This window comes from Sulfurovum sp. UBA12169 (assembly GCA_002742845.1).
In the GTDB taxonomy this organism is placed as follows: domain Bacteria; phylum Campylobacterota; class Campylobacteria; order Campylobacterales; family Sulfurovaceae; genus Sulfurovum.
Genome location: DLUH01000005.1, coordinates 1 through 230,686 on the forward strand (window position 1 = coordinate 1; position 230,686 = coordinate 230,686).

At 40.3% G+C, this 230,686-nt stretch carries 240 protein-coding genes (1 of these 240 cut by a window edge); 77 read left to right on the forward strand and 163 right to left on the reverse strand.

Annotation, left to right across the window (positions count from 1 at the left end; genetic code table 11):
- Positions 1–285 precede the first annotated feature (285 nt).
- From CFH81_04920 to CFH81_04930, 3 genes are all read right to left on the reverse strand, one after another.
- Complete coding sequence (locus tag CFH81_04920; protein DAB39578.1) at positions 286–543, reverse strand: hypothetical protein; 258 nt, start codon at positions 541–543, stop codon at positions 286–288.
- A gap of 162 nt (positions 544–705) precedes the next feature.
- Complete coding sequence (locus tag CFH81_04925; protein ID DAB39579.1) at positions 706–1,878, reverse strand: sodium:proton antiporter; 1,173 nt, start codon at positions 1,876–1,878, stop codon at positions 706–708.
- 127 nt (positions 1,879–2,005) lie between these two features.
- The gene (locus CFH81_04930) at positions 2,006–3,376 is read right to left on the reverse strand and encodes a phosphomethylpyrimidine synthase (protein DAB39580.1); all 1,371 of its coding nucleotides are present in this window, start codon (positions 3,374–3,376) and stop codon (positions 2,006–2,008) included.
- 176 nt (positions 3,377–3,552) lie between these two features.
- Here CFH81_04930 and CFH81_04935 point away from each other — a divergent pair, with 176 nt between their 5' ends.
- Genes CFH81_04935 through CFH81_04950 form a run of 4 tightly spaced genes read left to right on the forward strand, consistent with a single transcriptional unit; the run spans position 3,553 to position 7,232 of the window.
- A complete protein-coding gene (locus CFH81_04935) occupies positions 3,553–4,674 on the forward strand; it encodes a bifunctional 2-C-methyl-D-erythritol 4-phosphate cytidylyltransferase/2-C-methyl-D-erythritol 2,4-cyclodiphosphate synthase (protein ID DAB39581.1) in 1,122 nt (373 codons plus the stop codon).
- The gene (locus tag CFH81_04940; GenBank protein ID DAB39582.1) at positions 4,671–5,552 is read left to right on the forward strand and encodes a hypothetical protein; all 882 of its coding nucleotides are present in this window, start codon (positions 4,671–4,673) and stop codon (positions 5,550–5,552) included. The genes CFH81_04935 and CFH81_04940 overlap by 4 nt, the downstream gene beginning before the upstream one ends.
- Positions 5,530–6,729, forward strand: coding sequence for a sulfate adenylyltransferase (locus CFH81_04945; GenBank protein DAB39583.1), 1,200 nt, complete (start codon positions 5,530–5,532; stop codon positions 6,727–6,729). The genes CFH81_04940 and CFH81_04945 overlap by 23 nt, the downstream gene beginning before the upstream one ends.
- 11 nt (positions 6,730–6,740) lie before the next feature.
- Positions 6,741–7,232 (forward strand): phosphatidylglycerophosphatase A, encoded by a 492-nt coding sequence (locus tag CFH81_04950; protein ID DAB39584.1) that lies wholly within the window; start codon positions 6,741–6,743, stop codon positions 7,230–7,232.
- Here the strand turns inward: CFH81_04950 and CFH81_04955 are convergent, their stop codons facing one another.
- The 15 genes from CFH81_04955 to CFH81_05025 form a co-directional block, all read right to left on the reverse strand.
- Positions 7,233–8,630 carry a GTP-binding protein gene (locus tag CFH81_04955; GenBank protein ID DAB39585.1) on the reverse strand — a complete coding sequence of 466 codons (1,398 nt, stop codon included), beginning with the start codon at positions 8,628–8,630 and terminating at the stop codon, positions 7,233–7,235.
- Positions 8,627–10,009 (reverse strand): hypothetical protein, encoded by a 1,383-nt coding sequence (locus tag CFH81_04960; GenBank protein ID DAB39586.1) that lies wholly within the window; start codon positions 10,007–10,009, stop codon positions 8,627–8,629. The genes CFH81_04955 and CFH81_04960 overlap by 4 nt, the downstream gene beginning before the upstream one ends.
- Positions 10,010–11,293, reverse strand: a complete 1,284-nt coding sequence (locus tag CFH81_04965; GenBank protein ID DAB39587.1) for a malate dehydrogenase — start codon at positions 11,291–11,293, stop codon at positions 10,010–10,012. It lies immediately after the preceding gene.
- A 57-nt stretch (positions 11,294–11,350) separates the two neighbouring features.
- The gene (locus tag CFH81_04970; protein ID DAB39588.1) at positions 11,351–11,821 is read right to left on the reverse strand and encodes a hypothetical protein; all 471 of its coding nucleotides are present in this window, start codon (positions 11,819–11,821) and stop codon (positions 11,351–11,353) included.
- Positions 11,821–12,294 carry a hypothetical protein gene (locus CFH81_04975; GenBank protein ID DAB39589.1) on the reverse strand — a complete coding sequence of 158 codons (474 nt, stop codon included), beginning with the start codon at positions 12,292–12,294 and terminating at the stop codon, positions 11,821–11,823. Before CFH81_04975 ends, CFH81_04970 begins: the two co-directional genes overlap by 1 nt.
- Before the next feature lie 2 nt (positions 12,295–12,296).
- Complete coding sequence (locus CFH81_04980; protein ID DAB39590.1) at positions 12,297–13,409, reverse strand: ferredoxin; 1,113 nt, start codon at positions 13,407–13,409, stop codon at positions 12,297–12,299.
- Entirely contained in the window at positions 13,409–14,044 is a 636-nt protein-coding gene (locus CFH81_04985) for a dehydrogenase (protein DAB39591.1), read from the reverse strand. Before CFH81_04985 ends, CFH81_04980 begins: the two co-directional genes overlap by 1 nt.
- Before the next feature lie 107 nt (positions 14,045–14,151).
- The gene (locus CFH81_04990) at positions 14,152–17,505 is read right to left on the reverse strand and encodes a twin-arginine translocation pathway signal protein (protein DAB39592.1); all 3,354 of its coding nucleotides are present in this window, start codon (positions 17,503–17,505) and stop codon (positions 14,152–14,154) included.
- A 13-nt stretch (positions 17,506–17,518) separates the two neighbouring features.
- Entirely contained in the window at positions 17,519–18,469 is a 951-nt protein-coding gene (locus CFH81_04995) for a polysulfide reductase (protein ID DAB39593.1), read from the reverse strand.
- Positions 18,469–19,221 (reverse strand): 4Fe-4S ferredoxin, encoded by a 753-nt coding sequence (locus tag CFH81_05000; protein DAB39594.1) that lies wholly within the window; start codon positions 19,219–19,221, stop codon positions 18,469–18,471. Before CFH81_05000 ends, CFH81_04995 begins: the two co-directional genes overlap by 1 nt.
- 217 nt (positions 19,222–19,438) lie before the next feature.
- The gene (locus tag CFH81_05005) at positions 19,439–20,464 is read right to left on the reverse strand and encodes a two-component sensor histidine kinase (GenBank protein DAB39595.1); all 1,026 of its coding nucleotides are present in this window, start codon (positions 20,462–20,464) and stop codon (positions 19,439–19,441) included.
- Between the two features lie 68 nt (positions 20,465–20,532).
- A complete protein-coding gene (locus tag CFH81_05010) occupies positions 20,533–20,940 on the reverse strand; it encodes a thioredoxin family protein (GenBank protein ID DAB39596.1) in 408 nt (135 codons plus the stop codon).
- Positions 20,937–22,085, reverse strand: a complete 1,149-nt coding sequence (gene dapE, locus CFH81_05015) for a succinyl-diaminopimelate desuccinylase (GenBank protein ID DAB39597.1) — start codon at positions 22,083–22,085, stop codon at positions 20,937–20,939. The genes CFH81_05010 and dapE overlap by 4 nt, the downstream gene beginning before the upstream one ends.
- A 3-nt stretch (positions 22,086–22,088) precedes the next feature.
- Entirely contained in the window at positions 22,089–22,424 is a 336-nt protein-coding gene (locus tag CFH81_05020; GenBank protein ID DAB39598.1) for a sulfurtransferase, read from the reverse strand.
- 52 nt (positions 22,425–22,476) lie between these two features.
- Positions 22,477–22,821 (reverse strand): ferredoxin-thioredoxin reductase, encoded by a 345-nt coding sequence (locus CFH81_05025; protein DAB40426.1) that lies wholly within the window; start codon positions 22,819–22,821, stop codon positions 22,477–22,479.
- A gap of 93 nt (positions 22,822–22,914) precedes the next feature.
- Between CFH81_05025 and CFH81_05030 the strand changes: the two genes are divergently transcribed.
- From CFH81_05030 to CFH81_05065, 8 genes are all read left to right on the forward strand, one after another.
- Entirely contained in the window at positions 22,915–23,205 is a 291-nt protein-coding gene (locus tag CFH81_05030) for an Asp-tRNA(Asn)/Glu-tRNA(Gln) amidotransferase GatCAB subunit C (GenBank protein DAB39599.1), read from the forward strand.
- Between the two features lie 2 nt (positions 23,206–23,207).
- Complete coding sequence (locus CFH81_05035) at positions 23,208–23,549, forward strand: arsenate reductase family protein (protein DAB39600.1); 342 nt, start codon at positions 23,208–23,210, stop codon at positions 23,547–23,549.
- 14 nt (positions 23,550–23,563) lie between these two features.
- Positions 23,564–24,622 carry a type IV pili twitching motility protein PilT gene (locus CFH81_05040; protein ID DAB39601.1) on the forward strand — a complete coding sequence of 353 codons (1,059 nt, stop codon included), beginning with the start codon at positions 23,564–23,566 and terminating at the stop codon, positions 24,620–24,622.
- 59 nt (positions 24,623–24,681) lie between these two features.
- Complete coding sequence (locus tag CFH81_05045; protein ID DAB39602.1) at positions 24,682–25,332, forward strand: colicin V synthesis protein; 651 nt, start codon at positions 24,682–24,684, stop codon at positions 25,330–25,332.
- A 10-nt stretch (positions 25,333–25,342) separates the two neighbouring features.
- Entirely contained in the window at positions 25,343–25,813 is a 471-nt protein-coding gene (locus CFH81_05050) for a transcriptional repressor (protein DAB39603.1), read from the forward strand.
- Complete coding sequence (gene lysS / locus CFH81_05055) at positions 25,813–27,345, forward strand: lysine--tRNA ligase (protein ID DAB40427.1); 1,533 nt, start codon at positions 25,813–25,815, stop codon at positions 27,343–27,345. Before CFH81_05050 ends, lysS begins: the two co-directional genes overlap by 1 nt.
- Before the next feature lie 63 nt (positions 27,346–27,408).
- Positions 27,409–28,659, forward strand: coding sequence for a serine hydroxymethyltransferase (glyA, locus tag CFH81_05060; GenBank protein ID DAB39604.1), 1,251 nt, complete (start codon positions 27,409–27,411; stop codon positions 28,657–28,659).
- The gene (locus CFH81_05065) at positions 28,643–29,164 is read left to right on the forward strand and encodes a hypothetical protein (protein ID DAB39605.1); all 522 of its coding nucleotides are present in this window, start codon (positions 28,643–28,645) and stop codon (positions 29,162–29,164) included. The genes glyA and CFH81_05065 overlap by 17 nt, the downstream gene beginning before the upstream one ends.
- 34 nt (positions 29,165–29,198) lie before the next feature.
- On the opposite strand, the gene CFH81_05070 is transcribed toward CFH81_05065, so the two are convergent.
- Positions 29,199–29,900, reverse strand: a complete 702-nt coding sequence (locus CFH81_05070) for a 16S rRNA pseudouridine(516) synthase (GenBank protein ID DAB40428.1) — start codon at positions 29,898–29,900, stop codon at positions 29,199–29,201.
- Positions 29,901–30,080: 180 nt separating this feature from the next.
- Here CFH81_05070 and CFH81_05075 point away from each other — a divergent pair, with 180 nt between their 5' ends.
- The 5 genes from CFH81_05075 (at position 30,081) to CFH81_05095 (ending at position 35,014) form a co-directional block, all read left to right on the forward strand.
- Positions 30,081–30,887: a hypothetical protein gene (locus CFH81_05075; protein ID DAB39606.1), complete on the forward strand. Its 807-nt coding sequence runs from the start codon at positions 30,081–30,083 to the stop codon at positions 30,885–30,887.
- Positions 30,888–30,894: 7 nt separating this feature from the next.
- Positions 30,895–32,304: an anthranilate synthase component I gene (locus tag CFH81_05080; protein ID DAB39607.1), complete on the forward strand. Its 1,410-nt coding sequence runs from the start codon at positions 30,895–30,897 to the stop codon at positions 32,302–32,304.
- A 2-nt stretch (positions 32,305–32,306) separates the two neighbouring features.
- Positions 32,307–33,101: a shikimate dehydrogenase gene (locus tag CFH81_05085; GenBank protein DAB39608.1), complete on the forward strand. Its 795-nt coding sequence runs from the start codon at positions 32,307–32,309 to the stop codon at positions 33,099–33,101.
- A gap of 72 nt (positions 33,102–33,173) precedes the next feature.
- Positions 33,174–33,824 (forward strand): DNA-binding response regulator, encoded by a 651-nt coding sequence (locus CFH81_05090; GenBank protein DAB39609.1) that lies wholly within the window; start codon positions 33,174–33,176, stop codon positions 33,822–33,824.
- The gene (locus CFH81_05095; GenBank protein DAB39610.1) at positions 33,821–35,014 is read left to right on the forward strand and encodes a histidine kinase; all 1,194 of its coding nucleotides are present in this window, start codon (positions 33,821–33,823) and stop codon (positions 35,012–35,014) included. Before CFH81_05090 ends, CFH81_05095 begins: the two co-directional genes overlap by 4 nt.
- A gap of 9 nt (positions 35,015–35,023) precedes the next feature.
- Here the strand turns inward: CFH81_05095 and CFH81_05100 are convergent, their stop codons facing one another.
- The 11 genes from CFH81_05100 to CFH81_05150 all read right to left on the reverse strand — a co-directional run bounded on the left by CFH81_05100 (position 35,024) and on the right by CFH81_05150 (position 45,496).
- On the reverse strand, positions 35,024–36,373 hold the full coding sequence (locus CFH81_05100; GenBank protein DAB39611.1) for a 3-deoxy-7-phosphoheptulonate synthase class II: 1,350 nt from the start codon (positions 36,371–36,373) through the stop codon (positions 35,024–35,026).
- A gap of 168 nt (positions 36,374–36,541) precedes the next feature.
- The gene (cmoA, locus tag CFH81_05105; protein ID DAB39612.1) at positions 36,542–37,252 is read right to left on the reverse strand and encodes a carboxy-S-adenosyl-L-methionine synthase CmoA; all 711 of its coding nucleotides are present in this window, start codon (positions 37,250–37,252) and stop codon (positions 36,542–36,544) included.
- Positions 37,249–38,052 (reverse strand): bifunctional riboflavin kinase/FAD synthetase, encoded by an 804-nt coding sequence (locus CFH81_05110; GenBank protein DAB39613.1) that lies wholly within the window; start codon positions 38,050–38,052, stop codon positions 37,249–37,251. Before CFH81_05110 ends, cmoA begins: the two co-directional genes overlap by 4 nt.
- A gap of 1 nt (position 38,053) precedes the next feature.
- A complete protein-coding gene (locus tag CFH81_05115) occupies positions 38,054–38,773 on the reverse strand; it encodes a TlyA family rRNA (cytidine-2'-O)-methyltransferase (GenBank protein DAB39614.1) in 720 nt (239 codons plus the stop codon).
- Positions 38,770–40,716, reverse strand: coding sequence for a DNA ligase (NAD(+)) LigA (locus tag CFH81_05120; GenBank protein DAB39615.1), 1,947 nt, complete (start codon positions 40,714–40,716; stop codon positions 38,770–38,772). Before CFH81_05120 ends, CFH81_05115 begins: the two co-directional genes overlap by 4 nt.
- A gap of 71 nt (positions 40,717–40,787) precedes the next feature.
- Entirely contained in the window at positions 40,788–41,363 is a 576-nt protein-coding gene (locus CFH81_05125; GenBank protein ID DAB40429.1) for a vancomycin resistance protein, read from the reverse strand.
- A 59-nt stretch (positions 41,364–41,422) separates the two neighbouring features.
- Positions 41,423–42,562, reverse strand: a complete 1,140-nt coding sequence (gene folP / locus CFH81_05130) for a dihydropteroate synthase (GenBank protein ID DAB39616.1) — start codon at positions 42,560–42,562, stop codon at positions 41,423–41,425.
- A gap of 17 nt (positions 42,563–42,579) precedes the next feature.
- Entirely contained in the window at positions 42,580–43,194 is a 615-nt protein-coding gene (locus CFH81_05135; protein ID DAB40430.1) for a DNA polymerase III subunit delta', read from the reverse strand.
- A complete protein-coding gene (locus tag CFH81_05140; GenBank protein ID DAB39617.1) occupies positions 43,194–43,739 on the reverse strand; it encodes a hypothetical protein in 546 nt (181 codons plus the stop codon). Before CFH81_05140 ends, CFH81_05135 begins: the two co-directional genes overlap by 1 nt.
- A gap of 4 nt (positions 43,740–43,743) precedes the next feature.
- Positions 43,744–44,949 (reverse strand): aspartate kinase, encoded by a 1,206-nt coding sequence (locus CFH81_05145; protein ID DAB39618.1) that lies wholly within the window; start codon positions 44,947–44,949, stop codon positions 43,744–43,746.
- A gap of 73 nt (positions 44,950–45,022) precedes the next feature.
- The gene (locus CFH81_05150) at positions 45,023–45,496 is read right to left on the reverse strand and encodes an RNA pyrophosphohydrolase (protein DAB39619.1); all 474 of its coding nucleotides are present in this window, start codon (positions 45,494–45,496) and stop codon (positions 45,023–45,025) included.
- A gap of 92 nt (positions 45,497–45,588) precedes the next feature.
- On the opposite strand from CFH81_05150, the gene CFH81_05155 reads away from it, so the two are divergent.
- From CFH81_05155 to CFH81_05195, 9 genes are all read left to right on the forward strand, one after another.
- On the forward strand, positions 45,589–46,644 hold the full coding sequence (locus tag CFH81_05155) for a coproporphyrinogen III oxidase (protein DAB39620.1): 1,056 nt from the start codon (positions 45,589–45,591) through the stop codon (positions 46,642–46,644).
- Positions 46,645–46,702: 58 nt separating this feature from the next.
- Positions 46,703–47,128, forward strand: coding sequence for a twin-arginine translocase subunit TatB (tatB, locus tag CFH81_05160; protein ID DAB39621.1), 426 nt, complete (start codon positions 46,703–46,705; stop codon positions 47,126–47,128).
- A complete protein-coding gene (gene tatC / locus CFH81_05165) occupies positions 47,128–47,883 on the forward strand; it encodes a twin-arginine translocase subunit TatC (GenBank protein DAB39622.1) in 756 nt (251 codons plus the stop codon). Before tatB ends, tatC begins: the two co-directional genes overlap by 1 nt.
- The gene (locus CFH81_05170) at positions 47,873–48,067 is read left to right on the forward strand and encodes a hypothetical protein (GenBank protein DAB39623.1); all 195 of its coding nucleotides are present in this window, start codon (positions 47,873–47,875) and stop codon (positions 48,065–48,067) included. The genes tatC and CFH81_05170 overlap by 11 nt, the downstream gene beginning before the upstream one ends.
- Positions 48,067–49,092, forward strand: a complete 1,026-nt coding sequence (locus CFH81_05175) for a tRNA preQ1(34) S-adenosylmethionine ribosyltransferase-isomerase QueA (protein DAB39624.1) — start codon at positions 48,067–48,069, stop codon at positions 49,090–49,092. Before CFH81_05170 ends, CFH81_05175 begins: the two co-directional genes overlap by 1 nt.
- Before the next feature lie 170 nt (positions 49,093–49,262).
- Positions 49,263–50,225, forward strand: a complete 963-nt coding sequence (locus CFH81_05180) for a hypothetical protein (protein ID DAB39625.1) — start codon at positions 49,263–49,265, stop codon at positions 50,223–50,225.
- 5 nt (positions 50,226–50,230) lie between these two features.
- Complete coding sequence (locus CFH81_05185) at positions 50,231–50,632, forward strand: zinc chelation protein SecC (GenBank protein DAB39626.1); 402 nt, start codon at positions 50,231–50,233, stop codon at positions 50,630–50,632.
- 105 nt (positions 50,633–50,737) lie between these two features.
- Complete coding sequence (locus tag CFH81_05190; GenBank protein DAB39627.1) at positions 50,738–51,574, forward strand: hypothetical protein; 837 nt, start codon at positions 50,738–50,740, stop codon at positions 51,572–51,574.
- 56 nt (positions 51,575–51,630) lie between these two features.
- Positions 51,631–52,017, forward strand: a complete 387-nt coding sequence (locus CFH81_05195) for a Holliday junction resolvase RuvX (GenBank protein DAB39628.1) — start codon at positions 51,631–51,633, stop codon at positions 52,015–52,017.
- Positions 52,018–52,058: 41 nt separating this feature from the next.
- On the opposite strand, the gene CFH81_05200 is transcribed toward CFH81_05195, so the two are convergent.
- The 7 genes from CFH81_05200 to CFH81_05230 form a co-directional block, all read right to left on the reverse strand.
- Complete coding sequence (locus CFH81_05200; protein DAB39629.1) at positions 52,059–53,270, reverse strand: multidrug ABC transporter substrate-binding protein; 1,212 nt, start codon at positions 53,268–53,270, stop codon at positions 52,059–52,061.
- On the reverse strand, positions 53,260–53,940 hold the full coding sequence (locus CFH81_05205; protein ID DAB39630.1) for a macrolide ABC transporter ATP-binding protein: 681 nt from the start codon (positions 53,938–53,940) through the stop codon (positions 53,260–53,262). The genes CFH81_05200 and CFH81_05205 overlap by 11 nt, the downstream gene beginning before the upstream one ends.
- Entirely contained in the window at positions 53,937–55,145 is a 1,209-nt protein-coding gene (locus tag CFH81_05210) for an efflux transporter periplasmic adaptor subunit (GenBank protein ID DAB39631.1), read from the reverse strand. The genes CFH81_05205 and CFH81_05210 overlap by 4 nt, the downstream gene beginning before the upstream one ends.
- Positions 55,146–55,281: 136 nt before the next feature.
- Complete coding sequence (locus CFH81_05215) at positions 55,282–58,323, reverse strand: acriflavin resistance protein (GenBank protein DAB39632.1); 3,042 nt, start codon at positions 58,321–58,323, stop codon at positions 55,282–55,284.
- Between the two features lie 11 nt (positions 58,324–58,334).
- The gene (locus tag CFH81_05220) at positions 58,335–59,042 is read right to left on the reverse strand and encodes an efflux transporter periplasmic adaptor subunit (GenBank protein ID DAB39633.1); all 708 of its coding nucleotides are present in this window, start codon (positions 59,040–59,042) and stop codon (positions 58,335–58,337) included.
- Positions 59,039–60,286 (reverse strand): transporter, encoded by a 1,248-nt coding sequence (locus CFH81_05225; protein ID DAB39634.1) that lies wholly within the window; start codon positions 60,284–60,286, stop codon positions 59,039–59,041. Before CFH81_05225 ends, CFH81_05220 begins: the two co-directional genes overlap by 4 nt.
- A gap of 62 nt (positions 60,287–60,348) precedes the next feature.
- Positions 60,349–61,446, reverse strand: coding sequence for a glycosyl hydrolase (locus CFH81_05230; protein ID DAB39635.1), 1,098 nt, complete (start codon positions 61,444–61,446; stop codon positions 60,349–60,351).
- 483 nt (positions 61,447–61,929) lie between these two features.
- Between CFH81_05230 and CFH81_05235 the strand changes: the two genes are divergently transcribed.
- Positions 61,930–62,511, forward strand: coding sequence for a thioredoxin (locus CFH81_05235; protein DAB39636.1), 582 nt, complete (start codon positions 61,930–61,932; stop codon positions 62,509–62,511).
- A 1-nt stretch (position 62,512) separates the two neighbouring features.
- Here CFH81_05235 and CFH81_05240 read toward each other — a convergent pair whose 3' ends face one another.
- The 4 genes from CFH81_05240 to CFH81_05255 all read right to left on the reverse strand — a co-directional run bounded on the left by CFH81_05240 (position 62,513) and on the right by CFH81_05255 (position 66,853).
- Positions 62,513–63,316 carry a DNA processing protein DprA gene (locus CFH81_05240; GenBank protein DAB39637.1) on the reverse strand — a complete coding sequence of 268 codons (804 nt, stop codon included), beginning with the start codon at positions 63,314–63,316 and terminating at the stop codon, positions 62,513–62,515.
- A 213-nt stretch (positions 63,317–63,529) separates the two neighbouring features.
- On the reverse strand, positions 63,530–63,898 hold the full coding sequence (locus tag CFH81_05245) for a hypothetical protein (GenBank protein DAB40431.1): 369 nt from the start codon (positions 63,896–63,898) through the stop codon (positions 63,530–63,532).
- Positions 63,899–64,396: 498 nt separating this feature from the next.
- Positions 64,397–65,731, reverse strand: coding sequence for an anion transporter (locus tag CFH81_05250; GenBank protein ID DAB39638.1), 1,335 nt, complete (start codon positions 65,729–65,731; stop codon positions 64,397–64,399).
- Positions 65,732–65,740: 9 nt separating this feature from the next.
- Entirely contained in the window at positions 65,741–66,853 is a 1,113-nt protein-coding gene (locus CFH81_05255) for a hypothetical protein (protein ID DAB39639.1), read from the reverse strand.
- A gap of 308 nt (positions 66,854–67,161) precedes the next feature.
- Between CFH81_05255 and CFH81_05260 the strand changes: the two genes are divergently transcribed.
- The gene (locus tag CFH81_05260; GenBank protein DAB39640.1) at positions 67,162–67,596 is read left to right on the forward strand and encodes a hypothetical protein; all 435 of its coding nucleotides are present in this window, start codon (positions 67,162–67,164) and stop codon (positions 67,594–67,596) included.
- 135 nt (positions 67,597–67,731) lie between these two features.
- On the opposite strand, the gene CFH81_05265 is transcribed toward CFH81_05260, so the two are convergent.
- Positions 67,732–68,757, reverse strand: a complete 1,026-nt coding sequence (locus CFH81_05265) for a ketol-acid reductoisomerase (protein ID DAB39641.1) — start codon at positions 68,755–68,757, stop codon at positions 67,732–67,734.
- 136 nt (positions 68,758–68,893) lie between these two features.
- On the opposite strand from CFH81_05265, the gene CFH81_05270 reads away from it, so the two are divergent.
- Both CFH81_05270 and CFH81_05275 read left to right on the forward strand, forming a co-directional pair.
- Entirely contained in the window at positions 68,894–69,355 is a 462-nt protein-coding gene (locus CFH81_05270; GenBank protein ID DAB39642.1) for a hypothetical protein, read from the forward strand.
- 12 nt (positions 69,356–69,367) lie between these two features.
- The gene (locus tag CFH81_05275) at positions 69,368–70,225 is read left to right on the forward strand and encodes a hypothetical protein (protein ID DAB39643.1); all 858 of its coding nucleotides are present in this window, start codon (positions 69,368–69,370) and stop codon (positions 70,223–70,225) included.
- An 18-nt stretch (positions 70,226–70,243) separates the two neighbouring features.
- Here the strand turns inward: CFH81_05275 and CFH81_05280 are convergent, their stop codons facing one another.
- Positions 70,244–70,879 (reverse strand): hypothetical protein, encoded by a 636-nt coding sequence (locus tag CFH81_05280; GenBank protein DAB39644.1) that lies wholly within the window; start codon positions 70,877–70,879, stop codon positions 70,244–70,246.
- Between the two features lie 116 nt (positions 70,880–70,995).
- On the opposite strand from CFH81_05280, the gene CFH81_05285 reads away from it, so the two are divergent.
- Positions 70,996–71,826, forward strand: coding sequence for a protease (locus tag CFH81_05285; protein ID DAB39645.1), 831 nt, complete (start codon positions 70,996–70,998; stop codon positions 71,824–71,826).
- A gap of 93 nt (positions 71,827–71,919) precedes the next feature.
- Positions 71,920–73,893: a ribonuclease gene (locus tag CFH81_05290; protein DAB39646.1), complete on the forward strand. Its 1,974-nt coding sequence runs from the start codon at positions 71,920–71,922 to the stop codon at positions 73,891–73,893.
- Between the two features lie 160 nt (positions 73,894–74,053).
- On the opposite strand, the gene CFH81_05295 is transcribed toward CFH81_05290, so the two are convergent.
- Together CFH81_05295 and CFH81_05300 are read right to left on the reverse strand one after the other, a co-directional pair.
- The gene (locus CFH81_05295) at positions 74,054–76,468 is read right to left on the reverse strand and encodes a hypothetical protein (GenBank protein DAB39647.1); all 2,415 of its coding nucleotides are present in this window, start codon (positions 76,466–76,468) and stop codon (positions 74,054–74,056) included.
- 42 nt (positions 76,469–76,510) lie between these two features.
- Positions 76,511–76,993: a hypothetical protein gene (locus CFH81_05300; protein ID DAB39648.1), complete on the reverse strand. Its 483-nt coding sequence runs from the start codon at positions 76,991–76,993 to the stop codon at positions 76,511–76,513.
- Between the two features lie 148 nt (positions 76,994–77,141).
- Here CFH81_05300 and CFH81_05305 point away from each other — a divergent pair, with 148 nt between their 5' ends.
- From CFH81_05305 to rpsR, 4 genes are all read left to right on the forward strand, one after another.
- Positions 77,142–78,119 (forward strand): DNA polymerase III subunit delta, encoded by a 978-nt coding sequence (locus CFH81_05305; GenBank protein ID DAB39649.1) that lies wholly within the window; start codon positions 77,142–77,144, stop codon positions 78,117–78,119.
- Positions 78,120–78,328: 209 nt separating this feature from the next.
- The gene (locus tag CFH81_05310) at positions 78,329–78,727 is read left to right on the forward strand and encodes a 30S ribosomal protein S6 (protein ID DAB39650.1); all 399 of its coding nucleotides are present in this window, start codon (positions 78,329–78,331) and stop codon (positions 78,725–78,727) included.
- 21 nt (positions 78,728–78,748) lie between these two features.
- Complete coding sequence (locus CFH81_05315) at positions 78,749–79,249, forward strand: single-stranded DNA-binding protein (GenBank protein ID DAB39651.1); 501 nt, start codon at positions 78,749–78,751, stop codon at positions 79,247–79,249.
- A 9-nt stretch (positions 79,250–79,258) separates the two neighbouring features.
- Entirely contained in the window at positions 79,259–79,522 is a 264-nt protein-coding gene (rpsR, locus tag CFH81_05320) for a 30S ribosomal protein S18 (GenBank protein DAB39652.1), read from the forward strand.
- 68 nt (positions 79,523–79,590) lie between these two features.
- Here the strand turns inward: rpsR and CFH81_05325 are convergent, their stop codons facing one another.
- The 18 genes from CFH81_05325 to yajC form a co-directional block, all read right to left on the reverse strand.
- Positions 79,591–80,331 carry a methyltransferase type 12 gene (locus CFH81_05325; protein DAB39653.1) on the reverse strand — a complete coding sequence of 247 codons (741 nt, stop codon included), beginning with the start codon at positions 80,329–80,331 and terminating at the stop codon, positions 79,591–79,593.
- Positions 80,291–80,914 carry an ATP phosphoribosyltransferase gene (locus CFH81_05330; GenBank protein ID DAB39654.1) on the reverse strand — a complete coding sequence of 208 codons (624 nt, stop codon included), beginning with the start codon at positions 80,912–80,914 and terminating at the stop codon, positions 80,291–80,293. Before CFH81_05330 ends, CFH81_05325 begins: the two co-directional genes overlap by 41 nt.
- Before the next feature lie 61 nt (positions 80,915–80,975).
- A complete protein-coding gene (locus tag CFH81_05335; protein ID DAB40432.1) occupies positions 80,976–81,614 on the reverse strand; it encodes a pantothenate kinase in 639 nt (212 codons plus the stop codon).
- A gap of 13 nt (positions 81,615–81,627) precedes the next feature.
- Positions 81,628–81,960, reverse strand: coding sequence for a hypothetical protein (locus tag CFH81_05340; GenBank protein ID DAB39655.1), 333 nt, complete (start codon positions 81,958–81,960; stop codon positions 81,628–81,630).
- Between the two features lie 18 nt (positions 81,961–81,978).
- Entirely contained in the window at positions 81,979–82,794 is an 816-nt protein-coding gene (locus CFH81_05345; protein DAB39656.1) for an integrase, read from the reverse strand.
- 68 nt (positions 82,795–82,862) lie between these two features.
- On the reverse strand, positions 82,863–83,876 hold the full coding sequence (locus tag CFH81_05350; protein ID DAB39657.1) for a hypothetical protein: 1,014 nt from the start codon (positions 83,874–83,876) through the stop codon (positions 82,863–82,865).
- Positions 83,876–84,454: a hypothetical protein gene (locus CFH81_05355; protein DAB39658.1), complete on the reverse strand. Its 579-nt coding sequence runs from the start codon at positions 84,452–84,454 to the stop codon at positions 83,876–83,878. Before CFH81_05355 ends, CFH81_05350 begins: the two co-directional genes overlap by 1 nt.
- A 69-nt stretch (positions 84,455–84,523) precedes the next feature.
- The gene (locus CFH81_05360; GenBank protein DAB39659.1) at positions 84,524–84,967 is read right to left on the reverse strand and encodes a ribosomal-protein-alanine N-acetyltransferase; all 444 of its coding nucleotides are present in this window, start codon (positions 84,965–84,967) and stop codon (positions 84,524–84,526) included.
- The gene (locus tag CFH81_05365) at positions 84,964–85,944 is read right to left on the reverse strand and encodes a ribonuclease HII (GenBank protein DAB39660.1); all 981 of its coding nucleotides are present in this window, start codon (positions 85,942–85,944) and stop codon (positions 84,964–84,966) included. Before CFH81_05365 ends, CFH81_05360 begins: the two co-directional genes overlap by 4 nt.
- A 125-nt stretch (positions 85,945–86,069) precedes the next feature.
- Positions 86,070–88,292 carry an endonuclease MutS2 gene (locus CFH81_05370; protein ID DAB39661.1) on the reverse strand — a complete coding sequence of 741 codons (2,223 nt, stop codon included), beginning with the start codon at positions 88,290–88,292 and terminating at the stop codon, positions 86,070–86,072.
- A 62-nt stretch (positions 88,293–88,354) separates the two neighbouring features.
- Positions 88,355–89,668: a UDP-N-acetylmuramate--L-alanine ligase gene (locus tag CFH81_05375; protein ID DAB39662.1), complete on the reverse strand. Its 1,314-nt coding sequence runs from the start codon at positions 89,666–89,668 to the stop codon at positions 88,355–88,357.
- A gap of 2 nt (positions 89,669–89,670) precedes the next feature.
- A complete protein-coding gene (locus tag CFH81_05380) occupies positions 89,671–90,261 on the reverse strand; it encodes a hypothetical protein (protein ID DAB39663.1) in 591 nt (196 codons plus the stop codon).
- A gap of 1 nt (position 90,262) precedes the next feature.
- On the reverse strand, positions 90,263–91,387 hold the full coding sequence (locus CFH81_05385; protein DAB39664.1) for a hypothetical protein: 1,125 nt from the start codon (positions 91,385–91,387) through the stop codon (positions 90,263–90,265).
- A 60-nt stretch (positions 91,388–91,447) separates the two neighbouring features.
- Positions 91,448–93,130 carry a D-alanyl-D-alanine carboxypeptidase/D-alanyl-D-alanine-endopeptidase gene (gene dacB / locus CFH81_05390; GenBank protein DAB39665.1) on the reverse strand — a complete coding sequence of 561 codons (1,683 nt, stop codon included), beginning with the start codon at positions 93,128–93,130 and terminating at the stop codon, positions 91,448–91,450.
- Between the two features lie 144 nt (positions 93,131–93,274).
- A complete protein-coding gene (locus tag CFH81_05395; GenBank protein DAB39666.1) occupies positions 93,275–93,613 on the reverse strand; it encodes a hypothetical protein in 339 nt (112 codons plus the stop codon).
- A 145-nt stretch (positions 93,614–93,758) separates the two neighbouring features.
- Positions 93,759–94,730, reverse strand: coding sequence for a protein translocase subunit SecF (gene secF / locus CFH81_05400; protein ID DAB39667.1), 972 nt, complete (start codon positions 94,728–94,730; stop codon positions 93,759–93,761).
- Positions 94,731–94,732: 2 nt separating this feature from the next.
- Positions 94,733–96,310, reverse strand: coding sequence for a protein translocase subunit SecD (secD, locus tag CFH81_05405; GenBank protein DAB39668.1), 1,578 nt, complete (start codon positions 96,308–96,310; stop codon positions 94,733–94,735).
- On the reverse strand, positions 96,297–96,587 hold the full coding sequence (yajC, locus tag CFH81_05410; protein DAB39669.1) for a preprotein translocase subunit YajC: 291 nt from the start codon (positions 96,585–96,587) through the stop codon (positions 96,297–96,299). Before yajC ends, secD begins: the two co-directional genes overlap by 14 nt.
- A gap of 28 nt (positions 96,588–96,615) precedes the next feature.
- Here yajC and CFH81_05415 point away from each other — a divergent pair, with 28 nt between their 5' ends.
- The 6 genes from CFH81_05415 to CFH81_05440 all read left to right on the forward strand — a co-directional run bounded on the left by CFH81_05415 (position 96,616) and on the right by CFH81_05440 (position 101,423).
- Entirely contained in the window at positions 96,616–97,881 is a 1,266-nt protein-coding gene (locus CFH81_05415) for an apolipoprotein N-acyltransferase (GenBank protein DAB40433.1), read from the forward strand.
- A 31-nt stretch (positions 97,882–97,912) separates the two neighbouring features.
- Positions 97,913–98,272, forward strand: coding sequence for a membrane protein insertion efficiency factor YidD (yidD, locus tag CFH81_05420; protein ID DAB39670.1), 360 nt, complete (start codon positions 97,913–97,915; stop codon positions 98,270–98,272).
- A gap of 71 nt (positions 98,273–98,343) precedes the next feature.
- Positions 98,344–99,363 carry a dihydroorotase gene (locus CFH81_05425; protein ID DAB39671.1) on the forward strand — a complete coding sequence of 340 codons (1,020 nt, stop codon included), beginning with the start codon at positions 98,344–98,346 and terminating at the stop codon, positions 99,361–99,363.
- Positions 99,364–99,453: 90 nt separating this feature from the next.
- Positions 99,454–100,374, forward strand: coding sequence for a cysteine synthase A (gene cysK, locus CFH81_05430; protein DAB39672.1), 921 nt, complete (start codon positions 99,454–99,456; stop codon positions 100,372–100,374).
- Positions 100,367–100,954 (forward strand): hypothetical protein, encoded by a 588-nt coding sequence (locus CFH81_05435; protein DAB39673.1) that lies wholly within the window; start codon positions 100,367–100,369, stop codon positions 100,952–100,954. Before cysK ends, CFH81_05435 begins: the two co-directional genes overlap by 8 nt.
- Before the next feature lie 16 nt (positions 100,955–100,970).
- The gene (locus CFH81_05440; GenBank protein DAB39674.1) at positions 100,971–101,423 is read left to right on the forward strand and encodes a hypothetical protein; all 453 of its coding nucleotides are present in this window, start codon (positions 100,971–100,973) and stop codon (positions 101,421–101,423) included.
- 19 nt (positions 101,424–101,442) lie between these two features.
- Here CFH81_05440 and CFH81_05445 read toward each other — a convergent pair whose 3' ends face one another.
- Entirely contained in the window at positions 101,443–102,345 is a 903-nt protein-coding gene (locus tag CFH81_05445) for a LysR family transcriptional regulator (GenBank protein ID DAB39675.1), read from the reverse strand.
- A gap of 161 nt (positions 102,346–102,506) precedes the next feature.
- On the opposite strand from CFH81_05445, the gene CFH81_05450 reads away from it, so the two are divergent.
- The 4 genes from CFH81_05450 to CFH81_05465 all read left to right on the forward strand — a co-directional run bounded on the left by CFH81_05450 (position 102,507) and on the right by CFH81_05465 (position 106,818).
- Entirely contained in the window at positions 102,507–104,573 is a 2,067-nt protein-coding gene (locus CFH81_05450; GenBank protein DAB39676.1) for an ATP-dependent DNA helicase, read from the forward strand.
- Between the two features lie 38 nt (positions 104,574–104,611).
- Entirely contained in the window at positions 104,612–105,448 is an 837-nt protein-coding gene (locus CFH81_05455) for a tRNA pseudouridine(55) synthase TruB (GenBank protein ID DAB39677.1), read from the forward strand.
- The gene (locus CFH81_05460) at positions 105,441–106,214 is read left to right on the forward strand and encodes a 4-(cytidine 5'-diphospho)-2-C-methyl-D-erythritol kinase (protein DAB39678.1); all 774 of its coding nucleotides are present in this window, start codon (positions 105,441–105,443) and stop codon (positions 106,212–106,214) included. The genes CFH81_05455 and CFH81_05460 overlap by 8 nt, the downstream gene beginning before the upstream one ends.
- 139 nt (positions 106,215–106,353) lie before the next feature.
- Positions 106,354–106,818, forward strand: a complete 465-nt coding sequence (locus tag CFH81_05465; GenBank protein DAB39679.1) for an SsrA-binding protein — start codon at positions 106,354–106,356, stop codon at positions 106,816–106,818.
- 171 nt (positions 106,819–106,989) lie between these two features.
- Here CFH81_05465 and rplS read toward each other — a convergent pair whose 3' ends face one another.
- From rplS to CFH81_05535, 14 genes are all read right to left on the reverse strand, one after another.
- Positions 106,990–107,349 carry a 50S ribosomal protein L19 gene (gene rplS, locus CFH81_05470; GenBank protein ID DAB39680.1) on the reverse strand — a complete coding sequence of 120 codons (360 nt, stop codon included), beginning with the start codon at positions 107,347–107,349 and terminating at the stop codon, positions 106,990–106,992.
- Complete coding sequence (locus CFH81_05475; protein ID DAB39681.1) at positions 107,339–108,034, reverse strand: tRNA (guanosine(37)-N1)-methyltransferase TrmD; 696 nt, start codon at positions 108,032–108,034, stop codon at positions 107,339–107,341. The genes rplS and CFH81_05475 overlap by 11 nt, the downstream gene beginning before the upstream one ends.
- Before the next feature lie 9 nt (positions 108,035–108,043).
- Entirely contained in the window at positions 108,044–108,571 is a 528-nt protein-coding gene (rimM, locus tag CFH81_05480; GenBank protein ID DAB39682.1) for a 16S rRNA processing protein RimM, read from the reverse strand.
- 2 nt (positions 108,572–108,573) lie between these two features.
- Complete coding sequence (locus CFH81_05485) at positions 108,574–108,816, reverse strand: RNA-binding protein (GenBank protein DAB39683.1); 243 nt, start codon at positions 108,814–108,816, stop codon at positions 108,574–108,576.
- Positions 108,817–108,823: 7 nt separating this feature from the next.
- The gene (locus tag CFH81_05490) at positions 108,824–109,051 is read right to left on the reverse strand and encodes a 30S ribosomal protein S16 (protein DAB39684.1); all 228 of its coding nucleotides are present in this window, start codon (positions 109,049–109,051) and stop codon (positions 108,824–108,826) included.
- Between the two features lie 263 nt (positions 109,052–109,314).
- Positions 109,315–110,670: a signal recognition particle protein gene (locus CFH81_05495; protein DAB39685.1), complete on the reverse strand. Its 1,356-nt coding sequence runs from the start codon at positions 110,668–110,670 to the stop codon at positions 109,315–109,317.
- Between the two features lie 150 nt (positions 110,671–110,820).
- Entirely contained in the window at positions 110,821–111,558 is a 738-nt protein-coding gene (locus CFH81_05500; GenBank protein ID DAB39686.1) for an RNA pseudouridine synthase, read from the reverse strand.
- Complete coding sequence (locus CFH81_05505) at positions 111,536–111,838, reverse strand: YggU family protein (protein ID DAB39687.1); 303 nt, start codon at positions 111,836–111,838, stop codon at positions 111,536–111,538. The genes CFH81_05500 and CFH81_05505 overlap by 23 nt, the downstream gene beginning before the upstream one ends.
- Positions 111,822–112,997: a 3-deoxy-D-manno-octulosonic acid transferase gene (locus CFH81_05510; protein ID DAB39688.1), complete on the reverse strand. Its 1,176-nt coding sequence runs from the start codon at positions 112,995–112,997 to the stop codon at positions 111,822–111,824. The genes CFH81_05505 and CFH81_05510 overlap by 17 nt, the downstream gene beginning before the upstream one ends.
- 10 nt (positions 112,998–113,007) lie before the next feature.
- Positions 113,008–113,727: a hypothetical protein gene (locus tag CFH81_05515; protein ID DAB39689.1), complete on the reverse strand. Its 720-nt coding sequence runs from the start codon at positions 113,725–113,727 to the stop codon at positions 113,008–113,010.
- A gap of 39 nt (positions 113,728–113,766) precedes the next feature.
- Positions 113,767–114,495 carry a Nif3-like dinuclear metal center hexameric protein gene (locus CFH81_05520; protein ID DAB39690.1) on the reverse strand — a complete coding sequence of 243 codons (729 nt, stop codon included), beginning with the start codon at positions 114,493–114,495 and terminating at the stop codon, positions 113,767–113,769.
- 67 nt (positions 114,496–114,562) lie between these two features.
- Positions 114,563–115,456, reverse strand: coding sequence for a glycine--tRNA ligase subunit alpha (gene glyQ / locus CFH81_05525; GenBank protein DAB39691.1), 894 nt, complete (start codon positions 115,454–115,456; stop codon positions 114,563–114,565).
- A 26-nt stretch (positions 115,457–115,482) separates the two neighbouring features.
- Positions 115,483–115,977, reverse strand: a complete 495-nt coding sequence (gene purE / locus CFH81_05530) for a 5-(carboxyamino)imidazole ribonucleotide mutase (protein ID DAB39692.1) — start codon at positions 115,975–115,977, stop codon at positions 115,483–115,485.
- 174 nt (positions 115,978–116,151) lie between these two features.
- A complete protein-coding gene (locus CFH81_05535) occupies positions 116,152–117,480 on the reverse strand; it encodes a collagenase-like protease (protein DAB39693.1) in 1,329 nt (442 codons plus the stop codon).
- 116 nt (positions 117,481–117,596) lie between these two features.
- On the opposite strand from CFH81_05535, the gene CFH81_05540 reads away from it, so the two are divergent.
- The 3 genes from CFH81_05540 to CFH81_05550 all read left to right on the forward strand — a co-directional run bounded on the left by CFH81_05540 (position 117,597) and on the right by CFH81_05550 (position 120,084).
- On the forward strand, positions 117,597–118,376 hold the full coding sequence (locus CFH81_05540) for a histidinol phosphate phosphatase (GenBank protein DAB39694.1): 780 nt from the start codon (positions 117,597–117,599) through the stop codon (positions 118,374–118,376).
- A 126-nt stretch (positions 118,377–118,502) separates the two neighbouring features.
- The gene (gene glnA, locus CFH81_05545; protein DAB39695.1) at positions 118,503–119,933 is read left to right on the forward strand and encodes a type I glutamate--ammonia ligase; all 1,431 of its coding nucleotides are present in this window, start codon (positions 118,503–118,505) and stop codon (positions 119,931–119,933) included.
- Positions 119,905–120,084 (forward strand): hypothetical protein, encoded by a 180-nt coding sequence (locus tag CFH81_05550; GenBank protein ID DAB39696.1) that lies wholly within the window; start codon positions 119,905–119,907, stop codon positions 120,082–120,084. Before glnA ends, CFH81_05550 begins: the two co-directional genes overlap by 29 nt.
- Positions 120,085–120,086: 2 nt before the next feature.
- Here the strand turns inward: CFH81_05550 and CFH81_05555 are convergent, their stop codons facing one another.
- The 7 genes from CFH81_05555 to CFH81_05585 all read right to left on the reverse strand — a co-directional run bounded on the left by CFH81_05555 (position 120,087) and on the right by CFH81_05585 (position 129,381).
- A complete protein-coding gene (locus CFH81_05555; protein DAB39697.1) occupies positions 120,087–122,207 on the reverse strand; it encodes a penicillin-binding protein in 2,121 nt (706 codons plus the stop codon).
- Positions 122,208–122,230: 23 nt separating this feature from the next.
- Positions 122,231–123,322 carry an 8-amino-7-oxononanoate synthase gene (locus tag CFH81_05560; GenBank protein DAB39698.1) on the reverse strand — a complete coding sequence of 364 codons (1,092 nt, stop codon included), beginning with the start codon at positions 123,320–123,322 and terminating at the stop codon, positions 122,231–122,233.
- Positions 123,315–123,908, reverse strand: a complete 594-nt coding sequence (locus CFH81_05565) for a septum formation inhibitor Maf (protein DAB39699.1) — start codon at positions 123,906–123,908, stop codon at positions 123,315–123,317. Before CFH81_05565 ends, CFH81_05560 begins: the two co-directional genes overlap by 8 nt.
- Before the next feature lie 2 nt (positions 123,909–123,910).
- Complete coding sequence (locus CFH81_05570; GenBank protein ID DAB39700.1) at positions 123,911–124,444, reverse strand: hypothetical protein; 534 nt, start codon at positions 124,442–124,444, stop codon at positions 123,911–123,913.
- Positions 124,445–124,448: 4 nt separating this feature from the next.
- Positions 124,449–127,007, reverse strand: a complete 2,559-nt coding sequence (locus CFH81_05575) for an alanine--tRNA ligase (protein DAB39701.1) — start codon at positions 127,005–127,007, stop codon at positions 124,449–124,451.
- 159 nt (positions 127,008–127,166) lie between these two features.
- Positions 127,167–128,174: an undecaprenyldiphospho-muramoylpentapeptide beta-N-acetylglucosaminyltransferase gene (murG, locus tag CFH81_05580; GenBank protein DAB39702.1), complete on the reverse strand. Its 1,008-nt coding sequence runs from the start codon at positions 128,172–128,174 to the stop codon at positions 127,167–127,169.
- A gap of 25 nt (positions 128,175–128,199) precedes the next feature.
- The gene (locus CFH81_05585; GenBank protein DAB39703.1) at positions 128,200–129,381 is read right to left on the reverse strand and encodes a cell division protein; all 1,182 of its coding nucleotides are present in this window, start codon (positions 129,379–129,381) and stop codon (positions 128,200–128,202) included.
- A gap of 87 nt (positions 129,382–129,468) precedes the next feature.
- Between CFH81_05585 and CFH81_05590 the strand changes: the two genes are divergently transcribed.
- A complete protein-coding gene (locus tag CFH81_05590; protein ID DAB39704.1) occupies positions 129,469–131,535 on the forward strand; it encodes a cell division protein FtsI in 2,067 nt (688 codons plus the stop codon).
- Here CFH81_05590 and CFH81_05595 read toward each other — a convergent pair.
- Positions 131,532–132,356 carry a pantoate--beta-alanine ligase gene (locus CFH81_05595; GenBank protein ID DAB39705.1) on the reverse strand — a complete coding sequence of 275 codons (825 nt, stop codon included), beginning with the start codon at positions 132,354–132,356 and terminating at the stop codon, positions 131,532–131,534. The two genes, CFH81_05590 and CFH81_05595, sit on opposite strands and share 4 nt — an antisense overlap.
- 160 nt (positions 132,357–132,516) lie before the next feature.
- Here CFH81_05595 and CFH81_05600 point away from each other — a divergent pair, with 160 nt between their 5' ends.
- A complete protein-coding gene (locus CFH81_05600; GenBank protein ID DAB39706.1) occupies positions 132,517–133,611 on the forward strand; it encodes a peptide chain release factor 2 in 1,095 nt (364 codons plus the stop codon).
- A gap of 130 nt (positions 133,612–133,741) precedes the next feature.
- On the opposite strand, the gene CFH81_05605 is transcribed toward CFH81_05600, so the two are convergent.
- The 4 genes from CFH81_05605 to CFH81_05620 all read right to left on the reverse strand — a co-directional run bounded on the left by CFH81_05605 (position 133,742) and on the right by CFH81_05620 (position 137,221).
- A complete protein-coding gene (locus CFH81_05605; GenBank protein ID DAB39707.1) occupies positions 133,742–134,392 on the reverse strand; it encodes an ABC transporter ATP-binding protein in 651 nt (216 codons plus the stop codon).
- A gap of 106 nt (positions 134,393–134,498) precedes the next feature.
- Positions 134,499–135,560: an elongation factor Ts gene (locus CFH81_05610; GenBank protein DAB39708.1), complete on the reverse strand. Its 1,062-nt coding sequence runs from the start codon at positions 135,558–135,560 to the stop codon at positions 134,499–134,501.
- Positions 135,561–135,564: 4 nt separating this feature from the next.
- On the reverse strand, positions 135,565–136,527 hold the full coding sequence (gene rpsB, locus CFH81_05615) for a 30S ribosomal protein S2 (protein DAB39709.1): 963 nt from the start codon (positions 136,525–136,527) through the stop codon (positions 135,565–135,567).
- A gap of 226 nt (positions 136,528–136,753) precedes the next feature.
- Entirely contained in the window at positions 136,754–137,221 is a 468-nt protein-coding gene (locus tag CFH81_05620) for a thioredoxin-dependent thiol peroxidase (GenBank protein ID DAB39710.1), read from the reverse strand.
- A gap of 36 nt (positions 137,222–137,257) precedes the next feature.
- Here CFH81_05620 and CFH81_05625 point away from each other — a divergent pair, with 36 nt between their 5' ends.
- Complete coding sequence (locus CFH81_05625; GenBank protein DAB39711.1) at positions 137,258–137,458, forward strand: hypothetical protein; 201 nt, start codon at positions 137,258–137,260, stop codon at positions 137,456–137,458.
- 36 nt (positions 137,459–137,494) lie between these two features.
- Here the strand turns inward: CFH81_05625 and CFH81_05630 are convergent, their stop codons facing one another.
- The 4 genes from CFH81_05630 to CFH81_05645 form a co-directional block, all read right to left on the reverse strand.
- On the reverse strand, positions 137,495–138,904 hold the full coding sequence (locus CFH81_05630) for a serine protease (GenBank protein ID DAB40434.1): 1,410 nt from the start codon (positions 138,902–138,904) through the stop codon (positions 137,495–137,497).
- 48 nt (positions 138,905–138,952) lie between these two features.
- Positions 138,953–139,402 (reverse strand): hypothetical protein, encoded by a 450-nt coding sequence (locus CFH81_05635; GenBank protein DAB39712.1) that lies wholly within the window; start codon positions 139,400–139,402, stop codon positions 138,953–138,955.
- Positions 139,403–139,891, reverse strand: coding sequence for a hypothetical protein (locus CFH81_05640; protein DAB39713.1), 489 nt, complete (start codon positions 139,889–139,891; stop codon positions 139,403–139,405).
- 91 nt (positions 139,892–139,982) lie between these two features.
- Positions 139,983–141,428 (reverse strand): aldehyde dehydrogenase, encoded by a 1,446-nt coding sequence (locus tag CFH81_05645; protein DAB39714.1) that lies wholly within the window; start codon positions 141,426–141,428, stop codon positions 139,983–139,985.
- A gap of 97 nt (positions 141,429–141,525) precedes the next feature.
- On the opposite strand from CFH81_05645, the gene CFH81_05650 reads away from it, so the two are divergent.
- The 4 genes from CFH81_05650 (at position 141,526) to CFH81_05665 (ending at position 145,028) form a co-directional block, all read left to right on the forward strand.
- Positions 141,526–142,446 (forward strand): branched chain amino acid aminotransferase, encoded by a 921-nt coding sequence (locus tag CFH81_05650; protein DAB39715.1) that lies wholly within the window; start codon positions 141,526–141,528, stop codon positions 142,444–142,446.
- Between the two features lie 9 nt (positions 142,447–142,455).
- Positions 142,456–143,571, forward strand: a complete 1,116-nt coding sequence (locus CFH81_05655) for a hypothetical protein (protein DAB39716.1) — start codon at positions 142,456–142,458, stop codon at positions 143,569–143,571.
- A gap of 63 nt (positions 143,572–143,634) precedes the next feature.
- Positions 143,635–144,300 carry a bifunctional phosphoribosyl-AMP cyclohydrolase/phosphoribosyl-ATP pyrophosphatase gene (locus tag CFH81_05660; GenBank protein DAB39717.1) on the forward strand — a complete coding sequence of 222 codons (666 nt, stop codon included), beginning with the start codon at positions 143,635–143,637 and terminating at the stop codon, positions 144,298–144,300.
- Between the two features lie 86 nt (positions 144,301–144,386).
- Positions 144,387–145,028 (forward strand): hypothetical protein, encoded by a 642-nt coding sequence (locus CFH81_05665; protein ID DAB39718.1) that lies wholly within the window; start codon positions 144,387–144,389, stop codon positions 145,026–145,028.
- Here CFH81_05665 and CFH81_05670 read toward each other — a convergent pair.
- From CFH81_05670 to CFH81_05750, 17 genes are all read right to left on the reverse strand, one after another.
- The gene (locus CFH81_05670; protein ID DAB39719.1) at positions 145,025–145,981 is read right to left on the reverse strand and encodes a TIGR01212 family radical SAM protein; all 957 of its coding nucleotides are present in this window, start codon (positions 145,979–145,981) and stop codon (positions 145,025–145,027) included. The two genes, CFH81_05665 and CFH81_05670, sit on opposite strands and share 4 nt — an antisense overlap.
- Positions 145,982–145,990: 9 nt before the next feature.
- Positions 145,991–147,358 (reverse strand): amidophosphoribosyltransferase, encoded by a 1,368-nt coding sequence (locus CFH81_05675; GenBank protein DAB39720.1) that lies wholly within the window; start codon positions 147,356–147,358, stop codon positions 145,991–145,993.
- A gap of 2 nt (positions 147,359–147,360) precedes the next feature.
- The gene (locus CFH81_05680) at positions 147,361–148,143 is read right to left on the reverse strand and encodes a 4-hydroxy-tetrahydrodipicolinate reductase (protein ID DAB39721.1); all 783 of its coding nucleotides are present in this window, start codon (positions 148,141–148,143) and stop codon (positions 147,361–147,363) included.
- 1 nt (position 148,144) lies between these two features.
- Complete coding sequence (gene trxB, locus CFH81_05685; GenBank protein ID DAB39722.1) at positions 148,145–149,083, reverse strand: thioredoxin-disulfide reductase; 939 nt, start codon at positions 149,081–149,083, stop codon at positions 148,145–148,147.
- A gap of 184 nt (positions 149,084–149,267) precedes the next feature.
- Positions 149,268–149,585, reverse strand: coding sequence for a thioredoxin (gene trxA, locus CFH81_05690; protein DAB39723.1), 318 nt, complete (start codon positions 149,583–149,585; stop codon positions 149,268–149,270).
- Positions 149,586–149,753: 168 nt separating this feature from the next.
- Complete coding sequence (locus CFH81_05695; GenBank protein ID DAB39724.1) at positions 149,754–150,095, reverse strand: hypothetical protein; 342 nt, start codon at positions 150,093–150,095, stop codon at positions 149,754–149,756.
- Positions 150,095–152,206, reverse strand: coding sequence for a formate dehydrogenase (locus CFH81_05700; protein DAB39725.1), 2,112 nt, complete (start codon positions 152,204–152,206; stop codon positions 150,095–150,097). The genes CFH81_05695 and CFH81_05700 overlap by 1 nt, the downstream gene beginning before the upstream one ends.
- 149 nt (positions 152,207–152,355) lie before the next feature.
- The gene (locus CFH81_05705; protein DAB39726.1) at positions 152,356–152,853 is read right to left on the reverse strand and encodes a YajQ family cyclic di-GMP-binding protein; all 498 of its coding nucleotides are present in this window, start codon (positions 152,851–152,853) and stop codon (positions 152,356–152,358) included.
- A complete protein-coding gene (locus CFH81_05710) occupies positions 152,853–154,118 on the reverse strand; it encodes a homoserine dehydrogenase (protein ID DAB39727.1) in 1,266 nt (421 codons plus the stop codon). The genes CFH81_05705 and CFH81_05710 overlap by 1 nt, the downstream gene beginning before the upstream one ends.
- Positions 154,111–155,343, reverse strand: coding sequence for an alanine transaminase (locus CFH81_05715; GenBank protein DAB39728.1), 1,233 nt, complete (start codon positions 155,341–155,343; stop codon positions 154,111–154,113). Before CFH81_05715 ends, CFH81_05710 begins: the two co-directional genes overlap by 8 nt.
- A gap of 48 nt (positions 155,344–155,391) precedes the next feature.
- Positions 155,392–155,949, reverse strand: a complete 558-nt coding sequence (locus CFH81_05720) for a hypothetical protein (GenBank protein ID DAB39729.1) — start codon at positions 155,947–155,949, stop codon at positions 155,392–155,394.
- Positions 155,936–156,622 (reverse strand): 23S rRNA (guanosine(2251)-2'-O)-methyltransferase RlmB, encoded by a 687-nt coding sequence (locus CFH81_05725; protein ID DAB39730.1) that lies wholly within the window; start codon positions 156,620–156,622, stop codon positions 155,936–155,938. The genes CFH81_05720 and CFH81_05725 overlap by 14 nt, the downstream gene beginning before the upstream one ends.
- Before the next feature lie 69 nt (positions 156,623–156,691).
- Positions 156,692–157,504 (reverse strand): 16S rRNA (cytidine(1402)-2'-O)-methyltransferase, encoded by an 813-nt coding sequence (gene rsmI, locus CFH81_05730; GenBank protein DAB39731.1) that lies wholly within the window; start codon positions 157,502–157,504, stop codon positions 156,692–156,694.
- A gap of 115 nt (positions 157,505–157,619) precedes the next feature.
- On the reverse strand, positions 157,620–157,820 hold the full coding sequence (locus CFH81_05735; protein DAB39732.1) for a 50S ribosomal protein L31: 201 nt from the start codon (positions 157,818–157,820) through the stop codon (positions 157,620–157,622).
- Positions 157,821–158,016: 196 nt separating this feature from the next.
- Positions 158,017–159,360, reverse strand: a complete 1,344-nt coding sequence (locus CFH81_05740; GenBank protein ID DAB39733.1) for a twin-arginine translocation pathway signal protein — start codon at positions 159,358–159,360, stop codon at positions 158,017–158,019.
- A gap of 22 nt (positions 159,361–159,382) precedes the next feature.
- Positions 159,383–160,051: a 16S rRNA (uracil(1498)-N(3))-methyltransferase gene (locus CFH81_05745; GenBank protein DAB39734.1), complete on the reverse strand. Its 669-nt coding sequence runs from the start codon at positions 160,049–160,051 to the stop codon at positions 159,383–159,385.
- Positions 160,032–160,460 carry a hypothetical protein gene (locus tag CFH81_05750; protein ID DAB39735.1) on the reverse strand — a complete coding sequence of 143 codons (429 nt, stop codon included), beginning with the start codon at positions 160,458–160,460 and terminating at the stop codon, positions 160,032–160,034. Before CFH81_05750 ends, CFH81_05745 begins: the two co-directional genes overlap by 20 nt.
- An 86-nt stretch (positions 160,461–160,546) precedes the next feature.
- On the opposite strand from CFH81_05750, the gene CFH81_05755 reads away from it, so the two are divergent.
- On the forward strand, positions 160,547–161,764 hold the full coding sequence (locus CFH81_05755; GenBank protein ID DAB39736.1) for a molybdopterin molybdenumtransferase MoeA: 1,218 nt from the start codon (positions 160,547–160,549) through the stop codon (positions 161,762–161,764).
- A gap of 46 nt (positions 161,765–161,810) precedes the next feature.
- Here CFH81_05755 and CFH81_05760 read toward each other — a convergent pair whose 3' ends face one another.
- From CFH81_05760 to CFH81_05800, 9 genes are all read right to left on the reverse strand, one after another.
- Positions 161,811–162,431, reverse strand: a complete 621-nt coding sequence (locus CFH81_05760; protein ID DAB39737.1) for a hypothetical protein — start codon at positions 162,429–162,431, stop codon at positions 161,811–161,813.
- A 34-nt stretch (positions 162,432–162,465) separates the two neighbouring features.
- Positions 162,466–163,047: a 6-carboxytetrahydropterin synthase QueD gene (locus CFH81_05765; protein ID DAB39738.1), complete on the reverse strand. Its 582-nt coding sequence runs from the start codon at positions 163,045–163,047 to the stop codon at positions 162,466–162,468.
- An 83-nt stretch (positions 163,048–163,130) separates the two neighbouring features.
- Positions 163,131–163,889, reverse strand: coding sequence for a radical SAM protein (locus CFH81_05770; GenBank protein ID DAB39739.1), 759 nt, complete (start codon positions 163,887–163,889; stop codon positions 163,131–163,133).
- 32 nt (positions 163,890–163,921) lie between these two features.
- Positions 163,922–164,899, reverse strand: coding sequence for a GTP 3',8-cyclase MoaA (locus tag CFH81_05775; GenBank protein ID DAB39740.1), 978 nt, complete (start codon positions 164,897–164,899; stop codon positions 163,922–163,924).
- 139 nt (positions 164,900–165,038) lie between these two features.
- Positions 165,039–166,034, reverse strand: coding sequence for a cytochrome C (locus CFH81_05780; GenBank protein DAB39741.1), 996 nt, complete (start codon positions 166,032–166,034; stop codon positions 165,039–165,041).
- 13 nt (positions 166,035–166,047) lie between these two features.
- Entirely contained in the window at positions 166,048–167,262 is a 1,215-nt protein-coding gene (locus CFH81_05785; protein ID DAB39742.1) for a cytochrome b, read from the reverse strand.
- A gap of 16 nt (positions 167,263–167,278) precedes the next feature.
- Positions 167,279–167,791, reverse strand: a complete 513-nt coding sequence (gene petA / locus CFH81_05790; GenBank protein ID DAB39743.1) for a ubiquinol-cytochrome c reductase iron-sulfur subunit — start codon at positions 167,789–167,791, stop codon at positions 167,279–167,281.
- Positions 167,792–167,839: 48 nt separating this feature from the next.
- Complete coding sequence (locus CFH81_05795; GenBank protein ID DAB39744.1) at positions 167,840–168,703, reverse strand: hypothetical protein; 864 nt, start codon at positions 168,701–168,703, stop codon at positions 167,840–167,842.
- Positions 168,703–170,574 (reverse strand): tRNA uridine-5-carboxymethylaminomethyl(34) synthesis enzyme MnmG, encoded by a 1,872-nt coding sequence (locus tag CFH81_05800; GenBank protein ID DAB39745.1) that lies wholly within the window; start codon positions 170,572–170,574, stop codon positions 168,703–168,705. Before CFH81_05800 ends, CFH81_05795 begins: the two co-directional genes overlap by 1 nt.
- Before the next feature lie 202 nt (positions 170,575–170,776).
- Here CFH81_05800 and CFH81_05805 point away from each other — a divergent pair, with 202 nt between their 5' ends.
- Positions 170,777–171,409, forward strand: coding sequence for a riboflavin synthase (locus CFH81_05805; protein ID DAB39746.1), 633 nt, complete (start codon positions 170,777–170,779; stop codon positions 171,407–171,409).
- Positions 171,409–171,705 carry a cupin gene (locus tag CFH81_05810; GenBank protein ID DAB39747.1) on the forward strand — a complete coding sequence of 99 codons (297 nt, stop codon included), beginning with the start codon at positions 171,409–171,411 and terminating at the stop codon, positions 171,703–171,705. The genes CFH81_05805 and CFH81_05810 overlap by 1 nt, the downstream gene beginning before the upstream one ends.
- On the opposite strand, the gene CFH81_05815 is transcribed toward CFH81_05810, so the two are convergent.
- The 9 genes from CFH81_05815 to CFH81_05855 form a co-directional block, all read right to left on the reverse strand.
- Positions 171,696–172,472 carry a hypothetical protein gene (locus tag CFH81_05815; protein ID DAB39748.1) on the reverse strand — a complete coding sequence of 259 codons (777 nt, stop codon included), beginning with the start codon at positions 172,470–172,472 and terminating at the stop codon, positions 171,696–171,698. The genes CFH81_05810 and CFH81_05815 overlap by 10 nt on opposite strands.
- Before the next feature lie 23 nt (positions 172,473–172,495).
- A complete protein-coding gene (locus CFH81_05820) occupies positions 172,496–172,804 on the reverse strand; it encodes a hypothetical protein (protein ID DAB39749.1) in 309 nt (102 codons plus the stop codon).
- Positions 172,798–173,316, reverse strand: coding sequence for an S-ribosylhomocysteine lyase (locus tag CFH81_05825; protein DAB39750.1), 519 nt, complete (start codon positions 173,314–173,316; stop codon positions 172,798–172,800). The genes CFH81_05820 and CFH81_05825 overlap by 7 nt, the downstream gene beginning before the upstream one ends.
- Before the next feature lie 238 nt (positions 173,317–173,554).
- Positions 173,555–174,508 (reverse strand): pyruvate ferredoxin oxidoreductase, encoded by a 954-nt coding sequence (locus tag CFH81_05830; protein ID DAB39751.1) that lies wholly within the window; start codon positions 174,506–174,508, stop codon positions 173,555–173,557.
- 3 nt (positions 174,509–174,511) lie between these two features.
- Positions 174,512–175,744: a 2-ketoisovalerate ferredoxin oxidoreductase gene (locus CFH81_05835; protein DAB40435.1), complete on the reverse strand. Its 1,233-nt coding sequence runs from the start codon at positions 175,742–175,744 to the stop codon at positions 174,512–174,514.
- 11 nt (positions 175,745–175,755) lie between these two features.
- Positions 175,756–176,211, reverse strand: coding sequence for a pyruvate ferredoxin oxidoreductase (gene porD, locus CFH81_05840; GenBank protein ID DAB39752.1), 456 nt, complete (start codon positions 176,209–176,211; stop codon positions 175,756–175,758).
- A 12-nt stretch (positions 176,212–176,223) separates the two neighbouring features.
- Positions 176,224–176,787 carry a pyruvate ferredoxin oxidoreductase gene (gene porC, locus CFH81_05845; GenBank protein DAB39753.1) on the reverse strand — a complete coding sequence of 188 codons (564 nt, stop codon included), beginning with the start codon at positions 176,785–176,787 and terminating at the stop codon, positions 176,224–176,226.
- 97 nt (positions 176,788–176,884) lie between these two features.
- Positions 176,885–177,526, reverse strand: a complete 642-nt coding sequence (locus CFH81_05850) for a hydrolase (GenBank protein DAB39754.1) — start codon at positions 177,524–177,526, stop codon at positions 176,885–176,887.
- A 22-nt stretch (positions 177,527–177,548) separates the two neighbouring features.
- Positions 177,549–179,039 (reverse strand): hypothetical protein, encoded by a 1,491-nt coding sequence (locus tag CFH81_05855; protein ID DAB39755.1) that lies wholly within the window; start codon positions 179,037–179,039, stop codon positions 177,549–177,551.
- Positions 179,040–179,280: 241 nt separating this feature from the next.
- Here CFH81_05855 and CFH81_05860 point away from each other — a divergent pair, with 241 nt between their 5' ends.
- Together CFH81_05860 and CFH81_05865 are read left to right on the forward strand one after the other, a co-directional pair.
- Complete coding sequence (locus CFH81_05860) at positions 179,281–180,729, forward strand: sulfide:quinone reductase (protein DAB39756.1); 1,449 nt, start codon at positions 179,281–179,283, stop codon at positions 180,727–180,729.
- 434 nt (positions 180,730–181,163) lie between these two features.
- Positions 181,164–181,631 carry an ATPase P gene (locus CFH81_05865; protein ID DAB39757.1) on the forward strand — a complete coding sequence of 156 codons (468 nt, stop codon included), beginning with the start codon at positions 181,164–181,166 and terminating at the stop codon, positions 181,629–181,631.
- A 183-nt stretch (positions 181,632–181,814) separates the two neighbouring features.
- Here the strand turns inward: CFH81_05865 and CFH81_05870 are convergent, their stop codons facing one another.
- The 20 genes from CFH81_05870 to rdgB form a co-directional block, all read right to left on the reverse strand.
- A complete protein-coding gene (locus tag CFH81_05870) occupies positions 181,815–182,204 on the reverse strand; it encodes a 30S ribosomal protein S9 (protein DAB39758.1) in 390 nt (129 codons plus the stop codon).
- A gap of 2 nt (positions 182,205–182,206) precedes the next feature.
- Positions 182,207–182,632 (reverse strand): 50S ribosomal protein L13, encoded by a 426-nt coding sequence (locus CFH81_05875; GenBank protein DAB39759.1) that lies wholly within the window; start codon positions 182,630–182,632, stop codon positions 182,207–182,209.
- A gap of 79 nt (positions 182,633–182,711) precedes the next feature.
- On the reverse strand, positions 182,712–185,459 hold the full coding sequence (locus CFH81_05880; GenBank protein DAB39760.1) for a recombinase RecB: 2,748 nt from the start codon (positions 185,457–185,459) through the stop codon (positions 182,712–182,714).
- Positions 185,456–187,831: a hypothetical protein gene (locus CFH81_05885; protein DAB40436.1), complete on the reverse strand. Its 2,376-nt coding sequence runs from the start codon at positions 187,829–187,831 to the stop codon at positions 185,456–185,458. The genes CFH81_05880 and CFH81_05885 overlap by 4 nt, the downstream gene beginning before the upstream one ends.
- Before the next feature lie 136 nt (positions 187,832–187,967).
- Positions 187,968–188,516: a hypothetical protein gene (locus CFH81_05890; protein ID DAB39761.1), complete on the reverse strand. Its 549-nt coding sequence runs from the start codon at positions 188,514–188,516 to the stop codon at positions 187,968–187,970.
- On the reverse strand, positions 188,506–189,105 hold the full coding sequence (locus tag CFH81_05895; GenBank protein DAB39762.1) for a hypothetical protein: 600 nt from the start codon (positions 189,103–189,105) through the stop codon (positions 188,506–188,508). Before CFH81_05895 ends, CFH81_05890 begins: the two co-directional genes overlap by 11 nt.
- 130 nt (positions 189,106–189,235) lie before the next feature.
- Positions 189,236–189,466 carry a hypothetical protein gene (locus CFH81_05900; GenBank protein ID DAB39763.1) on the reverse strand — a complete coding sequence of 77 codons (231 nt, stop codon included), beginning with the start codon at positions 189,464–189,466 and terminating at the stop codon, positions 189,236–189,238.
- Positions 189,467–189,476: 10 nt separating this feature from the next.
- Positions 189,477–190,289 carry a cytochrome C oxidase subunit III gene (locus CFH81_05905; protein DAB40437.1) on the reverse strand — a complete coding sequence of 271 codons (813 nt, stop codon included), beginning with the start codon at positions 190,287–190,289 and terminating at the stop codon, positions 189,477–189,479.
- A gap of 71 nt (positions 190,290–190,360) precedes the next feature.
- Complete coding sequence (locus CFH81_05910) at positions 190,361–190,579, reverse strand: cytochrome c oxidase, cbb3-type, CcoQ subunit (GenBank protein ID DAB39764.1); 219 nt, start codon at positions 190,577–190,579, stop codon at positions 190,361–190,363.
- A 9-nt stretch (positions 190,580–190,588) separates the two neighbouring features.
- Positions 190,589–191,254 carry a cytochrome-c oxidase, cbb3-type subunit II gene (gene ccoO / locus CFH81_05915; protein ID DAB39765.1) on the reverse strand — a complete coding sequence of 222 codons (666 nt, stop codon included), beginning with the start codon at positions 191,252–191,254 and terminating at the stop codon, positions 190,589–190,591.
- Positions 191,255–191,268: 14 nt separating this feature from the next.
- On the reverse strand, positions 191,269–192,735 hold the full coding sequence (gene ccoN / locus CFH81_05920) for a cytochrome-c oxidase, cbb3-type subunit I (GenBank protein DAB40438.1): 1,467 nt from the start codon (positions 192,733–192,735) through the stop codon (positions 191,269–191,271).
- A 364-nt stretch (positions 192,736–193,099) separates the two neighbouring features.
- Positions 193,100–194,140 (reverse strand): D-alanine--D-alanine ligase, encoded by a 1,041-nt coding sequence (locus tag CFH81_05925; protein ID DAB39766.1) that lies wholly within the window; start codon positions 194,138–194,140, stop codon positions 193,100–193,102.
- Between the two features lie 9 nt (positions 194,141–194,149).
- A complete protein-coding gene (locus tag CFH81_05930; GenBank protein DAB39767.1) occupies positions 194,150–195,268 on the reverse strand; it encodes a carbamoyl phosphate synthase small subunit in 1,119 nt (372 codons plus the stop codon).
- 40 nt (positions 195,269–195,308) lie between these two features.
- A complete protein-coding gene (locus CFH81_05935) occupies positions 195,309–195,860 on the reverse strand; it encodes a competence protein (protein ID DAB39768.1) in 552 nt (183 codons plus the stop codon).
- 37 nt (positions 195,861–195,897) lie between these two features.
- Positions 195,898–197,148 (reverse strand): adenylosuccinate synthase, encoded by a 1,251-nt coding sequence (locus CFH81_05940; protein DAB39769.1) that lies wholly within the window; start codon positions 197,146–197,148, stop codon positions 195,898–195,900.
- A gap of 6 nt (positions 197,149–197,154) precedes the next feature.
- Positions 197,155–198,009 (reverse strand): ATP phosphoribosyltransferase regulatory subunit, encoded by an 855-nt coding sequence (gene hisZ / locus CFH81_05945; GenBank protein DAB39770.1) that lies wholly within the window; start codon positions 198,007–198,009, stop codon positions 197,155–197,157.
- 6 nt (positions 198,010–198,015) lie between these two features.
- Positions 198,016–199,119: an aminotransferase gene (locus CFH81_05950; GenBank protein ID DAB39771.1), complete on the reverse strand. Its 1,104-nt coding sequence runs from the start codon at positions 199,117–199,119 to the stop codon at positions 198,016–198,018.
- Between the two features lie 100 nt (positions 199,120–199,219).
- Complete coding sequence (locus CFH81_05955) at positions 199,220–199,753, reverse strand: hypothetical protein (GenBank protein ID DAB39772.1); 534 nt, start codon at positions 199,751–199,753, stop codon at positions 199,220–199,222.
- A 69-nt stretch (positions 199,754–199,822) separates the two neighbouring features.
- A complete protein-coding gene (locus CFH81_05960) occupies positions 199,823–201,658 on the reverse strand; it encodes an invasion protein (GenBank protein DAB39773.1) in 1,836 nt (611 codons plus the stop codon).
- A gap of 2 nt (positions 201,659–201,660) precedes the next feature.
- On the reverse strand, positions 201,661–202,275 hold the full coding sequence (gene rdgB, locus CFH81_05965) for a non-canonical purine NTP pyrophosphatase, RdgB/HAM1 family (protein ID DAB39774.1): 615 nt from the start codon (positions 202,273–202,275) through the stop codon (positions 201,661–201,663).
- 127 nt (positions 202,276–202,402) lie between these two features.
- Here rdgB and CFH81_05970 point away from each other — a divergent pair, with 127 nt between their 5' ends.
- Positions 202,403–203,734: an MFS transporter gene (locus CFH81_05970; protein ID DAB39775.1), complete on the forward strand. Its 1,332-nt coding sequence runs from the start codon at positions 202,403–202,405 to the stop codon at positions 203,732–203,734.
- A gap of 20 nt (positions 203,735–203,754) precedes the next feature.
- Here CFH81_05970 and tkt read toward each other — a convergent pair whose 3' ends face one another.
- The 6 genes from tkt to CFH81_06000 all read right to left on the reverse strand — a co-directional run bounded on the left by tkt (position 203,755) and on the right by CFH81_06000 (position 208,497).
- Positions 203,755–205,743, reverse strand: a complete 1,989-nt coding sequence (gene tkt, locus CFH81_05975; protein ID DAB39776.1) for a transketolase — start codon at positions 205,741–205,743, stop codon at positions 203,755–203,757.
- Between the two features lie 7 nt (positions 205,744–205,750).
- Complete coding sequence (locus CFH81_05980; GenBank protein ID DAB39777.1) at positions 205,751–206,602, reverse strand: geranyl transferase; 852 nt, start codon at positions 206,600–206,602, stop codon at positions 205,751–205,753.
- Between the two features lie 226 nt (positions 206,603–206,828).
- The gene (locus CFH81_05985; protein DAB39778.1) at positions 206,829–207,146 is read right to left on the reverse strand and encodes a hypothetical protein; all 318 of its coding nucleotides are present in this window, start codon (positions 207,144–207,146) and stop codon (positions 206,829–206,831) included.
- A 19-nt stretch (positions 207,147–207,165) separates the two neighbouring features.
- Positions 207,166–207,537 carry a fluoride efflux transporter CrcB gene (gene crcB / locus CFH81_05990; protein DAB39779.1) on the reverse strand — a complete coding sequence of 124 codons (372 nt, stop codon included), beginning with the start codon at positions 207,535–207,537 and terminating at the stop codon, positions 207,166–207,168.
- Between the two features lie 124 nt (positions 207,538–207,661).
- Positions 207,662–208,153 carry a shikimate kinase gene (locus CFH81_05995; protein ID DAB40439.1) on the reverse strand — a complete coding sequence of 164 codons (492 nt, stop codon included), beginning with the start codon at positions 208,151–208,153 and terminating at the stop codon, positions 207,662–207,664.
- 104 nt (positions 208,154–208,257) lie between these two features.
- Positions 208,258–208,497, reverse strand: a complete 240-nt coding sequence (locus CFH81_06000) for a hypothetical protein (protein DAB39780.1) — start codon at positions 208,495–208,497, stop codon at positions 208,258–208,260.
- 61 nt (positions 208,498–208,558) lie between these two features.
- Between CFH81_06000 and CFH81_06005 the strand changes: the two genes are divergently transcribed.
- Positions 208,559–208,762, forward strand: a complete 204-nt coding sequence (locus CFH81_06005) for a hypothetical protein (protein DAB39781.1) — start codon at positions 208,559–208,561, stop codon at positions 208,760–208,762.
- Here CFH81_06005 and CFH81_06010 read toward each other — a convergent pair.
- Genes CFH81_06010 through CFH81_06020 form a run of 3 tightly spaced genes read right to left on the reverse strand, consistent with a single transcriptional unit; the run spans position 208,759 to position 210,723 of the window.
- Positions 208,759–210,084 carry an MATE family efflux transporter gene (locus CFH81_06010; GenBank protein DAB39782.1) on the reverse strand — a complete coding sequence of 442 codons (1,326 nt, stop codon included), beginning with the start codon at positions 210,082–210,084 and terminating at the stop codon, positions 208,759–208,761. The two genes, CFH81_06005 and CFH81_06010, sit on opposite strands and share 4 nt — an antisense overlap.
- Positions 210,085–210,108: 24 nt before the next feature.
- Entirely contained in the window at positions 210,109–210,432 is a 324-nt protein-coding gene (locus tag CFH81_06015; protein ID DAB39783.1) for a hypothetical protein, read from the reverse strand.
- An 18-nt stretch (positions 210,433–210,450) separates the two neighbouring features.
- Positions 210,451–210,723 carry a hypothetical protein gene (locus CFH81_06020; protein DAB39784.1) on the reverse strand — a complete coding sequence of 91 codons (273 nt, stop codon included), beginning with the start codon at positions 210,721–210,723 and terminating at the stop codon, positions 210,451–210,453.
- A gap of 319 nt (positions 210,724–211,042) precedes the next feature.
- Between CFH81_06020 and CFH81_06025 the strand changes: the two genes are divergently transcribed.
- Positions 211,043–211,540 carry an RNA 2',3'-cyclic phosphodiesterase gene (locus tag CFH81_06025; GenBank protein DAB39785.1) on the forward strand — a complete coding sequence of 166 codons (498 nt, stop codon included), beginning with the start codon at positions 211,043–211,045 and terminating at the stop codon, positions 211,538–211,540.
- 100 nt (positions 211,541–211,640) lie between these two features.
- Here the strand turns inward: CFH81_06025 and CFH81_06030 are convergent, their stop codons facing one another.
- The 3 genes from CFH81_06030 to CFH81_06040 are packed head-to-tail and all read right to left on the reverse strand — an operon-like array spanning position 211,641 to position 214,451.
- Positions 211,641–212,417 (reverse strand): thiazole synthase, encoded by a 777-nt coding sequence (locus CFH81_06030; protein DAB39786.1) that lies wholly within the window; start codon positions 212,415–212,417, stop codon positions 211,641–211,643.
- Between the two features lie 41 nt (positions 212,418–212,458).
- Positions 212,459–213,007 (reverse strand): phosphoribosylglycinamide formyltransferase, encoded by a 549-nt coding sequence (purN, locus tag CFH81_06035; GenBank protein DAB39787.1) that lies wholly within the window; start codon positions 213,005–213,007, stop codon positions 212,459–212,461.
- A gap of 34 nt (positions 213,008–213,041) precedes the next feature.
- The gene (locus CFH81_06040; GenBank protein ID DAB39788.1) at positions 213,042–214,451 is read right to left on the reverse strand and encodes a bifunctional ADP-dependent NAD(P)H-hydrate dehydratase/NAD(P)H-hydrate epimerase; all 1,410 of its coding nucleotides are present in this window, start codon (positions 214,449–214,451) and stop codon (positions 213,042–213,044) included.
- A 118-nt stretch (positions 214,452–214,569) separates the two neighbouring features.
- On the opposite strand from CFH81_06040, the gene rpsU reads away from it, so the two are divergent.
- The 5 genes from rpsU (at position 214,570) to CFH81_06065 (ending at position 219,512) form a co-directional block, all read left to right on the forward strand.
- Positions 214,570–214,782, forward strand: coding sequence for a 30S ribosomal protein S21 (rpsU, locus tag CFH81_06045; protein DAB39789.1), 213 nt, complete (start codon positions 214,570–214,572; stop codon positions 214,780–214,782).
- A gap of 201 nt (positions 214,783–214,983) precedes the next feature.
- The gene (gene purT, locus CFH81_06050) at positions 214,984–216,147 is read left to right on the forward strand and encodes a phosphoribosylglycinamide formyltransferase 2 (GenBank protein ID DAB39790.1); all 1,164 of its coding nucleotides are present in this window, start codon (positions 214,984–214,986) and stop codon (positions 216,145–216,147) included.
- 40 nt (positions 216,148–216,187) lie between these two features.
- Positions 216,188–217,123, forward strand: coding sequence for a hydroxyacid dehydrogenase (locus CFH81_06055; protein ID DAB39791.1), 936 nt, complete (start codon positions 216,188–216,190; stop codon positions 217,121–217,123).
- 59 nt (positions 217,124–217,182) lie between these two features.
- Entirely contained in the window at positions 217,183–218,787 is a 1,605-nt protein-coding gene (locus CFH81_06060) for a succinate dehydrogenase (GenBank protein ID DAB39792.1), read from the forward strand.
- Positions 218,784–219,512, forward strand: coding sequence for a succinate dehydrogenase (locus CFH81_06065; GenBank protein ID DAB39793.1), 729 nt, complete (start codon positions 218,784–218,786; stop codon positions 219,510–219,512). Before CFH81_06060 ends, CFH81_06065 begins: the two co-directional genes overlap by 4 nt.
- Before the next feature lie 69 nt (positions 219,513–219,581).
- On the opposite strand, the gene CFH81_06070 is transcribed toward CFH81_06065, so the two are convergent.
- A complete protein-coding gene (locus CFH81_06070; GenBank protein DAB39794.1) occupies positions 219,582–220,214 on the reverse strand; it encodes a hypothetical protein in 633 nt (210 codons plus the stop codon).
- A 33-nt stretch (positions 220,215–220,247) separates the two neighbouring features.
- On the reverse strand, positions 220,248–221,528 hold the full coding sequence (gene leuC / locus CFH81_06075) for a 3-isopropylmalate dehydratase large subunit (protein DAB39795.1): 1,281 nt from the start codon (positions 221,526–221,528) through the stop codon (positions 220,248–220,250).
- Positions 221,529–221,671: 143 nt separating this feature from the next.
- Here leuC and CFH81_06080 point away from each other — a divergent pair, with 143 nt between their 5' ends.
- From CFH81_06080 to CFH81_06115, 8 genes are all read left to right on the forward strand, one after another.
- The gene (locus tag CFH81_06080) at positions 221,672–223,018 is read left to right on the forward strand and encodes a hypothetical protein (protein DAB39796.1); all 1,347 of its coding nucleotides are present in this window, start codon (positions 221,672–221,674) and stop codon (positions 223,016–223,018) included.
- 71 nt (positions 223,019–223,089) lie between these two features.
- Positions 223,090–223,848, forward strand: a complete 759-nt coding sequence (locus CFH81_06085) for a phosphatidate cytidylyltransferase (protein ID DAB39797.1) — start codon at positions 223,090–223,092, stop codon at positions 223,846–223,848.
- 16 nt (positions 223,849–223,864) lie between these two features.
- Positions 223,865–224,935, forward strand: a complete 1,071-nt coding sequence (locus CFH81_06090; protein ID DAB40440.1) for a 1-deoxy-D-xylulose-5-phosphate reductoisomerase — start codon at positions 223,865–223,867, stop codon at positions 224,933–224,935.
- Positions 224,919–225,464 (forward strand): hypothetical protein, encoded by a 546-nt coding sequence (locus CFH81_06095; protein ID DAB39798.1) that lies wholly within the window; start codon positions 224,919–224,921, stop codon positions 225,462–225,464. Before CFH81_06090 ends, CFH81_06095 begins: the two co-directional genes overlap by 17 nt.
- Before the next feature lie 109 nt (positions 225,465–225,573).
- The gene (locus CFH81_06100) at positions 225,574–226,587 is read left to right on the forward strand and encodes a tRNA (adenosine(37)-N6)-threonylcarbamoyltransferase complex transferase subunit TsaD (GenBank protein DAB39799.1); all 1,014 of its coding nucleotides are present in this window, start codon (positions 225,574–225,576) and stop codon (positions 226,585–226,587) included.
- A gap of 130 nt (positions 226,588–226,717) precedes the next feature.
- Entirely contained in the window at positions 226,718–229,033 is a 2,316-nt protein-coding gene (gyrB, locus tag CFH81_06105; GenBank protein ID DAB39800.1) for a DNA topoisomerase (ATP-hydrolyzing) subunit B, read from the forward strand.
- Entirely contained in the window at positions 229,033–230,460 is a 1,428-nt protein-coding gene (locus tag CFH81_06110; GenBank protein ID DAB39801.1) for an EAL domain-containing protein, read from the forward strand. The genes gyrB and CFH81_06110 overlap by 1 nt, the downstream gene beginning before the upstream one ends.
- Before the next feature lie 10 nt (positions 230,461–230,470).
- Positions 230,471–230,686, forward strand: partial view of an NADPH-dependent 7-cyano-7-deazaguanine reductase QueF gene (locus CFH81_06115; protein DAB39802.1) — the 5' portion only. The gene runs 162 nt beyond the window's last position; only the first 216 of its 378 coding nucleotides appear in the window; it begins with the start codon at positions 230,471–230,473; its stop codon lies off the right edge, out of view.

The following is a 230,686-nucleotide window of genomic DNA, read 5'->3' on the forward strand; positions in this document are numbered from 1 at the left end:
TTCATATAAGAATACCCCAAACCTACATAGAATGCGCCAGGGAACGGAGCTGCTTCTACTACTTCGGGTACTGTTACTTCCGGTTCTACCGGAGCGATATCTCCACCTGCGAATGCAAATGCATTCATTGCCAATGCTGCTACGATTGAAACTGTAATCTTTTTCATTGTCTTTTCCTTGTTTTTTTAATTTATTATTGCTAAGTATAACGCTTTCTTTGTGTAAAAGTCAATAGAAAATTAACGAAAAATTAACGAAATTGAATTTTAAACCATGCCTACTGGTTTACTCTTCTGTTTTCATCTCCATAAGTTCGGTCAAAAGCTCATCAATTTCTTCTGCTTCAAGTTCGTCACGCTTAAGCTCTTCCACGATAGCAAAACACTCTGTGCGCATCTCTCTCAGTTCTTCCAGATCTTCTTTTTGCTCTTTGGTAGCATTTTTGGCTTTATCTATCTCTTCGAACAGCTCATCGATCGCTGCTTCCAAATCAGGGATAATCTCTAGCTCTAAAAGATTTTGAAGTTTTTCGGCATTTGTCATAGGAGTATCCTTCTTTTTTAAAATTATAACAGAAATAAAGTAAAAAGGATTGGAGATGGAAATATGATTTGATATTGTCAAAAACAATTTATTGCTTAAACTGCTGCCCTTTTGGTTTAAAGAGAGCAAAACCCGGAAGGATTTGCTCTCTTGGGTATCCAATTAGCTGCATCCGCATCCGGTTGAGCAGCCTCCGCCGGAAGTTTCCTGTTTAGGAGCAGCTTGCGTACTGCATGCACTTACCCCCGCAGGTGTTGTAGGCTGGATAGCTTCATTGTTTACGCCGCCTTGAGCGTTGACCTTATCAATGAAAGCAAGCAGCTTGCTTGCAGCCTCTTGGTAGCGCTTAGCTGTTTCGCTGTCCGGTTTATGATAAACCACAGGCATACCTGTATCTCCGCCGATTCGAACCGCCGGCTCAATAGGAATACGGGCAATAAGTTCTGTATCATATTCGCGCGCAACAGGTTCTGTCGTTCCCATACCGAAGATATCTGATTCTGTTTCGCATGAAGGACAGATAAAACCGCTCATGTTTTCAATAATACCCGCTGTTGGGATATGAAGTTTTTGGAACATATCAAGCGATCTTCTGCTGTCATCCAAGCTTACTTCTTGCGGTGTAGTGACTGTAATACCTGCAGTGACCGGCACGGATTGAGCCAATGTAAGCTGCGCGTCACCTGTTCCAGGAGGCATATCGATCACCAGCACGTCAAGTTCTGACCAGAGAATGTCTCTGAGGAATTGCTCAATCGCTTTCATGATCATTGCGCCTCTCCAGATAAGCGACTGTCCCGGCTCCATAAGCGAACCCATAGACATAATCTCAACACCATAAGCTTTAAGAGGAAGCACTTTGTTTCCTTGAATTTCAGGTCTCTGATCTGCTACACCCATCATCCGCGGGATATTGGGCCCATAGATATCCGCATCCAAAAGCCCTACTTTTTTGCCTTGCATCGCCATAGCTATGGCAAGGTTAACCGAAGTGGTTGACTTTCCAACGCCTCCCTTACCCGAACTAACCATCACAAAGTTTTTTACATGCGGAGCAATATTTTTACCGCTCATAGAGTTGCTCATCTGCCTAGGGGCTTCAGGGGCTTTTATATTTACTGCAATATCTGAAAAACCAAGTTTTTTTAACTCTGTGGTTGCTTCTTGAACAATTTGCTGCTTAACCTCTTCAGCAGAAGAAGTGATCTCTACGGTTAAACTGATATTTGCACCCTCAATAGCAACATCCTTTACAAACCCAAAAGCAACAATATCTTTGGTAAATCCCGGATACGTTACCTTTTTAAGCGCTTCTAGTACTATTTCGTTTGTCATTTAAACTCCTATTTTAATTTGATTTATTACTATAGTTTGATCTATAAGTTTCAGTGCGACAAGTCGCATGAACTCATCCTAAAGATGAGCACCGCGTTAGCATATGTGTAGCCTATTGGGTGTATCCCTAGTGGGAAATACTCATTTTTGCCTCATCAGCCATCGCTTCACCGTGCTGCTGAACAATATTTTGCGTAATTTTATAAGAACAAAACTTAGGACCGCACATTGAACAGAATTCAGCCTCTTTGAAAACATCCTGCGGCAGGGTTTCATCATGATACTCTTTGGCGCGATCGGGATCAAGTGCTAACTCAAACTGTTTATTCCAATCAAAACCATAACGCGCATCACTCATCTCATCATCTACCTTTCTTGCATCAGGACGACCTCTGGCAATGTCCGCAGCATGGGCGGCTATCTTGTATGCGATGATCCCTTCACGCACATCAGCAGCATTTGGAAGCCCTAGATGCTCTTTTGGCGTTACATAGCAAAGCATACTAGCTCCATGCCATCCTCCTACCGCTGCGCCTATGGCCGAACTGATATGATCATAGCCTGCGGCAATATCCGTAACCAACGGTCCCAAGATATAAAAAGGCGCTTCATGGCAGTATTCGCGTTCTATCTTCATATTTCTTTCAATCTGATTGAGCGGAACATGCCCGGGCCCTTCTATCATCACCTGGACATCTTTTTCCCATGCCCGAAGCGTAAGCTCTCCAAGCACTTTCAGCTCGCTAAGCTGCGCATCATCGCTCGCATCATACAAACATCCGGGTCTAAGGCTGTCTCCGAGCGAAAGAGCCACATCATATTTGCGGCAAATCTCTAAAATATCATCAAAAGCATCATAAAAAGGATTCTCTTTGTGATAATGCATCATCCATGCCGCCATAAGCGAACCGCCTCGGCTTACAATCCCCATTTTTCTTTTGGCAACATGCGGCATAAATCTAAGCAAAAAGCCTGCATGTATTGTAAAATAGCTTACACCTTGTTGCGCCTGCTTCTCGAGAACTTTAAGCATCGTCTCAATATCAAGTTTTTCAATATGATCATTGACATCATGAAGAATTTGATACATCGGCACTGTTCCGATCGGCACACTGGAGTGAGCTATAACGGCTTCACGAATCTTATCCAGATCCCCGCCCGTACTCAAATCCATAATTGTATCTGCGCCGTACTTAAGACACACATCAACCTTCTCTACCTCGCCCGCAACGTCTGATGCCAACGCTGAAGAGCCGATATTGGCATTAATCTTACAATTGGCAACCATTCCTATAGCCATGGGTATTTGATGCTTGTGGTTTACATTTGCGGGAATAATGCATCTTCCTCTTGCGATCTCGCTCCGAAGTAACTGCGGATCTATTTTCTCCACTTGAGCAACATACTCCATCTCTTCGGTGACAATACCTTGTTTAGCGTAATACATCTGAGTTCTTACAGGGTCATTTTCACGTTTCTTTAACCATTCCGCTCTCATAATTTTAATCCTAAATAGTGGTTTACATACGAGTTATACCAAGCCAATCTTAAATTTTATTTAAAATATGGGTATCTAAAAGCAAATAAGATAAAATTTATCTTATTTATACAGATATAATCAAGCAATGGCTGAGTATAATACGTTACAATTTGATACATAAAACAGGAATATGCGTGTCTGATACAACATTAATACTATTAGGGGCAGGCAGCTCAACAAGATTTAAGGCCGATGTTAAAAAGCAATGGCTTTATAGCGGCGATATGCCTTTGTGGCTGCATGTAGCTCAAACATTTGCTTCTGTTGCAGCTTTTAAAAAGATTATCATCGTTTCCTCAAAGGAAGAAATTGATTTTATGCAAAATTTTGCAAACTTTATATACGTAGAGGGCGGAGACTCAAGGCAGGCCTCTTTAACCCATGCAATGGAGTACGTAGATTCAGAATACGTGCTTGTAAGCGATATTGCACGCTGCTGTATCGACAAAGAAACCATTCAACGCATTTTGGATGCAAAAACAAAAGCTTCATGCATCGTGCCTGTGCTCAATGTGGTCGATACACTTTATCTCGAAGGCACACCCATCGATAGAGAAAAAGCAAAGATCATCCAAACACCCCAGCTTAGCATTGCGCGGATACTCAAAAAAGCACTCAATACCGTAAAATCATTTACAGATGAAAGTTCAGCCATTGCTGATCTGGGGGAGAGCGTTGCTTTTGTTGCAGGATCGGCAATGGCACACAAGCTCACTACCATTGAAGATCTTACAAAACTCTCCTGCCTCAAAGCGCCTTCCCCTAAAACGCTTACAGGATTTGGCGTGGATATCCATCCCTTCGAATCAGGAAAAACAATGTTTTTATGCGGTGTACAGATAGATACAGAGTATGGATTTAAGGCGCACAGCGATGGAGATGTTGCCATCCATGCGCTTATCGACGCACTGCTTGGCGCAGCAGGAATGGGGGATATTGGTGAACTTTATCCCGATACTGATGAAGCCTATAGGGGGGCTGACTCTAAAGTGCTTTTGCGTGATACCGTTAGAAGGCTCACCTCTTTTGGTTATGTATTGGGTAATGTGGATTTGACCATTATGGCAGAAACCCCCAAACTCATGTCCTACAAATCGCTCATGCGCCAATCTCTTGCTTCTCTTCTTGGCATTGGACAACATTTGGTCAATATCAAAGCAACAACAGCAGAAAAGCTTGGTTTTGTCGGACGGAAAGAGGGTGTTGCCGTCTATGCCGTAGCAAACTTAACCTACTTTAATTGGAAAGCACTATGAAAATTATTATTATAGAAAACGAACTCTATCTTGCGCAAAGCATCGCATCCAAACTCAGTGAACACAGATTTGAAACAGAAATTTACAGTTCCATCAAAGAAGCCATGCAAAGCAAAGGAGATGTCTATCTTCTTTCTACAAACCTGCCCGGGCAAAACATACTGCCGCTCATCAAAGAGTTTAAAGACAAGATTATTATCTTGATGGTCAACTACATCAACAATGATACCGTAAGCGAGCCCCTTAAGCTTGGAGCAAAAGACTATATTGTCAAACCTTTCATGATAGAAGAGTTGTTGCGAAAAATTGATCACTACAAAGAGTATCAGGAACTTAAAAAAAATACTCTTCTTTATCAGGAGTATATGCAAAATCTGCTTCAAGAAATTGAAACAGATTTTGACACAGAGAAAATCAATACACCGCTTGTTATCCAGACCAACTATCAAAGACTTGTAGATAAAATCGTTTTTGATTATGCGCACAAAAAAGATCTGCTTTTAACCTTTATCCCCCTGAGTAATGAAAACTGGAGAGAGAAAATAACCAAAAGCAGCACCAAATCATTGCTCTATATCACAGAAATACAGACTCTCAAAAAAACAGACAGAGAGCAACTGTTTGAAATACTGAAAAATTATGATTTCATCTTGTGCAGTACAATCGAAATCGAGACTGATTTTGAAACCATTACGCTCAATACAGAAAGTAAACTCTATGATCAAAACGAGATACTGGCCATTGATGATTATGTAAAGTTTATCGTTAATAGTTTTCAATACAAATTTCCCGATACGGAACTCTCTAAAAAATTAGGCATATCAAGAAAAAGTTTGTGGGAAAAAAGGAAAAAATATGGACTCTTCAAAAAGAAATAAAAATCAAAATTCACTCTATATCGACACAGAAGCACTTTCTACATTGGCGCTTGTAAAGGCCGGGCTTATTTCTCCCGTGGATAAGCTTATGAATGAAAAAGAGGCCAAAGAAGTAGACAGAACTAAAATGTACAAAGGTGTGCCGTTTCCTTTTGCTTTTTTGCTCGCCCCTAAAGGTAAACGCAATTATAAAACATTGGAAAATCTAAAAAAAGGTGATCTGGTCGACCTTATCTCTGAAAATAAAAAAGTGGGTGAGCTTATAGTGGAGGATACTTTTCGTATCGATCCCATAGAGCGCGTACACAATATTTACGGGACTGCTGACACCCATCATCCCGGAGTCAAAAACACAATATCAAGACTTGGAGAGATCGCTGTTTCCGGAGAATATACTGTTGAATATCCTTTAATCGATGACAATATCAAGCGAATTCAGCAGATGATTACCAAAACCGGCGCGAAGGTGATTTCATCCATGCTCCTTGCAGCCAACCCGCTTAACAGAGCGCATGAAAAAATAATCCGTCAAGCCATTGACGAAAGCGATCTGCTTGTGATTTTTTTGCGAAAGCCTTTTACCTCGGCGGGATTGCGTTACGACATACGGCACAAAGCACTCATGACTTTTGTTGATAATTTCTTACCCAGAAATAAAGTCATAATTGTTCCCTTTGAAAACACTTATATTTTTGCAGGCTACAATGAACTCATCCTTGATGCACTTTTGGCAAAAAATTACGGCTGCACCCAGCTTGTTATAGGCAAAAATCATGGGGGCTTGGGGCTTTACTATGACCAAAACCGGCTGGCTTCCATATTTGATGAGTGCAAGAATATCGGTATTCAAATCAAAACGATTGATGAATATGTTTATTGCGATACTTGCAGAACACTGGTAAGCACACGAACATGTCCGCATGGGCAGCATCACCACGTTCATTATCATTCGGATTCTATTTTAAAACTCATGCAGAGCGGCCTTGTGCCCCCTACCATTTTGGTAAGAAAAGAGGTATCAGCCAATATCCTTGCTTCGCTTTTTCCTAACAGATTTGATAATCTGCAAGAAATGCACTACTCTTTAATGCCAGGATCAGGACTGCTTGAACAGCAAAATGAAGAACAATTTTATCTTAAGCTTATAAAACTTTATCAAACCTCATCGTTGACATAAAAAGGATGGCTATGAATCTGCAAAAACTTTTTTTAACTTTTTTTGGTGCAGGACTTAGTCCAAAAGCTCCCGGAACGGTAGGTACGCTCGCCTCTCTCCCCGTGGGTGTTGGCGTTTTGTATTATTTGGGAATGGAAACACTTTTTATGCTGACCTTGGCAATAATAATCATAGGTATTGTGGAGATCAATAAATACGAAAAATATACTGGCATCCATGATCAGCAAGAGATTGTTATAGATGAGGCTGCAGGCATGTGGATCTCCCTTATGATAGCCCACTCAACAGCTGTTACAATGCATTATCCCTACATACACATAATGGCAATTGTTTTAAGTTTTGGGGCATTTCGTCTTTTTGACATCTGGAAACCTTCGACGATAGGGTGGATTGACAGAGAACTTAAGGGAGGGCTTGGCGTTATGGGCGATGATATACTTGCGGGCGTTGCCGGAGGGCTTTTGTCTGCGGTTGTTTTAATGGGGATAGAAAAAATATTTTAATTATACATTGATGCATTTTTTTAAGATTTCAAAAATTATTTTTTCATATGTTTTTATATCCTCCGCATCTATTTTTGCTTCGCTTTGAAATTTTTTATGGTAGCGGTATAAAGATTTTCGTTTACGTTCGTCCAGCCATTGGTTTTTAAATGCTTCATTCATTTCAAGTTTTAGTTTTTCTCTTCTTGCATGAGATACGGAAGCAACTGTTTGCGCATGGTACAAAGCGCGCCCCAAAAGGATGAAAGGAAAATTTTGATTTTCCATAGGACCGATTTGGAGATATTTTTGTCCCAGCTTTTGCCCTAAAAGATTTATCTTGGCAAGCTTTTCGAATCCAAAAAAAGCACTAGCCCCGCCGACAACCGCCCCAATAGCACCTCCCAAAAGAAGTGTATGTCCTGCAAACAACAAATCTATCCCTGCTCCGGTAATGGCTCCTCCTGTTGCTCCCGTAACAATAAGCTCTTTTTGTGTCAGGCCGAATATCGAGGCGCTTTGCTTAGAAAAAAGATCCATATTTTCAAACGTCAAACCTTTCTCTTCTTTTTGAAGATGCCCATGATGCCATATCTTTTCTATATTTTTTTGAGATTTATATTCTAGATCCCGTAATGTTTTTTTATACATTTCTTCAACTTTTTTTTCTTCTGTGACGGTAGCTTCTTTATCTTTTAGATTGAGGCGCTCTGCATGAGCAAGAGACTCTGCTATGAGCTGTGTTATTGTCTCTGCGGTCAGACGAAGCATCTGCTCATGGTATTGCTCAAAATATTTAATAGAGATCTTCATCGGAGTTATCCACTCTTCTTTGAGCTGAGCCATGCTTTCTAAAAGCTGCAAATGCTTTTTAAAAGTTGCTGTCATTGGGTTGAACACTCTAACCATCTTAAAATATTGCTCCAGCGCCCTCTTCCATTCTTGCACATAATCGGTTTGATCTATAAGATTGATTAGCGCCATAGAGGGCTGGCCCGTCCAGCGAAGTATCTCCATTTCAGCTTCATATTCTTGGCTATAGGGCTTAGAACCATCCACCACATAAATAATCCCCGCTTCTTCCATAATGGGTTCAAGCAGCTCTATTTCGTCCCTGAAACGCTCATCCTTTTGGTGCGCATGCATAAAAGCCTGCACCACCTCTTGTTTTTTGTCCGCAGATACGTCATGTTTTTTAAGCCACTCAAGCACATGTCTTGCTCTTTGAAAACCGGGAGTATCATACAGTTCATACAGTATCTTTCCGTCTACCACAAGAGGAAAGCTGCGTTTTTTAACCGTGGTTCCGGGAGTATCTGAAATCTGTACACTGTCATCGAGCGCCAAAGAAGCAACGATACTGCTTTTGCCTTTATTTGGGTGCCCTACAACGGCAAATTTTGGATGAGAGAAGTTCATATTTTAAACCATATTTTATCATCTTGCAACAAAGCAAGCTTTCTTGCCCATACTTGAACTGCATTTGACTGCGGCCGATATGCTTCTTGAGGCGTGCCCAAAGGAACAACTATGATTTTATCGGCTTGTTTACTCAAAGCTTGCACAAAATCTATAAAATCCATCGTCGGAGGTTCCCAGGCCTTAATGCACAAAAGCATCTCCCCATGAGATTGGCTTACGGCATAGGCATCATCTTCTAAACTGTTGTTTCCGCCTACGGAGAGTATGAATGAAGCTACAATTCCTATCGCATCGCCTAAGACCGCTATTTCTTCTTTAGAATACGACCAGCCAAGCATACCGTCATAAGATGTATTCATTTTTTTTATCTCCTGAAGATGCCCTCGAGTTGTTTTTACCAAAGAACTCTCTATGTCATCAGTGGAGCTTGCTATCAGCGGCTCATTTATTTCACGCAACAATTGAACTGCACTCTTTTGACTCAGTATTGATCTCTTCAGTGCTCTCTTAAGACCTATTTTGGCCAATAAGATCATTCCAAATCTTAAAATGATCGCATAAAAAAGCGCAGCACACAATAAAAATTTCCACCACTCTCCCAACATAGAAGCATGGCGTATCATCTGAGCATCCACTTTCTCACCCAGTCTAAAATATCGGCTTTGCTCTATTAATTCTAAAGACGGAACTGCCCCGGGAACAAAATCTCTCCATGCAAAAGCGATCATATTTACAAAATTATAAAATTCTTCAGGAGAAACTTTAAGTGTTGTACTCCATGCAAAAGCTATATCTTTTGCAATCACCGCCCCCAAAAGTGCAGCCACCAACCCCCACGAAAAAACCCATGCAAGCAACTGAGAACGCTCAATAACAAGCCAATTGCCCACCAGCGGATCTATTTTAAATTTTTGTATATCGTTCCGTTTAGCGTAAGACAACCGCTCAAATATCTTTTCCATCCAAAATGCCGGCGATATATGCACCAATAAATTTTGCGATTTGTGCGCTCTGATCATAGACAAAAATGCCAATGCCATCGTAAGCAACGGTACAAAGACAACCATTGCTAAAAAATAAATAATATTGACAGGCTCCTGTCCGCTATAGCTAAGCAACCCAATTCCTGAAAAAAAACCTATGATAAAAACCAAGATACATAATATAAGGGTTACCGTATAAACATAAGAGGAGAACAGATCGCCAACATAAGGTTGCTTTAAAACAGAAATATGCTTTTCCATCCAAAGAAAAAGTTGTCTTATCGGCCTATTTTCCTCCGAAGGATGCTCTAAGCCAAATGCTCGATTTTCCTTATGTGTCGCCGGATGCCTCTTAAGCAGTTCACCAAGAAGAAGATAAGACCTTAAATTCATCTACTGCAGCACTTTCTCGTCGGAAAATCCATAGATAAGACATTCCAACTCTTTTCGATATGCTTCATGATCATAGTCTTTTATTCTCGCCACTCCCTCTTCAAAAGCGGCTTTGGCTACAGCAGAGGAAACCCAAATCAATATTTCCTTATGAAAGGGAAGCGGAATAATATACTCTTTCCCATAGGCTATATGCTGATTACAATAAGCTGTTTTCACATAATCGGGCACCGTCTCTTTGGCTAAATCAGCCAAGGCTTTGGCTGCTGCCATTTTCATGCCTTCTGTGATTTTTTTTGCTCCAACATCCAACGCTCCCCTAAAAATAAAAGGAAATCCCAATACATTGTTGATTTGATTTGGATAATCAGAACGTCCGGTGCCAATAATTGCATCTTCTCTTATCGCTTTAATCTCTTCAGGGAAAATTTCAGGGATGGGATTTGCCAAGGCAAAGACAATGGGATCCGGGGCCATTTTTGCAACCATTTCTTTGGTTAAGGCCCCTGCCGCGCTTAATCCCAAAAACATATCCGCACCTTCTATGGCATCCTCTAAGTTTTTTGCATCTGTTTGTATGGCAAATGCCGCTTTGTAGCTATTGAGATCTGTTCTCTCTGCAGATAGCACTCCTTTGCTGTCGCACATAATGATATTTTTTACCCCTAGGCTTTGATACATTTTTGCACATGAAATTCCGGCTGCTCCCGCCCCGTTAACAACCACCTTTATCTCTTCGGCTTTTTTCCCTGTCAACTCCAACACATTTATCAATCCGGCGGTAGTAATAATGGCTGTACCATGCTGATCGTCATGAAAAACAGGAATATCAAGTGCATCTTGGAGTACTTTTTCTATTTCAAAACACTTAGGAGCACTGATATCTTCAAGATTGATCCCTCCGAATGTCGGCGCAATCGCTTTGCAGACAGCCACAATCTCCTCTACGCTATGTACATCCAGCTCGATATCAAAAGCATCAACATTAGCAAATTTTTTAAAAAGTACCGATTTTCCTTCCATAACAGGTTTTGCAGCCAACGGACCGATATTTCCTAGACCGAGCACGGCTGTTCCGTCAGAAACAACAGCTACCAGGTTGGCACGGTTAGTATATTCAAACGAAAGTGCTTTATCTTTTGCTATCTCAAGACAAGGATAGGCCACGCCGGGCGTATAGGCCAAAGAAAGGTCATATTGCGTATCGCAAGGCTTTGTAAGCTCTATGCCTATTTTGCCTTTTTTGTGATACTTCAGCGCTTTTTCTTTGGTAACTTTTGACACAACAATCCTTTACAATAAATGCAATGATTATAGCGCAAATTAGTTTAATTGGATTGCTTACTCAAAATACTCTTCGATAATCTGAGGAAAAAGTTTCATTGTTTTTTGAGCTTTTTCGATCTTTGGCCTGAACACCCCGGTACTCGCAGGAAAATCAGTCATCAGCTCTTCATAGATAGCAATTTTTTCTTCTATATGCTCTTTTAGAGCATCTAAAACATTTTGCATATCCTCTTTGGTCGTCGCAAATTTCATCAAAAGTTCAAACATTCTTTTTCTTGGATGAATTGCCATAGATTCCCCCGCTGCCTGAGCGATATTTTTGATATCCCATCGTGACAAATAGATACCGCTTACACAAGGAGATGCGAGCTTTGCATACAATGCCTCAGTATAGCTTGGATAATCCTTCAGATCATTTCCCTCTTCAATTTCGCAGCTTTCATCAGAACAGAATAGCGGCTTAGTATTAAATTTTTTATCCGTAAATGCTTCAAACTCTTTTCTAAAATCATCCATATCATTCATTATCTCTCTCCTATAAACAAGGGTATATCATTTGGTTCTATAGGACAATCATACCATCTGTTGGCTATAAGCATTATTTTAGCTACAAAACGTATCTGATCGTCTATGAATAATGGATTATCAAAAAGATCTTCCACTTTATCATCCAGACTAACTCCTTTGATTGTTCCATTCTCTATCTCAATAAAATCAATTCTGCCTTTTTTCCGGCTTACCTCATCCAAACTATCGCAATAGTCTATAGATTTTGCTTGAAATTCTCGTTCAATCATCATTCTGTCGACTTTTGACTGACCCACATTAGACATCGTAAAATCAAAATGTTCATCTGTAATATTAAGCGCAATAGCGGTTGCATTGACACCATAATGCTTCATGATTTTATTGAAATATTTTCGTATATAGCCGGTTTGGGCATTGTGGCCCAAAATAGTGCAAAGCTTTGTATCGGGTTTTATCTCATGGGGCTGCATAACTATTCTTCTCCTCTCATTTTTTTGGCATTATGATGAAGAAAAAACGCCTCCTCTTCTTCTACCATGCAACGCGGACAAATCTGCTCTTTGCCCGCACCTGTATAAGTAAAATAATTGCCGCACTCATTGCATCGTTTGACATTAAAAGCAGCTAAGATTCTTTGGGAAGGTTCAAAAAATTCTTTAATTTCAAAACCGCTTTGAAGCCCTATGGCATCAGGTTCACACACATCATGGCACAAATGGCACTTGACGCAAAGCATTGCATCAAAATGTATAAGCGAAAACTTGCTATCAGAACTCAAAGCGCCTGTAGGGCAAACACGATAGCAGATTTGACAATTGGTACAATTTTCATTTATATGTTTTTGGGATACAAAACTCACTTCTTCTTGGGGCAATATCTCAAAAACTTTTGGTGCATTCGTTCTTTTGAGTGCTGTAAAAAGTATTTTTCTTTTATCGGGCAGCTGCTTGTTTTTTATTTTGGCAATTACAGCGCCGTCTATCTCAAACTGCTGCAGCATCCGGGCATTTACCGCATCATCAAATGCTTTTTTTTGTTTGATTGCACCCTTTAGAGAAGCATTGCGCAAAAAATCACGTCTTGATGCCTCTTCTTGCTTTGGCATAAACGTTTGCGCTTCCATAGGGATGGCGACAATATTCGTTTCAAGCTGCTTGTCGCAAAAACTTGAAAGTATAAAATTCGCCTCTTCTATCGTTGTTCTAATATGCCCCAAAAGTGCGCTGCCTTTTTCATAGCCGGCTAAATCCAGACAGATGGCTTCGTCGCTCGCCAATGCCAGAGCAATAAGATGTTCCACGCTTAATACGGAAATACAGGGAACATTAATGCCAGAAGAGATAAGTCTTACCTTTGATGCGAGAAAACGAAAGAAAAACTCTGTGACAGAAAAATCAGAGAGACTAAACGCTTCGGTCGGACAAACTCCCACACACGCAGCCGCCTGTATGCCCGTTGAGGGTGTAAAACTTGGCAGATTGTCTACTATCTGTATGCTTGAGGGGCACACATCAACGCATTTGGTACAATTTGAAGATTTACTTTTGGCTCTTACACATAAGCCTGCATCAAAATGTAAACGCATTAGTTCTCGCAATAGCTGTTAAGCTCTTTTGTCACATATTCATAATCACTCAATAAAAATTCCAAAACAAGTTCAGCACCATCATGATACAGAGGCGTCTGCGACTCTTTTTTCATATTGATGAGAAACATTGGGGCCCATTCAAGCAAATGATCTCTTAAAAATCCTTTTTGAATCTCCAGAATCTCCTTTATTCCCTCGCTATCCTCTGCGTCATGGGCTTTTTTCAGAGCCACGCAAAGCATCAGCATAAACTCCAACTCTACTCCGATATGATCCGGGCTCACGACCCTTACCCTGTCAAGTTCTGCTCTAAAATCAAGCGCGTTATAGAGTGACACCACGGGATTGTCTCCTCCGCTTTCTATCATTTGATCTTCTCTTGTATAAAAGCTCTCATAGGGTACCAAATGCATTAAAAAAAGATTGGCAAAATCAACATCATAATATTTCTCTTTTAGTGCATCCATGGACAACTCTTTGTGTTTGCTCCAATCTCTATAGTTTGGAAACATCTCTAAAATCGCTTCATCACTATGGATCGATTCTAAAAATGTCTTATCAACTTCCATGATCATGAGTCTTGAGCTTAAGCCATATATGGCAATACGATTTTCTATGTCTTCTGTCTTCATTTTTTTCCTTATAGTACCATTGTGAACAAAATTGTGATCTTTATTCGCAACAACAAACTGTCATTGCGAAGTTTTCATAAGATAGAATCATTTTAAATGAACTTTAATTAATCTGTAATATTAACAGACCAAGCTTTGTCTGTCAACGCCCAGACAGGTCTTTTAAGCTCTTTGGGTCTTCTGGTTGTATTGGTACTGTCAAGCGGTCTTGCAAGCTTATCTCTCCATGCTTGATAAACTTTCATATTGTTATCATAATTAACATAAATATCACCGATTTTATGTTCTTTTCCTGCTGGCTCAATCGAAACTTTATGATGCCATGCATGTGCTCCCGAAATCGGATCAGGGTGAGCCGGAGCCACTGCATTTTGCCATGAGCCGCTCAGGCCATCCCACCATACATTGTCTACATCTCTGTTATACTCTTTGAACTGCCAAGTATTTTTTCGCTCCATAAGTCCCGCATCAATTCCCTCTTTTGGTTTAAGCGTACCGACTTTATCATCCATAGTCATCTCATGCAGCGGTGCGCCCAGACCCATAACACCCAATTTTTCTTTAAATCCAGGAATTTCGACTGCATTTTGAAGCTTCCACCGCCCTGCATGGTGTGAACATGCAAGCGTGCCCGGCAAGATACCCTCTGTAGGTACAGCCATAGCAACAAAATATCCGCTTTCAAGCCCGGAAACAGTATCAGTCATCGTTACTTTGATGGCATCCCCTCGCTTGATGTTTAACCGTTTGGCGTCACTAGCGGCAATCCAGATCGGATTGTGGTTTTGTGAAATTTCCATCAAATGCTTAGAGTTCGTCGAACGCGTATGAATATTATACGGCAATCTAAAAATTGGATTAAGTGCAAAATCATTCTCTTTTTGCATATGGTCATGATGAATCTGGCTGACAATATGTACCATTTTTTCTCTTTGCTCTTTAGTGGTAGGATAGATTGGTATCGCATACTCAGGCCATTTCCAATCCTTCATCCAGCTTGCAAAAAATTCCATTTTGCGGCTGGAGGACTTGAAGCCTTCCACGACCTTGTCTCCCATAACAAGACCCATAGCTTTCACTTCGTCGCTTCCTACGATTTTTGCCTTGACAACACCATTGGGTTCTACGTTGAGCGTACTGGCATCAAATTGCATCTCCATTGATTCGACAATACCATTTTCATTTTTTAATTCTCTTTCTTGGGGTTTGAAAATATTGTCTTCTTCAAGCCAAGCCCCCATATCCCTCATCATCTCATAATTTGGGTATTTGCTATTGGCATATTTTGGATCTTTTGAAGCTGCAGCCTTAAGATGATGCACATGGTCAAATGCTGCTTGATACCATTCAGGAATAGTAACCGGCTTGCTTGGGTCTTCTTTAGATGCCCAATGTTTTTTCACTCCCAGACTTCCATCCGGATCAACATAATGAACAAACATATTTGCCCAAAACTCTACCTCTTCCCACACTTCGCCAAGACCGGCTTTCATGTGTGCTTCAAGGGTTGCCCTGGCAGGGTCAGTGGGCTTCCATCCCATCTTTTCAAGTGCTACCCTAAGGACAGGCTGTCTAAACCCCAACCACCTTGCCGGCTTTGTTGCTTCCGAATGCTGATCGTGTCTTTCTCCTGCCAGTCCGGTAGGAAGAATATAATCACAATACCAGTTTGTTTCCGACCAGGTAGGCGAGAGATTGAATGTGAGCTCCATTTTGTCTTCCCGCTTAAGCACCTCAATCCATCTAAATCCATCAGGATTGATCCATACCGGATTATACATTCTAGGAATATATACTGCAAGCTTCTGTGGAACATTCAATCCTTTGCTGATCCATTTCTTTTGCCATTCCTCATCGGCAAGCATATGAGGCAGCAAATAACTTGGCTCATTGGTACTTAACGGAAAATCCGGCGGAAACAAAAGCTCATTCCACGCATCGACTTTTTCAGGTTTTTTACCGGCTTCGGTAGCTGCATCGCCTTTGGCATTGACAAAAATTTCATGAAAGCCATAACATCCGTTATTCCCCACATCTCCATTCATGCAGCCTCTCAGAGCCAATGCAAGCACACCCGTTCTTACATTCATCCAGCCTCCGCGATTGCCAATGGTGCCGGCCCTCCAGAAGTAGGTTGTCACCTTATCTCCGCCCTCAATAAACATATCAAAAAGTTTTGACAAAGTTGCAGCATCAACCTTGCACTCTTTTGCCGCAAATTCAAGCGTATAAGGAGCATACACCTCTTGAAGAAGCTTGACAAAATCTTCATAGCTTCCCCCCAAAGGAAGCTTAGAAATATAGCCTTGCGAAACCATAAAAGTAAGATACTCTTCATCCCGAATGAGAACATCCCAGTTGATCCAATTTTTCATAAAATCATGATCAATATAATCTTTGCCTGTTTTAGGGTCTTTTTCGTTAACGATACGATTCACCAAATAAAGATAAAGCGCTGCTTCTGTCCCCGGCCAAATAGGCACCCACAAATCTGCCATTCCTGCAGCATTGGACATACGCGGATCCATAACCACCAATTTGGCGCCTTTTTTTCTCGCATCTGCGATAAATCCTGCGTGTTGCTGAAAAAAGTGCCCTGCATCCGCAGCATGTGATGATTGTAAAAAAATCAGTTTACTGTTTGCCCAATCCGGAGAAGGCCTGTCGTCCCCCGTCCAATGCGTCAACCCCTGTCTTGTGCCTGCACTGCACACATTACTGTGCGAATTGTGTCCGTCCACTCCCATAGAATAAAGTACTCTATGGCCAAATCCGCTCTCGTTGGGTCGCCCAACATGATACATAATCGATTTTTTAGAGATTTCATCCCCGCTTTTAAGCGTGTCATGCATCTTTTTACCAATCGTTTGCATTGCTTCATCCCAAGTCGTACGCACCCATTTGCCTTCACCGCGTTTAGAACCCGGTGCTCTTTTGAGCGGAAACGGAATGCGGTCAGGATCATACATCTGCGATTGTACGGCATACCCTTTGGCGCAGTTGCGCCCACGGCTTGCCGGGTGCAACGGATTCCCCATGTATTTTCTCACCTTAAGATCTTTTGGATCTTGGGTTTGCTTATAGGTTCCAATATCTACCCATCCGGTAAGTCCGCAAGCAGCCTCGCAGTTTGAACAGATCAAAGGAACAAGCATGTATTCTGTTGCTTTAATTCCATTTGGATTGTCGCTGTTGGCAACACCATTGCGAAGTGTGCCGCCCCTCTTCCAATCGTGACCATCAAGCTCCGTAAAACTATCCCACTGTTCGAGCGGCGGATAAAATGAAAGTGTTTGGGGTGTAGGCGTAAATCTACTCTCTGCTACGACCGGCGTATCCGCTATGGTTTTAAAAACACCTGCGGCAAGTGTTGCTCCTGCTACAGAATACGCCGTACCCTTAAGGAAAGTTCTTCTGCTTTCTACGAAAACAGGCTGTTTATTGTTTATTGATTTTGTCATCTGTATCTCCTTATTAACTCAACGGTAGCATTTGTGGGATCTTCAGCCATACATCTTTTGCAAGATAAAGTCCGACCAATGTCAAAATAGCTGCAAATCTCAATAGCGTTGCATTGTCGCTTTTTATGGTACTTGCTGCCAAGAAAAAGGGGACAATAAACCCGAGTACCATACCAAACCAAAATTCAACATTGAACTCTCCCCCCGCATGCACATAAGCCAAGGTTGCTTCTGCCTCTGAAGATTTGAATGAGAAAAAGTATTCGCCCATATACATCAGAAAACTTGCAAATACGGCAACCATCAGCACCAGCGACAAATCTTTTCTCACTTCTTTATCCCAAGAACCCGACGATAAAATGAGCGCTGCTGATCCCCCCATTAAAGCCGCTAGCAACATTTGTGTCATCTCTGTAGGAGCCTGCCATAGTTCTCTTGCGCTTGATTCTGCCATAATAATCGCTGTATACATAGTTACAGGAATTGCTAAAAAAACTACAAAAGGAAATAGCTTTTCATATAAACCGCTATTGTTTCTGGCCAACGCCGCAATCTTACACTTTTTGCCGCCCAATCCAGGGAAAGCGTCTGCAGCACCGATAACCATTAAAATCGTCATCAAGAGTGTAAAAAGTGATGCCATCCATGCACCCACAGTAATTGCAGATGTCCAGTGTGGATGCAAAAATATATTGACCATTCTATAAGGCTGGTGAAGATCCACCAAAGTAAATAACAAAAAAACATTCAATGCTACAAATGAAATAAGAGGCATAATCCATCTAAGATTGGGTACCTCTTCTTTTTTATATTTATACAAAAGATAAGCCCCTACCATAACAACACCTGTTCCAATACTTTTTGCCCACATATTCAATGTGATCATCCACCCCCAAATAATTCCCGGAAGCGGAATATCCAATGTTACGACTGCCTGTGTGGCATGTATAGTATTCTCAACCATTAATGACCTCCTTCTTTTGATGTAGTTTGATCGGTGCTAAAGTCCATAAAACTTTTATTATCGATTTTCTCATGCCCCACAAATGGCGCCAAAAATCTATCAAGTACGCCATGATGCGGATCACCGTTATGCTTAAGATGTGTCACATTGTTAAACAATCCGTATCCTTCAAGCCTCTGATGCGCAAGGGGATCAAGCGTTTGTGTTCCGCCGCCTACATAATAATGCTTAGGATTGGTATGTTTTTCTGGTTTGCGCACCTGTACTCCGCCTTGATGCTCCATGATATAGCGTGAAATATGGCTATGCTCATCTTCCACATCCCCAAAAATATTTGCCTCCACCGGACAAGCAACCACGCATGCCGGCATCATACCGCTTTCTATTCTGTGCGCACAATAGGTGCACTTGTCCGCTGTGTTGGACTCTGGATCCATATAAATAGCCCCATACGGACATGCCATCATACATCCTGCACAGCCAATACATCTGGCACTGTCAATATTAACAATACCATTTTCCAAATAATGCAATGCCGATACAGGACATATTCGTTCACAAGGAGCATTCTCGCAGTGGTTACAGCGCAATGGCGTAAAAGATCTTGAAGTATTGGGAAACGACCCTATATCAATATATTTTACGCGTAGGCGCCAAGAGCTAAGTGGCACTTCATTTTCCACCTTACAAGCGATTTCACAACCTTTGCAGCCCATGCAAAGGTTGAGGTCAACTAAAAAACCCAGTTTCATACTTTCTCCTTGATATTAATTATCATCATAATACCTATTACTATAGAAATAAGTATTATTAATACAAGATAATTTTATTATATAAAGTATTAACTTTGAATGATTTTTCCAAAAAAGAAGTTTTATGAAATAAAATTTGGCTAAAGTGTGGAAAATTGTTCAGTAAGAGAGACTTGTCTTCAATCAAACTCATAAATATCATCAAAACATTTGCATCTCAAACCATGACAAATGAAAAAACAGAACCTTTTCCCAGTTCGCTTTCAATTTCTAATTTTGTGTAATGCAGCATCAATATCGTTTTAACGATAGAAAGTCCAAGCCCCATAGAGTTATCCCAATTGTGTACGCCTGAGCGATAAAATTTTTTAGTAACCTTGTCGATATCTTTAGGTGCGATGCCCACACCTTTATCTGCTACAGATATTCTCTGAGCATCTACGATGATAACCACTTCATCTTTTGAATATTTGAGCGCATTTTCGACAAGATTCTTTAAAACAACGTCCATTAATGTTCTGTCTGCTTCAACCATACGGCTTTTTCCCTGCACGACAATCTCTCTGTTTTTATATTTCTCTTGGAGGGAAATTCTGGTCTCCTGCGCCAACTCCAAAATATCAAATTTGCTTTTGTGGAGCTTTGTTTCCTTGCTTTCAAATTTATTCCATAAAATTAAACGGCCCAAAAGACTCTCTATTTTATTGCCATTATTGTAAATTTTACTTAGAAATTTTTCCTGCAGAGGCTTAGGAATATTCGGGTCATCTTGTAATGTCTGGGCATAGCCCATAATAGAGGCTATCGGATTGCGAAATTCGTGCGCAATAGCGGAAATCATATCGGCCCGCTGTCTATTTTTTAATTTAAGTTTTGCATTATACTGCTGCTTGATCTCTTCTCTTTTTTGTGCTTTTTTTAATGCTTTGGCCAAATTTTGATTGAGTTCTTCAAATTCCTGGGTAAAAAAATGTGCTTTATAGTCGATTTTATCGATTTTATCGATATTTTCCAAATATTTATTGATCGTATTTAACTCTTTTTCCATGTGTCTGGCTCCACGGTAAATGGAAAAAACAAAAAAAGAAAAAGCCAAAGCCAGCAACAGTATTGCCAAAACGATTGTTTGCATATCTCTGCCCACCAGAAACAGACCTATACTAAAAACTAGAAATATCATTATGCTCAAGGAGACTAGCCTTGCCATCATGTATTCTTTAAAACGGGGGCGACCAAAAATCATATATTTTTCTTATTTTTAATGTACTCATCATTTGATATGTGTCATTTATGAGACACTATCGCTCTGTCTTAATTTATTGATGAAGATTGAATGCGCTCAGCGTCATCAATATAACCCAAAAAATCTTCGACATTAAAATATCCCACTACTTTTTGCAATATTTTTTTCTCAGGGGTCATAAAAAAAATAGTAGGAACACCGTGGATCATGGGCAATTGATCCATAATCCTTTCCTCTCCTCTGGAAACTTTCACAAGGCTATAAGAGGCCAATCTTTTCTGTACATTTTCATCAGCCAAGGTCTCATCTTCCATCTTTTTACACCATCGACAGTTCTGGCTCTCCACCATAAGCATAATATTTTTATGTTCTTTTTGTGCAATTTCAAATGCCGCATCAATATCTTTTTGCCAAACCAATTCCGTACCAAACAATCCGCTCCAAAAAATTCCCATTAAAATTATAATTTTTTTCATCTCTCACCTTCTTGCTGCTTAATTGTTTTTTGTTTCCATGCCAAATCTCTGCCAAAATGAACAATCATGTGTCTAAACACTTCATAAAGCCCCTCAATCTCTTTAATGCTGGTTCTCTCATTAGGGGCATGTATGGTATCATTTTTTACGCCGAACTCAACTACATCAATATCAAATGCTGCAATAAATCTTGCATCGCTTGTTCCGCCTGCTGTGGAAAATTTTGTTTTAATCCCTGTTGCACTCAAGATGCTTTCAAAAAGTTTTTTTACGACAAGAGAATCCCTGCTTGTTACAAAAGGATATGCTGATTGCGCAAGTGTCAACTCATAATCAAGCCCTTTAAAACAATTTTCTATATATGACCTCATCTCTTTTTGTGTTGTTTTTGTAGAATTTCGCACGTTAAACATCATTTTTAATGTTCCCGGAGATACATTGGTGACCTCCATTCCTGAACGTATATCGGTAATCACTATCTTGCTTGGAGCAAAATCTTCATCGCCATTGTCCAAATTAACACCTGCGATTTTGTTTAATACTTGACTAATTTGGTGAATGGGGTTAACTGCTTTTTCCGGATAGGCAGCGTGCCCTTGTTTTCCCTTCAATACCAAAGCACCATTAATAGATCCTCTTCTTCCGATCTTAATAGCATCTCCAAAAACTGTTTCACAGGTCGGCTCTGCAACAACACAATATTCAGGAAGAAGATTAATTTGTTTTAAATACTCAAGCATGACTACTGTGCCATATTTTGCATCCCCTTCCTCATCTGATGTAAGCAAAAGTGATAGCCGCCCTTTAAAGCCATCTGTATCTTTGGCCGCCTGCACAAATGCAGCCACACCGCTTTTCATATCCTGCGCCCCGCGGGCATAGATATTGCCTTCTTTAATGACGGGAATAAAAGGGTTTGTTTCCCACCCTTCGCCGGCAGGCACCACATCTACATGCCCTGCAAAACATAAATGGGGTCCTTCTGAAAATTTTTTCGTTAAAAAAAGGTTTTTTACCCCTTCTTTGTTTGCATAATGCGCCTCATATCCCTGAAGGTATGCTTCTATGAACGCTAAAGAGCCTGCATCGTCCGGCGTAACAGATTCGAAACTAAGCAGTTTCATAAAAAGATCAACAACACTCATTGCTTACTTTTCTATCTCGCCGCGGTAAGTGACTATTCCGCCTGCATGGTTGACTGCATGCTGATGACCATTGTGCTTAAAAATCATTTGCACCTGTCCGCTTCTGCTGCCGGTACGGCAGGTAAAAATAACTGTTTTGTCTTTGGATTCATTAAGAAGTGCTTCTGCCCAGCCGGAGAAATTAGATGTCGGCCTAAGCATGTCCACTCCCTTGATATGCCCCATATCGTACTCTACCTTCTCTCTTACATCTACCAAAATGAAATCAATCTCACCTTGTGCTCTGGATTTCAAAAGACTTTCAAGCTCTTCAGAATTAACACTGCTTGTTTGCAACATCCTTTTCTATTTCCCCTCTATCTCAAATAATTACATTTCATATCTAATTTAGCTATTTTTTATGTGCCTCAAAATACTCCGGAGTACAAAATATCTGACAATGGCAAATGCCCTCTTGAGGGATTTCTTTTTCAATAGCAGGCTTGCAAGGACATATCCTGTCGTCCGCACTTTTAAATTTTCCGGGTCTGCTTTCATCCTCTTCCACCATATAGCAAGGGCAAAATCTTTTCCCGTAAAGCAACTTGTGTCTGGCCAATCCCATAATCACGCCTTCATTAACATCGGCATTAGGACCATACGACCACCCCCGACTTTCACACACTTTATCTGCAAATCTTTCTGTTTTTTCAAGCTCTGCTTTAAATTCTTCCGAATTCATATCTAATTGCTGCAGCATATCTCTATCCTTTGATTTGTCATTTAACTTTTGTAGTTATATCTTAAACTAAATTAATATATAATAAGAAAAAGGTTGAGGGGTTTAATTATGCGTATAGATAGTACTGTTTTAAACAAATTGGAAAAACTTTCCCATCTTCGGGTGGATGAACGTAAAAAAGGAGAAATCATGAAACAATTAACAGAAATACTTGCATATGTAGATAATCTCAACGAACTTGATACCCAAATGCTAGATGCTTCTTTTTCTACTTTGGAGGGCGGTACACCCATGAGAGAAGACAGTATCCGGAAATCAGATACTATTGCAAATGAAATTCTTTCCCATGCACCTCAAAGTCAAAATGATTTCTTTATTGTCCCGGCAATTATTGAGTAAAAATGATAAAGGTATATGGGATAAAAAACTGCAGCAGCGTAAAAAAAGCGGTCAAATACTTTCAAACGCATGGGGTACCTTATATTTTTATAGATTTTCGCGAATCGCCTGCAACACAAAAAAAGATTGATGATTGGCTTAAATGCGCGGACATTCATGTGCTGTTTAACACAAAGAGCGCCACATACCGAACCCTAAAACTCAAAGACCTTGCTCTGAATGAAAGAGAAAAAGCACAATGGTTAACCAAAGACAATATGCTGATCAAAAGGCCTGTTGTCGAATGGAATGATGATATTATCGTCGGCTACAATGAGTCTGCTTATCAAAAGAAATTACATTAAAAAAGGAAATCTCTATGGCCGATTTTGATATTAAAAAGTTGCTTCAAAGTGTTACCGTGCATGGCGCTTCAGACCTTCATCTAGTGAGCCGCACCGAACCTCAGATCAGGCTTGACGGCTCGCTAAAACCCGTCAATCTTCCCAAGCTGACAGGCGAAAACATTGAAGAAATGTGTTATTCTTTAATCACAGAAAGACAAAAACAGCACTTTGAAGAAAACAACGAACTGGATTTTGCTCTTTTGCTTCCCAATATCGGTCGTTTTAGAGCAAACTATTATAGAACATTGGGCGATATGGCCGCGGCTTTTAGAACGATTCCCATTGACGTTCCCTCTCTTGATGACCTCGGTTCACCGCTTGTATACAAAAGTCTAATTAAAAGAGAAAAAGGACTTATTCTTGTTACCGGGCCTACGGGATCGGGAAAATCAACTACGCTTGCTGCCATGCTCAATGAGATCAATCTTCATTATTCAAAACATATCATCACCATTGAGGATCCGGTGGAGTTTATTCATCAAAACAAAAAGGCTGTTTTTTCTCATAGAGGCGTAGGAGAGGATACTAAAAATTTTGCCACCGCGCTCAAATATGCCATGCGTCAAGATCCCGATGTTATCCTTATCGGTGAGATGAGAGACAAGGAAACCATAGAAGCGGCTCTAACGGCTGCGGAAACAGGGCACCTTGTTTTCGGTACACTGCATACCTCTTCTGCACCGAGCACAATCAACCGTATCATTGATGTTTTTAGCGGCGAAGAACAGCCGCAAGTCAGAGCAATGCTCTCCTCTTCTTTGGTGGCCGTTATTGCACAGGCGCTTTTACCCAAATTAGGTGGCGGTCGTGTAGCGGCATCTGAAATTCTGATTACCAACCATGCCATTTCAAACCTTATTCGTGAAGATAAAATACACCAGATCTATTCACAAATGCAATTAGGTCAGGGCGACACGGGCATGCAAACGCAGACACAAGCCCTCCTTAAATTTCTCAGAGAAGGAAAAATCAGCCGTGATATTGCTCTGCAATATGCCAATAAGCCTGATGAAGTTTCCAAATTAATATAAACTTGCTAAAGTGTTTTTAGATACAATAACGAAAAATGAGTCAACAATAGGGATTTTAGATGGATTTTGCAATAACAGATTTTAATTATTTTGATGTCACTATCGGCGCTATTGTTCTGATACTTGGCATCAAAGGGTTTATTGGCGGATTTATTAAAGAAGTATTCGGCCTGTTGGGTCTTGTCGCCGGTGTTTATTTTGCTTCCCGCTTTGCTGAAACTGCCGCTAAAGTGATTGATACCAACTTCTTGCATTTAGAAAATACTTCCTTGCTTAAGCTTATCGGTTTTCTTGCTATTTTAACCATGGTATGGCTTGGAGCCACCCTGCTTGGCTCTCTTTTTTCCAAATTGAGCGACGCAAGCGGATTGGGATTTCTCAATCGACTTTTTGGTTTTATTGCAGGGGGAGGAAAATACTTTATTATTTTTGCCCTCATCGTCACTGCATTATCGAATGTTGCTCTCATCAAAGACAATCTTGAAAAATATGTAAAAGAGAGTGTGCTCTACCCTTATTTAAAGGCAACTGGTTCTTATCTAATTGATCTTGACACTTCGGCTTTAGGCTTAAATCCCTCAACAACTATTGAAAATACAAAAGAAGCTGTTGATCAGAACGAAACCAATCTTTCAACCACTTTTCAATCAGAAAGCAATACAACTTTAGAAAACCGTACTGAAGCTAATCGCACTATGTCTTCATATTAAAAGGGTATCGATGATTGCCTATTCTCTTCTTTTAAAAAAATTTAAAATACTGCTTAAGGATAATGCACTCAAGTTCACCAAACAAAGAGAGCTTATTTTAAAATTTCTGTATGAAAACAGCGGTCATTATACGCCAGAAGAGATTTATATACTTCTTAAAAAAGCCTATCCTGACATCAATGTCGGCATTGCTACAGTCTATCGAACCCTAGCGCTGCTTGAAGAGTCTGGTATTGTCAGTTCCATTTCTTTTGGAGTTCAGGGCAAAAAATATGAGATTGGACTTAAAAAACATCATGACCATCTTATCTGCACTTCTTGCGGAAAGATTATAGAGTTTTATGATGAAACCATTGAAAGTCAGCAAGAAAAAATTGCTAAAACATTTAACTTCAAGATGACGGGACATACAATGAAGATCATTGGAATCTGTGAAGCTTGCCAAAAAAATAAATACCAACAAACAGAGGAGAGACTTTGATATTTGAAAATCAATATATTCAAGAGCGCATCAAAAAAACAGAAATCTTAAGAGAAGAAGGCATCAATCCCTATCCCAACCAAATCAAAAAAGGAATACCCTCCAAGCAATTCATAAAAGAGTGTGCCTACATCAAAGAGATAGATGCGGATGAAAAAAAAGATCTGTCAAAAACCTATACGCTTACAGGCAGAATCAAATTTATCCGCATTATGGGAAAAGCTGCATTTGCCAAACTTGAAGATACTGATGGGTTGGTGCAAATTTATTATAATCGCGACGACCTGCCTGAAGGATATTATAATAAAATTAAAAAGCTTATTGAAGTCGGAGATATTGTTCTTGCCGAGGGTTATCCTTTCATCACGCAAACCGGTGAATTAACGCTTCATTGTAAACGTTTTGAGATTGTCAGTAAAGCCATCTCTCCGCTTCCGGAAAAATTTCACGGATTGCAAGACCATGAATTGCGCTACCGCCAAAGGTATCTTGACATGATCATGAATCCGGAAGTTAAAGACAACTTCATCATGAGAAGCAAAATTGTTTCGCTTATAAGAAGATTTTTTGAAGAGAGATCCTTTTTGGAAGTCGAAACACCCATGATGCACCCTATTCCCGGCGGTGCAAATGCCAAGCCCTTTATCACCCACCATAATGCGCTTGGCATAGACAGATATTTGCGTGTAGCACCCGAACTCTACCTTAAGCGTCTTATTGTCGGAGGAATGGAAGCGGTTTTTGAAATCAATAGAAACTTTAGAAACGAGGGAATGGACCATACCCATAATCCTGAATTTACCATGATAGAATTTTACTGGGCCTATCATACCTATACAGATTTGATGCAAATTACAGAGGCGCTTTTTGATTATCTTTTTGAAAATCTCAACCTATCAAGAGTACTCCCTTATGGGGATCAAAAGATCGATTTTGCAACACCTTTTGCAAAAGTACCCTATATGGAAGCCCTTACAAGCATAGGGGGTGTTCCGCAAGAAGTGGCCGCCAACAAAGAAAAGGCATTGCGTTATCTGGCCGAACATCACATCAAAGTTGATGCCAACCTGACCTTGGGTCACTTACAGGCCGAACTTTTTGACGAATTTGTAGAGCCCAAACTCATTAATCCCACCTTTATCACCGATTTTCCAATAGACATTTCTCCCTTAGCAAGAAGAAATGATAAAAATCCTGATATTGCCGAACGCTTCGAACTCTTTATCGCAGGAAAAGAGATTGCGAACGGATTTAGCGAGCTAAACGACCCGCTGGACCAATACGAACGATTTAAAGCACAAGTGGCAGCAAAAGACGCCACCGGAGATGATGAAGCGATGCATATGGATACCGATTATGTCAAAGCGCTAAGTTACGGCATGGCGCCAACAGCAGGCGAAGGCATAGGCATAGACAGGCTTGTTATGATGCTGACCGATCAGCACTCCATCAGGGACGTACTCCTCTTCCCTGCAATGAAGCCCGAAGTGCCAAGGCATGAGGTCACAAATGAGAATCAACAAGCAGAGTAATATCTAAGTAGAAATTAGATATAAACCAAAAAAAATAAGATTTACTATAAAAAAAGGAACACTATGTCATACGCAATGGAAACATTTGACCCTGAAGTATTTGAGGCGATCAAGCATGAGCTTGAAAGACAAACCAATCATTTGGAAATGATAGCAAGCGAAAACTTTACGCTCCCCGCGGTGATGGAAGCAATGGGTTCTGTACTTACAAATAAATATGCAGAAGGCTACCCAGGCAAAAGATACTATGGCGGGTGTGAATTTGCAGACAAAGTGGAACAGCTTGCTATCGACAGAGCCTGTGCGCTTTTTGACTGCGGCTATGCCAATGTCCAACCCCATTCAGGAAGCCAGGCCAACAGCGCCGTGTATGCGGCACTGCTTAAGGCCGGAGATAAAATTTTGGGGATGGATTTAAGCCACGGCGGGCATTTAACACATGGTTCAAAACCAAGTTTTTCCGGGAAAAACTACCATAGTTTTACCTATGGCGTAGAACTAGACGGACGCATCAACTATGAAAGAGTGATGGATATCGCCAAAATCACACAGCCTAACATTATTGTATGCGGAGCCTCTGCCTATGCAAGAGAGATCGATTTTAAAAAATTTCGAGAAATAGCCGATGCGGTGGGCGCTATTTTATTTGCCGATATTGCCCATATTGCCGGTCTTGTATGTGCAGGCGAACATCCCAGTCCGTTCCCTTATGCCGACGTGGTGACAACCACAACACACAAAACTCTTGCAGGACCGCGAGGCGGCATCGTTTTGACCAACGATGAGGAGATTGCTAAAAAGATTAACTCTGCGATATTTCCCGGACTTCAGGGAGGACCGCTTGTTCATGTAATTGCCGCAAAAGCAGTAGGATTCAAACATAATCTAAGTGATGAATGGAAAGTCTATGCAAAACAGGTTAAAGCAAATGCCGGCGTGCTTGCGGATGTTCTAATGAGAAGAGGGTACAATATAATCTCCGGCGGTACAGACAACCACCTTGTATTGGTTTCTTTCCTGAACAAAGAATTTTCAGGCAAAGACGCGGATGCTGCACTGGGAGCTGCAGGAATCACAGTGAACAAAAACACTGTTCCCGGGGAAACAAGAAGCCCGTTTGTTACATCAGGTATTCGAATTGGCTCACCTGCACTTACAAGCAGGGGTATGAAAGAAAAAGAGTTTGAAATCATTGCCAATAAAATTGCGGATGTACTTGATAATATCAACGATACAGCACTTCATGCCGCAATCAAAGAAGAGATGAAAGAACTTGCTTCGCACTTTGTAATTTACGATAAACCGATTTATTAAGGGTAAAGCCATCAAAGTTTTCAGCCTTTCCCTTTTTGATGACTTTTATTATATTAAAAGAAATGCGATTGTTGAAAAAATAACATTCAACAATCGTACATTCTATGCTAAATTTGAACGCATCAATGCTCCCCTTACGCCTCTGCTTTTTCAACAGCATCTTAATAAAGAATACACAATCGCCGTCCCTTTGCTCAAAAACAATCGCACCAACTATCTGGTGCTTGAATACAAAGGAGAAGAGCACCAAAGATTTATTCCTCTCGTAAAACATCTTTTAAAAACTTTGGACATTGGCATCTATTGTTTTTTTCAAGGAAAGAATGAAGAAAAAATACAGGCATTTATAGAGGTAGAAAACATAACACTTGAAGAGGCCGACAAAATACTTCTAAAGATCTCTGATGCGCTTAAAACCAAACTCACCAAAAAATGGAAATGCCTGCCCTCTTCTTCTCTGCCTGAGGCCTACAATATTGTTACGTTGCCTTATAAAGTTTTGTGACAAAAAACATTACTGCAATGCCATCTGCCTATTCTCAAAACAGTATATCTTCTTTACAAATAATTTTGTACTGCCCCTCTTGTAAATCACCGATCTCTATATTTGCAAATTGTTTCCTATGCAGCCTTACCACCTTGTTTCCCACTGCTGCAAACATTCTTTTGACCTGATGATATCTTCCTTCAGTAAGCTCTACGGTTGCGTTATAGCTGTCTATTATGGTTAATTTTGCACTCATACAGGGTTTATCATCGCCGTGCAGCATAAGTGTGCCTGAAGAAAAAATATCGACCTCATCTCCTCTTACCGGTGAAGCCAGGGTCACCTCGTAGAGTTTAGCTACATGCTTTTTGGGTGAAGTAAGCGCATGATTCAATGCTCCGTCATCTGTAAGCAATATGACACCGGTCGTATCGCCGTCAAGTCTGCCTATGGTAGAAATTTTAGGATTTCTCTTTTGCCACCTAGGGGGCAAAAGAGAATAAATGAGTCTTCCGGCATCATTGTGCGAACAGACATACTTCATAGGCTTATAGAGCACAACAATAAGTGTTTGGGGATCAAGCGGCTCGCCATCGATGGTGACATCGGCATGATAGACTTTTTGTTTAACATCTTTGGAAACCATTCCGCATACTGCAACCTGACCATTTTTAATGAGATGCTGCACCTCTTTTCTGCTTCCATAACCCAAAGAGGTGAGTATTTTGTCCAGTCTATCCAAGTCCAACTCCACCAAAATTTAAAACAAGTCTATCCAAAATGAGATTAAACTATATTGGAGTATATACGAATAGTGCAATGTTTTGTATCATCTTAAAATGCTATTCAGTAAAGAAGCTGGCGCTGCGATAAAGTTTTATATAGATAAATATGATATAATTGATCAAAAATTATATCCGGAGAATCTTCCCTTATGAACCATCACAATCTTGACGATTTGATCATCGATAATATTGATCCAAAAAATAGTAAAATGAAAGGTCTTCTGACCATTATCGCACTCATCATCGTTATTTTAATCGTGGCCATCATCCTTACCAAAATCATACTCAAAGATCCCAACACGCAAAGAATAGCCTTGGAAGAGAACAATACCGAACTCATCAGTCCGGAGCTTACTCTGCAGCATGCCGTGGAAACAGAGGAATCTCAAAAAAATACTATCCTCGGCATACCTGCCAAAGAGGAACTAAAAAAAGATGAAATATCACTTTCTGCCCAAGAGGTCTCTTCTCCAGAACAAGAATCTGCCGCGTCAACAGAAAATCAGCCAACCCAAAACAAGCAAAAAACAGAAATAGTTTCCAAGATAGTTGAGCCTGATGAAGAAGTATCCGAATATACAGCAGCAGAAACCATTGAAGAAAAACCTGAACAGGCACCTATCCAAGAAACAACTGTACCTGCACCTGCCAAAATTACAGAAAAAACAGTTGCGCAGTCTGTCCCGGAAGAGCCGGTAAAAATTCCGACGCCTTCTTCGCAGCCAACCGTTTCTTCACAATACTATATCCAAGTCGGCTCGTTCAGATCGATGCCTAGTGCACAGTTTTTGAACGTTATTAAAAATAGCGGCTTTGAATATCATATCGTACCTGAACCTTTAAACAATACTAAAAAATTGCTCATAGGGCCGTACACAAACCGAAGCGAGGCTGATGCCGCGATCATACGAGTCAAAGACCGCATCAATAAAAGTGCATTTGTGATAAAAAAGTAGACACAGCATGAACTATAAGACTTTTCTCTTTGATCAACTGACTCCTGTTGCCTTATATGGAAAAATAAAAAATCTTTTTCCAAAAGAAATCACTATGCTTTTTGAAAGTGTCGTTAATACGAATGACGGAAATTTCAGTTTTATCACAATCGGAGCACAGGAACGCCTTACCTACAAAAATAACACAACAACCTATACTGATGCCTCCGGAACAAAAAAAACTCTTCAGGAAAATCCTTTTTCATTTTTAAAAACCTACTATCAGGCCATAAATAAATCAAGGTATCAAGAAAATGCATCCGAACTTGGATTTTCATTTGTTGACGGATTTATAGGCTTCATTGGCTATGATATGGTAAGGGTGTTTGAACCGACACTGGAAAAAAGTATGGGTCACCTGCCTGATCCGCTGAACACTCCCGACCTTGATCTTGTGCGACCCAAAATCATTATCGCCTATTCACACAAAAATGCAAAAATCACTTTCATTCTCAACGATGAGCGCATGTCAAGTTCTCTGCAAAAAATCGAAGCTATGCTGCAATCTGCGTTTGTGCCGATGCCGTTAAGTCCCATAAAACTGGAAGATGAAGGAAACTTCAGCATTGATGAAGAACGTTTTAAACAATTGGTTGACGAATCCAAAGAAAACATAAGAAGCGGCGACATTTTCCAAATTCTTATTTCCAACCGCTACACACAAAAAGCCAAAGTTGACCCTTTGAGTTTCTATCGGGTATTGCGATCAAAAAATCCTTCGCCTTATCTTTTTTTGCTTGATTATGAAGATTTTTCAATTTGCGGCTCTTCGCCCGAAGTAATGGTTCGACTCACAGAAGGGGAGATACTTCTCCGCCCTATCGCAGGAACAAGAAAACGCGGCAAAAGTCATCGCAGGGACAAAGAGCTTGAGCTTGAAATGCTTTCTGACCCCAAGGAGTGTGCCGAGCATTTAATGCTCGTAGACCTAGGAAGAAATGATGTGGGCCGAGTGGCAAAAACAGGAACCGTCAAAGTTACCGAAATGATGCGCGTAGAACGCTATAGCCATGTGATGCATATGGTTTCTGATGTAGAAGCCATTCTTCAAGAAGATAAAGATATGTTTGATCTCTTTGCGGCAACATTTACCGCAGGAACGATGACGGGTGCGCCCAAAATAAAAGCCATGGAGCTGATTGCGCACTATGAAAACCTAAAGCGTGGTTTTTACAGCGGGAGTGTAGGTTATTTTTCCTTCAACGGAAATATGGATTCAGCGATTGCCATTCGCACCGCGCTTATCAAGTCTGACAGTATTACACTCCAAGCAGGCGCGGGAATTGTAGCGGATTCGAAGCCTGAACTCGAGTATCTTGAAGTGAAAAATAAATTAGGGGCGCTCATGGCTACCCTTAAAGAGATGGAAACTTTTTAGCCATGAAACAACTCTTCGCCATCTTTGGCAACCCGGTTGCACATTCAAAATCACCGCTCATGCATAATCTTGCCTTCAAAGGGTTAAACTACCCTGCATGCTATACGCGCTATCTGCTCAGAGACGGAAAGCGACTTAAAGAGACTTTTTTTGCTTTAGGCCTAAAGGGTGCCAATATTACCGTACCCCACAAAGAAGAAGCCTTTAAGGCGTGTGATGCAGTAGATAGTTTTGCCCAAAAGGTAGGAGCGGTCAATACAATTGTAGAGCATGAAGGCAGACTCTATGGCTACAATACAGACGCACCGGGTTTTCTTAAGACAATACAATCGCTTAAAGAAATCAAAACGATTCTCCTTCTGGGCGCCGGAGGCACAGCAAGGTCCACTGCTGCTATATTGAGAGATACGGGACATGAAGTAATCCTTTTAAACCGAAGTGCCGGGCGCTTAAAATACTATGAAGAGGAAGAGTTTGAAACGTATACCTTTGATAACTTTCAGCCAAAAACCTATGACCTTGTGATTAATATGACGTCAGCCGGCCTGGAAGACGATCTTCTTCCGGCCCCGGAAGAAATACTTAAAAAGATCATCCCCTCTTCTAAAGCTTGCATAGATATCATTTACGGGAAAAACACCCCTTTTTTACAATGGGCCAAAATCTACAATAAACCAACCAAAGACGGCAGCGATATGCTTCTTCATCAGGGGGTTATTGCTTTTGATTATTTTACTGGCCACCGCTTCGCACAAAGAGATATTGAACCGCATATGAAACAAGCATTTTTGCTCTAAAGCATTGCCTATTTGATTTTAATTAACCTTTTATGCATAAAATAAAGAAAATATTATCAAAAGGCTAGAAAAATGATAAATATCCTTATGATTGAAGATGATACAGAATTTGCTGAACTTTTAAGTGAATACCTTGCACAATATGACATAAAAGTTACCAACTATGAAGATCCTTATTTGGGTTTAAGCGCAGGCGTTAAAAAATATGATCTGCTTATCCTTGATCTGACGCTGCCCGGCATGGACGGGCTGGAAGTGTGCAAAGAAGTCGTACAAAAATACAATATCCCCATCATCATCTCTTCAGCCAGATCAGACATCAACGATAAAGTACAGGGTTTGGCACTTGGAGCGGATGACTATCTTCCCAAACCCTACGATCCCAAAGAGATGTATGCTAGAATCACGTCTTTGCTTAGACGTTACCACAAAACACAACACGAAGAAGATGCTCCAAAAAGCGACTTTGAGACAAGGGGCGATACGATCTACTTTAAAGGAGAAGCTCTTATTTTAACTCCTGCAGAATTTGAAGTCCTCTCACTCCTTGTCAAACACCAAGGCATCACTCAGTCTCGCGAACAAATCATTAATACATCCCAAACCATGAGCATTGATTCACAAGGAAAAAGCCTGGATGTCATCATCTCAAAAATCCGCTCCAAACTTGATGACCCCAAACGCATTCAAGCAGTACGCGGCATTGGATACAAACTCGTATGAAAAGCTTTACTTCTCTGCGCAGCAAAATTAATCTTGTATTTTCCATCACACTGTTGCTGCTTGGTATACTTTTTATCGTATCGATTAAATATGACCACAATAAAGTCGAAGATCTCACTGAGACACAAGAAAGAGAGATATCCCATTACCTCTATATGTATTTTTTAAAACACGGAAAGATTGACGAAGCCTATCTGGAAGCACAAAATATCTCTATTATTACAGACAAGGGACAATTGGTACAAATAGAACGCTACTTTAAAGATAAAGGCAAATATACGCGTTATGCTGTAGATACCTACCGCCTAAAGCGCATTATCCTTATCAATAACGACCGATTTAAACTCTTTCTCGAAAACAAAAATAAAGCGGTTTTTCCACTCAAACGCGCGCTTATCTTTTCAACAGTATTTTTTTTGATACTTATGCTTTATCTTTGGATCATTAGAAGCCTTAAGCCTCTGTCTGTGCTCAAACAAAAAATACAAACATTTTCCCAGGGCAATTTAAACATTGCGTGTACCAGCGACAAAGAAGATGAAATTGCTGAAGTTGCCAATGAGTTTGATCATGCAGTCAAAATGATACGTGAATTACTGCAATCAAGACAATTGTTCTTGCGTGCGATTATGCATGAGCTTAAAACACCTATTGCCAAAGGAAGACTGGTAAGTGAGATGCTAAGCGAAGAAAAACATAAAGTACGGCTGCATAGTATCTTTGAAAGGCTCAATCTTCTCATAGATGAGTTTGCTAAAATTGAAAAAATTACTTCTAAAAATTTCAAATTGGATATCAGATCTTATAAGGTGAGTGATCTTGTGGAGGCCAGCATTGATCTGCTGATGATAGAAAATCCAAAGCAATTTATCCGTCTTGAGATCAAAAAAGACTATCAGCTAGACGTGGATTTTGAACTCTTTTCTCTGGTGATTAAAAATTTACTGGACAATGGCATCAAATACAGTATCGATAAAAGCGTAACGGTCATTATCGATACAGATAATTTTTTGATTATCAATAAAGGAGAGGCCCTAAAAGAACCTTTGGAAAACTATTTTGGACCTTTTCACGCTTCCCAAAAAGGTTTGGGGTTGGGTATTTATATCATAAAGAGTATTTTGGATATCCATCAAATGAAATTAACTTATCGCCATGAAGAGAAAGAAAATATCTTCATGGTGCGCTAAGAAAATATATTATTTTGATATATTTATCGTATCTGAGAGTGTAAAAGCAAGCTCCAGCGCCTGGCTTGCATTGAGTCTTGGATCGCACTGGGTGTGATAACGGCTTGCAAGCCCTTCGTCTGTGATTGCACAAGAAGTGCTTCCTGTGCACTCAGTTACATCATTGCCTGTCATTTCCAGATGAATGCCTGCTGCCACCGTACCCATTTCTTTGTGAATAGCAAAAAACTGCTTCACCTCACTTAAGATGTTATCAAAATCTCTGGTTTTAAACCCGGTGGAACTCTTTTCCACATTTCCATGCATTGGATCACACGACCATACCACGTTTTTACCTTCCTCTCTGACACGCTTAAGCAGTGCAGGAAAATATTGGGCTATTTTGTCTGCGCCCATACGCACTATAAGGTTCAGCCTTCCTTCTTCATTGTGAGGATTGAGTGCATCAATAAGCGCTATAAGTTCATCGCCTTGTATGCTAGGGCCCACCTTGACTCCAATAGGATTTTTTATACCTCTAAAATACTCAATATGCGCTTCTTTGAGATCTCTGGTTCTGTCACCGATCCACAACATATGCGCCGAGCAGTCATACCATTCTCCTGTTTCCGTATCAAGTCTCGTTAAAGCCTCTTCATAGTTAAGAAGCAATGCTTCATGCGAAGTATAAACTGTGGTTTGATGAAGTTGCGGCAAAGTATCACTATTGAGTCCGCAAGCAGCCATAAAGTTCATTGCATAGTCTATTTTTTCACTTAATTCATCATATTTTTTCCCAAGAGGATTATCTTTAATGAAATCCAAATTCCACTGATGCACTTTTTTCAAATCCGCCAAGCCTCCTCTTGAAAAAGCACGCAAAAGATTGAGCGTAGCCGCCGATTGATTATAGGCCCTAATCATGTTGTGGGGATTGGGTACTCTGGCTTCTTCGGTAAATTCAATACCATTGATGATGTCCCCGCGATAGCTAGGAAGTGTTTCGCCGTTTATCTCTTCAAAATCGCTGCTTCTTGGTTTTGCAAATTGTCCGGCAATGCGCCCCACTTTAACAACAGGCTTTCCCGTAGAATACATCAGCACCATGTTCATTTGCAGCATTAATTTAAAAAGATTCTTAATACTTTTAGCGCTAAAGTCACTAAAACTTTCTGCACAATCTCCGCCCTGAAGCAAAAAAGCCTCTCCGCGCCCTGCCTGAGCCAATTTTTCCTTAAGTCTTCTTGCTTCGCCGGCAAAAATAAGCGGAGGATAAGAACTAAGTTCTTTTTCTACTTTTTTGAGTTCTTCTTTGTTTTCATAGGTTGGTTGTTGCTTTATAGGAAAATCTCTCCAGCTACCGGGTGTCCAACTCATTATATGTCCTTCAAATAAATTGGGAGATTATAGCTTAAAACATTTGAAAAACAAAATTAAAAGGAATCACACTGTGAACAAGTAGTTTAAAAACAGCTTATTCACTTGGTGAAAAACGTGTGAATAACTTATATTAAATAATACAACTCGTATTTTAGGACAATACAAGTTTTACTGTTTTTTTGCAACAAACGTCACAAAATTTGCCCATTGAAAAATAGTCTCCACCTGGGCAAATCCGGCGTCCTTGCACATCTGTAGGTTTTCTTCGATCGTAAAAGGTATCAATACGTTTTCAAGGGCTTCCCGCTTTTGGGCTATCTCATATTCACTGTAGCCCTGCGCTTTTTTATAGTCGTAATAAATATCGATCATCTGCTTATCAAGTCTTTTATCAACAAATATCACCTTCTCGGAAAAAATAAACATTCCGTCTTCATTTAACCCTTCAAATATACTTTTAACAAGTTCTATGCGCTGCATAGGGCGAATAAACTGAAGCGTATAATTAGCAATGACAATATCTTCGTCTTTGTACTCATACGCCAGCATATCTGCAAGCTCAAGCTCTATATCCACGCCAAAAGCCCGGCATTTTTGTCTTGCTCTATCGAGCATCGCCTGTGAATTATCCAACCCCTTTAATTTCATCTTGGCATCCATCTTGGCGTACAGATCAAGCAGAAATTTCCCTGTAGAAGAGCCTAAATCAAGTACTTTTTTGCCTTCTTTTTGTTCAAATAAAATCAATGAGATAATGAGTTTTCTTACCTCATCATAAAATGGCACCGAACGGCTAAGCATATCATCAAATACAGAAGCAACTGCTTCATCAAATTCAAATTTCTTCTCTATAGGTTTTTCAAATACTTTATCTTTCATCCAATATTTCCTGCCTGCTTGATATCGTTATCTATCTGTATCTTGAGCGCATCTAAATTTTCAAATTTTTTATTTTCGCGCAAAAATGCTAAAAACTCCACCAAGAGAGTGCCTTCAATTGCACCAAAATCTTCATTTAGAATATGTGTTTCTACGGCGTATGAACCATCAACACTTATTCTATGGCCCAGAAAGCTGACACTTTGATACCATTTCTGTTTGATTTTCGTTCGTGTAGCATAGACACCCTCTTTGGGAAGCTGATAATGGTCAATATGAAGATTGAGCGTGGGCACAAGTGCTTTTCTCCCTAAGCCTTGCCCCCGGATGATCTTTCCTTCTATCTGATAAAGTCGTCCGAGCAAAAGGTTTGCCATTTCTACAGAGCCTTTTTTAAGGTAGCTTTTGATGTTGCGGGAGTGCACTGCAATACCTTGTATGCTTACTTCTTCTATGATACATACTTCTCCGTCAAATATTTCTTTGAGCCGTTGTGCGTTGCCGGCTTTGGATTTTCCAAAATGAAAATCATACCCTACGACTATTTTTTTCAATGAAGGAAAATCCGCCCTTAATCTCTGCACAAAAGCTTCAGGAGTCAAAGCGTTGATCTTTTCAAAATGATAAAAATGACATTCTCTGTCTGTATAGAGTGTGCGTTTGTAACCGGGGGTAAGGTATCCGCCGTTGCGCTCTATAATTACAATCGCTTCAACCTGCCCAATAAGCACTTGATGCGCGATATGCATACCGTCAAATGATCCAATCGCTACGGAGGTGATTTGATTGGTTAAATGCACGCTATTTCTCCTGCTTTATAAAATGATACAGATACTCTTGATTGCCCTCTTTGCCGGCAATTCCTGAAGGTGCCTGATGGATACATTTCCAGCCAAGTCCAAAAGTATATTGCTCAAACGCTTCTTTTTTCCTCTCTATGGCGTCTTGATCTACCACCACCCCTTTGCTGTCCCGTTTTGCCTCTTTTCCTACTTCAAACTGCGGCTTGTAGAGTATGATGATATCTGCGTAAGCAGTTGTGAGCCTATCGATATCTTTTATAATCTGCAAAATGGAAATAAAGGAAACGTCACAGGTGATCAAATCAAATTCAACGGCGCTTTCAAAATTCCGTATATCGGTCTGCTCGTATAAAGAGAGTCTGGTATCTTTTCGCAAGGAGATATGCAATTGATCTTTTCCCACATCTACACAGCTCAACATTTCTACGCCATTTTCAAGTAAAATCTGCGCAAAACCTCCTGTGCTTGAACCGATATCCAGAGCTCTTTTATTTTCCAGCGCCATAGGATATGAGGCCAAAAAATTTTCCAGTTTTCTTGCTGCCCTGCTGACATAAAACTTTTCATTATCAACCTCTATAAGTGAATGGCTATTTACCTTCACCGAAGGTTTTGCGGTCTTTCCGTCCACCTTTACTTTTCCTGCCTTGATCGCATCAAGTGCGCGATTGCGGCTTTCAAAATACTCTTCTTCAACGAGGTACTTATCTATTCTCATATCATCTCTTTCATCTGTTCTTCACTCAATGTAGCCACACCCAAACTTTGGGCTTTTTCAAGCTTGGTCCCCGCCTCTTCTCCGAAGATCACAAAATCAGTCTTTTTGCTCACTGATCCGCTTACTTTTGCGCCCAATGCTTCTAGCATCTTTTTGATCTCATCTCTGTTTTGACTCATTGTGCCGGTAAGAACTACCGTTTTATCCTTAAATGGATTGTCTGCAGCTTCTACTTTCTGCTCTATTGCGGGCCTGATCACATCAAAAAGCTGTAAGACAAAATCATGATTGACACGCATAAACTCCAAAAGCGAATTTGCCATCTCTTCTCCGATGCCGTCGATGGCTATAATCTGCTCAAAACGTGCATCCACGATCCTCAAACCAAACTCCAAAGCCAATGCCTTGCTTGCCACTTCACCGATATGCTCTATACCCATGGCATTAATAAGCCTGTAAAGCGGCGCGCCTTTGCTTGCCTGGATCGCTTGCAAAAGATTATTGATCTTCTTTTCTTTGAAGCCTTCAAGAGAGACCAAATTCTCGGGTTTAATAAAATAAAGATCAAGAATATCTTTGATGATTTTTTCTTTAACCAAAAGTTCTACAATTTTCGATCCCAGTCCATCAATATTCATGCATCCTTTTTTGGCAAAATGGATAATAGAATTGATTACACGGTCAGGACAATGCAAGTTTTGGCACTTAATCAATGCACCCTCATCAAGAAGTTCGCTATGGCATGTCGGGCATAAAGTCGGACGATTCACAGGCTTTTCGCTTCCGTCGCGCCTATCGGTTAAAACTTTAATAATCTTTGGAATCACATCACCGCTTCGTATAATAATAACGCTATCGCCGATACGAATATCTTTTCTTTCTATTTCATCAAAATTATGAAGTGTTGCACGGTTGACTTTTACGCCTTCTATGTCTACCTCTTCCACTTCTGCAACAGGCGTCACAACCCCCGTACGCCCTACCTGCAGAGTGATCCCTTTGATCTTGGTAACTTTTTCGATGGCCGGAAACTTATACGCACACATCCATTTGGGAAATTTCACTGTATAGCCAAGCTCTTCTTGTTTGTCCACCTCATCGACTTTAATCACCATGCCGTCCATCATCATCGGTATCACATCACGCAAAGCAATAAGCTCTTGATAGAAAGATTCTATCTCTTCGATATTTTTGCACTCTTGCATATAAGGGGGTTTTAAAAATCCAAGCGCATGGATAAAATCCATCTTTTGAGAAAGTTTGGGCTGCTCAAGCGTATTCTCACCTATCCCCCAGGGGTAAAAAACAAGTCTTCGCTTTGCAGTGATGCCGCTGTCAAGCTGCCTAAGGCTTCCTGCGGCGGCATTTCGGGGATTGGCAAAAAGCGGTTCCCCTGCTGCCAAGCGCTCTTGATTGATGGCCTCAAAATCATCTTTACGAATAACTACTTCGCCCCGTATCTCAATACGTCCAGGATAATCAATCCCTAGCGGCACCGAACGGATAGTGCGCACATTATCCGTAACATCCTCGCCCACAACTCCGTCCCCGCGCGTAATAGCCCGTATTAGTCTCCCTTTTTCATAAAGCAGGTTCATGCTTGCGCCGTCAAATTTTGGTTCGCAAAAATACTCGCATCTGCCCGCATTTTTCTCTACCCTTGCAAGCCACTGTGCAACCTCTTTGTTGCTGAAGACATCTTCCATGCTCCACATACGCCTGATATGCTTGGCCTTGGAAAACTCATCGCGTATGACACCCCCCACCCTTCTGGTTGGTGAATCTTCCGCCACTTCCTTTGGATGTGCCTTTTCGTATGCAAGTACCTCATGATAGAGTTTATCATACTCTTCATCACTGGCTACAGGATTATCCTCAACATAATAAGCATGCGCCCATTTTTTAAGGATTTCAATTTTTTTTAGGTAAGTTTCTTTGGTCATTTATTATCTTTATTAACAAAGGAAGTATGTTTTATTGACGTTATTTTATCATTGTTACGCCCGCCGGAGGCTTATGACTTTAAAACTATCTTTTCTTTTTTTGTATCCGGCATGGGCTTTATAGACAAAAGATAGATATCCAAAAATGCTTTGGTGCGTGCCAGATATTCTCTAAACTTCATTCTGTATGCCGCTTTGGTCCCTTGAATATCTTTGGCAGCAAAACCGATTGCTTTTTGCCCCTTCTTTTTGGCGATAAACAGTGCCCTTTCCAGATGAAACCGTTGAGAGACGATAACATAATCCTCTACTTCAAAAACCTCCTTGGTTCTTGCTATAGAATCAAATGTTCTAAACCCTGCATTGTCAAGCATGATATGCCTGGAAGGTACACCGGCATGAATGAGATCTTTTTGCATTGTTGTTGTTTCATCATAATATTTAGTACCGTTGTCTCCTGAAACTAGAATGTCTTTTACTTTGCCTGCTTTGAAAAGTGCGACAGCTGCGCGTATGCGATAGGTATAAAAATAGTTTTTCTGACCTTTGGCAATGTACTTTGCCGTGCCCAAAAGCAATGCAGTCTTTTTAAAAGGAAGTTTGCGGATATCAGTATAAATAGAAGCACTTGCCTGCTGTGCTACCATCGCATTTATACCCGCAACCGCAAATACACACACAACAAGCGCAACCCCTATCCATCGTATCACCTCATGGCCTCAAATACTTTTAATGCTTGCCGGTGCTCACCTACATCATGGCATCTTATAATGCTTGCGCCATTTTCTACTGCCTTAAGATGAATCGCAAGTGTTCCCGGCAATCGTTCAGGTATCGGTGCAGAAATAATTTTGTCTATCATGGATTTTCTGCTTGCGCCAATAAGAAGCTCGCAACCAAATTTTTTGAAATGAGTCAAATTTTTAAGAAGCACAAGGTTGTGTTCCAAGGTTTTGCCAAAGCCTATACCTACATCCAAAATAAGCTTATCCGGGCTTAACCCTAGCGCTTCACACTTTGCGATACGTGCTTCAAAAAAATCACTTACCTCTGTCATCACATCTTCATAGTGTGGATTTTCTTGCATCATTTGGGGAGTACCCTGCATATGCATAATACACAGTTTTGCATCATACTTCAAGGCAAGCTTGATTAGCTCATCATTGCTGGCTCCCGTGATATCATTGATTAAAGCAAAACCGCTTTGCAAAGCATACTCTACTACCAACGGGGTGTAGCTGTCAATGCTGAAAGTAGCTTTCTTGTAAAGCTTCTCTGCTTTGATGGCATCGCAAAGAGGCTTAACACGTTCAAGCTCTTCTTCTTCGCTTACCTCTTGAGACCCTGGACGGCTTGATACCGGACCGATATCAATGATAGAAGCACCTTCATCTATCATCTTTTGACATTTCAAAAGAGCATCCTGCGCTACAAATCTGCTGCCTTCAAAAAAACTATCATCATTGGTATTGATGATACCCATAATCTGAAGAGGATAGATTCTGGCAGAAAGAAATTTTTTAAGTTCTTTTGCCACATTTTTAAGCCCAAAGGGCTGAGCCAATTCTTTACGCGAAAGAATTTCTATATGTTTTTTTGTGCCAATAAGGATACAGTCATACAAAGGCTTCTCGCATGTAATGACTCCGCTTGGCGCTGCAAGCTCTGCACCGATACTCAGAGCATCTTGTTTGAGAATATTGACTGCGGGAGTTTTGAGATCCTTGAGATAGAAGCAAAACAACTCCATTTTTTTTGACATTATCTCTATGCCTTCATGCTCTACTCCTAATGCTTGAAGAGCCGCCTTGTTGTCTAGAATATTGCCAAGCTGATAAATATTCATTTTTACTCCTAATTATTTTAATGCTTTTTTCTTGCCAAAAGCTTCAAAAGCAATACATTAAGAACAAATACCGGGGGAGAACCCATGTCTAAAGCTATAAATGCATTAGAAAAAAGTGTCAATGTTTTTTCATCTATATCATAAGCTTCCGAATGCATAGCCGTTTTACCGATATACTCGACCACTCGCTTCATCTCTTTGGCGTTTGTACGCTGATGTGTCTGCACAAACTTATATACACTGCCCAAAGAGAGCTGTCTCACCTCCAAACCAAAATCCTCTTCTTTAGCGGTTGTCAAAAATGTGACCACAGGGAGTCTTGAACGAATAGTGCCAAGAATCGTTGCTTTGCTTGAAGTGAGCAAAATAAATTCTTTTTTGGCGGGAGGCTCTTCGATCACTTTGAGCAGTTTATTTTGCGCGATAGGAGAAAACAGCTTTGCGGCAAGAATGATCACAGTGGTTTCTTCGCTTGCCAAATAAGCTTTTTCAACAGCCAATTTGGCATCTTCTACCAAAAAAGTATCTTCTTTAATAATTTTTACAAAACGTTCTGTCGTTTTTGCCGCTTCAAGTTCTGCAATGGCTGCTTCGATATTTGAAGTGATAAGAACTTGGCTGGCCAGCTTCATCATTCTAGTTCTAAATCCCCAAAAATCATGGCCGAAACAGTTCTGTCAAAAAGTTTATAAAGTTGCAACAGCTTGATATCCAATAAAGTATCTGCACTTCTTAGAGCAAAACTGTTTGGCACCTCCTGATCCATAATCCATAAGAAACTGTCATCATTTCTGTAGGCCATTTTTGTGTAAGGATGGTCTCCTTTGCCGATATACCAGATAAAATATCCGTTAGGGTAGGAGATATCTAGCATATCTTCAAGCAATTGCATCTCTTGTGTGCTGTGAAGAGAGGAGAGATTGGGAAAAATCTCCGCAAGCTGGTAAAAAGGTAAAAGCGGTCGATTTTTCTGCAGATCATTTATGCTAGTGAGTATATATTTGGCAAACCACTTGCGCGATTCATCAGTCACAACCAGTACGGTTTTTCCTTCCAATATCTGAGAAGCAGCGCTCTTGATTAGAGGTGCCCACTCGTAGCGATATTCTTCCATCCATGAGAAACAAGATTCTTCTTCACGTATGGCGCCCAGTGTCCAATTTAAAAGCTGTTTCATAAAGTTATTTATCTAACTCATATGCTTCATGGAGCATGCGAATAGCCAGTTCTCCATATTTTTCATCGATGATCATAGAGACTTTGATTTCTGAAGTGGAAATCATCTGGATATTAATATTGCTTGCTGCAAGCACGCTAAACGCCTTTGCTGCAACACCTGCATGCGACTTCATCCCCACGCCCACAACGGATACTTTGCAAATGTGATCATCAAAATCCATGCCGGCAATATCATGGTCAAATTTTTCCATCACCCTTCTGGCATTTTGAAGTTCACTTTGGGGAACAGTGAATCCAAGATTTGTTGAACCGTCTGTACCTGTAGTTTGGATAATCATATCTACATTAATGTTTTCATTTGCCAATCTTGTAAAAATTTCTGCTGCGATTCCCGGTCTGTCTGAAACACCTCTGAGTGTAACCCTTGCTTGGTTTTTGTCAAGGACAACCCCGCTGACTAATACTGCTTCCATACTATTGTTCTCCTGTGTAATAAGTGTGCCTTCATTGTCGCTGAAGCTGCTTTTTGCGTATAGTTTAACATTAAGTTTTTTTGCCAATTCCACTGAACGGTTTTGCAGAACCTTCGCCCCCAAAGAAGAAAGCTCAAGCATTTCATCATAAGAGATGGTGTCCATTTTTTTTGCCTTGGGCTCAATACGCGGATCTGTTGTATAGATACCATCCACATCCGAATAAATCTCGCACTGGTCTGCATTGAGCGCACCTGCAATTGCCACCGCCGAAAGATCCGAACCTCCGCGTCCAAGCGTCGTCACCGACCCTTCTTTGCTCACCCCCTGAAATCCTGCCACCACAACAATTTTGCCCTCTTTGATTGCATTTTGCATGGCTGCAGGGTCTATGGATTCTATACGTGCATAAGTATGCGTGGTGTCAGTCACAATCCCTGCTTGACGTCCGCTCATCGCAACAGCATCATATCCTTTAGCCTGCAAAGCAATAGAAAGAAGTGCGGCCGTCACTCTCTCTCCTGCACTTAACAACAAGTCCATCTCTTTTTTTGCAGGACTGGACGTAAAATAATTCGCATACTCAATAAGCTTGTTTGTCTCTCCGCTCATTGCCGATACAACCACCACAATATCATCCCCTGCCTCTTTGGCTTTTGCCACACGATTGGCCACATTTTCTATACGGCTCAAATCTCCAACGCTTGTTCCCCCATACTTATGTACGACTAGCATATCACTCCATTCCTTCCTTTAAATTTAACCTTTTTCAAATCAAGCCCTTTTTCATTTATTTAGTTTGCTCCGATCAAATAAAACCTTCTTGCACAAAATAGTCAATCACCTTTCGATACACTTTTTTCTTAAAATAGGTTACTTTTTTAAAAAGCTCATCATACTCTACAAACTCATGTTCTACAAATTCAGGTATCTCGAATGCATTGAGATCAATGACGGCATCCTCCTTTAGGCGAACTAAAAAATATTTTTGCTTTTGTCCGTCAAAAGGATACTGCTTCCCTCTTGCTATACTGGGAAAATCATAAGATATCCACTCAGGAAATTCTCCTAGAATTTCCACCTTATTGCAACCGATCTCTTCATGCAGCTCTCTGTAGAGGGCCTCTTGAGGCGTTTCCCCTTCGTCGATACCCCCTTGAGGAAATTGCCATGCATTTTTGATGTCACTGCGATGCGCAACAAAGAATTCACACTTATGCGGATATCTGGAAGAGAGGATGACAGCTGCAACATTAGGACGATAACGTTTTTCATTTTGCATCTTACTGCTCACTTCTTTGATTATCAATATGTTTGACTCACTATTTTTCTGATATCATTTTATCCAAAATGCCATTAAAAAAGTGAGTAAATGTGCTAGTCTATCTTCATATCCCCTATTGCGATTCAAAGTGTTATTACTGCAGTTTTAATTCTTATGTCGACAAATTTGATACGCGCACCGCTTATATGGACGCGCTTTACAGGCAGCTCTTTTTTGAATTGAAGCGATTTGGCGCAACAAAAGAGAGTATTGAAACACTTTTCATTGGAGGAGGAACCCCCTCAACGGTTGCGCCGGAACTTTATGCACCTCTTTTTGATTTGCTTAAACCCTATCTTCAAAAAAATGCAGAAATTACTACCGAAGCCAACCCGAACTCGGCAACAAAGTCTTGGCTGAGCGGAATGAAAGCACTCGGCGTCAATCGTGTCAGTTTTGGCGTACAAAGCTTTGATGCAGCAAAACTTAAAGCCCTCAACCGTGCCCATTCGCCCGCACAAGCCAAAGAGGCTATTTTATGGGCAAAAACAATTGGATTTGAACACCTCTCTCTTGATTTAATCTACAATTACCAAGGAGATACGAAAGCTCTGCTTGGCCGAGACATCAAAGAGGCCTTTGCTCTGCCGATTGATCACATATCAGCCTATGAACTCACCATTGAAGAGGGTACGGCATTTTCAATGAAACCCCAAGCAAAACAAGAAAATGACGATTTGGCCTTTTTTGTTTCCGACGAAATCCAAAAAAAAGGATTTTCGCACTATGAAATTTCCAATTACGGCATTTATCAAAGCAAACACAATAAGGGATACTGGAGACTTGAAAATTATATAGGTGCCGGTGCCGGTGCGGTAGGTTTTTTGAAGGATCGTCGTTTTTATCCTCAAAACAGCATTGATGCCTATATTCAAAATCCCCTAAAAATAAAAAAGGAAATTTTAAGCGAAGAAGAAATGCTTACGGAAAAAATATTTTTGGGATTACGCTCAACTATCGGTATCAAAAGCTCTGTTCTTACTGAAACCATGCACGGCAAAGCGATGTTTCTGGTCAAAGAAAAAAAGCTTATCTATAAAAATGAAATTTTTTATAATCCGAACTATTTTCTGAGTGATTCGCTTGCACTCTATCTCTTAGATTAAGGCCGTATCTAATTATTTTTTGGATAAAATAGTCCCATTTAAAATTTGAAGGGGACATATGTTTGGAATCGGCTTTACTGAGTTGCTTCTTATTGCTATCGTTGCGATACTGTTTTTAGGGCCCGATAAACTTCCTGAGGCCATGGTGCAAATCGCAAAGTTCATCAAAAGTGTTCAAAGAACCATACGAGATGCAAAAATTTCTTTAGAAGAAGAGATAAAAATTGCAGACCTTAAAGAGGAGGCACTCAGCTACAAAAGACAACTCGATGAGGCTAGCAGTGAACTTAAAGGCTTTAAAAATATAGATGCCAATCCCATCAAAGAGATCAATGAAGCCATAAGCGATGCAAAAAAAACTTTTTCCGGCACCAGTCTTCTTGAAGAACAAAGCGAACCGGCAGCTGCATCGGTGGAACCAAAGCGTGATACCGTTACTTTTGAAAAAAACAAAAAAGAGAATGATGACAAAGGCAATACATAATGTTTAGTGAATTAAAACCGCATCTTGTAGAGTTAAGAAAAAGACTTGGACTTTCCGTGCTCTCTGTTTTTATCATGTTTGCAGTCGCCTTTACTTTTCATGAGCCTATCTTGGAATGGGTCACCCATCCGCTGAATGACGCGCTTACTCAAGTGTCGGAAATCTCAAAAAAAGCAGCCGAAGGAATGGTGACCACGCATCAGGTGGGAGGAGCCTTTTTTGTGGCGCTGAAAGTCTCTTTTTTTGCAGCATTGATCGGAGCGCTTCCTTTTGTCCTTTATCAGCTCTGGCTCTTTATAGCGCCGGGGCTCTACGCCAATGAAAAGAAAATGATTCTCCCTTTTGTGTTAGGGGGAACGGTAATGTTTGTGATCGGTGTGCTTTTTTCTTACTATATCGTCACGCCGTTTGGTTTTCAATTTCTTATCACTTTTGGTTCATTTCTCTATACCCCTTTGATCAACATCGAAGATTATGTAGGATTTTTTACGAAGATTATGGTGGGTTTTGGTATTTCGTTTGAATTGCCTGTATTTGCTTATTTTTTAGCATTATTGGGGTTGGTGACTGATCGCACGCTTGTTGACTTTTTCAAATATGCGATTGTCATTATTTTTGTGGTTGCAGCGCTTTTAACTCCTCCCGATGTCCTGACTCAGTTTCTTATGGCTGTACCTCTCGTGCTCCTGTATGGTCTATCTATCCTTATTGTTCGCATGGTCAATCCTGCCCCAAAAGAAGAGAATGACGAATAAAAAATTAAAATTGGGTCATAAAGATTTTATGCCCTTTTTAAAGTCATTGTGCGCACTAAAGACCGGGGGTCAGCCGCCGAGATTATCCGCCAATATGCTTTGCAGTCCGACACAGTACCCCGATGGTCTTTCAATTTTTTCCAAAAAGAGTGCAAACTCAAAGACCCGCAGAGTGTTTTATTGATGCTTTCTCCCGAACTTCTTACTCAAAACTATGACTATAAGCTCCCCGAAGGATTCATAGCCACAGCGCCTGTGCATCCAAGGGATCATGCCAGGCTGCTGGTGTATGATAGAAAATCAGATACGATCACCCATACCACCTTTAAACATCTGTTGGATTTTGTTCCCAAAGAGTGTGACATTTTTCTCAATGATACGCGAGTCATCAAGGCGCGTATTTTCGGCACCAAAAAAAGCGGCGGAAAAGTAGAGTTGCTTTTCAATAAACCTGTCGATGCGTATCACTATGCTGTGCTTATACGCGGAAAAGTAAAAACAGGGACGGAGCTTTTGTTTGAAGACGGCTTGGCAGCTACCGTAACCGCGCTATGCGATGACGGCTCGCGTTTGGTCTCCTTTACACATGGGGGCAAAGAGATACGATTTGAAACGCTGGTCCCTATTTTAGACAAAATAGGCCACATTCCTCTTCCTCCCTATATGCAAAGAGAGGATAACAAAGAAGACGAAATCGATTATCAAACGCTTTTTGCCAAACATGCAGGTGCAGTAGCAGCCCCTACGGCCTCTTTGCATTTTACCCCCGAACTTTTTGCTGCTTTAGAAGTCAGACATAAAACACATAGAGTCACGCTGCATGTAGGAGCAGGGACTTTTAAGCCCGTAGAAACTGAACAGATACTTGACCATCCTATGCATTCTGAATATTTTCACATCAGCAACGAAGCAGCAAAAGTCATTCAAAGCAAAACCCCTATTTTAGCCATTGGTACAACCGTAACAAGAACAGTGGAATACTTCACCAGGACAGAACGGCAGGAAGGAGAATGCAACCTTTTTCTAAATCCGCACAATCCGCCCCAAAGAGTTTCTCATCTGCTTACCAATTTTCATTTGCCAAAAAGCACACTAATCATGCTTGTAAGTGCTTTTATCGGGAGAGAGAAAACATTGCACATATACAATGAAGCTATTCAAGAAAAGTATCGTTTTTTTTCATATGGCGATGCCATGCTTATACTTTGAAAAAAATGAAAAAACACTTTGCGCCCCATAGAGACACGCAAATCAAAAGATAAAATCTTCGATACTTTCATCGTGCATTCTGACAGTCTGACATAAAAATCCCTTTAAAACAGTATCATATTTTAGTGAATTTTTCAGGCAATATTTTATAATTATTGTATAATTATAGGATGGAAAAATTAACCTATTTAACTCTTTTTAGTATTGTCATGCTGATGACAGGATGCAGTCAGAAAGATCCAAAACCTTATCACCATCCAAAAAATCCTGACTATAGTATAAAGAAACCAAAAGTAGTCTATGAACCCAGTAGAAATAATTTAAGCAAAATGGTCGAGGAGTTGCAAGGCAGGCCTTATGTGTGGGCCGAAGAGGGACCTGAATGTTTTGATTGTTCGGGGTTTACCTACTATGTATATGGCAGCATGGGTATAGATATTCCCAGGGTAGCAAGAGAACAGGCCAAAGTCGGCAAAACAATCAATGTCGAAGAGTTACAATATGGCGATTTGATCTTTTTCAACACTACCGACCAGCCGGGTCAAAGCATCACTCATGTAGGGCTTTATCTTGGAAACGGGTGGTTTACCCATGCGAGCACAGGCAAATATGAAGTGCTCTATACCAATCTTTATACGTCCGTTTATTTTAAAGAAAGATTACGGGTTTGCCGCAGATATCTGCCTGATGCACAGATTGAGGTCAATAAAAGAAAACCATGGAAAATTGTAAGAGAAAAGCCGATTAAATTGCAAACAGAAGCCTTAATAAGATTGGCAGCCATCCCTCCTGCGGCCAAGGAAGTTCCGATTGTGGAAGAATCGCTTGCTCCTGCCCTAAAAAAAGAATCCGGACACGATATTGTTTGCGCTGTACCTGTCAGCAGGGAAAATACGGCCAATGGTATCTTTTATGTTCAGGTGGGATCTTTTGAAGGAAAACCAAACAATGATCTGCTTCTTACTATTACCCATCAAGGCTTTGCCTATAAAATGATACAATTTCCAAAAGGAAATGTTCAAATTAACAAATTGCTTATAGGACCGTACAAAAGCAAAAAAGAGGTTTTAGCTGCCCTGTCCAATGTTAAACAAAAAATTCAAAAAGATGCTTTTATTGCAGAAATACGATAAAATCGATGCCTAAAATTTCTATCAATGCATCATGTCCCTGCGGGAGCGGAGATAAATATAAAAAATGCTGCCGTATTTACCACCAAGGAGCGAAAGCTCCGGATGCATTAACCTTAATGAAAACTCGTTATAGCGCATACGCTGCAAATGAATATGCTTATATTATCAAAACAACGCACCCTAAGAATCCGGATTACTCTATAGAAATGCAAACATGGAAAACCTCTATTCTTGCATTTAGTAACCATACAGAATTTCTGGGTTTGGAGATCATTGAATTCATAGATACCCCCCATGAAGCATTTGTTACTTTCACAGCACATCTTTCAAGCGGTATCTTAAACGAAAAAAGCCGTTTTTTAAAAACGGATGGCAAATGGCTCTACGTAGACGGAGTATTGTTTTAAATCTTCTTCAAATAACAAGAATGAAAAATAAGATATAATTCCTAAAAAATCTATGCCGTCAAAGCAGAATCAAACATTAGATTTGACCCCAAAAAGAGAAAGAAAATGAAAAAAATTAAACCCATTTATATAATATTGTTAAGTACTCTGTGGTTTATCATTGGATGCGGTTCTGATGACACTCCAAAACCAAATACACCAAAAAATAAAGCAGGATTTCATACCGACCGATCAAAATTTATTGCAACTATAGATGCGGCCGCTTCAGACAAACAAGAAAGAAACAACTATATTGATGAATTTATTGCCAAATCAGACGTTCAGTGCCAACGCTATTTGGACAGACCTCTCAGAAAATCCGAAAGCAAATCAAAAAGTGCACTCTACATGAATCTGTTTGATGCTGTAAGTGCAGTATTTGGCACAAAAGATGTTACAGACAGCGCCAAAAAACTGTATATGAAAAATCCAAACGGTGAAAATGAAGCGAAAATGGCCTATGAAAAAGCCCTATCTTTTGAGATCAAACGTGGCGTAGAGATTGCCCGAGAACGCTATGCTCAAACTATGTTGATTAAGAAAAACAGGCTCATAGAAAGCTATACGATTGCTATGCTTGAGCAGGATATACAAAACTACGATAAATTATGCGATTATGAATATGGCCTCGTAGAGATCAACAATATTCTCAAAAAAGCACAAACACCAACCACCGTACAACCTTTTTCTTCAAGACTAACCATAGACCCTGCTTCTATCAAAAATAAAGTAGAGGCCGTCACTATCGAAGCCAAAAGCAAAGAAGAGAAAAAGAAAAAGAAAAAGACAAAGAAAAAGAAAAAGAAAAAGAAAAAGAAAATTATACAAAGCGAAGAAGAAATGCAAATCATAGAAACATCTCTTGATGGCAATACCTCTTTGGCCGCCAATCTTCAAAACTAACTATAATTGCTGCAAACGTGATTCATTTTTACAGCAAAAAAGGATACAATCTCTTTATGAAATTAGCCGGTATAGACATTGGACTTAAGCGTATTGGCGTGGCAATTTGCCTGGATGACAAGATTGTTATGCCTCAAAATGCCATTCTCAGAAAAAACCGCAACCAAGCTGCACGGGATGTAAAAACTTTTTTACACGAATGGGAGATAGAAAAACTAATCGTGGGAATCCCGAAAGACGGCAGCAGCAGCAGCGAAATGGAGCGCCGAATCAAACACTTTGTCTCTCTTTTGGCTCTTGATATCGAAATCGTCTATCAAGACGAACAGGGTTCCAGTTTTGAAGCCAAAGAGCTTACGATGGGAGAGTTTAAACATAAACGAGACGGCAGACTTGATTCTGTGGCAGCAAAGATCATCTTGGAGAGATTTCTGCATTTGTAGAGTCTTTTTGTCCATCCAAAAAGATAGCGCTGGGCATCCTGCTATTCATACCTTAAAGCATCAATCGGATTCATATTGGCTGCTTTACGCGCAGGAATGATCCCAAACACAATGCCGATCAGCATGGAAAAAAACAAAGCAACCATTGTAATTGTCGGATTGATTACCAGCGCAATATCAAGCCAAAGCGTTACGCCAAAGGTGATTGCAACACCCAATACAATTCCCACAACTCCCCCCAATCCTGAAAGCACAATAGATTCGATCAGAAACTGTATCAAAATATCTTTTGCCATTGCTCCTACTGCCATACGAATACCTATCTCTCTTGTGCGCTCCGTAACCGAAACAAGCATGATATTCATGATACCGATTCCTCCGACTATCAAAGAAATTGCGGCTACTGCGCCCAGCATGATTGTCAATATCGTAGTAACTTCTGAAATCGTATCAATAAGTGCTGTCATGCTCCTTACTGAAAAATTATCTTCATCTGCTGAATCTATGCGTCTTCTTTCTCTGAGCAGCTGCTCTATTTGAACTTTAGCCTCAACAAGCGGGATATTCTCTTTTACTGCAGCTATCATAAGGTGAATATTGTCACTGCCGCTAATGCGTCGCTGAAACAAAGAAAAAGGAACCAGCAGCATATCGTCTTGATCTGAACCAAACGTGTTGGCACCCTTAGTCTCAAGAACCCCTATGACTTCGCAAGAAAAGTTTTTAAGACGTATTCTCTTGCCGACAATCGATTCAGAAGGCGCAAAAAGTGTTTTAACGACAGTCTGGCCTACGATGCACACATTTTGTCCTGTTCTTAGTTCGCTTTTATCAAATACTCTTCCCTCTTGCAGATTCCAGTTTTGTGCAATCAGATAATCATTTTCAACTCCTCTGATGTTCGTACGATAATTTTGATCTTTATAAATTATGGTCATCAAAGCATTTTCTACCGGCGAAATAGCCCTGAGTGTATACAAAGAGGATCGCAATGTTTCGAGGTCTTTTTTTTTGAAAGGTATCTCTATAGCACCCCGATTGCCGGGTCCGCGTTGTTGTCCTGGCATAATATAAAGCGTATTGCTCCCCAGTTTTTCAACACTTTGAGTAATTGATTTACTTGCTCCTTTGCCTATATTTACCATTGCGATCACAGAAGCAATACCAATCACTATCCCGATTGCAGTCAGTAAAGAACGCATCAGATTTCGCCTGATCTCGCGCAATGCCTGAAAAAATGCATTACGAAGCATGATTGACCTCTTTTTCAATCATTCCATCGCGCAGATATATCGTTCTTGAAGCATACGCAGCAATATCCTCTTCATGCGTAACCATAATCACCGTAATGCCCTGCTTGTTAAATGTCGTAATCAATTCCATGATCTCATGGCCGCGCTTGGTATCAAGATTTCCCGTAGGTTCATCGGCGATCAGAACTTTTGGGCGGGTCACCATTGCTCTGGCGATAGCTACACGCTGCTGTTGTCCGCCCGAAAGCTGTCCGGGTTCATAAAAGATTCTATCTTCCAATCCTACTTTTTCAAGGGCTTCATAGGCCATTTTTTTGCATGTCGCGGCATCTAGTCCCTGATATATCAACGGTATTTCAACATTTTCAAGAGAGGTGGTTTTTTTCAAAAGATTGTATCCCTGAAAAATAAATCCCAAAACATGGCGTCTAAACAAAGCGCGCTGGTCTTGATTGAGATTGCCGATCTCTGTATCAAAAAACAAATAGTTGCCGTTGCTGGGCACATCTAGGGTACCTAAAATATTGAGCAGTGTTGATTTGCCGCTTCCGCTTGGCCCCATGATGGCGACAAATTCTCCCTCTTCAATGTTTAAATTAATCCCTTGAAGTACCGTTGTTGCCGTCTCTCCTTCTCCATAGGTTTTCTCAATATTTTTCAGCACGATCATAATCGTTTTTCCTGGTTGATAATCACACCGTCATCCTCATCAAGCTCTTCTGCATTAATCGCACTGATGGGGCCGTTATGCCCCAGTACTTCAACATAGATCTTTTTAGGTACGCCGTTTTTAAGAACCCAAACATGAGGATTTGGATCTATGTCTATCTTTTCTTCTTCTGCGCTGCTGAAAAGATTTTTTGTTTTTGGCTGAACCGGAATATAAAGCAGTGCAGCTCTTTTAATAATAAAAGCATCTTTAACCTCCCTGATAACAATATCTGCATCCACACTCATTCCGGGTCTCAATAAAAGTTCTTTATTGTTTACCTCCATAATCGCTTTATAGGTCACGACACTCTCTAAAATTTCAGAATTGATGCGCACCTGCTTGATTGCTGCATTAAATAGTCTCTCAGGATAGGCGTCAACGCTAAAAGTAGCCCGCTGTCCTACTTGTATTTTTGCAATGTCTGCCTCATCAATGCTGATTTGAAGCTCCATGTTGGTCAGATCTTTAGCGATACTAAACAATACCGGAGTTTGAAAAGAAGCCGCAACCGTTTGCCCAGGATCAATATTGCGCACCAAAATCGTTCCGTCTACAGGAGAGTAGACTTTTGTTTTTTTTAGATCATACTCTGCCGATGTGAGCGCATGTTTGGCTTGTTCTATCTGGGCATTGGCATTGGCGATTTGCGCTTGGGCCAAAAGATAGTTTCCCCAGTCGCGGTCCCAGTCGCTTTGTGTAGGCAACGCGCCTTTGGAAGTGCTTCTAAGTTTTTTATTTCGCTCCATCGTTGTTTGCGCCTGATAGTACTGCGCCTGGGCGCTTTGCAGTGAGGCATTGGCTATCTCCAGTGACGCCTTTGCTCTATCAAAAACACTTTGGTATTTTGTAATATCCAGCACAGCCAACAGTTGTCCTTTTTTGACCTCATCGTTATAATCAACATACACCTCCTCTATCGTTCCGGAAACTTCGGTTCCTACATCCACACTTTCTACCGGCTGAATATACCCGCTCGCAGAAACCGTCAGTTCAAGGTTTCCTCTTTTTAGAGGATCTGTTATATACCGATATCCTGTGCCCCCTGATCCTTTAATAAAAAAACTATAGAATCCTATGCCTACGGCTAAAAATAATATACTAAAAAAGATGATCCATCTTGTTTTATGATTTTTATACTGAATAATTTTTTGCATCTCTTCCATCTTTTTCCTTTCTTCATATACCAATCAACACCGCATATTTTTTGTTGATTGTGTTAAGACGGTGCCGCTTTACCATTCTAACGGAGATTGGCTGCAATGTCAATTTGAGGTTTGTGCGGCATCCGCTTTTCTGCTTTTACGAAACTTTTCCTACTTCGTACCATTTTCTCAACCATTTATCAAAAGGCGTAATGAATCTATAAATCACCGGCACAATGAGCAGGGTTAGCACCATGGAACTTAAAAGTCCTCCTATGACAGCAATGGCCATCGGCGCTTTCGTCTCACTTCCCAGCCCTGTTGCTATGGCCAGCGGCAGCATTGCAAACACCATTGCAAGGGTTGTCATCAAAATCGGTCTGAGTCTTTTTTCGCCCGCTTCAAGGAGCGCTTCGTCTGTATTTTTTCCTTTTCGCATCGCTTCATTGGCAAAATCCACCAGCAAAACGGCATTTTTTCCTACCATTCCCATCAGCAGCATAAAGCCGATCATCACAAAAAGACTAAATTGCAATCCGCTCAAATAGAGCGCAAGCATCACTCCAATGATACTAAGCGGCAGCGAAACCATGATAATCACAGGCTGGATCAAAGATTCATACAAAATAGCCAGAATGATAAACATCAAAATGACAGAAAGTCCCAATGCAACACCAAATGCCTCCCCTGTCTTAACCATTTCTTCTGCAAATCCGGTAAACTTATAGGTTACTCCCTTAGGCAACAGCTCATCAATTTTTTCTTCCGTATATTTGACTGCTCCTCCAAGATCAAGCCCAAACAGATCGGCATATATACTGACCTGTCTTTGTCTGTCAAAATGATAAATGCTTGCCAAAGAAGTGCTTGGAACAAAATTGACCAAACCGTCAAGATAGACAAGTGCTCCGTTTTGCGCACGAAGCTGAATCTTTTTCAAATCTTCAATCGTTTTTCGATGAGCATCATCAAATCTAAGCGTGATATTATACTGCTTTCCCTTTTCCTCAAAATGAGATATTTCCAGATCGCTTGAAAATGCAATCGCGACAGCCTCGGCAATCTGGGAAGCAGTGATCCCCATTTTGCTGGCATTTTCACGCAATATCTGAATATCTATTTGAGGTTTTCCTTCATCTAAATTGGTATCAATATCGACAAATCCTTTTTTTTGGGCAAGATAGCCTGTCAGATTGTGTGCGGCTGTCTTCAGTGCCTCAAATGAATCTGACTTTAAAATGATCTGGTAGGGAACGCTTGCTCCTGCTCCTTTAATGTTGGGGATCGCTGCAGCCGTAATATATAAATTTTTTTGGTAAGGCTTGAGTTTTTCTCTCAGACTCTGGATAATCTCTTCTTGATTAAGTTTTCTTTGCATCTTCGATGTCAGCTGAACATAAATAAGTGCCTTGTGAATTTCTTGGGAACTGTTGTACCCTACACTTAATGTGGTATAGAGTACATTTTTATCCTTTTTAACCAATGCTTCAATCTTTTTTGATTGCCTGATCATCTCCTCCAGAGAAATTCCCGCCTGTGCCCGGATCTGGACTTCAAATTCAGCTTTGTCTTCCTTGGGAATAAAATCCATACCGATCTTAGGAAAAAGGCTCAAACTGCCCACAAACGCAGCCAATACAAAAACAATTGTTAAAATCTTAAACTTCAAAACAAAACGCAATGAGCTTGCATAGATAGTTTCCAAGCCTTTAAAAAAAGGCTCGGTTACGGTATAAAATCGGCTCTCTTTTTTATGAAGTGTTCTTGCGCTCAAACTGGGAATAAAACTTAACGCTATCGTATAAGAGATAACCACAGCAAAACCAACCGTCATGGCAAAAGATTCAAAAAACTTTCCGACAATACCGCTCATATTTGCAACAGGGATAAAAACCGCCAAAAGCATCGCCGAGATCGCCAAAATAGCAAACGAAATCTCTTTAACGCCTTCATAGGCCGCCTCAAATCTTCCTTTTCCCTCTTCAAGTTTTTTGTAAATATTCTCTATAACAACCACCGCATCGTCAATGATAATACCTATTGCAAGCGTAAGTCCAATAAGCGTCATTCTATTAAGATCATATCCCATAAAATGCATCAACGCAATTGTGCCAAATATTGAGGCAGGAATAGAAAGTGCTGAAACAAAAGTAATAGTCATATTTCTCAAAAATACGAAAATAATGATAACAGCCAAAAAAGCACCGTAGACCAAATCAAATTCAACATCTTTAAGCGAGTGAATAATGAAAGGCGAAGTATCATTAAGTATTTTAACCTCAAATTTTTCTTGGGCAAGTTCTTGCAGCAAAGGCACCTCTGCTTTTACTTTGGCAACAATATCAAGCGTATTGGTGCCAGAAATCTTTTGCACTTCAAGCATTACTCCCTCCACGCCGTTGTAGGAAGCATAACTTTTGGCATCACTCAATCCGTCATCTACTTTAGCAATATCTTTAAGCCTTATGCCTTCTTTGATATTGATATTTTCAAGTTCTTTTATACTTAATGCATCCGCTTTGGTCTTTAGGATAAACTCTTTATCTTTGGCAATAAGCTTGCCTCCGCCGATTTTGATATTTTCTTGGGCAACAATACTGTTGAATTCCGCTACCGTAATTCCATATCGGGTAAGTTTGGTGATATCAGGGTAGATTTTGATTTCTCTATCCTTATAACCGATAATGTTGATTGCTCCTACGCCGTTGATCTTCTGGATGATTGGTTTGACTTTTTCATCAGCAAAAACCATTAAATTTTGCACCGTATCATTTTTTGCCGTAACAAAAAGATTGATTATCGATGCGCTGCCGATATCAAGTTTGCTTACCAAAGGCGTTTTGGCATCTTTCGGAAGAGAAACTGCAGAAACTTTATCCCTTACATCATTGGTTGCCTCATCAATGTCACGCTCTAAAAAGAATTTAACCGTCACAATACTTACGCTGTCACTGCTTGTAGAAATTATAGAATCCACCCCTCCTATTCTTGAGATTGCCTCTTCTATCTTTTCGGTCACCTCCGATTCGATTGTAGTTGGTTCAGCTCCCGGATAAACAGTTTTGATCGTTACGAGGGGAAAATCCACATTAGGAAAAAGGGCTGCTGGCATAACTTTGAAACTCATCCACCCGAAGATAACCAAAGTCAATGCATACATTAATGTAGCAATCGGTCTATTTATGGCAAACCTATACATAGTGTTCCTGCTTATTTGTCATCTGCGATAATTGTTCCCTGACCAGAAAGACCCACCATCAAGTCTTTAGCCTCAACCTCTGCAATCACTTTTCTATTTTCCATATTCACCACAGGATGAATTTTAGAGATCTTCCCCTCATGCATTTTTTCATCTCCGTCTATTTTATATTTAAAGTGATCTCCTACCTTTACTTTGGCATGATACTTTTGGTCAAACTCCAGAATCAATTTTCTCTCGTGTGCGCTTTGTATCTTCAAGAGCGTTCGGATCATGGCCCCGCTTACCACATCCCCTTCCTCTAAACTCTTTTCATAAATAACCCCATCAAAAGGAGCCCTTAAAACGGTTTTGTCCAATAGTGACTTTTGGTATGCTGCTTGCACCTTGGCATTCTCATGCTTGAACGCATATTGGTCAAATTGTGATTGGTCAATGATCTTTTTGACTTTCACCTGTCTATCATAGTCTAATTTCGCATACTTCAGTGCCACCTGCGCACCTTCTAGCATCACTTTAAGATCATCGTTTTGCAGTGTTGAAAGAACATCCTCTTTTTTGACTTCGCTTCCAACATCTACAGTCACTTTTTGCACAATACCGCTGCTGCTGAAAGCAAGATTGGCACTTTTTTGGGCTTCTACTTGAAATGTGGCGTAAACTTCTTCCGCAGACATCGCCGTTATCATCCACAGCATGCTCCATATAATTTTTTTCATCTTATAAACTCCCTGGGGTCTTTTCCTGCATAGTAATAATAAATTGATTTGGCTATCTCATAGTCATACAGTGTTCCTTCATAGCGCGCTTGAGCAAGCGTCTGCTCGTTTAGCGCATCAAGATAGGCAATGTTGTCCACCAATCCGACTTCAAATTTCTTAACAATACTTTTATAGGTGCTTTTTGCCGCCCTGAGTGCACTGCTTGCACTCTCAAGTTTGACGCGGATCGTTTTGAGATTGCTGCTGGATAGATTAAAATTCATCTTCTGTTCTCGTACCCTATAAGAATGCTCCGCCTCCAATGCCATTTTTTGATAGATCACCGCTTCGCGTTCTTTTTTCATCTTTCCATGATCAAAAAGGCGCATATTCACAGAAAGTGTGACTTTGTTCTGATGATCGAGCAATAAGCCTTCCGTACTGAATCCTCCTGAGTTTACCAGATCATCATAGTGTGATTTGCTATAGGTATCTTCGAGTATCACTTGAGGCTTGTATCCTGCATCGATAGCCTTGGCATTCTCCTGAAGCGCATTCGCATTAGCTTGCAAGATCTTGCTGTTTTCATAAGCTTCAAATTCTACATGCTTAGGTTCCGCAAACTGATTGTTCTTTATATTTTTAACCGGCAGTCCGCTCATAAGCTGAAGATTTTCTTTCTGTGTTTCAAGCAAAAGCTTTGTATTTTCTATCGTGTAACGATTGTCTTCATACACGGCTTGAAGTTTGTCTATCTCTTCTTGTGTCGCCAGTCCCGCCTCAGTGAATTTTTTCACACGAAGCATCTGGGCTTGCAGTTCTTTGGATTGTCCGTCCAGTGCGTAAAGTATTGCTTTGAGTTTTTGTATCGAATAGTAGCGATTGATGATATCTAGTGAAACACTTTTTGAAAAAGCGTTTTTTTCAAATAAAGAGGCTTGGTGCTCAAAAGATTTTGATCTCTTTTGGGCACTTTTTCTTCCTCCGTCGTACAGTTCCATTCCTACAGAAGCATATCCCGTGCTCACTTCTCCGGGACTGATGAGAGAGTTTGGATTGACTCGGCTGTAGCTTGCACCTATGTCCAGTGTCGGCCAATAAGCACTCTGCTTCGCTTCTACTTCTTTAGCCTTCGCTTTGCTTCTGAGTTCACTTGACTCCATAAGCGGATTATGCGTATGGGCATGATCTATGAAATCTCTCAAACCGTACGTTTGAGAAAAAACCCAAACAGGTAAAATTATCATCCATAAAATTCTCATTATTTCTCCTTGCTTGCAATTAGTGTACGTACAAACTCTCTGTCGTTATTTTAAAGATTGTTTTACAGCTTCTCTTTGAGCGCCTGGATGCGACGATAGGCATTATCAATAGTTTCTTTTTTAATCTCACCGCTTTTAACCATCTGCGCAATTAGTCCGACCAAAGTTTTGGTGCTTACGGTTTTTCTCGGATCAAGCTGGTTTCCAAAAAGCAGCAGATCATTTCCCGCATTGATTGCCAGCTTAAGCGTATTTCTTAGACCATATTTTTGTGAGATGGCTCCCATTTGCAAATCGTCCGTGATTACTATACCACGATAATCTAAATCCCGGCGTAATTTTTGAGTGACAGTTTTAAATGAAAGGCTTGCGGGATAATCCGCATCAAGCTTTTGATTGAATACATGGGCAACCATAACCGTATCCGCTTTAGCTTTAAGAAGGCGGTAAGGTTCAAGCTCTATCTCTTTCCACACCTGAGTGACATCAACAAAGCCTTTATGCGTATCCCCCAAAGAAGATCCGTGTCCAGGAAAATGCTTGATAGAAGTAAGTACGCCATGCTGATGCATCGCATCAATAAATGCAGAAGCATGGGCTGCAACACTTTGCGGATCTTTTCCAAAGGAACGTCCAAGTCCATAAATCACCCGGTTTTTAGGATTGATTGCCAGATCGACTACCGGCGCAAGGTCAAAATTGATTCCGACACTTTGCAGCTCCCGGCTCATTTTTTGATAAACAGTTTTTATTTGAGATGAATTCATTTTGCTGACTTGGGCAGCTTTGGGAAACCTGCCGTAAAAACCGTAAGCACTTTTAAGTCTTTGAACCTTTCCGCCTTCCTGGTCTACCGCAATAAGCAACTTTCCGTCTTGACTGCATGCTTGCAGTTCCTTTGTCAATTGGGCAAGTTGTTTTTTTGAAATAATATTTTTAGGCTTATTTTTATCCACCGGGTTATAATCAAATAAAATAACGGATCCCAGATTGTATCGCTTGATATCCTGGCATATCTGCGTATTTGCTTTTGCCGTAGTGCCATGAAATCCCACCATTAACATCTGACCTATGCGCCTCTCTAACGATAAGTCATCCTTTGCTATCAAACCAGAAGCAATACACATCATGTTCACAGCAAAAAATAGTTTTTTTAACATCCTTTGACTCCTTCATTTTTTAGAAAATGAAGTATAGCGATATTTTGATTATTAGTGTACGGTTAACCTTTGAAATGTATCATAACATTACAAGAGCATCCGGGGTACATATCCCACCCTATCTTGAAATATAATATTTTACTCCTCCTTATTAAAATATTTCCCTCCCTTTTATTCCGGATGCTCTTTGTAGATTAATTTAGACAGCATTTTCTATCATATCCTTTTCACATTTTTATTTAAACGATTTTTGATTATTAGTGTACGGTTAACCTTTGAAATGTATCATAACATTACAAGAGCATTCAGGATGTCCATCCTGTACTGAAATATGATATTTTACTCCTCCTTATTAAAATATTTTCCCCCTTCCTTTTATTCTGGATGCTCTTTGTAAATTATTTTAGACAAATACATTTAATTGCACATTTTTTACATCTTCAATAGTGTATAATGTTTAAAATTATATTTAAAGGCTTGAATATGAAAAAATTAGTAACATTGGCATTTTTGATCTTTTCTCTTTTCTCTTATGCGCAGGCACAAGAAATACCAAGCAAAGAACATGCGTTTACGATCACCGACATTAAAGGGATTTCTTATGAAATTAACGGCAAAGAAGAGGGTCTAGACATTAAAGGGCTTGAAGGGAAAATTGTCTTTTTGGAATTTTTTGGGCACAAGTGCCCGCCATGCTTGGCTAGCATCCCCCATCTTATTAGCCTGCAAGAAAAATATAAAGACAGCTTAGCAATCATAGCACTTGAGGTGCAAGGATATGACAATGCAAAATTATCTGCATTTGCGAAAGAAAAAGGCATAAATTATATTGCAGTATCTGAAGAAACAAGCGGAAATTTTGTTAATTATATTAGCCAAAGAGCCGAATGGAATGGAAATATTCCTTTTTTAATTGCGTTAGATACAAAAGGAAGCGTTCAGTTTATTCAAGCAGGAATGATGCCCGAAGAATCCCTGGAAGAACTCATCAGACAACTCACGCCCCCCACCATAGCGGAAACCAACCAAACCAACCAAACCAACCAAGCCGCCCAAACTAACTAATCTACTGTAATCTCACGATACCGTTGTGTATCGTGATACTTCCCTCCAATTCAGCTTCATATACTTTCTCTTTAAATTGAGCCAATGCCTCATCCAATGTAGGCGAAGTTTGGCAAAAATAAAAAAAATCATCTTTTTCCAAAGAGTCACTGCTTGGAACCTCCCCAAATAAAGAGGCAAATCTCTCTATGTCGTAAATAGGAGTTGCTTTTTCTTCTAAAAGCAAAAAAGTTGTGCCGCTGCTCTCTTCAAGCCTCTGAGGCAATACAAAAATTTTTTTGCCCATCTTTTGTGCATACCGAACCGAACGCATGGAACCGCTCTCAAGATCCGCCTGGGTAACAATGAGCATATCTCCCAAAGCAACCACCAGTTCATTTCTCACTACAAAGCTCCAGGCTGTTGCCTTAAAGCCATTATTGAATTGACTGAGGACAAGCCCTTGTTTTTCTATTCTCTCTATCAATGCTCTATTTACTGAAGGATAACGGATATCCAAGCCGTTGGCCGCTACAGCTATAGTGTTTTCTTCCCCTGCTCCTGCATGCGCCACAGCATCCACCCCCATTGCCGCTCCGCTCACAATACATACTCCCCGTTTTGCCAAAGCTTTTGCAATAGTATAGGTAAACTGTTTGGTATAGTTTGAAGGTCTCCTGCTTCCCACGATAGAGACCTTGGGACGCTTAAGCAGATCAAGATTGCCTTTATAGTAAAGCGAAGAGGGAGGTTTTTTCATTGCATCCAATGCAGCAATAGAATCTAAAAGAAGTTGACCCATCTTAAAAACCTTTTTTTTGATCATATCACAAGGCTTTCTTTGGAGAAAAAAATCTGTCAATTTGTCATCAAATCATCTCTTTTCATATGAAAGAGGCTGACACGCAAAGCACAACACTGCCGTGATCAAGTTGAATTTTATTCCTATTCTTGCCATTTGCTTGACAGAAACGGCATCCCCGGCTGCAGAGATTTGGCTGCAGAGGAGACAGAACAGTATCGTTTAAAATAAGAAAGCTTACGACGAGATCGAGATAGAAACACGATTGTAACCGTATCTGCGTACAAGGCTGTAAAGCTTGAAAGCGTTGTCAGGATGCAGCCTCACACAGCCATGGGACGCCTTGCGACCCAGACTCCTGACCCACTCCGTGCCGTGAATTGCAAAACCGTCTTTGAAAAAGACCGAGTAAGGCATCGGTGAATTGTAAAACTGCTTGGAGTAATGCATCTTTGCCGCGTGGTAAGGCTTAAACCTTCCAGTTGGCGTATAATACCCATCAGCAGCCGTAGAGACAAACCACGAATAGACCATCGTATCGCCCTTATAGATATTCATGATCTGGTCTGAGATATCGATCTTCACATGAATATCTCCATCTATCATCGGTATCCGGCATTCAAGTTCCGCCATGCAGCGGTCGCGCTCCAGATGTTTGGCAACAATTTTATCTTTATTGGCTTGTGCTCTTTTTGCTTTTTCCTGATACTCTGCGATCGTCTTCTCATACGCCTTGATACGGCCGTAGTTGAAGCGCTTCTGCTTTTCTGTTTCATACTGTTCTTTGAGTAACACTACCTGCTTTTTTGCAATAAATAGCTCCCTGTCTGCATTCATCAACTCGGTGCGGTCATCCTGGATGTTTGCCTGCAGCGATGTCATAAAGAAAAAAAGAATTAAAAATAACAAATGTTTCATACTTATTTTCACCCTTATATAAAATGCAGAATTATATAGTACGAATCATTTAAACTTAACCATAAATAGGAGCCTTTTTGTTAAAACGTACTATAAATTAAAAATATTAGCTTTTACGATATCACAAATAATCTGTTTGGTATAGTTTGAAGGGTTTCTGATTCCCGCGGTAGAGATTTTGGGTCATCAAATGATTCCTTTCCATATAAAATAGGCCGACAAGCAAAGCACGACTATACCGATCAAATTGAATTTTATTCCTGTTTTTGCCATCTGCTTGACAGTGATAATGTGCGAACTCATAATGATCGCATTGGGAGGTGTAGCGATGGGAAGCATGAAAGCATAACTTGCCTTAATGGTCACCGCCATCAGGAGGATCATGCCCTCTTCTTGGGGCATACTTTTGGCGAATTCATAAAAAACAGGAAGCGAAATAGATGTGAGTGCGGTATTGCTGGTCACCTCCGTAGCGAATGTGATAAAAAGTGTCACAAACACCAGCATCCAAAAAAAAGGAAATGTCAAAACAAATTCCAATTTGTGGGCTATATCTGCTGCCAATCCCGTAAATGAAAATGCTGCGGCAATGCTGAATCCTGCGCCAAAAAGAAAAATAATTTCGTAAGGAATTTTTTTGGTATCTTCCCAATCCAAAAAACCTATTTTAGGCACAAACATCAAAAGACCAAACCCAAGCAAAACCAACGTTTCATCCAATGCAATTCCAAACCGCTCTTTAGCGAATGCATTGCTCGCAAGCACCGCTCCAAGCACAATAATGACACCATAGAGTCTCTTTTGCGCACGGGTCAATACAGGAATATCATGTTTGACATCCTCAACAGACTCATTTTTTACTTCCCGAGAAAGTATCCATGGCACCAAAAACAGCATCACCCCTGCTACAGGAAACATAAGGAGCATCCACTTCCCAAAATTCAAAACAGGCAAAGCATGCTCCTGCAAAAACCCCATCAATATAAGATTTGGCGGGGTTCCTATAGGGGTTAAAATACCCCCTATGGTTGCTCCATAGGCAGTTGCAAGCAAAAACCGTATTTTCAATTTGATATTTTCACTCAAAAAAAGCGCTATGGGCATAAGCATTAATGTCACGGTGGTATTGGAAAGCACTGCGCTTAATAGTGCTGACGTGATTGCGAGCGCATAGATGATGCCCTGGGGTGTTTTCGGAAAAATATGCAGCAGTTTTGCTGAAAAATATATATGCAATTGTGTCTTTTCTATAGCAATCGCTACCATAAACCCGCCCAGAAAAAGAAAAATGATAGGATTGGCATAATTGTCTGCCACCGCACCACTATCCATTACACCAATCAAAGGAAAAAGAAGCAAGGGCAAAAGAGAAACTACCCCCAAAGGCAATGCCTCATTCGTCCAAAGAGTCACCAAAAATGCAACCACACCCAAGACCATAGCATGCTGCGGTGCAAATAGCGCCAGTGACGCGCTAAAAAATACCGTTCCGATCCCCAGCGCAATTCCTATCCCTCTCATTTTTTCACCTCACTCCTGAAACAATTCATCCACATACACCACATCCACTTCTTTTAAAATATCTTGAGCCTCTTTAAGGGCTTGCAGTGTCAGTGCGTGGGGATGCGCTATGGCGATAGCATGACCATTTTTCTTTGCGATTTTGACAGCCTGTCTTAACTGCTTTCGTATGGCATCTTTGTTTTGGATGTTGTCAAGAAACGTATCTCTGTAAATATAAAGATCTTTGTACGCATGTGCGATTTGACGAACTTTTGTTTTGGCGCTTGTTCGGCTATCTACAAATATAAACCCATTTTCTCTCAAAATAGGATACAGCACGCTCATCGCTTTTTCATTGGAAGTATACACGCTTCCCGTGTGGTTGTTAAGATATTTTGCCGCAGGAAAAAGTTTTCTGATCTCCTCTATCCTCTCACGAACCTTTTGCGGCGAATCATTCACTCTTAGTGTTTTGTGCATTTTATTCATTTGTGCACTCCCCGATTCCATAGGCAAATGCACCATGTAGTGTTTCAGATCATGAGCCAGAGTATGGCTTGTGGAAGAAAATTCGGAAGGAGGAAAAATAGAAGGTGTAAGCTTCGAGGGCAGCGATCGAATTTTATTGAGCTGCTGTGCATTGGAAACATCATCAATAATAATGGCAAGCCTGGCCTTCTTTGTCCGAGGCAACATTTTGACAGAAGAAGATGGAGTCAAGTTAGAATCATGGATACTCTTCTCAATAGAAGCAGCAGATCTCTCTTTTTTTTGAAATCCAATATCTTCCTCCAAAGTTTTGCCTTTTTGCTGCAATCTTTTTACTATGCTGTGATGTTCTTTTATGATCAATGCATCATCGGCTATCAAGGTACTATGATTTGTTTTTTCTGTTTTGGCCTCTTGTATTTTTACAATTTTAGGCGGGGACGCATGTTCGTCATTTTTATCATGCTGCCCCAAAAAATAGCCAAACACAACCATCATTATCACTATACCAACCCCTCCGATAACTCCCAAATGCATTTTCCATTTATTTTTTTTGGCTTTGGCGGACCTTCTGTTTGTTGCTTTTTCAGCGGATACTCTTTTATTGTTTCGTATTGAATTGCCGCTTGATTTTTTAGAGGGCGCTGCCATAGATCCTGCCGTTTTTGAATTTGATGCATTCTAACACAATATCACTTCGCAAAATGAATAATTTATCGTAAAACTTGAACATCGTAAGTATTTTTAGGTTCCCAAGGGAAAGCAAACTGTTTTGGCTTGTCATAAAAATAATACCTTTTTCATCTTTTGAACAGTCTATTGACAAACTTAAATGGCTTTAAAATTTTTAACTTGATTTACATCAATAAAAAAACTTAAAAAATATGCTATAACAATCTTGTATTTTCTATAATTTTAAATTATAAACATTTTAAATTACTTAAAGAGAGGGAGTAAAAATGTTCTTTGATCTTTTTTCTTCAAAAAATAAAAAAATTGTAAAGCGTTGGATGAAAGAACATGAAGAGATTGTTACCTTGGCACATAAGATCATAGCTGCCTATTCTAGCAACAATCATATTTTGGCAAAAAAAGAGTTGATTTCACTGAACAATACAGCGGTCAATCATCTTATGAATGAAGATATTGAACTTTATAAGCTTCTAAAAAAACGTAATGACATGCACCATAAAATTGAAAGCGATATCAAAAAATTTAAAGAAAACTTTTCAGAAACAAAGATAAATCTGATGAAATTTTTGACATATTATTCCAAAGCAGAAACGCCGCTTGATGAAAGTTTTTTCGATCAATTCAACAGCTTGGTGGGCATCCTGGGAGAAAGAATTGATTTTGAAGAAAACAATCTCTATCAAAAGCTTGAAGCTATTTAGCAACCTGCACAAGATAGATTTTTTATTAAAAATTTCCAAAAAATACTAACGTAAGATATATAAATTTATTGATTTACTGCGAGATAAACATGCTGTGTCCCTCTTTTTAAGAGGGGCACAAAATACAAATAAGACTTAGTTTTCGTCTTGTTTTACAATTTTGTTGGCTTTGATCCATGGCATCATGCCGCGAAGTCTTTCCCCTGTTTTTTCAAGTTTTGACGCCTTAAGATTGTTTCTTTCTGCATTCATTCTTGGGTAGCCTGCCTGGCCCTCAAGAACGAAATCTTTAGCAAACTGTCCGTTTTGGATCTCTTTAAGGATCTGTCTCATGGCTTTTTTAGACTCTTCGTTAATGACTCTTGGGCCAGAAACCATATCCCCGTATTCTGCTGTGTTGGAAATAGAGTATCTCATATCCGCGATACCGCCTTCGAAAATAAGATCAACGATCAATTTCATTTCGTGAAGACACTCAAAGTATGCCATCTCAGCAGGATATCCCGCTTCTGTCAATGTTTCAAAACCGGCCTGGATGAGCGCAGATACACCGCCGCAAAGTACTGCCTGCTCACCAAAAAGGTCTGTTTCTGTCTCATCTTTAAAGGTTGTTTCAATGATACCTGTTCTGCCACCGCCGATTGCAGACGCATAAGAAAGCGCCAATTCTTTGGTTGCATTGCTCGGATTTTGACCTATAGCGATAAGATCAGGGATCCCGCCGCCTCTTACGAATTCACTTCTTACCGTATGGCCCGGTGCTTTTGGCGCCACCATCATAACATTGACGTCTGCTCTTGGCTGGATACGGCCATAGTGGATCGCAAAACCGTGACCGAAGGCAATCGTTGCGCCCTGCTTAAGATTCGGTTCGATTTGTGCTTCGTAAATCTCTTTTTGGTTTTCATCCGGAAGAAGAATCATCACCACATCACCTTTTGCCGAAGCTTCTTCTACAGTAAGTACTTCAAAACCTTTTGCTTCGGCTTTTGCCCATGATTTTCCGCCTTTTTTAAGGCCGATGACTACATTTACACCGCTGTCTCTGAGGTTTTCTGCGTGCGCATGCCCTTGGCTGCCAAAACCGATCATCGCTACGGTTTTTGATTGAATGATATTTAAATCACAATCTTTGTCATAATATACATTTAAATGTTCCATCATATTTCCTTACATGTAGTAAAATTTTCGCGATTATACCCAAATATTTCTTATGGTCTTGATTTTAAGCAGATTTTTTAGCAGATTGCATGGTTTATGCTATAATAGTTTGACACCATTCAAAGGAGAACGCGGGATGATAACTTTTCTAAATGAAACTGTTTTGTGGTGGCATTGGATAATTTTGGGGATTGTTTTGTTGATCGCGGAGATCACGGCAGGTACGTTTTTTATGCTGGGGCTAGGTATCGCCGCCATCATTACCGGAGGCATAGATCTGCTGTTTGAAACCTCATTTACCGCAGAACTTTTTATCTGGATAGCACTCTGTCTGATAAGTATTGCTGCATGGTTTACATGGGTGAAAGAAAAAACAATCACGCAAAGCGGGCAATCCAACTACAGACTCGACACTCTCGGAACAGTCACACAAGAGATCAAACCCCACAGCAGAGGAAAGGTTCTTTTTGATGCCCCGGTATTAGGAAATTCAACCTGGCATGCTACGGCAAAAACAAATATAGCCAAAGAAACACGTGTCAAAATTGTAGAGATCAACGGACAGCTCATAGAGGTTGCGCCGTATTATTTATCATAAAGGAGATACACAATGGAAGTACTTAATATAGTCATTATTTTAGCAATCGCCGTTATTTATACGCTCTACAAAGGAGTCAATATCGTCCCCCAAGGCGAAGAGTGGGTGGTCGAGCGGCTTGGCAAATTTACACGCACGCTTACTCCGGGCTTAAATCTTATCGTCCCCTATATCGAAGCGGTTCGCCAAAAAATTTCTACCAGAGATATCATACTGGATATCCCGCAACAAGAGGTGATCACCAAAGACAATGCTGTTATCTTGACCAATGCGGTCACCTTCATTCGCGTCACCAACCCCAGAGACGCGATTTATGGTATTGAGGATTTCAGGCTGGCCATCCAGCAGCTCGTGATGACAACGCTGCGCTCCATCCTCGGAGAGATGTCGCTTGATGATGCACTTTCCAATCGCGATCAAATTAAAACCAAACTAAAAGATCAGATTATTGATGATGTTGCCGACTGGGGTGTTACAGTTAAATCCGTAGAAATACAAGATATCTCGCCAAGTGCTTCTATGCAGCACGCAATGGAACAGCAAGCCGCTGCCGAAAGAGAAAGAAGGGCCGTGGAAACTATGGCGGAAGGAAACAAAAATGCTGCCATCTTAGAAGCTGACGGAAAACTGGAAGCGGCCAAAAGAGAAGCACAGGCACAAATCGCCCTTGCCAATGCTTCAGGAGAAGCGATTAACATCATTTCTCAAAACATTCAAGACAAAGAGCTGCCGGCTATGTTCTTGCTTGGAGACAGATATATCACTTCTCTTGAAAAAATAAGCAAAAGCCAAAATTCCAAATTTGTCATTTATCCTGCGGATCTGCAAGGAGCCATCAAAGGCATGCTTGGCAATGTTTTCAAGCAATAAGCCGCCCTGCTTTTAGGGCTACTTGGAGAAATGCTGATAGTCTTTTTCGCCCACAAACTCCCCTCCCCACTTCCATCCGTACTTCTTGAAGATCTTAGTGGCAGGGTCATCCCTAAGAAGCAAGGCGCTATCTTGGGGTGTCGCATTTTGATGTTTTCTTGTTTTATAGCTTAAAGAGGCCTTATGGGAGATATATCCGGCGGTTGAGATATAAGGATTTTCGAGAGGATTGATGTCTATTGCTTTCCCGTAAGTATGCCTGGACCACCTTTTGGTTCCTGCTACATTGCGGCAATTAAATGCCGAAGTGTTGTCTGCCTCTATCGAATGCCAGTCGCTCCCCCCAAAATCACTGACCAAACGCATCTGCCTTATAGGATATTTTTCTTGATAAAGTGCTTCAAATATTCCGATGACCTCTTTTGCAATCTCTTTGTGCACAATCAATTCCCCCGTACGGCTTTTCCCATAAAAATCCCAATGAGTTAAACGAATATAGCGCAAATCTTTAAGCGCAACCGGACATCCTTTGCGCCATGAATTCCCTTCGGTCATACGCTTTTGGATCTGAGGCGTAATCGGGATTATTTTTGCGTTAAATTGAGCAAAAAGTGTCGCAGAAAACACTACAAATATTCCGATACTTTTTTGCATGGATTTGCCTCTTTTTTTATAAAGTATACCATAGTGCGATTTACCTTTGATTTACATTCAACTGCAATATTATGATAAAATTTCATAAAGAACATCGACAACAAAAAAGGAATAAAATGGAACAGTTAAAAACATATGCCTTAATGGTAGGGCTCACTCTCCTTTTTATCTGGTTTGGGGGAATGATTGCAGGAAAAACAGGGATGATCATCGCATTTGTAGTTGCCGCAGGGATGAACTTTTATGCCTATTACTATAGCGACACACACGTGCTTAAGCATTATCATGCCATTCCCGTAGATGCAAATTCGGCTTCAGGACTCTATACGATCGTGAAAAGGCTGACAGCCCGCGCCAATCTTCCTATGCCCTCTTTATACATCATTCCGGATAATGTACCCAATGCTTTTGCCACAGGAAGAGATTATGAACACGCGGCTGTTGCCGTCACGGAAGGACTCCTCAATCTTCTTACCGAAGAAGAAGTTGAAGCTGTCATCGCACATGAATTAAGCCATATTAAACATTATGACATGCTCATCGGCACCATCGCCGCCACACTTGCAGGAGCCATTGCGATGCTGGCAAATTTTGGAATGTTTTTTGGCGGGGGAGATAAAGACAGGCCCAACCCTATCGTGACAATAGCCCTGATGTTCATCATGCCTTTAGCAGCAAGCGTCATCCAAATGACCGTCAGTCGCAACAGAGAATATATGGCAGATGAAGGTTCAGCGCGCATGACAGGACATCCCGAGTGGCTCCAGAATGCACTGAAGAAGCTAGACAGCTACGCCCGGGGGCACATGATGCACGATGCCGATCCCCAAACAGCGCATATGTTCATCATTAACCCTTTTACAGGCAAAGACTTCTCTCTTAGACAGCTCTTCAGTACTCACCCGAGCACCGAACAGAGAATTGAAAGACTTGAAGCCCTCAAATAAAATCTGTGATATAATTCACATTATGAGAAAACAGATAAAATTATTCATTGAGTGCTATTTATTGGTACATACCTCAGCAAGGGGTATGTAATCATGTCTCCTTTTGTTATACAGCTTATAAATGGATGTTTCGTTTCGGATATTGAAGAGGAAAATCAAAATACTTTTCAGGCATTGCAAAAAATGGGTGTCGTCGAAGAGAGAGACGGACTTTGGAAAATCGGAAGTCTTTACCGTGCAGGACGTCTTTATATGGGCAAAGACGGGCGAGGATATGTAGAGGCGGAGTTTAAAGAACAAAAAGATTTGCTTGTTGAGCCTGATCAGTTAGGCAAAGCCAAACATGGCGATGTGGTTGTAGCCAAGCGCATCATAGCCAAACGCGGACGCGCAAGCGGAAAAGTGATAATGGTCATAGAAAAGGCCTATCTTTACACTATTGCCTACACCGACAAAGACGCTATGGGTAATTTTCAAATCCTCAATATCCGTACAGGCGAACCCACAAATGCCATTATGGCAGGGATGGATCTTAAGGCATTTCATCTGGGCACGGTATTTAAAATCGATGTGGATGATGACAAAGTTATCGAAGTATTGGGTAACCTAAAAGATCCGAAAGTCGATGAAAAGATCTCTCTCGCTCTTTTTGACCGCCAAGACGAATTTCCGCCCGAATGCACGCACCAGGCTAAAGAGGTCGAATCAAAAGTTCACAAAGAAGAACATGCAGACCGCATCGATCTGACTCATCTTGACTTTTGCACTATCGATCCCGTAACCGCAAAAGATTTTGATGACGCAATCTATTTTGACCTTGAAAATTTTATCCTTTATGTTGCCATAGCCGATGTAAGCCACTACGTACCTTTTTTCACGCCCATCGACAAAGAAGCCAAAAAAAGAGGCTTTACCACTTATCTTCCTCACAAAGCCTTCCCTATGCTTCCGCGCGAACTGAGCGAAAACATCTGTTCGCTCAAACCACAGGTAGACAGGTTGGCATTTGTATCAAAGATTCAATTGGACAAACATACGCTCAAGCCGCTCCAAGAAGAATTTTTTGAAGCCATTATCCACTCCAAACACCGTTTCAATTATGATGAAGTTGATACTATCATCAAGACAAACGGCCAAGGTGCGGGAGGTACCGTTGAAAAGATCCTAACTTATCTTCTTCCGCTTCAAAAAATCACTCAAAAACTGCACAAAGAGCGCATCAAGCAAGGGTTTGACTTCAGAAGCGAAGAGATCAAGCTGACTATCGATGCAAGCCATCTTCTTGTCAGCACCCAAACCGAAACAGGCACCCCTTCACATTCGCTCATCGAAGAATGTATGCTTCTTGCCAACCAAGCCGCAGCAAAACGTTTTGAGGGGGAGGGAGACAGTATTTTCAGGATCCACGAACCTCCGCAGCTGGCAAAGATGGAAACGCTATTGAGCGAACTTGCCGCGATTGGGCTTTATGTCGAATCCTACGAAGACAGCCCTTCTCTAATCCGCGCGATCCAAAAAGAAGCCGGGAAGATGAACCTTTCCTCCGAAGTCGATGCACTCCTTATCAAATCGATGAAGCAGGCGAGCTATGCTGCTTACAATGTCGGACATTTCGGTCTGGGATTTAGCCATTACAGCCACTTTACTTCTCCGATCCGGCGCTATTCTGACCTGATTTTGCATCGTCTTATCAAGACGCAGCTTAAAAACGATGCACAAGAAGCAGAATATCTACTGCGAAACATCGAACCGCTTTGCGCCAGAGTCAGCGAACTTGAACGCGAAGAGGTCAAAGCCGAATGGGATTTTCGAGACCGCAAATTCGCCAGATGGGCAGCGATGAAGATCGGTGAGGAATTTGAGGCAGAAATCGTCGAAATCAGCGACAATAACGACGCCAAAGCGGTACTCAAAGGCGATATTCAAGGGGTCAGCGTACATTTAAGAGGGGATCACGTGATGCTGTTTGACAGGATCAAAGTGCGTATCAATGAAGCAAATATCCCGCAAGCGGTGATCATGGCGGAATTTGTGGAGAAACTGAGCAAAGAGGCAACAGAGCTTTAGCCCTAAAGGCCCTCTATCAACATAACTGTGCAGATCCTAAAAATAGCGTTGCATGCGTATCTCTTGCTCTCATGCTCCTGCGTGGGGATGGATGCTGCAACGATAACCTGAAATAACATCCCCATGCAGACCGTGGAAATAAAAGAAAATCATTATTGATTTATCTATTAACATCCTCCACAATTTTTATCTCATCATCACTTAGTCCGTAGAGTTCATAAACCATTTTGTCTATCTCTTTTTCACACTCGATTACTCTGTTTTCAAATGCCTCAATCTCTTTTTTGAGTTTGATTTCTCGCTCAAAATTGTCGGCTTTTACAGCTTCATCAAGGAGCACTTTATATTCTTTTATTTTTGGTTTAGTTTCTAAAATCTCATCAACAAGTTTTATAAATGGTGTTTCATTCTCTGCTATGGCTATAGGTAAAAGTTCGAGTTTATATTTTTTCCACAATATCGTACCCTGTCCTGTCGTCACGGATATTTTAGAAAAATACCATTCTGAGAGTTTTGAATTGAGAATTGCAAGCAAATATTTTGGTTTTTCACCCGTCATAATAAAAATTTTGTCATTCCCATAAAGGTTACTTTCTTCATAGGCAAAATTTGGCTTATCCGATATTTCACCCCAAACAATTTTTGGTTTTTCAAAATCTGACAAATAAGCACAATTGCGCAAGTTATAGGGTGTTTTACCTTTATCATATCGCTTAACAATTTTTTCATAATAGTTATCCAAATGCTCTTTTATTGCAGGATAATTTTCAATATCTATAGGGGGATTATTATGTACATTAATTAACCATTGTCCAGCCCAATCGATTGCATATCTGTAGACATCTCGACCACGTAACATTGGCTTGATAATCTCGGCTGATTTTGAGTCACGAGCAACCAGCTCATCTCTTTTTGCAGTATCAATAATGAACGCTTCGTTAAAACCCGTTTTGATACCGTAATTGATAGATACATTCCACTCTTTAAGAGGCTTTCCTATCTTTTCTATGCGCTTCATCAACAATTCTTCGCCGTTATCGCCCTTGCTGTTCTCGATCGCATCGATGATGCTATCAACGCTTGCATCTTGGGTGGTGAAGTTTCGGATGTTGGTGATGGTGATGCTTTCGTCATTCCCGTGAAGACGGGAATCTAGCTGGATACCCGCCTGCGCGGGTATGACGGAGGGATAACGGATAGCACTTACGATACAACTCTCTACCGTCGCATCTTCAAAAAGTTGTGTCCCTACAAAATTTAAGACTTCTGTCTGAGCATTTTTCTCTAAAAATCTCTTGAGCGGTTCTCCGTATTTGGTTTTTAGCCAACTGTTTGAAACAATAAATGAAAAATATTTCCCCTCAGCAGTTAGGCGTAATCCTTTTTCAATAAACAACGCCAATATGTCTCCCGTTTTTTCAAAGACTTCAAATCCTGCATTAGCGTAATTTATATCTTTGATTTTGTTGAGAGCTACATACGGCGGATTGCCAATCACCACATCAAAACTTCCCTCATCAAACGGCATAGCCAAAAGTGAGTTTGCACAAACTATCTTATCGCTCAAATTTGTAAGCGTTCTGCCTCTGTGGGCGGTGCGTAGCCACAAGCTCAGTCTTGCTATCTCAACGGCATCTTCGTTTATGTCCACGCCGTAAAGGTTGTGTTCTAGTATGCTTGTCTCTATCTCATAGCCGATGGTAAGGTCGCCAAATGGCAGGAGCATATCTCTGGTAACCGTGTGTTCATGTATGAGAAACTCTAAGGCTTGGTTTAAAAATGCACCGCTTCCGCATGCGGGGTCTAGGATTTTTAGGTTTGTCAGCCACTCACGGTAGGAGAGGAGATTTTCTTTATATGTTAGTTCTGCTTTTGTTGGTTTTTTTGGGTTTATGGGCGAGGTTAAAACCTCGCTTCCGATGCCTAACTCTGCTTTTTTATCTTCGCAGAGTTTGCCGAGTGTGTTTTGGACGATGTAGCGGGTGATGTACTCGGGAGTGTAAAAAACTCCGTCTTTTTTGCGTTTACTTTTTTTCTTGTCAAAGTCGGTGTCGTTTATGGAGGCGTTTAGCTCTTCTAAGTCCGTCAAGCTCTGCTCAAAGATATGCCCTAAAATATTTACGCCCACTTCGCTCTCAAAATCGTAGTCGCTGAGCTTTTGCGCTTCCATGTCGAGGCACTCATCATCGATGATGAGGCTCTCCAAAAGCGCATCGGGAGCAAAAAGTCCGCCGTTGTATCTGGGGATGCTTAACTTTTCGTTGCCGCTGCTGATGGCATCGAAGTAGATTTTGTAGTAGCCGTACATCGGATTGCCCATGATGTCTCCGGCGTGGCGGGTGCGTATCTCTTTGATGGTATTGGGGTTTAAAAGCCCTCTGTCTTCTGCAAAGAGTATAAAGATGATGCGGTCGCAGAGTTTTTGGGTGAGGCGCAGGAGGGTGGATTTGTCCGTCTCGTTGTTTTTGACGATATTTTCAAAAAGCCGGTTTCGAAACGCACTAAAATCTTTGTAAAGCTCTTTGGATATCTGCTGTTCAAACGTGGTCGATTTCTCTTTGAGTTGGAGCGGCACGTCTTCTTTGATGCTCTCATGGCTGAGGATAAGATGAAGCTTTTAAAACCCTTCATAATCAAGCGTAAAAAGGTGAAATTTCTCATAAGCCGTGGCTTTTTCTATGTAAAAACGAAGCTCATCAAAGTTTGATACGATCACATAGCGGGCGTTGGCATTTGAAACCAAATATCCAAACGCTTGGTCGACAGCTTTGTCAAGATTTTTGGTATCTTGAGCCTTGAGCTCTATGACCCCCACAACTTTACCATCGACAAATATAGCCCCGTCGGCTTTTTTGCTGTCCGTTTCGTTTTTCTTTTCTCTCTCAAGATTGAAGTTTTGCGGGTTTGTATTGTCTAGCGTATAGCCCAGACACTCTTCAAAGATGTCATGCAAAAAGCCGTCTTGATACTTCTCTTCTTTGACGGTTTTGATAAAATCCATTTTGGCTTTATACGCTTGAAGTTTTGCCCATCGCAATGCCACTACACTTTCATCTTGGCTGAAACGTTTTACTACTGATTGTTGAAATATACCTGACACTTAAATCCCTATTGCTTACGGTGTGCGTTTATTATACCCTCAAAGATCATAATGTACTCTTTTGTAATGCACATCATTGCAGACCAAAAGAGCCTCATACTTCAGATATGCTACACTGTCATATAAATTTACAAAAAGAAAAAGCCGGATGTACCAAAAAGAATTTGATCTTAAACTCAAAACCTCATTGCCAAAAGCCGTACTTTTTTACGGCGAAAACGAGTATGCTCTCGATCGTTATCTGGACTTTTATATCCAAAAACTCGATGCAAGAGAGAGTATGCTTGCGCTTTATTTTGATGAGTGGGATTTTGGGCAGGCAAAGGCGTTTCTCTCCCAAACTTCTCTTTTTGGCGGAACCAATCTGCTCATCGTCAAACACGACAAGAAGATCCCAAAAAAAGAGCTCGATACCCTTGTGGAGCTTGCCAACAAAAACAGTGACAACTATTTTCTTCATGTATTTAGCGGTACGGACAAAGAGGCCAGGGATGTGCAAAGCTCTTTTAGCGACAAAAGCGGCGGCGTGTGGGTCCGTTTTTTTGTGCCAAACCTTCGCGAAGGTATAGCGGCACTCGAACAAAAGGCGCGCGAACTGCATCTAGATATCGATACCTTTGCCCTGCAGCATCTTTTGGCGCTGCTTCACAACAATCTTGCGCTTTGCGCGAACGAATTGGAAAAACTTGCTATTTTGGGCACCAAGATAACCAGCAAGGATATCGACAGGCTGGTCTACTCGACTGCACCCTTGGCGATCGAGGAGCTGCTCATTGATCTCTTTAACAAAAAACCCGTCACAGCCACGATCACCAAACTGCTTGAACTGGGAGAAGATGAGTTTGCTATCCTGCGTGCAACACAGTATTTTGTCAATCAGATCTTTTTGTTTCATGCCTATATCAAGCTGCACGGCACTGTCGATTCGTATCAAATACTCGGCTACAAACTCCCTAAGCCTATCGAAGAACAAAAAGCCGCGCTGGCACTGCGTATCAAATCTGCTGTTTTATTAAAAATCTTTGAACATCTCTTAGAAAGCGAGATTGCGATGAAAAAAGCACCCCCTTCTCAAAAAGAAGGATTGCTTTACGGCATACTGATCAGATTGCAGGGGTATTTGTAAAATTTTACGAAAATTCGCTGTGAAATGATCACGGGCAAACATAGCATCGGCTGATTTGAGAACCTTTCTGTTTTCCCCGATTACCCGGCATACAAAAACTTATAAAAAATTAAGTGGGATTATGATAATATAATGTTTCCAAAATTCTTGCTCATTTTTGGACAGTGAAAAATACTGATAAAATGGGCTACTAAACCAAAAGGAAACACATGAATTGTTATGAAACACTGTTTGTAGTTAAACCTACACTTACAGAAGAAGAGATTGCATCACAAATCACTAAAGTGAAAGATGTTCTTGCCAAAGAAGGCGCCGAGCTTGTGGCTACTCAAGATATGGGCATGAGAAGACTTGCTTATCCTGTAGAAAAAAATAACAGAGGGTACTATACTGTTCTTTACTTTAAAGCAGCGGGTGCAGTCATCCAAGAGCTTGAAAGAAATCTTAGAAACAATGAAGACATCATCAAGTTTTTGACCGTAAAATATACCAAACAAAGAGAAGTAGCACAATTTGACAAACTTGTAGCAGCAGCAAGCAGAGGCGCAAGCCAATCAGCTAAAGTTGAAGAAGCGGCTCAAGTTCAAGAAGAAGCAAAAGAAGCGTAATCGCACTTTAGGAGCACCCTTATGTACAACAAAGTTATTTTAGCAGGAAACCTTACCAGAGATATAGAAATCCGATACACCCAAGGCGGTTCGGCTATTGGAAGCACGGGCGTTGCGGTCAGTAGAAAATTCAAATCGCAAACGGGAGAACAAAAAGAAGAGGTCACATTTGTCGATCTTACCTTTTTCGGAAGAACTGCTGAAATAGCCAATCAGTACCTCCATAAGGGAAGCAAAGTTTTAGTAGATGGAAGATTGAAGCTTGACCAGTGGACAGCTCAGGACGGTTCAAAAAGAAGCAAACACTCTGTGATCGTAGAAAACCTGCAAATGATAGGCGGCAAAGACGATACGCAGACAAATAGCGGATACGGAAGTAACGGATACGACAGTACCGAATCAGAAGAATTCTATGCTGCACCGACAACTCCGTCGGCACCAAGACCCCAAGCTGCCCCAAGACAAGAATCTGTATCCAACATCCCAGAAATCGACATCAGTGAAGATGAAATACCGTTTTAGGAGAACACCATGCAAGAAAGAAGAAAATTCAAAAAAAGATTTTGCAAATATTGTGAAGCAAAAATAGATTTGATCGACTATAAAGATATAGCTCAACTTAAATTTTCACTCAGTGAAAGATTTAAAATCATGCCAAGAAGATTGACAGGCAACTGCAAACATCACCAAGAGATGGTAACTATTGCTATCAAAAGAGCGAGACAAACTGCGCTTATTCCTTATATCGTAGATAGAAAGAATGTAGTTGAATCTCCGCTTGATATGATCAAATAAATAACACACTGCACCATCATCCATCATTTTTGATGGATGATGTTTCTGTAAAAATATATTTACATTTTTTACTGCTTATTTTTTTCAAAAACAAGAAATTTCTTATCTGCCCTATCCATTTCATACAGAGTAACCAAATCACTGCTTACCAGCTTTAAACCGCTTAGCTTCATGATCTCATCGACCGTATGATAGTATTGCGTAATCGTCTCTTGGGATTTTTTAAAATGCGTACCCTCTTTTTCAAAAAGAGTAAATTCAGACACATATTTGTTTGCTTCAAAATCGCTGTCTATCGTTAAAAATCTCTCTTTATCATCAACGACATAAGAGCCCACTGCCACGTCTTTAAACCCATACAGCGTGTTGATATCGCAAAGAAAAAAACCGCCTTCATTCAAATGCGCAGAGACGCAGGTTAAAAAACGCGCAAGAGAAGGTTTATCCAAGTAGTTTAGCATATCAAATACAGCTGTGATAACATCATATTTGTCTTTAAGTTCACAAAGATCGATACATGTTGCATCTATCCCTTTTTGGGAACTTTTTTGAACCATCAAGGGACTAAGATCAATACCCTTGGGTGACATGATGCCCAAAGCCTCTTGCATCTGAAGCAAAAAATCGCCCGAACCGCATCCCACATCCAGAAGTGAATCAAAATTAACACCGGTCAGAAAAAGAAGATAGTGTGCATAAAGCCGAGGAGCCGCTTCTTTGACTCCCAAAAGATCTTCTACTTTGGCATAAAGATCGAGCGAAGAAGCACTATTCTCCACGACTTTGTACCACCTCTTTGATCTTTTCATACAAAGAAAAGATCTCTTTTTTCTTTGCATAAAAACTATTTTTGTTAGAGATAAGGTGCGCCGAAGAGTCCATAATATCCTCTGCTACCTTCAGTCCGTTTTCTTTCATTGTACTTCCGGTTTCTACAATATCCACAATGGCATCTGCAAGCCCGACCAGCGGAGCAAGTTCAATAGAACCGTAAAGCTTCACCACTTCTACCCCTACTGCTTTTTGAGCAAAATAGTTTTTAGTGATATTTTCCATTTTCGTAGCCACTTTTATGTGAGGGCGCGACCAATCAAGTTCATCTTCATTTTTGATCCCTATGGCTACCTTACATTTTCCCAAACGCATATCAAGAAGCTGGATGATATCCAATTCTTTTTCAACGATGACATCAAGCCCTACAACTCCTAAATCCGCTGCGCCATGTTCGACATAGGTAGGTACATCTTGATTGCGTACGTTTAAAAAACGAAATCCACCTCTCTCAAAAATAAGTTCTCTGCCTTCGAATTTAAATTCTCCGCCGAAAATCTCTGCAAAAATCTCCAATGTCTCTTCGGCTATCCTGCCTTTTGGCAATGCAATGGTTAACATCTTTTATATCCTTATGCAAATCAAACAATCCCATAGCTAAACTGCTTTGAAAGCATTCTATTTATTGTTTGTTGTTGTTCTTTATTGATTGCACATCAAGTGCATTTTGCATCCCCTTAAAAACCAAAGCTTCATCAAAAACAGCTTTTTCAAAAAATGAAGAAAGAACTCTTCCGTCACCTCCTGTTATATAAAGCGTTTTATCCTGACGGTGTTTATCTATGAGGGTTTTTATGGACGCGATTATACCATAGCTTATCCCATCTTTAGTTGTTAACGGAAGTTCATGCAGATCAACTGCGCTGTTTAATGGGACATCTAAAACACCGGAGATGGATCTGTATGCCTGGAGGTATGCATTAAGCCCCGGCAGGATAAACCCTCCCCTGTACTTTCCTTCTTCTACCACATCCACCGTAATTGCTGAACCGGCATCAACAAAAATTCCCTCCCGATGACTCAAGCAGAGTGCTTTTCTGTCTACGCCCATTGTGCCATAAGCTCCGGCAAGCTTCATTTTGATTGAGACATTGTGCCATGCCGGGATATTGCTTATTTTTTCCTCCAAAGCATGTTTTACGCAAATGTAATAAATATTTTCTTGATGATACTTTGCTATAGCTTCCTCATGAGAGAGATGTATTACGGTCTTGCCGTCAAAAAGATGAAAATAACTGTTTCCGATATCTGCCAAAAACATTTTCTCTTTATAGTTATGCATTTTCCTGCCAAACCTTCCAGCCGCACTCTTCAAGAAAAGCTTTTGCTTTTGAACATAAAGGCGCCTTAATAAAAATATTTTTTTTTGTTATCTTGCTGCCCAAATGACTTTCAAGTTTTTCATGCAAAAAAATCAGCGTCTGGGCTTCTTTTTTAATCACCCGGCTTTTTTTTTCCAAATACATTACCGCCGTATAATAGGTTTTTAAATCCACTCCCAAATAAATCTTTACATGTTTGCGTGAATTGAGTGTTTTTGGGCTGATCTCTTTGAATGATTTGAAAATCATATTTTTCTTTTGCAGGCAGTCAACTATTGTTTTCATTTTTGTATCATAGCAAAATTACGCAAGAGGATGGAAGCTTCGCATCGTATCGGCAAGGTTTTGTTTTTGAATATGGGTATAGATCTGCGTTGTCTCCAGCGAACTGTGTCCCAGCAGTTCTTGGACTACACGCAAATCTGCTCCTCCAATGATAAGCGATGTAGCAAAAGAATGACGAAGGACATGCGGAGATACGCCCAAATATTTTTTGACGATCTTAAAGGCAGAGATACGGCTCAATTGTTCTGATTTGTAGTTTAACCAAATATGGCTGTTGCTTAAATGCTGGGCCTTAAGATAGTTTTCCAGAGCGCTTAAAGCAATAGGCGCTAAAGGAACCATGCGCTCTTTTTCTCCTTTGGCAAACCGAATTTTCAGCCAACCTTCGACAATATCACTGCGCTGCACGCTTAATGCTTCAGAAATACGGCAACCGCTTGCATACAAAAAAAGGATCAGGGCATAATCCCTTAACCCCATAAGCGTACTTCTGTCTATGTGTTCAACTGCTTCCAGTATCTCTTTGTGATCTAAATATTTGGGAAGATTTTGAGATATTTTTGCCATAGGGATCTTGATAACTTCATGCGAAAAATTTTGGAGATGACAAAAATGAAAAAAAGTGTTGATGGCCGAAAGTTTACGATTGAGCGTACGTTTGTTTTCAAAAGCAGCTAAAAATTTTAAGACGTCGGAGGTGTTCAGAGCCGTAAGGGATTTTTGGGTCTTTTTTTCGAGCTGCTTAAGATCGCTGAGATAAGAAGAAACCGTGAGTGCATCCAACGCTTTTGTCACGCCGATATATTCTTCAAAAGCCGTAAGCAAATCACTCATCCTGCACCCATTGACCGTTTAAAACATTTTTTGGCTCACATCCTTAAAAAGTAAGCCAAAAAATGATATTAGTTATAACTCAATTTAGAAAGCTCGACCACATCACCGTCTTTATAAAGTTTTTTACCTGTGATAAAAGCAGGATCTTTCACGCTTCCAAGATCATAAATTTTATATTTTTTCAGGTCATTGGAGAGTACGATCAATGAACCTTGCTGATCTAAAGCGTATACTTTTCCGTCAAATGCTGCAGAAGCTGAAAAATGTGCAAATTTAAATTTGTTGTGCGCAATTTCCTCTAAATTTGTATTGAATTTTTTAATTTCACCTTCTTTGGTGAAAAGATAGATATAGCCCTTGTCAATACTTACTTCCGAAATATTGGCACGATGCTCATTTTTGCCTTCTGTGTCCAAGGTAATAAGTGTTTTTGGTGTAGCGGATACCATCGTATTGTCCATGCGAGAAAGGTACATCACATTGTTAAATGCCTTGGCGCTGCTTATGTAAACAACTTTTGCATTCTCCGGGTCAGCAGGATTGACAATAATCAATTTGCCATCAAGCATAGGCATGACAGCAAGATTGTCTATAAACATAGGGGTTGCGGCTCTTGTATCTATGGCGAATGTCTCTTCGGACCGGCTTTCAAATATTTTTTTGTTATTGGATATCTCATAAATACCAAATGTATTATTGTTTAAAACATAAGTAATTATATCGTTTTGAATACCCGCAGAGACCACAGGAACGTGAAGCGCTATGGCGCGTACGGTTTCTTTGGTATTTTTATCAATCACTTTTAATACACCTTCGGAATTCGCTGCTAAAGCATAAGAAGCACTTTCGCTTAAATATCGATAATCTTCTCCCATCTGGATACCGCTAATCCCTTGCTTGCCGATATATTGACCATTTTTAAGCGTAGCACCGTCACGGCTCAGATCGACAATACTGCTTCCAAACGAATGCGAAACGCTTGATGCAGAAAACGTCTCTTTAGGCTCAAAATACTGTTTGCTTGTGCATCCGGAAAAAAAGAGTGCCGCTAACGATAGGGCAACAAGTGATATTTTTTTCATTACTTTACCTTTATGATAGAATGTTTAAGGAGCGATGCAAATAATCCGATTGAAGAGCGTTCATCAATGCTCTCCAGCTGTGTTCTGGCTTGTTTTGCATCCCCGGCTTTAATTGCAAGATAGGCAGATTCCAGCAGCGCCATCTCTTTATATAGTACCGAATCTGTACTTTCATTGGCCAATACTTTTTGCGCATACTTGCTTGAATCGGCTATCACTTCATTTTTACTTTGAGACAACGGCACCAAAGCATTTACATCATTTTTCTTTACAGCCTGGGCAAAAGAAAAAAGTTCAAAAAGAGTTGGATTGGTATCTTTAAGCGTTTGAAGCGCTTGAGCATCTTCAGGATTGGCCTGCAATGTCAAAAATGCTTCATTTGCTTTTTGAAGCGTTGCTTCATTCATGGCATTAACCACAGTTTTGCCTGCGAAAAAGACCAAAAGTATGATCACTGCACCCCAAATTATTGTTTTATATTTTTTATATACTTTTTCCAATTTAAAGGCAGAAACAAGTATCTGCTCGTCACTGCTTAATTCTTTTTTAGCCTGATCTATACTCTCTGAAATACTCACAGCATTCTCCAAAATTAAAATTAGACTATTATATCAAAATGGGATTAAAGGTTAGTTATACATAAAGCTTCATGCCGGCACATTTGATCTGTACATATAGTATGCGCTACTTCCGTCCAGGTAAAAGGAAGGCAACTCTTTTTTGATAACAAATCCAAATTTTTGATAAAGTTTAATTGCAGAAACATTATCCAAGCGAACTTCCAGTGCCATACGATTATATTTCTTGTCATCATATGCACCCAAAGCCTTTTCAATAAGCTTTTGAGCAATATGCTGACCTCTAAACTCTTCTATAACAGCGAGAGAATGAATTTTAAGTGTTTTTTTGATTCTAAACAGCAGGATGTATCCTACTATTTTTCCATCATCTACTGCTTTTAACAATAGATTTTTTTGAATGTGATAATAAAATGCGTGTAGCGAAAGAGGATAATTACTAGAAGTAAAGACCTCTTGTTCTAAAGCATAAAGGGCTTTAGCATCTTTGGAAACTGCTTTTTGAATTATCATTTTTGATAAAGTGTATATTTTGGAAGTAGTCGATAAGGCCGATAGGACATTTTAACTTTTTTGAGATTTTCGAATCCCATATCATCTCCGACATTGATATAAGTGACACCAAACATCTCTTTGAGAATTTTTGAAAATTCTCTAAAAATAAACTGTGCGCACCCTAGTATTTTAAAATCAGTTTTTTCAATAATGACACTTGCAGTAGTATCGTTAATTTTTTCTCCCACAGTAAAACCCTTACATTCTCCTCCTATATAAAGTATAATCCCAAAAAGATCTAATTTTCTATAATACTGTATCATTCTTTTGATCGCTTGTCTTTCTAGATAGATCCCTTCTAAAAAAATATCTGCTTCTTCTTTGGGCATATATTTAATACGATCAGCTATCCATTTATTGAAAAGATCGATAATATCTTTACCATGGATATCCGGATCCAAAACCATGATCTCGTGGTCGGGATAAGCTTTTTTGAATTTGTTGATCTCGTTTCGTTTTGTATGATATGAATTACCTTTAAGTTCTATGAGATCATCTGCTTGATAGATATAATCGACAAGTTTTTTTTCAATAATAAAATCGTCAAGCATTTCAAAAATAAAGGTCCCCTCTTCAAGGTGATCGACAAAATCTTCCAACATTGTCTCATCTATATACTCTATCTTAGAGTAATATCGTGAAGTATTATTTTTATTCATAATTCCAAAACAGTTAATAATCGCTTTATAGACATTTTTCTTGTCTCCCAAGGGCGGCAAGGGCATCGTAAGCTCGCTTCCTGTCATACTGAAAAGACAAAACGTATCCTCTATGATCGCATAAAAACCGCTTGCACTCGAAAACCAAATAAAATTTGCAGCAAAAGTATAGTCGCTGCTGTCTACCTTGAGTTCTTTAAGATAATTTTGCATCATAGCTTTTACCTCAAGACCAAAAGGCTTAAGTGTAAAACCGCCTATTTTCAATTCGGGCATACACGTCTCCTCTCACCTTTAAATAAGTGTGCAATTGTATAATAAAATTGACTTTTCTATAGCCATACTTTAGGATATTTATCAATGAAATTCTATAAAAAACTAGATGCCAAACAGACGGTAGTTTACAATTCAACGATTGTGATTCCTAAGTTTCCGGGCATACGGTAAAATTTTTCTATCTTTGGATGATTTTTCAAATACTCCGTGATGAGTTTGGCAAGCACACCGCTTCCCGTACCGTGGATAATCTGCACTTCATTCAGCCCGTTCACCAAAGCATCAGAGAGAAATTTATCTACTTTTGCTATGGCTTCATCGGCGTACATTCCTAACACTTTTACTGAAACACTTGCGCCTGTTCTTTGTACGGTAACATCCGTTTTTTTAGATTTTGGTATCGTTTTGGTCTGCGGAGTTTCACCTGCTTTTTTAAGCTGATTGAGCGGCACTCTCATCTTAAGGCCGTCCACGATGATCGTCGCGTCATTGCCTCGAACCGAAAGCAGTTGCGCTTTATGGGAACGGTATTTGACCTTGTCTCCTTCTTTGAGGGGCTCTTTCGCTTCTAGTTTTACCTCTTTGGATGTAAATGTTTTACGCTGATATGCCTCATTGAGCAATCGTCTCCCTTCGGTAGACTCTTTGGCCTTAAGTGCTTCTTGTGCTTTTTTTGTAGCCGCATTGTAACGATTTTCCAAAGTAGCGATTGCTTTTCTGTGGCTTTCTTGAAGCTTTGCTTCTTCTTCTTGAAGCTTTTGTTTCTGCTTTTCAATCGCAAGAAGCTTTTCGTCTATGCCGGCGATCTTTGTACGCATCTCTCGTTCGAGAGAAGTGGATTTCTCGATCAACTCATTAAGATTTTCCTTATCCTCTCCGTAAACCTCTTTGGCTTTGGCGACAATAGCAGGAGGGATACCATAACGTTCTGCAGTCTCAAAAGCATAACTCTTGCCGATACTCCCTTGCAAAAAAGTATATGTAGGCCTACGCATGGCTTCATCATAAAGTGCAGCGATCAACTCCACCTCATCATCACTCGCCATCAAAGAAGCCAAACGCTTATGGTGTGTTGTAACAATGAAGGTGATACCCCTTTTTCGCAGCTCGTCAAGCATAACACGGAACAAACTGGCAGCCTCGTCACTGTCTGTCCCCAACTCTATCTCATCAACACCTACTATCGCATCTTCTTTGCCAAAAAGCTTCGCAAACTCGACCATACGGCCCGCAAAAGTAGAAATATCATTTTTGACCGACTGAGGATCATCAATGACTGCTTCGATACTCTTATAATGCCCTACTTCTGTTCTGGAAGCATCGCACTTAAAAGGCAAAAGATATTTACTCATGTACACGGCACTCAGCATAGATTTGAGCAGCATGGTTTTACCTCCGGCATTCACTCCGGTCACCAGCATAATTTTTTTATTCAGATCCATCGTGATGGGCATAGGATTGTCAATAGCAGGATGGGCAAAATCTTGCAATTTAATACGTTTTTCTTTGCCCGGAAGGACAAACTCATACTCATTGGCCCTGGCAAAACTCACGCGCGCCTGATAGTGGTCAAACCTGTCATACTCTTTATTGATAAACGAAATAAATCGCTCCCACTTGAAAAAAGTCGCAGAAATTTTCTTACAATAGCGATAGATCAGCTCCTCTTTGCCGCTGAGAAGCGCTGCTTCTTTCTCTTTGAGATGAGAGATACTTTGGGGAATGATATAAAAATACCCCCCGGCACTTCTGCCTGCCACTGTCGCTTTTATAACGTTATTAAACCCTCCGCGCGCCAAAAGTGTCTCTTCGCCGCCATTGAAATGGACTTGAGAATCCACCAAATAGGGCAATAATTTACTTGAGTGGGCCAGCTTATAGAGTGTCTCTTTGATCTGTGCCTTATTTTGCTTGATGGCTCTTTCCAGATCAAAAAGTTCGGGATCACGCTCGGCATTGATCTGTCCATCATCGGCAAAGTATCCTATAATCTCACTCATTTCTTGAGGTATTTGAATACTTTTTATCCATGAAAAAAGCGGTTCAGGCAAATCAAGTACTGCAAGGGTATTAAAATAAGACAACATTTTCACAAAAGCATAAATTTCATCCAAGGCAAGCACGCCTTGTTTTTTGACAAGGGTTATTTCTCTGTCAAGATTTGGTACATCATAAGGAGGAGGAAATTGCACATCACAAAGCGCCTTGATATAACGGTAATGCTGATTGATATCCCCCATCATTACAACCGATTTTTCTCTGGCAAAAAATTGTTTAAACCTGGCAATATAACCGTCTAAGTCAAGTTTTTGGATGATGGATTTTTCACTGTGTTGCTGTGCTGACACCTCGTATACACCTCGATATTTTTATTGGGATTATAGCATCTAAACTGCTCAAATGAGTAGATTTAAGCTTCACCGCGAATCTGATAGGTGATATCCCCCGCTCCAAAGGCTGCAATAAGTCCATCGCTATACTCTTTAATCACATGTCCCTCTTTGATAACTTTTACCGCGCCATCTTCTTTGGTGATTTTGTCTGCCATAGTAAGATTGTATTTGGAAAAAGCGCCTTTAAGGTCTATCTCTACTTCCAGTTCTCCTGCCGACCAGATAGGAAGAATCACCAGTTCATCTGCTCCTTCAAAACACTCCACAAACCCTTGAAGGTTGTCCATGGTTCGACTGTATTTATGCGGCTGCCAAATAATATAAAGCTTATTGAATTCTCTTAGTTTGGCATAAGTCTTAAGTGAGGCTATCGTCGCTTTGATCTCTGTAGGATGGTGTCCGTAGTCATCTATCACCACGCAGGAAGTTTTATTTTGCACAATATCAAAACGTTTTTTGATCCCTTTGTAATGTCTTAAATTACAACGGATATCTTCAATGTTTTCGCCCAGCTGCAATGCCGCAAAAACAGCCAATGCCGCATCAGTAGCAATATGCATACCAAACCCAAGCACTTCAAAGGCACCCAGATTTAAAAGTTCAAATTTAGTATAGGGCTCGCCGTTGACCAAAATGAACTCCATATGGGTAATATCTTTTGAAGGATAGAGCCTGACCGCATCCATATCTAAGGAGGAAAGAAATGCATCTTCGGCATTGATTATACGGATCTTTGCCAGAGAGAGAAAATGTTTATATGCATTGTAAAAACGCTCTTCATCGTATCCGTAATATTCCATGTGTTCAGGCTCCACGTTGGTGACTACCGCCAAATAAGGATTGGAGTTAAGAAAACTCTCATCACTTTCATCAGCCTCAAATACCACTTTGTTGTTGGCGCAATGGCGCACGTTGGAACCAAACTCTTTGCTGATGGCTCCAATCAATGCATTAGAATCTGGAAGAAGAGAGGCAAGCATTGCCGAAGTCGTACTTTTTCCGTGTGCCCCGCCCACAGCATACACCTCTTTTTCTCCAAGGATAGACTTTAAGGCCTCTTTGCGCGAAAGCAGTTCTATGCCAAGCAGTTTGGCTTTTTGATATTCAGGATTGGTAGGCCGCACTGCGGCAGAGTAAATAACTCTGTCTACCCCTTCTACTGCATCTTCATGGTGAGGTATCGTGATTTTTGCGTCAAAATTCATTGCCAAATCATTGGTAATTTCTGTTTGCTTGATATCCGAACCCGAAATCTTATGTCCGTCATTTGCTAAAAATTTTGCCAATGCCGACAATCCTATGCCGCCAATACCGATAAAATGAATTTTCACAATCAATCCTTTGCCAAGACTTTTAACTCTTCTTTTGCTTCTTGTACATATTTTGCAAACATTGTAAGCAAAATATCTGTAGGCTGCGTAAAAGTTTGAATGAAAAAAGCAAGCGGATCCTGCACATCCACGGCATCTACGTCTACAAGATTTTCAATAAAATCATCAAAACTATGGCCCGCCATCACTGCGCATGCATGCACCATCATTGCATCTTTTAGCGCCTGATGATTGACAGTGTGGTACAAAATCAAAAAAATCTCCTTCGCGCCCTTTTTATCATTTTCGCTATAGCGCTGAATGCCGTGCTCGTAGATCGCTCTTGCAGTGGCAAGATCTTCTGGGTCATTCATATCAAAAGCTTTTTGTATAGAAAGATTTTCTGCAAGTTTATCGAACGCTGTATTGACGATAAAAGTAAAAATCTCATTGATATCATCTTCACCGGCTTCGATGATAAGATTTGCATCAAGAAGCTGATACCCTTTGGCGATACTGTTTTCATCTACCATCTCTTTTTCCAACATTTTAAGGTTTGCTAAAAATGTTTCATCTTTTTTGAGTTCTTCTATATGTATCTCCGGGGTTTCCATCTTATTGCTCCAATGCTAATTTAATTCTTTTGAGTGCCTGAACGGTTTTGGCCTCTTCGTACACCAATGCCAACCGTACATACCCTTTTCCTTCTTCTCTGCGTCCGAGAAAAGAGCCCGGAAGCACCTTAAGGTTGTAATCTTTATACAGTTTGACTGTAAAACCAATCTCATCTTCAACTTTCAACCAAATATAAAAAGTTGCTTCAGGCATCTCTAGTCCCAGTATCTCTTTGGCTGATTGAAAGTTTTTTTTATATTTTTCTCTGAATGTATCTACATGCGCCTGATCTGCCCAGGCGGCGGCAGCAGCATATTGCAGCGGCAAAGGAGACGCGCACCCCACATAGGTACGGTAAACCATATATTTCTCAAGGATCTGCTTATCCCCTGCAATGAATCCGCTTCTTAAGCCGGGAGCGGATGACCTTTTGGAGATAGAATTGATTACCACTATATTTTTAAACTCCTCATTGCCCGCTTCGATACTGGCATTCAACAAAGAAGGCAAAGGCTTGTCTAGATAAAGATCTATATAGCACTCATCGTTAAGCAAAACAAAATCGTGCTTGAGTGCCAACCCAACCCATCTCTTGAGAGCATCCATGTGCATTGTAGAAGAAGTAGGATTATTGGGTGAATTTAAAATAACCAAATCCGCTTTTTGCAACGTTTCTTCATCTACTTCGGGTTGAAAATTGTTTTGGTTATTTAAATTGAGATAAAAAACCTCGGCACGGCTCGCTTTGGCTGCACCCTCATAAATCTGATAAAAGGGGTTAGGGAAAACCATAACCGGATCTTCGATATCATGCAGCAAAAACTGAGGAAAGTTAAAAAGCACCTCTCTGGTTCCAAATGTAGGAATGATCTGTGCATTATTCAAAGACAAATCAAAACGGTTGCGAAGATAAGCAAATATTCCTTCGCGTAAAATATCTTCCCCTGCTGTCTTAGGGTACTTATTGAGCAGTGCTGCACTGTTGCAAAGTGCCTCTAAAATGAATTGGGGGGTATCAAACTGGGGTTCGCCTATCGTTAAACTTAAAGGCTCATATGCGAGATTGGGGGTAACGCCCTCAAGCAGTTGATGTAATTTTTCAAAGGGGTAGGTTTCAAAATTCATTTACACTCTGTCTTTTTGAATGAATTATACCGTAGATGGTGTTAAGATTTGAAAAATACTCTACAACTTTACGATAAACGCTCCGCGGTTAATTTTTTGCCTTATATCTCCCAATGCGCGTTTAGCACTTGATTCGTCGCCATAAGGTCCTACAATTACCCTATAAATGCTTTGATGAAGCACTCTATAAGAAAATCCTGCTTTTTTGATACGTGCCAAATAAGCTGCCTTGGGTGTCTGCGCAAAAGAACCTACCTGTACGCCATACCCTTGGGGTATATTTATAGGAGCTGCGGGTTGTATGTTTTTTTGTACATATTTTTCAGAAATACGCTGCGGGGCTGCTTTGGGCTTGCTTGTGCCCTTTGCCAACCATTGAATAATCTCATTTTGCAACTGATTCGCCCTCCAGTTGCCTTTATTGCTGTTGACTAAAATTACGACATTATAAAGCTTTCCTGCCCTATTTTTGACATACCCTGCAATATTTTTCACGCGCTTAAGCGTACCTGTTTTCATCCATGCATGCTTACTGACTATCGTGCCGCCAAAACGTCTTTTTATTGTGCCGTCTACCCCCGCAACAGAGAGCGTATCTCTCCATCTTTCTCCGTATCTCTCATAAGCACCCTCCAAAACATCAGACAAAAGTTTGGCATTGAGTTTTGAAATTCGCGACAGACCGCTCCCGTTATCGATTTGTAAAACTTCGCTTTGTAAAGTTTTTTTGTTTTTCAAGATAGTCACAATGGCGCTTCTTCCTTTGCTCAGCGTAGCAGGAGCACCGTACATTTTTGCGCCAAGCAAAAGCAAAAGATGGCGAGCATAAAGGTTGTTGCTGTCTTTTGCCGTAGTTGAAACGATCTCTTCAAGGGGTTGCGAATAATGAGTAAAAAGGATATGGGCGGAGGAGGGGACTTTTTCTAGCTTAAGACCCCCCTGCACTTTAATTCCCGCCTTCAAAAGAGCATCTTTTAGTGCATAATAAAATGATTTGTACGGTTTTGTAATTACTTGTGAAATCCTGCGTTCTCCGCATCGTTGAGATATTTTTCCCTGCAGCAAAACAGAAGGGACTGTTTCAGTTTTGTCTATTTTAACAATCGGCCATGAATATCTGCCTTCGCATGGCACATTGATTCGCTGCAAACGATTGACAATCTTATAGCTGCGGTCAACGCTTTTTTGGATTACGCTGTTTTTATTCGGCGCTACGCAAATGGTGCTTATGCGCTCGTTAAACATCATGGCATCCGGCATTGCATTATAAGGACTGTATATATTCTCGTCAAATCCGGAATTGTCTTTATTTCCTACTTTGAAATAACTGCGATCTATAAGAATGCTTCCTCCGATCTTTCGTATCCCTTTTTTGTTTATCTCATTAATGATCTCAGGCAAATCATCTGAAGAAAGGGTTGGGTCGCCAAAGCCTTTTACTATCAAATCCCCATGCAAAACTCCGTTCTTAAGAATGCCTGTGGTATAAAATTGTGTAGGCCAACGGTAATCAAATCCCAAACTTAAAATAGACGCATAAGTTGTTACCACCTTGATAACAGAGGCAGGCGTCATGGCTTTATGGGCATTATAAGAAGCAATGACATCACCCCCCACCTCTTTAATATAAACACTTACTTCATTTTTTGCAATGCCTGATTTGTTTATCTGCTGCTGCACTTCAAGAGGAAGTGTTGCATGCAAACAAAACGTGATTGCCAAGTAGATAACGATATGCTTCAATTTCTTTCCTTATAAGCCATTGCCAGTCCTCACATTGCTTCTTATAGAACAATTCTTGGTGTCCGATATTTAAGCACATAAATCCTTTTTTGCCTTTGTCAAAGCATTTTCAGGATCCGGCGTTTTTTCTATGGACAACACTATTTAAAAGTCCGCTTTCTCTTTGGCACTTTCGATCATAGAGATAAAAATCGTATAAAGATTTGCTACCACTGCACCGATAACCAATCCTGTCGCCATAGGTTCGTTACCATAAAACTTCAATGCAAAAAAAGCCGGGATAAGATGCAAATCGGCTACCAAAGAGCCTGCCAAAAGTTCGGCTGAGAGTATATTTCTTACCCCGATTTTCAAAATCGTAGAGATGACATTGACGCTTCCCGCTACAAACAGCGCTACCAACGAAGATTCGTACAAAAATGCTGCCGATGTCGTCAAAGACATCAATGTAAAAAAGATATAAAAAACTTTACCCCAATTCATCTGCGCTTCCTTTAAATTTCAAACTCCAAAACGAATTTTGAATGACGTATTTGGTTTTATTCTTTTTTCTTGTATCCGGGCAAAGCCCGTCTGCAATTCACCGCACTAACGCTTCGGCTTTGCCGAGATAAAAAATGCTTTTAAATTATAGCGTACCCTGCTCATACATTTGACGCATTTTTTCTTTCTCTTTCTCTCTTTTAAGTTTTTGAGCTGCTTTTTCTCTAAAATCAGAAACAGAAAAACCAAGCCATATTAAGAGCGGAGATGCTATAAAAATAGAAGAGTAGGTACCAACCATGATTCCTATCATCAACGTGAAACTGAATCCTTCAATGATCTCTCCCCCAAACAAAAAGAGAGTCCACACTACAAGCAGAGTCGTCAAAGAAGTAAGTGTGGTTCGTGAAAGGGTGCGTGTAACTGACTCATTGATGACTTCAGAAAGCTCTGGAGCTTTGAGTGATAAGATCTCCTCTCTGATACGGTCAAAAACGATGATTGTGTCGTTAATCGAATAACCGAGTATGGTAAGTATTGCCGCAAGGGTATCAAGATTGACTTCGATATTTAAAAGCACTATCGCACCCATAGCGATAGTCACGTCATGGGCCAAAGCAAGTACGGAAGCAAGTGCAAAGCGCCACTCAAATCTAAAGGAAACATAAATAAGAATTCCCAAAATGGCAAGCACCATTGCCATAAGTCCTTTTTCTCGAAGCTCTGATCCTACTTTTGCGCCGACCATATCCACTCTTCGCACGCTAAAAGTGCCAGTATCTTTGAGCAGCGCGGCTACTGCATCTCCCGCATCCTTGCCAAGCGACTGCGAGCTTGTTTTTGCACGGATCACGATCTCATCTTCGCTGCCAAAATAGGTTACACTTGCGCCCTCATAAGCTTTATCTGAGCTGATTGCTTTTCTTACTTCGCCAATGGGGGCTTTGCCTTCATACTGTATCTGGATCAGTGTTCCGCCTGCAAAGTCAATACCGTAATTGAACCCCTTGGTAAAAATAAGTCCAAGAGAAAGAAATACAACTACCAATGAAAGCAAACCGAAACGCTTGCTGTATTTCATCAATGCAAATGCTTTTTTATATTTAAAAACTTCCATGGCTATCTCTCCCCTGCTTTTATGCCAAACCAGAAACCAAGTTTTTTCTGGTTTATTTTAGGCAATATCCATTGATAAATGCCATGCGTACCCGCAATGGCGGTAAACATTGAAGCTAAAATACCGATACTCATCGTTAAAGCAAATCCTTTAATCGCCCCTGTACCATAAACATAAAGCACTATAGCTGCAACCAACGTTGTCACATTGGCATCCAAAATGGATGTAAAGGCATTACTATAACCATTTTCAATCGATTTTGCTACGGATTTTCCTTCGCGAAGCAACTCCCTGATGCGCTCAGAGATAATAACATTGGCATCTACCGCCATCCCTACCGTCAAAACAATACCCGCCATACCCGGAAGCGTCAACGTTGCTCCAAACAGCGACATAATCGCCAAAATCAAAAATAAATTTCCTATCAATGCGATATTGGCAACAATCCCTGCCATCCCATAATAAAACACCATAAAAATAACCACTAAAACAAATCCGAATGCCAAAGCAATAGAGCTGGCCTTGATACTGTCCGCGCCCAAGCTGGGACCGACTGATCGCTTCTCTTCTACAAAAACCGGGGCAAGCAAAGCGCCTGAACGTAGTGCAATGGCCAAATCGTGTGCTTCAGGAATTGTAAAGTTGCCTGAGATCTGCACATGACCTCCTCCGATACGCTCCCTTATAACAGGCGCCGAATAAACTTTGTCGTCCAACACAACTGCCATGCGCTTTCCAACGCTTTTGGCTGTAAAGTCTCCAAAGATTTTAGCCCCTTGCCCATTAAGCGTAAAATTGATCACGGGCTGATTGTTTTCATCAAACCCTACTTTTGCATCGATAAGCATCGAACCGTCAAGTACAGGAATCTGATGAAGCAGGTAGCGTTCAGGGGTATTGACATCGGTTAAAATCACATCCCCGTAACTTCTTGCTTCATTTTCGCTCATCGTCTCCACTCTCGCGATTCTCTCTTCATCTACAGCCATAAGCTGCAAGTGTGCCGCTCTTGCTATCAGATCACGGATACGCTGCTCGTCCTCTTGTGTTTTGATACCGGGAACCTCCACGAGGATTTTATCTTCGCCCTGTTTGGCTACCGTAGGATCTGCCAAGCCAAACTCATTGAGCCTGCCGCGGATAGTATCAACAGCCTGGCTGATCGCATTTTGCTGAGTCTGAAGCACTTCTTCTTCTGTCATCATCACAGTAAATTTTAACCCATTTTCATTCAGCACAATACCCGGGATCTCTTTTTTAAGCAATGCTTTGGCTTTTTCTATATCATCACCATCAAGAAGTTCAAACGTGATTTTTTCTCCCTCTTCTATGTGCAAACCATCAAAAATGATCTCTTCATCATCAAATGTATACTTTATGCTCGCTGCTATGGATTTCAATTTTGATTCAATGGCTATTTCACTCTTTACACCAAGAAGCATATGAAGACCGCCTTGCAAATCAAGCCCGAGGGTGATTTTTTTACCGCTTTGGCTTTGCATTAACGAAGGAATAGAAAACACTACTCCGAAAATAAGTGCAAATACAAAAAGTATTACCCTGTAATTAAGCGTTTTCATTGGCCACTTCAACCTTTTTCGCCACAAAAGCCCTATCTAGTTTGACAATGGTGTCATCATTTAGTTTGATTTTGATAAAATCTTCTTCAGGTTTTACAATCTCAGCGATAAGGCCCCCGCTGGTGATAATCTTATCGCCCTTGGCAAGGCTTTCAAGCATTTGTTTGTGTGCTTTCTGCTGTTTTTGCTGTGGTCTGATAATCAAAAAATAGAAAATCGCAAATAAAATGATCAATGGTAAAAATGAACCAATCATGCTACCTTGTTCTGCTCCCATAGGAATCCTTTTGAGTAATTTTTTTAAAATGAGCCAATATTTTAACACCTTTGTGCTAACAAGAGGCTTTTTCATAGCCTTTTTGGGATCTTTGTTTATCTACCTTGATGCGTGGGGCATTTCATCTCCCGCGCTCAATACCGTATGCGGGGTTGCAGCTCTGTATTTTCTGCTCAAAGAAGAACAAAAGGTATGGTTTTGGGCAGGATTTTTTATAGGAATCTTTTGGTTTTGGTGGATCAGTCTTAGCTTCAAACACTATGGTATGATTTGGGCAATTCCCTTTGGTATTTTGATTGTTTCGCTTATTTACGGTCTGCTCTTTTGGTCTATAGCCTTTATTGCAAATAAAATCGCTGCTTTGCTCTCTTGGAATTATGCTGTCTCTTCTTTGGCCTTCAAAACATTGGGGCTTTTAGGACTAAGCTATATTCATCCTTTCGGTTTTGACTGGCTAAAACCAGAATTGATGTTTACCAATAGTTATTTAGGGATTCACAAATGGCAATTTGCCGTCATTGTTTTGTCTTTGAGCTTTATAATACTAAAAAGGCATCCTGTCTTTTTAGTATTGATCTTTTTTTCTTATCAGTCCGTCAATCACATACCTCACAGTATTCCTTCTGACATACAGATAGTATCCACACGAGTTCCCGTAGAAGACAAATGGAAAGAGACCTTGCACTTCGGGCAGTTCAAAACTTTTTTAACATTGATAGATGAAGCGATTGATGCAAAAAAATCCCTTATCATACTGCCCGAGTCTGTATTTCCTGTTTTTCTAAATCATTCCCACGATTTGCTTGAAGAGCTGACAAAAAGAGCACAGAAGATAAACATCGTCGCAGGTGCGCTTTACTGGAACGGGAAAGTGCCTCACAACTCTGCTTATATCTTTACGAAAAACGGAGTACAAGTAGCCAACAAAGTGCTTCTGGTGCCTTTTGGCGAAAGCAATCCTTTGCCTGATTTTTTAAGCAATTGGGTCAATAAAGTCTTCTATGACGGTGCGGTGGATTATCAAGCAAGCAAAGAGATGAGCGATTATGCCATCCAAAACAGTACCTATCGCAATGCCATTTGTTTTGAAGCAACCAGCGAAAAACTCTATGAAGGAAATCCTAAACAGATGATAGTTCTAAGCAACAACGGCTGGTTTGTTCCTTCTGTTGAACCTGCACTCCAAAAGATTTTGTTACAATACTACAGCAAAAAATACGGTACCACCATCTATCATAGCGTAAATATGTCTGATGCCTATATGGTCAAAAAGGGCATAGTGACAAAGATCTAAACAATAAGACTCAATACAATAAGGAATTCTTATGAAGAGCGGTACAAAATTCTGGATACTCCCCATCAAGGGGTATCAGTACATTTCAAAAATGCTGCCGGCAAATTGCCGTTACTATCCCACCTGTTCAGAATATGCCAAATGGCAATTTGAATTCAATACTCCCCATAAGGCCCTCATGGCAAGTACATTGCGTATACTTCGCTGCAATCAGCTCTTTGCCGGAGGCATAGACTATCCGCTTATCAGCTTTATCCCTCCCAAGACACCCGTGCCACTCAAGCCGGCTCCATACACTTACAAAATCAACATACACTATTGGCTTGTGCCTAAAAATAACCAACATTACTATGTAGTTAAACAGTTCTCCTCGCGTCCAAATCCTGTCTAGACTCTCTTTTACTCATTTTTAACAAAATATGTGGCATACTCGGATCCTACTATTGCACAGAAGGATTTTACATGTCACTCATACTCCATTCTCCTCTCGATATGCATCTGCACCTAAGAGACGAAAAAATGCTCGAAAACATCGCACAAGCAAGTGCGCATACATTTTCAGGCGGACTTATTATGCCTAATCTTGTACCGCCCGTGAGCAGCAAAGAAGAGATCATTGCATATAAAAATCGCATTTTAAAAGCTATTGGAAAAGAAACATTTACCCCCTATATGACACTTTTTTTCAAATCCGCATACGATAAAACTTTTCTCGAGAGCGTGCGCGATGAAATTACAGCTATCAAGCTCTATCCTGCCGGTATCACAACCAACTCCGAAGGGGGAGTAAGCGGTTTTGACATAGAAGAGCTGCGGGGCGCACTGGAAGCAATGAGTGAACTTGATATCCCCTTATGTGTTCACGGGGAGACAAACGGTTTTGTTATGGATAGAGAAGCAGAGTTTGTGGCCATTTATGAAAAACTTGCCTCGGCTTTTCCAAAGCTTAAAATTATCATGGAACATATCACTACCAAAAAAAGCGTAGAAGCACTCGACAAATTTGAAAATCTTTATGCAACCATTACCGTGCATCATTTGATGATTACCCTTGATGATGTCGCCGGAGGGATGCTTAAGCCTCATCTTTTCTGCAAACCCATCGCTAAACGCCCTGAAGACAGAGAGGCTTTGCTCAGAGTAGCCCTAAACGCTCATCCCAAAGTCATGTTTGGTTCAGATTCAGCACCTCATCCTCAACACGCCAAAGAGTCTTGCGGTTGTGCGGCAGGTGTTTTTACTGCACCTATTGCCCTTCAGGTGCTTGCCGAACTTTTTGAAAAAAACGGTGCATCACAAGAAAAACTTCAAGCATTTATTCGCGATAATGCACAAAAAATCTACAACATCACACCCTTGCCTAAAAAGATCGTTTTAGAAAAGAAACCATTCAAGGTTCCTCAACTTTATAACGGAGTAGTCCCAATGTATGCAGGAGAAGAGATCGCTTACTCTATTAAAGAAGTCTACGATGGACAGTAATGGGGTTTTTGCACCACGTTAAAGACTTTTTACAATTTTGCAACACAAGACAACCTGTTGCTCAACTAATTACAACAAAAAGGAAAATGCATGATCGCCAATAGTATTGAAGAGCTTATCGGAAACACCCCCTTGGTCAAAATCAACTCTCTCTCAAAAATAAACGGGGCAACAATATTAGGAAAATGTGAATTTATGAATCCTACCTCTTCGGTCAAAGACAGGATTGCCTTTAATATGATCAACGAAGCGCTCAAATCTGGAGAAATAAACGAAGAAACAATCATCATAGAACCTACCAGCGGCAATACGGGTATAGGGCTTGCCGCTATCTGTGCTGCTAAAAAAATGAAGCTTATTCTCACAATGCCTGAGTCCATGAGTATTGAAAGGCGAAAACTGCTTGCGCATTTGGGCGCCAAACTGGTTCTCACGCCTGCTTCCGAAGGAATGAGCGGCGCTATTGCCAAAGCCGCTCAATTGGAAACAGAATTAAACAATGCGAGGGTCTTGCAACAGTTTAGCAATCCAAACAATCCTGACATCCATAGAAAAACCACTGCACTTGAGATATTGCATGATACCAAAAATAGTGTAGATATTTTTGTGGCGGCAGTCGGAACAGGGGGCACACTCACAGGCACTTCAGAAGTTCTTAAAGAGATAATTCCTGCGCTCCAGGTTATAGCCGTTGAGCCGAAAGCCTCATCGGTGCTCAGAGGCGAACCGGCAGGACCACACAAAATACAAGGGATCGGGGCAGGCTTTATACCCGAAATTCTCAATACTAAGATTTACGATGAAGTCATTGCCGTAAGCAATGAAGATGCATTCGCCATGTCTAAAAAAATGGCACAGGAAGAAGGATTGCTTATAGGGATTTCAGCAGGAGCAAACCTTGTGGCTGCCAATCTTCTTGCCGGTCGCCCCCAAAATAAAGGGAAGACTATAGTCACTATACTTTGTGACACTGCAGAACGCTATCTTTCTACTGAACTTTTTGATGCCTAAGCCGCTGTTTTTAGAGACCGTCAAGATAGAAGACGGACAAATTTTTAATCTCTCCTGTCATCAGGCACGTTTTGCAAAAACACGAAAGGATTTTTTCGGGATTGAACACAATCTTCTGCGTCTATCAAATGCAATAAATGCACCTGAAAAAGGCCTTTATCGATGTCGAATTCTTTATGACGAAAGAATACAAAATATTGAATATATCCCTTATGCGAGCAAAGAGATACGCACACTAAAGATCGTCTCTTCAAATCTTGACTATGCGTATAAATATGCAAATCGTGACCCGCTTTTGGCTCTGCTGGAAACAAATCCCGATGCGGATGAAGTTATTATTGAAAAAAATGGTTTTCTTACCGATACGACCATAGCCAATATTGCTTTTTACGACAGGGAAAAATGGTGCACCCCCTTAAACCCTTTGCTTCAGGGCACCACAATGACCAGACTGCTTGATCAAGGTTTTTTGCACCCGAAAGAAATCACAAAAGAAATGTTGCCCAGCTATACACATGTAGCTTTAATGAATGCTATGATAGGATTTAAGGTTATAAAAAATATAAACATTTTTTCATAAGGAAGAGTACAGCATTATGAATCTTTTTCAGACAAAAACATACCGCAACCTTATATCTGAACATCTTCGAAATACTATCACTTACCTGTTTGGCGAGGATCAAGCATTTGCACTTGCTTGCGAAACAAAATACATCACCTTTACGCCCCCATTACCCGTTGAAATTAAAAAAACATTTCATGAAACAGTACTTTTTATCATCAGCGGATATGCGTATGAAAGTGCTCAATTAGAAGGAGATTTTTTCTCTTTTGAAGCAGGATTCGGAAGTGAAAATTTCGGCTCAAAAGTCCACGTTCCGTTACTTGCTATCAAACAAGTTTTTGTAGGAGACGCGCCCATCGTGATCAATCTGGCAGAACCTGCAAGCAAAGAAGAGGCAAACCCGAAGAACACTTCAGTAGGCAGCTCGATGGAAGCATTGCTTAAAAATCCGGAAAATCAAAAGCTTCTCAAAAAAAAGAGATAAAAGCGCAGCTGCGCCTCTCTTAGCAGTGCCCGCCCATAATAAAATCAACCACTTGATCGACATAGGCATTGTGTTTATTCTCTTTAGAGTAAACAATATAAAAATTACGGTTCATTGTATAGCCTCTTAATCTTGCCTCAAAAAGCTCACCGGATGCGACATCGTCGGCAATGGCAAATTTAGAGATAATCGAAACAACCGGATGATCCACATCTTTTTTGCTTCTTTTGATTGCCTGAAGTACCGAAGTGGTATTGCTTACTTCGCTTAATACATTGAAATTTTTGCAAGATACGCCAAGTTCCTCAAAAACTTCAGTAATAACGCGTCTTGTATGCGATCCCTCTTCACGGCAAATCCAGCTATACTCATAGAGATCTTCTGTTTTAACGATTTTTGGCAGAGGTACATTGCTTACAAGTACCAATTCATCCTCCAGCCACTCTCTATAGATAAGATCATTGTCGAAAATAGGTGACTCAATAAGCCCTACATCCAATTTTCTGTCTTTAAGTTTTTCTATAATGCTTTTGCTTAAATCTACACTCAATTGGATGTCGTTATTGATCATCTTTCCGATACTGTTGAGACACTCGCCGGGAATTACGTATGTTCCTATGGTATAAGACGCCCCCAATTTAAAAGTAATCTCTTTATTGATAATCTTAAGAATATCCTGCTCTGAGATATGGATCTCTTTTTCCAGCCTTGTCGCTATTTTATAAAGTTCTTCGCCTTCATTGGTTAATTTAATGCCGTTTTTTTTGCGCTCTATTACCCTGACTCCCAAATATTTCTCTATAAATTTGATTTGTTGTGTCACTGCAGGCTGGGAAATGCCCAATTTGGCAGATGCTTTAGAAAAACTTCTCTCTCTTGCCACTGTTAAAAAAGTTTCAATCTTTACAAAATCTTTTAACATCATTTTTCCTTATTTTTATATTAAATTTAAAACTATTGAAATCATTATATCAAATTATACTGAAATAACTACATAACAAAACATTATTTTATATATTTATTTGTGGGCTTTAATAATTTTCACGATATAATTAAATATAATCAGAGGAGCAAAGTTAGCGTATGGAAAAGATTTTAAATGAACTCAATCCGTCACAGCGTGAAGCAGCAGAACACATAGATGGTGCAATGCTCATTCTTGCGGGTGCCGGCAGCGGAAAAACGAAGACACTCACCGCAAGACTTGCTTATTTGATCGGAGAGGTAGGTATTGATCCTGCCAACACGCTCACGCTTACTTTTACCAATAAAGCCGCAAGTGAAATGCGGGAGCGCGCATTGAAACTGGTAAAAAACAAAACATCTTATCCTCCATTGCTGTGCACATTTCATAAGTTTGGTTTACTTTTTTTAAAATTTCATATCGAAAAACTTGGAAGAAGCAATACTTTTGTTATTATTGACAGTGATGACAAGAAACGATTGCTCCGCTCTATTGCAAAAGAGTTAAAAATTGACCTCAATCTCTCTTTTGTTGCCTCTGAAATTTCAAAATACAAAAATTCTCTTTTGAATGCCCAAATTGTAACAGAAAAAGCAGAACTTCCGGACTACAAAAAAGTAGCTGCAATTTATGAGCGCTATCAGGCCAATATTGAAGAAAATAATCTTGTAGATTTTGATGATCTGCTGATGCTTACCTATAAAATACTTGACGAAAATGAAGACCTTCGCAAAGAGACCAGCTTGCGTTATCGCTATATTATGGTTGACGAGTATCAAGATACCAATGAATTACAATTTAGGCTTCTTGAGCATCTTGTGAGCGAACATGGAAACCTTTGTGTCGTAGGAGATGATGACCAAAGCATCTACGGATGGCGCGGAGCAAATATTCGCAATATTTTGGATTTTGCAAGCCACTTCAAGGAGACCAAAACGGTTAAGCTGGAAACCAATTATCGTTCTACCGAACCTATACTAAGGGCTGCAAATGCTCTTATAGAGCACAATTCAGCACGATTGGGCAAAAAACTTTTTAGCCATAAAGGAGAAGGAGTTGAAGTAAAACTGCTTCATTCACTGGACGAAGCCCATGAGGCCAAAGCAATCGCGCAAGAAATTCATACGCTCCTGGACAAAGGGGTCAATCCTGAAGAGATAGCTGTACTGTACCGGATCAATGCACTTTCCCGTTCCCTTGAAGAAGGTTTCAGCAAAGAGGGGCTTGGATTTAAACTCATAGGAGGTATGCGATTTTATGAGCGTGCTGAGATTAAGGATATTATCTCATGCTTTAGGGTATTGGCAAATCCTCATGATGATTTTTCACTCTTGCGTATTATCAATAAACCCAAAAGAGGTCTAGGCAAAGCCTCCATAGAAAAACTCCAAAAAGCCGCCCATGAAGAAAAACTTTCACTCTATGCTTTCATCCAAAAAAATCTTAAAACAAAACTTCCTGCCATTGTGAGCAAAAAGGTTGCAAATGCTTTGCGTGTGCTGCTGGAGGATATTCACGCCCTTCAAGAAGAAATAGCTGCCGCGCCGGGAAACTTTATTACTCTTTTCGAGGAGCGTATTAAACTTAAAGATCATTATGCGGGCATGATAGATGGGTTTGACCGTATTTTAAACATGGATGAATTCTACGGCTATTTTAGGGATTGTGTTGTAAAGAATCCTGATCTTACTCTCGATGAGTTTCTTAACGATATTACTTTACAAAGCGACCAAGATCAGCTGGAAGAAGATACTGTTGCCATCATGAGTATCCATGCGGCCAAGGGGCTTGAATTTGAGCATCTTTTTGTTATAGGTTTGGAGGAAGAGTTTTTTCCTTTGCTTGGCGAAGGATGCAACATGGAAGAAGAACGACGACTGGGATATGTAGCGATCACCAGAGCCAAATCCAATCTTACTCTGTGCTATGTGGATAGCCGTTTCTATAAAGGCCGTCGTAAAATGATAAATAAAAGCCGCTTCTTGGGTGAAGCAGGACTTATTCAAGATGCAAGCCTTAAGATTACCAAAGCTTCTGCTTTTAAAAAGGGAGATCTTGTAAAACACAAAATTTTTGGTATAGGGCGAGTACAGGCTGCCAACAAATCAGGAAAAGAATACAAGCTCCTTATTAATTTTGGCGGAAACAAAAAAGAGATACTAAGCTCTTTTGTACAAATTATTTAAGAACGCAGGATGAACAAAATTTGTCTAGTAACTCGCAGATGAATCGTCTTTTTGTTGTCAACAAGCCCATCTTTCGCAGCTCCAACAGCTACATGGGATATGTCAAACGCAAATATGGTACCAAAAAAGTCGGCTTTTCGGGCACACTGGATCCTTTTGCCACAGGATGCCTTATCGTAGCAACAGGCCAATACACTAAACTTTTTCAGTATCTCAACAAAACCCCTAAAAGCTACAAAGCAACTTTATGGCTAGGGACCAATTCTCCCAGTTTAGATATTGAAAAAGTCGATAGCATTCAAGAAATAGCCCCTTTTAAAAATGAACAAATTAATGAAGCACTAAACAGCCTCAAGGGTGAACTTACTTATTATCCGCCCGTATTTTGCGCAAAAAAAATAGAAGGGAAACGTGCCTATGAACTTGCGCGCGAAGGCAAAGAGGTGGAACTTAACACTATCACCTCCACTATTTATGATATTAAACTCATCAATTACAACCATCCATTTGTACATTTTGAGGCTACCGTAAGCGAAGGCACATATATACGCAGCCTCGGCGCACTTCTCGCAGACGAACTTGGTGTAGACGGCACACTCTCCTCTTTGCACCGTATCCATGAAGGGAAATTTGTATTTGACGGAGAAAAAGCGCTCAACCCCTTTGATTGCCTTATTCTTCCTTTAAATATCTATACGGGGGATGATTCGTACCTTGAATTAGGGAAAAAACTTCAAATAGAGTACTTTCAAACCAAGCAAGACGGAGAATACCTTGTTGAAACAAAAAACTTCTTTGCTGTTATTAAGATTGAAAATCAAGAGATAACCTACAAACTTAATCGCATAGAAAAATTTAAGAGCCCTCATGTATAGTATCAATGCCCATGCCAAAGTCAATATCTTTTTGAAGATCACCGGGCACAAGGATGGCTACCACACGCTGCTTTCACGCTTTATGCGTGTAGAAGACCTTTACGACACCATTACATTTGAGCCTTGTGAATGCGAAAGCTTTACACTAGAAGGCTGCAATGATATCCCTTTGGAATCCAATACCATTTATAAAGCCTATAAAGCGCTGAATGCCCATACCGGCGATCTTGACATCCTCAACTTTTTTTACCGGCATAAAGTCGTCGTTACCAAGCGTATTCCAAGCCAGGCAGGCCTGGGGGGAGGAAGCTCCGATGCGGCGGCGTTTATGCGGCTGGTTAAAAAAGTATGCAATCTGCTGATTTCCACGGAAGAATTGGCAAAAATCTCAACAACCATAGGTGCCGATCTTCCTTTTTTTATCTATAATTATCCCTCTGCCAATGTTTCCGGCTTCGGAGAAGTGGTCGAGCCTTTCACGGAAGAACCTTTAAAGCTGGAACTCTATACTCCGCATATTGGATGCAACACAGCCCTTGTTTATAAAACATTTAAAGAGCATTTTTTAACAAATGTGCGTCTAAGCAGCATTATAGGCTGGGATCAGCTCCCCTCCAGGGAAATTCTTGAAAAGATTCATGATCCTGCTATCTTAAATGACCTCTACGGGGCAGCTCTTATGGTATATCCGGAGCTCGCAAAAGCAGCAAAAAAGGAATGGTACTTCAGCGGAAGCGGAAGCACGTTTTTCAAAATTAAAAATTAAATCTATTTTGCTTTTACAGACGCGGCTTTTTTCAAGCCGGTCTATCAAGATATAAAAATCTTTATTTTTATTTTTGCATTTTTTTACTAAACACGCTGCTTGCTATCTATGTTATAATACTTCCAAAAAAGGTATATCTTTGGCTATTACTCTTATTGCACAAAACAAAAAAGCGAGGCATGATTATGAAATACTCGAAAAATTTGAAGCGGGTATTGTCTTAAAAGGAAGCGAAGTAAAAGCGCTACGCGCCAAACGAGCCAATCTTTCTGATGCTTTTTGTCGATTCATAAAGGGTGAGCTTTATCTTATGAATGCACACATTGCTCATCTTGAAACAACGCATAAGCATTTTAGTCCGGACACCAGAGAACCCAGAAAACTTCTGATGCGCAAAAAAGAACTTAATAAGCTCTATATGAAAGTGCATAAAGACGGACTTACCATCGTACCGTTAATGCTTTATTTTAATGAACGCAACCTTGCCAAAGTAAGCATAGCCATTGCAAAAGGGAAAAAACTTCACGACAAACGAGCTGACCTCAAAGCCAAAACACTCAATAGGGAAGCTGAGCAAGCGATAAAAAACAAAGGAGCTCTTTAGTATATTTTATTCTGAAAAAGGATTTTTTACACCGATACAGCATAAAGCCTTAAGCTGAAAAAGTTGGTAGAGTATTAATCAAAATAGAATTTTTAAATGTAGAAATTAGTAGAAAAAGACAAGAAAGAACCCGCATTTTTTAGCTGTAATGCGGGTAGACAAAAGAAAAAACTATTTTCTTCTTAGTTCTTTAATTCTTGCAGCTTTACCTTTAAGATCTCTAAGATAGAATAATTTTGCTCTTCTTACTCTACCTCTTCTTAGAACCTCAATACTTTCGATACTCTCAGTATAAAGCGGGAAAATTCTTTCAACACCAATAGAGTTGGCACCAATCTTTCTGACATTGAATGTTTTTCCTGTGCCTTGTCCTCTAACAGCGATGCAAAGCCCCTCATAATTTTGAACTCTTTCTTTATTGCCTTCTTTAATTCTAACGGCCACTCTCAATGTGTCACCAGCTCTAAAATCAGGAATATTTTTGTTTTCCAATTGCGCTTGTTCAAAGCTTTCAATATATTTATTTCTCATGTGATACCTTTTTTTTGTATAGGTCGGGTCGGAAATACTTTGTTTTACACAAAGCCAACTCTCTTTTTAAGTCCGTGATTTTACTATGATTACCCTTTAAAAATTCTGAAACTACTGCATTGTTTTCATAAATTTTAGGTTTTGTAAAAGAAGGGGCTTCCAGCAATGCTGCTTCAAAACTTTCTATCATGAGGGAATCACTGTTTCCAAGCACGCCTTCAACATTCCTGCTCACAGCATCACAGACTACCATGCTTGCCAATTCTCCGCCTGTTAGAATAAAATCCCCTATTGAAAAAAGCTCATCGGCATACGCTTCAATCACACGCTCATCTATTCCCTCATAGCGACCGCTCACGAAAACCAAATGTGATTTGTCGGCTAAACGCTTTGCATCATTTTGCTTAAATGGTTTAGCTACGGGGGTTAAGAATATTACATAGGCTTCAGGGAATTTTTTTTTAATGTGTCCAAGAGTGTCCATTAACGGTTGGGGTGTCATGAGCATACCCGCACCTCCTCCTATCATGGGAGCATCTACTCTTTTGTGTTTATCTTGGGAAAAAGCTCTCGGATCATAAAAGTCAATACTTATTTTTCCGGACGCTGCTGCACGGGATAAAATACTTTCGGAGAAATATCCTTCGATAAGAGCGGGAAAGAGTGTAACAAAACTAAAATGCAAAATAGTACCTTAGCTTGCTTCTAGAATATCTTTAGCATCCTGCGTCAATACCGTTTTTGTTTCTATATCCGTTTTTACTATATATCTTGAAATATAAGGAAGTAAAAACTCTTTTGCCATTCCTGCTTCTACTAAAGACTGATCCGTTTTTATCACAAGATAATCCAAATCCAGCATCCGCTGAATGTCATCAACTGTACCCAAAATTATCTCTTTTTCTTTCACTGTACAGCCTATAACATCAAACCAAAAATACTCATCTTTTTCAAGATGACAATATGCTTTGGTCTCCTCTTCGCTGGCGTAAAGTTTTACATTAGTAAGTTTTTTAGCGCTCTCCACGCTCTCATAGCCTGCAAAACGTATTGTTCCTCGGTTGGGATTGAGATCTGATATTGTGAGGTCTCCGCGGCTGCTTTTAAAGGTGTGTCCGACTTTAAATTGTTCCGGAAAGTCTGTATGAAGATGAAGCTTTAAATCACCGTAAAGCCCAACGGTTCTCCCCACTTGTGCGATGAAAAACGGTTCGATAGCCATATTTACTTTACAGATTTGACATTAACGCGGTAATTCTTACCGCCTTTTGCTTTACAGCCGGAGATGACTGTTTTAATAGCATTGATCATGCGCCCCTCTTTGCCGATCAATTTGCCAACATCTTCACTGTTGGCAAAGATTGTGATCTCATCAAAGCCCTCATCCACCGAAGTAATCTCGACAGAGATATCTTCAGGATTGTTTACCAAAAGCTTAGCATAAGCGGCTAGAAATGCGGTGACCATAAAATGATTATTTTCCAGCCAATCTTTTGACTGTTGGGCTCATTTGTGCACCGACACTTAACCAATAGTTCAATCTCTCTTGATCAAGAGTAAGATCCTTGTTAACGCTTATCGGATTATAATGTCCTATCGCCTCAATCCAGCCACTGTCTCTTCTTTTTCTGCTGTCTGTTACTACAATTCTGTAAAATGGCTTCTTTTTTCTACCCATTCTTGTCATTCTTATCATTGTCATATTTGTATCCTTTATATTCTCATTTTTCTTCAACTCTTGTAAGAGCAACTGTTACGTCAGCTTCCTGCAGAGGAAAACCGGCGCTAGCATGGCAGAAACAAACCTTGTTTATTTCTGCATCCCTATCAAATAGTACTGACAACTGCTTTTAATGACTAAAGCACTCATCAATACTCTTACCCAGCACTCTTGGGAACGGAATTATAGCATAAAATATATAAAATTTTTATTAAGTTCTGCCTCTTTTTTGATCCTCTCTGATTCTAGCGTCTCATTCCGGGAAATCCGCCGCCTTGCATTTGTTTCATCAAATCTTGCATTTGTTTCATTCCGCCCTTTCCGGAAAGTTTTTTTGCCATAATAGCTGCATTTTTAAACTGTTTTAGCACTCGGTTAACCTGCATCTGATCAAGTCCTGCACCCGCTGCGATACGTCTTTTTCTCATGTTGTTTAACAGATCCGGATCTTCTCTCTCTTTTAGCGTCATTGATGAAATCATTGCTTTGATGGTCTTAATCTCATCTGAATTTTCCAGATCCATATCGCCTATCTGCTTTGCTAAATTACCCATGCCGGGAATCATGCCCATAATAGATTTCATGCTGCCTAGCTTTTTCATCTGCTCCATTTGGGCTAAAAAATCATTAAAGTTAAATTGTCCTTTTTTAATTTTTTGCGAAAACTTTTTGGCTTCTTTTGGATCGATCGCTGCAGCAGCCTTTTCTGCAAGAGATTCGACATCTCCCGCGCCCATCAAACGGCTGACTATTCTTTCAGGAATAAACTGTTCAAGATCGGGCATTTTTTCGCCTGCACCTATAAATCGAAGAGGCACTCCCACCTGCTCTGTCAGTCCAAGAGCTATTCCTCCTTTGGAGTCCCCATCAAACTTACTTAAAACAACACCCGAAATGCCAATTTTCTCTTTAAAGGTTTGGGCTGTTCTAACCGCGTCCTGTCCGGTCATAGCATCGGCTACATAAAAAAGCTCATCAGGGTCGGCTATCTCTTTGACCTCTTTAAGCTCACTCATCAGCTCATCATCTATTGCCAAACGTCCTGCCGTATCTATAAGAACAACATCATAAAGTTCTTTTTTGGCTTTTTGAAGCCCTTCTTTAACGATCTGAACTGGCGTCATCGTCTCGTCGGCCACAAGATCCACGCCTATCTGCGATACAATCTGCCTAAGCTGTTCAACTGCTGCAAGCCTCTGAAGGTCTGCTGCAACCACAAGTACTTTTTTCTTTTTTTGCTCTTTAAGAAAATAGGCAAGTTTTCCGGTGGTTGTCGTTTTGCCGGATCCCTGTAAGCCTATCATGAGCACGACCGTAGGAGGATTAGATGCGAAAGTAAAACCTTTGGGAGCGCCTTGTATGGTAAGCAAACGGGTAAGCTCTGCTTGAAGTGCCTTTAAAAATTGTTCTTTACCGATGCCGTTTTTCTTTGTATCCAGCTCAACAGCAGCAATCAGTTCCTTGACTACCTTGTGATGCACATCGGCTTTTAGCAATGATTTTTTAAGTTCTGCTGTTGCTTTTTTTAACGCCTTGTCATCATCATGAAAACGAATTTTTCCAATGGCATTTTTAAAACTATCGGTTAATGTATCAAACATATCTTCCCTCTATTATAAATTATCAAAAAGCGGCCGATCCGCACCACTTTTGCATTGACTGGCATTAAAACAGAACATAGTATAAACCATCTCCAAAGAGTCTGTGCCCTCTAATGCCCGCTAAACAAGTGACGTGATTTTATCCAAGATTTACTTATATCGCGCGATACTTTTTGGTTCTGGGGCCTCAAACTCATAATCAAATATTTTTATCTTTGAAGAGTGCAACAGCATATGTTTGCTTTGGGTTCGGCTTCCATACTGCTCGTCTCCAACGATAGGATGTCCTACGCTGGCAAGATGAACACGTATTTGATGGGTTCTTCCTGTTGTGATTTCAATGCGTACTTTGCTTTTTTTTCCCTGGATCTCTTCGGGAGTAACTTTAGTATATGCCTTTTTGCCTCTAAGGTGATCGATTTTTGAAAAAGCTTTGCCTTTCTTGATCGTTAGTAGCGGGGCATCTATCTCCATCGCTTCATACAGTACCCCTTCAACCCATGCTATATACTGTTTTTGAACTCGTCTGGCCTTAAATTCTTTGATGGCATCTTCAATAAATGTTTTGTTTCTTCCAAGAAGCAAAACTCCGCTTGTGTCTCTGTCTAACCGATGCAAAAGTTCTGCACCTTCTATTGCATCTTGAATATCATAACTGTCTATTTGTGCGGGCTTATTCACCGCAACAATATTATCATCTTGATAAATAATTTCAATATCTGACGGATATTCTATCCGAAAATGCGTATCGTCGCTTATCTCTGCACGGGCTATTTTTACTTTTTTATCTCCTGCAAAAACCAAACCTCTGTCAATAAGTTCTTTTGCCTGATTATTTGAAATCTCTTCTTGTTTTGCCAATACTTTATATGCTTTGTCTGTAGCCATTTTTTTCTATCCAATCTTCAAATTCTTTTGTAAGCGGGAATTCCACTATTTTTACTTTACTGTTTTGCCCTGTTTTAAAAAGTATATCACTTTTTGACACTTTAAAACTTTTTGAGAGAAATCTTATTAACTCTTTGTTTGCCGCACCCTCTACCGCAGGTGCTTTGATGCGAATCTTAATGGCATCATTTCCATACATCTCGCAAAACTCATTTTTGCTTGCGGCAGGCTGCGCCTTGATAGATAAACCTACCTTGCCTTCCTTAATTTGATAAAACATTATTCAGGCTTTCCAAAATAGGTGTCAAATCTGTTTTGGATTTGATCTTTGTGGGTTTTAAATGCGTATGCTGAAGTACTTTTTTTGAAAGAGCTGAAGCTTCTACCACGGCAATCCCTTCTATAGCATCAAAAATATCTTTTTGATTGAAATAATATTTGCCTGAGATTATTTTGCAGCCAAACTGCGCTGCTTCGGCTGCATTGTGTCCGCCCAAAGGCTCAAATGCTCCTCCCAAAATAACGATGTCGCTAATTGCATATATATTCACCAGTTCGCCCAAGGTGTCTAAAACTATAATATCACTTTGCATCACTCTATTTTGCGAATATCTCTGACAGATAAATTGCTGTTCTTGCGCAAAGACTTCCGCCATTCTCGTCACTTTTTCAAAACGTTCCGGATGACGCGGCGCCAAAATAAGTACAGCATCCGGCTCTTCTTTTTTTAATGCCAAATAAGCCTCAAAGACCAAGATCTCTTCACCTTCGTGGATGCTCGCTGCACACACAACCATCGATGAAGGTTTCTTGAGCCATGCCGTAGGCAAAGGAAGCTTAGCAAGCTTAATATTGCCCGTAACTTTAATATTTTTTGCGCCCAATAATTCCAAACGTTCTTTATCTGTTTGACTCTGTGCATAGATTTCATCGATCTGCTTAAAGATGTGCCTGTAAAACCAAGCCATTTTCAAATATTTTGGAAAAGAGCGTTCACTCATACGCGCATTGATCAGCAAGGTTTTGGCACCTCTTTTTTTTGCAAGAGCAAAAAGCAGATACCAAAATTCTGCCTCCATAACAACTAACGCTTTTTGGGGTTTAGCCCACCAAAAAAGCAAAGGCTCAAAAGGCAGATACCTGCTTTGAGATGTATAGCTGCTTACTGCTTCGAACCCTGTGTGCGTAGTTGCAGTCATACGCAACATCTCATTGGGAAACATTTCAACAATCGGCGCAATGGCTTTGGCTTCACCAAAACTGCAAACGTGAAACCAGATTCCTGCTTTTTTTAAAGGTCTATTGTTCCACAAAAAAAATCTTGCAGGAATAGCATCTTTGTACTTTGCCTTAAGAGAAAACAATGCCAAAAAAGGCAATGCCATACTATAAAAAATACCAACCGTCACGCTATAGAGAAGAAGAAAAAGTCTCTCCATAACCGATCATTTAGGCTTTTTCTGTCTCGCGCTCGATATAGAGAATCCGTCCGCAATGGGGGCAGTTAACAATCTCGTCACCCCTGATCACCTCAGAGTAAGTTTTATCGTTAAGTTTCATATGGCACCCGTAACATGCCTGTTTTTTAACAGGAACAACTGCTGTGTTTCCTGCCCAGATACGAATCTTTTCATAAAATGAAAGCACTTTTTGTTCAATATTTCTAATCAATATTTCTCTTTTTTCAAAAAGTTCTGCTTTGCTTTGTTCTATTTCGGACTTCTCCACACTTACCATTTCAGCAACAGCCTGAAACTCATGTGCAAGTTGTTTTACCTTCTCGTTTACTTCGTCAAGAAGTATTTTTTTGGTTTCATTAATCTTTTGGAGTCTTTCGATCTCCTCATTGGCAAACGTCATCTTTTCTTTAGCAATATCCTCTTCTAAAGAAAGTGCTTTCATCTCTTTTTCTGTAGAAATCTCTTTGGCTTTCTTACTATTTAAAACAAGTTGGTTATTGAGCAGTTTAAGCTGTTCTTCAAACGTTCTTATTTTTTCTTCATTGTTTGCAATAGCCTTTATGAGTGCATCCGCTTCACTTTGTACTGTATCGATTTTTATTTTTGCTTTGGCGATTTTTTTATCTGCAGCCTCAAGTTCGGGTCTATAACTATCGATTGTTCTATCATTCTTTGCAAGCTCAATGAGCTCTCTTAAACGTTTATTCACTCTTGGTCCTTTTGGAGTTTAGGGGATTTAGCCATATCTTTATATTGATTCAATATGAAATGGATTTTTAGAATGCGAAATTATAACCAAAAGAGGTAAATTTTTCAACTCTTGGGCTAAAATCTCCGCAAAAAACTGTTCGCTTTCGTAATGCCCTATATCCACCATCATCAAATTTTCGCTTAGTGCTTTCATGGCATCATGATACTTAATATCTCCGGTAAGAAAACAATCTGCCTCAACTGTATCCATCAAAGAAGCCCCCGCTCCGGTCGTAAGTGCAACAGAATTAATAATCTCTTTTTTACCCACCACTTTAAGCGCAGGTAAAGATAATTTCTTTTTGAGAAGCGCCAAAAGCGTCTGGTAACTCCATTCTCCTTTTGCAATACAAACAAATGGATTTTGCTCCATAACACTGAAGCCCAAAATTTTTTCAAAAACGTATCTATTGAGATGCGTTTGATCAAAATTAGTATGCATTGCTATGAGCGATTGTTTTTTAAGAATCAGTTTTTCAAGCAGATTTGCAGGGTATCTGGCAAAATCAAGTTGAGACAGTTTAGCAAATATTAGAGGATGATGCACTATAAAAAGTACTTCTTTGGGTGCTTGCTCTATCATCGATTCGTCCAAATCTAATGCAACTACGATTTGAGATATTTCACGAACCGCACTCCCCACAATCAATCCTGAATTGTCCCACTTTTCTTGAAGGTCAAAAGGACTTATTTTGTTGAGAAAATCATATATTTCCTGTAATTTCATACCTATCTCACTTTATCAAAAAAGTGCTGCATATTATCGCATATCACAATTATTGATTTTTAATTTGCTAACTTTTTACTCTTTTACCGCGCTCTTCTTCTTGCGCCTTATACAGCTGGGCACATCCGATGGCAAGCTCTCGTACTTTTAAAATATAATTTTGTCGCTGTGCTTGAGAGATGGCTTTTCTGGCATCAAGTATATTAAATGCATGTGAGGCCATCATGCATTGATCATAAGCCGCAAGCGGCAATCCCTTTTCAAGACAGAGTCTGCACTCTGCACTTGCATCTTCGAAATGTGCTAAAAGTTTTTCTACTGTTGCTACTTCAAAATGATATTTTGAAAATTCATATTCACTCTCTTTATGTACATCTGCATAGGTAGTAACCTGATCTTTGTTTTGGTTCCATACGATATCAAAGACCGATTCAACCCCCTGGAGATACATCGCCAAACGTTCTGTTCCGTAAGTGATCTCTACGGCCACAGGATCACAAGAGATACCTCCTACTTGCTGAAAATAGGTAAACTGGGTTACTTCCATTCCATCAAGCCATACTTCCCATCCAAGCCCCCATGCGCCAAGGGTTGGAGATTCCCAGTTGTCTTCAACAAAACGAATATCATGCTGAGTAAGATCAAGCCCCAGATATTCTAATGATTTTAAATAAAGCTCCTGAATATTGTCCGGACTCGGTTTGATTAAAACTTGAAACTGATAATAGGCGCCTAATCTGTTTGGATTCTCTCCATAACGACCATCTGTGGGTCTTCTGCTCGGTGCGACATAAGCTGTACTCCAAGGCTTATTATCTAAACTGCGCAGAAGTGTTGCGGGATGAAAAGTTCCCGCCCCGGCAGGAATGTCGTAAGGCTGAACGATATTGCATCCTTGTTGTGCCCAAAATTGTTGCAATTTGAGAAGTAGTTCGCTAAAGGTAATTGCATCTTTGTTCATCTATATTCCTAATCTCTTTTAAAATCTTAAAGTTTTACTTCTATCTCGACAGAGTCAAGTTCTACTTTTTTTGCTTTGCTAATTCTATCTTCTTGCAGCTTTACACGAAGTTCATCATCATTGAGCGCCATGATCTGAATAGCAAGATAAGCCGCGTTGACCGCACCTGCCTTACCGATAGCCACGGTTCCCACAGGCATGCCTCCTGGCATCATCACTGTACTGAGCAACGCATCTTCCCCCCTAAGCTCACCGCTTGCCATAGGAACGCCAAGCACCGGTTTGATTGTAGACGCAGCCAATGCCCCCGCCAAATGTGCCGCCATTCCTGCTGCCGCTATAAAAACTTGGGCCCCTTTGCTCTCGGCTTCTTTGACATAGTTTTTGGTTCTCTCCGGACTTCTGTGCGCAGAGGAGATAATAAGTTCGTAAGGTACGCCGAACTTTTCAAGTGTTATACCGCACTCTTTCATCACTTCATAGTCACTTTTACTTCCAATAACAATCGATACAAATTTCATAATCTTCCTTTTTTATTAAAATAAATCTCCTTGAAGATGGGCGGAGCCCCTCTTCAATTCCTCTCACTGAAGCTTCGGCAGATGCCTCAGGGTTTCCAAAATAAATCTCCTTGAAGATGGGCGGAGCCCCTCTTCAATTCCTCTCACTGAAGCTTCGGCAGATGCCTCAGGGTTTCAATCCCCGCATCGGCTCTCTTCCGCTTCCATAAGTCCTTTTTTGACAAGCGCCTCATCAATACCGCGTCTTAATATCGTATAGCCCGGCAATGTTGTCGGCAAAATAATATCATTCAAATCACCACTATGGATACATTCAAACTCTTTTCCCTTAAGCGAGATGAGTTTCTTGAATGTAAGCCAATATCGCCCCTCTTTTTGTTCTATTTTTCCATATTCATTATCACTCTCTTGGAGTGTTGCACCCACGGGCAAAACAATCTCCACTGTATCCCCTACGCAGGTCTTGTCTTTGCATCGCCAGGTTTTTCCATCTTCACCTACAAGTGCGGCTACCTGATGTGTGCCGTTTTGAATCGTAAAACCAAGTGATTGCGTATCGTCTTTTTCAAACGGACGGGAGATAAGATATGCATCGGTAAAACCTCTGTTTTGTGTCGTATTTAACTCCTCCTGATAACGTTTTGCATTAAAATCATTAGCATAGAAATCATCGATTGCATGCCTGTAGGCTTTTGTCACTACTGCTGCATAATAGGGGGATTTTGTACGGCCCTCAATTTTCAATGAGTCTATCACTCCAGAAGAGAGGATTTCGTCTATATGCGATGCCATATTCATATCTTTAGCATTCATAATATAGGTACCCACTCCAGTCTCTTCTTCAAGCCTAAAAGTAGTATTTGTTTCAGGATTATACGCATAAATTTCATAGGGAAAACGGCAATCATTGGCACAGGAACCCCGGTTGGGCACTCTGCCTTTTTGCAATGCCGAGATAAGACAGCGTCCGCTATAGGCAAAGCACATTGATCCGTGCACAAAAATCTCTATCTCAAGTTCGGGTATGACTGATTTGATCGCTTCACAATCTCTAAGACTGATCTCGCGTGCAGCAATAATCCTTTTAACTCCCATATCATAATACACTTGCGCATCAAGTGCATTCATCACGTTCGCTTGCGTTGAGAGATGAATCGGAATCTTAGGAGCGATTTTGCTTGCCATCCTTACAACGCCAGGGCTCGAAACAATCAAGGCATCCGGGTTTAATTCTGCCATCTTTGCAATGTGATTTTCATAAAGTTTGACTTGAGAATTGAACGGAAAACTATTAATGGTTACATACACCTTTTTTTTTCTTTCGTGCGCATAGGCTATGCCCTCGGCAAAAGAATCTATATCGAACTCTTTTCCGGAGCGGATACGCAGTGAAAAAGTGCTTGTGCCGCCATACACAGCATCTGCACCATAATTCAAAGCGATTTTCATCTTCTCCAGATTTCCTGCGGGAGCCAAAAGTTCTACTTTGTTTTGATTTGTCATAATAATCCTATTCTCATTTTACGTGAGATGTATTTGGCTTTTATTTTACCCTATTAGTGGTAAAACATAGATTTTATGTTAAAATTATTTAAAAACCAAATAGGTTGAAACAAAAAATGAAAATAGATCTGCACAATCACACTGTTCGTTGCAATCATGCCGAAGGAACGATTGATGAATTCATCCAGAAAGCCATCGAACTTGGTATAGATATCTATGGATTTACAGAACATGCGCCTATGAATTTTGATGAAAAATATCGATTGGGTTTTAATGAAATGGAAGCATATGCCAATGATGTAATGGCCGCAAGAGAACGTTACAAAAATGACATCAGCATTCTTTTGGGGTATGAAGTGGATTATCTTCCTGGGTATATGGATAAACGCGTACTGGATGCCGATGTAGATTATTTGATAGGTTCGGTACACTTTTTGGACAAGTGGGGGTTTGATAATCCTGAATTTATACGTGGATACCAAGACCGCGATATTGATGAGATATGGCAGGCTTATTTTGATGCCACTGAAATGATGGCAAAGAGCGGTAAGTTTGACATTGTTGGGCATCTGGATCTTATAAAAGTGTTTAAATTTATGCCCAAAAAAGATACAAGAATGCTCGCAAAAAATGCACTAAAAGCGATCAAAGCTTCCGGCATGGTGATCGAGCTCAATACGGCGGGATTGCGTAAACCTATCGGAGAGATCTATCCCTCGCGCACTCTTTTGGAGGAGGCTTATTCGCTTGATATTCCCATTACATTCGCTTCAGATGCGCATACTGTCGGGCAGATAGGCTTTGGATACGAAAAGGCTGTGGCCCTGGCAAAAGAAGTGGGCTACACCAAAGCTATCACTTTTTCTCAACGAGATAAAAAATCGATTATTTTTTAGGCAATTATTTTACATTATCTTTTTTTGAAAAAGCAAATTGATTATTTTTTGGGCAATTATTTTACATTATCTTATTGTAGAGTGGCTATAATATAATGATAAAATTAATTTGGAGGAACATCCGTTATGGGTAAATTTGTGAACAATATTGCAGAATTCAATACATTCTGCGAAGAAAATGAAGTAGAATTTGTAGATTTTAGATTTACAGACATCAAAGGAACTTGGCACCATATCACCTATAGAAAACATGCCGTAAATGACAATATGCTCCAATCCGGTCTGCCTTTTGATGGCAGCTCTATCGATGCTTGGCAGCCGATCAACAAATCAGATATGCTTTTAAAACCGGATATTGAAACAGCCTTTCTTGATCCCTTTACCGCAGACAGTACGGTTATTGTAATTTGCGATGTGTACGACATTTATAAAAATGAGCTCTATGCAAAATGCCCTCGTTCCATTGCCAAAAAATCCCTAGAATATCTTGCTGCTGCCAATATTGGCGATGTTGCTTATTTTGGCCCTGAAAATGAATTTTTTATATTTGATGACGTGCGTATATGGAACGGTATCAACGAAGCTGGCTATAGAGTAGATACCGAAGAAGGAAGCTGGAATGCTTCAACCAAATACAGCGAAACAGGGAACATGGGACATAGAGCAGGCACTAAAGGCGGATATTTTCCAGTCATGCCGATCGATACCATGGTTGATCTAAGAGCAGAGATGATGCATATCCTTGAAGAGGTAGGACTGGACGTTATGCTTGGTCACCACGAAGTGGCGCAAGGACAAGGTGAAATCGGCATTAAATTTGGAACCATGATTGAAGCTGCGGATAATGTACAAAAGTACAAATATGTTGTCAAGATGGTAGCACATCTCAACGGGAAGACAGCAACGTTTATGCCGAAACCGCTTTATGGTGATAACGGAAGCGGGATGCACGTTCATCAATCTATCTGGAAAGACGGGAAAAATCTTTTCTACAAAGAGGGAGAATATGCCAATCTAAGCCAAACAGCGCTTCACTATCTTGGCGGTATTTTTAAACATGCCAAAGCGGTTGCAGCCATTACAAACCCAAGTTCAAATTCTTACAGAAGATTGATTCCGGGATTTGAAGCACCTTCTATTTTGACTTATTCTAGCCAAAACAGATCTGCTGCATGTCGTATTCCTTATGGTGCCAATGAAATGGCTACAAGAATTGAAACAAGATTCCCGGATTCCTCTGCATGCCCTTATCTTGCATTTGCTGCATTGATGATGGCCGGGATTGATGGCATCAAAAATAAATATATTCCAATTGGGCCAATGGATGAAGATCTCTTTGAGCTTACTCTTGATGAGATAAGAGAGAAAAAGATCCCTCAAATGCCTCATACCCTCAGAGAAGCACTTGAAGATCTTATTGCTGATAATGATTTCCTTCAACCGGCATTCAGTAAAGAGTTTATCACCGAATATCAGCACTATATGTTTAAAAGACAGGTGTGGCCCGACGAAGCAAGACCGACAGCCTTTGATTTTTCAACCACGTATTCTTGTTAAAACTTTTTCGGGTGTTCTGCCCGAAAAAGTTTCTACTGTAAAAAATTTTATATTTTATATTATTTCTTTATTAGCTGCAAATATCTCTCTCATTTTCTATACCCAAAACCACAAAAGAGTTTCTGTCTGCTTTATTGCCACCAAAAAATAAAACTAAAAGAGCGTTCCGCTATCTTCTGATACCGGGGCAGTCGGTATCATTTTTTTAGGATGCAAGGCATCATCCTCTTCTTTTTCTCTTATAGGATCTTCATCAATACGAATAGTTTCAGCCAAGCCGGTATCCTCTTCAATATTCACAACTTGTGACATTTCATTCTCTTCATCTAGGATCTGCATATACTCGTTGATTGGTTCTTTTTTGGCTACAGGAAAAGGCGAATCTTTTGTATAGAGCTCCATCTTTCCGTTATACTCTCCTCTAAATACCCCCTGAGGTATATCAAATGTGCGTTTAGTATCAGGATAAAGTGTCAGTAATTTTTGATAATAATAAGCAAAAGCCGGTGCAGCGATAGCTCCTCCCGTTGCTTTTTTGCCTATGGGTTTATTGTTATCTCTGCCAAACCAGGAGATTGTCTCAATTGTAGGAGAATAACCGCAAAACCATGCATCAACACCTTCGTTGGTTGTACCGGTTTTGCCTGCGAGCTCTATACCTTGAACCGCTGCACTTTTTCCTGTTCCGCGCTTGATAACATCTTTAAGTATGTCTGTCATCAAATAAGCTTGTTCCGGTGTTGTGAAACCCTCAATTTCTTTAGGACGTGTTTCATAAATAACTGCCCCTTCAATCGAGATGATTTTACTTACGAGTCTTGGCTCTATCATGTGCCCCTTATTGGCAAACACCGAAAATATTTGTGCCATTTTCAGCGGGCTTAGCCCAAGATTTCCAAGGGCAATAGACATATCCCTGGGGATATGGGGCACATCAAGAAAAGCCAGTCTTTTTCGAATAGTATTGACGCCAATATCTGCCACAAGATTGATGGTTGCCAGATTTCTTGAATGCACCAATGCTTCTCGCAAAGGAATAAATCCCTTAAAATCTCTTTCATAGTTTTTAGGAGACCAGACCTTAGGTTTGCCATTATGATAGTATTGAAATGTTCTTGCAAGATCGGTTAAAGGCGTAGCAGGATTGTATCCCATATCCAATGCAGTCTGATATATAAATGGTTTAAAAGCTGAACCCGGTTGTCTTTTAGACTGAGTAATACGATTAAATGAAGATTTAGCATAGTCTACACCGCCGACCATCGCCAAAATATCCCCCGTGCTACTCTCAACAGCAACCAGTCCGCCATTTAACGTAGAGGTTTGGGGGCGTTCATTTAAAAGTTTTAATGCCTTTTGGTAAGCATGCGTGACGGCTTCCTGTGCGATCTGTTGCTGCTTCATGTCAATAGTCGTATAAATTTGATATCCGCCCGTTCGAATATCACCCAATTGCCCTTTAAAACGTCTTAAAACCTCATCTACAATATAGGGAGCAATATTTTGCGTTAAAGAGGTTTTATATATCTTGGGTGATTCTTTTACCGCCTTTAGATAATCGCTCTGCGTGATCCACCCTATGCTTTTCATACGGTAAAGCACATTGTTGGCACGATTGAGTGCCCGCTTATAATGCCTTAAAGGATTATAATAGCTTGGCGCATTGGGGATACCTATCAGCATGGCACATTCTTTAAGGGTAAGCTCTTGCAGCTCTTTATGAAAATATCCGCTTGCTGCCGTTTTTATTCCAAAATAATTATTGCCGTAAGATATTTCATTGAGATAGCGCTCAATAATTTCCTCTTTGCTAAGTTCATGTTCTATTTTTAAAGCTAAAATTGCTTCTCTAATTTTACGTGCAAGTTTTTTTTCATTGCTAAGAATTTTATTTTTAATCAGCTGCTGGGTAATGGTACTGCCGCCTTCAACGAATTTTCCTGCTTTGATATCTTTGATTATAGCTCTTAAAATAGCATCCGGGTTTACTCCGCTGTGCTCAAAAAATTGAGTATCCTCCATTGCCACAAGTCCCTCCACAAGCATTCCGGGAATCTCATCATAGCGGGCATAAAGACGATGCTGCTCCTTAAAAACATATGCCAACTTGTTGCCATGCCTATCCAGTACTACACTTGATGTTTCAGGCTTATAATTTATGAGTTTATCTGCATCTAGCGATATTTCTTCATACGCATAGATAAATGCTGCAATCAAGGCGACGCCAAATAGCATTGTCAGCACAATAGAACCTTTGACTAAACGACTAAACACCCTACCCCTTTATTTTGTTTTAATTATATCGTGTTCTTGTTGATGAGTTGCAGTACTTGTTTTAACTTTTTTTCAGATACACCTAAACGAGGAATTATCCTTAATATAGGGGTGTCCACTGTCGGTTGCCTTATTGCCCCCACAAGAAAACCTTTTTGTATCAACGCTTTTTGCATCTGCATTGCCTTTTGATTGCTTTGCATTTTAATTGGCAAAATCAAACTTTCGCTTTTGATGCCCAAAATCTCTTCAACAATTTTATATCGCTTATCTATTTTACTACGATATCGTTTTGCTTTTTTTTGAATAGCGTTTACATTTACAAGCGCTAACGCGGTATCGATAACCGATGGTGCTGTAGAGTATATAATAGGCTTAGCCCTATTTTCCAAAAAAGTGACAATCTCCCTGGAAGCCAAAATATAAGCGCCATAGCTTCCGTATGCTTTTCCCAAAGTGCCCATTTTGATATAGTTTGGCTTAATTTCTCTGCCATAGTGTTCAAATACACCCAAAAGCTTATTTCCCAGTACACCGGAACTATGCGCTTCATCTACTATCAATACGGCATCATTTTCATCTGCCGCATCAAATATCTCATGAGCACACAATGAGCCGCTCATCGAATAAATACCCTCTACGGCTATAATATTTCTTTTACCGCCATACTGTTGTAATTTATCGCGCAAATCCGATGCATCATTGTGTCTAAAAAAGATTACACGATCCCCCAAAAGCCGTGTGGCCATCATACCGCTTGCGTGGTACTCCTCGTCCATGAACAGTCTGTCATTTTTACGCACCAATGATTCCATTAATGACAGATTAGCCAAAAATCCGGATCCTACTGCAATGCCTGATTCAAACCCATTTAATACACAAAGTGTTTCTTCAAACTCTTTGTGTATCGCATGATAACCATTGACCAGCATACTTGCTTTGGGCGAAAAAGTATTGTACCGTTCAAGTAATCCAAAAGCCTTTTTAAGCTGCTTCTTTTTGCTAGACAATCCCAAATAATCATTGCTCGCCAAATCAATCAGATCTTCACCAAAAAGCGTGCGCTTCCTGAAACGATCTGCCTTTTGAAGTGCACGAAGTTCATTTTCATACATGATGTCTGCCTATCCACGGTAGCAATTTCTCGACTTGCAATCCCATCGCCGTACTCTCAAGTCCCTCTACGCTTTTAATATATTTTTTGCAAAAACCTTCCACCATGCATCCACCCGCCTTGCCCTGCCAAAGTCCGCTTTGGAGATATGCTTCCATGTCTATGCTGTCAAAAGAGGCAAAATGATACTGTGTTGCTGATGTATCCGAAAAAAGAAGTTTTTTGGATTGAAAATGAAGAGAAGAGATGATAAAGATCACTGAACCGCTTTGTATTTCAAGGATACGCCTGGCATCTTCAATGTTTCTGGGCTTTCTTAAAACAGTACCGTCACTTGCTGTAATCACTGTATCGGCACAAAGCAAAGGAATTTCCAATCCAAACTCTTTTATGGCTGCTTCCATTTTGCCTTTGCTTGCCGTATAGACAAAATCTTTAGCATTTGCGGCAACAATCTGCTCCTCATCATAAGAGGGTGTGTTTTGTATAAAATCGATTCCAAACTGCTCAAGCAGCAATGCCCTTGTCGGCGAAGAAGAACAAAGGCAAATTTTATTGCTGCTGCTTTCTGAGCGCTGACTGCTCATTGCTAGAATCCCCTAAGAGCAACACCAAGCCACAGCGCAACCACACCTAAAACAATGTTGATCGGCAAAAGAAATTTGGGTATCAATTCCAAATTTGTTTTGGCCTGGGAAAGATTATGTTCATTAAATAACTTTTGCGCTTTTCTTCGCTTAAGATACATCCATGTGAAGTTTATTGTCATAATAAACCAAATGATCTCTTTGGCATGAACCATATTATAAATATGCATTGCCGTCTCAGAAATCACCTGCCCATTCTGGTCGACGGCTGCATTTCTAAACCCTAAACCAACCGCCATCAAAACTGCAGTGACGAGCATCAGCCCAATAAAGGGTATTGCGATAGTAAAAAAATTGCCCGTAATTGCCAAGATGCGGCCCAATTTTACCTCGGGATCTTCTATTCGCTGCAAGTTCGGATGAACTGCCAAACGGATAGCTATCATGCCTCCTATCCAGACAATTGCAGAAAAAACATGTAAAAATACGATCTCATGGGCATAGATGCCAAAAAACTCCACCATTGCTGATTTCATTTTTTTAGTTCCCGCCTTCTAGTATTTGACTTAAATAGACTTTAGATTCTTCGATTGCCAGAGCGATCTTGCTTGGATCTTTTCCGCCTGCCTGAGCAAAATCAGGCCGGCCTCCGCCTCCGCCCCCTACAATAGGCGCGATCGTTTTGATCCAGTCTCCTGCTTTAATAGGTGCATTTTTCGATCCCGCAGCAAGCATCACTTTGTCTTCTTTTTTCATAAAAAGCATCACAGCAATATTTTCATATCTATTTTTAATTTCATCGATCATTGCTTTGATATCTCCGCTTTCAACCTCTTCTACTATGATATTAACCTCATTTATTTTAACAGCTTTAAGTTCTTTTTGGTTGCCGCTCGCCGCCGAGGCAAGTTCACTCTTGAGAGATTTGATTTGCTCTTTGAGTTTAGTGATACCCGCTATCGGATTTTGGTTTTTAACCTCTTCTTTGATTTGACCCAATTCGTTTCTAATCTCTCTTACTGACCTAATCGCTTCAGCCCCGCAAATAGCTTCTATACGACGTACTCCGGCGCTCACCCCGCTCTCTTTGGTAATCATAAAAAGTCCGATCTCAGAAGCGTGGTGCACATGGGTTCCACCGCAAAGTTCAACAGAAGCGCCGGCCATACTTACTACACGCACTTCATCGCCATACTTCTCACCAAAAAGCGCCATAGCTCCTGACTTTTTGGCTTCTTCAATTGGCATTACTTCCGTTTGGGTAGAAATGTTTCTGTCTATCTTATCGTTCACCCAAGTTTCAACCGTTCTGATCTCTTCGGTACTCATCGCTTTGGGATGAGAAAAGTCAAAACGAAGCCTGTTTGCTTCTACCAAAGAACCTGCCTGGGAAATATGATCCCCCAAAAGTTCACGCAAAGCAGCATGAAGCAAATGCGTAGCCGAATGATGTTTTGCTATCTGTGCACGAGTACTATCTACTGCCGCTTTTACTTCTTCGCCAACACTCAGCTTACCTTTAAATTCTGAAAGATTCATCTCTAAAAATTTTTTTGTATCAAGCACCTTGGCCTTACCGACTATCTCTCCAATATCTCCGGCCTGTCCGCCTGACTGGGCATAAAAAGGTGTTCTCTCAAGTAAAACCCAGCCTTTGCCTTCTACACTTTGTGTCTGATGAAAATTTTCATCCAAAAGAGCTAGCACCCTGGTATCTTCTTCGGTCTTTTCATATCCCACAAATTCATTCACTCCAAATTGTTCTTTGAGTGCTTTGAAATCTCCTGTGGCTACGGCATCTCCTGTTCCTTTCCAGGCTGCTTTGGATTGTGCTTTTTGTGCTTCCATCTTCGCATCAAACACATCTGTATCCAATCTAATACCTTTTTCGCGCAACATATCTTCTGTCAAATCAAGCGGAAAACCAAACGTATCATAAAGTCTGAATGCCACTTCGCCGTTAAACACATCGATGGTAGTTTCCAGCTCTTTGTTAAATAGTGCGATTCCCGCTTCAATCGTATCAAAAAAACGCTCTTCTTCAAGCCTCATAGAGGTTTTAATCGCTTCTGCTTTTGTTTTTAAATACGCGTAATGCCCACCCATCACCTCAACAAGCGCATCAACAAGTTCACACATAAAAGGTTCGCGCAGGCCAAGTAAATAGCCGTGACGAATCGCACGGCGCATAATGCGGCGCAGCACATATCCGCGTCCTTCTTTATCGAAATTAACTCCTTGTGCAAGCAAAAATGCCGTAGAACGCAAATGATCGGCAATAACTCGATAACTTGCAGAATTTGGCGCATCATAATCGTATGGCGTTCCTACACGTTTTTCTATCGCATCGAGCAAGGGCTTAAAGAGTGAAGAGTGATAATTGTTGCGTTTTCCTTCTTTGATGGCAACCACCCTTTCGAGTCCCATACCTGTATCGATACTTGGCTGTGGCAAAGGATGCAATATGCCATCTTCATCTCTTTCGTACTGCATAAAAACCAAGTTCCAAATCTCTAAAAATCTATCTCCGTCTCCGCCCATTACATCTTCATCAGAATGAAAATATTCTTCGCCTTGATCATAAAAAATCTCGCTGCACGGACCGCACGGACCTGTGTCTCCCATTTGCCAAAAGTTGTCCTTATCGCCAAAACGCATGATATGTTCCTCGCGGACATATTTTTTCCAGATCCCATACGCTTCATCATCATTCTCATGCACAGTCACCCAGATCTTTTCCACAGGAAGCGCCAAATACGCTTTGCTTGTTACAAACTCCCATGCATAGGCGATTGCTTCTTCTTTAAAATAGTCGCCAAAAGAAAAATTTCCCAGCATTTCAAAAAAAGTATGGTGTCTTGCCGTATACCCTACATTATCAAGATCGTTATGTTTTCCGCCCGCTCTGATACATGTCTGAGAAGAAGTGGCCCTCGGAATATTTGGGATAGGCGCATTCCCTGTAAAAATCTCCTTAAACTGTACCATTCCTGCATTGGTAAAAAGCAACGTCGCATCATCAGGCACCAGCGGAGAGCTTTCCACCAATTGATGATCTTTGCTTTGAAAAAAGTCCAAATATGCTTTTCTAATATCCATTGAAAACTATCCTCTTTTAAATTGAAGATATTTTATCGAAAATGTGGTTATTGGACGATAAAGAAAACTTTCAAATCGCTTTAGCTCGCAAAAGCAGGAGCATATCGGTCAAAAAAGAAGCAAAAATATAACAAATTCAAACCATTTGAAAAAAATAAATTAAAACTGCAAAAGAAGTTCTGCTATCTTTTTGCTGCCATCTTTTTGGATCATTTGCATCAAGCCTCTACTTTTCACTTCCATGTCTTCATCCAGCAATGTCAAGACTCTGATTACATCAATTTGATCTTCACGCATTACCCATGCCAACTCTTTTTCAACTAAAAATTGCGCATTGTAGTACTGATGATCGCTGGCGGCATACGGATAAGGGATAAAAAGCGCAGGCAATGCTGTAGCCGAAAGCTCCCATAACGTAGAAGCGCCTGCTCTTGCAATGGCCAAATCCGCCTCCTTCATGTACTCTGCCAGCCGTGTTGTAAATCCGAAGACTTCTGCTTCGATTCCCAATGCTTCATATGCCTCCTGAACATCCTTTACATGTTTTTCACCGGCTTGGTGAATGATTTTTATTCTTTTTTTGTGCAACTGAGGGGCTATTTGGAGCGCTAAAGTATTGATCGCTTTTGCACCTTGTGATCCCCCCAGAAAGATGATTGTTTTAACGTGTTTTCTTGTGCGTGCATTTTCAAAAAATATTTCTTTTACGGGATAGGCCTTAACAGGACTCTCTTGAAGATAAGAGGAGATAAACGAAGCAGCATAAGGCTTAAGCAACCTGTTTAGAGATCCCAGTGCTGCATTTTGTTCATGGATCACTAAAGGAATACGCAGAATCTTAGCTGCAAAAGCTGTTGGTGCAGACGAAAATCCTCCTACAGAAAAAACTACTCTTGCATTATGTTTTTTCAATAAACCTACTGCCATTTTGGTTGCCTTAAGCATCATCCAAAGCGATTTTGCTTTGCCCAATATGCCCTGATTGACCACCCCCTGGGTAGATAAAAAATATTTTGCTCCAAATGCCTCGTCTGCTTCAAACCACTGCTTATCCTGCCCTCTGGTTGAACCGATGTAAATAAGTTCTTCCTTTTTTAGCTGTTCTTTGACTGCCCTGACAATAGCAAGATGTCCGCCTGTTCCGCCCCCCGTCATCGCTATACTCATTAACACTCCTCTTTATAGCGACACGCTATAGCATGTCGCCATTTTCTTTCCTGGATACTTTTTTGGAAATCATTAAAATCATTCCTATAGCAATACAAGAAGCCAATATATGAGAGCCCCCGTAGCTTAAAAAAGGTACAGCTATCCCTTTGATGGGCGTAATTCCGGAAATACCATAACTGTTCAATATAAAAGCAAACGCCATAAGCAATCCTACCCCTATAGAAAAAAGATAATAGACGGGGTTTTGCACCTTTGAAGCAATCTTAAAGATACGGTAGACAATAAACAATAATGTCAATGCCACCAAGGAAACGCCAAAAAAACCAAACTCTTCCGTAATGCCCGCCAAAATAAAGTCTGTATGCACCTCACTGAGATACCCCAGTTTAAATTGTCCATTTCCAAGCCCCTGCCCCCAAAAACCGCCATTATGTATGGCGTTGAGCGAATTGGAAATCTGATAGGGCTCTTTGCCTACTTCAACACGAAGATTTTGCATCGATTCAAAAGGAAAAATCGAAAGCACACTGTCCTGCACCGTTCCCCACCAGCTCTTAATCCTCTCCATACGGTGGGGTGCAATAAAAATCAAGGCCACAAGAGCCGCAAATGAGCCTCCCACCAAAGTAAAAAAGAATTTCAAACTACTCCCCGCAAACAAAAAAAGTACCAAAAGCGTTGCTCCCAGCACGACAACCTGACCCAAATCTTTTTGCAAAATAGCAATCAGCAGTACAGCGACCAAAAATACACCCAAATAGGGCGAAAAGGTTTTAATTTCCTCTAAAAAATTCATCTCATTTTTATCCAATAATTTTCGAGAAAAACTCCATGCTAAAAAAAAGACAAACCCTACTTTAAAAAACTCAACAGGCGCGATAGACATAGGCCCTATATGTATCCATCGTTTAGCTCCCCCTACAGCATTCACCAATGAGTGCGGCAAAAACTGCATGACAATCATCAAAAGAAAGAAAGAAACAAAAATAAACAATCCTGTAGGAACAAACCACTTATCCGGATCCAGCTTGCTTAAAATCACCATAAGAATAAATCCTAAAAAAACTGCGATACCTTGTCGTATAAAAAAATGAAAATCACTATAATCAAAATAAAGCACCGTATATACGGAAAGAGAATAGCTCGCAACCAAAGAAAAGGTCAACAGCGCCATTACCGCAGCCAAAAGAGGTTTATCTATCATATAAAATCACTTTGTTTCAAGATTAAAAGCTATTTTATCCAATTTATAGATAGATTTTAATAAAATTACACATCAAGTGGAGCATAGATGTATAAAGAAATTAATAACAAAGCGATCAAACAAAGAAGTTTAAAGATCTTGCTTCTCTTTTTATTGTTGGCAATCGCTATCATTGTTTTTTTATTTTCCATTCTTACAACCATTACTGCCCAAAGACGCATTCCCAGTCACGATACCGTTCTTCATGACAGGTCATTACGCGGAGCTATCATCTCTGCTGACGGCTTTACGCTCGGCCGTTCCCAAAAAATCTATCAAGCTGTCATTCGCGGCGCAAGCATTAACCCTCACAAAAAAGCTCTTTTTATTAAGCTTTTCAGCATCTATAGCGGCATCCCGGAAAAAGAGATAGAAGATAAATTCAAAGACAGTAAAGGCAACGAGAAAAAAGGAAACATAGTTATCTCTAAAACTATCAATGCCAAATCCGCAATGCAGCTTAAATCTCTCGCTTATAAACTTCGGCAAATGGGTGTCTTTCGTTCAATCAAAAATGCAAATGGAATTCAAGTTCTTTATGGACTTGATATTATTGAAATTGGCGAGCAAAGATATTTTCCTCTGGGAGAGATCCTAAGTCCTATTCTTGGCTATGTAGGCGAAAAAAATGAAAACAGGTATGTCAGACCTGAGGGGAAAAAAGGGCTTGAAAGACAATACGAAAAACATATTACCTCTAAAAAAAATGGATACTTTAAAGGCAAAAGAGATGTGTTGAGTGCCGTCATACATGACAAAAATAGTATGAAAATACACCGTGTTGACGGCTTGGATCTGCATCTGAATATTCCTTTGGCTCTGCAAAGAAGAGTCGAACTTATGCTTGATCAAATGAAAGAAGAAATTGATGCGGATGAAATTATTGTAGCCGCAATGGAAAGCAAAACAGGCAAAGTAGTCAGTCTGGCCAGCACAGAACGTTTCAATCCTTCATGTATTACACAAAAAGATATCCCTGCGCTCAATCCAAAATTCAGCGAATATCCTTATGAAGCCGGCTCTGTCCTAAAACCCATTTCTTTGGCCATTGCTCTCAATCATAATCTTGTTACACCCGATACCGTATTCAATACTTACAACGGAAAGTTTCAAATCGGAAAAAGACGCTGGATCACCGATGATGAAAAATTTGACTCACTTACCGTTAGGGATATTATTGTTCATTCATCCAATATAGGTATCTCGCAAATTAGCTGGAAACTTACCGGTAAAGAGTTTAGAGACGGCTTGCTTGGTTTTGGTCTAGCCAGACCCTCGGGCATCGATCTTTCTCGTGACTTGCCAGGGCAAATAAAACCTCTGTCTTTACTGGATCATCCTATGCATAGAGCAAACAGTTCTTATGGGTACGGGATGATGGTTACATTTATGCAACTTTTCAAAGCATACAGCGCATTTAACAATGACGGTATTGCTGTTACCCCTCGTATTGTTAATTACCTTGAGGACGCCAAAGGCAACCACTACAACCCTCCAAAGCCTAGAGTGGAAAATCTGCAAGCCATCACTCCTAAAACAGCCGAGCAGATCCATGATATTTTGGTTGAAGTAGTCAACAGAGGAACCGGCGTCAAAGCGCAATATCCCGGATTAGAGATCGGAGGGAAAACCGGAACAGCGCATATTGCCAAAAACGGGCGATATGTACGGGAATACCACAGCAGTTTTTACGGGTTCGCCAATGATGCAAGGGGGAATAAATACACCATCGGCGTTTTAGTAATACGTGCCAAAAAATATCTTAAATATTTTGCTTCTCTCTCCGCAGTTCCTACCTTTAAAAATATGGTGGGCATTTTGGTAGATCAAGAATATCTTAAACCCGAAATACAAGAAGTAATTGACAAAGAAGGTTTACCTTCTGGCACAAAACCAACACCTCCTTTGGCAAAAACCAAACAAAAAGTGCCTCCGGCACAAAAAACAACTATCAAGGCCGGTTCGCCCGCTTCTCAGAAAAAAACAGTAAAAGAGCTTTTCGATATCGAAAAAAAACCTAAACCTATCAAGCAGCCCGAACCCATCAAAACAAATACACAACCCAAACCGGCCAAAAACAAATCAACCCATGAGCTTTTTCATGATCTATTTTAAATCCAAATATTATCAATCAGTCTCGGTTTTCCAATGCGTGCAGCCACCAAAATAATAGTATTGCCTATTTCTATTTTTTTTAAGCCATTAAACTTTCTGTCAACAATGGCAATATATTCAACCGTATCTGTCTCTCTTAAAACTTCCAGCATCTTACTTTTTACTGTTTCCGCATCTAACTCGCCGGACATAATGCATTTTGTAGCACGCTTTAAAGATTTAGAGAGCGATAATGCTCTGCATTTTTCCTCTTCGTTCAGATAAATATTTCGGCTGCTAAGAGCCAAACCGTTTTCATCACGAACAATATCGCATGGAACTATCCGCACATCCATAAAATAATTTTTGACCATCTGCATAATCAGCACCAGCTGCTGTGCATCTTTTTTTCCAAAATAGGCTTTTTGGGCTCCGGAGAGATTAAGCAGCTTCATTACTACTTGCAGCATACCGTCAAAATGCCCGGGACGCTTTTCCCCCTCCAGTATATATCCTCGCACTGCGGGTGCACCTATGGCAAGCTCATCTTTTTCATACATTTGATCAGCGCTTGGCATAAAGAGTATATCTACCCCGGCAAGTTCACAAATTTTTCTGTCTGCCTCTTCTTTGCGCGGATAGCTTTCCAGGTCCTCCCCTTCTAAAAACTGGGTAGGATTAACAAAAACGGAAACAATAACATGTTTATTTTCTTTTTTTGCCTGCTGTATCAAGGAAAGATGTCCTTTGTGTAATGCTCCCATGGTGGGCACAAAACCTATGCTTCCAAATAAATTTTTTTTTGCTTCTTGTAAAGCATCTATTGTTCGCACAACTCTCATCTCTAACCTCGAATTTCACAATATTTTGATAAAATCTTACCAGAATAATTAACAATTAAAAAGTATAAACCAAAAAGGTATTTTAAATTAAATATCTATACATGTTTATATTATATTAAAAAAATAATTTTAAATTTTAATTTGTAAAAGGATTTTTTACATGGACGCATACGAATACGGTGAATTACTTAAAACACTTTCTACTAAAATAAACAATATTAAGAATATTGTCAAGCCGGATCTGCTGCAAAAAAGACTCGAAGAGATAGAACAGATGCAGCATGAAGCCTCTTTTTGGGATGATGCTGCAAATGCCGGAAAAGTATCTCAAGAAAAAACAAAAACAGAACGTATTTTGGCAACCTACAATAACGCGGCCGATGCGTTGGCCGATGCAAATGAGTATTTTGAGCTCTCAAAGGCTGAAAATGATGAAGAAACTCTTGAGATGCTCTATATGGAATCAGACAATCTTCAAAAAAACATTCAATCACTTGAAGTGCAAATGATGCTTAGCGGTCCGCACGATGGCAGCAGCGCCATAGTTTCTATTCACCCCGGGGCAGGAGGTACCGAATCCCAAGACTGGGCAAGTATGCTCTATCGCATGTATCTGCGCTGGGCAGAGAGACATGGTTTTGGCGTGGAAGTGCTTGATTATCAAGCAGGAGATGAGGCTGGCATAAAAGATGCTTCTTTTATCATCAAAGGAGAAAATGCCTACGGCTACCTCAAAGTAGAAAATGGAATTCACAGACTTGTACGCATCTCTCCGTTTGACAGCAACGCTAAACGTCATACCTCTTTTAGCTCTGTCATGGTTTCGCCTGAAATTGATGACGATATTGACATTGGTATTGAGGATAAGGATATCCGTGTTGATACGTATCGTGCCTCGGGCGCAGGGGGACAACACGTCAATAAAACAGAATCAGCCATCCGCATCACACATATTCCCACGGGCATCGTAGTTCAATGTCAGAACGACAGAAGCCAACATAAAAATAGAGCTGCAGCAATGAAAATGCTTATATCTCGTCTTTATGAATATGAAATGGCAAAAAAACAAGCCGTCATAGACGGTGTAGAAAAATCTGAAATAGGCTGGGGTCACCAAATACGCTCTTATGTTCTTGCTCCCTATCAGCAGATCAAAGACACAAGAAGCAATCAGGCTTTCTCAAACGTGGAAGCCATACTTGATGGTGATATTGATAAAATTTTAGAAGGCGTACTGATTGCCCAGGCAAGATAAAGCGGACTTTAGTCTTATTTTTCTTTTCTTTTTTCTATCCATTTTACAAATATTTTTGTGAGAATCAAAGCAGCAGCAAAAGCCGATAGCACCATAGAAGTAGTGTAAACTGCTGACATTATATCTATCTTCACGCTTTAACCTCCAATTCTCTGTTCTCTAAGGCATATATTTTATCACACCGAGCAGCCATTTGCGCATCATGTGTCACAAGAAGCAATCCTGCCTTTGTCTCTTTAATATACTCTAATAGTACATCCATCACCAATCCTGCTGTCTCTTTATCAAGATTTCCAGTGGGCTCATCGGCAAATATAATACGAGGTTTTTTGCTCAAAACCCTTGCTATAGAAACGCGCTGCTGTTCCCCCCCCGAAAGTTCGGAAGTCTTATGGCTCATCAAGTGATCTATCTCTAATTTTTTTAATATTTCCTCGTCCAACTCCTCTCCTGAGAGCATTGTCGCTACACTGATATTTTCCAACGCGCTCATTCCCTTAAAAAGATAATGAAATTGGAAAATAATTCCTATCTCATAACGGCGCAATGCCTCTATTTCATGATCTCTCAGCGCATAAAGCGATTTGCCTAGAAAAACCACCTCCCCTTCTTTTGGCTTTAAAAAGGTAGAAAGAATATGCAGAAATGTCGATTTCCCGCTGCCGCTTCGTCCGACTATTGCCACACTTTGTGCGGGCTTTAAAGAAAAATCAATATGAGAAAAAAGAGGATAATCAAAACTATGTGAAATATTTTTTGCTTCCAAAAGTGATTGTGGCATAGCGTATTGCCTTTAAATAATTTAATATATCATAGCATAAAAAAATAATGAAGAAAAAGAAAAGTAGGTAATTAAGTGGGAAAAGACTCCAGAATGGAGTCTTTTTTTATGCCATTTGTTTGGCAACTTCCGCTGCAAAATCTTCTTGTTCAACCACAATACCTTCGCCAACTTCAAGTCTAACAAACGTCACGATCTGTGCTGTGCCGCCGGCTGCTTTTGCTTTATCTTGAATATACTCGGCAACAGTTTTGCTATCATCCATTACGAATTTTTGATCAAGCAAACACTGCTCTTGATCCAATGTCGTATTGTCTGATATAAATCTTGAGAGTTTGCCGGGAAGAATTCTGTCCCAGATCTGTTCAGGCTTGCCTTCTGCTCTAAGCTCTTCTTTGAGCATAGCTTCAGCCTCTGCCATAATCTCTTCCGTCAACTGTGCCATAGAGATATATTGGGGAATATTTTTAAGAGGCTTGCCAAGACGAGCAAGTTCTTCATTCTCTTTTTCGATTGCAACGATTCTTCCTTGTGTTTCTTCAGCAACATACGAAGGATCAAAATCTTTGTAGCTTAATGTTCTTGGTCTCATTGCCGCTGCATGCATTGCAACATCTTTGAGTACCGGAGTCATTGCTTCAGCTGTTTTAGAAGAATCGCATTTTGCTGAAATAATTACACCTACTTGATTATTTGCATGGACATACCCATTGATAGCGGTTGTCTCATCTCCTTCAATAAATGCTGATCTTCTCACCACAAGATTTTCGCCGATTGTAGCAATTTGAAGTGAAAGATATTCAGAAAAAGGCTGTCCTTTGATTGTTGAAGCATTGATTGCCTCCGCATCTGCTAACTCATTAGCAAATGTGTGTTCTACCACATCTTTCATGACAGCTTTAAATTTTTCATTTTGGGCAACGAAATCAGTTTGGGAGTTAATCTCAACAATAATCGCTTTATGTCCCTCTACTTTTACACCAATAGCGCCTTCTGCCGCTACTTTCCCTGCTTTTTTAGCAGCTGCACCTATCCCTTGGTCACGTAGCCACTCTACAGCTTTATCCATATTTCCGTCAGCCTCAGTCAATGCTTTTTTGCAGTCCATCATCCCTGCGTCTGTCATCTCTCTGAGTTTTTTGATATCCTGTGGTCCAAAGTTTGCCATAATTTTACGCCTCCGCCAATTCTTTTGCGCTTGCGACAGCCTCTTTAAAGTCACCTTTAAAGCTATATTTTTCTTCCATTGTTTGAATTTGCTCGTCAGTCATATTGGCTACATCATCATAAGTGTAGAAACCTTCTGCATTGAGTTTTTCTTGGTAAACTTTACCGATACCTTTGATTTTGGTAAGGTCATCGCCTTCTGTTATTTCAGCAGTAGCTTCTTCAGCCATCATTTGCTCAATCTCTTCGCTTGCAACAGCTGTTTCCACTTCTTGACCATGTGCTTCGGCATAGATCGCTTTGCCTTCATTAATAGCTTCTGCCATCTCTTTACAGAAAAGCTCTATAGATCTGATCGCGTCATCATTTCCCGGAATCGGATAATCAACCAAATCAGGATCACAGTTGGTATCAAGCGGCGCAACGACTTTCATGCCAAGTCTTTTTGCTTCATTTACAGCAATATGTTCTTTAACTGTATCGACAACAAACATCATATCCGGAAGTCTTTTCATATGTCTGAAACCTTCAAGGTAAGAGTTTAGTTTTTCTTTTGTTCTTCTAAGCATCAATGCTTCTTTTTTGGTCAAAAGATTGATTTGACCATTCTCTTCCATCTGCTCAATGATCTCAAGTTTTCTGATTGATTTTTTCATTGTAGGGTAATTTGTCAACATGCCGCCAAGCCATCTTGTAGATACATAAGGCATACCGCATTTTTCAGCATACTCTTTAATCGCGCCTCTGGCTTGTTTTTTTGTTCCCACAAAAAGCACTGTTTTGCCTTCAGCCGCTGCATCTCTTACTACATTGTAAGTATACTTGAAGTATCTAAGCGTCTTTTGAAGGTCGATAATATAGATATTTTTTCTTGCGCCAAAAATAAATTTTTTCATTTTTGGATTCCATCTTCTTGTCTGATGCCCAAAATGCACACCGCATTCGAGTAAGTCTTTCATTGTTACCATTTTTGCTCCTTGGTATAATTATGTTTTTTTGTTTGATGAATCAAATCATCTTAGGTTTTGCCTCTGTAGCCCTGAACACACAACGTGCAACCTTTCAAGGAATAACTACATGAGTATTTCCAAATCCCAATACAGAATAAGGAGCGCGATTATATCGAACTATTGTTTAAAAGATTATAAAAAGAAAAAAGAGGTATCGCCTTTTTTGACAATCTCCCTCTCAAAATTATGCCTGGAGTTCTTCAAGTTTGGCTTTAACCTCATCCACATGTCCCTTTACTTTGACATTGCTCCATGCGGCTGCAATTTGTCCATAAGGATCTAGTATAAATGTGCTTCTAACAACCCCCATATACTCTTTGCCCATAAACTTTTTGGGTTGCCAGACACCAAAAAGATGGCAGAGTTCTTTGTCTTCGTCTGCCAAAAGTGTGATCCTTAAATCTTTTTTTTCTATAAAATTTCTATGCTTTTGAGGACTGTCAGGACTCACTCCCAGCACAATCGCATCAAGACCTTCGAAATCGGACAATGCTACTGTAAAATCACACGCTTCCGCGGTGCATCCGGGAGTATTGTCCTTGGGATAAAAATAAAGTACGATCCAGCGCCCTTTGATATCCCTTAGACAGATCTCTTCCTCATCTTGATTTGGAAGACAAAAATCAGGGACATCCTCGCCAATTTTTAACATTCTTTTTCCTTTAATGCTTTTATGATAGTATAGCACATGCAAACCAAAGAAGAATTATTAAAAGAAATTGAAGAACTGATCGCATACGGCAAAGAAGGACCTACGATCAATCCTTTATTGCTGGCTTACTTGGAAATACAAGAGCTCGAACATATCAAACAAAGGCTGCTTGAAAAAGTCAATACACTAAGCAACGAAGACAAAGTATGGCTGGAGCAGTTTAAAAAATATAAGTGACCTTTTTAACTGTGCTTCATTGATCTATTGGTTAGCCTACTTATTTTCCCGCAAATCTGCAGACCTGTCAAATTCAATATTGTATTTTTTTAAAATCTCATTCTGCTTGCCCAACGCTTCTTGTTTATCTATGGCCACTTTGACGCCCTCTTCATCCTCAAGCACAATGTATTGTCCTTCAAAGGATTGCATTTTTTCATAAAAAGTTTTAAAACTGTCAAACGTCTCGCCGTTGATCTTTTCTATGGGCCACATGGCAAAATTATAATTGCCTCTACTGATATCCGAAGCCAGAACTTTTAAAAGTACCACCACCTCTTTTTTCTTTTCTGTAGGCCACTGTGTTGCATAATAGCTTAATTTTAATTGATTAACACTCGTAGACAAAAGCAAATTCCGGCTCAGCGGTGAGAAGACATAGCCTCCATAAATAAAATAGCGAGGTATCACATCATACTGTGTAGTGTCAACAAGCAAAAGATCGTCTGCGGTTTGTTTTAAAACGGCTTCAACCTGCATCTTTTTGTTATCTCTTAAAATATCAAGCGTAACACTCTCCCCCATTTGGCGCTGATCAACATAATAATGGTATGAAGTGTACTCATGATCTCTAAACGCAACTGTACCGTCATTTTCTATCTTATGCCCGTCTACCGCAGTAAGAATATCTCCCACCTTGAGCACATCTTTCAAGGCAGAGTTATACACTATATAATCAACCAGTTTTCCCGTAGTATTATCATCTAGATGATAATAGCGTCTAAGCGTAGGGTTTTCTAGATTTTGCGTCATGATCCCAAAATCTGCAAACCCATTATGCTGCCCGTCTTTCATATCTTCAATAAAATGTTTCACCATGGTTACAGGTACGAGATAGCCTATATTTTGGGACTTTCCGATCACCTGCATCACCACGCCGACAATCTTTCCCCCTGAAAGGGCAGGTCCTCCGCTGTTTCCGGGATTAACAGCCGCATCCACCTGCACAGCCAAAAAAGATTCTCCGCTGTGCGCATAGATACGGTGCTCAATGCGCGAAACTACCCCTATAGTTGCACTCAGAGTGTCTCCGCCCATAGGATAACCATAAACAACAATCTGCTGTTCTATCTCAGGAAGTTCTCCAAACTCCAAAGGCTTAACCCCTTCAAAAAATTGGCTGTCTTCTACACTTAAAAGTGCTAAGTCTGCCTGATGAGAGACGCTTAGTACTTTTGCGATATAACGTTTTCTTTCACCGTAGCGCTGCACCTCCAAAAAAGTTTGATTGGCAACAACATGGGCATTCGTTAAAATAAGATTGCCCTCTATGATGGTCCCAGAACCTGTGGATCTCTGCATCGAACTGTTCCACGGCTCTTGATAATTTGGTACTTTAGATACAGTGTAAATTTTTACAATAGCCTGTTTGGTCCCATCCTCATGTGTCATTCCTGCTGCATTCATATACCATGTCAACACCAAAGAAAAAAAACGATTCTCATCTTTATCCTTTTATTTAAATATAACGGGTGAGGCAATATCTTCTGCATCCAATGCGCGAATGCCTCTTTTTTTTGCTTCTTTTGCCATAAGGCCTGCCTCTTTAGTGCTCAAGAGTTTTTTTTCTTTATCGTACAGTTTTGCAGAGCACACGCCGCAGCTTGGACTTCTGTCTTTGCCTATAAAAAGATCAATATCGGGATGCATTTTAAAAAATATTTGCACATATTGCTCGATCGGCACAGAGAGATCGGCGCCGGTTACGCAGGAGATAGCCTGTATGCCCTGTGCTGTTTGCACCAAGTCCATCCTCGCACGGGGTGAACCAAAAGCATAGTCTTCCGGACAAAAAAGAATCAATTCACAACCTTTCAATTTTGAAATTAAACGCATGTCGTGATTGTCGTTTCCGTCATAGCGGCATTTTTGGCCTGTAAGGCACGCCGATATAGCAACTTTCATCTAATACACAAACAGAAGTAAATAAACCCATATTCCTGTAAGCGATGTAAGGGCAATGGCTATAAATGTGGATATTCCCATCTTTTTATGAAATGCGCTATTCATGCCGGGCAGTATACATCTTTTTTTGTTATTATGTGCCAACCAAAGTATTGCCGTCCACATAAATAGCGTAATTGAAGCAATGATAATATGAATAATCAATACCCATAGGGCATAACTATGAGATACGCTTGTACCCTCAACAAAGGCATCATACCCGCCGCCCAAACGCACACCATATTCAAAATATCCCACAACAAGCACAGAAACAACAAATATTACGGTTTGTGCAAATGCATGCAAAGCGTATTTTTTTCTTTTTGCAAACAGTATAACTACTGCAACCAGTAAAGGCAGCAGTGTCACTATTAATGTCACAGCATCCATAAAAAAAGGTGCTCTTGTCCCTAAAAATCCTGCTTCAAACATATATTTCATTTTTTTTATTACCTTATTTGTATTATTCTTAATTTGTTTAAATCAATGATTTATTTTGTATCGCTATCATACCCTTTAATCAGATTCTAAAGAAACGACCTTAGCATATCACAACCGACTTAATTTCGGTAAACTCTTCGAGTGCCCACCTTGGCCCTTCTCTGCCTATACCTGATAGCTTTGAACCTCCATAGGGCTGAACATCAAACCGTAAGGTAGGAATGTCATTGATTACGACTCCTCCGCACTCGGCCTCATCGATAAACTGCTGCGAACGTTTTAAATCATTTGTGAAGATAGAAAACTGTAGCCCAAAAGGTGAATCGTTCATCTTTTGGATAGCTGTCTCATAATCAGGAACACGAACCAAACTGACAATGGGGGCAAAAACCTCTTCGCAAATAATTTTCATCTCATCTGTTACCTCTGCCATGACCGTAGGAGGGAAAATGCCCTCTCTCTCTTCTCCTCCGACTATGGCCCTTGCCCCTTCTTTTTTTGCTGAAACAACCCATGCCTGGGCTCTGTGTTTAGCTTCATCATCAATCAGCGGCCCTATAAAAGTCTCTTCTTCGTAAGGAGAACCTGCTTTAAGCTTTTTTGTTTCTTCAACCATAAGTGCGGCAAACGCTCCATAGACTGTCTCATTGACGTAGATGCGCTGCAAAGAGATGCACACTTGTCCGGAGTTATAAAATGCGCCAAAAGCACAACGTGCTGCAGCCAAAGCCAAGTCTGCGCTTGCATCGATATAGGTTGCTGCGTTCCCGCCCAGCTCTAAACTTACTTTTTTAATTCCGGCTTGTTTGGTGATGATGCTGCCTACAGAGACAGATCCTGTGAAGCTGATCGTTCTTGGAATGGAACTTGAAACCAGAGCAGAGCCCACCTCTGCGTCTCCATAGACCACACTAAGCGCATCTTTGGTTGCATACTTTGACTCTATAAAAAGTTTGGCGAACATATAGGCCGTCGCGGGAGCTTCAGGGGTGGGCTTAAGAACGACGCAGTTCCCTGCACCGAGTGCCGGCGCAATCTTGTGCGCCACAAGATTTAAAGGAAAATTAAAAGGAGTGATACATACTACCACCCCCACGGCTTCACGACGGAAAAAAGCTAATGTCTTTTTGCCGCTTGGCATCACATCGGTAGGTATTGTCTCGCCATGCAAACCGGCCAATTCCATTGCAGTCAGCTTGACCGTCTCAATACACCTGTCTACTTCTATTCTTGAGAAAAAGATAGGCTTTGCAATCTCTTTGGTTAACATCGCAGCAAACTCTTCGCGCTGTAAAGATAATTTATTTGCCACATCTTCAAGCCATAAAATACGTTGTGATAGTGGTACCCTGGCTGCATGAAAGCTTGTTTTTTTGGCGATCTCTAATGCTTTTTGGGCATCTGCAGCGTTGCATACGGGAGCAGTACTTACAACAGAACCGTCATAAGGACTTTTTCTCTCTTGAATGATCTCTCGACCCTCTTCCTGGGAACCAAAAAATATTTTAGCAACACCTATTTTTTTCTTTTCAAATATTCCAAACATTTACAAGCCTTTAAACAATAATATAAATATTTTAACAAAAATTTAGTTAAATTAGTTAAAATGGTTCCTTAATTTTAACCTCCTGGAGCAGATAAAAATGAACGAATCAAAATATATTTGGATGGATGGGGGGATGGTACCTTGGCATGAAGCAAAAGTGCATGTTCTCACTCATACATTACACTATGGCAACGGCGCGCTAGAAGGAACCAAAGCTTACAAAACAGTGGATGGAAGATGTGCTATTTTTAAACTTAAAGAGCACACGCAAAGACTTCTGAACTCGTCCAAGATGACACTGATGACCGTTCCCTTTACCCTGGAAGAGCTCAATGATGCACAAATCAAACTATTGCAAGAAAATGAACTTTTTGAAGGCGCCTACATTAGGCCGCTTGTTTATCTTGGGTATGGGGTCATGGGACTTTATCATAAAGATGCACCCGTAAATGTTTCAATCTCTGCATGGGAATGGGGTGCTTATCTTGGCGAAGAAGGACTCAAAAAAGGAGTGCGCGCAAAAATAACCTCAGTAACCAAAACAGCAAATACTTCCGGTATGGTTAAAGCCAAGGCCGTAGCAAATTATCTAAACAGCCAAATGGCAAAATATGAAGCTGTAGAGGCAGGCTACGATGAGGCGTTGCTCAGAGATGACGAAGGGTATATCGCCGAAGCAAGCGGCGCATCGTTCTTTATCGTACGAGACGGGATACTAATCTCTCCGCCTTGCGACAATACGCTTGAATCCATTACGCAACAAACCGTAATAGAATTGGCTGAAGAGTTAGGTATCAAAGTAGTAAGACGACGCATCACACGCGAAGAGGTTTATATCGCCCAAGAGGCTTTCTTTGCGGGAACCGCAGCAGAAGTTACCCCCATTCGCGAAGTAGATGCGCGTATTATTGGCGCAGGAGAAAGAGGCGAAATAACAGAAAAAATCCAAAGTGCCTATTTTGATGCAGTGAGTGGAAAAAACGCAAAATTTATTAAATATTTAACATATATTAACTAGGAGAAATACGTGCCGGCAGACATGAACGACTATTTTAAGAAAAAAAGACCCAGCAATACTATGAATACCGAAGGCAATCAAAATAAGGGCGGTCCAGGCGGCTTTGAAAATCCTTTTGGAAATATAGGGAAAGGGGCTTCGTGGATGTTTGTCGCATTAGCTATTGCTATTGCAATTTTTACACTAAAGCCGTTTACCGTAATCAATTCGGGAGAAGTGGGAATTAAAGTTACCACCGGTAAGTTTCAAACTGAGCCGCTAAGTGCAGGGTTGCATTTTTACATTCCTGTATTTCAAAAAATCATACCCGTAAATACGCGCATTAGACTCATCGTTTACAGCACCACTGAAACCAGTATGGTAGGAGACAATTATTCTAAAGGCTTTATTTCGGGAGAAACTTTTGAAGGGGGGCTCAAAAAAAATCCTTCCATTCAAGTTTTGGACAAAAGAGGATTGACTGTCAATATCGATCTTGCTGTCCAATACAGACTTAAAGCTGAGGCGGCGCCAATGACGATAGAGAAATGGGGTGCGAGCTGGGAAGAAAAGATTGTCAACTCCAAAGTGCGCGAAGTGGTACGTGATGTTGTAGGCCAATACACTGCGGAACAACTCCCGGAAATGAGGAATGAAATCGCCTCTTCTATTCAGACAAAAGTACAAGAAAGCATTAGCTCCCTTGAAGGGGAGCCGGTTTTGCTCTCCTCTGTTGAGCTCAGAAATATTGACCTTCCTCCAAAAATTAAAGATCAGATCGAAAGAGTTCAGATAGCAAAACAAGAGGTCACTATTGCCGAACAGCAAAAAGAACAGGCTAAACAAGAAGCTCAAAGAAAAGCAGAAATTGCTCGGGGCGAAGCGGAAAGAAACCGTATTGAAGCACAGGGCGAGGCAGATAAGATTCGTATTGAAGCACAAGAACAAGCCAAAGCCAATAGATTGATTTCGGATTCGCTTACGCCAAGCCTGATTGAACTTGAACAGATCAAAACACAGGCAAAATTCAACGAAGCATTGAAGGTTAACAAAGACGCCCAAATATTCCTTACTCCCGGGGGTGCGGTTCCCAATATCTGGGTAGACGCAAAGAGTAAAGAAAAAACATTAACCACGCAACAATAAAATCGATCTCATTCCTGCAAAAACCGGCGGGAATGGGCTCATCAATAACAAAGAGGTTATCCTATGCAGATAGATTGGCACAAAAATCCCCTTATCCCGGTAATCGCACAAGATTTTGAAACAAACGATGTGTTAATGCTTGCGTATATGAATGAAGAGGCCTATGCCCTTACATTGAACACAGGGTATGCACACTATTTTAGCCGAAGCAAACAGCGGATCTGGAAAAAAGGCGAAAGTTCCCATCATACCCAAGAGATCAAAGATATATTGATTGATTGCGACGGAGATACCATCATCTTAAAAATCAAACAAAACGGTGTAGCATGCCACACAGGAAGAAGAAGCTGCTTTTTTACCTCTGTCATACAAGACAAAATCATTTTAAACCAAGAGGTTGATATCGATGCAATTTATGGCGTTGTAGACAGCCTTTATCATACAATCTTAGAACGAAAAAATGCTGCAAACCAAACAACATCTTGGACTCAAAAACTTTTGCACGATAAAACGCTCATGCTTAGCAAAATCCGCGAAGAGGCTGATGAAGTCTGTGTAGCCATTGATAAAGAAAGTGATGAGCAGGTTATCTACGAGAGTGCTGATTTGCTTTATCATACACTGGTGGGACTTGGTCATCGTGAAATTTCACCGGACAGAGTCAAACAAGAACTGGCACGCCGTTTTAATATGAGCGGGATAGAAGAAAAGGAAAGCAGAAAAAAGTAAATTTTTCTTTTTATTAAATTTCAATTAACCTTCTCATTTTACAATTTCTTTAGTGGTATCAACCAAAATCATTTAAGGAGAATTGCATGAGACCTTCAAAATCATTTCCGCTTTTTATCGTTTCAACACTTTTAACCGCATCTCTTTTTGCAGCGCAGACGGATGCTCCTTCTGTACGGCTGATGAGTATTGACGACATCTTTGAAAGACAAATCCTGCGTATGCAAAAAATGCAAGAACAGATGGATAAAATGTTTGAAGAGTTTGATAGAGATTTTTACAATACCTCATTTCACTCCACCCCTTCATACAACAGAATGAAATATTCCAGCAGTTCCTCTTCGGCTTTAAACGATAAGGGGACACACTACGAGATCACCCTTGCGCATCCCAAAGATTCAAATATCAATATTACCGCCAAAAATCATCAATTAACCGTTCAAATCACACAGGAGCAGCGCACTCAAAATGAAAACAAAAAAGGCAGGATGACAGGCTATACAAGCAGTTCTTCTATCCAGAGCTTTTCTCTTCCTCTTGATGCGGATACGGCGGCCATGAGAAGCAAAATAGAGAAAGAGTATTTGATTATTTCTATTCCAAAAATATCAAAAACGCAAAATATGGACCCGGTAAACAAACTTAAAGAAGGGAACACCACGCAACCTATGACACCAAAACATCAAGAAACCAACGTCTCTCAGCCTGCTTCGGCAGCCATAAGTTAATAAATCAGCCCTTCTTTACGGAGAGCTCGGTCAATATAGATCAGCATCTTATTTTTAGATAACCCGCACCATGCGGGTGCAAGCAAACTTTCATCATCGGTACCTGCTGAGATTCGCTGTATGCTTATATGTTCTGGTTTGAGTCTAATTGCTTTAACCAAAGTATCAATATACTCTTCTTTGCTGATGGGCTCAAACTCTCCTTGCAAATATTCATTAGCAAGCAAAGTATGCTTTACTACATACAAAGGATGATACTTAACAGAGTCTATTCCCCATTCGTATGCTGCTTTGGCTGAGTTAAGCATCATCTCTTGATTTTCTCCAGGCAAACCAAAAATAAGATGCCCGCACACATTGAGGCCTCTTTGCTTGGCTTCTTTGATCGCTTTTTCCACATTTAACGCATCATGCCCTCGATTAATACGCTCTAGTGTTTCATTGTAAATAGATTGGATACCATATTCAATCCATATCTCTTTAGTGCGACTTAAAAAAACAAGATAGTCAAGTACTTCGGGTGTCACACTGTCGCTTCTTGTTCCGATACTCAGTCCTATTACATCTTCATAAGTCAGTGCTTTATCATAAAGTGCCTTGAGAGTTTCAAAAGGAGCATACGTGTTGGTGAAGGCCTGAAAATAGACTAAAAATTTTTGCGTACCCCATTTTCTGCGCATCTTTTCTCTGGTATTTACTATCTGCTCGTCAAGTTCTTGAAGTTGTTTTTCTAAAACAGGGTTGTTTTTGCTTTGCAGATTGAGAAATATTTTTCCCGCATTTTGTGCAAGATTTGGGCTAAAAGAATCATTCAAACAGAAAGTACAGCCGCCTTTCGCTACCGTTCCGTCAATATTTGGGCAGGTAAATCCGCTCAGCCCAAGAGGAATTTTGCTTACCTTGGTTTTGAACTTTTTTTTAAGGTACCTTCCAAATGTATTGAGTTGTTTCAAACTTCACCTTTAAATATCACTGCAACCAGGGCTTTGTGCACTTCCGCCGGCAAAATATTTCCCATCAAAACTCACAAGCGAATAGGTTCTCTCAGTGCCCAGCGATCCCACCAAGCCATCAATAGAAAGAAAACCTAAGGTAGTTGCCCCGATTTTTTTTGCTATCTCTTCCACGCTATATCTTGAAGAGATAAGCTCTGCTTGTGTAGGTGTATCAATACCATAGCGGCATGGATATTTAATCTCAGGCGCTGCGATACGCATATGTATCTCTTTTGCGCCTGCTTCCAAAAGCATTTTAACAATCTGCTTTGATGTCGTTCCTCTAACAAGCGAATCGTCAATAATGGCTATCCGTTTACCCTCTATCAAATGCTTAATGGGGGAAAGCTTCAATTTTACTTTTAGATTTCGTATCTCTTGCGTGGGCTCAATAAATGTACGTCCCACATAGTGGTTGCGCACGATACCCATCTCAAAAGGAACACCCAACTCCTCTGCATATCCTTTTGCTGCTGCCACTCCGCTGTCAGGTACCGGCAAGACCAAATCTACATCTGCCGGTGCTTCTTTTGCCAACATCTTACCCATTGCTACCCTGGTTTTATATACATTTTTTCCATCAATAATTGAATCGGGTCTTGAAAAATAGATATACTCAAAAGCGCACGGATGATAATCAGGTTCAAAAATCTGTTCAGAGAATGGTTCTCTCTCTTCTTCAAACGTAAGCATCTCTCCGGGCCTGATATCTCGTATAAACTCCGCGCCCACCAAATCAAATGCACAAGTTTCGCTCGCAACGATCCAGCCCCCGTCTTTGAACTTTCCTAAACTTAAAGGACGAATACCAAAACGGTCGCGAATAACAAACATTTTTGAACGGCTCTGTATCACTAAACAGTATGCCCCTTCTATTTTCTCAAGCATATCTTTGATACGGTCCACCAGTGCATCTTTTTGGCTCTTGGCAATAAGATGCACAATGTTTTCTGTATCCATTCCTGTTTGAAAGATAGCACCATTATCTATCAAACGATTGCGCACCTCATATTTGTTCACAAGATTTCCATTGTGGGCAACAGAAATTTCTCCCAGCTTATATTTGGCAAATACCGGCTGAGCATCCAATACTGAATCGGCCCCTGCTGTAGAATAACGATTGTGTCCAATGGCACAATCCCCTTTTAGAAGCTCAAAAGATGACTCATCAAATACTTCAGTTACCAATCCCCTTTTTTTAATCAAATGAATTTTATCTCCATTTGCAGTAGAAATGCCCGAAGATTCTTGTCCGCGATGTTGCATCGCAAAAAGAGAATAATACGCTATTTTTGCCGCATTTCTTGTACCGTATACACCTACAATTGCACACATATTTATATTCCTAAACAGTCATTGATGGAGTAAAATCCACTCTCTTGGTTGACTAGCCATTTTGCAGCGCGTATCGCTCCTTTAGAAAATGTTTCTCGACTGGTTGCAGTATGATTAAGCTCTAGATACTCGCCGTCATTATAAAAACCTACCGTATGGCGTCCCACAACATCTCCTCCTCGCAAAGCCATTATGGCAATCTCATCTTTTGTTCTTGCGCCTATCTGTCCGTCTCTGCCGGAGATACGCACCTTCTCAAGATCAAGACCTCTTCCTTTGGCTGCAAACTCACCCAAAGTCAATGCCGTACCGCTTGGTGCATCCACTTTGTGCCTATGATGCTGTTCTACAATTTCAATATCAAAATCTCTCAATGTGGCAGAAACTTTTTCTACAAGTTGTTTAAGCAAAGCAATACCTGCTGACATATTGGACGCATACAGCACCGGCATCTCTTTGGCTGCTTCCCTCATCAAATTTTGCTGATGAATATTAAATCCTGTTGTTGCAATTACCAAAGGTTTTGGATTTTCCAAAGCCGCTTCACAAAGCTCCTGTGTTGCTTCCGGTGCAGAAAAGTCAATGACAATATCACAACTTTCCAACACTGCTTTCATGCTGTTTGTTACTATTACGCTGGCAGGAAATGTTCTCTCCACTCCGTCAAATACATGCACTGCACTCAAAATAAGTTCCGAATCATTTTCTAAATTATCGATCAGCAAATTGCCTACTCTTCCTGTACTTCCGACAATGCCTACTCTCGTTTTCTGTAGTTTTGTCATTTTATGCATGCTCCTGAATATATGAAATTACTTGTAGTGCAGCCGTTGCGCCATCGCCTGCTGCACATACTACTTGTTTTGGTGCTTCGATACGCACATCGCCTGCCGCAAAAAGACCGGCCAGTGAGGTGTTCATGCTCAAATCTACAACCACCTGTCCCCACTCGCTCACTTCACAAATAAAATGGCCATTTTCATCTTTAAGTACTTCATTGTTAACATCATGTCCCACAAATACAAAAACTCCCGGAACATCCAGTGTAGACACATCACCTTCTTTATTTTTAATTCTTATGCCGCTTACGCCCATAGCATCACCAAAAACTTCTTCTATGGTTGTATCGGTTAACAAATGAATATTTTCTTTTCTTTGAACTCTTTCAATTGTTGATGGTGCCGCCCTAAATGTATCTCTTCTGTGAATGACATAAACTTCTGAGCAGATATTTGAAAGATAGAATGCCTCTTCAAGCGCCGTATCTCCTCCTCCGAGCACGGCCACCGGTTTGTTTTTATAAAAAAATCCATCACAAGTTGCACAGGTACTCACGCCTTTGCCAAAAAAATCATTTTCCCCTTTGAAGCCGGCTTTTTTTGGAGTACTGCCTGTACATACAATCACCGTATTTGCTTGTATTGTTTCACCGCTTTCAAATGTTAAAGTAAAATGCCGACCGTTTTTTGTCACACGCCGGATCTTTTTCATCTCATGTTTCAGTCCAAAATGAAAACACTGCTCTTGCCATGTGTCCATAAAATCCATACCTGTTTTACCGTGATCGAAAAACCCAGGATAATTTTCTATTTCGGAACTTTGTGTGATTTGTCCCCCAGGCAACCCCATCTCAAAAAGTGTTACCTGTTTTAACCCGCCGCGTGTTGCATACAGTCCCGCAGCCAATCCGGCCGGTCCGCCACCAATAATTGCACAATCTAACATTTTGTATCCTTAAAATGATTAAGCAAATTATACTATTGTAAAACTTGATTCATTATTTTGATAGGAAAATTTTAAAAAGTTATACTACCAAAACGCGGTTAATTGCATAAACCTGCTCTTTGGCTAGAAAATATTAAGATTTCACACGAAGCAAGACTTCGTGTGTTCGTGTCAACTATCAGGATTATAGCTGGGCGTTTAGTTTTTGAGCAAATGCATCTTTGGAAGCTGCGCCTACCATTTGATCTACAACCTCACCGTTTTTAAAGAAAAGAATCGCAGGGATTGATCTGATACCGTATTTAACAGCCAAATCTTGTTGTTCATCAGTATTCACTTTTGCAATAGTCGCCTTACCTTCAAATTCTTCTGCAAGCTCTTCAATTACCGGAGCGATCATTCTACAAGGTCCACACCATGGAGCCCAAAAATCTACCATTGTTACACCTTCTGCTACTGTCGCATCAAAGTTTGCTGTTGTCAATTCTACATATTTTGCCATATTACATCCTTTTAATTTATTTAAGAAATTATACACTAATGTTAGTTAATGAGCCATTGTTATAACTTATATTTTTTATTTTGTCAATCCTGTATGTCTTCTTTTTTTATATCTAGCCGGGATAACATTCCCAATATACTCGAGTTTTTCACCAAGACATATAAAAATCTAAAGAGTGATATTTTCGATCAATTCCGCCTTATCTTGACGTATTATCATGGCATCGATACTAAAAACAACATGCAAACCTTTGGTTTGCATATAATATTGCGCAGAGTTTATCACCTTGCGTAATTTCACAGGGGTAATATTATAAATAGGGTCAAAATCAGCTTTGGCGCTTTTGACTTCTATAAAATGAAGTACGTCATCCTTGCTGGCAATGATATCCACCTCTCCTAGTTTTCTGGCAAAATAGTTTCGTTCAAGAATTACAAAACCTGCTTGTTCCAAAAAATGTGTCGCAAGAGCTTCACTTTTATCGCCATACTGTTTTGGAAGCTCACGCATCAACTACAGGCAACCTCATCGCCTACAGGAATTACATCAACTTTTACAGATTTAAAACGCGCTGTCATAACCAGCGCATCACACTCATCTCCAAAAAGAGCATTGATGCGGCTTGAAGCATGATGAAAAGTGCAAAAGAGTGTTCTTGGTTTTATTTTATCTGTATAGCGCACACTCAATGCTTCACTTTCTCCATAGGGAGTGCGCAAAATCACTTTATCTCCAAACTTCTCTTCCTCTTCGGTATTTGCCAAAAGCACATCTGCTTCATATTTAGCGTCAAGGATAGTGCTTCTTTTGGTTTGTGCCGCATTGTTATAGTGTGCGAGTGTTCGTCCTGTTGTCAAATAATATCCATAAAAGCCCTCTTTATAGAAAACTTTATCAAGTATTTCCTGTATCATGCCTCTGGGCTCATACTGCTTATAGACATATTTGCCCAATCCATCTTCTGTACGAAAATCCAGTAAATGTAAAATAGGCGTATCCTCATGATAGATGGGCCACTGCATCCCTCTTTTTCTGTGACGTTCAAGCCTATAGTAGTCTGCGCCGGAAAATCTTCGGGGAGCAACTTTTTTCACTTCATTCCAGACATCTTCGCTTGTTTTAAAATTAAAATTCTCACCGTCATTAAGCTTGCCTGCCATCTGCGTCAAGACTTCCCAGTCATCAGGCAAATCACTTTGCACCAAAGGCTGCGAAAGATGCAGCCTTCGCATTGCATTAACATAAACTCCTGTCTTTTCATAGGCACTTTTAACTCCTATGACAATATCTGCTCTTTTGGCGATTTCTGTCATAAAAAGTTCTTGCACCATGATAAACTCCAGCCTCTCAATAGCTTTATCTATTTTATTGACATTAGGGTGAATATGCATAATATCTTCACCCATATTTAACAACGCCTTAATCTTTCCCTCAAGCATAGCATCAATAAGTTGCGGAGTCATCAATCCTTCCACTTTGGGCTGTTGATAATCAGGGGCAAAATAAGGCAGACAGCCCATATCGCAAGCCCCCTGAACATTATTTTGTCCTCTAAGCGGCATCAATCCTGCTCCGCTCTTTCCTACATTTCCCGTCATCAGCGCAAGATGAGTAATTGCCATTACCGCATACGATCCGTCCAAATGCTCCGTGATTCCAAGCCCCCAAAAAATCATCGATTTTTTAACTGCATACTCTCTTGCTATGTTAGGTATCATTTTTGCAAGGTACTCATAGCCTTCAATCTCTTTAAAAAAACGAGGATCTGCATAAGGATCATTCAAAATCTTTTCTTTAAACTCTTCAAAACCTTTGGTGCGATTTTTGATAAAACTTTCATCATACAGTTCTTCATCAATAATCACATACGCCATCATGTTGAGTATCAGAAGATTGGCTTCAAACGGGATAATACAGTTATGTTTTGCCAATTTCGCCAATTTGGTTTCTCGAACATCGACCACTGCGAGGTTATTGTGATTTTTTGCCATATCAACAATACGATTTGAAATGATAGGGTGCGCCTCTATCGTGTTGGAACCTATAACCACTATAAACTCTGTTTCATAAATATCATTATACGGGTTGGTTGCCGCACCTTCGCCGATCGTTGCCCTCATCCCTTTAAGGCTCGGAGAGTGGCAGACTCTTGCACAGTTGTCTACATGGGGTGACTCCATTGTCTCCCGACAAAATTTCTGGAAAGCATATGCACTCTCACAGGAAGTTCTTGCGCCGCCAATAGCACAAAAGCTATCGCTGCCATACTCTTTCTTGATTTGATCCAATTTCATTGCTGCGATACTTGTAGCCGTATCCAAATCGCATGTCATATAATCTGCATCGAAAGGTAAAAGTTTTTGAATAAAAGTTTCTTTAAGAAATGGATTTTTTTCCAAAAATGATTTTTTGATACGCGACTCTCTAATACGGTCTTTTGCTTCTACAAAGTCATACCCGTATTTTCCTTTTATGCAAAGTTTTCCCTGAGAAACAATGCCATCTTTTTGGGCAAATATTTTAATGATTTTATTATTTTCAACCACGCCGGTAATATCGCACCCCACACCACAGTAGGTACATACACTCTCTATTTCTTGCGTCTCAACTTTTTTTGTCACGAAATACCTTTGGAACCATTAATGTGAAAAATTATTTTTATTTTTAGCCTAGTTTAACTTAAAAAACAGCCATAAAACGATTCTAACTCTATTCTCTACTATTTTTTAGACATTTTTTCCAATATGGCCAAGGCGGTCCCTTGTGCCATTTAATTAAAATTTCCGAACACCAACGGTGCTTTAAGATCAAGTGTTTTGATCTCTTGCATCACCGCCTGAAGCTCATCTATCTTTTTGCCGCTTACTCTGACTTCATCCCCTTGTATAGAAGGGGTCACTTTGAGCTTGAGGTCTTTAATTGCTTTGACGATCTTTTTTGCTTCTTCTTTGTCTATCGAGTCAACAATTCTATAGATAACTTTTACATTACCTCCGCTGATACCTTCTGTTTTAACTTCTTCAAGTGATTTGCCTGCGATGCCTCTTTTGATAAGCTTGCCAATCAATATATCTTTGAGCGCCTCTATCTTCTGGTCACTAGAGCTGCTCAGACTAAGTGTTTTGGCCTTTTCATTCAAGTTGATCTCAGCCACAATTCCTTTAAAGTCAAACCTGGTGGCCACTTCTTTTTCTGCCATCACGATAGCATTTTTAAGTTCCATCATGTCCAATTTTGCTGTAATATCAAAATAGTGGTCTTTTGCCATTATTGTTCTATCCTTATCATTCCGATTTTTCCGTGCACCACGGCAAGATTCTCAAGTGCCGCCATGGCTTCTTGGATTTTTCTCTCTTCGCATTCATGGGTAACAAAAAGCAACTCTACACAGGCATCTTTATCGTCATCCGGCTTTTGCATCATCGCTTCTATAGAGATATCCAACTCGCTTAATAAATTGGTTACTTGCGCCAAAACACCTTTTTGGTCATCCACACTCATTCGCAAATAATAGTGTGACCGAATTTCTTCTCTTGGAAGCAATTCCAATCCATCTTCTAAAGGTTTTTTGTAGCCCAGCATCGGCCCACTATTGCCTCGAACAATATCGATAATATCTGCAATAACAGCTGAAGCTGTTGCATTTCCGCCGGCTCCTGGGCCGTAATACATGGTTTCCCCGACACAATCACCATTGACCATTACAGCATTCATTACGCCATCAACTTTGGCAAGCATACTCTCTTGAGGGATCATTGTAGGGTGAACCCGCAACTCCACTTTGTCTCCTACTTTTTTGGCGATACCTAAAAGTTTAATGGCATACTCAAAATCTTTTGCAAATGCCACATCCGTTGGAGTGATATTTTCGATCCCTTCTATCAAAATATCTTCAGGTTTTGCATCTAAACCGTAGGCAATACTTGCCAAAATAAGCAATTTATGAGAAGCATCAAAACCACCTACATCAAAAGTCGGATCTGCCTCAGCATAACCCAGCATTTGAGCTTCTTTTAGAATTTCATCATAATGCGCGCCTTCGTTGATCATTTTTGTAAGCATATAATTGCATGTACCGTTCATAATCCCCAAAATAGAGTTAATATGATTCGCTGACAATCCGCTTCTGAGCGCCCCAATGATAGGAATCCCTCCGGCAGTACTTGCTTCATACATAAAAGGAATATCTCCCGCAAGTGCCTGAAGCTCATAACGATGATAAGCAAGAAGGGCTTTATTGGCCGTCACTACCGGTTTTTTATTTTCAAGTGCTCGTTTGACCAAACTATAAGGCTCTGCCACACCGCCCATAAGCTCAACAACAATATCAATCTCCGGATCATTTACAACATCATAAGGGTTATCACTAAGAGAGATAGAGATGCTGCGCTCTTTGGAGAGGTCCTTGACGACTCCTGATTTAACTACAATCTTTTTGCCTGCTCTCGCTTCAATGATATCTGCATTTGCTTCAAGTATCTTTGCGACACTAGCACCTACAGTGCCTACACCCAAGATGCCTATTTTAACCATGCTTCTTTTCCTCTTCCAGGGTCTTGAGGAATTTTTTGATATTTCTAGCCGCCTGACGGATTCTTTTCTCGTTTTCAATCAGTGCAATACGTACATATTCATCGCCGTACTTACCAAATCCGATTCCAGGACTCACAGCTACGCCTGCTTGAACAAGAAGCTGTTTGGAAAACTCCAAACTCCCCATATGACGTGCCACTTCAGGTATTTTTGCCCAAATAAACATACTTGCTCTTGGCTTCTCTAGCGGCCATCCCGCTTGCGTAAATGCCTCAATTGTAATATCTCGTCTATGTTTATAGCGGGGAAGAACTTCTTCTTCTGGGATATGGCCATATTCATCAAGTGCTACCGTTGCCGCCACCTGAATTGGTGTAAACATTCCGTAATCCAGCCATGATTTTATGCTTTGCACGGCTCCTATGAGTTTGCGATTTCCCACAATAAAGCCTACACGCCATCCTGCCATACTATAACTTTTGCTCAGCGTATAAGACTCGACTGCGACATCTTTTGCGCCCTCCACTTCCAAAATAGACGGAGTTTTATAGCCGTCAAAGGCCAAATCTGCATAAGCGATATCGGAAATAATATAAAATCGCTTCTCTTTGGCCAATGCTACGATACGCTTATAAAAGTCCAAAGTTACAGTTGCTGTCGTGGGATTGTGTGGAAAATTAAGCACCAAAAATTTGGCTCTGGGCACAGAATTTTCCAATGCATCTTCAACATCCGCCAAAAATCGGTCCTCATCCACTTCAAATGTCTTTTCGTCAAACACCAACTCCATCTTCTCTACATTGGCTCCGGCCAAAATAAAGGCTTGAGAATGGATAGGATAAGTAGGATCTGGAACAATGGCGACATCGCCGGGATTTGAAATTGCCTGAACTAAATGAACATATCCCTCTTTGCTCCCCATCGTGGCAACCACTTCAGTGTCAGGATCCAACTCAACATTATATTTTCGTTTATACCATTTTGTCATTGCAAGTCGCAGCTTATAAATCCCTTTGCTGGCACTGTAGCCGTGCGTCTTGTCGCGATTTGCCGTTTCGCACAGTTTGTCCACGATAGGTTGAGGCGTTCTTCCGTCAGGATTTCCCATCGAAAAATCGATAATATCTTCACCCGTTCTTCTTGCATTCATTTTTAATTCATTGATTTGTGCAAAAATATATTTCGGCAATCTATTTATTTTTTCAAATTGTATTTCATCAAACATGCTTTCTCTCTTTCACGCTTTTATTTTTTATTGTTATTTTTGTTTGCTTTATGGCATCTGTGTTGCATTTGTCTCATCTGGCACTTTTGTCTCATCTGGCACTACAGTAGATAGTTCATTTTTCTTATCTGCTTCTTCTTTTGCTACCGAAGCGATCACCGTTTCAATGCTTAATTCATCGGTTGTCTTCACATCCCTTGTTGCCTCTTCTTGTGAGATTTTATTTTCCATAAAAGGAAGAATGTTTTTTAAATGTTTTTTGTCAAACTGTGTAAAAAAATACCAAGAAACATAGACGAGCAACCCGAACACTAAAATCAAGAGCCATTTTGATTTTCCTCGTTTTTGGTGCACCACAGGAATACCTACTGTTCTTTTTCCTTGGGGTTCCGTGTGCTGAGCATAATACTCCTGCGCTTCTGCTCTGAGTGAATCCAAGTCGGCATGGTACTCTCTCTCGATGATAGAGATAAATCCCAAAGCTTTTGTTTTTTGCAAAGCGCCAAAATCAGCGACAAAAAGTCGTTCAAGGGTGTCTTTAGCAATATTGGTTTTTTTGCTGATACCATCGAAGCTATTTGTTTCAAGTATCTCATTTAACTGCATAACTCATCCTGTGTATTAATATTGCTGCTGCTGCACTCACATTTAAAGAGTTAAACGCATGCTTCATTTTTATGGAAACCATTTGGTTTATTTTGGATTTTGCCTTCTTCGAAAGTCCTTCGCCTTCGCTGCCTAATACCAACACGCGCTTAGCTGCAAAGGTGGCAGATTCAACAGCATCCCCCTCCATAGAAGCCCCATAAAATGTGAATCCTACCTGCTCCAATTCATTAAAAACATCCAAAATATTGGGCGCAATCATTAGCGGCATATCCAATAGCGCACCCGAACTTGTGCGTGCAATACCTGCGAAATTGAGCTGCTTTACTCCTGCGGCAATGACTGCATCTGCTCCAAGCGCATAAGCACTTCTTATGATTGCTCCAATATTTCCTGTGTCCGTTAGGCTATCGAGCATCACAATAAAATCAGTTTGCTTTATCGATGAAAGCAAACTTTGCTCAAAATCATCAATTTCAACTAAAATCCCTTGATGATTTCCTCCCTTGCTCATAGATTGAGCCCACTTTTCCTCTAAGAATTTTATCTTCGGCTTAAAAACATCAAAAAGTTTTTGACTAAGCAAACCTTTTTTGGCCAAATAAACTGTCTGTACCGATTTTGGGTGATGCTCTAAGGCATAGAGACATACTTGTTTTCCATAAATTATCATAAGGATGATTTTAGCGAAGTTTTGCTGTATGAAGGATAAGAAAAAAAGAGGGCAAAATGAAATTTTATTTTATTTTTTCAATAATATCTCATACCACTCTTTTGTGCCTCTGTCACTAAGTTTTGCAAGAAGTTTTGCCTTGGGTTTCGGAGGCAAATCCAAAGCCAGCACTTCATCAAAGGAGAGACTTTTTTCTTTGTTTTTTTTTGCACCAATCACTACAACCCATTCTCCGCGAATTGTAATATCTTCAAACTGTTCATTGAGGCCCTTGGCTGTACCCTTATAATATCTCTGAAACTTTTTACTGATCTCTTTAGCCAAAAACAACTCTCTGTCTGCATCGATTGCCACAATCTCTTTTAAAAGTTTTTCCAAACGATGCGGCGCCTCATAAAGCACAGTAGCATATCCATTGTGCATCGCTTCGCTTAAAGCACTGCTTCTTGAGCTTCCCTTGTGGGGCAAAAATCCAAAAAAAAGAAATTTTCCCTCTTCAAATCCCGAAGCAGCGTACGCTGTAGTTACAGCACTGGCTCCTGGTAAAACATCATAATCGATCTCTTTTTGCTGACAATATGCAACCAATAGCTGTCCGGGATCGGAGATCACAGGCATTCCTGCATCGCTTACATAAACAACCTCTTTTGAACTTAAAAGCGGACCAAATTGTGCCAAACGCTCTACGCCGTTATGTTCGTTGAAAGAATAAAATTCAGCATCAGGATAATGCATATCAAAACGCTCTTCAAGCAAACGCAACAAATGCTTTGTGTGCCGCGTATCTTCACATAAAAAAATTTCTGTTTTTTCAAAAAGTCTCATTGCACGCAGGGTAATATCTTGGGGGTTTCCGATAGGGGTGGGAATAAATGTTAACACAGAAAAGTTCTCCTTGAACTGGAGGAAAGCCTGGACTCAACTCCTCTTTCACACTTTGCATACAGCAAAATTTTTATGACAAAGAATCAATCGCCCAGGCGGGGGGTCTTACAAATTAACCGAGGTTATATTTTTTCTTAAATTTATCAACACGTCCTGCCGCATCAACAATCTTCTCAGAACCGGTAAAGAATGGGTGACACTCATTACAGATATCAATACTCAATTCAGACTTGTCTGATTTGACTTCAAATGTATTGCCACATGCACAAGTTACCTTGCATTCTACGTATTCGGGATGAATCTCTTTTTTCATTTTTGTACCTTTTTAGTTTTTTTAGCGACAGGCAACCAACCTGTTCCGATACGTCATGTACCCTTCCACTATCTAAGATAACGGGTCGCTGCAACGCTCTTTGGCGAGACAGCTCTCTTGCGCCCTGCAAGGAAATTCAGAATGGAATTATACCCAAAAAGTTTTAAAAAATTATAAATTTAAATACCTTGTTGTCTTATTTTCCAAAAAACTCCTCATAGCAGGATTTTGCCCAACCCTTAATCATTTTTGCATTTTTTATCCCTGTTTCGCCTTTCCAAATTTCATTGGTCACAGGTGTTGCAAAACTAAATCTTTGCATTTTTTTATCATAAGCATACTCCGAATGTATAAAAATACCCCTTTCAGGATAGGCAGAAACAGCAGAAACACAAATGGTAATCGGGCTTGTCCATTGGGGTTTTGGCTGCTTGTTGATTTTAGCGGCAATATGCCTTGCAACATACTGTCCTTCGGTCAGCGAGGTATTGCCGGATTTAGAAAATCCCATCGGCCTGGCATCGCCTGAGATATAGATATTGGAATATCCGTACGCCTCATAAGTCTCGACATTAATGTCTCCTTCGAGCCTGTTATAGACTGAATCTTTAGCAACCCCTGCAATTTCAAGAAGTTTTCCGCCTCTAACATGAGGATAAAAAGATGCATCATCAAAATGGTATTCATCAAATTCAGTTTTTACAATCTTTTTCTCAAGATCGATACTCTCTATCGCCGCACTAGACTCCAAAACGATATAATCTTTGTACAACTCATCGATCGCTGTGTGAAAACCATGCTCTTTGATCGTAATATCATTATTCTCATCAAGCAAAATAATTTTAGCGTTAAGCTTCTTTTGTTTGAAATAGTCTGCGACAAGACAAGCCCTTTCATACGGAGCGGGAAGACATCTGTAATTTCCGCCCGGTACCGTCATGAGGAAAGTTCCGCCCTTGAAATTTTTGATCTTCTCTTTAAGTGTCACATGTTCGGATCCAGGTCTGAAAGCGGCTGGATACTCTTGTCTGAGTCTATTTTCCAGTGCGACATCATCCGTCCAAAAAGAGTAATCATATTCAATTCCAGGCGCCAACACCAAATAATCATACGGAATATCCCCCTCACTGGTATGCAAAATACAATTTTCTTTATCTACGCCCGTGGCTGTCGCATGAAAATAGGTATATTTATGATTTCTGGCTGCTCGCAGATAATCATGTATCAAAAACTCCAGATCAATTTTATCAACCAGCCACTGATTGCTGAGAGGGCAAGAGATAAAAATCTCCTCTTGTTCTACCATTACTACATCTGCCGAAGGCGCAAACAACTTGGTATATTTGGCAACACTCAATCCTGACCATCCTCCCCCTACTACCACAACTCTTGGGCCTTTGGTCTTTTGAATAGGAGCAAGATTTGTTTTTTTGGCAGGCTGCATATCATCTTTTGTGTCAGAAGCATTGCTTTGCGTAGCAAACAATGCAGCCGTCAAAGTTGTGGTAAACTTAAGGACATCTCTTCTTGAAATCTTCATTCAGTTTTCCTTTTTATTTGATTTATAATAATATTTTACCCGCAACAGCACAAACCGCACTTTCGCTTTTAAGTATCAACGGTGTATCAAAACCAACGATTTTTTCTGAAGAAAACAAAGCGATTTCATCTTCTGCAAATCCGCCTTCACATCCTACCACAATCGTATCTAAAGGAATCTTTTTGTCAAGCATATTGTCTGAAAAATTTAATAAATAGCTCTGGGGATTTTGCGTTAAAAATGTTTTTAAATCTTTAGCTGTATCTAGAACCATCATTGTACTTCGTCCTGACTGCTGGGAAGAGTTCAGCAAAATTTTTTGCAAACGGGGAAAATCGACTTGAAAACCTTTTTGAGAGCGTGCACAATAGATAAAAGTAATTTTCTCTACTCCCATTTCATTGAGTGAAGTAATATTTTTTTCTATATTTTTAGGATCGATAATGCACCAGCCAATGTGCAATGGCCGTCGGGCCCTGATTTCCAAGACTTCACTTTCCTCTAATGCCAGCTCTACACTTTTTTTATCAATTGCATCAATACGATAGCGATGAATCAAACCGTCTTGAAGATTTCGCACATAAAGAATATCGTTATTCTTGTGTCTGCGTACCTTAAAAATATAACGATGCTCTTCTCCAAGAAGAGTCAATTGAGGCTTGCCTGCCTCCTTATGATAAAGATATAACACCTTTTACTTCCATTATTTTAAATACAACCATAAAAACCACCAGCAAGATTTGCACCGCAGAAATCTTTAAAAAAGCCCCCCTGAGAAGCTTGTTTGTCTGTTCATTTTTCAGATTACCCGTTTTAATCAATTTGTATTTACGTATCTCTATATACATCATCGCTACCCAGATCACAATCATCAAAATAATACTCAGCGTCATACCGAATTCACCCATAACCAAAGCAACAATGCCCACAAATGCAATCATTGCAATAAGTGCCTGAAAGATCATCGTGTAAATAAAACTTGCTTTTCTAAATCCACCAGGATTTTTTGTGCCCACAAAAGGAATCAATAATCCCCCCACTAAAAATCCTAAAAAAACCTTGACCAGAAGAGAGTGCGAAAGTAAAATTTGCTCCACCATACCCCATTGTCCTTTAAACTATTAATATCTCTAATTATACTCAAATTTGCTATAATCTATCTCATTTTAAAACAAAGGTTTTTTGTATGGCTATTTCTATTACTGAAGCATTGGATATTATTTATCAGAATACCTCTGCGGTAAGCACAGAAATTCTTCCTATTGAGGCGGCATTGGGGCGTATTGTTGCAGAAGATTATATAGCAAAGTTTGATTTGCCCGGATTTGACAACTCCGCCATGGATGGCTACGCAGTCAAGTGTGCAGATGCAGGCAACACAGTTGACTGCCATGAAGTTCTCTATGCAGGTGACACTCCAAAAACTAATCTTAAGCAAGGGTATGCCATTAAAATTATGACCGGTGCACCGATTCCAGAAGGATGCGAAGCCATAGTTCCTGTTGAAAAAGCAAAAATTCAAGGCAATCAAGTAGTGCTGCCTGCACCAATCGAAAACGGTGCACATATCAGGCATGCGGGAGAGGACATCAAAAGTGGAATTCCTTACCTGCATAAAGGTGAAAAAGTAAATGCTTACAGTATCGCTCTTCTTGCAAGTCAAGGGGTTACACATCTTATGGTCAAACGCAAAATCAAAGTATCGGTATTTGGCACCGGAGATGAACTCCGTTCACATTTTGAAAAAATCGCACCGCATCAGCTCTATAATTCAAACACCCCCATGTTTCTTGCACGTGCGCAGGAACTAGGTTGTGAAGTGCGGTATATAGGCAATAGCGGTGACAGCATTGATTCTCTTAAGGAGGTGATTATATCAGCTATTGATTCTGATATCATTCTTACAAGCGGAGGCGTAAGTATGGGGGATAAAGATTTTACAAAAGAAGCTTTTGGCGAACTGGGGATGAAAACCTACTTTAGCCAAGTGGATATTAAACCTGGCAAGCCTACTACCTATGGAAAAATAGGAGAGAGCGCTATCGTTAATTTACCAGGGAATCCTTTGGCCTCAATGGTAAACTATGAAATTTTTGTATGTGCACTCATTGCGAAAATGAGCGGAGCCAATGCCCACTATCATGGTACCATAAGTACACAAATCGCACAAGATTATCAAATGCGCGGAGGAAAATATACTGCGTGCCTGGGGTATTTCGACGGAACTTCTTTTGCGCCTCTGTCCCAGCAGCTTCCGGGTATGGTGTCGCCTATGCATAAAGCCAATGCAATGATTATCACGACTCCAAATCTCAAGTTTCTCCAAAAAGGTTCAGCCGTAAAAATTATTCCGATTGGATGGAGCATGCATAGATGTCAAAAAGAAGATTTTTTTACAAAGTAAGAAGAGTTGAAAGATTTCCCGCAGATGCGGGAAAAAAAGATAAAACTTATTTTATATTTGAGATATATGCCGCAATAGCTTTAATATCTTCATCACTTACTGCATTCATTGTACTTTTCATAAGTGCGCCCATGCCAGATACATTTCTTGTACCTGTTTTGTATTCATTCATTGCTGCTATAAGATTGGCCTCAGATTGTCCTGCAATAATTTCGGATTTACCAAGTGCTTTTGTTTTACCGTCCTGTCCGTGGCATCCTGTACATTTTGCATAAGCCGCTGGCGCTTCTAGCACTTTTGTTTCTTGGCCTGATGTCTCTGTTGTTTGATTTGCCTCCAACGTCTCTTGGATTGCTTCAGAAGTTGTTGTATTCTTTTCGTCTGCCAAAGTCTCCGGCGCAACTGATTGTGCTGCTTTAGCGACTGCTTCTTTTGTTTTTTCTGCCGCTTCTGCCGCTTCTGTTTTAACCGTATCTGCTATCTCTTTTGATGCTTCAACTGTTTTGGATATTGCCTCTTGTGTTGCAACTTTAGTTTCTTCTACTGCTTTAGATGCTGTTTCTTTTACTGCTGCGGTTGCTTCAGCAGCTGATTTTTTTGTCTCTTCTCCGCATCCTGTAAAAAGTACTGCTGCGGCCACCAACGAAAATATTGCTATTTTTTTCATTTATTATCCTTATAATTTTAGATTAATGATTATACTAAATTTTTTCTGGATTCTCGATTAATGTGCGTTGGAGTAGCTTATGCCACAGAGTGTCATCGCTCCATTCGTTTTGTATCTGTTTTGAAAAGATAATCTCTTCTAAACGTATTGTGCCCATCAATTCACTATGGGCATCCTCTCTAAAGCCTTGAGCGTAGCCTGTTTCTGTTTCGTGAACAATGATACTGTGGAGCCTCACATCTCTTTCTCCGTTCACCATGATTGTGCATGCCAATATGCGCTCCACTAGCAAATAAATCACACGTGAAAATTGTTCAGCCGAAGGAGAAACGGGGAGTTCTATCCAACGGCTGCTGTGTCTCTTCATGGCATCCAGATAGACCTTGTCATCTTTGGACCAAAGAGTGATCGCATGATCAAAAGAATCGATCATCTCCTTAATATACTGCTTGGTTAAACCAAAATCATATACCATCTGCCCATTGTCAAGATAGTTTGATTCAAACAATACTTCTACTTTGTAGGAGTGTCCATGGACATTTTCACTACATCGTCGTGTACTGCAATTGCGCACAATATGTGCGTTTTCAAATTTAAAAAGTTTCCGTATCAACATATTTCTATCCTTAATAGGAGTAAGTTTATCTGATTTTAACACATCCACCTAAAACTAAGATGAAATAAACCCATCGATACTCTTTATACTCCCTGGGTTGTATCAAAAACACGTATGTGCAATCGATCACTGTATCTAAAATTATGTGCCATACAAAACAAAAAAACAGATTTGTCATTTTTTACAATCGTGTCCCTGCTTTCACCTACAGGCATACAATATATATCAGAATTTGGCAATATCTCTCTGATTGCATTAATCTCGTCCAATGCGGTTGTTTCTATCAATTGCACATCAATAGTAAATTTCAAAAACGATTCTTTAGCGTAAGACGCAATGGCTCTTAGCGCTGCGGGATAAATACGCTTCTCTATGGTTTCACCGCTGTTTGTCAACTTAATAGAGAGTGCGAAAACACAGTTTTTATATACAGGATACTTTTCAAAATCTATCTCAATGGTGCCATTGGTCTCAAATGTTACAAAAATTTTTTGTGTTACCAGCCACGAGATCACTTCATAAAAAGCTTTATCTTTATAGTACAATAGTGGCTCACCCCCTGTAATCACCACATGAGGTTGATATCCAATCGCCTGAAATTCATTTGTAAGTTTTTCAATCAACTCGGTACTCTGTTCAATCTTTTGCCATGCTTTTGCAAAATTGGCGTCTACGGCAAAATAGGTATCACATCCGTACCGTGTCTCGCCCTTGACTTCATAATAAGTTCCAAATCCGGGACAGTTAAGGTTACATCCCCCTGTTCTTAAAAAATAAGAGGGAACACCCGCGTATCTGCCTTCCCCTTGTATAGAAAAAAATTGCTCGGTTAGATAAAACAAAAATATCCTTTATTAGTAATTTTGACGAACAATTATCCTCCTGTTTCATAAAACGCACGTGCAGAGGTTTCCTGCGCTTTTCCACTCTCCTCTTCATTCCATCTGTTTTCTTTGGGTTTATCCTTAAGTACTTGGGCAAGTACTCCGGCCGCTTTTTCTATATCTCCTTCTTTGACCGCCTCAGCGATGCTCATGGCTTCATCAAAGTAAAGGCACGGTATAAGATTTCCTTCGGCTGTAAGACGAATACGGTTGCAATTTTCACAAAAATCATGTTTATGCGGATCAATCAATCCAAAATCTGTGCCATCTTCTAAAAGATAATTAAATGATGGGCTAGCCCCTTCTCTTCCTAGGGCTTTGATTGTGTGCGCCTGTTTAACTTTTGCCAAAATTTCTTTGCCGTGCATGCCTCTCAGTGCTTGGGATGCATGACGGTTTTCCATATATTCAATAAACCGTACTTTAATGTTGCGCGCTTTACAATACTCTAGAATATCTAAAATCTCATCATCGTTAATGCCCTTAAGGGGCACCATATTGATTTTAACCTTAAGCCCTACTTCTAAAGCTTTTTCAATTCCTTTGAGTACACGATCCAACACATCCTTGCCTGCAATTTTGGCAGCCGTCTCTGCCTTAAGGGAATCCAAAGAGATGTTGACCCTTTTGAGTCCTGCATCTTTAAGGCGCTGCGCTGTTTCGGGAAGCAAATAGCCGTTTGTCGTCAGTGCCAAATCGATATCAGACTTGTAGTCGCTTATCATTTTGATAAAGGTATCCAGATCTTCTCTAAGCAAGGGCTCGCCGCCGGTCAAACGGATTTTTGTAACCCCTTCATCTATAGCTACCTTTACAAATAAAAAAAGTTCTTCAAAACTAAGTAAATTTTCTTTAGGCACCCAAGAAAAAGGTTTTTCGGGCATACAATATTGGCATCGAAAATTGCATCTTTCGGTTACTGAAATTCTCAGATAATTTACTGTTCTACCATATCCATCAATAAGCATTTCAATCCTATATTTTATAAATTTTGCTTAGAGTATCAAAAAGTAGATAAAAATAAGTTAATGCAGATTGAAAATAAGAATAAAAAAATTATAGGAGCGATAGCACGGAGAAACTCCGCGCTATATTAGAAAAATGTTCTTAGTGAAGATCTTTCCATTGAGATTTTTTCCAAAGATAAGCTAGCACTGTAAATACTGCAAAGAAAAGCAATACCCATGGTCCAATAGCTTCTCTTGCGGGCTTGCTTGGATCTCCAACTTCTTCAAGATACGCTTTTATTTTTTCATATCCTTCGTGCGTCAATCCGACTCTAGGCATAGAAGTTCCCGGAAGCTGTGTTTGAGGATTTTCTACAAACGTTTCCATGAAATGTTCTGATCTTGCTCTCACCATGATAGAAAGATCCGGCGGTAATTTACCCATATAGGCTTTTACTAAATCTTGCTCCTCAAGCACTTTGACCTTGTGTGCCAACGCATCTTTTTCATACTTAAATGTAGGAGTATCGCCAAGCTGCGTTGTCTTTGCATATCTCATAGCATGACATCTGGCACATGCTTCGTCAAACGCTTGTTTGTTTGTTACTTCGCCAGCCATTTTTTCTTGCATATAGGCAACAATATCTGCAATTTGCTGATCATCAGTAATCATCGTTTTGATCGATCCCATCGGATGCGTCATTGTATCTGCATATTTGTGATCAACATTAGATGCCATTGCCGGATCTTTAATGACAGCGATCAAATAATTTTTGTCATACAAAGAACCTGCATGGTCAAGATTAGGCGGAATAACGCCTCCCATATTGATGCCTGCGCCGTTATGGCATCCCAAACAAGTAGCAAACGCTGCCTCTCCGTTTGCAGCATTGCCTTCAAGCTGTGCGACTTTCTCTACATCGGCCCAAAATGCTTTTTTTGCTTCTACTTTTGCTTGCGCTTCAGCTTCTTTGCTCCCACTCTCTTTGGCTTTGGCCAATGATGCTTCCGCTTCTTTTATATCCGCTTCTCCATTATAGGTAAATCCATGACCTTCCACGTGTTTATGCATTTGTGAGTGCGCAAAAGGCTCAACCCCCCAATAAGTAACAAGCGTAAAGAATACAACTACTGCTAATATTTTTAGTTCTCTCATTCTTTTTGTCTCCCTACAGCTTTTTTTCAAATTTTGTAATCACAATCAATGCAGGTCCCAACAAAAGGAATATTACTGCTGCAACTGTTCCCAATGTATTAAAGATACCCTCTGGCGGTAATTTACCCAATACCGTCAATACGATCATGTCAACAATAAGGATCCAGAACCATACAAAGAAAAGACCTCTTTTGTGTGCCGGTGCCACATTCGGACTTCTGTCGATAAACGGAAGGAAGAAAAGTGCTGCTTGGGCAATACCAAATGCAATCAAACCTGGATCTTTCGGGAATGGTCTTAATATCTCATATGACCACAAGAAATACCACTCAGGATAAATGTGTGCCGGTGTCATAAGACCGTCTGCAGGATCAAAATTCACCGGATCCATTGCAAAATTAAAATGATAAAACACCAAATAAAAGAATAAGATAAAATAAACACCCATTACAAAAACATCTTTACTTAAAAATACCGGATTGAAAGGAATAACTTTTGATTCTTTTTTCTTGCCTGCTTTATAAAGCTCTGCCGCTTCTTCAAAATCAATTTCAGCACCCTCTTGATTGTTTACGTGAGGAATACGAAGTGAACCAAAGTGCAAAACAATAAGTCCGATAATCACCAAAGGAATCAACAATACGTGCAACATAAAGAATCTTGTCAAGAATGCATCGCCGGGAACATAGTCTCCTCTAATCCATTCAACAAGTCCATACGCTTCAAGTGATCCGCCAGAGAATAAATTGGTAATAACCATACCGGCCCAATAACTCATCTGACCCCATGGAAGCATATAGCCAGAAAACGCTTCTGCTGAGAATGCTACAAAAAGCAACATACCGGACAACCAAATAAGCTCTCTTCCTTTTTTATACGAACCATAGTAAATACCTGTAAACATGTGGATATAGATAATAAGAAATACTACTGATGCACCCACTCCATGAATATGCCTCCACAGCCAACCGTATCCGACTTCGCTCATGATGATATAGTTTACACTATCAAATGCCAAATTCGCATCCGGCTTATAGTACATCAATAAGAAGATACCGCTGATTAGAAGCACTCCAAAGGTTGCTGCCAAAACCATACCCATTGCCCACAAGAAGTTAATATCTTTAGGGATCCAATACTCAGTTGAGAGTACTCTTTTTAGTGTCTCAACTGCTAGACGTTGGTCTAGCCATTCATTAACACTGTTTGCTTTTTCAAATTTTGCCATCGTTTACTCTCCTTCCCTATACCGTTAGACCAGCATCTAACATTTTTTGAAACTCAGGTCCAGCTTCACCAAGTACCAACTTTGTTCCGTCTATTTTAAACGGCGGAACCTCCAGTGGGCTAGGCGGGGGACCAAATATTTGATGTCCGCTCGTGTCAAACTCACCGCCATGACAAGCACAAAGGAATTTACGTTTATCCGGCAAATAGGCTGGGATACATCCTAGGTGTGTACACAACCCGATAGACACATGATATCTATCAGAACCTATCACTACATCTCTATCATCTGGCTTCATATCTTTGGATTTTTTTAATACAAAGATAGGCTTTCCTCTCCATTTTTCTACATTTAGCACATTTTCCTGTGCTGCGCTTAGATCAATTATTGTAAAGCCTGCTGCTTTTACGCTTGGTAACGGATCCCAGCTGCGTTTCATTGCATATAGTGCACCAAGTCCACCAAGTGCAGTAAAACCACCAAGAGCCATTCCCATAAAGTCTCTACGACCTTGTACGTCTTTTCCCATACTTCTTCCTTTATAAAATTTGGATTGCATATTATAAAGCGTTTATTATTAAAAAGTTATCTTATTTATTATGTTTCTTACAATTATAGAAGCATTTTTTGTCAGATGGTGTGTTTTTGAATCAGCCCTCTCAAATTTTTCATATAATTTAGTATCCAAATTATCAATTACGCTGATGTTATTCAGAGTTAAATAGTCTGAAATGTTTTTATCTTTTTCATCTAATTTGAGATAAATTACCTCTGCGCCACTCGCTTTGGCCTCCAATGCTGTTTGAAAAGAAGCTGTAACCACACGACTGGATGTGCGTATAAGATCTGTGTACTCTTCTGCCTCATGCAATTTAGAAAAAATTTTCGCCAAATCGTCTTCATATTTGACAAAAAAATAGTGGCCCAACAACAGTTCCATGCGATTTGCTTCAAAAAAATGTTTATGAGACAAAATAATCTTATCGTAATCTGCATCACCCAAAAAGAAAAGTGTTCTCTCTTTTTTTAAGCAGGGTTCAAAATAAATATCATCAATAATCACCGCCGGGATACACGATTCATCTTCACAAAATAACTTCAATACTGTTTCAGTATAGCGTGGTCTATCCTCCGAATTTTGCTCAAAACGAAACACTGCCTTATACTCGATGCAATATTTTTGAAGCCTTCCTCTGTCATTTTCGGGTGAATCAATAATCAAACTGTCACCTATTTGCGCAACCAAATCAATATCCTGAATTGTCTCAATCGTCACCGAATCCCTGATGCCAAATTCTTTTGCGGCCAATCCTGCACGAAAATCATTGACAAGCAATCTTGCTTCAACTCCTTGGGTTTGCAGTTCTTTAAGTAGCGCTGCGCCCCTTTTCATGCGATCAAGTCCTATTTTATGCCCCGTATGAGCATAATAGTACAACATTAACGTTTTCCTTTTTGATTTATTTTAATATATATATGTATAATCTCCAGTGCCGCAGGGGTAACACCGGAAACTTGAGAAGCTTCAAAAAGCGTAGGCGGCGTTGATCTTTCTAATTTTTCGACAATTTCATTGCTTAATCCGGAAACTTTACGGTACACAAAATCTTCAGGGATTTTGATTTTAAGCATATCCTCCATTTTGTCTATCTGATCTTGCTGCTTTTCAATATATCGACTATATTTGGCTTCTATAAGTATCTGCTCTATTACTTCATCATTATATTTGTCAAATCCTGGCAAAAGAGTAACAAGTTTTTCCCTATTGAAATCCCCGCGACCTACAACATCTATCCAGCATGTTCTGTCATTGATTTTCACTGCGCCAATCTCTTCTAGTTTTGCTAAAAAATCTTTTGTCGGTGTCACATAATTGTGACGCATAAAATTTAATGCTTCTTGAATGTTTTGATGTTTCTCTTCTACTTTCTTTATATATTCATCGTCAAGCAATCCCAACGTTTTGCCGTAATGCGAAAGTCTTATGTCAGCGTTGTCTTCTCTCAAAAGCAAGCGATACTCTGCACGAGAGGTAAACATACGATAAGGCTCTTTGGTGCCTTTTGTAACCAAGTCATCGATAAGCACCCCAATATAAGCCTCATCCCGTCTAAGAATAAAAGGCTCTTTGCCTTGCAGGCTAAGCGCGGCATTGATGCCGGCCATCAACCCTTGTGCCGCTGCTTCTTCATATCCCGTTGTACCATTGATCTGCCCTGCACAGTAAAGCCCTTTGATTTTTTTTGTCTCCAAAGTATGTTTTAGATCGGTCGGCTGAATATAGTCGTACTCTATAGCATAACCATAGCGTACAATCTTTGCATTTTCCATTCCTTTAACCGAACGTATCATATCCAGCTGAACATCTGTCGGCAAAGAGGTGCTCATGCCATTGATATAATATTCTGTCTCTTCTATGGTTTGGGGTTCCACAAAAATCTGATGTCTTGGCCTGTCTCTAAAACGATTAATCTTATCTTCAATGCTGGGACAATATCTAGGTCCCACCCCTTCTATCTGTCCCGAAAAAAGCGGTGCTCTGTAAAAGTTGCTCTCTATAATCTCATGTGTTGTTTCATTTGTATAGGCAATATAGCACGGAAGCTGCTTGGGGTGAAATGTTTTTCTGTCTGTACGAAAAGAGAACGGAGGAGGAGGCATATCTCCCGGCTGAACTTCCATGACTGATGTATCAACACTTTTAGCATCTATACGGGCACAAGTTCCTGTTTTTAGTCGTCCGATATTAAGACCTAAACCTCTTAAGTATTCTGCGAGCTTCACCGATGCAAATTCACCTTGCCTGCCTGCTGTTTGTTTTTTTTCACCAATATGGATCAACCCGTTTAGAAACGTTCCTGAAGCAATAATCACTTTGGATGCCAGATAGGTGTTGCCCAGCTGTGTAGCAACACCTCTGACTTCATTTTCTTCTACGATAAGCCCTTCGGCAATCTCTTGTTTAAGATCCAAATTTTCTGTATTCAACACTACATCACGCATATAAATACGGTATTTATCCATATCTATTTGTGCCCTGCTTCCTCTGACTGCCGGACCCTTAGAGGCATTTAGCATACGAAACTGGATACCTGTTGCATCGGTACAAAGCCCCATCTCCCCGCCCAGGGCATCAAGCTCTTTTACCAAATGTCCTTTCGCCAGTCCGCCTATTGCAGGATTGCATGAAGAAGCCCCAATCTGCTCAACAAGTATCGTAATCATGAGTGTCTTGGCGCCCATGCGCGCAGAAGCAAGCGCAGCTTCTATTCCTGCATGTCCTCCGCCGATCACTATAGTGTCATAATTCATTTAAAAACTCCATTTTGGAGTGAATACTGCTTAATGAACAATAAACAGTTAAGTCTATTTTTAAAAAACTTATAATTTTATTGATAGGAATAAAAAGTAAAGCCAACTGCTCATCTTTTTATTGTTCACTATTATCTATTCACTAATTTTTGGTTATAATAAACGAATTATATCTAAAATTATTAAGGGACAAAGCGCATTCATGTTCACAGGGCTTATACGTGAAATTTCAATTGTCAAACGGTATCGCAACAACATTTTAAGCATTCAGTCGAGGCATAAAGCAAAACTCGGAGACTCTATCGCTGTTAATGGTGTTTGTTTGACTGTTATCAAAATCAACCCTGACGGATTTGATCTGGAACTCTCTGATGAGACACGTTCCATTATAGAAACAAGCAAATTTAGCGGGAAAGTTCACATCGAGCCTGCCATGCAGATGAATGACCGTTTTGAAGGGCATATTGTTCAAGGACATGTTGATTGCACGGGAACTGTATCGCAGATTATTTCGCGCGAAAATGCAATCGATTACCTTATCCGGGTTGACCCCAAATATATCTCCTATATCGTCCCTAAGGGTTCGATTGCTATAGACGGTGTTAGCCTAACCGTCAATGATGTCCAAAAAGAGAGTTTTAGACTCACTATTATCCCTCATACTCTCAGAGAAACGCTCATCAGCCAGTACAAAATAGGCACAAAGGTTAATATAGAAACGGATATGTTTGCCAGATATATCGATCATATCCTTACACACAGAAATGCTCTCACCAAAAACCCTGATAAACATATAGGCTGGAATGATATCGACAAAATTCAGATGAGCTATTGATGAATTTGTATGACTGCATCATACCGAAAGTTGGTGAAAGCTTTACCACTTTGCTCGAACATAAAAATATTAAAATAGTCCATATTGTAAGTTCCGACAAGATCGAACCCATTGAGTATATTCAAGAGGAAGATGAATGGATCCTTCTGCTGGAAGGAGAGGCGACACTGCTTTTAAATCAGAAAGAAATAACGCTTTTGAAGGGAGAAAGTCTTTTTATTCCTTCAAAAACACCCCATTGTGTCACAAAAACTCAAAAAGGAACACTTTGGCTTGCAGTGCATCTTTACAAATAATCCCCGTCTTTCAAGCTTCTAGCCAGGGGGTTTCTTTGAATTTTTAATGTCATATCGATAAGCTCTAAATTTAAATTATGAGGGCTTGCTATCATCGAAGAACGCACCTTATCTCCATGATAAGCAAATAACTTGAATCCATTTTCATGCAATCCCAGCCGAACGGCTGCAGCAGTAGAATAGGTCGTGAGTATTGTATCATCCGTGCAGATGGATCTTAGGTCTGAGAAATACTCTTGGGTCCACAACAAAGGATTGTGTGCCGGACTAAATGCATCTTGGTAGACAATATCGATGTTCTCTTTAATCCTAGGGATGCTTTCTCTCGCATCTCCAAGCAGTACTTCTATCTTAAACTGTTCATCTTCATAATAAAACTCCCGACTTAAAATCTCTATGACGGGTTTAAAATCATCAAAAGCCTTAGGATACTCAAAGCCGGAGAGCGAACGAACAAGCTTTTCATCAAATTCCGGAGAGAGAATGTGTATTTTTGTTTGAAGTTTTTGCTGTCTGACATAATAAAGTGTTGCCAGCGTATTGTATCCCAAACCAAAACAAATATCCAAAATCGCCAATGATGCTTTTTCTTTTTGTAGTAAAAAAGCAGGCTTTATATGTTTCTCTAAAGACTCATGAAGTGCACCGTCTTTCGTTGAATGGTAGGCCTCGTCAAATTCACAAGAAAAAAGCGTAACAGAACCATCCTGAGTGGCAACCAGTCTCTTTTGATCTCTTAAAGATTCATGATATATTTCGTTCTTCATTTTTTATTTTTGCCGGAGTTAATTTATCCTACTCCAATTTCGTCAAGCTCTTTAAATTTAAACGCTTCCATGATCTCTTCAATGCTCTCTTCTTGACGTCTTACTAAAACCATCATACCTTCTTGCATAAATTCCATGTAGTTTTCAAATTTATTTTCCAAAATGACAAAATCTATCCATTCTTCTCCGATAGCTGTACGATTTTCAAAAAATTGCACATACTGAATCTCTCCGTTCTCAAACTTTACCAATGCCCATGCTTTTTTATCTGCAAGAGTAGCAATACGCGATTTTTTATCCATGACGCTTTCTACAGGAATTAAAATCAGCATGATAATTCTTTTTTGAATTGTTTTTGGCTAAGTTTTAACTTTTTATTGCTCATGGTTCCTATACCTTTTTGAAGTACATTTTTGGCTATTTGCTGCGCCTGCTTCAATGAATGCATCCTGCATGTACCGCACTGATAAAGATTTAACTCGGGAATGTCTGCTTTGCTTTTTACATCCAGTATATCTTCCATCGATTTCTCCCATGCTTTGGCCACTTCTTTTTTCTTTGGAGATCCAAGCAAAGACATATAAAACCCTGTACGACACCCCATCGGAGAAATATCGATGATCTCGACATCCTCAGAATTTAAATGATCTCTCATAAAACCTGCAAAAAGATGCTCCAAAGTATGCATTCCTTTAGAGGACAGTATCTCTTTGTTGGGCATACAAAAACGTAAATCAAATACGGTAATATCATCACCGCGTGGCGTGCTCATCTTTTTAGCCACACGTACTGCCGGGGCTATCATTTTTGTATGATCTACAGTAAAACTGTCTAATAATGGCATCTTTTCACCTCTTACTTTTTTTTGATTATAGCAGTTTTAATCAAAAAAAATTTAAAGATTCACAACGTAAATGCATTTAATAAAAACAATCTATTGATGAATTTGTTTTGGCTTGTATAGGATTTACTTGAAAGATGGAGACAGACTAAAAAACTCATTTAGAGATTAATCCAATACAGTGCGACCGCCTTCGAAAGATTGTCGCATAATATTGGTATATAAACTATAGAAGCAAAGATTAGATTCTGGCCTCTTCGCGTCGCTGTAACATCTCCCACTTTTGGTCAACCTCTTTTTGGATTGATTCAATCACATGTTTGTACTCTGGTTTAAAAAGATGTTTATATCTTCCCTGTGCTGCAAGATACTCTTCTACAGGAATCACATTTTTTGGTCTATAAAGAATGTTCAGTTCATGACCGTCTATAATCTCATAAATGGGGAACATTAAAGAATCTGTTGCCAAGTCTGTAATATGAATTGTATCTTTTGGATCAAATCTCCATTCTGTAGTACAAGCCGAAACCGTATTGATAAAACATGGACCTTCCGTCCCTAATGCTTTTTGAAAACCTTGCGCCATACTTTTCCATTTGTTTGGAGCGAGTTGAGCCACATAAGGAGCACCATGTGCTGCCATAATGGATACAATATCTTTTTTCTTTTCTTTTTTACCATAACTATGAGAACCCGCTTGAGCCGTGGTTGTTGTTGCGCCTACCGGCGTAGATGAGGATCTCTGGCCTCCGGTGTTGGCATAGTTTTCATTATCCAAACAGATATATGTAAAGTCATGGCCTCTTTCCATGGCACCGCTTAGCCACTGAAACCCGATATCATATGTCGAACCATCACCGCCAAATGCTACAAATTTCACAGGTGCATTGGGGTCTTTCAAAGTTCCTTTTCTTTTTCTTGCTTTATACATTGCTTCGGCACCTGAAATCGCGGTTGCTGCATTCTCAAATCCAATATGAATCCAAGAAGTATCCCAAGATGTGTACGGATACACTGCGGTTGACACTTCTAGACATCCGGTATTTGTACTGATCACAAGATTGTCATCAGTACAATTCATAAGCTCCCTTACGATCATTGAATGCGCACAACCAGGACAAAGAAGATGCGCGCCTTCAAATCTATCATTATTTGTTGAAAATTCTTTTAAATTTTTTATTGATGTAATCGCCATCTTTTAGCTCCTTTTTGTTTCAAAAAATCCAAGCTTCGGACCTCTAAGTCCACTAAATTGCTGAATAGGTGTTGTAATATGTCCTGCATCGACATGTGCCTTTTGTTCCATAAAAATACGTTTTGCCTCTTTAACAGCGAAGTCACGCCCGCCAAGACCATAAATAAAGTTTGTTACCATTGGTCTTGCCTGCGTGCTGTATAGTGCTGCTGACACCTCATTAAAGAGTGCGCCCATTGCGCCCCCCGGAGATGATCTGTCAAGACAAGCTATGGCTTTAACATCTTTAAGCGCTTCTCTAATCGCATCGAAAGGAAAAGGCCTAAAACATCTTGGTGCAACCACCCCTGCTTTGATACCTTCAGCTCTTAACTCCTCTGCCGCCAATCTGCATGTCTCAACACTTGAACCAAGTGCTACAATAGCGACTTCTGCATCTTCCATAAGATAGCTTTCAACTCTATTGTAGGTTCTGCCTGTCAATTTCCCATATTCAGCGAATACCTCATCAATGATTGTACGAGAATCCATCAGTGCTTTGTGCTGTTTTGCTTTATGTTCAAAATGCCAATCTTCTTCAGTCTGTGCCCCATAAGTAACAGGTCTGGCGAAATCAAGCATATCGTCTACGCTTTTATAGTCCCCTACAAAGTTATACGCCTCTTCATCGCTCAAAGGATGTATATTTTGAGCTGTGTGAGAAGTAAGAAATCCGTCTTGATGCACCATCACCGGCAGCCTTACATTCAAATGCTCACCTATTCTAAATGCACAGAGAGTCATATCGTATGCCTCTTCGGCATTAAATGCATCCAATTGGATCCAACCCGAATCACGCCCCAAATACATATCTGAGTGATCCCCTCGCACATTAAGCGGAGAAGCCAATGCTCTGTTGGCGACAGTAAGAACGATAGGTAATCTCATGCCTGATGCCTGGTAAAGCACTTCAACCATCAACGCAAATCCTTGAGATGATGTTGCTGTTGCTACACGGCCGCCGGCTGCTGCTGCACCAACGCATCCTGACATCGCTGCATGCTCAGATTCTACCATGACAAATTCACCATCAATATACCCATTTGCTACATAATTTCCATAATTTTCAACAATAGGTGTTGAGGGCGTGATGGGGTATGCTGCAACCACGTCCACCTGCGCTTGTCTTAACGCCTGAGAAATAGCGTAATTGCCATCCCAAACTTCTGTCTCTTTGATCTCATATTTTTCTGCCATCATGCGGTCCTTTATTTCTCTTCTTTTTTTGTTTTCTCTGGCCACCCAGAAAGTGCTGCATCCAACTCCGTATGTTCCGTAAACATTAAAAGTGATTTTGGATTTGTCGGACATACTTCCACGCAAACTCCGCATCCTTTACAATGATCATAATCAATCCCCAACATCTGCTTATCTCTTGAGATAATCGAACTGTCCGGACACCATACCCAACAATTTTGACAATCAATACACACATCGATATTGAACACCGGTTTTTGTACACGCCATGAGGCTACTGTTGCCGTATAGGAGTTAAAATCCGAATAGAGTCTCTCTTCGGCTTTTTGATGAACGATACCTGTTGCATCTCCGTCAAAAGAGTTGATTACAACTCCTTGTTGGACCTCATCCCAACCAACAAGCTTTTCAGCCCCAAGTTCTCTAACACCTCTGTTCTCTGCTGCACACAAATCTTGATCTTGCATCTTCTTCCCTTTCTACTTAACTTCGTTATACGCTCTTGAAATTGCGTCCATGTTTGAATCGATAATCTTTTGTGGAAATTTTGAAAGTACTCTTTTCATACTCTCTAAGAAATAATCAAGCTCAAACATTCCAGAAACTTTTATAAACGCGCCGAGCATAGGAGCATTCGGGACAACTCTTCCGATTGTATCAAGAGAAATTTGCATACAATCTACCACAAATACACGATCCTCTTTTCCTGATAGCGAAGGGATTCCTTTGATCAATTCTTCTTTGCTGAGATGTGTTGTAATAATATAGCATGTTGAAGGCTTGTCATTTTCTGTAATATTGTCCGTAAAAGCCAATGCAGGATCAATGACTAAGACATAATCAGGCAACATAAATTTCTCATGATTAATAATCTTTTTGTCATCAATTCTATTGTAAGCCCTCATTGCTGCCCCTCTTTTGGCAGATCCATACAGAGCAAAGGCTTGCACCTCTTTCCCTGTTGTAGAAACAACATCTCCTAACCCTTTGGCTCCTGTCACGGCACCTTGACCTGCACGAGAGTGCCATCTTATTTCTACCATAATTTCTCCTCATTTAATTTAACACACGATGTTTGCTTTTATTTTAATAAAGCCCGTCTTAAATTGTGCTTGAATTTACAATTTTTTTGACTTTCGCTCACGATACGCTAATAAATTGCACTGCTTTAAATGCATTTTCGCAGACATGGTCTGCAAATGGTGATAAAGTAATTTCATCCGCATATCCGCATTTTACTCCTACAGCACGAATTCCGGCATCTTTGGCTGCCAAGATATCCATGGGGGTGTCTCCTATCATCCAGCATTTGTTTTTATCACTTTGCAGCTTCAATATGGCTTTAAGTATTGGTTCTGGATGTGGCTTCGGATAGGTTACATCCTCTCTTCCTATGAGCACTTCAAAATATTTCATTATTCCCATATGCTCTAAAAGTTCTATGGAGTATTTGGCTGTTTTTGTTGTCACGACACCTAATTTGGCATCCTGACTTGCCAAATGTACTGCTTGTGCGGCCTGCGGAAGCAAAACTGTTTTTTGGCAGCTTATTTGTCTGTAGTGCATTTTATATGCGTCCACATAACGATCAACCTTCCCTTCTGGAATACCAAGTGTTACAAACATCCTATCTAAAGGGTGGCCTATTTGCCCCTTAATCATTTCATGGGGCGGAATTTGTTTTCCAAACATATTAAATGCTGCATGAAAACTCTCCAATATAGCATCTGTAGAATCAATCAGTGTGCCGTCTAGATCAAAAAGTATTGTTTTTTCTTTCATTTTATTTTCTTTATCCTAAAAATTATTTTTGCATACTGGGATCGGGGTTAAACTTCACTATGGTTACAATGGGCACAACAAACCCTATCAGGATAACCGTCCAAAGCAATAAACCCAAATCATCATAATTTGCAGGGGTTATTGTTTGCCCCTCACCCTTTATCTCTCTTGTAAGTACAAAAATTTGATTAAGATATTTGCTCAAAAGTCCTCCTATGCTCAATGCAATATTCATTAAACTCGCCATTAATGCAAACCAGGTCCCTTTTTTGCCCGCAGGCGCATAAATTGCCACCAAAGTTAACATTAACACTGTTGCTATATAATCAAAAGGAGAAGCCACCGCAGTATCTATCATTGCAACCGTACGCGCATCTATCCCAAGCATGGTATGGATGTCATAATATAATCCAAGGATGGGCAATGATAAAATTGTTCCTGCAATGGTAAGGAAAATGAGTACTTTTCCTATGGATTGATTTACGATATATTTGGAACTAATCCACATGCCCACCAATGCCAACGCTGCGCCTATCTGCCCTAGAGTACCAAAAAAAGCTTTATCAAATCCCAAAATATCAATCTCCCACCATGTAAGAGCCGGCCCTACAGTGGGCACTGCACGATATACAAAAATGACAATCATCGCCATTTGAATATGTCGAATAGTCTGGGGATCCAAGTCAAACACTAAGGTGCGAAGCATATAAAGCACAACGATCAAAGAAACAAAAACAACAATCTCTTGGGAGTAAGCCACTTCATTATACCCCATAAGCACAACAAAAACAGCAAATAAGAATCCACCAAAAAAGATCTTTTTGTTTAAGGGTGAACTTTCTACCGGATTAAGTTTTACCAATGTTACTCCGACTACAGACAGTAAAGGAATAAATAAAGAGAGTTTAAACATGGTTTCATAAGAATAAAGCTGGGCCAACCATCCTTTCAGCCCGGCCACTACAAAAACCGCTATGCCCAAAGAAAGTCGTGCCAAAACTTGCACCATAGCCAACTCTTTCTTGATCTCCATATCAGTCTGTGTTCTGTCTACGACTTCTGTACTCATAGTATCGGCAACAACATCTTGCACCACGAAACCTATCACACTGATTACCGATGCAAGAATATAGACTTTATCTTTTTGAAAAGAAGCTAACCAAGAAGCGTCCGAAACCAATCCGGTCATGAGCATAATCCCTACTGCGATAAGCAAGGCACCAATGTAAACATAAATTTTTCGATTTGATCCGAACAAAGTAAAAGAATCTACCATTTGTCCAAATATCATCTTGATTGTCCAAGGCACAGTAAGCCACACACTTAGTGCAACAAGAGCTTCTGCGCTTAATTTTAAATGTTCTTTGACCCAAAATGTTTCTGCCACAGCAGTAAATCCGCTTGCTCCGTATGCAAAATAGATGAGCAGCAAGGGGAGATAGCGCATTTTCATTGCACGAACGGGAGTCATAAACATATCAATAAATTTCATCCGCATCCTTTGATTTGTCATTCCAATTTTTCAAAAAATTTTATCATAAAATAAAAGACTTACAATAATTCAGATTGATTATATCTCAATTTCATCAATAATCCTTATAATACACAACGATAAAACTATTCATCATGCTTATTATATTAATAATGAAATAAGTATTTTTAATTAAACTATTTAAATATCTAAAATTAATCTTCATTTAAATATTCTTGAATTAGAATTTAACTTCGATGATATTTTATTATGAAGGAAGATTATGGCACGATTGGTAGTTATGGGTGGGGGTGTCTCCGGACACACCGCCGCAACGTTTGCAAAAAAATGGCTTGGCAATGAACATGAAGTGGTAGTTGTTACTCCCAATTCGCAATGGAACTGGATCCCGTCCAATATCTGGGTAGGTGTAGGCGAAATGAAAAAAGAGGATGTTGTTTTTCCTCTTGCTCCTGTGTATGAAAAAGCGGGTATTGACTATAGGCAGGCAAAAGCCGTATCGCTTCATCCAAGCGGCAGCGAAAAGAACGAAAAGGCATTTATTACGATAGAGTATACCGGCCAAGGCAAAGAAGGACAAACAGAGGAGGTAACCTATGACTATCTCATCAATGCAACCGGTCCAAAATTAAATTTTGGTGCAACGCCCGGACTGGATCAAGGGTACACTGTTTCTGTTTGTACCGCAGACCATGCAGTACATGCCAATGAAGAACTCCAGAAAGTCTTCGAAAAAGCAAAAACCCAAAAACAGAAAATTCTCATAGGCACAGGCCATGGCATGTGCACATGCCAAGGTGCTGCATTTGAATATATCTTCAACATTGAGCATGAAGCTAAAAAAGCAGGCATTAGAGATAATCTCGATATAAAATGGATTTCAAACGAATCATTCTTGGGTGATTTCGGTATGGGCGGGATGCATCTAAATGTCGGCGGCTACACAGCTTCCAGTAAAATATTTGCCGAATCACTATATAGCGAAAGAAAGCTTGAATGGGTCATCGGAGCACATGTCAATAAAGTAGAAGCCGGAAAAGCACACTATGAAAAATTAGACGGCACCATGGGTGTTGAAGAATTTGATTTTGCTATGCTTATTCCTCCGTTTGCAGGGGTCGGCCTTAAAGCATACGATAAAGACGGATCAGATATCACAGATACGGTTTTTGCTCCAAACGGATTTATGAAAGTTGACGCCAACTACAACGCGGGCGCCTATGAAAATTGGAAAGCAAGCGATTGGCCTCGTACTCTACAAAACCCTACGTATCAGAATATTTTTGCAGTAGGCATAGCGTTTGCGCCGCCGCATCCGATATCTAAACCGATGAGCTCACCAAACGGTACTCCTATCACACCGACTCCGCCAAGAACAGGCATGCCAAGCGCCATGATGGGTAAAGCAGTAGCGCACAGTATAGCAGATATGATCCATGGCGCAAGCCAGCCAACCCACACTGCGTGTATGTCAGAAATGGGAGCAGCATGCGTAGCAAGTGCAGGCAAAGGATTTCTTACTGGAACTGCCGCTGCGATGACTGTTTATCCTGTCGTTCCTGATTTTGAAAAATATCCTGGTGTTGGCAGAGACATCAAGATGACAACCGGGGAGATAGGTCTTGCGGGACACTGGATTAAACATTTTCTACACTTTGCTTTTCTTTGGAAAGCGCAACTTAAACCGGGCTGGACTTTAATCCCGGAATGAGAAACATAGCAAGCAAATCGCTTGGCTATGAGTTCAAGAAGAAATGATTTTCCTGAGCCAAAGGCGAAGCTTCAGTGAGATGAATTGAACGAGTAGCTTGGCTATGAATTCAAGAAGAAATGATTAAATAAAAAAGGAGAAATAAAATGGCAACAAAACACATGGAACACATTCAACCGTATAGTCCGCAAGCAGGCACTATGATACCAACAAAATTTAGAAAATTTTTACGCACTTGTGTGATATGGCAACTTATAAGATTTATTGCTATCAATATCAAAATGACACTTTTGATACTAAAAAGTCATCACTAGCATATATGTGCCGCAAGGCACATATGATCCCTTCAAATATCATTTCTAAAATTATTATCTCACCATACAAACAAGATTATAAGCGTATAATTCAGGCTACTAAAACTATCAGAGGATAATATGACATTAAACATATCAGGCATGGAACAAATAAAGTTAACGCACTTGGTTCTTGATTACAACGGCACAATCGCTATCAACGGGATCCTCATAGAAGGAGTAACAGAAAGATTAAAAAAACTATCGTCGCAACTTTCCATACATATTCTAACGGCAGATACCTATGGATCTGTACACGAACAATGCGAAGCTGATTTTTTAAATATTCAAGTCATAGGCAAAGAGAAACAAGATGAACAAAAATTATCATTTATAGAATCTTTGGGCATGGAGCATACTGTTGCCGTAGGAAATGGAAAAAATGATGCGCTTATGCTGAAAAGTGCTATTTTAGGATTTGCTATTTTGCAAGATGAGGGAATAAATATCCGTACTTTAAACTCAGCAGATGTAATATTTGCTTCAATTATAGATGCTTTAGATGCTTTATTAATCCCTAATCGCCTAATAGCAACGCTTAGGAATTAAATCATCTGATTAATTCTCAAATTTTGAGCAAAGTTCCTTACGCTCTCTTTGAGAAAATTAGGCTTTCTATAGACAGTGCTTGCGACTAGATACTCCCTGTTTCTTCAGAGATTCCAATTAAATAATAAAAATAATGAGGGTAGACAACAAAGAGCATAGAAGCTCTTTGGAAAAGATAAGAGATTATCTTTTTGAGAATTGAGGAGATCTTCTCGCTTTTTTCTTTCCTGGCTTCTTTCTTTCAACCACTCTTGAATCTCTTGTAAGAAGACCCATTGGTTTTAAAATAGCTCTAAAAGAAGGTTCAAATTCTACAAGCGCTTTTGTAATTCCGTGCTTCAATGCATCGGCTTGAGCAGAATATCCGCCGCCAAGCGTAGTTGCTTTTACTGTCATAGAGTCTAGTTGTTTGGTTGCCTCAAGAGGAAGTCTTACCTTCATTTTAAGCGTTTCGTGTCCACCGAGCCATTGGTCAAGTGTTTTGCCATTGATAAGCATTTCGCCATTACCTGGAGTCAACCAAACTTTAGCAATAGCAGCTTTTCTTTTACCTGTTGCATACATAGTTGCCATCTTTAGTTTCCTTTGTTGATTTGTGCAGTATGAGGATGTTCGCTCCCTGCATATACTTTAAGTTTTTTAAGCATTGTTCTACCGAGTGTTGTTTTTGGAAGCATACCTCTCACAGCAAGTTTGTAAAGTTTTTCGGTATGATTTTCAAGCATATCCGAAAGCTTTTTGCTTTTAGTAGAGCCGAAGTATCCACTGTATGTAAAATACTCTTTATCATCCAATTTAACCCCTGTAAATTTCGCTTTTTGAGCATTTATAATGACTACATAGTCACCGCAATCTACGTTTGGAGTAAAAGATGGTTTATGTTTGCCTCTAAGAAGTGTTGCTACCTCAGTTAAGATACGACCAAAAGTTTTACCTTCTGCATCGATCAAAACCCAGTCTCTTTGTACTTCATGAGGCTTAAGAACAGATGTCAATTTCATGATGTTTTCCTTATTAATATAAAAGCTGATGCTCTTTGTGAGTGGGATTGTACCGATATAAACTTAATATTTATTTAAATTAAGATTTATTTAAGTAATTTAGCTCGATTTTATCTTCCAGCAAATAAACAATAACCCCCTCTGTCCTTTTTTGTGTAATTTTCTCTATCGCCTTTTGATAAAATTCAACCTGGTTTTGATGTTTAAATTGATATTTTTTCGAGGTTTTATAGTCCACCACCAAGCAATGAGTTTTATACTCAAGCAACAGATCTATCTGTTTGACTTCACCCCCAAAACAAAGTGACTGCTCTTGTGTCCATGTTGCATCTGCCAATAATATTTGGAAAGATTCTTCTTCAATAAGCATTCGGATTCGACAAGCTATCTGTTCAAGTTGCCCTCGACTTAAGGCTTGACCGTATCGATTTCGTACCGCCTGCATTGCGGACAGAAGAGATGCAGCATCAAATTTCTCCAACATTTCCAGACCGTAGTGCAGTGCTGCTCCAAAAAGTATAGCTTCATAATCCTTGGTATCCTCCGTTTGTGGCTCTGTCTTAATTTCTTGTGTTCCGTAATGTGAAATAGTTACCGGTTTTGTTTCTGCATAGTGAATATCTTCCGGTGTTTGCTTGGCGTTTATTTTAAGTTTTCCCAACCGTAAAGGAACCATTCCCATCTCATCAAATAGCGATTCTTTTGGTTTTCGTATAACAATCAGCGCTTCAACCGCGCGAGTCAATGCAACATAAAGTATATTTTTACGGTCTTTAAGAGAAAAGGTTTTTTGTTCTTTTATAATTCTGGCATAAGTGTTGTCAAAATATTCTCTGTTTTTGCTGCGAAACAGGATATGATCTATTGTAAGCTGCTCACTATAATGGAAAATCAATGGCGACTTGTTGTTATTTGGGCGAGTAAGCCTGTCAAGAAGTATAACGTACTCAAACTCCAATCCTTTTGATCCATGCACTGTCATAATTTTTGCTCCATGCACGGAATGCGCTGCAACCGAAATAGAAGAACTCTCAAATTCTTTCAAAAAAGCAGGAATTTCTGAAAAATGTGCTGCAAATTCCAAAAGTTTCAATATGTTTTTATCGTTTTGAAAATATCCAAACTCCCTTATGAGTCTATCTAGTGCTGTCAAAGGTTCCATAAAAGGTGTAAACCAACTTGTGTCTATTGTCTCCAATGATTGACCTGTTCTCTCCAAAAATGCTTGTGCTTCTATTTTCTCACCAAAAAAAAGATAGGAAAGCATGGCTGTCAATGCTGCAATTTTCGGAACCGTTTTAAGAGAGCTTGAAGTATAAAGTAAAGTAGGTATGTCTTCATGCTCACAGGCATCCTGTAAACTTAAGCCGTCTTTATTAGTGCTTACCAAAAAAGCAATATCATCAACCCCGATTCCCAAAGCTAAAAGTTTCTTGGCCTGACTAACCGCTTCCTTGATGGGCTCTTCTGACTCTACAACCTCCACATATCCTTCATTGGCATCCTTTTTACTTTTTTGTGGAACATACCTCTCCATAAATCCGTCAAACCAACGATTTACCTGCTCTACAATATATCTACTGCTTCGATAATTCGTATCCATCTGCTCTACATTCACACCATAACGTTGTGCAACTTTATCAAACAACTCTTCCACACCTCCGCGAAAACGGTAAAGTGATTGTTTCGTGTCGCCCACGTAAAAAAAACTTTTAAATTCATTTTGCCCTTGCCCGGCAGAAATCTCATCTATTATGGGCTTTAGAAGCAAAAATTGCAAGGTAGACGTATCTTGAAACTCATCCAAAAGAATATGATTGAACTTGTTGTCTATTTTAAAGTAAAAAAACTCTTTTGAAATGCTTTCATGAAGCAGTCTGTAGGTAAAATATCCCAAGTCATCAAAGTTTAATATATTGGACTGTTTCGCATCCATAATTGTGGCATTTTTATAGTAGTCATACACTTCAAAAAGAAGGTCTAAAACACCGGACTCTTTTGCTCGCATCCAACTTCCCAACAGTAATTTTAATTCCAAGAATGTTTCTTCTATGGAGGGATTTTTTTCGACATATTTTTTATAATTTTTATGATCTAAAAGGCTTTGTTTTTCAAATACCGTTTTAACTGCGAGTTCCTTGGCAGATTGAGACAAAAAATTGTTAATCGCACTTTTAGATGCGCCCGATTTGACCACCATTGCATGCAAACGCTTTCTGAATGCATCGATTTTATTTTCGATCTGCCAAAGATCACTGCGCTTATAAACATAGGCCGGCAATAAGGGATCAACACGATAAAAATGCTCCATAAGATCAAAAATCTTTCCAAATCGTTTATCTTCAATCTCGATTGCCAATTGAACCAAAGAGGAAAGCAAGCCTTCCGTGCGAAGTTCTTCTAAAAAATAACTCTCGCGCTTATCGTTTTTCTTCTCTTTGGTAACAAATCCGGGATCAAGTCCCAATTCGAGTGATGCAGATCTCAGCACCGATGCAAAAAAGCTATCCAATGTAACGATATAGCTGCTGCTTGAAAGAAATCGTCTCAAGACATCAGGCTGTTTAGCCTTCAAAGCTTCTTTGCTTAATCCTGTCTGCCTGCAGACTTCATCCATTAACGGATCATCTTCTTTTTCTCCAAGCATTCTCAGCGCATTAAGTACTCTTTGGCGCATCTCGGAAGCAGCTTTATTGGTAAACGTTGCCGCCAAAATACTGCCGGCAGACTCCCCCATAAACAGTAAAGAAAGATAACGTACAGTGAGCGCAAATGTCTTGCCGCTGCCTGCACTTGCCGAATAAGCCAAAAAAGGTTTAAAGCTCATAAATATGGCCCCCTTTCACACGTTAAAGCAAATTCACAGTAGTTGCATTTTTGCAAATCTTCACACTTCTTGGCCACAAAATGCCTATTTTGTTTAAGATTAACAATATGATCGGCTAAAAGTGCATTTTTCTCATCTAGTGCCTCAATATCCTCTCTTTGGCCATTTTCCAGTATCTTAATATAAGAAAGTTTGATATTTTGATATCTAGAACCAAGAAGATGATGATAGATACTCATCTGAAAATCATTGAGCGTTTCTAAGTTTTTAATTTTATTTGCCTCTGCTGTGCTGCCGCTTTTATAATCAAGTATCCATGTAGCTGTCGCATTTTGATCTATACGGTCTATGCGTCCCTTAAAATCCAATCCGCCTATTTTTCCTTTCATTTCTATTTCCCGTGCGACTACCTTCCAATGATCATTAAAATAGCGAACTTCTGTCTGCATAAATCCTTTGAGTTTCTCTTTCCAAAGTAATTTTTGATACGCAGTTTTTGCATCTTCATACGGCAAAAGTTCATTCAGCAATCCATGAAGTCTTTTTTCTAAAGCCTCAACGGTGGCAAAAGTGTCATTCTTGGCATATACATGTTCCAACAAAGTATGCAAGAATGCTCCTTCATTGAGTTCTTCTTCTTTTTTAGCTTCTATTTTTTGAATATATTTGTAATAATATTTTCGCTTACACTCCAAATAGGTTTTGAGCCTTGAGGCTGACCACGTAAAAGCAAAGGCATCAAACGATTCTATTACCGGATCTTCAAAAGATAATGCAGGTGCGGACGGCTCACCATAAAATATATCAAGTTGTCCGCTTCTTTGTTTTACGTCATAAAGTCCCAATTCAAAAAGAAATTTTGAAGGAAGTTTATTGTCGCTGCTGCTGTAGAGTATCACGGCCTGCTCGGCTTGATCCAGCAACCGCTTATAGTACTGCTTCTGAAGCGCTTCTCTATCGTTTTTTGTAGGCAATCCGGCAAATGCTCTTACTGCAGAGTTTAAGAACTGGTCTTTGCTTGAGCTTGCGGGAACAACCCCTTCATTGAAGTCAACAATAACTACCCCCTCAAAAGAAACTCCCCTGGTTTCAAGCACCCCCATAACAGTTATTTTTCCTCCTCGTACATCATCGATGGTAACAGCATCAAGTGTTTTCATCCATAAAAAAAGCCACTCTTTTATGCTTAAGAAGTATGTAGAAAATATTTTTGTAAAATGCAGATAGGCTTCATATACTTTTTCATTATATTTTGGTTTCATTTCATTCTCTGCCTGAAAGATTGGCGCCAAAGGACAATCAAGCAGTTTTGTCTGATCTAGCAATATAAAAAAATCATCGGCCTTCACTTTTTTGTTTGGATTAACTCCTTGGAGATTTTGCGTTTCCATCCCATAGTATTTAAGCAAAAGCCATTGCTCTTTTTCAAAACTTTGCCAATACGCATAGAGTGCTGCGAGCATTTTATATTTTTTTTGTTTGTTATAGTCATACCCCATTGCAAAGTTAAGATTGCCAAATCTATCGTAAAGCGCAATACTCTCTTTTAGCTGCTCATCCGGCAAAATCAAAGCGATCTTTTCAGGATCTATGCCTCCATGCACCATCTCTTCTATTTTTGTAAAAGCGAATGCTATCTGCTCATGGCGCTCTTCCACGCCTATCACTTCTGCTTCTATTTTATCTTTTATAGCAAAACTCGATAGCATTTTTTTAGCGCTAAAATCTATAATCACATGAGAGTCATCAGGCAAATGAATCCCATATTTTTCAAAACGTTCTTGCATTTTAATGGTGAACCTACTTGTTGCATAGCGAAGAAGCACTTTTGTTACTTGAGAAATTTTGTCAATCAGATCAAACTCAAAATGGCTCAGATAACCCTCCAAATGTATCTCTACACATTCATAGCTCTGAACAAATCCTGTATTGACTGCATATTGCGTAGGAATAAATGCTTTATCTATAAGATTTTTTTCTTCAAGCAAGTCTTTATAGTTATTCAAAATGGTCTGAAGTATTTGCAAATGCAATTCAAATTCTGCATAAGCATCCGCACGGCCAAGCGTATTAAAATCTATCTTTTCGGCAGCCAATTCTTCAAAAAATTTAAATACGGCATCACTTCTAGTAAAAAAATGTACCAGTTCTGAGTGAAGATTTAAATCATTAGTGTCTTCAAAAGAAGCTGCTTCCTTTAAGAGCAAAATGCGCTCCATGGGATCAATTTGGCTTTTATTTTCAAAAAGCATTGCACGCTTCTCAAACTCATCCATCCGCATAAGTGTAGGCAAAAAACTGTCCTGTTCTTTGAATTGTGCACTTACGGAACGCAAAGCTCTTGATGTGGGATAGATGTGAAGATTTTTCATAAAAACAAGTATAGCATACATACTGTTTTAAAAATGAAACTATGACAAATTGTAAGATATTTTAAGCTCCGCACATCAAATCTATCACCCATTCTTTCAAGACGGAGTTAAGACTTTTACTGTGCAGACTTATTGTTTAAGGCTCCAGATAAGCAGGAGTTTGAAGATATCCGGTATTTTGTCCTATTTTTGCTTTAAGTTCCAATGTATATCTTCCGGCTTGAGTGATATTGATTTCTTTGGTCGTATATACCGAGCCGTTGAAAGAAATATTTTCAATCATCCTGTCATCCGCTTGAGTATGGGGCCGTGTCAACAAAAATGTAACATTTGCATCTTTGACCATGTTGCCATTTTTATCAACAATGATATAATGAAATGCATTTTCGCCATACATAAGCTTTACAGGGTCTCTCTGCTTAATTTTACTATTGACGTTGTCTTTCATTACCATAGTCTGAGCATCTACAAGTTCTATGCGGTATTGATTGTCAAATGCTATTTTTCTTTCCATAATTTCATTAATATTCATATCGGCAATTTGATACTTTAGCATAAAATCATTCGATTCCTGCACCGGCAAAGAGACAGCCGACTTTATCGTCCAATATCCAAGCGCAATGGCTATAAGCAAAAAACCGAATATCATATGGGGCCAATATGTTTTTTTTGTATTATTTGCCATTTTTAATCCTTGCTATAGCAGGTCTGACAAAAAATATCCATAAAACCAACAGTGCGCCGGCAAATACAACTATTTTAAGTATTTTTACTATAAAACGTGTTTCGTTTGGAAGTGTTTTTGTCAACTCCACCCCTTTGGCTTCACCAATTTGATCTGCAAGTTCAGAAAAACCTTGCACAATACCTATATTGTATCTATCTTCATCACTATTTTTATCTTTACTTGCAACCACATCAATAGCGGCGCTTTTTACCTTTTGTTCATCATAGAGCGATTTGACCTTATCTGAAGAAGGAATAATGCCCACTCTTTTATCATGTGGTGCAAAAACAAAAACAACATACGGCTTGCTTAGATTATCCTCATACTTTTTCACGTATGTAAACATGCTGCTTCCTCTGGGAAAAGCATCATTGGTTACTATAACATATTCATGTATCCCTGTCTTAGACAAAAGCTCATCCCCAATCTCTTCGATAAGTTGTGAAGCTTTCGGATTTAACAATTCATTTTTTAGAATATGTGCTGCATTAAGAAAAAGCGGAAGAAACAAAGCAAGCAAGGCAACCCTTGCTTGTATTTTGTTCATTATATTATCCTACAAAAAGATGGTTTGGCGTAAGTACTGCCCATGCTGTATAAATTGCAGTGATTAACATACCAATGCCAAGTACCTTATCCATTATTTTAATCATAACTTGTCCTTTTTTGGTTAATTATTACTGAGCATCTTTAAATGCAAAATTTGCATTCTCTTTGCTAATCATCTTCACATTATCCAAGCTGCCGGTAATAGGTGTCGGATCATAATATTTTGCTGCCTCACTTTGCTGCACGTTAATACTCCACGCCGTTAAAAACACGAGAATACCAATTAAAAGCAAAGTTGCCACCAGCATACCTGTTATCCCGTGAAGACTAAATAAGCTTCTACTTGTATTATCTGCCATCTTTAACTCCTTAGTTTGATAGAGACTGAATGTATACAGCCAATGCTTTTTCTTGGACCGGTGTCAACATCGTCTTAAACGACGGCATTTTACCGATTTGACCTTTTTTGCCGTGTTGAAGCGCATGCGACACAACAGCTTCATCGTAGGCTACAAGACTAGGAGACATTCCGTTGTTTCCCTGACCATCGGCACCATGGCAACTTGCACATGCTTCAAAAGCGGCAGGTTTTTCACCTTTCATGCCTCCTGCAATATACTCAGCAATTGCTTCTGCATCCTCTCCTTGGGCCATCACAGGAGGCATTGCGCCCATTTCATAACCCAATTGATCTGCGCCGTTTTCAATCGTATAGAGAATTTGTTCTTTACTCATTCTGGTACCAAAATCTTGCGCTTTACCTGAAAGTCCATCGCCTGTCTCGCCATGACATGGAGCACATTGCACCAAAAATACGGATTCACCCATTTGTTGAAGGGTTTCAATATCCGCATTTTTATGTGCTTCTTCAAATTTTGCATTGTATGCTTTCACCTCTTCATTCCACATACCGATCTGGCTAAAAGCATTAAGCGGATATCCTGCCGTCCAATACCACATAGCCCATATCAGTGTACCCAGAAATGAGTACGCCCAACCGCTTGGAAGTTCATTTTTGTACTCACCGATACCGTCCCAGTTTTCTTCAGCAAGTTCACCTTCTGCTTTGTCCGTTTTCATCTGGTTGATATATTTGGCTGCCACTCCAAAAGTAAGCACAGCAATGGCGACAGCACCAAGCATTGTAATCATGTTGATCGGATCGCTTAAATCGATATTCATTTGCTTGACAACAACCAATGTAGCAATGATGAGTACCGCTGCAAAAGCCAATGCCTTTATCATTAACGCATTCATTTATTTAGCTCCTTCTTTTCGCTCTGGCTTTTAGGATTATGCTCTATGGGTGTACTGTCAATCTCGTCATCAAGCGCAATATTTCCATATTTTTCATAATCTTTTTCGCCCTTTTTTTCGCTTTTATATAAGTATACGATATACGAATATAATATCACCACAAGAAAAATGGTCATAAAGAAACTGGCATAACCCTGAAGTTCTCTAATATCCATCTTGTCTCACTATTTCAATCTATTAAGATAGGCAATCATTGCAACAATTTCTGGAATTTGTCCGTTTGCTACAGCCTCTTTCACATCTTTGTTTTTCATATCATCCGCAATGGCTTTTGCTTCTGCTAATACCGTTGGTTTATATGCTTCCCAAGCTTCTTTTGTAGGCTGAAATTCATCCCCGTACGGTGTTCCAAAAACATTTTTAACTGTGACTGCTTCGGCATAGGCTGTTTCTATGTCTGCAATGTTTGTAAACTGATGCTTATATGCCGGCATAATAGATTGCGGTACCACTGATTTCGGATCCCACATATGATTTTCATGCCAATCTGTCGTTCTGTAATTTCCTACACGGTGAAGATCCGGACCGGTTCTTTTGGAACCCCAAAGAAAAGGTCTGTCATAAGCATACTCACCGGAAAGTGAATACTGACCATATCTATCAGTCTCGGCCTTAAACGGGCGTATAAGTTGTGAGTGACATGCGATACAATGATCTTTTTTATAAATATTTTTGCCTGCAAGCTCAAGTACTGTGTAGGGTTTAAGTCCCACTACCGGCCTGGATGCTTCGGCAAAGTTTGGCAAAATCTCAATGAGACCTGCAAAAGCAATAACGACAAATACTCCTACAGCAAAGAAGAATGGATTTTTTTCTAACCAATGAAACATAATAATCTACCTCCTTATGCCATAGGGCTTTTAAATTGTGGTTCAACTTCAAGTTTTCTAGAAATTGTCATCGTTTTGTACATGTTGTATGCAAACATCAAGAAGCCTGTCAGATAAAGTACCCCGGCAAGTGCTCTAATTGTATAATACGGATTGAGTACCGCTACGGTATCAATAAAGCTGTACATCAAATTGCCATACTCATCTACTGCTCTCCACATCATTCCTTGCGTGATGCCTGCAATCCACATAGAGGTAAAGTAAAGTACAACAGCTGTTATTTGAAGCCAAAATTGTGCTTCCATTAATTTTTTAGAGTAAATCTCTCTTTTGTACATTCTTGGCGCCATATGGAAAAGACTGGCCATAATCATAAATGCAACCCATCCAAGCACGCCGTCATGTACATGTCCGGGAATCCAGTCTGTAAAGTGTGCGATCGCATTGACTGATTTTATCGCCTGAATCGGCCCTTCAAGCGTTGATAGCATATAGAATGTTGATGCTAAAACCATAAATTTAATCAATGGATTTTCAGTAAGCTGATTCCACTCGCCTTTCATTGTAAGAAGCATATTGATCGCACTTCCCCATGAAGGCAAAATCAGTACGACAGAAAAAACAGACCCCATAGACTGCATCCAATCCGGAACTGTCGACCAAAGAAGATGATGAGAACCGGCCCACAGATAAACAAACATCAATCCCCAAAAAGAAAGCAAAGACAATTTATAAGAATAAATCGCCTGTCCCGATTCTTTTGGAAGAAAATAATAAATCATGGCAATGATTGGCACCGTAAAAACAAACGCTACAGCATTATGTCCCCACCACCATTGAACCAATGCATCGTTTGTTCCTGCATACATAGAGACTGAATGCATGATATTACCCAAACCGCCGGATGCAAAATAAGTAGGCACCTCCATGTTGTTAAAAAGATAAAGCATGGCAACGCCCAAGAAGCACGCTATGTAATACCAAAGTGAAATATAGAGAGATTTTTCTCTTCTAATCCCAATAAGACCAAACATTGCTACACCCCAAAGCACCCATACCAATACAGTAAGAATATCAAGAGGCCATTCCATCTCCGCATACTCTTTTGATGAGCTAAACCCCATAAAAAGTGAAGCGGCCATGGCCAATGCTAAAATAAAATAAAGTACAAACTGTAATTTTCCGACAAACATCAAAAATTTAGACTCTGCCATGGAAACTTTTAAGACCCTTTGCGCCGAATAGTAAAAAGTAGCAAAAACACCGCTGACGGTGAATCCATAAATTACTACGTTAGTATGAAGCGGCCTTAATCTTGAAAATGTCCCATACTCCCCCATCAAATAGTTCAATTCCGGAAATGCTAATTGTGCTGCAATAAGTGTACCAATCAACATACCTAAAAATCCGAATAAAATTGTTGTATAGGTAAACAACTTTGCTATCGAATAATCATATTCCAATGCTGCGTGTGACTGCATACATACCCCCTTTTTAAATATTATGTTAATAATTTTTGGCTCAAGATAAAAATTATTAACATCCATTATATTTTAATCTTTTTTTACAGATATAATGCTTAAAAATATAAATAAAAATGCTATTTGCCTCATAATGCTACAATAATTTAGAGTAAGTTTCTTTCTGATATACAATAGAATAATTTGATTTGTTGGTTTCATTAATTTTGGAGATTTGCAGAATAGTTAGCGTAGAGTAAATCTTATTTTTAATACATAACCGATAAATAGATCCGTGTCAAGGCCTCTTGTCTTGAATAAAAGATTTATAATCAAGTTTCAAGGCTCGACAAACCGATGGCAATCGATGAAGCAAAGGGGAAAATTATGCTTTTCCTTTGGCGCTTTGAATAGAGTGAATATATTGATAATCAACTGTAACAGGTTTCTCTTTTGGCAAATGCGAAGCAAGTCTATAAATCATCTCTTCAAAATCTTCAAAAAGATAGTTAGCCATTGATCCAGGTATGGGGTTGATCTCATTAAGATACACTTCATCTTCAATTACAAAAAAGTCGCAGCGAATTACTGCACCTCCAAAAAGCGGATGATAAATCTTTTTAAAATTCTCTTGTATCTTTATTTTGAGTGCATCATTAATATCTGCAGCAAGCACTTGTGAGTCTCTTGAAAAATCCATATACTTTTTCTCAAAATCCAAGAACTCTTCTTTTTGAGGCTGTTCTACAATAGAAAGTTCCCAGTCATTTGTATAGCATCCTGCTTGATTAAACTCTTTTACGCCAACAATAAATGGCTCCACGATAACATCCGTATCAAATTCAAATGCCACATCCAATGCGTAATCAAGTTCTGACTCATTTTTTACAATACTTACACCAATACTGCTGCCAAGACGTACAGGCTTGATGATGACTGGATATGATGTGGTTATTTTTCTTTCATCTGTTTTTGAAAGATATTCGTAGGGTACAGTTTTAACCCCCAGGTTTTCTGCGAAGAACTTGGTATAGAGCTTGTTATAACTCAACACTGAAGCCTCAAGGCGCGGAGAAATAAATGGGATATTGAAAAAAGTCATCAAGGAAGCCATTTTTCCATCTTCTCCGTCTCTGCCGTGAATCAGATTTATTGCCACATCAAAAGTAACTGCTTTGGCGCCAAACAATCCGTCGATAAAAAATCCGCCTTTTTTAAGTGTAAGCAATTTACATTTTTTGTAATCGCCCGAAGAAAAAAGTTTTGAGGTCATATCCTTGGCATCTATAAGATAAAATTGGCGGTCACTGCTTACAAAAATAAATATCAAGTTACTTTTTTTAAAAACCTTTTTCATCGTGATCGTGCTCACGATACTGATCTCATGCTCGTAGCTTGATCCGCCAAACAAAATAGCAACATTCATAAAAATTCCTTAAAGCATCTTCGCAAATTCACTGAACACATAAGCACTTTCATGAGGTCCCGGGCTTGCCTCGGGGTGATGCTGTACCGACATCGTCGGTGAATCATTGTAGCGAAGCCCTTCTATGGTATTGTCAAAAAGATTTATATGCGTAACCGATGCCACTTCAATAATATTTTCAGGAACATTATAATTATGGTTCTGGGCGGTGATTTCTACTCTTCCTGACACCACATTTTTTACAGGGTGGTTCCCCCCGTGGTGACCAAACGGCAATTTGAACGTATCGTATCCATGTGCAATAGAAAGAAGCTGATGCCCTAGACAAATACCAAAAAGAGGCACTTTGGCTGCAATGAGTTTTCTGATCTTTTCGTGTTCTTCTTTTAGGATCAGCGGATCACCGGGACCGTTGGAAAGAAATACGCCGTCAACTTTTTTGTTCTTAAATTGTTCAATAATCTCTTCGGCTCTCATGGCATTGGGTACCACTGTAACTTCCATGCCTGCATGAGTCAACTCATTGAGAATATTTCTTTTGATGCCAAAATCCAAAGCAATGACTTTTTTGGTTGTTTGCGGGATATCGTAATCAAATTTTTCGATATTGTAGCGGGCCTCTTTATGAACATAAGACTCCTTAGTGCTTACTTGTTCAATATAGTTGATCTCTTCAATGCGCGGCGTGTGTGCCAATACATTTTTAAGCTCATCTTTGCTGTGAATTTCAGTAGAGGCAACCATCATCATCGCGCCTTCCTGGCGTAATACTTTAGTAATATAGCGTGTATCAATCTGTGTAATGCCAAGAACACCATGCTTTTTAAGCAGTATATCCAAGGATTCCTCGGATCTGAAATTTGAAGGTCTATCTTGGTAGGAACGCACAATAACGCCTGCACAAAATGCCTGTTTACTTTCCATATCCTGTGCATTACAGCCTACATTTCCTATCTCAGGCATCGTAAACGTCACGAACTGTCCCGCGTAAGAAGGATCTGTTGCTATCTCCTGATATCCGGTTAAAGAAGTATTAAAAACACACTCACCAACCGACGTACCCTCTGCTCCAAAACTTTTGCCTTCCAGGAGCAATCCATTCTCAAAATAAAGCGACACTTTTTTCATCACACTTCCTTTTTCATTCTTCATACTTAATGCTTAATGCTTAAAGCATTCCTCTTTTTGCAAGTTCTTCTTGATAAAGTCTCTCATAGAGCAATTCATAGTCCTGAGAACCAGGGATAATTTCTTTTTTCATGTTTTTAATCTTGCTGTAGACAATATCATCTATCTCTTCGTAAGCATTTGCGAAGGTCTTAAAAGATTTAAAAATGATATTTTTTACTTGATTTTCACTCACATCATATTCTGCCAGATAATTCTCATAAAGCTCATCCAAAATTTGGTGAGAAAGATCGTTATATCTATCATCATAGTTCATGATCACCCCAAATTCGGGCGCCATTTTCTTTTTGATCATAAAAAAGAGTTGTCTTTCGTCTGCATGCTGAAATTCTATCTCGCCGCTATTGACATCAAGTATCTCTTTGACTTTGGCATCCAATGCCTGTTCTTTTTTCAAATTTTCATCAATGATTGCTTTGCACGCTTCTACGACAGCTTCTCTTCCCTTGGGCAATTTGACAAAAGGAGCATTGGCCAGGTCGATCCCGATTTTGGTTGCTACATATCCTGTTTGTTGTGGTTTAAGTCTCATCATTGCATCCTTTTTAAATTGTTCATTACCTAAAATACTACCGAATGATAGTGTCATCACGATCAGGACTTGTTGATATAATCCCCATCTTTGTCCCTATCATCTCTTCGAGCGCCAAAATATACGATTGTGCATTTTTCGGCAAGGCTTCAAACTCTCTCACACCCTTGGTCTTATCCCATCCTGGAAAACTTTGATATACAGGGGTTGCATCTTCAAGGTCATAAGGCACATAATCAATCTCTTTTCCATCCACTTCATAGGCTACACATACTTTCACTTCATTAAAACCGTCAAGCACATCCAGCTTCATCAGTGCAACCTGGTCTGCACCATTGACTCGCACTGCATGACGCATTGCTACCGCATCGAACCAGCCGCATCTTCTTGGTCTTCCGGTAGTGGTACCAAACTCGTGTCCGTTTTTACGGAGAATATCGCCTTCTTCACCCAAATCTTCACTCGGAAAAGGTCCATTTCCTACTCTCGTACAATACGCTTTAGCGATACCCGTCACCTTACCTAAATCTTTAGGGCTTAATCCAAGGCCCGAACAGGCGCCTGCACTGACTGTCGTCGAAGAAGTCACATAAGGATAAGTGCCATGATCAATATCAAGCATCGTACCTTGCGCTCCTTCGAGCAATACCTTTTTGTCTTCGGCCAATATATCCCACATCATCTGTGTTGTATCTACAATATAAGGGGAGAGTATGGCTTTATATCCTTCAAGTTCCCCTAAAAGTACCTTCTCTGAAGGAAGTTCAACCTCCATTGCTTCAAAAATAGTCTTATTGGTTTCAAAATATGCCATAATTTTTTCGGTGAGCTTATCAGGAGACAGCAACTCTCCTAGTCTATGCCCTACCCTGGCTATTTTATCGCCATAAGCCGGACCGATGCCTTTGCCTGTCGTACCAATCGCCTTGTCGCCTTTCATGCGCTCTCTTGCTTGGTCTATCAGTGCATGATATGGCAGCAGAATATGGGCTTTGTCTGATAAAAAAAGTCTGCCTTCAAGGTTTCCAAACTGCTCCATCTCTTTGATGAAATCCCTAGGAGAAATCACTACTCCGTTGCCTACAATATTTTTTGCTTTTGGATTGAGCACTCCTGAAGGAATAAGATGAAGTGCATATTTTTTATCGCCAATAACAATAGTATGACCGGCATTATGCCCCCCCGCAAAACGGCAAACATAATCATGTGTCTGTGCCATATGATCAACAATCTTTCCTTTTCCTTCGTCTCCCCATTGGAGTCCTACAATTAAATCCGCTTTACTCATCTGACCTTACTCCCTACTCATTTTTTCCATTTTATACGTGATACACTCATCTGTGTAAAGTGCAAATCCTGCTGCCTCTACATTGTCAATCGTATAAATACCGCCTGTGGCCAAAAGTGCATTCCCTTCAAACATTCTAAATGTCAAAGAATCATAATATCTCAATTTTGCATAAAAAAGCGGGGAAATTACCATTGTTGTATCATTTACTTTTTGTGCAGCTACTTTTATCTTTTCTAATTCTACTCTAATATCTTTAGGAAAAACACTCAAATCTTTAAGATCATCCACACTGTTGATGCTTACCAATGATTCCATCCAGGGTAGATTTACAGAGAGAATCTGCTCTATATGCATTGATTTCAATACTTCAAGAGAAATACCGTATTTCTCATTGAGCAGATGAGGAATACGGATATTGGATATTTGGATAATGGGTTTGATATCAAGTTTTTTTAAAAGTGCGACCGTTATTTGTGCCACTTCTTCAAAGCTGCCGTCTATGATTTCAGCTCCAATCTGATACTGTTCTTTTGTCGGATAAGCAACGGTGGGCTGGATATAAAACCATTTTTTTGACTCCATGCTTCGTCCCAGTCTTTTTGTTACGATACGCACAACATCGGCTGTAGAGTCTGCACGCAAAGTCACCTCATGATTGCTCTCATCATTAAGGCGCACAAGCGTATTGCTCTTTTCAAAAGATTCATGCTGATGGTAAGAAAAAATCGGGGTAACGATCTCTTCAAACCCAAGTGTCGCCAATACATCGCTTGCACTGTTTTCAATCTCTCTTTTGAGTTTTGCACTCTTCCCGAAGTAAAGCCGACTGCCGCTAGGAATTTCATGTTCAAATATCATCGAGGATTATGCCTTAAAATAGGTTTCGTTAAACATGCGGCTGGCTGCACCGTCAAATACTCTTCTTCCAAGCTCATCAAGTGCCAGCTCTACCGCGTTGACTACCCATGCAGACTCATATACCGGTATGAGCCCCATTTGATTAATGCGGAAAATCTTTCCCTTGAGATGATCTTGGCCGCCGGCTATGTTGACTCCGTATTTTGTTTTAAGAAGTTTTCGTATGGCTTCAGCATCCTCATCACATACTGTGCTCATAGCAAGTGCGGGTACTTTAGGGTACATGGTAAAACCTATAGCTTCAAGCGCAGCCTGAGTTGCTTTTGCCCGTTTTGCAGTGGCTTTGTACAGCGCGTCAATCCCTTCTTTGTCGATTTCATCAAAAATTGCATTCAGCCCGATAATCAACGTGGTGGCTGCTGTCCATGCGGTTGTATTTTTCTGCTGATTTTTGATTTCGATGGCAAGATTGAAATAATAATCTTTGCCTTTCCCTATTTTTTCTACTGCTTTATTTGAAAGACCTATCATTGCAAGTCCCGGAGGGAGCATCAATGCCTTTTGACTTCCTGTAATCAGGGCATCAATATGCGATACATCAATCTTTTCTACTCCCACAGCCGTAATGCCGTCTGCTATGATCATGATTTGGGGATTGATCTCTTTGGCGCGTTTGGCTATCGCTTCGACGGGATGCCTAAGTCCTCCTGCGCTTTCGCATACTTGGATAAAAATCGCATCAACCTCTTTATTTTCATGCAAAACTTTTTCTACATCTGCCACAGTTGCCGGAGTATCCCATTCATAGCAAAGCTCTATCTTCTCTCTGCCCATTGCATCTGCAATTTTTCCAAAACGCTCACCAAATTTGCCTGCATTTATTGTCAATGCTTTTTTTTCACATAAGTTGATCATGCATGCTTGCATTGCTCCCGTTCCTGAGCTGGCAACCATCACACATTCATCCATACCCAATAAGGACAATAAACGTTTTCGTGCTTCTTGAAAGATGGCTTCAAATTCGGGCGTTCTATGGTGTAGCGTAGGGGTTGCCATTGCTTGGCGCACAGATTCGGGTACAGGAGTTGGTCCGGGAGTAAAAAGTAACATAACGATCCTCTAATTTCAGTTTATATGATTACATAATTAGTGGCGATTATATCCAAAATGAGGTTAGAGGAGGGTAAGAAATTCTCTCCTCTTGTTTGATTTATTGATACGTAACAGAAAATTCAATTGCTACATCCTGCCATGTTTTTCCTTCATGAAGATCATAGCATGCTTTGTTAATCTCCTGAAGTGAAGGAATCATTTTAAAATCTGCCAAATCAATATATCCGTTTGCTTGAACAAAATTATCATTTACTTTATAGTGCATAGGCACTTCAATGCTTTGATGATTCATTGTGATTTTAACCACAAGCATAGCCTCTTTGACGGAGACGATTTGTGCTTCTATGAGAGCATTGGATTGCACATTAAAAAATGCGTTAACAAGCTTCTCATCTCGTTCTTTGTGAGCACTGTTGACACTGCCGGTATTGATGTTTGCTTTAAGCCCTTCAAGCATCTCTTGTACATTTTTTGCCTCTTTTTTGCCCGAAAGTTCAATCGCATCAAACCCTCCGGACACACCTGCTTTGGAGGGTGTTTTAAATGCTGTAAATTTCACACTCACGTTTGTTGGCTCATACGCAAATAAAACTGCGGTTGCCATCACAAATATCATTATTGTTTTTTTCATTTTTTATCCTTTTGGGTTTATCTAAAATTATTTTACTCTTTTTAACATAAAAAAAAGAAATTTTTTATATTAATCTAAAGTGATAATCTGCTGGCCGATCTCCTGATATTTTTTATAATAATATTCCACAAAATTGCGGACATTCTCTTTTTGGGGGAGATATATGCCGCTATGCTTAATCGCATACTCGCTTAGGTAGATGGCGGCATCTTTTTTATCCAAATAATGCTTTGCAAGTTTTTGATATGCCAAAATATAGGTTTCCTTCATGCTTTCATAGCACTCATAGTGGATCTGTATCGTTTTATCAAAAGTCACTACGCCTGACTCAAAAAGAATGGCCAAATGAATCAAACCCTCACAATAGTAAGGCAGCACTTCTCCCACTTCACGCCATGCCATAAGACCTACCGCACGTGAAACCAAATCATCAATGACATGCGTCTTAAGAGACTCTTTTTCGTGATAAAAAAATGCCATCAGACCGCCTGCTGTTGCCTTAAACTCTTCTATATTTTTAAATTGGCCGGTACCGTTCATCTTTGTTTCTGTGTCTGAATCTATCCATAAAATATGTCCAAACTCATGCCCTATTGTAGAGATATCATATAGCTCATGCCACAATTTTGGTTCATTTTCAATCAATGCTCTTTGTTTTTTTACAAAAGATTCTGTCATTATTTCCACATTTAGTTTCATAATCGGTTTAGATCTTTTGCTTTCCATAACAAAATCCGCATAGGCAAATATTTTTTTGCCCAATTCGCTAGATACCTCTTCGTCGTTGGGAACAACCTGCGCCGAAAAAAGTCCGTTAAATTCCGCGCCGTAGTAAAGCATCGGCTGCCCTATATAAAGCTGTGTTTCTCTAACCTGCATAAGATTTTTTGAGATAATGCGATGCGCTGTCTCTCCAAATTCCTGAGCCATCCTTGAAGCAAAGTCTTGAATATTCTCTCTGGTATGGGAGTTTTCCTGAAGTCCGGGATTTATGATACGCAAATCCCATTCCAATGCAACAGCTTTTCTGTAATGGTCCTCATAATACTCCAAAGGATGTCCTATTTGCAAAGGTGTTGTCACTTTCATCCATGCCCTGTCCACATTGGCCCAATATTCGATAAGCTCATCGGGATTGGTATGAGAAAAGGCGATATTGATGGCTATCAAATAATCCAGCCATGCCTCTTTTTGCCCAAACACCTCATCTTCAAGTGTTGCAAGCACTTCTATAAAAATACCCAAAGCCTCTTTTACGTGGGCTATTTCTTCTTTAAAAGCCTCGGCATACGAAACTCTTTTAAACTGCCCGTTTTTATCTTGGTGCAGCACAGAATAACAACGGTCTCCAATTTCGCCGCGGCTGTTTACGTCCAGCAGAGATTCGTTTTGAAGTTTTTCAAAAATTTTCTCCTCGTCTCCGTTAAAAAGGGTAAAAAGTTCACGGTTTATTCCGTAAATGATATGTGAAGTCCACGCACTTTGCCATCCGCTCATCGCAATCCCCACCGCATGTGTGCCTGAAATAATTGCGCGGTAAAACGGTGTAAGAAGCTGTGCCTCTTCTATCCATGAGACAAATGCCGCATGCCGCTTAAGATACATATTGCTCACAAAACGATAAGCCTGTTCTTTTTTGTCTATCCTCTCTTCTTGGTTTATATTTTCTTTTTGGAGTATCTGCTCAAGCGCATCTTCCCGAAGATTTACGATGCGGGTCAAGGCGGCCATGATTGTTTCATCATCTTTTTTTAGATCAAGATATGCCAAAAAATCATCTACAAGTTTTGATGCCTCATCATGTCCGCCATCAAGCAGTCTGTAAAATCCGTTAAGAGTTTTCTGCCTTTTTTGAAGCTCGTCATATATCTTTTGCAAATCTTCCGTAAATTGTTGTTTTGTCATTTCTAATTACCTTGTTTTTGCTTTAGCATTTTAATGATAGGCCGTGCCAGCTCCAAAGCTTTTGCTCTATGTGAAATCTCTTTTTTGATCTCCTCGTCAAGCTCACCCAATGTCAAATGATATCCAAGCGGAATAAACATCGGATCATACCCAAAACCTTTTTCTCCGCGTGCTTCATCTATGGCTTCCCCATGCATCCAGCCATGCACTACATAGTCGCCATATTTTGAAACAATCGCGATCGCAGCTGTATAGTAAGCGCAAGTGCGCTCTAAGCCTTTTTCCTTAAGCGTTGCAATGAGCTTGGAGAGATTTTCTTTGTCTGTTGCCTTTTCGCCAGCGTACCTCGCAGAATAAATACCCGGAACTCCGCCTAGTGCAGGCAAAGAAATACCGCTGTCATCGGCTATTACTATATAGGATTCTGTCGGCCTTTCTTTGGCTAATTTTTCATAGATGGTTCGTGCTTTAATAAGCGCATTTGCACTAAAAGTATCTCCGTCTTCCACAATCTCCATCTCGCCCAGCAATACAGAAAAAGCTACCACTTCATCCCGGCACATCTCTTTAAACTCTCGCAATTTACCTTTATTCCCTGTTGCCAACACCAATTTCATCCCACTTTCTCCTTTTTAAAAAACAAAACTACCTACGTAATAAAAAACGATATCCTTGCTTTTATCATCTACTCTTAACTTTTTTGGAATATAATAGGACAAATTTTATCTAAATAGAGGTATCACTATGTTTAAACAAATACTGCCGCTAAGTTTGATTGTGGGACTTAGATTTTTTGGACTTTTCGTTGTTCTTCCTGTACTCTCTGTATATGCCCTGGAGATGGAAGGTGCTACCTCATTTCTGGCAGGGCTTGTGGTGGGCGGTTATGCACTCGCACAGGTGCTTCTTCAGGTCCCTTTTGGTCTCATGAGCGATAAAATAGGACGCAAAAAAACATTGCTTTTCGGACTTTTAATTTTTATTGCAGGTTCAATTCTCTGTGCGCTTAGTGACAATATCTATATGCTTCTTGCAGGGCGTTTCTTGCAGGGTGCGGGAGCTATCGGTGCAGTAGTTACCGCCATGATAGCCGATCTTGTAAAGGAGGAACAAAGAGCTCATGCCATGGCGATCATGGGCGGAACGATTGCGCTTAGTTTTGCAGCTGCGATGATTATCGCACCGGTTGTCGGCGGTCACTGGGGGATAGATAAACTTTTCTGGCTCACAGCGATCCTGTCTGTGATGGCCATAGGTATCCTCTTTACTGCTGTGCCGCAGCCTCCAAAAATTATACACAGCTATGAGGAAGAGGAATCCAAAATGATCGAAGTCTTTAAAGATAAATCTTTAACAAGGATGTATATCACCTTTTTGTTTCACTCTTCCATTATGACCATGGCATTTTTTATCATCCCTCTTGTAATGACACAAAATCTTACAGAAGGCGGATTTGGTTGGGAAAAAGCAGAGCTTTGGAAAGTCTATCTGCCTGCAATGTTTTTTGGGCTTTTATCCATGGGGCCTGCGGCTGTATTTGGAGAGAAGTACGGCAAGGGCAGGCAGGTTTTCATGATCTCTGTTGTGGTGATATTTTTGGGCTTTTTGGCAATGGGATTTGCTTCTGCCCCTTGGGTATTTATCCTGGGCGTGGTGCTTTTTTTTATCGGGTTTAATATGTTTGAGCCGCTTCTGCAAAGCTTTGTAAGCAAATTTGCTAAAGTGCATCAAAAAGGTGCTGCCTTGGGTGTGGCAAATACGTTTGCTTATATGGGTATCTTCTTGGGCGGTCTTTTTGCAGGGTACATCATGCAGCACTATGATCGGTCTATACTTGCCGCGAGTGTTGCGATACTCTCCGTTTTCTGGTTTATTTGGGTTGCAACCATGCCAAACCCCAACAATAGGGGCAACGTCTACGTGTCGCTTGATCTTTTCGATAGGGAAAAAATAACTATTCTTAGACACCACAAAGCTATCGTAGAAACCTATATCAATGAAACAGAAAATATTGCAATTATCAAATATGAAAAAGAGTTGATTGACGAGGATGAGATTAGAGGTATGCTGAGCTAATGCTTAGCATACCGATTTTTTTAGATCTCGCACTCCTCAAGCCCTACTTTACGGTACGCCACACCCATCAGCTTGCAAGCGCGTTTCATGATTCCCTCTTGGGTAAATCCAAACTTTTCAAAAAGCTGTTCTGCCGGTGCAGAAGCTCCGAAACTTTCCATTCCCAACACATCGTCGGCATAGCGATAGTATTCCGCAGCCGTTGCCGCTTCTACCGCTAAAACTTTTGTGGCAGGATCGATAATCGCAGCTTTGTAAGCTTCGTCCTGCTCGTTGAAAAGATCCAAACAGGGCACAGAAACTACGTTGGCTTTGATGCCTAACGGAACTAAATAACATGCGGCCTGCAAACATGGCATCAATTCACTTCCGCTTGCCATAAGCGTCAGATTGGCTCCTTCTCTTTTTTTGACAATATAGGCACCCTTTGACACTTCACCAAAGTCTCTTTTTGGCTTGAGTGTTTTAAGTTTTTGACGAGAAAGAACAAAGCCGTGCGGGGCTTTGATGCTTAATGCCTTCTTCCATGCTTCAACGTTTTCTGTAGCATCCGCAGGACGCCAAACATAGAAGTTTGGCAATGCCCTGTATTGGCTAAGCTGCTCAATAGGCTCATGCGTCGGACCATCTTCGCCCACGCCGATACTGTCATGCGTCCAGACAAAAAAGTTTTGGATGCCCGACAACGCTGCAATACGTGCACTTGGCTTAAGATAATCACTGAATATAAAAAATGTTGCATTAAACGGTATCACCGTACCATAAAGCGCCATTGCATTGGTAATCGCAGCCATCGAGTGTTCGCGAATCCCAAAGTGTATATTTTTGCCCTTGGGAAAATCGCCCATGTCCTTTAATTCTGTTTTATTTGATGGAGCAAGATCTGCCGAGCCTCCTACAAAACCTGGGACTGCCGTCGCGATAGCATTGAGTATTTTACCGTTGGAGTCTCTGGTTGCCACCTCTTTGTCATTTGCAAAATCCGGGAAGTTGATCGCTGAAAAATCAGGGTTTAACAGTCTTTCCAATGCTTCGTTTTGTTCGATTAGCGGTGCCTCTTTTTGTCTGTGAATCCACTCTTTCTCTGCCAATTCACCCTCTTCCAATGCGCATCTGAAGCGTATCAGCACATCTTCAGGAATATAAAATTTCTCGTCTGAAGGAAAGCCCAATTTTTCCTTGGATATTTTGATCGTCTCTTCGCCCAGAGGTGCCCCGTGTGTCTCATGGCTTCCCTCTAGCCCTTCAGCATATCTTCCGATAATCGTATTGGCAATGATGATGGTCGGCTTGGTTGCCTCTTTAACTTCATTCAGCGCTTTGTCAATATCATCATAACAATGGCCGTTGATTTTGATTACGTTCCAATTTTGTGCCTCAAAACGCTTGGCAACATCTTCGCTCCATGCGATACTCGTGTCACCTTCTATGGTGATCTCATTGCTGTCGTAGATCAACACAAGATCCTTTAATTCAAGGTGTCCGGCCAAAGCACATGCTTCATAACTGATTCCTTCTTGCAGGTCGCCGTCACCGCAAAGACAGTATACTTTATGGTCTATCAGCTTGCAGGTTTCAGAATTTACTTGCTTGGCCGTATAGGCTTCTGCCATCGCAAAACCTACCGCATTGGCTATCCCTTGCCCTAGAGGACCTGTGGTGATTTCTACTCCTGGCGTATGTCCATACTCCGGATGTCCCGGAGTTTTAGAGTCAAGCTGACGAAAATTTTTAAGATCATCCAAGCTCACATCATATCCCCAAAGATGAAGCAAAGAGTAGATCAATGCCGAAGCATGTCCTCCTGAAAAAACCAATCTGTCCCTGTTGAGCCATGTTGGATTTTTTGGATTATGCTTAAGATGTTCGCTAAGCACAACTGCGATATCGGCCAGACCCATCGGTGCACCCGGGTGTCCCGAATTTGCTTTTTGTACTGTATCTGCTGCTAAAAATCGAATCGTATTGGCCATCTTCTTGCGCATACTGTTCTGCTCTGTCATTACCATATGTGTATCATCCTTTATGTCTGTATAAATATCTGTTTATGAGGGGGTGTAAAGCTGTTTTGAGCGTTTCATCAAAGGCTTCAAATCGTCTTTGCAAATCTTTTGCCAACACATCGGCTTGGGCTATACTCTCCTCTAACCCCAAAAGATTTACAAAACTATTTTTATCGCTGTCATTTCCTGTTGTTTTTCCTGCCTGTTCTTCATTTTGCGTCTCATCGATAATGTCGTCTTGTATCTGAAAAAGCAATCCCAAATCTATCCCAAAGGCATAAAGCTCCTCTTGTACTCTCTTCTCTAAACATACAATCACTGCACCCATTTGCAAGCTTACCGCTATAAGTTTTGCGGTTTTGTTGATATGCAAAAACTTAACTTGGTCGATGTTTAACGGTTTGTTCTCAAAGTAGCAGTCTATGGCTTGCCCCAAAACCATACCCCTGCTTCCTCCGTCACGCGCAAGCAATTCAACCAATTTGATTTTTACATCTTCGCGCAGCGGTGCTTTGGCAATAAGATAGAAAGCATCCGTATTAAGCGCGTCACCTGCAAGTATAGCAGTTACTTCATCATAGCGTTTGTGCAGGGTAGCATGTCCGCGACGCAAATCAGCATTATCCATTGCCGGAAGATCATCATGAATCAATGAATAGGTATGAAACATTTCCAAAGAGAGCGCTACAGGTAAGGCGGAAGGATAAAGCATGGGCTCATAGGCTTCAACGATACTAAGCAAAAGCATAGGACGAAATCGTTTGCCGCCTGCATCAAGCATTGCACCCAATGCCTCTTCGTACACAGTGTGAAAGCTTGGTACTTGCGGCAAATTTTCTTTCAGATAGGATTCAAATCTTTGCATTAACGCTCTTTGGTTTTAATTGATAAAATTATATCCAATTAGGATAAAATAACTCCATGCAAACACACCCAAGACACACGATCATCAAATGGATAAAATGGGCGGTCGGGGGTGGGGCTATCTTATTTTCGGACTCCTTGCGACAGCATGCAAGGGATTGGATTTTTTGGCAAACAAGCAGCATTCCTGATACGGTATTTTCCAAGCGTATCTGCTTTTTTAATTTTCATCGCCACAATTCAACAGGTGAAGTCGTAACGGTACAGTGGGTTAAAAGTTCACTATGCTCAATAATAAACCCTTCTATGATCTCCTTGGTATCAACCGCATCGATGATAATCGGCAACCCTTCAAACAAATCCGCCAGACGAACCTGACGCATCTGTTTGGAGCTTCCATATCCCATAATCCCCCGCACTACGGTTACTCCGCTGATTGACGCATCATAAAGACGATCAACAATCTGGCGAAATAAAATATTTTCTTCATATTTATAATCTTCGGCCGTAAAAATCGTAAGGCGTAATCCTTTAACAAAATCCATGTAATTCTTCCTTTTTGTTCTAAAGCATTCTTGCAACAGCGATTCCGCCGACTCCGGCAACAAAACCAGCAGCAATCGTTGCAACCAGATTGAGAAGCGCTTTGCCTCCCTCTCCGCCCATTGCAAGAGTGAGCGTTTCAAAAGTAAATGAGCTAAACGTCGTAAATCCCCCAAGAAACCCGGTGACAATCAGCAGTCTCATGGTTGGCGTGATTGTCAACCTCTCAAGAGCGAGCGTCATAAAAAAGAGAATCAAAAATGACCCTGCAGTATTCACGGCAAGAGTACCATAGGGGAAATTTTTGCCGCACATTGAAGCACATCCCAACCCCGTTGCATAGCGGGCAACACTCCCGATCCCGCCACCGATAAAAATTGCAAGCCATTCCATATACGTCTGCTGCTCCAAGCCATAAAAGATAAAAGTATTTTAACACAAATGAAGATGAAAGTATATTTTTAAATTATACAACCTTACAATACCTCAACTATTTAAAAAAAATAAAACCGTATCGTCACTTAGTGATTGCTGCGCATTTGCCGGCTATCTCATCGATAATCTCATCCAAATGTTTATCTGCAACATTTATAATGACATCTGCCACCTCTTTATAGGCTTTTTCCCGCTCTTGATAAAGTTTTTTTGCCTCTTTTTCTTTAGAAAACAAAGGTCTTTTGGCAAGTTTGGCTTTGGCGTTTTTTGCATTTTTAAGGCGTTTGAGTATCCAATCGAACGTAGCATCCAATAAAACAACTGTGCCCAGCGCTTTGAGATTATTCACTTTATAAAATCCGCCGCCGCAACTGATGAGAGTCTCATCCACACACTTTTCTATCCAGTCCGCAGTTGCCTGTTCCTGCGCTCTAAAATAGGTTTCACCTTCTTTTTCAAATATTTTTTTGATCTCTTTGTTTTCTTTAGATTCTATAAGATCATCTGTATCAATGATATATGTACCATATTTTTTTGCAAAAGCACGCGCTGTTGTTCCTTTGCCTACCCCCATAAAACCTATCAGTATAATATTTTTTTTCAAATCTTCTCCCCCCACTCTGTGCGTTTAAATAATGCTTCTATTATTTTTAATTTTTTGTTATTTTTGCAAAACAATTACACCATATTATAACGATCAATGATTTTTTTAAGACGTTTGCGTAAATTTCTAAGTGCTTCTGTAGCCGTTTCACCTTCTGCAATAAGTGATTCAAATTCATCAAACTGAATTTTAGCTATCCAGCCGATCTTTGTATGAAGTTTAATACCCACAAAACGCACTTCACCGTAATGCTCTTTTGCCATCTTGTAAATACGTTCGATTCTCTCATCAATAGTTTTACTCTCTCTACTCATCTATCACCCTTTTTATATAATTATAACATAAGCCAAAGAAATCCCCAAAATTCACTTTATTGTGCTTATTCCGGGTGTCATCGATACCTCTGTGATCTATCAGACAATCGGCCATGCAGGCACAAAAGAATTTTCTTCGGCGGAACACTTTAAAAGCGGGCCGGTTCAAAAAGCCCGAAATGCAGCAAAACTGCTCATCAGTATATTTGATGAATTTTTGAAATATGAAAGCGGAGGATTTGCTGCTATTAAAAAAATGTCTTAAACTTTTAGTTGCTGCCATTTGCCTTTTTTAAAAACAGCCCAAAGCCAAATTGCTTTAACAAAAGTATCAGATATCATTGCCAAATAGACCAGCAAAATTGATTCAAAATACCAAGAGAGTACAAAAGCAGGAAGAATACGAACAAGCCAGAGTGACACAAGATTGATTCTGAGGGTTCTCTTGGTATCACCTGCTCCCCTAAGGGCGCCTGACAGTACAAAGTTAAACGCCAAAGGGATCTGTGAAAATCCCACAATACGCAAATAGAGACTTGCTTCTTGAATGGTCTGCATGTCATCCGTAAAAAGCCGGACGATTTTCTCGGGGACAAAAATCATAAAAAATGAAAGAAAAAACATAAAACCTACCGTATATTTAAGCACAAGCAGCACATCCTCTCTTGCCTGCTGAGGCTTTTTGGCTCCTAGCCCCTGTCCCATTAAAGCCATCGCCGCAATAGTAAACCCGATACCCGGCATAAAAGCCAACCCTTCTACTCTTAATCCTATCTGGTATCCTGCCAATGCTTCTGTGCCATACCGTGCAATAACGGCCGTAAAAAGCATAAAGCTTCCAAAAGTCAACAAACGTTCAAAAGATGCAGGTATGCCTACTTTAAGCGCACGATCAAGCAAAAATCCAGAGTAATGCACCAAAGGAATAAAAGGGGTTCGGCAGCGCAGATAAATGAAAACATACACCGTCATCTCAAGAATGTTGACAATGACCGTCCCCGCTGCCGCACCCATCACGCCAAGTTCGGGAAAGCCATAGTTACCGAAAATCAAAAGATAATTAAGTATAATATTGAGCACAATGGAGACGATTTTTATCTTCATGGGGGTTTTGGTATCGCCTGCGGAGTTTAGCGCAGAAACAAAAACCAATTTTACAAAAACAAAAGGCATCATCAAAGTAAGCATCTGCACATACGATGCGCCCAGTTGCGTTACCATGGGATCGGTGCCAAACCATAGATAGATCTTTTCAGAGAGAAAATACCACAGTACACTCACCGGCAAACTCAAAAGAACCGCAAACCCAAGCAGTGTAGAGAGTCCCATTGAAGCGCGCTTGATCTGTCCCGCGCCTACAAATCGGGATAAAAGCGCACCGGTTCCCACATGCAGCAATGTCAAGACTGCAAAAACAAACATCAACGACTGAAGTCCAAGTCCAACAGCCGCTACGGCAAAAGCAGAGAGCCGGCCTACCATGATAAGATCGACAATAACTTGCAGCATATCAAGCAATGAATTGACCGCTGCAGGGATAGAGAGCCTAAGTATCTTTTGATGCCCGGGAGGGAAAAATCGTATCAAGAGGATTTCTTTCGTTTTTTGGAATTATACTCCTATTAACTGAGAAAGATAAAAATACAATCCTACAATACCCGCAGAGGACCATCCCATCATCCAAGCAGCAGCGCGCATCCTTTTTTCTTCTTGAAACATTTTTCGGACCCGGTACAGCATCACAGGATAAAGAGCCAAAACCAAAATAACCGGAATATATGCCGTCCACCCCAAACCAAACTTTTGCGCTGCAAGTTTGACCGCCACAAAAGAAGTGTAAACAAATCCATACACAATAAAAAACATAACTATTTGGAAAATAAAAAATATTATTTCAACACCGTTTTTGTTCTTTTTGTCATCATAGCGCCGCATATTCTTTAGCCGTCAACTCTAAACTGTCGGCCATTCTCCTGATGGCCATGGCTTCTCATCGCTATTGAAACTGGTATACAAAACAAGTTCTTTCGTATATTCAGACAAATTGTTTGTAAAGCGCAAAAGCTGTGCGTTGGGTTCACCCCCTATCCAGCTATAGATAAACTGGGTAATCGTAATAATAAAAAGCACCATAGAGATAAATCTAACCAAAATCAAATACAAAATCGTATAAAGTATCCTTTCAATATTTGGTTTTGGCGATCGGGTATTTTGTGAATTTTGCATTTATAAACCTTTTTTGTTTTATTGTATCAAATTTCTTCATATTTGGACAAACAAGATAACTGTAACGGCATGAGGCACCCGCAATATTCCCAGTCTGTGTTTATTGGTCTTTTGACAATAGCACTCCGAAGCTTAGCAGTTTTCTCGCATAATCTATAGACATTTGCAATTTTATAGCCTATGCATATAAATTTAACTCTAATCACTTTTTAATTGCCTTTTGTTTTTTATATTTTAATGCTTATGCTTTTTACCATAAAACCTATGCTATCATAAAAAATATGCCCCAATGTATAAAATAGTTTTTCGAAGGTATTGTATGAGACTTTTCATTGCTTCTCCTGTTGCGCTTCACGAATATGCCTCCATCAAAAAAGATTTCAGTAAAATCATTGAGGGGAAATGGGTCGAAGAAGAGAATCTGCATCTAACGTGGGTTTTTTTGGGAGAAATAAAAGAGGAAAATTCTATTATCAATCAAATGCAGGATATTACTTCTTTGAAAAACAAAATCGATATCTTTGGATTGGGATATTTTGGACATCCGCCTAAGATTTTTTTTGCCAAATCTCAAGAAAAACCACTCTTTGCTAAAGCCAAAGAGTTTACGGATGCGGGTTTCAGTCTTCACTCTTTTAAGCCGCATATCACACTTTGCCATATCAAAGCCATACATGATGAGAGGGCCTACGAAAAAACACTTAAATACCATCAAGATAAAATATTGGGATCCATACTCCCTTGCATCTCACTTTATCAAAGCATTCTGGACAAAAAATGTGCACACTATCGGCGTATTTTTGATATAAAAAAATGAATACCATACAGATTCTTTCTCATCAAAAAACGTGCTCTTTGCAACAACTGCCAAAAGATAAGGAAACGCTGCAGTGTGATCTTTTGGTTAGATCACAACGTTAAAAAATCATCCCGTCAACAGGCGATGAAGCCGTAGCAAAGGGTCTCTTGGGGATACGTCCCGCGAGGTAACTCATACGGCCTGCCTTGACGGCGTACTTCATCGCTTCTGCCATCAGGATAGGATTTCTTGCTCCCGCAATGGCCGTGTTCGTTAAAACACCGTCCGCGCCAAGTTCCATGGCTACGGCTGCATCCGATGCGCAACCTATTCCTGCATCTACAATGACAGGTACGCTGACCGCCTCGCGAATAAAGTGAATATTGAATTTATTTTGAATTCCCAGTCCTGAACCAATAGGGGATGCCAAAGGCATAACCGCATTCGCGCCTGCATTTTCAAGTCTTTTTGCCATAATCGGATCATCACTGGTATAAGCCATGATGGTAAACCCGTCTTTTGCCAATACCTCGCACGCCTTGATTGTCTCGATAACATCAGGATAAAGTGTCTTTTGTGTGTCTCCGATAACTTCAAGCTTGATAAGGTCAATCCCTGTGGCTTCACGGGTAAGCCTAAAAAGTGTAATCGCATCTTCAGCAGTGGTGCATCCTGCCGAATTGGGAAGAAACTTAACGTTGGTATTTTTAAAATATGTCATCAAATTTTCTTCTTCGGGGCTGGTTATATTCACGCGTCTTACGGCTACTGTGATCAATTCGCTTCCGCTGGCAAGCGTGGCATCCAAAGTGGTTTGAAAACTGTCATATTTTCCTGAACCCACAATCAGTCTGCTGCCAAATTCATATTTCCCAATTTTTAAAATATCGCTCATGATACATTCCTTTTTATAATCTTGATGGGTTATAACACACCCTAACTTAAAACTTTTCTTATCGCTTCTGCAAGTGCTTCTTTTTCTATCTTGCGTATTTTTTTATCATAACTCTCAAAATCAAGCCCCTCTTTAGCAACCTCTTTTTGAAGAATGATCTCACCCCCATCCAGCTCGCTGCTTACCCAGTGCACACTTACCCCGCCTGTAGAAAAAGTATCATTGTAGCTTTTCTCTATAGCATGAAGCCCTTTGTGTCTAGGAAGCAGTGAAGGATGCAGATTTATCGCATGGATTGCTTCTGTGAAAACCGGGGTTAAGATACGCATAAATCCCGCAAGCACAGTAAGGTCTGCTGCGTAGGGCCGAAGTCTTTGCACAATAGTCGCATCAAATACTTCTCTGCTCTCAAAGTTTTTTGAGTCCACCACTTCAAGCGGAATGCCGGCTTGATGAGCTATCTTTATCCCTTCTGCTTCAGGATTGTTTGTCAGAGCCACAACCACTTCAAACTCTTGACGATGCAGCGCCTTGACAATATAGGCAAAATTACTTCCTTTGCCGCTAAAAAGTATGGCTATTTTCTTCATGACGGCATTGTGGCATAAAAGTAGTAATAGATGGCTAAGAAAACTCTAATCTGCCCACCTCATCTATCAAATCTGTTGGCAGCATTGCATAGCTTGCCCCTGTATATTTCCCCGCCGCAAGGACAAGCGCCAAGGAACCTTGTATAGCAGCATCCAGAGCGGTGTAGCCTTGTGCAAGCAGAGACACAATCAGTCCGCTGAGGACATCTCCGCTGCCCCCTTTACTTAGCTTGGAACACCCAAGCGGATTGATATAGAGTTTCTCTTCTTGCACAATAAGCGTATTGGCGCCTTTAAGCAAAAGTGTTACATGAGGATATTTGGTGTTAAAACGGCGCACAATCTCAAAACGTTTGGCTTGGATTTGCGAAACACTTAGCTGTTCGCCGGTTAGTATCTTCCATAGGGAAACAAACTCTTTGGGATGCGGCGTTATAACTATTTGGCGATCTTTTTGTTCCAAAATACTAAGCAATTTAGGAACATGCAATGCATCCGCATCCAAAACAATAGGCAGATGACTTTTGATAACATAGTGTGTTAAAAATTCATCTTCAAAATAACTCCCAAGTCCCATACCGATTCCTATGGCTGATGCATTTGGAGGAACGACACTTGCGGTCATAAGATAAGGAGGATGCATGATAGGCTCATGTATCACCAGTGTCGTCAAACCCGATCCATAGCGTGCCGCTGCCATGGCAGCAATGACTCCTGCCCCCTCTTTCTCTCCGCAAAAAAGAACCGCATGCCCAAAATCACCTTTATGGGTAGATTGAATTTTTCTGCTTGGCACTCTCAAGTCGCTTGCTTCAACCAAAAAGGTCCGGCTTTGCTCTTCATAAAACGAATGGCTTACTCCCAAATCGATCTTTTTTATCTTGCCTATACTGTCTTTGCTTTCATCCAGATATAAAGATTCCTTATATGCTCCCATGGTCAAAGTAATATCTGCCCGGAAAGCAAAAGGCATCAGCCGTCCGTCTTCTCCGACTCCACTGGGAATATCACAGGCAATTTTATATCCCTTGAAACTGTTAAGCTGATGAAGAATGTGTTCAGCCTTAGGATCGAGTCTGCGATTGAGTCCTGCGCCAAAAAGCGCATCAACAATCACATCCGCCTCCTCCGGTTCATCAGCACTTTTTATTCCCAGACGCCCGGCTCTATCCATTTGCAATTGTGCCATTTTGGATTTCAACATGAAGGGAAGATACAGTATCACTTTGTAATCACCATGCAACAAGCGGGCCAACGCAATACCGTCTGCGCCGTTGTTTCCTGCTCCTGCGACAATCAGCACGGAAGTTCCTTTTGCAAAACGGCCACGAATATACTGGTCCATGCCGCCGGCGGCATGCTCCATTAAAATATCTTCACTTAATCTGTATGTTTCATAGCATTTTTTATCCATCTCATAACAGCTTTGATATACTTTTTGCATTCTCCCTCCTTGCCATCTTGTTTATTTTATCATAAATTAAACATATCTTGCTATAATAACGGCCTTTGTTTTATCTCTTTAAAAAGAGAAATTGATAACAGAAAGGGGGTGCCATTTTATGCCAGGAATTCATCTTAGTTCACGTGATTCTTTTGATGATGCTTACAGAAAATTCAAAAGACAATGCGACAGAAACCTTATCGTTACAGAAGCTAGAGCAAGACAATATTATGAAACAGCCACTGAAAAGAAAAAGAAAGAGAAAATTGCTACACGCAAGAAAATCCTTAAAAAACTTTTTATGCTTAGAAGATTTGAGTCTAGACTGTAATCAAAATACTAAATGGGAAAGTCCCAACTGCATACGATACAATCAAGTTTTGCTTGATTGTATCTTTCTTCATTCAACCACTTTCACTTTCAATAATAAGCTCAAAAACATTTTAACTCATTAGAGATTATTTAACTTTTTGCTAGAATCCTATTAGTAAAATTATCGTTCTTTACGGACAAATACTCAAAAAGGTTTCTCATGACATTTACAGCTCCATTACAAAATAATGCTATCAAGATCATGCTTTTAGGAAGCGGTGAACTCGGAAAAGAAGTGGCCATAGAGGCGCAAAGATTGGGCGTAGAGGTAATTGCGGTTGACAAATATGAAAATGCGCCTGCACATCTGGTAGCCAATCGCTCTTATGCTATCAATATGCAAGACAAAGAAGCTGTGCTTTCTCTTATAGAAAAAGAACGGCCCACCTTTATCCTTCCCGAAGTAGAAGCAATCAGTATCGATGCACTGTTTGAAGCAGAAAAAAGAGGGTTTCATGTTATCCCCAATGCAGAAGCGGTCAACAAAACGATGAACCGTAAAAATATCCGTGTATTTGCCGCTGAAACTTTGGGATTAAAAACCAGCGGCTATGCGTTTGTTAGCACTCTTGAAGAACTTAAAGAAGCGGCCGGCACCATGGGATTTCCTTGCGTGATCAAGCCGGTCATGAGCAGTTCAGGACATGGACAAAGTATTGCTAAAAGTGCCGATGATGTTGAAAAATCATGGGAAATCGCCAAAGAAGCAAGAGGAGATGCCAGCGAACTCATCGTAGAAGAGTTTATTCGATTTGATTATGAGATTACACTGCTTACCGTACGCAACGAAACGGGTACTGCTTTTTGTGAGCCGATAGGGCATATACAGCAAGACGGTGATTTTATCCTTTCATGGCAACCCATACAAATGCACCCCGAAGCACTCAAAAAAGCACAGCAAATTGCCAAAACCGTAACGGATGGCTTGGGGGGGCGCGGAATATTTGGAGTAGAATTCTTTGTCAAAGATAACGAAGTCTATTTTTCAGAACTCTCCCCGCGTCCGCACGATACAGGGATGGTGACGCTCATTACTCAAAGCCAAAGCGAATTTGCTTTGCATGTCAGAGCCGTACTTGGCCTGCCTCTTGATTTTACTTTTTACGGCCCAGGGGCATGCGGAGCCTATAAAGCAAAAAAGGAAAGTCACGCACCTGCTTTAGAAATACCCGATAATGTTTTTACGAAAAACAGTTTTGTAAGAGTATTTGGCAAACCGGAGTCTCACGTAGGTCGGCGTATGGCAGTTTCGCTTGTCCTGGATGAAATCCAAGAAGCTAAACGCAGAGCCAAAGAGATCGTTGAAAATATTACTGACCATTAAAAAATACACATACTATGCATGCCCATAAAGGAAAAAAACCATGTCAAAAATCGTTATCCTTGATGCAAAGACCTTGGGAGATGATCTTGATCTCTCTTTACTTGGCAGATTTGGAGAGATAATTCGCTACGAAACAACAGAACCTTCAAATACCTTGGAGCGCATCAACGATGCCGATATTGTTATCACTAATAAAGTGGTAATTACCGAAGAGATGATGGGTAAAACACCGCGCCTCAAACTGATCTGCATCGCTGCAACCGGCACAAACAATATTGATCTGAATGGAGCAAAAAACAAAGGTATTGTTGTTAAAAATGTTGCCGGATACTCTACCAAAAGCGTTGTGCAGCACACCTTTGCCATGGCACTTTATCTGTTGGAAAAGATGTCTTATTATGATAATGCTGTCAAAAGCGGGACATGGACAACTTCAAAACTTTTTACTGATGTATCCAAGCCATTTTATGAGATTGCGGGAAAACAATGGGGGATTATCGGGCTGGGTGCCATCGGTAGCGAGGTAGCAAAAATAGCTACGGCGTTTGGTGCTGATGTATGCTACTACTCTACCTCAGGTCAAAATCTACAAAGCGGCTATCCGCACAAAGCGCTGGATCTCTTACTGAGAGAATGTGATATTATCTCCATCCACGCTCCGCTCAATGAAGCAACAGAAAATCTATTGAATACAAAAAATCTCTCTCTTATTAAAAATGAAGCTATCTTGCTTAGCCTTGGCCGAGGGGGAATCATCAATGAAACAGATTTGGCCCAAGAGCTTGAGAAGCGAAAGATTTATGCCGGCTTGGATGTAATAGCCAAAGAACCGATCCAGACAGATAATCCTTTGATGCACATCCATGCACAAGAGAGGCTTCTTATTACGCCTCATATTGCTTGGACCAGCATAGAAGCCAGAAAAAAGCTTCTTGAAGGTATTGTAGAGAACATTCAAACATTTCTAGAAAGGTAATCGATGCCTTCTTTGCTTCTAACTTTCTGCTCTACAGAAACGCTAAAAAAGGATTTTATATGATAGATATACTTATCATAGGTTCGGGGGGTGCAGGACTTGCTGCCGCACTTGCAGCTAAAACAGCCGGAGCCGAGGTTACTGTTGCAGGAAAAGCTTATCCGACCAATTCTCAAACCTCAATGGCGCAAGGAGGCATGAACGCAGCGCTGGGCAATGCGGGGGAGGACCATGTCGCTTTACACATAGCCGATACGATCAAATCTGCCCACGGCATCTGCAACGAGCATATGGTGCGAAAAATGTGTTCCGATGCACCCGGAGCGATAGCGTGGCTGGAGGAACTTGGCGTTCCTTTTTCCAGGCTTGACACCCAAAGTCAAGGTATAAAGACTATCGCGCAACGCCAAATGGGCGGTGCAAGTGCCAAACGCGCCTGCTATGCACAAGATTATACGGGACTAAAAATCCTTCATACTCTCTATGACACTTGCCTCAAAAAAGGGGTCGATTTTCTGAATGAATATTTTTTACTTAACCTCATCACAGAAGACAGCACCGTTAAAGGAGCGACTTTTCTGGATATCCGCAGCGGCGAAGTCGTACAGATTGATGCCAAATCGGTGGTAATCGCCACGGGAGGATTCGGTACGCTCTACCACGGCCACACAACCAATGCTTTCGGCTCCACGGGTGATGGTGTCGCTGCAGCATTGCGTGCCGGAGGAGCAGTGAGCGATATGGAATTTGTGCAATTTCATCCTACTGCGCTTAAGCACTCTGCCATTCTTATCTCTGAAGCTGCACGGGGCGAAGGAGGTTACCTGCTCAACAGTGCGCAAGAAAGATTTGTCGATGAACTCAAACCGCGCGACGTGGTGGCAAGAGCAATCTTTGCAGAGCTTAAAAAGGGGCATGGAGTATTTTTGGATGTGCGCCATCTGGGAAGAGAAAAACTGATGGAGCTGCTGCCGCAGGAGGTGGAGCTTTGCCGGCTGCATGAACATATCGATCCTCTCACACAGCTTATCCCCATCAAGCCGGTTGCTCACTACACGATGGGGGGTATCGATGTGGACGATGCATTGGAGATTAACGGCATCAAAGGATGTTTTGCCGCGGGCGAATGCTCAAATGCCAAAATACACGGCGCCAACAGGCTTGGCGGAAACTCGTTGCTGGAGATCATTGCTTTTGGAAGATTTGCCGGAGAAAATGCAGTCAAACACGCCATGTTTGCGCGTGCCACCCCATCAGACGATACCCAAATGCAAAAAGACAAAGCACACATTGCCCGCATCCTTATGCAGGAATATACGGTGAACTTCTATGATGCCAGGGAGAAGCTTGGAAAACTATTTTATGATAAGGTGGGCATTGTGCGGGAAAACGGCAAACTGCACGAAGCGCTTGATGAAGTGAGCATGATGCAGGCTGAGCTTCCTAAAATGGGTCTCAAAGACAAAGCAAAAGAGCATAACCAAAACCTTGTAGAATTTCTAGAGTTCTCCAACACCCTGCTGCTTGCCCCGGCAGTGATCTCTGCGGCCATTGCCAGAGATGAAAGCCGTGGCGCGCACTTCAAGCAGGGATTTGAGTTTGAGGATGACGAAAGGTTTAAGAAGCATATCGTGCTACAATGGAAAAACGAGGAGCATGCATGAAGATAAACGTATTTCGCAGCCAAACCAACACCCATCAGGAGTACACGATTCCAGAGGGTGAAACCACTCTCCTTAAAGCATTGATGCACATCAAAGCTACACAGGATGCGACCCTCACATTTTCTACAGGATGCCGTGCTTCGGTATGCGGTACATGTGCAGTGCGGGTCAACGGCAAAGAACGGCTCTCCTGCTCTCATAAAGTCAAAGACGGCGACGTTGTTGAACCGCTGCAGCACCATCCGGTGCTCCGCGATCTCAAAGTAGACAAACAGCCTGCCCAAAAGACGCTCCTTACTGCCACCGCATGGCTTCACAGTTTCACCCAGGCAGCACAAAACCACGCCGATGAAAAACGCAGCGAACGCCAAACTGACTGCATCCTCTGCGACAGTTGCTACTCCGCCTGCCCTGTGTTTGCAGTCAATCCGGATTTTTTAGGCCCTTTTGCCTTGACCCGGGCCTATCGCTATAGCGTGGATAAGCGTGAAACGGATGTCAAAGGGATCGCAGATGCCATCCAACATAACGGCGTATGGGACTGTACGCTTTGCGGCGAATGTACAGCGGCCTGCCCCAAAGGAATTGATCCTAAGATGGATATCTTAATGCTAAGAAGCGCTTCGGTGCAATTAGGATACGCGGATCCCTCTTTTGTCACCCAAAGTTTCGGTGCACCCGATTTTGGCGGAGGATTTGGATTTGATCCGAATGCGGGGTTTTAGGCACAGTGTTTATTTATAATTTTTACACTTTTACACAAAAGACAACTTTTTAGCTACTGGCTAAATATATTAATTTTTGTTTGAAAACGCCCCAAAAAACATCCCAATCAAAGCGCCTACCATAAGCAAATGCCCGGCTGCTTTGGTAAGGCCAGAGAATAATGCTTCATATTCAAGCACACCCAATGTGCTGAAGATATAGTGAAAGTCATGGAGCGCGTCCACGCCCAAAAATGACTTATCTGCAAAAAGTATGGCGCCCTCATGCGCGGTGGACATATACCACGCGGTATGGTCCATCGAGATACCCAATATAAACAGCCCGGCCAAAAATGCCATCCTATTGCCTTGTTTTTTGTAGTAATATGCAATGCCAAGCGGAAAGCCCCATTGAAACAGCGTACCCATCGCTATCATGATAAACTGCGGACATGGCAGGATATAGCATACTCCGTGCCCGCCTTCATGTACGATGCCGAGCGTCTGCACAATAATGAACCGGTAGATAGCAAAAAGATACTCCGTCACACTTGCGATCTGATGCGGTGCACTCTCGTAGGGTTTGTAGTTGAGATAAAGCAGAAAAAACAGGGTGAAAAATACCAAAGCCGCCTTTTTGGCAGACTTGGTCGAGAGGTGGTCTGTTGCAGCCTCTTCCTTTGGGTCTTTAGGAAAGAGATGGGTGAACGAACTTTTTTTCAAAGACGCTCCTTTGCGGCCGATCAAACTCCATCATTAAAGATCGCGTGGATCGACGATCTTGCCGGCAATCGCCGAAGCCGCCGCCACAGCCGAATTGGCAAGATAGATCTCGGAAGTTCTTGCGCCCATTCTTCCTACAAAGTTACGGTTAGTCGTAGCAACGCAACGTTCACCGTCTCCCAAGATACCCATATACCCCCCCAAACATGCACCGCATGTAGGGTTCGAAACCACTGCGCCCGCTTCGATAAGTATATCAATCAATCCTTCATGCTGTGCCTGCAAAAGAATCTTTTGTGTAGCCGGGGTCACGATCATGCGGGTATGTTTTGCCACCCTTTTGCCTTTCATAATCTCTGCAGCGATACGAATATCTTCAATACGCCCGTTTGTGCATGACCCTATCATGACTTGATCAATCTTCAAATCATCTTTGACAGCTTGCTCTACAGGCTTACCATTCGATGGCAAAAATGGGTAGGCGATCACCGGCGAAAGTGCTGCCGTATCAATTGTGAGCGTTTGAACATAGGTTGCATCGGCATCGGCATAGTGTATTTTTGGTTGCGCTCTAAGTCCCCCGTTTGCCTCTTCTCTCTCTCTAAGATAAGTCTGTGTCACCTCATCTACTGCAAATATACCGTTTTTAGCGCCTGCTTCAATGACCATATTCGAGATAGAAAATCTATCTGCCATACCAAGGTACTGTACTGCATCGCCTGTAAACTCGATCGCTTTATAAAGTGCGCCGTCCACCCCTATCATACGGATAAGTTCCAAAATGATATCTTTGCCGTAAATATGTTTTCCAGGTTTTCCGGTAAGTATCACTTTAATTGTCTCGGGCACTTTAAACCAATTGCCTCCCGTAATCATCCCAAATGCCAAATCCGTACTTCCCATTCCGGTAGAAAATGCGCCCAATGCTCCATGCGTGCAGGTATGCGAATCTGCTCCGATGATCACATCTCCCGGAACCACAAGACCTTTTTCAGGAAGCAACGCATGCTCTATACCCATATCTTTTTCATCAAAAAAATACTTCATATCATGTTTGTAGGCAAAATTGCGGCTGATTTTAGCTTGATTTGCTGATGCGATATCTTTGGCAGGAATATAGTGATCCATGACGATACAAAAGTTATCAGGCTTTGCCAATTTTTCGGCTCCGCTCTCTTCAAATGCCCGAATAGAGATAGGGGTAGTAATATCATTACCGATAATCATATCAATATCTACTCTTACGATCTCTCCTGCATGCACCTCTTTGCCTGCATGTTCTGAGAAGATCTTCTCTGTAATGGTTTGTCCCATTGGTTATCCTTGGTTAAATGCTATTTGCGTTACGCGAATTATACCAAAATATTTTTATGGTAAAATTCTACAACCAACAAACCATACAGATTCTCTCACCAAGGTGAAGCTTTGGCAAGAAAATGTTTTAAGGACATTTGATCATGAAACTCTACGAACTCAAAGCCATAGCCAAACGTCTCAATGATTTTGCTTTTATCAGCCGCGCAAGACGCATAGAGGACAATACCATAGAGTTGACATTTGATAAAAATGAAAGCTATTTTTTCAATCTCACAAGGGGTCACAGCTTCATCTACAAAGCTCCTTCGCAAAGACCGCTTCAAGGCTATACTGCCCCCTTTGACACCCTGCTTCATACCCTGTTTTCAGGAAGTAAGATTGTCCACATTGAAGTGTCAAATCATGACCGTATTTTACGCATAAGTATTGCCCCTAAAAGCAGTTACAAAGACCGTACTATCTATCTGCAGATGGAGTTTACAGGTAAAAACACCAATGCAATACTTTTGGACAACAATGAAGTCATCATTGAAGCACTCAGGCATATAGACAGCGACAGTTCATTTCGTGTAGTCCGTCCCGGCATACAACTTCTCGCGATCCCACCGCATAAGCAACAAGAAGAGACAGAAAAAGAGATGCCCGATATCGATGCCTGTCTTGAAGAGAAATATAGACAGATACAGGCAAAAAGACTTTTGGAATTAAAAAAACAAAAGTGCTCTCTTATTGCAAAAAAAAGCGAAAAACTTGCCCGGCTCTTAGCGCAACTGCCCGATCAAGCAAAACTGGAAGAAGAAGAGAAGAGATACAAAACGTATGCCAATCTTATTTTAGCAAATCTTTATCAGATCAAACCCTATGATACCCTGCTTAAAACCTGTGATTTTGAAGGCAATGAAGTTACCATAGAACTGCCTCAAAACATCAAAGTCAACCGCATGAGCGACTACTTTTTCAACCTTGCAAAACGCACCAGAAACAAAGCAGTCAATATCCATATCGAAAAAGAAAATCTCGAGAGTAAAAAAACCTTTTATGACAATATCTACTATGCGCTTGAGCAAGCCAAAGAGCCCTATGAGCTTGAACTTCTTGTGCCCAAACGCGCCAAAGCGCAACGAAAAAAAGAGAAACTCAAAGAGGGAGAACTTTTTTGGATAGAGGGCTACAAAGTCTTTGTAGGAAGAAACAGCAACGAAAACCAAAAACTGCTTGCAATTGCCAAAGCCAATGATGTGTGGATGCACATACGAGATCTGCCCTCTTCCCATGTCATCATCAGAACCGACAAACAAAATCTTCCACAAAGCGTCATCGAAGCCGCAGCAAAACTGTGTGTTGATTTCTCTGTCAAAAACCCCGGAGATTATGCTGTGGATTACACCAAACGCAAATTTGTAAAAATTCAGGAAGGCTCAAGCGTACTGTACAATCAGTATCAAACCATTCGCGTCACAAAAGAAGGGGTAGAGATCAGAATTTAGCCTGCCTAGAAGTACCCTATAATCCAAAGCATGATATAATCATTTAAATTCTCAAGAGGAGGAACAGGACAATGACTAAAATTTTTACTGACTATCAAGAGCGATGGCTTACAGGCATAGCTCTTTTGGCATTGGTCGGATTGATTGGATGGATTGATAGTTTTTTTGTAATGTGGGCTTTTTTAGGGCTTATCTATATCTTTGCATTTTATGAAGCAATGAAGCTTTTCAATCTTACCGCTCCTTCTATGTATGTATGGGCTTTAGTTCTATGGATCGTTGCTTATTTTTATCCCAATCCTGATGATCTTTTTTTCTTTATGGCTGTTATTTTTGCCTCCTCTCTTGCCTATTTTCATAATTTTGACAAGAGACTGCTTTTGCCGTTTCTCTATCCTGTCAGCGGGATACTTTTTTTTCTTATCCTCTATAAAGATTTCGGTATTGCTGCGATGTTCTGGCTGCTTGTTGCGGTGGCGCTCACAGATATAGGTGCTTTTTTTACAGGCAAGGCGATAGGTAGAACCAAATTTTCTGACACTTCGCCCAACAAAACAATAGAAGGGGTGCTCGGAGGAGTCATTCTGGCTACTATACTGGGCAGTTTTGCCGGACTTTATGTTGCAGACTGGGGTATAGCTTTTATCGTCAGCTTGGCAACTTCTGTCTCTTCGGTTTTTGGTGATCTCTTTGAGAGCTATCTCAAGCGCGAGGCAGGAGTGAAAGACAGCGGCGATCTTCTCCCCGGGCACGGAGGAATACTGGATAGAATAGACGGATATCTTTTTGGCGCCATTATTATGGTTATTGCACTAAGAGCGCTTCTGTAGTTTTCATATGTCCAGTATCGTTCTTCTTGGCTCTACAGGTTCTATAGGCGTCAATACCTTGCTCATTGCCCAGCGTTACAACATCCGCATTGAAGCATTGGCGGCCGGAAGCAATATTGATCTGCTCAATGCGCAGATCAAAATACATCAACCAAAGATCGTTGCCATTGCGAACAAAAACGACAAAGACAAAGTGAACCATCCCTATGTACTTTGCGGCGAAGAAGGGATCTTGGAACTCCTTGAAATGTCACAAAGCCAAACTGTGGTTAATGCACTGGTAGGCTATGCGGGGTTGGCTCCTACCATGAAAGCGACTGCGCTTGGAAAAAAAGTAGCCCTCGCAAACAAAGAGTCACTTGTTGTTGCAGGCGAGTTTATTGATACTTCCCTTATTACCCCTATAGACAGTGAACATTTTGGATTGTGGTATCTGATCAATGAACGACCGCTCTCCAAACTTTATATCACCGCAAGCGGGGGCGCTTTCAGAGAATGGGAAACCAAAAAAATGGCCGGCGCTTCTTTTGCCGATGCACTCAAACATCCCAACTGGTCTATGGGAAATAAAATAACCATCGATTCTGCCACAATGACCAATAAACTCTTTGAACTTTTGGAGGCCAAATGGCTTTTTCATACTACACAAATCGATGCGGTAATAGAAAAAAAATCCATTATTCATGCTCTTGTAGAGTTTAAAGACGGTTCTACAACCGCACACCTTGCAGAAGTAGACATGAAACTGCCTATTGCCTTTGCGTTAATGGGTGAAATCCACGAACCTGTTTTGCCACCTACTAATCTCTTAAAGATAGGAAGTATAGAATTTTTACCTATCTGCGAGAAGCACTATCCTGTCTGGCAGATCAAAACACATCTTTTAGCCCACCCTCATCTTGGCGTTGTGGTCAATGCAGCCAACGAAGAAGCCATCAAAGCGTTTGAGCAAGAGAGATGTTCTTTTTTTGGAATGAGCGAAATGGTTTTAAGGGCGTATCAAAAATTTGAGAATATCAAACCAAAAAGCATTGATGAGATCATCGCGATAGACAAGGAAGTAAGAGCCTATGTCAACGCAAAATAAAGTGCTCATACTTCACGGTTGGGGAGGAAGCGATGCTCCTCATTGGCAGGCCGAACTTGCAGCAACTATAGCAAAAAATTATGGTACCGTCTCTTTTCCTCTGCTTGATAATTGTCACTTTCCCAGTAAAAACCGATGGACAAAACAGCTCAAAAGTATTCTTGAGGATTTTAAACCAGATACTGTAGTCTGTCACTCGCTTGGCAACACGCTTTGGTTTTGGCTTTCACAGAACAAGATACCCGCGATCAAACGTCTTTTTCTTGTATCGCCGCCTTCTCTTGCCACACAGATTGAAACGATCAAAACCTTCTTTCCCTGCCCTCTGCCCGATACTCTGCATGCTAAAGAGGTAACAATGATCGTCTCTGATAACGATCCCTATATCACCCCGGATGAGGCACGCAAGATCGCCGGCCATTTTGGGATCATGCCGATCATCCTTCACAATGCGGGCCACATCAATACCGATAGCGGGTACGGGAAATGGGAACTGATTGAAAAATTAGTCATCAAAAACGGGCAATGAATCATCACAAAAGAAAATATAAGGAAAAAATAGTGCGAAGCCATACCATCCAAAATTTCTCATTTCTCATTTCTCATTTCTCATTTGAAAATTCCATTCGGAGATTTTCATGATACTTAGCATTGAAAGCAGTTGCGACGACAGCTCCATAGCTGTAACCCAAATAAAAACCAAACAAGTGCTCTACCATAAAAAAATTTCTCAAGAGGCAGAACACTCTTGCTATGGAGGTGTTGTACCTGAACTTGCATCAAGATTGCATGCCGTAGCACTTCCCCAGATACTGCAAGAGACCAAACCTTACTTCGATAAGCTCCAAGCCGTTGCCGTTACCCATCAGCCAGGACTTGGGGTGACCCTGCTTGAGGGGATTACGATGGCAAAAACATTGGCAACATTTTTAAAGATACCTCTCATCCCCGTGCATCATCTTAAAGCACATATTTACTCTCTTTTTATCGAAAAAGAAACCCTTACGCCTTTGCTTGTTTTACTTATTTCAGGGGGGCACACCCAAATCATCCGCGTCAAAAATTTTGACCATATGGAAATTCTTGCGACGAGCATAGACGACAGTGTCGGAGAGAGTTTTGATAAATGCGCCAAGATGATGGGATTGGGCTATCCCGGAGGGCCACTCATAGAACAGCTTGCCCAAAAAGGCGACGAAAGTCGTTTCGATCTTCCCGTACCTTTACGCAACTCCCCCCTGGTGGCCTTTTCACTTTCAGGATTGAAAAATGCTGTACGGCTCAAAGTTGAAGAGTTGGGAGGAAGTGACAACATAAACGAAAAAGACAAAGCGGATCTGGCCGCCTCGTTTCAAAAAGCCGTCAAACTTCATCTGATTCAAAAAAGCAAAAAAATCTTTGCCAAAGAATCTATCAAAGATTTTGCTATCGTAGGAGGCGCTTCGGCTAACCAATATCTCCGTCGCGCTTACCTGGATCTTTGCTATGAATTTAAAAAAACAATGCATGTTGCACCATTGGAATTTTGTTCCGACAATGCTGCAATGGTTGGACGATACGGCATTGATGCGTTTGAAAGAAAACAATTTATCGATCCCGATGCGATCGATATAGTCAGCACCAAAAAACAACAAAGCGGGATGCTGCTCTAGCCCGGCTTTTCAAAACCGCACAACACTTCTTTATCGCCCCAATAGCGCACAGCACTCGATATCTAAGCTACTTTAGGGTAAAATAAATATCTTTATAATCTACAAAACCCAAAAAATTGGAGTCTACAATATGAGTGATTACGGTGCCAGTAATATTAAAGTCCTGAAGGGACTTGAAGCAGTAAGAAAAAGACCAGGAATGTATATCGGTGATACTTCCGAAAAAGGACTTCATCACCTTGTCTATGAAGTAGTAGACAACTCAATTGACGAGGCAATGGCCGGCTTTTGCGATACAATCAAAGTCACACTCACTAAAGCCGGTTCGGCAATCATTGAAGACAATGGGCGCGGTATCCCTGTAGCCGAGCATCCTGGTGAAAAAATCTCTGCGGCGACCGTAGTGCTCACCGTACTTCATGCGGGAGGGAAATTTGACAAAGATACCTATAAGGTTTCAGGCGGTTTGCATGGAGTAGGTGTTTCTGTTGTCAATGCACTTTCCAAAGAGTTGCATCTTACCATCCACCGCGAAGGCAATACCTATGAACAAACATTCAGAAAAGGTATTCCCCAGGATCCTTTGGTTGCTACAGGAAGCAGTCGTAAAAAAGGAACCAAGATAGAATTCTGGCCTGATGAAACGATCTTTACCGAAGGTGTGGTTTTTCAAAAATCCATTTTGATGAAACGCTTTAAAGAACTTTGCTATCTCAACCCCCAAATCAAAATCGAATTTAAAGACGAAAGAGACGCAACACAAGAGACCTTCCATTTCGAAGGAGGATTACGCCAGTTTGTAGAAGACATGAACACCAAACCGCCTCTTTCTACCGCACAGTTCTTTCAAGGGAAGACCGATGATATTGAGATAGATATCGCTTTAATGTATTGCGATTCTGACACCGACAAAGTGCTCTCTTTCGTCAATAACATCAAAACTCCGGATGGCGGTACACATGAAACCGGCTTTAGAACCGGACTTACGCGATCGCTTTCAAGCTATATTGCCAATAATGCCAATGCAAAAGAGAAAAACACAAAGATTACCGGTGACGACTGCAAAGAAGGACTTGTTGCAATTGTTTCCGTACGTGTTCCTGAACCACAATTTGAAGGGCAAACCAAAGGGAAATTAGGCTCTAGCTATGTGCGTCCTTTGGTACAAAAATTCTTCTCAGAAAACTTCAACAAGTACCTCGAAGAGACTCCGCTTGAAGCCAAAGCGATTATGGCGCAGGTATTGCTTGCCGCCAGAGGAAGAGATGCGGCCAAAAGAGCGAAAGATTTGGTTAAACGCAAAGATTCCATGAGCATAGGAACGCTTCCGGGCAAACTTGCAGACTGCCAAAGCAAAGATCCTGTAATATCAGAGATCTATCTGGTGGAAGGGGATTCTGCAGGCGGTTCGGCAAAACAGGGAAGAGACAGGGTTTTCCAGGCAATTTTACCGCTTAAAGGTAAAATTCTCAATGTAGAAAAAGCACGATTGGATAAAATCCTTAAATCCGATGAGATCAAAAATATGATCACCGCTTTAGGTTGCGGTATAGGAGATGAGTTTGACGGGGAGAGGCTTCGCTACCATAAAATTATTATCATGACCGATGCCGATGTTGACGGCAGCCATATTCAAACGCTTTTGATGACTTTCTTTTTCAGATTTTTACGCCCGGTGATTGAAAGGGGATATTTATATCTTGCGCAGCCTCCTCTTTACCGTTACAAAAAAGGCAAAAATGAAATCTATCTTAAAGACGATAAGGCTCTCAACGATTATCTTATTGAAAACGGCATATCAGCCATAGAGAGCGAAACAATGGGGATAGCTGACCTTGTTGATCTCTTTAAGCTTGTTGCCTACTACAAAATGACCCTCAAAGAGATAGAAAAACGTTTTGCTTTACTTGAAGTGCTTCGCTATATGATAGAAACACCGGATATCATAGGCGCATCAAATAAAGAACTGGCACAAACCATAGAAAAATTTATTACCGATTTGGGATATAACATTCTAAGCAAAAGCATTACCGATGACACGATCCATCTTTTTGTGCAAACCAAAGACGGACTTGAAGAACTTATCGTAGACGAGATCCTCTTCACCAATCCTCATTACAATGAAGCTATTCATATCCATCAAAAGATACAGTCACACATTACCGATGAATTTAGAGACAAAGATCTGCTTAAACTGTTTGCTGAAGTAGAAGCCTCGGCAAAAAAAGGCGCCTATATTCAGCGCTACAAAGGTCTTGGAGAAATGAACCCAGAGCAGCTTTGGGAAACAACCATGACACCTGAGAACAGAAGATTGCTTCAAGTAAAAATAAATGACGTAGAAGAAGCCAGCGATACGTTTACTCTCTTTATGGGAGACGAAGTAGAACCTAGAAGAAATTACATCGAGAGCCATGCAAAAGATGTAAAACATCTGGATGTCTAATGCTGCTTTCAGAACTGGAAGAGCGGGGGCGGCGGTTTAGGCTTGCCCTTAGGGCTGCCATTCCTATCTTGCTTCTTGTTTTTTTGGTGTTTTATGCTATTTTTTTAAAAAACAAAAATATCGATCTTGGTCCAGAAAACCAGCTATTGCTTGCAGGTATTGTTTTTATCAGTGTGTATTTTGTCTATTTTCTTATGGAAATCAGCGCGAAAGAAACATTGGTAGATCAAACCACAAAAGGATTCAACCAAAAGAGTTTTATCAAAAAACTACGACATTACAAACCAAAATCTCTTGCACTTCTTATCGTAGACAACCTTGAAACACTCAATGATCACTATGGTGTAGAAGAAATCGATCTGTTGCTCTATACCCTTATACATCAGCTAAACTCAGATCTTGCGGAACAGGGGTTACACAATGCGCTTATAGGCAGACGCTATGGGGCAGAATTTTTAATTGCCCTAAATGAAAACCATCAAAACATCCAATCGATCTTCAATGACATTATTGAAAAAAATAAAACCATTAACGATATCGAATTGGATTATAAATTTGCAGTTATCACCAATACCGATCAAGGTTTTGAAAAAATCATTTCTCAACTTAAAGATATTATCCAAACACAAAACAATAGCGCCCCCGAACAAAAAAATGACAATATTGTAAAAGATGCGAAAGAGATTACAGCTATTGAAACTTCTGTTGTTGATGCTTTACAAAAAGAGGATATTTCACTTACGTTTAGGCCGCTGCTCCATGTTAAGAACAACAAGGTCGACATCTATGAAATATCAGTAAAATTAAAAACAAAAAACAAAATCAGTATTTTGCCTAAAGTATATCTTCCCATCATCAACCGGCTGGGTCTGGGAAGACAGTATGATTGGCTGATTGTCAAACGCGTTTTTACCCTTTTGCCTCTTTTGGACGAAAGCATCTCTCTAACGTTCAATCTTTCACCTTTTTCCCTCAGAAGCAAAACCTTTCAAGAAAAGTTTTTTTCTGCCCTGGATCAAGCCAATATTCGTCCTTCGCGCTTAATCATACAACTTTATGAACGAAAAGCTCATCATAATCTAAGCGGCTATCTTGAAACACTTAAGTACATTCGAGCCAAAGGAATACGTATCTGTATTGATAATTTTGGCGCATCCAACGCTTCGATGGAATATATAAAACATTTCAAGTTTGATATGGTACAGTTTGATCGTGACTATATCACAAACCTAAACGATGAAACCAATTATGCCATGCTGCGCTCACTGATAAAAATGAGCCAAGAACTTGCTATCCTTACAGTTGCTAAATGGGTAGATAAAGCAGAACAAAAAACATCGCTTAAAACACTTGGCATTGATTATTTGCAAGGTTTTGGAATAGGTGAACCCTTAAATGAAAAAGATTTAATTTACAAATACAACTAAAGGACGAAAAATGAAATACGGAGAAAAAGAGATTCTGGATTTTGATATCAACGATCCAGAACATTACTGGCCCAATGAGCATGAAAAAAATTACACGATAAATATTGAACTTCCTGAATTTATGGCAAAATGCCCACGCTCAGGCTATCCGGATTTTGCTACACTTAAACTTACCTACCAGCCTGATAAAAAAGTGATCGAACTCAAAGCGCTTAAGCTCTATATC

Excerpts from the sequence above, each read along its gene's own strand:
- CFH81_05720 (DAB39729.1), bottom strand. The coding sequence starts at position 155,949 with ATGCAGTTAAATGAGATACTTGAAACAAATAGCTTCGATGGTATCAGC.
- glyQ (DAB39691.1), bottom strand. The coding sequence starts at position 115,456 with ATGAACAAAGATGCAATTACCTTTAGCGAACTACTTCTCAAATTGCAA.
- CFH81_05275 (DAB39643.1), top strand. The coding sequence starts at position 69,368 with ATGGAAGTACTTAATATAGTCATTATTTTAGCAATCGCCGTTATTTAT.
- rpsB (DAB39709.1), bottom strand. The coding sequence starts at position 136,527 with ATGGTAACAATGAAAGACTTACTCGAATGCGGTGTGCATTTTGGGCAT.
- secF (DAB39667.1), bottom strand. The coding sequence starts at position 94,730 with ATGGAAGTTTTTAAATATAAAAAAGCATTTGCATTGATGAAATACAGC.
- CFH81_05885 (DAB40436.1), bottom strand. The coding sequence starts at position 187,831 with ATGAAAAATCTTCACATCTATCCCACATCAAGAGCTTTGCGTTCCGTA.
- CFH81_05385 (DAB39664.1), bottom strand. The coding sequence starts at position 91,387 with ATGAATTTTGAAACCTACCCCTTTGAAAAATTACATCAACTGCTTGAG.
- hisZ (DAB39770.1), bottom strand. The coding sequence starts at position 198,009 with ATGATATTTGAACATGAAATTCCTAGCGGCAGTCGGCTTTACTTCGGG.
- CFH81_05210 (DAB39631.1), bottom strand. The coding sequence starts at position 55,145 with ATGGAAGAGATGCAAAAAATTATTCAGTATAAAAATCATAAAACAAGA.
- CFH81_04975 (DAB39589.1), bottom strand. The coding sequence starts at position 12,294 with ATGCAGCCCCATGAGATAAAACCCGATACAAAGCTTTGCACTATTTTG.
- tatB (DAB39621.1), top strand. The coding sequence starts at position 46,703 with ATGTTTGGAATCGGCTTTACTGAGTTGCTTCTTATTGCTATCGTTGCG.
- CFH81_05415 (DAB40433.1), top strand. The coding sequence starts at position 96,616 with ATGAGCCAATATTTTAACACCTTTGTGCTAACAAGAGGCTTTTTCATA.
- CFH81_05245 (DAB40431.1), bottom strand. The coding sequence starts at position 63,898 with ATGATAGATGGAGATATTCATGTGAAGATCGATATCTCAGACCAGATC.
- CFH81_05715 (DAB39728.1), bottom strand. The coding sequence starts at position 155,343 with ATGTTTGATGAAATACAATTTGAAAAAATAAATAGATTGCCGAAATAT.
- rdgB (DAB39774.1), bottom strand. The coding sequence starts at position 202,275 with ATGAAATTGGTGTTGGCAACAGGGAATAAAGGTAAATTGCGAGAGTTT.
- CFH81_05735 (DAB39732.1), bottom strand. The coding sequence starts at position 157,820 with ATGAAAAAAGAGATTCATCCCGAATACGTAGAATGCAAGGTAACTTGT.
- CFH81_05285 (DAB39645.1), top strand. The coding sequence starts at position 70,996 with ATGGAACAGTTAAAAACATATGCCTTAATGGTAGGGCTCACTCTCCTT.
- CFH81_05045 (DAB39602.1), top strand. The coding sequence starts at position 24,682 with ATGGATTTTGCAATAACAGATTTTAATTATTTTGATGTCACTATCGGC.
- CFH81_05215 (DAB39632.1), bottom strand. The coding sequence starts at position 58,323 with ATGTATAGGTTTGCCATAAATAGACCGATTGCTACATTAATGTATGCA.
- CFH81_05680 (DAB39721.1), bottom strand. The coding sequence starts at position 148,143 with ATGACAAAACTACAGAAAACGAGAGTAGGCATTGTCGGAAGTACAGGA.
- CFH81_06080 (DAB39796.1), top strand. The coding sequence starts at position 221,672 with ATGAAACTCTACGAACTCAAAGCCATAGCCAAACGTCTCAATGATTTT.
- CFH81_05485 (DAB39683.1), bottom strand. The coding sequence starts at position 108,816 with ATGGTCACCGCATTTCTAGCCGCTTATGCTAAGCTTTTGGTAAACAAT.
- CFH81_04955 (DAB39585.1), bottom strand. The coding sequence starts at position 8,630 with ATGAACTTCTCTCATCCAAAATTTGCCGTTGTAGGGCACCCAAATAAA.
- CFH81_05765 (DAB39738.1), bottom strand. The coding sequence starts at position 163,047 with ATGTTGATACGGAAACTTTTTAAATTTGAAAACGCACATATTGTGCGC.
- CFH81_05780 (DAB39741.1), bottom strand. The coding sequence starts at position 166,034 with ATGAGAGAACTAAAAATATTAGCAGTAGTTGTATTCTTTACGCTTGTT.
- CFH81_05170 (DAB39623.1), top strand. The coding sequence starts at position 47,873 with ATGACGAATAAAAAATTAAAATTGGGTCATAAAGATTTTATGCCCTTT.
- CFH81_05810 (DAB39747.1), top strand. The coding sequence starts at position 171,409 with ATGAATTTGTATGACTGCATCATACCGAAAGTTGGTGAAAGCTTTACC.
- CFH81_05330 (DAB39654.1), bottom strand. The coding sequence starts at position 80,914 with ATGTTAACCATTGCATTGCCAAAAGGCAGGATAGCCGAAGAGACATTG.
- CFH81_05220 (DAB39633.1), bottom strand. The coding sequence starts at position 59,042 with ATGAAAAAAATTATATGGAGCATGCTGTGGATGATAACGGCGATGTCT.
- CFH81_05200 (DAB39629.1), bottom strand. The coding sequence starts at position 53,270 with ATGCTTCGTAATGCATTTTTTCAGGCATTGCGCGAGATCAGGCGAAAT.
- petA (DAB39743.1), bottom strand. The coding sequence starts at position 167,791 with ATGGGAAAAGACGTACAAGGTCGTAGAGACTTTATGGGAATGGCTCTT.
- CFH81_05835 (DAB40435.1), bottom strand. The coding sequence starts at position 175,744 with ATGGCAGAAAAATATGAGATCAAAGAGACAGAAGTTTGGGATGGCAAT.
- leuC (DAB39795.1), bottom strand. The coding sequence starts at position 221,528 with ATGGGACAAACCATTACAGAGAAGATCTTCTCAGAACATGCAGGCAAA.
- purT (DAB39790.1), top strand. The coding sequence starts at position 214,984 with ATGACATTTACAGCTCCATTACAAAATAATGCTATCAAGATCATGCTT.
- secD (DAB39668.1), bottom strand. The coding sequence starts at position 96,310 with ATGAAAACGCTTAATTACAGGGTAATACTTTTTGTATTTGCACTTATT.
- CFH81_05205 (DAB39630.1), bottom strand. The coding sequence starts at position 53,940 with ATGATCGTGCTGAAAAATATTGAGAAAACCTATGGAGAAGGAGAGACG.
- CFH81_05970 (DAB39775.1), top strand. The coding sequence starts at position 202,403 with ATGTTTAAACAAATACTGCCGCTAAGTTTGATTGTGGGACTTAGATTT.
- folP (DAB39616.1), bottom strand. The coding sequence starts at position 42,562 with ATGAATATTTATCAGCTTGGCAATATTCTAGACAACAAGGCGGCTCTT.
- CFH81_05620 (DAB39710.1), bottom strand. The coding sequence starts at position 137,221 with ATGTTAAAAATTGGCGAGGATGTCCCTGATTTTTGTCTTCCAAATCAA.
- CFH81_05175 (DAB39624.1), top strand. The coding sequence starts at position 48,067 with ATGCTTTCTCCCGAACTTCTTACTCAAAACTATGACTATAAGCTCCCC.
- CFH81_05510 (DAB39688.1), bottom strand. The coding sequence starts at position 112,997 with ATGGAGAGACTTTTTCTTCTTCTCTATAGCGTGACGGTTGGTATTTTT.
- CFH81_05085 (DAB39608.1), top strand. The coding sequence starts at position 32,307 with ATGAAACAACTCTTCGCCATCTTTGGCAACCCGGTTGCACATTCAAAA.
- CFH81_05570 (DAB39700.1), bottom strand. The coding sequence starts at position 124,444 with ATGAAATCAGCAATGGTGGAGTTTTTTGGCATCTATGCCCATGAGATC.
- murG (DAB39702.1), bottom strand. The coding sequence starts at position 128,174 with ATGAGTATAGCGATGACGGGGGGCGGAACAGGCGGACATCTTGCTATT.
- CFH81_05265 (DAB39641.1), bottom strand. The coding sequence starts at position 68,757 with ATGGAACATTTAAATGTATATTATGACAAAGATTGTGATTTAAATATC.
- CFH81_05750 (DAB39735.1), bottom strand. The coding sequence starts at position 160,460 with ATGGTGGAGCAAATTTTACTTTCGCACTCTCTTCTGGTCAAGGTTTTT.
- CFH81_05335 (DAB40432.1), bottom strand. The coding sequence starts at position 81,614 with ATGTTTTTGGCAGATATCGGAAACAGTTATTTTCATCTTTTTGACGGC.
- porC (DAB39753.1), bottom strand. The coding sequence starts at position 176,787 with ATGGTAGAAATAAGATGGCACTCTCGTGCAGGTCAAGGTGCCGTGACA.
- CFH81_05010 (DAB39596.1), bottom strand. The coding sequence starts at position 20,940 with ATGAAAAAAATTATAATTTTAATGGGAATTTTTTGGAGCGGATTGTTT.
- cysK (DAB39672.1), top strand. The coding sequence starts at position 99,454 with ATGATCGCCAATAGTATTGAAGAGCTTATCGGAAACACCCCCTTGGTC.
- CFH81_05560 (DAB39698.1), bottom strand. The coding sequence starts at position 123,322 with ATGTATGAAAATGAACTTCGTGCACTTCAAAAGGCAGATCGTTTCAGG.
- CFH81_06065 (DAB39793.1), top strand. The coding sequence starts at position 218,784 with ATGAAGATAAACGTATTTCGCAGCCAAACCAACACCCATCAGGAGTAC.
- CFH81_05830 (DAB39751.1), bottom strand. The coding sequence starts at position 174,508 with ATGGCGATTACATCAATAAAAAATTTAAAAGAATTTTCAACAAATAAT.
- CFH81_05850 (DAB39754.1), bottom strand. The coding sequence starts at position 177,526 with ATGAAAGAAAAAACAATACTTTTTGATCTAGACGGCACACTGATTGAT.
- CFH81_05760 (DAB39737.1), bottom strand. The coding sequence starts at position 162,431 with ATGAAAAAAATAGCAATATTTTCGTTGGTGGCCGCAGCAGTACTTTTT.
- CFH81_05270 (DAB39642.1), top strand. The coding sequence starts at position 68,894 with ATGATAACTTTTCTAAATGAAACTGTTTTGTGGTGGCATTGGATAATT.
- rplS (DAB39680.1), bottom strand. The coding sequence starts at position 107,349 with ATGAGAAATAAATATATTGAAAGCTTTGAACAAGCGCAATTGGAAAAC.
- CFH81_05535 (DAB39693.1), bottom strand. The coding sequence starts at position 117,480 with ATGACAAATCAAAACAAAGTAGAACTTTTGGCTCCCGCAGGAAATCTG.
- CFH81_05930 (DAB39767.1), bottom strand. The coding sequence starts at position 195,268 with ATGAAAAAAGTGTCGCTTTATTTTGAGAATGGATTGCTCCTGGAAGGC.
- CFH81_05905 (DAB40437.1), bottom strand. The coding sequence starts at position 190,289 with ATGAATATCGATTTAAGCGATCCGATCAACATGATTACAATGCTTGGT.
- rpsU (DAB39789.1), top strand. The coding sequence starts at position 214,570 with ATGCCAGGAATTCATCTTAGTTCACGTGATTCTTTTGATGATGCTTAC.
- CFH81_05500 (DAB39686.1), bottom strand. The coding sequence starts at position 111,558 with ATGGCTACAGACAAAGCATATAAAGTATTGGCAAAACAAGAAGAGATT.
- CFH81_05955 (DAB39772.1), bottom strand. The coding sequence starts at position 199,753 with ATGAAAAAAACAATAATGATATTTGTGATGGCAACCGCAGTTTTATTT.
- CFH81_05950 (DAB39771.1), bottom strand. The coding sequence starts at position 199,119 with ATGTTACTTTTTACTCCCGGACCAACTCCTGTACCCGAATCTGTGCGC.
- CFH81_05805 (DAB39746.1), top strand. The coding sequence starts at position 170,777 with ATGTTCACAGGGCTTATACGTGAAATTTCAATTGTCAAACGGTATCGC.
- CFH81_06100 (DAB39799.1), top strand. The coding sequence starts at position 225,574 with ATGATACTTAGCATTGAAAGCAGTTGCGACGACAGCTCCATAGCTGTA.
- CFH81_05035 (DAB39600.1), top strand. The coding sequence starts at position 23,208 with ATGATAAAGGTATATGGGATAAAAAACTGCAGCAGCGTAAAAAAAGCG.
- CFH81_05775 (DAB39740.1), bottom strand. The coding sequence starts at position 164,899 with ATGCTTATTGATGGATATGGTAGAACAGTAAATTATCTGAGAATTTCA.
- CFH81_05460 (DAB39678.1), top strand. The coding sequence starts at position 105,441 with ATGTATAGTATCAATGCCCATGCCAAAGTCAATATCTTTTTGAAGATC.
- CFH81_05090 (DAB39609.1), top strand. The coding sequence starts at position 33,174 with ATGATAAATATCCTTATGATTGAAGATGATACAGAATTTGCTGAACTT.
- CFH81_05365 (DAB39660.1), bottom strand. The coding sequence starts at position 85,944 with ATGCCCGAATTGAAAATAGGCGGTTTTACACTTAAGCCTTTTGGTCTT.
- ccoN (DAB40438.1), bottom strand. The coding sequence starts at position 192,735 with ATGCAGTCACACGCAGCATTGGAATATGATTATTCGATAGCAAAGTTG.
- CFH81_05360 (DAB39659.1), bottom strand. The coding sequence starts at position 84,967 with ATGATAATTCAAAAAGCAGTTTCCAAAGATGCTAAAGCCCTTTATGCT.
- CFH81_05870 (DAB39758.1), bottom strand. The coding sequence starts at position 182,204 with ATGGCAACTATGTATGCAACAGGTAAAAGAAAAGCTGCTATTGCTAAA.
- CFH81_05540 (DAB39694.1), top strand. The coding sequence starts at position 117,597 with ATGAAAATAGATCTGCACAATCACACTGTTCGTTGCAATCATGCCGAA.
- yajC (DAB39669.1), bottom strand. The coding sequence starts at position 96,587 with ATGGGAGCAGAACAAGGTAGCATGATTGGTTCATTTTTACCATTGATC.
- CFH81_05605 (DAB39707.1), bottom strand. The coding sequence starts at position 134,392 with ATGCCACAATCACTTTTGGAAGCAAAAAATATTTCACATAGTTTTGAT.
- CFH81_06015 (DAB39783.1), bottom strand. The coding sequence starts at position 210,432 with ATGCGGCGCTATGATGACAAAAAGAACAAAAACGGTGTTGAAATAATA.
- CFH81_06020 (DAB39784.1), bottom strand. The coding sequence starts at position 210,723 with ATGCAAAATTCACAAAATACCCGATCGCCAAAACCAAATATTGAAAGG.
- glyA (DAB39604.1), top strand. The coding sequence starts at position 27,409 with ATGTCATACGCAATGGAAACATTTGACCCTGAAGTATTTGAGGCGATC.
- CFH81_04940 (DAB39582.1), top strand. The coding sequence starts at position 4,671 with ATGAAAATTATTATTATAGAAAACGAACTCTATCTTGCGCAAAGCATC.
- CFH81_05860 (DAB39756.1), top strand. The coding sequence starts at position 179,281 with ATGGCACGATTGGTAGTTATGGGTGGGGGTGTCTCCGGACACACCGCC.
- CFH81_05645 (DAB39714.1), bottom strand. The coding sequence starts at position 141,428 with ATGTTTGGAATATTTGAAAAGAAAAAAATAGGTGTTGCTAAAATATTT.
- CFH81_05590 (DAB39704.1), top strand. The coding sequence starts at position 129,469 with ATGTATAAAGAAATTAATAACAAAGCGATCAAACAAAGAAGTTTAAAG.
- CFH81_05585 (DAB39703.1), bottom strand. The coding sequence starts at position 129,381 with ATGATAGATAAACCTCTTTTGGCTGCGGTAATGGCGCTGTTGACCTTT.
- CFH81_05050 (DAB39603.1), top strand. The coding sequence starts at position 25,343 with ATGATTGCCTATTCTCTTCTTTTAAAAAAATTTAAAATACTGCTTAAG.
- CFH81_05705 (DAB39726.1), bottom strand. The coding sequence starts at position 152,853 with ATGGCAAAAGACCACTATTTTGATATTACAGCAAAATTGGACATGATG.
- CFH81_04930 (DAB39580.1), bottom strand. The coding sequence starts at position 3,376 with ATGAGAGCGGAATGGTTAAAGAAACGTGAAAATGACCCTGTAAGAACT.
- CFH81_05450 (DAB39676.1), top strand. The coding sequence starts at position 102,507 with ATGGAAAAGATTTTAAATGAACTCAATCCGTCACAGCGTGAAGCAGCA.
- CFH81_05650 (DAB39715.1), top strand. The coding sequence starts at position 141,526 with ATGAACGAATCAAAATATATTTGGATGGATGGGGGGATGGTACCTTGG.
- dapE (DAB39597.1), bottom strand. The coding sequence starts at position 22,085 with ATGAGTGTTGTTGATCTTTTTATGAAACTGCTTAGTTTCGAATCTGTT.
- CFH81_05865 (DAB39757.1), top strand. The coding sequence starts at position 181,164 with ATGACATTAAACATATCAGGCATGGAACAAATAAAGTTAACGCACTTG.
- CFH81_05875 (DAB39759.1), bottom strand. The coding sequence starts at position 182,632 with ATGAAATTGACATCTGTTCTTAAGCCTCATGAAGTACAAAGAGACTGG.
- CFH81_06025 (DAB39785.1), top strand. The coding sequence starts at position 211,043 with ATGAGACTTTTCATTGCTTCTCCTGTTGCGCTTCACGAATATGCCTCC.
- CFH81_04960 (DAB39586.1), bottom strand. The coding sequence starts at position 10,009 with ATGAATTTAAGGTCTTATCTTCTTCTTGGTGAACTGCTTAAGAGGCAT.
- CFH81_05725 (DAB39730.1), bottom strand. The coding sequence starts at position 156,622 with ATGATAATTTATGGAAAACAAGTATGTCTCTATGCCTTAGAGCATCAC.
- CFH81_05435 (DAB39673.1), top strand. The coding sequence starts at position 100,367 with ATGCCTAAGCCGCTGTTTTTAGAGACCGTCAAGATAGAAGACGGACAA.
- CFH81_04945 (DAB39583.1), top strand. The coding sequence starts at position 5,530 with ATGGACTCTTCAAAAAGAAATAAAAATCAAAATTCACTCTATATCGAC.
- CFH81_05925 (DAB39766.1), bottom strand. The coding sequence starts at position 194,140 with ATGAATGTTGCTATTTTGTTTGGCGGATCAAGCTACGAGCATGAGATC.
- CFH81_05150 (DAB39619.1), bottom strand. The coding sequence starts at position 45,496 with ATGCAAAATGAAAAACGTTATCGTCCTAATGTTGCAGCTGTCATCCTC.
- CFH81_06085 (DAB39797.1), top strand. The coding sequence starts at position 223,090 with ATGACTAAAATTTTTACTGACTATCAAGAGCGATGGCTTACAGGCATA.
- CFH81_05610 (DAB39708.1), bottom strand. The coding sequence starts at position 135,560 with ATGGCAAACTTTGGACCACAGGATATCAAAAAACTCAGAGAGATGACA.
- CFH81_04985 (DAB39591.1), bottom strand. The coding sequence starts at position 14,044 with ATGAAGACAGAAGACATAGAAAATCGTATTGCCATATATGGCTTAAGC.
- CFH81_05495 (DAB39685.1), bottom strand. The coding sequence starts at position 110,670 with ATGTTTGATACATTAACCGATAGTTTTAAAAATGCCATTGGAAAAATT.
- CFH81_04920 (DAB39578.1), bottom strand. The coding sequence starts at position 543 with ATGACAAATGCCGAAAAACTTCAAAATCTTTTAGAGCTAGAGATTATC.
- CFH81_05455 (DAB39677.1), top strand. The coding sequence starts at position 104,612 with ATGAATCGTCTTTTTGTTGTCAACAAGCCCATCTTTCGCAGCTCCAAC.
- CFH81_05345 (DAB39656.1), bottom strand. The coding sequence starts at position 82,794 with ATGAGTGATTTGCTTACGGCTTTTGAAGAATATATCGGCGTGACAAAA.
- CFH81_06095 (DAB39798.1), top strand. The coding sequence starts at position 224,919 with ATGTCAACGCAAAATAAAGTGCTCATACTTCACGGTTGGGGAGGAAGC.
- CFH81_05180 (DAB39625.1), top strand. The coding sequence starts at position 49,263 with ATGGAAAAATTAACCTATTTAACTCTTTTTAGTATTGTCATGCTGATG.
- CFH81_05140 (DAB39617.1), bottom strand. The coding sequence starts at position 43,739 with ATGAAACAGCTTTTAAATTGGACACTGGGCGCCATACGTGAAGAAGAA.
- CFH81_05985 (DAB39778.1), bottom strand. The coding sequence starts at position 207,146 with ATGGATTTTGTTAAAGGATTACGCCTTACGATTTTTACGGCCGAAGAT.
- CFH81_05030 (DAB39599.1), top strand. The coding sequence starts at position 22,915 with ATGCGTATAGATAGTACTGTTTTAAACAAATTGGAAAAACTTTCCCAT.
- CFH81_05795 (DAB39744.1), bottom strand. The coding sequence starts at position 168,703 with ATGTTGTACTATTATGCTCATACGGGGCATAAAATAGGACTTGATCGC.
- CFH81_04925 (DAB39579.1), bottom strand. The coding sequence starts at position 1,878 with ATGACAAACGAAATAGTACTAGAAGCGCTTAAAAAGGTAACGTATCCG.
- CFH81_05960 (DAB39773.1), bottom strand. The coding sequence starts at position 201,658 with ATGACAAAACAACAATTTACGGAAGATTTGCAAAAGATATATGACGAG.
- CFH81_04990 (DAB39592.1), bottom strand. The coding sequence starts at position 17,505 with ATGACAAAATCAATAAACAATAAACAGCCTGTTTTCGTAGAAAGCAGA.
- CFH81_05665 (DAB39718.1), top strand. The coding sequence starts at position 144,387 with ATGAGACCTTCAAAATCATTTCCGCTTTTTATCGTTTCAACACTTTTA.
- CFH81_05825 (DAB39750.1), bottom strand. The coding sequence starts at position 173,316 with ATGCCATTATTAGACAGTTTTACTGTAGATCATACAAAAATGATAGCC.
- CFH81_06110 (DAB39801.1), top strand. The coding sequence starts at position 229,033 with ATGCTGCTTTCAGAACTGGAAGAGCGGGGGCGGCGGTTTAGGCTTGCC.
- CFH81_05855 (DAB39755.1), bottom strand. The coding sequence starts at position 179,039 with ATGACAAATCAAAGGATGCGGATGAAATTTATTGATATGTTTATGACT.
- CFH81_04980 (DAB39590.1), bottom strand. The coding sequence starts at position 13,409 with ATGCGTTTACATTTTGATGCAGGCTTATGTGTAAGAGCCAAAAGTAAA.
- CFH81_05940 (DAB39769.1), bottom strand. The coding sequence starts at position 197,148 with ATGAGTAAAGCGGATTTAATTGTAGGACTCCAATGGGGAGACGAAGGA.
- ccoO (DAB39765.1), bottom strand. The coding sequence starts at position 191,254 with ATGTTTCATTGGTTAGAAAAAAATCCATTCTTCTTTGCTGTAGGAGTA.
- CFH81_05425 (DAB39671.1), top strand. The coding sequence starts at position 98,344 with ATGTCACTCATACTCCATTCTCCTCTCGATATGCATCTGCACCTAAGA.
- CFH81_05240 (DAB39637.1), bottom strand. The coding sequence starts at position 63,316 with ATGATCAAAAAAAAGGTTTTTAAGATGGGTCAACTTCTTTTAGATTCT.
- CFH81_05005 (DAB39595.1), bottom strand. The coding sequence starts at position 20,464 with ATGATTTTTGGTCGCCCCCGTTTTAAAGAATACATGATGGCAAGGCTA.
- CFH81_06055 (DAB39791.1), top strand. The coding sequence starts at position 216,188 with ATGTCAAAAATCGTTATCCTTGATGCAAAGACCTTGGGAGATGATCTT.
- CFH81_05995 (DAB40439.1), bottom strand. The coding sequence starts at position 208,153 with ATGGGGGTAGGCAAAGGAACAACAGCGCGTGCTTTTGCAAAAAAATAT.
- gyrB (DAB39800.1), top strand. The coding sequence starts at position 226,718 with ATGAGTGATTACGGTGCCAGTAATATTAAAGTCCTGAAGGGACTTGAA.
- CFH81_05675 (DAB39720.1), bottom strand. The coding sequence starts at position 147,358 with ATGTGTGCAATTGTAGGTGTATACGGTACAAGAAATGCGGCAAAAATA.
- CFH81_05280 (DAB39644.1), bottom strand. The coding sequence starts at position 70,879 with ATGCAAAAAAGTATCGGAATATTTGTAGTGTTTTCTGCGACACTTTTT.
- CFH81_05145 (DAB39618.1), bottom strand. The coding sequence starts at position 44,949 with ATGCTAGTCGTACATAAGTATGGGGGAACAAGCGTTGGAGATTTGAGC.
- CFH81_05710 (DAB39727.1), bottom strand. The coding sequence starts at position 154,118 with ATGGTTAAAATAGGCATCTTGGGTGTAGGCACTGTAGGTGCTAGTGTC.
- CFH81_05135 (DAB40430.1), bottom strand. The coding sequence starts at position 43,194 with ATGAAGCTGGCCAGCCAAGTTCTTATCACTTCAAATATCGAAGCAGCC.
- CFH81_05040 (DAB39601.1), top strand. The coding sequence starts at position 23,564 with ATGGCCGATTTTGATATTAAAAAGTTGCTTCAAAGTGTTACCGTGCAT.
- CFH81_05575 (DAB39701.1), bottom strand. The coding sequence starts at position 127,007 with ATGGATATTAGAAAAGCATATTTGGACTTTTTTCAAAGCAAAGATCAT.
- CFH81_05185 (DAB39626.1), top strand. The coding sequence starts at position 50,231 with ATGCCTAAAATTTCTATCAATGCATCATGTCCCTGCGGGAGCGGAGAT.
- CFH81_05630 (DAB40434.1), bottom strand. The coding sequence starts at position 138,904 with ATGAATGCAGCAGGAATGACACATGAGGATGGGACCAAACAGGCTATT.
- CFH81_05800 (DAB39745.1), bottom strand. The coding sequence starts at position 170,574 with ATGAATTATGACACTATAGTGATCGGCGGAGGACATGCAGGAATAGAA.
- porD (DAB39752.1), bottom strand. The coding sequence starts at position 176,211 with ATGCAAGATCAAGATTTGTGTGCAGCAGAGAACAGAGGTGTTAGAGAA.
- CFH81_05310 (DAB39650.1), top strand. The coding sequence starts at position 78,329 with ATGAATTGTTATGAAACACTGTTTGTAGTTAAACCTACACTTACAGAA.
- CFH81_05395 (DAB39666.1), bottom strand. The coding sequence starts at position 93,613 with ATGAATTGGGGTAAAGTTTTTTATATCTTTTTTACATTGATGTCTTTG.
- CFH81_05350 (DAB39657.1), bottom strand. The coding sequence starts at position 83,876 with ATGAAAAAAATATCACTTGTTGCCCTATCGTTAGCGGCACTCTTTTTT.
- CFH81_06000 (DAB39780.1), bottom strand. The coding sequence starts at position 208,497 with ATGAGTAGAGAGAGTAAAACTATTGATGAGAGAATCGAACGTATTTAC.
- tkt (DAB39776.1), bottom strand. The coding sequence starts at position 205,743 with ATGGTAATGACAGAGCAGAACAGTATGCGCAAGAAGATGGCCAATACG.
- CFH81_06030 (DAB39786.1), bottom strand. The coding sequence starts at position 212,417 with ATGAGCGATATTTTAAAAATTGGGAAATATGAATTTGGCAGCAGACTG.
- yidD (DAB39670.1), top strand. The coding sequence starts at position 97,913 with ATGAAGAGCGGTACAAAATTCTGGATACTCCCCATCAAGGGGTATCAG.
- CFH81_06040 (DAB39788.1), bottom strand. The coding sequence starts at position 214,451 with ATGCAAAAAGTATATCAAAGCTGTTATGAGATGGATAAAAAATGCTAT.
- CFH81_05250 (DAB39638.1), bottom strand. The coding sequence starts at position 65,731 with ATGAGAGGGATAGGAATTGCGCTGGGGATCGGAACGGTATTTTTTAGC.
- CFH81_05910 (DAB39764.1), bottom strand. The coding sequence starts at position 190,579 with ATGGATATTAGAGAACTTCAGGGTTATGCCAGTTTCTTTATGACCATT.
- CFH81_05895 (DAB39762.1), bottom strand. The coding sequence starts at position 189,105 with ATGAACAAAATACAAGCAAGGGTTGCCTTGCTTGCTTTGTTTCTTCCG.
- CFH81_05695 (DAB39724.1), bottom strand. The coding sequence starts at position 150,095 with ATGCGTGAGCTTCCAAAACAGTATGGCGATAAAAGTGAAGCTCTTGCG.
- purE (DAB39692.1), bottom strand. The coding sequence starts at position 115,977 with ATGAAATTTGTATCGATTGTTATTGGAAGTAAAAGTGACTATGAAGTG.
- CFH81_05020 (DAB39598.1), bottom strand. The coding sequence starts at position 22,424 with ATGTTGCAAACAAGCAGTGTTAATTCTGAAGAGCTTGAAAGTCTTTTG.
- CFH81_05505 (DAB39687.1), bottom strand. The coding sequence starts at position 111,838 with ATGTTTTATCAAATTAAGGAAGGCAAGGTAGGTTTATCTATCAAGGCG.
- CFH81_05935 (DAB39768.1), bottom strand. The coding sequence starts at position 195,860 with ATGAGACTTAAACCACAACAAACAGGATATGTAGCAACCAAAATCGGG.
- CFH81_05595 (DAB39705.1), bottom strand. The coding sequence starts at position 132,356 with ATGAGAGTTGTGCGAACAATAGATGCTTTACAAGAAGCAAAAAAAAAT.
- CFH81_05660 (DAB39717.1), top strand. The coding sequence starts at position 143,635 with ATGCAGATAGATTGGCACAAAAATCCCCTTATCCCGGTAATCGCACAA.
- CFH81_05625 (DAB39711.1), top strand. The coding sequence starts at position 137,258 with ATGCAAACCAAAGAAGAATTATTAAAAGAAATTGAAGAACTGATCGCA.
- CFH81_04995 (DAB39593.1), bottom strand. The coding sequence starts at position 18,469 with ATGGTTGAGAATACTATACATGCCACACAGGCAGTCGTAACATTGGAT.
- CFH81_05635 (DAB39712.1), bottom strand. The coding sequence starts at position 139,402 with ATGAAAGTTGCTATATCGGCGTGCCTTACAGGCCAAAAATGCCGCTAT.
- CFH81_05290 (DAB39646.1), top strand. The coding sequence starts at position 71,920 with ATGTCTCCTTTTGTTATACAGCTTATAAATGGATGTTTCGTTTCGGAT.
- CFH81_05755 (DAB39736.1), top strand. The coding sequence starts at position 160,547 with ATGGCTATTTCTATTACTGAAGCATTGGATATTATTTATCAGAATACC.
- CFH81_05225 (DAB39634.1), bottom strand. The coding sequence starts at position 60,286 with ATGAGAATTTTATGGATGATAATTTTACCTGTTTGGGTTTTTTCTCAA.
- trxA (DAB39723.1), bottom strand. The coding sequence starts at position 149,585 with ATGGCAAAATATGTAGAATTGACAACAGCAAACTTTGATGCGACAGTA.
- CFH81_05230 (DAB39635.1), bottom strand. The coding sequence starts at position 61,446 with ATGTTAAAAAAACTATTTTTTGCTGTGAACATGATGTGTATTGCTTCT.
- purN (DAB39787.1), bottom strand. The coding sequence starts at position 213,007 with ATGAAGAAAATAGCCATACTTTTTAGCGGCAAAGGAAGTAATTTTGCC.
- CFH81_05115 (DAB39614.1), bottom strand. The coding sequence starts at position 38,773 with ATGAGAATAGATAAGTACCTCGTTGAAGAAGAGTATTTTGAAAGCCGC.
- CFH81_05325 (DAB39653.1), bottom strand. The coding sequence starts at position 80,331 with ATGAAAAGATCAAAGAGGTGGTACAAAGTCGTGGAGAATAGTGCTTCT.
- CFH81_05080 (DAB39607.1), top strand. The coding sequence starts at position 30,895 with ATGAACTATAAGACTTTTCTCTTTGATCAACTGACTCCTGTTGCCTTA.
- CFH81_05445 (DAB39675.1), bottom strand. The coding sequence starts at position 102,345 with ATGTTAAAAGATTTTGTAAAGATTGAAACTTTTTTAACAGTGGCAAGA.
- CFH81_05235 (DAB39636.1), top strand. The coding sequence starts at position 61,930 with ATGAAAAAATTAGTAACATTGGCATTTTTGATCTTTTCTCTTTTCTCT.
- tatC (DAB39622.1), top strand. The coding sequence starts at position 47,128 with ATGTTTAGTGAATTAAAACCGCATCTTGTAGAGTTAAGAAAAAGACTT.
- CFH81_05315 (DAB39651.1), top strand. The coding sequence starts at position 78,749 with ATGTACAACAAAGTTATTTTAGCAGGAAACCTTACCAGAGATATAGAA.
- CFH81_05195 (DAB39628.1), top strand. The coding sequence starts at position 51,631 with ATGAAATTAGCCGGTATAGACATTGGACTTAAGCGTATTGGCGTGGCA.
- CFH81_06060 (DAB39792.1), top strand. The coding sequence starts at position 217,183 with ATGATAGATATACTTATCATAGGTTCGGGGGGTGCAGGACTTGCTGCC.
- CFH81_04950 (DAB39584.1), top strand. The coding sequence starts at position 6,741 with ATGAATCTGCAAAAACTTTTTTTAACTTTTTTTGGTGCAGGACTTAGT.
- CFH81_05000 (DAB39594.1), bottom strand. The coding sequence starts at position 19,221 with ATGAAACTGGGTTTTTTAGTTGACCTCAACCTTTGCATGGGCTGCAAA.
- CFH81_05095 (DAB39610.1), top strand. The coding sequence starts at position 33,821 with ATGAAAAGCTTTACTTCTCTGCGCAGCAAAATTAATCTTGTATTTTCC.
- CFH81_04970 (DAB39588.1), bottom strand. The coding sequence starts at position 11,821 with ATGAATGATATGGATGATTTTAGAAAAGAGTTTGAAGCATTTACGGAT.
- CFH81_05255 (DAB39639.1), bottom strand. The coding sequence starts at position 66,853 with ATGGCAGCGCCCTCTAAAAAATCAAGCGGCAATTCAATACGAAACAAT.
- trxB (DAB39722.1), bottom strand. The coding sequence starts at position 149,083 with ATGTTAGATTGTGCAATTATTGGTGGCGGACCGGCCGGATTGGCTGCG.
- CFH81_05600 (DAB39706.1), top strand. The coding sequence starts at position 132,517 with ATGGACGCATACGAATACGGTGAATTACTTAAAACACTTTCTACTAAA.
- rimM (DAB39682.1), bottom strand. The coding sequence starts at position 108,571 with ATGGCTATCGAACCGTTTTTCATCGCACAAGTGGGGAGAACCGTTGGG.
- CFH81_05380 (DAB39663.1), bottom strand. The coding sequence starts at position 90,261 with ATGGAAACCCCGGAGATACATATAGAAGAACTCAAAAAAGATGAAACA.
- rpsR (DAB39652.1), top strand. The coding sequence starts at position 79,259 with ATGCAAGAAAGAAGAAAATTCAAAAAAAGATTTTGCAAATATTGTGAA.
- CFH81_05490 (DAB39684.1), bottom strand. The coding sequence starts at position 109,051 with ATGACAATGATAAGAATGACAAGAATGGGTAGAAAAAAGAAGCCATTT.
- CFH81_05880 (DAB39760.1), bottom strand. The coding sequence starts at position 185,459 with ATGAGCTTTAAACCTTTTTTGGCTTATTCGGCAAGTGCAGGCAGCGGC.
- crcB (DAB39779.1), bottom strand. The coding sequence starts at position 207,537 with ATGGAATGGCTTGCAATTTTTATCGGTGGCGGGATCGGGAGTGTTGCC.
- CFH81_05820 (DAB39749.1), bottom strand. The coding sequence starts at position 172,804 with ATGCTGATTTTAATTCCTGTAGAAAGCGTCATGGATAAAAAATCGCGT.
- CFH81_05440 (DAB39674.1), top strand. The coding sequence starts at position 100,971 with ATGAATCTTTTTCAGACAAAAACATACCGCAACCTTATATCTGAACAT.
- CFH81_05980 (DAB39777.1), bottom strand. The coding sequence starts at position 206,602 with ATGCAAAGATTTGAATCCTATCTGAAAGAAAATTTGCCGCAAGTACCA.
- CFH81_05900 (DAB39763.1), bottom strand. The coding sequence starts at position 189,466 with ATGGCAGATAATACAAGTAGAAGCTTATTTAGTCTTCACGGGATAACA.
- CFH81_05075 (DAB39606.1), top strand. The coding sequence starts at position 30,081 with ATGAACCATCACAATCTTGACGATTTGATCATCGATAATATTGATCCA.
- CFH81_05890 (DAB39761.1), bottom strand. The coding sequence starts at position 188,516 with ATGGCAAATAATACAAAAAAAACATATTGGCCCCATATGATATTCGGT.
- CFH81_05785 (DAB39742.1), bottom strand. The coding sequence starts at position 167,262 with ATGGCAAAATTTGAAAAAGCAAACAGTGTTAATGAATGGCTAGACCAA.
- CFH81_05260 (DAB39640.1), top strand. The coding sequence starts at position 67,162 with ATGTTCTTTGATCTTTTTTCTTCAAAAAATAAAAAAATTGTAAAGCGT.
- CFH81_05520 (DAB39690.1), bottom strand. The coding sequence starts at position 114,495 with ATGAAATTACAGGAAATATATGATTTTCTCAACAAAATAAGTCCTTTT.
- CFH81_05190 (DAB39627.1), top strand. The coding sequence starts at position 50,738 with ATGAAAAAAATTAAACCCATTTATATAATATTGTTAAGTACTCTGTGG.
- CFH81_05565 (DAB39699.1), bottom strand. The coding sequence starts at position 123,908 with ATGAGCAGTCAGCGCTCAGAAAGCAGCAGCAATAAAATTTGCCTTTGT.
- glnA (DAB39695.1), top strand. The coding sequence starts at position 118,503 with ATGGGTAAATTTGTGAACAATATTGCAGAATTCAATACATTCTGCGAA.
- CFH81_05340 (DAB39655.1), bottom strand. The coding sequence starts at position 81,960 with ATGAAAACAATAGTTGACTGCCTGCAAAAGAAAAATATGATTTTCAAA.
- CFH81_05815 (DAB39748.1), bottom strand. The coding sequence starts at position 172,472 with ATGAAGAACGAAATATATCATGAATCTTTAAGAGATCAAAAGAGACTG.
- CFH81_05305 (DAB39649.1), top strand. The coding sequence starts at position 77,142 with ATGTACCAAAAAGAATTTGATCTTAAACTCAAAACCTCATTGCCAAAA.
- CFH81_05120 (DAB39615.1), bottom strand. The coding sequence starts at position 40,716 with ATGACCAAAGAAACTTACCTAAAAAAAATTGAAATCCTTAAAAAATGG.
- CFH81_05740 (DAB39733.1), bottom strand. The coding sequence starts at position 159,360 with ATGAAGATTTCAAGAAGAGATGTCCTTAAGTTTACCACAACTTTGACG.
- CFH81_05125 (DAB40429.1), bottom strand. The coding sequence starts at position 41,363 with ATGGTAGCACAGCAGGCAAGTGCTTCTATTTATACTGATATCCGCAAA.
- cmoA (DAB39612.1), bottom strand. The coding sequence starts at position 37,252 with ATGAAAGATAAAGTATTTGAAAAACCTATAGAGAAGAAATTTGAATTT.